The organism is Rhodococcus sp. Leaf233 (assembly GCF_001426165.1).
Classification (GTDB): domain Bacteria; phylum Actinomycetota; class Actinomycetes; order Mycobacteriales; family Mycobacteriaceae; genus Rhodococcoides; species Rhodococcoides fascians.
Genome location: NZ_LMRO01000012.1, coordinates 288358 through 515337 on the forward strand (window position 1 = coordinate 288358; position 226980 = coordinate 515337).

The 226980-nt window shown below is 64.9% G+C and carries 223 protein-coding genes, 1 tRNA gene, 8 pseudogenes and 1 riboswitch (2 of these 233 cut by a window edge); of the genes and pseudogenes, 114 read left to right on the forward strand and 118 right to left on the reverse strand.

Annotated features, from left to right (window positions below):
- The 3 genes from ASH04_RS21005 to ASH04_RS21015 form a co-directional block, all read right to left on the reverse strand.
- Positions 1–775, reverse strand: the 5' portion of a protein-coding gene (locus tag ASH04_RS21005) for a xylulokinase (protein ID WP_057474439.1). 638 nt of this gene lie to the left of the window's left edge; only the first 775 of its 1413 coding nucleotides appear in the window; its start codon is at positions 773–775; the stop codon falls past the left edge of the window.
- Between the two features lie 40 nt (positions 776–815).
- Positions 816–2513 (reverse strand): SulP family inorganic anion transporter, encoded by a 1698-nt coding sequence (locus tag ASH04_RS21010; RefSeq protein ID WP_057474440.1) that lies wholly within the window; start codon positions 2511–2513, stop codon positions 816–818.
- 107 nt (positions 2514–2620) lie between these two features.
- The gene (locus ASH04_RS21015; RefSeq protein WP_057474441.1) at positions 2621–2965 is read right to left on the reverse strand and encodes an ArsR/SmtB family transcription factor; all 345 of its coding nucleotides are present in this window, start codon (positions 2963–2965) and stop codon (positions 2621–2623) included.
- A gap of 115 nt (positions 2966–3080) precedes the next feature.
- Here ASH04_RS21015 and ASH04_RS21020 point away from each other — a divergent pair, with 115 nt between their 5' ends.
- The 4 genes from ASH04_RS21020 (at position 3081) to ASH04_RS21035 (ending at position 7021) form a co-directional block, all read left to right on the forward strand.
- Complete coding sequence (locus ASH04_RS21020) at positions 3081–3728, forward strand: TetR family transcriptional regulator (RefSeq protein ID WP_032392467.1); 648 nt, start codon at positions 3081–3083, stop codon at positions 3726–3728.
- Between the two features lie 148 nt (positions 3729–3876).
- Positions 3877–5034: an acyl-CoA dehydrogenase gene (locus ASH04_RS21025; RefSeq protein WP_027495295.1), complete on the forward strand. Its 1158-nt coding sequence runs from the start codon at positions 3877–3879 to the stop codon at positions 5032–5034.
- 5 nt (positions 5035–5039) lie between these two features.
- Positions 5040–5888, forward strand: a complete 849-nt coding sequence (locus ASH04_RS21030; RefSeq protein ID WP_283548657.1) for a 3-hydroxybutyryl-CoA dehydrogenase — start codon at positions 5040–5042, stop codon at positions 5886–5888.
- Between the two features lie 209 nt (positions 5889–6097).
- Positions 6098–7021: a glucose 1-dehydrogenase gene (locus ASH04_RS21035; protein ID WP_082519363.1), complete on the forward strand. Its 924-nt coding sequence runs from the start codon at positions 6098–6100 to the stop codon at positions 7019–7021.
- A gap of 79 nt (positions 7022–7100) precedes the next feature.
- On the opposite strand, the gene ASH04_RS21040 is transcribed toward ASH04_RS21035, so the two are convergent.
- The 5 genes from ASH04_RS21040 to ASH04_RS21060 form a co-directional block, all read right to left on the reverse strand.
- Complete coding sequence (locus tag ASH04_RS21040) at positions 7101–7859, reverse strand: SDR family oxidoreductase (RefSeq protein WP_057474442.1); 759 nt, start codon at positions 7857–7859, stop codon at positions 7101–7103.
- A gap of 68 nt (positions 7860–7927) precedes the next feature.
- A complete protein-coding gene (locus ASH04_RS21045; protein ID WP_057474443.1) occupies positions 7928–8665 on the reverse strand; it encodes a 1-acyl-sn-glycerol-3-phosphate acyltransferase in 738 nt (245 codons plus the stop codon).
- A 15-nt stretch (positions 8666–8680) separates the two neighbouring features.
- Complete coding sequence (locus ASH04_RS21050; protein ID WP_032367145.1) at positions 8681–9436, reverse strand: ABC transporter permease; 756 nt, start codon at positions 9434–9436, stop codon at positions 8681–8683.
- Positions 9433–10416, reverse strand: a complete 984-nt coding sequence (locus ASH04_RS21055; RefSeq protein ID WP_057474444.1) for an ATP-binding cassette domain-containing protein — start codon at positions 10414–10416, stop codon at positions 9433–9435. The genes ASH04_RS21050 and ASH04_RS21055 overlap by 4 nt, the downstream gene beginning before the upstream one ends.
- A gap of 96 nt (positions 10417–10512) precedes the next feature.
- Positions 10513–11478 carry a lysophospholipid acyltransferase family protein gene (locus ASH04_RS21060; RefSeq protein ID WP_094643634.1) on the reverse strand — a complete coding sequence of 322 codons (966 nt, stop codon included), beginning with the start codon at positions 11476–11478 and terminating at the stop codon, positions 10513–10515.
- Between the two features lie 116 nt (positions 11479–11594).
- Here ASH04_RS21060 and ASH04_RS21065 point away from each other — a divergent pair, with 116 nt between their 5' ends.
- Entirely contained in the window at positions 11595–12998 is a 1404-nt protein-coding gene (locus ASH04_RS21065; RefSeq protein WP_057474445.1) for a GntP family permease, read from the forward strand.
- A 132-nt stretch (positions 12999–13130) separates the two neighbouring features.
- On the opposite strand, the gene ASH04_RS21070 is transcribed toward ASH04_RS21065, so the two are convergent.
- Both ASH04_RS21070 and ASH04_RS21075 read right to left on the reverse strand, forming a co-directional pair.
- Positions 13131–13598, reverse strand: coding sequence for a GNAT family N-acetyltransferase (locus ASH04_RS21070; RefSeq protein ID WP_032383338.1), 468 nt, complete (start codon positions 13596–13598; stop codon positions 13131–13133).
- A gap of 149 nt (positions 13599–13747) precedes the next feature.
- On the reverse strand, positions 13748–14350 hold the full coding sequence (locus ASH04_RS21075) for a YdeI/OmpD-associated family protein (RefSeq protein WP_057474446.1): 603 nt from the start codon (positions 14348–14350) through the stop codon (positions 13748–13750).
- Between the two features lie 118 nt (positions 14351–14468).
- On the opposite strand from ASH04_RS21075, the gene ASH04_RS21080 reads away from it, so the two are divergent.
- Positions 14469–14951, forward strand: coding sequence for a YdeI/OmpD-associated family protein (locus tag ASH04_RS21080; RefSeq protein WP_162247560.1), 483 nt, complete (start codon positions 14469–14471; stop codon positions 14949–14951).
- A 15-nt stretch (positions 14952–14966) separates the two neighbouring features.
- Here ASH04_RS21080 and ASH04_RS21085 read toward each other — a convergent pair whose 3' ends face one another.
- The 6 genes and pseudogenes from ASH04_RS21085 to ASH04_RS21100 form a co-directional block, all read right to left on the reverse strand.
- Entirely contained in the window at positions 14967–15671 is a 705-nt protein-coding gene (locus ASH04_RS21085) for a M50 family metallopeptidase (RefSeq protein ID WP_032369542.1), read from the reverse strand.
- A gap of 62 nt (positions 15672–15733) precedes the next feature.
- Positions 15734–15943, reverse strand: coding sequence for a hypothetical protein (locus ASH04_RS27025; protein ID WP_235580020.1), 210 nt, complete (start codon positions 15941–15943; stop codon positions 15734–15736).
- Between the two features lie 27 nt (positions 15944–15970).
- Positions 15971–16875: pseudogene (locus ASH04_RS21090) on the reverse strand (acyl-ACP desaturase); the annotation flags it as partial.
- Between the two features lie 130 nt (positions 16876–17005).
- Positions 17006–17482, reverse strand: coding sequence for a GtrA family protein (locus tag ASH04_RS21095; RefSeq protein ID WP_052068738.1), 477 nt, complete (start codon positions 17480–17482; stop codon positions 17006–17008).
- Between the two features lie 95 nt (positions 17483–17577).
- Positions 17578–17745, reverse strand: coding sequence for a hypothetical protein (locus tag ASH04_RS27030; RefSeq protein WP_167326956.1), 168 nt, complete (start codon positions 17743–17745; stop codon positions 17578–17580).
- A gap of 83 nt (positions 17746–17828) precedes the next feature.
- Positions 17829–19214: a maltokinase N-terminal cap-like domain-containing protein gene (locus ASH04_RS21100; protein ID WP_057474448.1), complete on the reverse strand. Its 1386-nt coding sequence runs from the start codon at positions 19212–19214 to the stop codon at positions 17829–17831.
- Between the two features lie 156 nt (positions 19215–19370).
- Here ASH04_RS21100 and ASH04_RS21105 point away from each other — a divergent pair, with 156 nt between their 5' ends.
- Both ASH04_RS21105 and ASH04_RS21110 read left to right on the forward strand, forming a co-directional pair.
- The gene (locus ASH04_RS21105) at positions 19371–20135 is read left to right on the forward strand and encodes a pirin family protein (protein ID WP_057474449.1); all 765 of its coding nucleotides are present in this window, start codon (positions 19371–19373) and stop codon (positions 20133–20135) included.
- A gap of 111 nt (positions 20136–20246) precedes the next feature.
- Entirely contained in the window at positions 20247–20720 is a 474-nt protein-coding gene (locus ASH04_RS21110) for a DUF4190 domain-containing protein (RefSeq protein ID WP_235580060.1), read from the forward strand.
- A 16-nt stretch (positions 20721–20736) separates the two neighbouring features.
- On the opposite strand, the gene ASH04_RS21115 is transcribed toward ASH04_RS21110, so the two are convergent.
- Genes ASH04_RS21115 through ASH04_RS21125 form a run of 3 tightly spaced genes read right to left on the reverse strand, consistent with a single transcriptional unit; the run spans position 20737 to position 23806 of the window.
- Positions 20737–22320, reverse strand: coding sequence for an ABC transporter permease (locus ASH04_RS21115; protein WP_235580061.1), 1584 nt, complete (start codon positions 22318–22320; stop codon positions 20737–20739).
- A complete protein-coding gene (locus ASH04_RS21120) occupies positions 22317–23195 on the reverse strand; it encodes an ABC transporter ATP-binding protein (protein ID WP_057474450.1) in 879 nt (292 codons plus the stop codon). The genes ASH04_RS21115 and ASH04_RS21120 overlap by 4 nt, the downstream gene beginning before the upstream one ends.
- Positions 23192–23806: a TetR/AcrR family transcriptional regulator gene (locus ASH04_RS21125; protein WP_027495276.1), complete on the reverse strand. Its 615-nt coding sequence runs from the start codon at positions 23804–23806 to the stop codon at positions 23192–23194. The genes ASH04_RS21120 and ASH04_RS21125 overlap by 4 nt, the downstream gene beginning before the upstream one ends.
- Positions 23807–23860: 54 nt before the next feature.
- On the opposite strand from ASH04_RS21125, the gene ASH04_RS21130 reads away from it, so the two are divergent.
- Entirely contained in the window at positions 23861–25819 is a 1959-nt protein-coding gene (locus ASH04_RS21130; RefSeq protein ID WP_032374754.1) for a M13 family metallopeptidase, read from the forward strand.
- Positions 25820–25892: 73 nt separating this feature from the next.
- Entirely contained in the window at positions 25893–27203 is a 1311-nt protein-coding gene (locus ASH04_RS21135; protein ID WP_057474451.1) for a cytochrome P450, read from the forward strand.
- Here the strand turns inward: ASH04_RS21135 and ASH04_RS21140 are convergent.
- The 5 genes from ASH04_RS21140 to ASH04_RS21160 form a co-directional block, all read right to left on the reverse strand.
- Entirely contained in the window at positions 27181–28263 is a 1083-nt protein-coding gene (locus tag ASH04_RS21140; protein ID WP_057474452.1) for an ABC transporter ATP-binding protein, read from the reverse strand. The two genes, ASH04_RS21135 and ASH04_RS21140, sit on opposite strands and share 23 nt — an antisense overlap.
- Positions 28263–29588, reverse strand: coding sequence for an ABC transporter substrate-binding protein (locus tag ASH04_RS21145; RefSeq protein WP_032392476.1), 1326 nt, complete (start codon positions 29586–29588; stop codon positions 28263–28265). The genes ASH04_RS21140 and ASH04_RS21145 overlap by 1 nt, the downstream gene beginning before the upstream one ends.
- A gap of 28 nt (positions 29589–29616) precedes the next feature.
- The gene (locus tag ASH04_RS21150; RefSeq protein WP_032374750.1) at positions 29617–30507 is read right to left on the reverse strand and encodes a carbohydrate ABC transporter permease; all 891 of its coding nucleotides are present in this window, start codon (positions 30505–30507) and stop codon (positions 29617–29619) included.
- Complete coding sequence (locus ASH04_RS21155) at positions 30504–31436, reverse strand: carbohydrate ABC transporter permease (RefSeq protein WP_176457186.1); 933 nt, start codon at positions 31434–31436, stop codon at positions 30504–30506. The genes ASH04_RS21150 and ASH04_RS21155 overlap by 4 nt, the downstream gene beginning before the upstream one ends.
- A 135-nt stretch (positions 31437–31571) precedes the next feature.
- Complete coding sequence (locus ASH04_RS21160) at positions 31572–32486, reverse strand: L,D-transpeptidase (protein WP_032369549.1); 915 nt, start codon at positions 32484–32486, stop codon at positions 31572–31574.
- A 278-nt stretch (positions 32487–32764) separates the two neighbouring features.
- Between ASH04_RS21160 and ASH04_RS21165 the strand changes: the two genes are divergently transcribed.
- From ASH04_RS21165 to ASH04_RS21180, 4 genes are read left to right on the forward strand one after another with little or no spacing between them, the layout of a single operon-like run.
- On the forward strand, positions 32765–33484 hold the full coding sequence (locus ASH04_RS21165) for a glycosyltransferase (RefSeq protein ID WP_057474632.1): 720 nt from the start codon (positions 32765–32767) through the stop codon (positions 33482–33484).
- Positions 33481–34479: an acyl-CoA dehydrogenase family protein gene (locus ASH04_RS21170; protein ID WP_057474453.1), complete on the forward strand. Its 999-nt coding sequence runs from the start codon at positions 33481–33483 to the stop codon at positions 34477–34479. The genes ASH04_RS21165 and ASH04_RS21170 overlap by 4 nt, the downstream gene beginning before the upstream one ends.
- Positions 34473–35222, forward strand: a complete 750-nt coding sequence (locus tag ASH04_RS21175; RefSeq protein ID WP_057474454.1) for a PIG-L deacetylase family protein — start codon at positions 34473–34475, stop codon at positions 35220–35222. Before ASH04_RS21170 ends, ASH04_RS21175 begins: the two co-directional genes overlap by 7 nt.
- A 13-nt stretch (positions 35223–35235) precedes the next feature.
- Positions 35236–35865, forward strand: a complete 630-nt coding sequence (locus tag ASH04_RS21180) for a class I SAM-dependent DNA methyltransferase (RefSeq protein ID WP_032367156.1) — start codon at positions 35236–35238, stop codon at positions 35863–35865.
- 18 nt (positions 35866–35883) lie between these two features.
- Here the strand turns inward: ASH04_RS21180 and ASH04_RS21185 are convergent, their stop codons facing one another.
- Both ASH04_RS21185 and ASH04_RS21190 read right to left on the reverse strand, forming a co-directional pair.
- A complete protein-coding gene (locus ASH04_RS21185; protein WP_082519366.1) occupies positions 35884–36624 on the reverse strand; it encodes a GAF and ANTAR domain-containing protein in 741 nt (246 codons plus the stop codon).
- A gap of 133 nt (positions 36625–36757) precedes the next feature.
- A complete protein-coding gene (locus tag ASH04_RS21190) occupies positions 36758–37780 on the reverse strand; it encodes a zinc-binding metallopeptidase family protein (protein WP_057474455.1) in 1023 nt (340 codons plus the stop codon).
- Between the two features lie 212 nt (positions 37781–37992).
- On the opposite strand from ASH04_RS21190, the gene nhaA reads away from it, so the two are divergent.
- Positions 37993–39849: a Na+/H+ antiporter NhaA gene (gene nhaA, locus ASH04_RS21195; protein WP_032367158.1), complete on the forward strand. Its 1857-nt coding sequence runs from the start codon at positions 37993–37995 to the stop codon at positions 39847–39849.
- Between the two features lie 115 nt (positions 39850–39964).
- Here the strand turns inward: nhaA and ASH04_RS21200 are convergent, their stop codons facing one another.
- Complete coding sequence (locus ASH04_RS21200; RefSeq protein WP_057474456.1) at positions 39965–41050, reverse strand: DNA polymerase domain-containing protein; 1086 nt, start codon at positions 41048–41050, stop codon at positions 39965–39967.
- A 2-nt stretch (positions 41051–41052) separates the two neighbouring features.
- Positions 41053–42102 carry an ATP-dependent DNA ligase gene (locus ASH04_RS21205; protein ID WP_032382378.1) on the reverse strand — a complete coding sequence of 350 codons (1050 nt, stop codon included), beginning with the start codon at positions 42100–42102 and terminating at the stop codon, positions 41053–41055.
- 104 nt (positions 42103–42206) lie between these two features.
- Here ASH04_RS21205 and lppU (ASH04_RS21210) point away from each other — a divergent pair, with 104 nt between their 5' ends.
- Entirely contained in the window at positions 42207–42809 is a 603-nt protein-coding gene (lppU, locus tag ASH04_RS21210; RefSeq protein WP_057474457.1) for an LppU family putative lipoprotein, read from the forward strand.
- The gene (locus tag ASH04_RS21215; protein WP_057474458.1) at positions 42806–44260 is read left to right on the forward strand and encodes an MFS transporter; all 1455 of its coding nucleotides are present in this window, start codon (positions 42806–42808) and stop codon (positions 44258–44260) included. Before lppU (ASH04_RS21210) ends, ASH04_RS21215 begins: the two co-directional genes overlap by 4 nt.
- Before the next feature lie 4 nt (positions 44261–44264).
- Here ASH04_RS21215 and ASH04_RS21220 read toward each other — a convergent pair whose 3' ends face one another.
- From ASH04_RS21220 to ASH04_RS21250, 7 genes are all read right to left on the reverse strand, one after another.
- Complete coding sequence (locus tag ASH04_RS21220; RefSeq protein WP_032406372.1) at positions 44265–45143, reverse strand: universal stress protein; 879 nt, start codon at positions 45141–45143, stop codon at positions 44265–44267.
- Between the two features lie 96 nt (positions 45144–45239).
- The gene (locus ASH04_RS21225) at positions 45240–45605 is read right to left on the reverse strand and encodes a hypothetical protein (RefSeq protein ID WP_156394622.1); all 366 of its coding nucleotides are present in this window, start codon (positions 45603–45605) and stop codon (positions 45240–45242) included.
- Between the two features lie 47 nt (positions 45606–45652).
- Complete coding sequence (locus tag ASH04_RS21230; protein ID WP_156394623.1) at positions 45653–45925, reverse strand: hypothetical protein; 273 nt, start codon at positions 45923–45925, stop codon at positions 45653–45655.
- Positions 45926–46030: 105 nt separating this feature from the next.
- On the reverse strand, positions 46031–46498 hold the full coding sequence (locus ASH04_RS21235; protein ID WP_057474462.1) for a pyridoxamine 5'-phosphate oxidase family protein: 468 nt from the start codon (positions 46496–46498) through the stop codon (positions 46031–46033).
- Positions 46495–47163 (reverse strand): universal stress protein, encoded by a 669-nt coding sequence (locus ASH04_RS21240; protein WP_057474463.1) that lies wholly within the window; start codon positions 47161–47163, stop codon positions 46495–46497. The genes ASH04_RS21235 and ASH04_RS21240 overlap by 4 nt, the downstream gene beginning before the upstream one ends.
- 27 nt (positions 47164–47190) lie before the next feature.
- Complete coding sequence (locus ASH04_RS26815) at positions 47191–47376, reverse strand: universal stress protein (RefSeq protein WP_057474464.1); 186 nt, start codon at positions 47374–47376, stop codon at positions 47191–47193.
- Entirely contained in the window at positions 47373–48374 is a 1002-nt protein-coding gene (locus ASH04_RS21250; RefSeq protein ID WP_057474465.1) for an Acg family FMN-binding oxidoreductase, read from the reverse strand. Before ASH04_RS21250 ends, ASH04_RS26815 begins: the two co-directional genes overlap by 4 nt.
- A 220-nt stretch (positions 48375–48594) precedes the next feature.
- On the opposite strand from ASH04_RS21250, the gene ilvD reads away from it, so the two are divergent.
- Positions 48595–50307 carry a dihydroxy-acid dehydratase gene (gene ilvD / locus ASH04_RS21255; protein ID WP_027495252.1) on the forward strand — a complete coding sequence of 571 codons (1713 nt, stop codon included), beginning with the start codon at positions 48595–48597 and terminating at the stop codon, positions 50305–50307.
- A 150-nt stretch (positions 50308–50457) separates the two neighbouring features.
- Here ilvD and ASH04_RS21260 read toward each other — a convergent pair whose 3' ends face one another.
- On the reverse strand, positions 50458–52440 hold the full coding sequence (locus tag ASH04_RS21260) for an MFS transporter (RefSeq protein ID WP_057474466.1): 1983 nt from the start codon (positions 52438–52440) through the stop codon (positions 50458–50460).
- A 183-nt stretch (positions 52441–52623) separates the two neighbouring features.
- On the opposite strand from ASH04_RS21260, the gene ASH04_RS21265 reads away from it, so the two are divergent.
- Positions 52624–53244 (forward strand): TetR/AcrR family transcriptional regulator, encoded by a 621-nt coding sequence (locus ASH04_RS21265; protein ID WP_032401057.1) that lies wholly within the window; start codon positions 52624–52626, stop codon positions 53242–53244.
- Between the two features lie 64 nt (positions 53245–53308).
- Here ASH04_RS21265 and ASH04_RS21270 read toward each other — a convergent pair whose 3' ends face one another.
- Positions 53309–53965: a hypothetical protein gene (locus tag ASH04_RS21270; protein WP_027495249.1), complete on the reverse strand. Its 657-nt coding sequence runs from the start codon at positions 53963–53965 to the stop codon at positions 53309–53311.
- Positions 53966–54031: 66 nt separating this feature from the next.
- Positions 54032–54817 (reverse strand): DUF6319 family protein, encoded by a 786-nt coding sequence (locus ASH04_RS21275; RefSeq protein ID WP_057474467.1) that lies wholly within the window; start codon positions 54815–54817, stop codon positions 54032–54034.
- A gap of 326 nt (positions 54818–55143) precedes the next feature.
- Here ASH04_RS21275 and ASH04_RS21280 point away from each other — a divergent pair, with 326 nt between their 5' ends.
- From ASH04_RS21280 to ASH04_RS21290, 3 genes are read left to right on the forward strand one after another with little or no spacing between them, the layout of a single operon-like run.
- Complete coding sequence (locus ASH04_RS21280) at positions 55144–57441, forward strand: glycerol-3-phosphate 1-O-acyltransferase (protein ID WP_032372537.1); 2298 nt, start codon at positions 55144–55146, stop codon at positions 57439–57441.
- Positions 57438–58865 (forward strand): HAD-IB family hydrolase, encoded by a 1428-nt coding sequence (locus ASH04_RS21285; RefSeq protein WP_057474468.1) that lies wholly within the window; start codon positions 57438–57440, stop codon positions 58863–58865. The genes ASH04_RS21280 and ASH04_RS21285 overlap by 4 nt, the downstream gene beginning before the upstream one ends.
- Positions 58858–59889: an adenylate/guanylate cyclase domain-containing protein gene (locus ASH04_RS21290; RefSeq protein ID WP_057474469.1), complete on the forward strand. Its 1032-nt coding sequence runs from the start codon at positions 58858–58860 to the stop codon at positions 59887–59889. The genes ASH04_RS21285 and ASH04_RS21290 overlap by 8 nt, the downstream gene beginning before the upstream one ends.
- On the opposite strand, the gene ASH04_RS21295 is transcribed toward ASH04_RS21290, so the two are convergent.
- From ASH04_RS21295 to ASH04_RS21330, 8 genes are read right to left on the reverse strand one after another with little or no spacing between them, the layout of a single operon-like run.
- Entirely contained in the window at positions 59871–60932 is a 1062-nt protein-coding gene (locus ASH04_RS21295) for an MSMEG_0565 family glycosyltransferase (RefSeq protein ID WP_057474470.1), read from the reverse strand. The genes ASH04_RS21290 and ASH04_RS21295 overlap by 19 nt on opposite strands.
- Positions 60929–61780, reverse strand: a complete 852-nt coding sequence (locus ASH04_RS21300; protein ID WP_057474471.1) for a carbon-nitrogen hydrolase family protein — start codon at positions 61778–61780, stop codon at positions 60929–60931. The genes ASH04_RS21295 and ASH04_RS21300 overlap by 4 nt, the downstream gene beginning before the upstream one ends.
- A gap of 7 nt (positions 61781–61787) precedes the next feature.
- Positions 61788–63098 (reverse strand): MSMEG_0569 family flavin-dependent oxidoreductase, encoded by a 1311-nt coding sequence (locus ASH04_RS21305; protein WP_057474472.1) that lies wholly within the window; start codon positions 63096–63098, stop codon positions 61788–61790.
- Positions 63095–63385 carry an MSMEG_0570 family nitrogen starvation response protein gene (locus tag ASH04_RS21310; protein ID WP_027495242.1) on the reverse strand — a complete coding sequence of 97 codons (291 nt, stop codon included), beginning with the start codon at positions 63383–63385 and terminating at the stop codon, positions 63095–63097. Before ASH04_RS21310 ends, ASH04_RS21305 begins: the two co-directional genes overlap by 4 nt.
- Complete coding sequence (locus tag ASH04_RS21315) at positions 63378–64259, reverse strand: carbon-nitrogen hydrolase family protein (RefSeq protein ID WP_027495241.1); 882 nt, start codon at positions 64257–64259, stop codon at positions 63378–63380. Before ASH04_RS21315 ends, ASH04_RS21310 begins: the two co-directional genes overlap by 8 nt.
- Entirely contained in the window at positions 64256–65671 is a 1416-nt protein-coding gene (locus ASH04_RS21320; RefSeq protein ID WP_057474634.1) for an MSMEG_0567/sll0787 family protein, read from the reverse strand. Before ASH04_RS21320 ends, ASH04_RS21315 begins: the two co-directional genes overlap by 4 nt.
- Before the next feature lies 1 nt (position 65672).
- Entirely contained in the window at positions 65673–66728 is a 1056-nt protein-coding gene (locus ASH04_RS21325) for an MSMEG_0568 family radical SAM protein (RefSeq protein ID WP_032386343.1), read from the reverse strand.
- Positions 66729–66737: 9 nt separating this feature from the next.
- Positions 66738–67262, reverse strand: a complete 525-nt coding sequence (locus ASH04_RS21330; RefSeq protein WP_027495238.1) for an MSMEG_0572/Sll0783 family nitrogen starvation response protein — start codon at positions 67260–67262, stop codon at positions 66738–66740.
- A gap of 232 nt (positions 67263–67494) precedes the next feature.
- Between ASH04_RS21330 and ASH04_RS21335 the strand changes: the two genes are divergently transcribed.
- The 4 genes and pseudogenes from ASH04_RS21335 to ASH04_RS27340 all read left to right on the forward strand — a co-directional run.
- Positions 67495–67890: a hypothetical protein gene (locus ASH04_RS21335; protein WP_230074147.1), complete on the forward strand. Its 396-nt coding sequence runs from the start codon at positions 67495–67497 to the stop codon at positions 67888–67890.
- Positions 67883–68287: a hypothetical protein gene (locus ASH04_RS21340; protein WP_027495236.1), complete on the forward strand. Its 405-nt coding sequence runs from the start codon at positions 67883–67885 to the stop codon at positions 68285–68287. The genes ASH04_RS21335 and ASH04_RS21340 overlap by 8 nt, the downstream gene beginning before the upstream one ends.
- Before the next feature lie 290 nt (positions 68288–68577).
- A pseudogene (locus ASH04_RS27620) lies at positions 68578–68961 on the forward strand (DUF222 domain-containing protein); the annotation flags it as partial.
- Between the two features lie 157 nt (positions 68962–69118).
- Positions 69119–70009 (forward strand): annotated as a pseudogene (locus ASH04_RS27340) (DUF222 domain-containing protein); the annotation flags it as partial.
- 91 nt (positions 70010–70100) lie between these two features.
- On the opposite strand, the gene ASH04_RS21355 reads toward ASH04_RS27340, so the two are convergent.
- Complete coding sequence (locus ASH04_RS21355; RefSeq protein WP_032372543.1) at positions 70101–70529, reverse strand: type II toxin-antitoxin system Rv0910 family toxin; 429 nt, start codon at positions 70527–70529, stop codon at positions 70101–70103.
- A gap of 59 nt (positions 70530–70588) precedes the next feature.
- Here ASH04_RS21355 and ASH04_RS21360 point away from each other — a divergent pair, with 59 nt between their 5' ends.
- From ASH04_RS21360 to ASH04_RS21370, 3 genes are all read left to right on the forward strand, one after another.
- Positions 70589–72895 (forward strand): ATP-dependent DNA ligase, encoded by a 2307-nt coding sequence (locus tag ASH04_RS21360; RefSeq protein WP_057474475.1) that lies wholly within the window; start codon positions 70589–70591, stop codon positions 72893–72895.
- A gap of 231 nt (positions 72896–73126) precedes the next feature.
- Positions 73127–74341 (forward strand): lipase family protein, encoded by a 1215-nt coding sequence (locus tag ASH04_RS21365; RefSeq protein ID WP_027495232.1) that lies wholly within the window; start codon positions 73127–73129, stop codon positions 74339–74341.
- 83 nt (positions 74342–74424) lie between these two features.
- Positions 74425–75420, forward strand: coding sequence for an iron-siderophore ABC transporter substrate-binding protein (locus tag ASH04_RS21370; RefSeq protein WP_057474476.1), 996 nt, complete (start codon positions 74425–74427; stop codon positions 75418–75420).
- A 69-nt stretch (positions 75421–75489) separates the two neighbouring features.
- Here ASH04_RS21370 and ASH04_RS21375 read toward each other — a convergent pair whose 3' ends face one another.
- The 4 genes from ASH04_RS21375 to ASH04_RS21390 all read right to left on the reverse strand — a co-directional run bounded on the left by ASH04_RS21375 (position 75490) and on the right by ASH04_RS21390 (position 81447).
- Positions 75490–77364 (reverse strand): ABC transporter ATP-binding protein, encoded by a 1875-nt coding sequence (locus tag ASH04_RS21375; protein WP_027495230.1) that lies wholly within the window; start codon positions 77362–77364, stop codon positions 75490–75492.
- A 65-nt stretch (positions 77365–77429) separates the two neighbouring features.
- Positions 77430–79745 carry an endopeptidase La gene (gene lon / locus ASH04_RS21380; RefSeq protein WP_057474477.1) on the reverse strand — a complete coding sequence of 772 codons (2316 nt, stop codon included), beginning with the start codon at positions 79743–79745 and terminating at the stop codon, positions 77430–77432.
- A 108-nt stretch (positions 79746–79853) separates the two neighbouring features.
- Positions 79854–80555 carry a type 1 glutamine amidotransferase domain-containing protein gene (locus ASH04_RS21385; protein ID WP_057474478.1) on the reverse strand — a complete coding sequence of 234 codons (702 nt, stop codon included), beginning with the start codon at positions 80553–80555 and terminating at the stop codon, positions 79854–79856.
- Between the two features lie 130 nt (positions 80556–80685).
- Positions 80686–81447: a putative protein N(5)-glutamine methyltransferase gene (locus tag ASH04_RS21390; RefSeq protein WP_032372548.1), complete on the reverse strand. Its 762-nt coding sequence runs from the start codon at positions 81445–81447 to the stop codon at positions 80686–80688.
- A gap of 81 nt (positions 81448–81528) precedes the next feature.
- On the opposite strand from ASH04_RS21390, the gene ASH04_RS21395 reads away from it, so the two are divergent.
- Positions 81529–81912 (forward strand): MmcQ/YjbR family DNA-binding protein, encoded by a 384-nt coding sequence (locus ASH04_RS21395; RefSeq protein WP_057474479.1) that lies wholly within the window; start codon positions 81529–81531, stop codon positions 81910–81912.
- 46 nt (positions 81913–81958) lie between these two features.
- On the forward strand, positions 81959–82765 hold the full coding sequence (locus tag ASH04_RS21400; RefSeq protein WP_032372549.1) for a pentapeptide repeat-containing protein: 807 nt from the start codon (positions 81959–81961) through the stop codon (positions 82763–82765).
- A 4-nt stretch (positions 82766–82769) separates the two neighbouring features.
- Here the strand turns inward: ASH04_RS21400 and ASH04_RS26700 are convergent, their stop codons facing one another.
- On the reverse strand, positions 82770–82967 hold the full coding sequence (locus ASH04_RS26700) for a helix-hairpin-helix domain-containing protein (protein ID WP_032392717.1): 198 nt from the start codon (positions 82965–82967) through the stop codon (positions 82770–82772).
- 35 nt (positions 82968–83002) lie between these two features.
- On the opposite strand from ASH04_RS26700, the gene ASH04_RS21410 reads away from it, so the two are divergent.
- Positions 83003–83890: an oxidoreductase gene (locus ASH04_RS21410; protein ID WP_027495223.1), complete on the forward strand. Its 888-nt coding sequence runs from the start codon at positions 83003–83005 to the stop codon at positions 83888–83890.
- Here the strand turns inward: ASH04_RS21410 and ASH04_RS21415 are convergent.
- A complete protein-coding gene (locus tag ASH04_RS21415; protein WP_027495222.1) occupies positions 83878–84411 on the reverse strand; it encodes a TetR/AcrR family transcriptional regulator in 534 nt (177 codons plus the stop codon). The genes ASH04_RS21410 and ASH04_RS21415 overlap by 13 nt on opposite strands.
- Positions 84412–84471: 60 nt before the next feature.
- Between ASH04_RS21415 and zapE the strand changes: the two genes are divergently transcribed.
- From zapE to ASH04_RS21440, 5 genes are all read left to right on the forward strand, one after another.
- On the forward strand, positions 84472–85428 hold the full coding sequence (zapE, locus tag ASH04_RS21420) for a cell division protein ZapE (RefSeq protein ID WP_082519368.1): 957 nt from the start codon (positions 84472–84474) through the stop codon (positions 85426–85428).
- Between the two features lie 102 nt (positions 85429–85530).
- Positions 85531–85905, forward strand: coding sequence for a hypothetical protein (locus tag ASH04_RS21425; RefSeq protein WP_141214870.1), 375 nt, complete (start codon positions 85531–85533; stop codon positions 85903–85905).
- Between the two features lie 88 nt (positions 85906–85993).
- Complete coding sequence (locus tag ASH04_RS21430; protein WP_057474480.1) at positions 85994–87103, forward strand: LLM class flavin-dependent oxidoreductase; 1110 nt, start codon at positions 85994–85996, stop codon at positions 87101–87103.
- The gene (locus ASH04_RS21435; protein ID WP_032367902.1) at positions 87093–87548 is read left to right on the forward strand and encodes a MarR family winged helix-turn-helix transcriptional regulator; all 456 of its coding nucleotides are present in this window, start codon (positions 87093–87095) and stop codon (positions 87546–87548) included. Before ASH04_RS21430 ends, ASH04_RS21435 begins: the two co-directional genes overlap by 11 nt.
- Positions 87548–88432 carry a pirin family protein gene (locus ASH04_RS21440; RefSeq protein ID WP_156394625.1) on the forward strand — a complete coding sequence of 295 codons (885 nt, stop codon included), beginning with the start codon at positions 87548–87550 and terminating at the stop codon, positions 88430–88432. Before ASH04_RS21435 ends, ASH04_RS21440 begins: the two co-directional genes overlap by 1 nt.
- 26 nt (positions 88433–88458) lie before the next feature.
- Here ASH04_RS21440 and ASH04_RS21445 read toward each other — a convergent pair whose 3' ends face one another.
- From ASH04_RS21445 to ASH04_RS21470, 6 genes and pseudogenes are all read right to left on the reverse strand, one after another.
- Positions 88459–89004 carry a ribonuclease H family protein gene (locus tag ASH04_RS21445; RefSeq protein WP_032367901.1) on the reverse strand — a complete coding sequence of 182 codons (546 nt, stop codon included), beginning with the start codon at positions 89002–89004 and terminating at the stop codon, positions 88459–88461.
- A 113-nt stretch (positions 89005–89117) separates the two neighbouring features.
- On the reverse strand, positions 89118–89561 hold a 444-nt coding region (locus tag ASH04_RS21450; protein ID WP_057474636.1), incomplete at its 5' end, for an MBL fold metallo-hydrolase.
- A gap of 1 nt (position 89562) precedes the next feature.
- Positions 89563–89851, reverse strand: a pseudogene (locus ASH04_RS21455) (MBL fold metallo-hydrolase); the annotation flags it as partial.
- Between the two features lies 1 nt (position 89852).
- Positions 89853–90023: pseudogene (locus ASH04_RS26705) on the reverse strand (MBL fold metallo-hydrolase); the annotation flags it as partial.
- Between the two features lie 60 nt (positions 90024–90083).
- Positions 90084–91175 (reverse strand): S-(hydroxymethyl)mycothiol dehydrogenase, encoded by a 1092-nt coding sequence (locus tag ASH04_RS21465; protein WP_082519370.1) that lies wholly within the window; start codon positions 91173–91175, stop codon positions 90084–90086.
- 128 nt (positions 91176–91303) lie between these two features.
- Positions 91304–91564 (reverse strand): DUF3263 domain-containing protein, encoded by a 261-nt coding sequence (locus ASH04_RS21470; RefSeq protein WP_230074136.1) that lies wholly within the window; start codon positions 91562–91564, stop codon positions 91304–91306.
- A 133-nt stretch (positions 91565–91697) separates the two neighbouring features.
- Here ASH04_RS21470 and ASH04_RS21480 point away from each other — a divergent pair, with 133 nt between their 5' ends.
- From ASH04_RS21480 to ASH04_RS21490, 3 genes are all read left to right on the forward strand, one after another.
- Positions 91698–92990, forward strand: coding sequence for a LuxR C-terminal-related transcriptional regulator (locus tag ASH04_RS21480; protein WP_057474483.1), 1293 nt, complete (start codon positions 91698–91700; stop codon positions 92988–92990).
- Complete coding sequence (locus ASH04_RS21485) at positions 92987–94000, forward strand: GlxA family transcriptional regulator (protein WP_228139323.1); 1014 nt, start codon at positions 92987–92989, stop codon at positions 93998–94000. Before ASH04_RS21480 ends, ASH04_RS21485 begins: the two co-directional genes overlap by 4 nt.
- Before the next feature lie 109 nt (positions 94001–94109).
- Positions 94110–94655, forward strand: a complete 546-nt coding sequence (locus ASH04_RS21490; RefSeq protein ID WP_045841620.1) for an MmyB family transcriptional regulator — start codon at positions 94110–94112, stop codon at positions 94653–94655.
- Here ASH04_RS21490 and ASH04_RS21495 read toward each other — a convergent pair.
- The 3 genes from ASH04_RS21495 to ASH04_RS21505 form a co-directional block, all read right to left on the reverse strand.
- Positions 94601–95476: a helix-turn-helix transcriptional regulator gene (locus ASH04_RS21495; protein ID WP_052053602.1), complete on the reverse strand. Its 876-nt coding sequence runs from the start codon at positions 95474–95476 to the stop codon at positions 94601–94603. The two genes, ASH04_RS21490 and ASH04_RS21495, sit on opposite strands and share 55 nt — an antisense overlap.
- Before the next feature lie 81 nt (positions 95477–95557).
- Positions 95558–96748 carry an MFS transporter gene (locus ASH04_RS27460; protein WP_032382447.1) on the reverse strand — a complete coding sequence of 397 codons (1191 nt, stop codon included), beginning with the start codon at positions 96746–96748 and terminating at the stop codon, positions 95558–95560.
- 115 nt (positions 96749–96863) lie between these two features.
- Entirely contained in the window at positions 96864–99335 is a 2472-nt protein-coding gene (locus ASH04_RS21505; RefSeq protein ID WP_082519371.1) for a LuxR C-terminal-related transcriptional regulator, read from the reverse strand.
- Between the two features lie 106 nt (positions 99336–99441).
- Here ASH04_RS21505 and ASH04_RS21510 point away from each other — a divergent pair, with 106 nt between their 5' ends.
- From ASH04_RS21510 to ASH04_RS21530, 5 genes are all read left to right on the forward strand, one after another.
- Complete coding sequence (locus tag ASH04_RS21510) at positions 99442–100386, forward strand: DNA-3-methyladenine glycosylase family protein (protein ID WP_057474485.1); 945 nt, start codon at positions 99442–99444, stop codon at positions 100384–100386.
- Between the two features lie 50 nt (positions 100387–100436).
- Positions 100437–101381 (forward strand): aldo/keto reductase, encoded by a 945-nt coding sequence (locus ASH04_RS21515; protein WP_057474486.1) that lies wholly within the window; start codon positions 100437–100439, stop codon positions 101379–101381.
- A 99-nt stretch (positions 101382–101480) separates the two neighbouring features.
- The gene (locus ASH04_RS21520) at positions 101481–102713 is read left to right on the forward strand and encodes a multidrug effflux MFS transporter (protein WP_027495206.1); all 1233 of its coding nucleotides are present in this window, start codon (positions 101481–101483) and stop codon (positions 102711–102713) included.
- A 54-nt stretch (positions 102714–102767) separates the two neighbouring features.
- Entirely contained in the window at positions 102768–103292 is a 525-nt protein-coding gene (locus ASH04_RS21525) for a DUF309 domain-containing protein (RefSeq protein WP_057474639.1), read from the forward strand.
- Between the two features lie 56 nt (positions 103293–103348).
- Positions 103349–104035, forward strand: coding sequence for a hypothetical protein (locus tag ASH04_RS21530; RefSeq protein ID WP_156394626.1), 687 nt, complete (start codon positions 103349–103351; stop codon positions 104033–104035).
- 12 nt (positions 104036–104047) lie between these two features.
- Here ASH04_RS21530 and ASH04_RS21535 read toward each other — a convergent pair whose 3' ends face one another.
- Positions 104048–104812 carry a deoxyribonuclease IV gene (locus ASH04_RS21535; RefSeq protein ID WP_027495204.1) on the reverse strand — a complete coding sequence of 255 codons (765 nt, stop codon included), beginning with the start codon at positions 104810–104812 and terminating at the stop codon, positions 104048–104050.
- Between the two features lie 75 nt (positions 104813–104887).
- Here ASH04_RS21535 and ASH04_RS21540 point away from each other — a divergent pair, with 75 nt between their 5' ends.
- The 5 genes from ASH04_RS21540 (at position 104888) to ASH04_RS21560 (ending at position 112684) form a co-directional block, all read left to right on the forward strand.
- Positions 104888–105622: an ABC transporter ATP-binding protein gene (locus tag ASH04_RS21540; protein ID WP_032367760.1), complete on the forward strand. Its 735-nt coding sequence runs from the start codon at positions 104888–104890 to the stop codon at positions 105620–105622.
- A 68-nt stretch (positions 105623–105690) separates the two neighbouring features.
- Positions 105691–108213 carry an ABC transporter permease gene (locus ASH04_RS21545; RefSeq protein ID WP_032382474.1) on the forward strand — a complete coding sequence of 841 codons (2523 nt, stop codon included), beginning with the start codon at positions 105691–105693 and terminating at the stop codon, positions 108211–108213.
- A 209-nt stretch (positions 108214–108422) separates the two neighbouring features.
- Positions 108423–111008: an alpha/beta fold hydrolase gene (locus tag ASH04_RS21550; protein ID WP_082519372.1), complete on the forward strand. Its 2586-nt coding sequence runs from the start codon at positions 108423–108425 to the stop codon at positions 111006–111008.
- Between the two features lie 111 nt (positions 111009–111119).
- Positions 111120–112049, forward strand: a complete 930-nt coding sequence (locus ASH04_RS21555; RefSeq protein ID WP_057474488.1) for an alpha/beta fold hydrolase — start codon at positions 111120–111122, stop codon at positions 112047–112049.
- The gene (locus ASH04_RS21560) at positions 112046–112684 is read left to right on the forward strand and encodes an LON peptidase substrate-binding domain-containing protein (RefSeq protein ID WP_027495199.1); all 639 of its coding nucleotides are present in this window, start codon (positions 112046–112048) and stop codon (positions 112682–112684) included. Before ASH04_RS21555 ends, ASH04_RS21560 begins: the two co-directional genes overlap by 4 nt.
- A 71-nt stretch (positions 112685–112755) precedes the next feature.
- Here ASH04_RS21560 and ASH04_RS21565 read toward each other — a convergent pair.
- Positions 112756–112829: transfer RNA gene (locus tag ASH04_RS21565), tRNA-Met, on the reverse strand.
- Positions 112830–112901: 72 nt separating this feature from the next.
- On the opposite strand from ASH04_RS21565, the gene ASH04_RS21570 reads away from it, so the two are divergent.
- Positions 112902–113681, forward strand: coding sequence for an enoyl-CoA hydratase/isomerase family protein (locus ASH04_RS21570; protein WP_057474489.1), 780 nt, complete (start codon positions 112902–112904; stop codon positions 113679–113681).
- Here the strand turns inward: ASH04_RS21570 and ASH04_RS21575 are convergent.
- Positions 113664–114281: a DUF998 domain-containing protein gene (locus tag ASH04_RS21575; protein WP_162247561.1), complete on the reverse strand. Its 618-nt coding sequence runs from the start codon at positions 114279–114281 to the stop codon at positions 113664–113666. The genes ASH04_RS21570 and ASH04_RS21575 overlap by 18 nt on opposite strands.
- A 135-nt stretch (positions 114282–114416) precedes the next feature.
- On the opposite strand from ASH04_RS21575, the gene ASH04_RS21580 reads away from it, so the two are divergent.
- Both ASH04_RS21580 and ASH04_RS21585 read left to right on the forward strand, forming a co-directional pair.
- Positions 114417–114980, forward strand: a complete 564-nt coding sequence (locus ASH04_RS21580) for a TetR/AcrR family transcriptional regulator (protein WP_179274422.1) — start codon at positions 114417–114419, stop codon at positions 114978–114980.
- On the forward strand, positions 114977–116332 hold the full coding sequence (locus tag ASH04_RS21585) for an ABC1 kinase family protein (RefSeq protein ID WP_057474491.1): 1356 nt from the start codon (positions 114977–114979) through the stop codon (positions 116330–116332). Before ASH04_RS21580 ends, ASH04_RS21585 begins: the two co-directional genes overlap by 4 nt.
- A gap of 21 nt (positions 116333–116353) precedes the next feature.
- Here ASH04_RS21585 and ASH04_RS21590 read toward each other — a convergent pair whose 3' ends face one another.
- Positions 116354–117331: an NADPH:quinone oxidoreductase family protein gene (locus ASH04_RS21590; RefSeq protein WP_027495194.1), complete on the reverse strand. Its 978-nt coding sequence runs from the start codon at positions 117329–117331 to the stop codon at positions 116354–116356.
- Between the two features lie 106 nt (positions 117332–117437).
- On the opposite strand from ASH04_RS21590, the gene ASH04_RS21595 reads away from it, so the two are divergent.
- Positions 117438–118124, forward strand: coding sequence for a dienelactone hydrolase family protein (locus ASH04_RS21595; protein ID WP_230592064.1), 687 nt, complete (start codon positions 117438–117440; stop codon positions 118122–118124).
- Entirely contained in the window at positions 118111–119019 is a 909-nt protein-coding gene (locus tag ASH04_RS21600) for an amidohydrolase family protein (RefSeq protein WP_057474492.1), read from the forward strand. The genes ASH04_RS21595 and ASH04_RS21600 overlap by 14 nt, the downstream gene beginning before the upstream one ends.
- A gap of 16 nt (positions 119020–119035) precedes the next feature.
- Here ASH04_RS21600 and ASH04_RS21605 read toward each other — a convergent pair whose 3' ends face one another.
- Together ASH04_RS21605 and ASH04_RS21610 are read right to left on the reverse strand one after the other, a co-directional pair.
- A complete protein-coding gene (locus ASH04_RS21605; RefSeq protein WP_057474493.1) occupies positions 119036–119884 on the reverse strand; it encodes a patatin-like phospholipase family protein in 849 nt (282 codons plus the stop codon).
- Positions 119885–119914: 30 nt separating this feature from the next.
- Positions 119915–120781, reverse strand: a complete 867-nt coding sequence (locus ASH04_RS21610; RefSeq protein WP_057474494.1) for an alpha/beta hydrolase — start codon at positions 120779–120781, stop codon at positions 119915–119917.
- A gap of 167 nt (positions 120782–120948) precedes the next feature.
- Here ASH04_RS21610 and ASH04_RS21615 point away from each other — a divergent pair, with 167 nt between their 5' ends.
- The gene (locus ASH04_RS21615) at positions 120949–122130 is read left to right on the forward strand and encodes an alkane 1-monooxygenase (RefSeq protein WP_057474495.1); all 1182 of its coding nucleotides are present in this window, start codon (positions 120949–120951) and stop codon (positions 122128–122130) included.
- Positions 122131–122140: 10 nt separating this feature from the next.
- Here the strand turns inward: ASH04_RS21615 and ASH04_RS21620 are convergent, their stop codons facing one another.
- A complete protein-coding gene (locus ASH04_RS21620; RefSeq protein ID WP_057474496.1) occupies positions 122141–123343 on the reverse strand; it encodes an ATP-binding protein in 1203 nt (400 codons plus the stop codon).
- 230 nt (positions 123344–123573) lie between these two features.
- On the opposite strand from ASH04_RS21620, the gene ASH04_RS21625 reads away from it, so the two are divergent.
- Positions 123574–124041, forward strand: a complete 468-nt coding sequence (locus ASH04_RS21625; RefSeq protein WP_057474497.1) for a hypothetical protein — start codon at positions 123574–123576, stop codon at positions 124039–124041.
- Between the two features lie 139 nt (positions 124042–124180).
- Here the strand turns inward: ASH04_RS21625 and ASH04_RS21630 are convergent, their stop codons facing one another.
- A complete protein-coding gene (locus ASH04_RS21630) occupies positions 124181–124696 on the reverse strand; it encodes a hypothetical protein (protein ID WP_057474498.1) in 516 nt (171 codons plus the stop codon).
- Positions 124697–124810: 114 nt separating this feature from the next.
- Between ASH04_RS21630 and ASH04_RS21635 the strand changes: the two genes are divergently transcribed.
- From ASH04_RS21635 to ASH04_RS21645, 3 genes are all read left to right on the forward strand, one after another.
- Entirely contained in the window at positions 124811–125710 is a 900-nt protein-coding gene (locus ASH04_RS21635; protein WP_027495186.1) for a metal-dependent hydrolase, read from the forward strand.
- An 83-nt stretch (positions 125711–125793) separates the two neighbouring features.
- On the forward strand, positions 125794–126813 hold the full coding sequence (locus ASH04_RS21640) for a PDR/VanB family oxidoreductase (protein ID WP_235580073.1): 1020 nt from the start codon (positions 125794–125796) through the stop codon (positions 126811–126813).
- 12 nt (positions 126814–126825) lie between these two features.
- Positions 126826–127716, forward strand: a complete 891-nt coding sequence (locus tag ASH04_RS21645) for an alpha/beta fold hydrolase (RefSeq protein WP_057474500.1) — start codon at positions 126826–126828, stop codon at positions 127714–127716.
- Between the two features lie 12 nt (positions 127717–127728).
- Here ASH04_RS21645 and ASH04_RS21650 read toward each other — a convergent pair whose 3' ends face one another.
- On the reverse strand, positions 127729–128664 hold the full coding sequence (locus tag ASH04_RS21650; protein ID WP_057474501.1) for a quinone oxidoreductase family protein: 936 nt from the start codon (positions 128662–128664) through the stop codon (positions 127729–127731).
- 88 nt (positions 128665–128752) lie between these two features.
- Between ASH04_RS21650 and ASH04_RS21655 the strand changes: the two genes are divergently transcribed.
- Positions 128753–129349, forward strand: coding sequence for a TetR/AcrR family transcriptional regulator (locus ASH04_RS21655; protein WP_057474502.1), 597 nt, complete (start codon positions 128753–128755; stop codon positions 129347–129349).
- On the opposite strand, the gene ASH04_RS21660 is transcribed toward ASH04_RS21655, so the two are convergent.
- The 5 genes from ASH04_RS21660 to ASH04_RS21680 all read right to left on the reverse strand — a co-directional run bounded on the left by ASH04_RS21660 (position 129334) and on the right by ASH04_RS21680 (position 134777).
- Positions 129334–130602: an LLM class flavin-dependent oxidoreductase gene (locus tag ASH04_RS21660; protein ID WP_057474503.1), complete on the reverse strand. Its 1269-nt coding sequence runs from the start codon at positions 130600–130602 to the stop codon at positions 129334–129336. The two genes, ASH04_RS21655 and ASH04_RS21660, sit on opposite strands and share 16 nt — an antisense overlap.
- A 1-nt stretch (position 130603) precedes the next feature.
- Positions 130604–131365 (reverse strand): 3-oxoacyl-ACP reductase, encoded by a 762-nt coding sequence (locus ASH04_RS21665; protein WP_057474504.1) that lies wholly within the window; start codon positions 131363–131365, stop codon positions 130604–130606.
- 49 nt (positions 131366–131414) lie between these two features.
- Positions 131415–131507, reverse strand: a riboswitch (TPP riboswitch).
- A gap of 73 nt (positions 131508–131580) precedes the next feature.
- Positions 131581–132876, reverse strand: coding sequence for an alpha-amylase family glycosyl hydrolase (locus tag ASH04_RS21670; protein ID WP_057474505.1), 1296 nt, complete (start codon positions 132874–132876; stop codon positions 131581–131583).
- Positions 132876–134054, reverse strand: coding sequence for an alpha-hydroxy-acid oxidizing protein (locus ASH04_RS21675; protein ID WP_057474506.1), 1179 nt, complete (start codon positions 134052–134054; stop codon positions 132876–132878). Before ASH04_RS21675 ends, ASH04_RS21670 begins: the two co-directional genes overlap by 1 nt.
- 9 nt (positions 134055–134063) lie before the next feature.
- Complete coding sequence (locus ASH04_RS21680) at positions 134064–134777, reverse strand: type 1 glutamine amidotransferase (RefSeq protein WP_057474507.1); 714 nt, start codon at positions 134775–134777, stop codon at positions 134064–134066.
- Between the two features lie 48 nt (positions 134778–134825).
- On the opposite strand from ASH04_RS21680, the gene ASH04_RS21685 reads away from it, so the two are divergent.
- From ASH04_RS21685 to ASH04_RS21690, 3 genes are all read left to right on the forward strand, one after another.
- Positions 134826–136775 carry a helicase-related protein gene (locus ASH04_RS21685; protein WP_057474508.1) on the forward strand — a complete coding sequence of 650 codons (1950 nt, stop codon included), beginning with the start codon at positions 134826–134828 and terminating at the stop codon, positions 136773–136775.
- A 93-nt stretch (positions 136776–136868) separates the two neighbouring features.
- A complete protein-coding gene (locus tag ASH04_RS27035; protein ID WP_094611554.1) occupies positions 136869–137024 on the forward strand; it encodes a DUF6131 family protein in 156 nt (51 codons plus the stop codon).
- 422 nt (positions 137025–137446) lie between these two features.
- Entirely contained in the window at positions 137447–138193 is a 747-nt protein-coding gene (locus ASH04_RS21690; protein ID WP_057474509.1) for a GTP pyrophosphokinase, read from the forward strand.
- A 69-nt stretch (positions 138194–138262) separates the two neighbouring features.
- Here ASH04_RS21690 and ASH04_RS21695 read toward each other — a convergent pair whose 3' ends face one another.
- Positions 138263–139846 (reverse strand): MFS transporter, encoded by a 1584-nt coding sequence (locus ASH04_RS21695; protein ID WP_032367742.1) that lies wholly within the window; start codon positions 139844–139846, stop codon positions 138263–138265.
- A 117-nt stretch (positions 139847–139963) separates the two neighbouring features.
- Between ASH04_RS21695 and ASH04_RS21700 the strand changes: the two genes are divergently transcribed.
- Positions 139964–140530 (forward strand): TetR family transcriptional regulator, encoded by a 567-nt coding sequence (locus tag ASH04_RS21700; RefSeq protein WP_032392730.1) that lies wholly within the window; start codon positions 139964–139966, stop codon positions 140528–140530.
- 263 nt (positions 140531–140793) lie between these two features.
- Here the strand turns inward: ASH04_RS21700 and ASH04_RS21705 are convergent, their stop codons facing one another.
- From ASH04_RS21705 to ASH04_RS21720, 4 genes are read right to left on the reverse strand one after another with little or no spacing between them, the layout of a single operon-like run.
- Positions 140794–142113, reverse strand: a complete 1320-nt coding sequence (locus ASH04_RS21705; RefSeq protein ID WP_032392539.1) for an MFS transporter — start codon at positions 142111–142113, stop codon at positions 140794–140796.
- A complete protein-coding gene (locus ASH04_RS21710) occupies positions 142110–142661 on the reverse strand; it encodes a hypothetical protein (protein WP_057474510.1) in 552 nt (183 codons plus the stop codon). Before ASH04_RS21710 ends, ASH04_RS21705 begins: the two co-directional genes overlap by 4 nt.
- A complete protein-coding gene (locus ASH04_RS21715) occupies positions 142658–143923 on the reverse strand; it encodes a 3-isopropylmalate dehydratase large subunit (RefSeq protein ID WP_371828548.1) in 1266 nt (421 codons plus the stop codon). Before ASH04_RS21715 ends, ASH04_RS21710 begins: the two co-directional genes overlap by 4 nt.
- Positions 143920–144780 carry an isocitrate lyase/PEP mutase family protein gene (locus ASH04_RS21720; protein ID WP_027495170.1) on the reverse strand — a complete coding sequence of 287 codons (861 nt, stop codon included), beginning with the start codon at positions 144778–144780 and terminating at the stop codon, positions 143920–143922. The genes ASH04_RS21715 and ASH04_RS21720 overlap by 4 nt, the downstream gene beginning before the upstream one ends.
- A gap of 149 nt (positions 144781–144929) precedes the next feature.
- Between ASH04_RS21720 and ASH04_RS21725 the strand changes: the two genes are divergently transcribed.
- Entirely contained in the window at positions 144930–145730 is an 801-nt protein-coding gene (locus tag ASH04_RS21725) for an IclR family transcriptional regulator (protein ID WP_057474511.1), read from the forward strand.
- A 48-nt stretch (positions 145731–145778) separates the two neighbouring features.
- On the opposite strand, the gene ASH04_RS21730 is transcribed toward ASH04_RS21725, so the two are convergent.
- Positions 145779–146612, reverse strand: coding sequence for a DUF72 domain-containing protein (locus ASH04_RS21730; protein ID WP_057474512.1), 834 nt, complete (start codon positions 146610–146612; stop codon positions 145779–145781).
- Positions 146613–146681: 69 nt separating this feature from the next.
- Between ASH04_RS21730 and ASH04_RS21735 the strand changes: the two genes are divergently transcribed.
- Both ASH04_RS21735 and ASH04_RS21740 read left to right on the forward strand, forming a co-directional pair.
- Entirely contained in the window at positions 146682–148226 is a 1545-nt protein-coding gene (locus ASH04_RS21735; protein WP_057474513.1) for a metallophosphoesterase, read from the forward strand.
- 38 nt (positions 148227–148264) lie between these two features.
- Entirely contained in the window at positions 148265–149404 is a 1140-nt protein-coding gene (locus tag ASH04_RS21740; RefSeq protein ID WP_057474514.1) for a S1C family serine protease, read from the forward strand.
- 10 nt (positions 149405–149414) lie between these two features.
- Here ASH04_RS21740 and ASH04_RS21745 read toward each other — a convergent pair whose 3' ends face one another.
- Positions 149415–149792, reverse strand: coding sequence for a VOC family protein (locus ASH04_RS21745; protein WP_032389367.1), 378 nt, complete (start codon positions 149790–149792; stop codon positions 149415–149417).
- 59 nt (positions 149793–149851) lie between these two features.
- On the opposite strand from ASH04_RS21745, the gene ASH04_RS21750 reads away from it, so the two are divergent.
- The 6 genes from ASH04_RS21750 to ASH04_RS21775 all read left to right on the forward strand — a co-directional run bounded on the left by ASH04_RS21750 (position 149852) and on the right by ASH04_RS21775 (position 153794).
- On the forward strand, positions 149852–150829 hold the full coding sequence (locus ASH04_RS21750) for an LLM class F420-dependent oxidoreductase (RefSeq protein ID WP_032368006.1): 978 nt from the start codon (positions 149852–149854) through the stop codon (positions 150827–150829).
- Between the two features lie 65 nt (positions 150830–150894).
- Complete coding sequence (locus ASH04_RS21755; protein WP_027495163.1) at positions 150895–151503, forward strand: AIM24 family protein; 609 nt, start codon at positions 150895–150897, stop codon at positions 151501–151503.
- Position 151504: 1 nt separating this feature from the next.
- On the forward strand, positions 151505–152182 hold the full coding sequence (locus tag ASH04_RS21760) for an AIM24 family protein (protein ID WP_027495162.1): 678 nt from the start codon (positions 151505–151507) through the stop codon (positions 152180–152182).
- 9 nt (positions 152183–152191) lie between these two features.
- Positions 152192–152935, forward strand: coding sequence for an AIM24 family protein (locus tag ASH04_RS21765; RefSeq protein ID WP_027495161.1), 744 nt, complete (start codon positions 152192–152194; stop codon positions 152933–152935).
- 57 nt (positions 152936–152992) lie between these two features.
- Positions 152993–153316: a hypothetical protein gene (locus ASH04_RS21770; RefSeq protein WP_032369979.1), complete on the forward strand. Its 324-nt coding sequence runs from the start codon at positions 152993–152995 to the stop codon at positions 153314–153316.
- Positions 153317–153335: 19 nt separating this feature from the next.
- On the forward strand, positions 153336–153794 hold the full coding sequence (locus tag ASH04_RS21775; RefSeq protein ID WP_027495159.1) for a hypothetical protein: 459 nt from the start codon (positions 153336–153338) through the stop codon (positions 153792–153794).
- On the opposite strand, the gene ASH04_RS21780 is transcribed toward ASH04_RS21775, so the two are convergent.
- Both ASH04_RS21780 and ASH04_RS21785 read right to left on the reverse strand, forming a co-directional pair.
- On the reverse strand, positions 153787–154956 hold the full coding sequence (locus ASH04_RS21780) for a macrolide family glycosyltransferase (protein ID WP_032368005.1): 1170 nt from the start codon (positions 154954–154956) through the stop codon (positions 153787–153789). The two genes, ASH04_RS21775 and ASH04_RS21780, sit on opposite strands and share 8 nt — an antisense overlap.
- A 34-nt stretch (positions 154957–154990) precedes the next feature.
- Positions 154991–155305 (reverse strand): ArsR/SmtB family transcription factor, encoded by a 315-nt coding sequence (locus tag ASH04_RS21785; protein WP_027495157.1) that lies wholly within the window; start codon positions 155303–155305, stop codon positions 154991–154993.
- Positions 155306–155392: 87 nt separating this feature from the next.
- Between ASH04_RS21785 and ASH04_RS21790 the strand changes: the two genes are divergently transcribed.
- The 4 genes from ASH04_RS21790 to ASH04_RS21805 are packed head-to-tail and all read left to right on the forward strand — an operon-like array spanning position 155393 to position 161487.
- On the forward strand, positions 155393–156676 hold the full coding sequence (locus ASH04_RS21790) for an MFS transporter (RefSeq protein ID WP_032367734.1): 1284 nt from the start codon (positions 155393–155395) through the stop codon (positions 156674–156676).
- On the forward strand, positions 156645–157232 hold the full coding sequence (locus tag ASH04_RS21795) for a GNAT family N-acetyltransferase (protein ID WP_032367733.1): 588 nt from the start codon (positions 156645–156647) through the stop codon (positions 157230–157232). The genes ASH04_RS21790 and ASH04_RS21795 overlap by 32 nt, the downstream gene beginning before the upstream one ends.
- Before the next feature lie 9 nt (positions 157233–157241).
- Positions 157242–159611 carry a lysylphosphatidylglycerol synthase transmembrane domain-containing protein gene (locus ASH04_RS21800; RefSeq protein WP_057474515.1) on the forward strand — a complete coding sequence of 790 codons (2370 nt, stop codon included), beginning with the start codon at positions 157242–157244 and terminating at the stop codon, positions 159609–159611.
- 55 nt (positions 159612–159666) lie between these two features.
- On the forward strand, positions 159667–161487 hold the full coding sequence (locus ASH04_RS21805; RefSeq protein ID WP_235580063.1) for a bifunctional diguanylate cyclase/phosphodiesterase: 1821 nt from the start codon (positions 159667–159669) through the stop codon (positions 161485–161487).
- On the opposite strand, the gene ASH04_RS21810 is transcribed toward ASH04_RS21805, so the two are convergent.
- Both ASH04_RS21810 and ASH04_RS21815 read right to left on the reverse strand, forming a co-directional pair.
- Positions 161465–161761, reverse strand: a complete 297-nt coding sequence (locus ASH04_RS21810; protein ID WP_027495153.1) for a putative quinol monooxygenase — start codon at positions 161759–161761, stop codon at positions 161465–161467. The two genes, ASH04_RS21805 and ASH04_RS21810, sit on opposite strands and share 23 nt — an antisense overlap.
- 39 nt (positions 161762–161800) lie before the next feature.
- On the reverse strand, positions 161801–163366 hold the full coding sequence (locus tag ASH04_RS21815; protein WP_082519374.1) for a PucR family transcriptional regulator: 1566 nt from the start codon (positions 163364–163366) through the stop codon (positions 161801–161803).
- A 90-nt stretch (positions 163367–163456) separates the two neighbouring features.
- Here ASH04_RS21815 and ASH04_RS21820 point away from each other — a divergent pair, with 90 nt between their 5' ends.
- The 6 genes from ASH04_RS21820 (at position 163457) to ASH04_RS21845 (ending at position 171099) form a co-directional block, all read left to right on the forward strand.
- Complete coding sequence (locus tag ASH04_RS21820) at positions 163457–164323, forward strand: FAD binding domain-containing protein (protein ID WP_032385149.1); 867 nt, start codon at positions 163457–163459, stop codon at positions 164321–164323.
- Between the two features lie 2 nt (positions 164324–164325).
- Positions 164326–164799: a (2Fe-2S)-binding protein gene (locus ASH04_RS21825; protein ID WP_057474516.1), complete on the forward strand. Its 474-nt coding sequence runs from the start codon at positions 164326–164328 to the stop codon at positions 164797–164799.
- A complete protein-coding gene (locus ASH04_RS21830) occupies positions 164796–166148 on the forward strand; it encodes an 8-oxoguanine deaminase (protein WP_057474517.1) in 1353 nt (450 codons plus the stop codon). Before ASH04_RS21825 ends, ASH04_RS21830 begins: the two co-directional genes overlap by 4 nt.
- Positions 166145–168469: a xanthine dehydrogenase family protein molybdopterin-binding subunit gene (locus ASH04_RS21835; RefSeq protein WP_235580064.1), complete on the forward strand. Its 2325-nt coding sequence runs from the start codon at positions 166145–166147 to the stop codon at positions 168467–168469. Before ASH04_RS21830 ends, ASH04_RS21835 begins: the two co-directional genes overlap by 4 nt.
- A 109-nt stretch (positions 168470–168578) precedes the next feature.
- The gene (locus ASH04_RS21840) at positions 168579–170021 is read left to right on the forward strand and encodes an NCS2 family permease (RefSeq protein WP_057474518.1); all 1443 of its coding nucleotides are present in this window, start codon (positions 168579–168581) and stop codon (positions 170019–170021) included.
- Position 170022: 1 nt separating this feature from the next.
- Positions 170023–171099 carry an XdhC family protein gene (locus tag ASH04_RS21845; protein ID WP_057474519.1) on the forward strand — a complete coding sequence of 359 codons (1077 nt, stop codon included), beginning with the start codon at positions 170023–170025 and terminating at the stop codon, positions 171097–171099.
- Positions 171100–171148: 49 nt separating this feature from the next.
- Here ASH04_RS21845 and ASH04_RS26820 read toward each other — a convergent pair whose 3' ends face one another.
- A complete protein-coding gene (locus tag ASH04_RS26820) occupies positions 171149–171382 on the reverse strand; it encodes a hypothetical protein (protein WP_162247562.1) in 234 nt (77 codons plus the stop codon).
- Between ASH04_RS26820 and ASH04_RS27625 the strand changes: the two are divergent.
- Positions 171358–171906, forward strand: a pseudogene (locus tag ASH04_RS27625) (DUF222 domain-containing protein); the annotation flags it as partial. The gene ASH04_RS26820 and the pseudogene ASH04_RS27625 overlap by 25 nt on opposite strands.
- A gap of 265 nt (positions 171907–172171) precedes the next feature.
- Here the strand turns inward: ASH04_RS27625 and allB are convergent.
- Genes allB through ASH04_RS21885 form a run of 7 tightly spaced genes read right to left on the reverse strand, consistent with a single transcriptional unit; the run spans position 172172 to position 179602 of the window.
- The gene (gene allB, locus ASH04_RS21855) at positions 172172–173524 is read right to left on the reverse strand and encodes an allantoinase AllB (protein ID WP_057474521.1); all 1353 of its coding nucleotides are present in this window, start codon (positions 173522–173524) and stop codon (positions 172172–172174) included.
- Positions 173475–174518: an allantoicase gene (alc, locus tag ASH04_RS21860; protein ID WP_057474522.1), complete on the reverse strand. Its 1044-nt coding sequence runs from the start codon at positions 174516–174518 to the stop codon at positions 173475–173477. The genes allB and alc overlap by 50 nt, the downstream gene beginning before the upstream one ends.
- Positions 174515–175660 (reverse strand): glycerate kinase, encoded by a 1146-nt coding sequence (locus ASH04_RS21865; RefSeq protein ID WP_057474523.1) that lies wholly within the window; start codon positions 175658–175660, stop codon positions 174515–174517. Before ASH04_RS21865 ends, alc begins: the two co-directional genes overlap by 4 nt.
- Positions 175661–175662: 2 nt before the next feature.
- Positions 175663–177462 (reverse strand): glyoxylate carboligase, encoded by a 1800-nt coding sequence (gene gcl / locus ASH04_RS21870; RefSeq protein WP_057474524.1) that lies wholly within the window; start codon positions 177460–177462, stop codon positions 175663–175665.
- 1 nt (position 177463) lies between these two features.
- Complete coding sequence (locus ASH04_RS21875) at positions 177464–178360, reverse strand: 2-hydroxy-3-oxopropionate reductase (RefSeq protein ID WP_057474525.1); 897 nt, start codon at positions 178358–178360, stop codon at positions 177464–177466.
- A gap of 9 nt (positions 178361–178369) precedes the next feature.
- Positions 178370–179194, reverse strand: a complete 825-nt coding sequence (locus tag ASH04_RS21880; RefSeq protein ID WP_057474526.1) for a hydroxypyruvate isomerase family protein — start codon at positions 179192–179194, stop codon at positions 178370–178372.
- Positions 179195–179206: 12 nt separating this feature from the next.
- Positions 179207–179602 (reverse strand): allophanate hydrolase-related protein, encoded by a 396-nt coding sequence (locus ASH04_RS21885; RefSeq protein WP_032385160.1) that lies wholly within the window; start codon positions 179600–179602, stop codon positions 179207–179209.
- Between the two features lie 233 nt (positions 179603–179835).
- Between ASH04_RS21885 and uraD the strand changes: the two genes are divergently transcribed.
- From uraD to ASH04_RS21910, 5 genes and pseudogenes are all read left to right on the forward strand, one after another.
- Positions 179836–180375, forward strand: coding sequence for a 2-oxo-4-hydroxy-4-carboxy-5-ureidoimidazoline decarboxylase (gene uraD / locus ASH04_RS21890; RefSeq protein WP_235580065.1), 540 nt, complete (start codon positions 179836–179838; stop codon positions 180373–180375).
- Positions 180368–180706 (forward strand): hydroxyisourate hydrolase, encoded by a 339-nt coding sequence (gene uraH / locus ASH04_RS21895; RefSeq protein ID WP_057474527.1) that lies wholly within the window; start codon positions 180368–180370, stop codon positions 180704–180706. The genes uraD and uraH overlap by 8 nt, the downstream gene beginning before the upstream one ends.
- A 5-nt stretch (positions 180707–180711) precedes the next feature.
- Entirely contained in the window at positions 180712–181635 is a 924-nt protein-coding gene (gene pucL / locus ASH04_RS21900) for a factor-independent urate hydroxylase (RefSeq protein WP_057474528.1), read from the forward strand.
- 133 nt (positions 181636–181768) lie between these two features.
- A pseudogene (locus ASH04_RS21905) lies at positions 181769–183048 on the forward strand (nucleobase:cation symporter-2 family protein).
- A 43-nt stretch (positions 183049–183091) separates the two neighbouring features.
- Positions 183092–183853 carry an IclR family transcriptional regulator gene (locus ASH04_RS21910; RefSeq protein WP_032385163.1) on the forward strand — a complete coding sequence of 254 codons (762 nt, stop codon included), beginning with the start codon at positions 183092–183094 and terminating at the stop codon, positions 183851–183853.
- Here ASH04_RS21910 and ASH04_RS21915 read toward each other — a convergent pair.
- The 4 genes from ASH04_RS21915 to ASH04_RS21930 are packed head-to-tail and all read right to left on the reverse strand — an operon-like array spanning position 183850 to position 186479.
- The gene (locus ASH04_RS21915) at positions 183850–184668 is read right to left on the reverse strand and encodes a spermidine synthase (RefSeq protein WP_057474529.1); all 819 of its coding nucleotides are present in this window, start codon (positions 184666–184668) and stop codon (positions 183850–183852) included. The two genes, ASH04_RS21910 and ASH04_RS21915, sit on opposite strands and share 4 nt — an antisense overlap.
- The gene (locus tag ASH04_RS21920) at positions 184661–185101 is read right to left on the reverse strand and encodes a cupin domain-containing protein (protein WP_057474530.1); all 441 of its coding nucleotides are present in this window, start codon (positions 185099–185101) and stop codon (positions 184661–184663) included. The genes ASH04_RS21915 and ASH04_RS21920 overlap by 8 nt, the downstream gene beginning before the upstream one ends.
- Before the next feature lie 14 nt (positions 185102–185115).
- The gene (locus ASH04_RS21925; protein WP_057474531.1) at positions 185116–185781 is read right to left on the reverse strand and encodes an SDR family NAD(P)-dependent oxidoreductase; all 666 of its coding nucleotides are present in this window, start codon (positions 185779–185781) and stop codon (positions 185116–185118) included.
- Positions 185778–186479 carry a TetR/AcrR family transcriptional regulator gene (locus tag ASH04_RS21930; RefSeq protein ID WP_057474532.1) on the reverse strand — a complete coding sequence of 234 codons (702 nt, stop codon included), beginning with the start codon at positions 186477–186479 and terminating at the stop codon, positions 185778–185780. The genes ASH04_RS21925 and ASH04_RS21930 overlap by 4 nt, the downstream gene beginning before the upstream one ends.
- 187 nt (positions 186480–186666) lie before the next feature.
- Here ASH04_RS21930 and ASH04_RS21935 point away from each other — a divergent pair, with 187 nt between their 5' ends.
- From ASH04_RS21935 to ASH04_RS21965, 7 genes are read left to right on the forward strand one after another with little or no spacing between them, the layout of a single operon-like run.
- On the forward strand, positions 186667–188214 hold the full coding sequence (locus tag ASH04_RS21935) for an amino acid permease (protein ID WP_057474645.1): 1548 nt from the start codon (positions 186667–186669) through the stop codon (positions 188212–188214).
- Positions 188215–188220: 6 nt separating this feature from the next.
- On the forward strand, positions 188221–189003 hold the full coding sequence (locus ASH04_RS21940) for an urea amidolyase associated protein UAAP1 (protein WP_057474533.1): 783 nt from the start codon (positions 188221–188223) through the stop codon (positions 189001–189003).
- The gene (locus ASH04_RS21945) at positions 188985–189617 is read left to right on the forward strand and encodes an urea amidolyase associated protein UAAP2 (RefSeq protein ID WP_057474534.1); all 633 of its coding nucleotides are present in this window, start codon (positions 188985–188987) and stop codon (positions 189615–189617) included. Before ASH04_RS21940 ends, ASH04_RS21945 begins: the two co-directional genes overlap by 19 nt.
- Positions 189614–191623, forward strand: coding sequence for a 5-oxoprolinase/urea amidolyase family protein (locus tag ASH04_RS21950; RefSeq protein WP_057474535.1), 2010 nt, complete (start codon positions 189614–189616; stop codon positions 191621–191623). The genes ASH04_RS21945 and ASH04_RS21950 overlap by 4 nt, the downstream gene beginning before the upstream one ends.
- Positions 191613–193316: an allophanate hydrolase gene (gene atzF / locus ASH04_RS21955; RefSeq protein WP_057474536.1), complete on the forward strand. Its 1704-nt coding sequence runs from the start codon at positions 191613–191615 to the stop codon at positions 193314–193316. The genes ASH04_RS21950 and atzF overlap by 11 nt, the downstream gene beginning before the upstream one ends.
- Before the next feature lie 46 nt (positions 193317–193362).
- The gene (locus ASH04_RS21960; RefSeq protein WP_027495142.1) at positions 193363–193866 is read left to right on the forward strand and encodes a PaaI family thioesterase; all 504 of its coding nucleotides are present in this window, start codon (positions 193363–193365) and stop codon (positions 193864–193866) included.
- 2 nt (positions 193867–193868) lie between these two features.
- Positions 193869–194411 (forward strand): winged helix-turn-helix transcriptional regulator, encoded by a 543-nt coding sequence (locus ASH04_RS21965; RefSeq protein ID WP_080736265.1) that lies wholly within the window; start codon positions 193869–193871, stop codon positions 194409–194411.
- On the opposite strand, the gene ASH04_RS21970 is transcribed toward ASH04_RS21965, so the two are convergent.
- Positions 194361–195002, reverse strand: a complete 642-nt coding sequence (locus tag ASH04_RS21970; RefSeq protein WP_032367722.1) for a LysE family translocator — start codon at positions 195000–195002, stop codon at positions 194361–194363. The genes ASH04_RS21965 and ASH04_RS21970 overlap by 51 nt on opposite strands.
- Positions 195003–195063: 61 nt before the next feature.
- Positions 195064–195951: an SGNH/GDSL hydrolase family protein gene (locus tag ASH04_RS21975; protein WP_200937348.1), complete on the reverse strand. Its 888-nt coding sequence runs from the start codon at positions 195949–195951 to the stop codon at positions 195064–195066.
- Between the two features lie 252 nt (positions 195952–196203).
- On the opposite strand from ASH04_RS21975, the gene ASH04_RS27040 reads away from it, so the two are divergent.
- A complete protein-coding gene (locus tag ASH04_RS27040) occupies positions 196204–196362 on the forward strand; it encodes a hypothetical protein (RefSeq protein ID WP_167735595.1) in 159 nt (52 codons plus the stop codon).
- On the opposite strand, the gene ASH04_RS21980 is transcribed toward ASH04_RS27040, so the two are convergent.
- Positions 196359–196601, reverse strand: a complete 243-nt coding sequence (locus tag ASH04_RS21980; protein WP_032369989.1) for a hypothetical protein — start codon at positions 196599–196601, stop codon at positions 196359–196361. The genes ASH04_RS27040 and ASH04_RS21980 overlap by 4 nt on opposite strands.
- Positions 196602–196837: 236 nt before the next feature.
- Here ASH04_RS21980 and ASH04_RS21985 point away from each other — a divergent pair, with 236 nt between their 5' ends.
- Positions 196838–197824, forward strand: coding sequence for an NAD(P)/FAD-dependent oxidoreductase (locus ASH04_RS21985; protein ID WP_052053614.1), 987 nt, complete (start codon positions 196838–196840; stop codon positions 197822–197824).
- 10 nt (positions 197825–197834) lie between these two features.
- Here ASH04_RS21985 and ASH04_RS21990 read toward each other — a convergent pair whose 3' ends face one another.
- Positions 197835–198545 carry a Clp protease N-terminal domain-containing protein gene (locus ASH04_RS21990; RefSeq protein ID WP_027495137.1) on the reverse strand — a complete coding sequence of 237 codons (711 nt, stop codon included), beginning with the start codon at positions 198543–198545 and terminating at the stop codon, positions 197835–197837.
- Between the two features lie 141 nt (positions 198546–198686).
- Here ASH04_RS21990 and ASH04_RS21995 point away from each other — a divergent pair, with 141 nt between their 5' ends.
- A complete protein-coding gene (locus ASH04_RS21995) occupies positions 198687–200969 on the forward strand; it encodes a putative bifunctional diguanylate cyclase/phosphodiesterase (RefSeq protein ID WP_235580066.1) in 2283 nt (760 codons plus the stop codon).
- A gap of 36 nt (positions 200970–201005) precedes the next feature.
- Positions 201006–202922 (forward strand): gamma-glutamyltransferase, encoded by a 1917-nt coding sequence (gene ggt, locus ASH04_RS22000; RefSeq protein ID WP_057474537.1) that lies wholly within the window; start codon positions 201006–201008, stop codon positions 202920–202922.
- A 19-nt stretch (positions 202923–202941) separates the two neighbouring features.
- Here the strand turns inward: ggt and ASH04_RS22005 are convergent, their stop codons facing one another.
- From ASH04_RS22005 to ASH04_RS22035, 8 genes are all read right to left on the reverse strand, one after another.
- Positions 202942–203619, reverse strand: coding sequence for a response regulator (locus ASH04_RS22005; RefSeq protein WP_032367717.1), 678 nt, complete (start codon positions 203617–203619; stop codon positions 202942–202944).
- Positions 203616–206069, reverse strand: a complete 2454-nt coding sequence (locus ASH04_RS22010) for a sensor histidine kinase (RefSeq protein ID WP_057474538.1) — start codon at positions 206067–206069, stop codon at positions 203616–203618. The genes ASH04_RS22005 and ASH04_RS22010 overlap by 4 nt, the downstream gene beginning before the upstream one ends.
- Positions 206053–206709, reverse strand: coding sequence for a potassium-transporting ATPase subunit C (locus ASH04_RS22015; RefSeq protein ID WP_032367715.1), 657 nt, complete (start codon positions 206707–206709; stop codon positions 206053–206055). The genes ASH04_RS22010 and ASH04_RS22015 overlap by 17 nt, the downstream gene beginning before the upstream one ends.
- 2 nt (positions 206710–206711) lie before the next feature.
- Positions 206712–208724 (reverse strand): potassium-transporting ATPase subunit KdpB, encoded by a 2013-nt coding sequence (gene kdpB, locus ASH04_RS22020; protein WP_032367714.1) that lies wholly within the window; start codon positions 208722–208724, stop codon positions 206712–206714.
- Entirely contained in the window at positions 208721–210385 is a 1665-nt protein-coding gene (kdpA, locus tag ASH04_RS22025) for a potassium-transporting ATPase subunit KdpA (RefSeq protein WP_057474539.1), read from the reverse strand. Before kdpA ends, kdpB begins: the two co-directional genes overlap by 4 nt.
- Before the next feature lie 7 nt (positions 210386–210392).
- The gene (locus tag ASH04_RS27630; RefSeq protein WP_072691966.1) at positions 210393–210476 is read right to left on the reverse strand and encodes a potassium-transporting ATPase subunit F; all 84 of its coding nucleotides are present in this window, start codon (positions 210474–210476) and stop codon (positions 210393–210395) included.
- Between the two features lie 117 nt (positions 210477–210593).
- Positions 210594–211052, reverse strand: a complete 459-nt coding sequence (locus tag ASH04_RS22030) for a hypothetical protein (RefSeq protein ID WP_027495130.1) — start codon at positions 211050–211052, stop codon at positions 210594–210596.
- Entirely contained in the window at positions 211037–211594 is a 558-nt protein-coding gene (locus ASH04_RS22035) for an RNA polymerase sigma factor (RefSeq protein WP_048318882.1), read from the reverse strand. The genes ASH04_RS22030 and ASH04_RS22035 overlap by 16 nt, the downstream gene beginning before the upstream one ends.
- A 120-nt stretch (positions 211595–211714) precedes the next feature.
- Between ASH04_RS22035 and ASH04_RS22040 the strand changes: the two genes are divergently transcribed.
- From ASH04_RS22040 to ASH04_RS22070, 7 genes are read left to right on the forward strand one after another with little or no spacing between them, the layout of a single operon-like run.
- Positions 211715–212203, forward strand: coding sequence for an Asp23/Gls24 family envelope stress response protein (locus ASH04_RS22040; RefSeq protein WP_027495128.1), 489 nt, complete (start codon positions 211715–211717; stop codon positions 212201–212203).
- Complete coding sequence (locus ASH04_RS22045; protein WP_027495127.1) at positions 212200–212490, forward strand: Asp23/Gls24 family envelope stress response protein; 291 nt, start codon at positions 212200–212202, stop codon at positions 212488–212490. Before ASH04_RS22040 ends, ASH04_RS22045 begins: the two co-directional genes overlap by 4 nt.
- A 19-nt stretch (positions 212491–212509) precedes the next feature.
- Positions 212510–212794 (forward strand): hypothetical protein, encoded by a 285-nt coding sequence (locus ASH04_RS22050; RefSeq protein ID WP_162247549.1) that lies wholly within the window; start codon positions 212510–212512, stop codon positions 212792–212794.
- A gap of 38 nt (positions 212795–212832) precedes the next feature.
- Positions 212833–213012: a hypothetical protein gene (locus tag ASH04_RS22055; RefSeq protein ID WP_027495126.1), complete on the forward strand. Its 180-nt coding sequence runs from the start codon at positions 212833–212835 to the stop codon at positions 213010–213012.
- On the forward strand, positions 213005–213418 hold the full coding sequence (locus ASH04_RS22060; protein ID WP_027495125.1) for an Asp23/Gls24 family envelope stress response protein: 414 nt from the start codon (positions 213005–213007) through the stop codon (positions 213416–213418). The genes ASH04_RS22055 and ASH04_RS22060 overlap by 8 nt, the downstream gene beginning before the upstream one ends.
- A complete protein-coding gene (locus tag ASH04_RS22065; RefSeq protein WP_051364962.1) occupies positions 213415–213957 on the forward strand; it encodes a DUF6286 domain-containing protein in 543 nt (180 codons plus the stop codon). Before ASH04_RS22060 ends, ASH04_RS22065 begins: the two co-directional genes overlap by 4 nt.
- A 13-nt stretch (positions 213958–213970) precedes the next feature.
- Positions 213971–214570, forward strand: coding sequence for a hypothetical protein (locus ASH04_RS22070; protein WP_057474540.1), 600 nt, complete (start codon positions 213971–213973; stop codon positions 214568–214570).
- Here the strand turns inward: ASH04_RS22070 and ASH04_RS22075 are convergent.
- From ASH04_RS22075 to ASH04_RS22085, 3 genes are read right to left on the reverse strand one after another with little or no spacing between them, the layout of a single operon-like run.
- Positions 214563–215543 (reverse strand): endonuclease/exonuclease/phosphatase family protein, encoded by a 981-nt coding sequence (locus ASH04_RS22075; RefSeq protein WP_052054783.1) that lies wholly within the window; start codon positions 215541–215543, stop codon positions 214563–214565. The genes ASH04_RS22070 and ASH04_RS22075 overlap by 8 nt on opposite strands.
- 14 nt (positions 215544–215557) lie before the next feature.
- Entirely contained in the window at positions 215558–216856 is a 1299-nt protein-coding gene (locus ASH04_RS22080; protein ID WP_032389391.1) for a lipase family protein, read from the reverse strand.
- A gap of 60 nt (positions 216857–216916) precedes the next feature.
- A complete protein-coding gene (locus ASH04_RS22085; RefSeq protein WP_057474541.1) occupies positions 216917–218164 on the reverse strand; it encodes an HNH endonuclease signature motif containing protein in 1248 nt (415 codons plus the stop codon).
- 172 nt (positions 218165–218336) lie between these two features.
- On the opposite strand from ASH04_RS22085, the gene ASH04_RS22090 reads away from it, so the two are divergent.
- The 4 genes from ASH04_RS22090 to lppU (ASH04_RS22105) all read left to right on the forward strand — a co-directional run bounded on the left by ASH04_RS22090 (position 218337) and on the right by lppU (ASH04_RS22105) (position 222322).
- Entirely contained in the window at positions 218337–219239 is a 903-nt protein-coding gene (locus tag ASH04_RS22090; RefSeq protein WP_057474542.1) for a TIGR04222 domain-containing membrane protein, read from the forward strand.
- On the forward strand, positions 219212–220075 hold the full coding sequence (locus ASH04_RS22095) for a DUF692 domain-containing protein (protein WP_057474543.1): 864 nt from the start codon (positions 219212–219214) through the stop codon (positions 220073–220075). The genes ASH04_RS22090 and ASH04_RS22095 overlap by 28 nt, the downstream gene beginning before the upstream one ends.
- Before the next feature lie 311 nt (positions 220076–220386).
- Complete coding sequence (locus ASH04_RS22100; RefSeq protein ID WP_052056662.1) at positions 220387–221616, forward strand: molybdopterin-dependent oxidoreductase; 1230 nt, start codon at positions 220387–220389, stop codon at positions 221614–221616.
- 106 nt (positions 221617–221722) lie between these two features.
- On the forward strand, positions 221723–222322 hold the full coding sequence (gene lppU, locus ASH04_RS22105; protein WP_032367706.1) for an LppU family putative lipoprotein: 600 nt from the start codon (positions 221723–221725) through the stop codon (positions 222320–222322).
- Here the strand turns inward: lppU (ASH04_RS22105) and ASH04_RS22110 are convergent.
- The 3 genes from ASH04_RS22110 to ASH04_RS22120 are packed head-to-tail and all read right to left on the reverse strand — an operon-like array spanning position 222319 to position 224565.
- A complete protein-coding gene (locus ASH04_RS22110; protein ID WP_057474544.1) occupies positions 222319–223080 on the reverse strand; it encodes a class I SAM-dependent methyltransferase in 762 nt (253 codons plus the stop codon). The genes lppU (ASH04_RS22105) and ASH04_RS22110 overlap by 4 nt on opposite strands.
- A gap of 27 nt (positions 223081–223107) precedes the next feature.
- Positions 223108–223557, reverse strand: coding sequence for an SRPBCC family protein (locus ASH04_RS22115; RefSeq protein WP_032367705.1), 450 nt, complete (start codon positions 223555–223557; stop codon positions 223108–223110).
- 54 nt (positions 223558–223611) lie between these two features.
- Positions 223612–224565: a D-2-hydroxyacid dehydrogenase gene (locus ASH04_RS22120; protein ID WP_057474545.1), complete on the reverse strand. Its 954-nt coding sequence runs from the start codon at positions 224563–224565 to the stop codon at positions 223612–223614.
- A 29-nt stretch (positions 224566–224594) separates the two neighbouring features.
- On the opposite strand from ASH04_RS22120, the gene ASH04_RS22125 reads away from it, so the two are divergent.
- Both ASH04_RS22125 and ASH04_RS22130 read left to right on the forward strand, forming a co-directional pair.
- Positions 224595–225101 carry a GNAT family N-acetyltransferase gene (locus tag ASH04_RS22125; RefSeq protein WP_057474546.1) on the forward strand — a complete coding sequence of 169 codons (507 nt, stop codon included), beginning with the start codon at positions 224595–224597 and terminating at the stop codon, positions 225099–225101.
- Between the two features lie 10 nt (positions 225102–225111).
- Positions 225112–225671, forward strand: a pseudogene (locus tag ASH04_RS22130) (sugar O-acetyltransferase).
- Here the strand turns inward: ASH04_RS22130 and ASH04_RS22135 are convergent.
- Positions 225663–226980: the 3' portion of a hypothetical protein gene (locus ASH04_RS22135; protein WP_057474547.1), read on the reverse strand. Its footprint extends 266 nt past the window's final position; the window shows 1318 of its 1584 coding nt (coding positions 267–1584); its start codon lies off the right edge, out of view; its stop codon occupies positions 225663–225665. The pseudogene ASH04_RS22130 and the gene ASH04_RS22135 overlap by 9 nt on opposite strands.

Here is a 226980-nt window from a genome sequence, read left to right on the forward strand (position 1 = left end):
AGACGACGCCGGACGTGCCGATCGAGACCACCACATCACCGGGCTGCGCATCGAGGGCAAGCGCCGCCGCGGCATTGTCTCCGGTACCCGGGCCGATCAGCGCACCGGCGGCAGTGTGGCCTATCGCCTCGTTCGGCGCTGCCACGCGGGGCAGCAATGGGCTGCGGCCACGAAAACCCAGCTGCAACAGATCCGTTCGATACTCGTTCGTGGCCGCCGAGAAGTATCCGGTGCCGCTCGCATCGCCGCGGTCGGTGGCCAAGGCGTCGAGCCCCGACGCGCCACCGAGCTGCCAGCCGATCCAATCGTGCGGAAGGCACACCGCCGCAGTGCGATCGGCGTTGTCGGGCTCGTTGTCGGCGAGCCACCGCAGCTTGGCGACGGTGATCGAGGCCAACGGAACCACGCCGACCGCGTCGGCCCAGGCCTGACCGCCGTCGCCACCGGTCTTCTCGCCGAGTTCCGCGATCAGATCTTCTGCCGCCTGGGCCGACCGAGTGTCGTTCCACAGCAATGCTTTACGAATCACGGATCCGTTGTCGTCGAGGCAGACCATGCCGTGTTGTTGCGCGCCGACCGACACCGCAGCGACATCGTCCAGCCCGCCGGCGGCGTCGACGGCCTCGTCGAGTGCTTCCTTCCACCGCTGCGGGTCGATCTCGGTGCCGTCGGGATGACCGGCGCGGCCGTGACGCACCAACTCCCCGGTGTCGGCATCGCGAACGAAAACCTTGCACGATTGGGTGGAAGAGTCGATTCCGGCAACGAGAGCCACGATGAGCTGGTCCTTTCGTACGCAAGTGTGACCTACGACCCTACCCGCGGGGCGTGGTCGCCTCGGTCACCAGCGTGCGTGCACAGGCGATGGCCTGCGGGGTGGTGTCGAAGACGTGTCGAGCGTCGTCGTCCTTGGTGGTGAACACCCCCAGGGCTGCGAGGGGACGCAGGTGCTCGGGCTTGGCACCGGAGATCAGGACGGTGATGTGTCGGTGTTCGAGTTCGGTGATGGTGTCCTTGAGAACCATGGCGCCGGTGGCGTCGATCGTGGTGACTCGGGACATGCGCAGGATCACCACCTTCACGTCCGAGACGTCGGCGAGTTCGAGCAGGAAGCTGTGCGCGGCACCGAAAAACAGCGCACCGTCGATGCGGTACGCGACGATGTGTTCCCGCAGCAGGTCTCCTTCTTCCTTCGAGACCGCATCGAGTGTGTTCAGGGGGACCTGCTCGACCGTGGCCGATCGCGCAACGGCCCGCAGAGCCAGGACGGCAGCGAACCCGACGCCGACCGCCACCGCCGTCACGAGATCGAAGACCACCGTGACGAGGAAGGTCGCCGCCATCACCACGGTGTCCCCGCGGCCGGCGCGGGTGATCGCCCGGATGGACGCGGTCTCGACCATCCGCACGGTGGTTGCGAGCAGCACTCCGGCCAGGGCTGCAAGCGGGATATCGGCGACCAACCCGGCCGCGGAGTACATGATGACGGCGAGGATCACCGCGTGGGTGAGGGCCGCAAGCCTGGTGCGGGCACCGGATCGAACGTTGACTGCTGTCCGGGCGATCGCACCTGTGGCGGGAATGCCCCCGAACAGGGGTGCGGCGATGTTCGCAAGGCCCTGTCCGAACAATTCCCGGTCGGGGTTGTGGCGAGCGCCGACGCCCATCGAGTCCGCGGCGGTGGCGGACAGCAACGATTCCAGGGCAGCCAGAGCGGCGACGGCACACGCCGGGGCCAGCAACGCCGTCACGTCACCCAGGTGGAAAAAGCCCAGGCTCGGGGCGGACAACGACGACGGAATGGTGCCGATGCGGGCGATGTCCAGATCGAACAGCTGGGTGGCCACGGTAGCGGCAGCAACCGCGACCAACGAGAACGGGATCTTCGGTGCCAGGCGGCCGCCGACGAGCATGACGATCGCGACGGCGATCGCCACAGCGGGGGTGAGGATGCTCGCATGCGCGACAAACGAACGGGCGGCATCGAACGCGGACTGCCAGACCTTGTCACCTTCGGCGTCCGTGATGCCCAGCGCCGACGGAACCTGTTGCAGTGCAATGACAACGGCAATGCCCGCGGTGAATCCTTCGATGACGGGCGCGGGCATGTACCGCACGGCTCGGCCGATACCTGCTACCGCGAGCACCAACAGAATGATCCCGGCCAGCAGCCCGACCGCGAGCACTCCCGTCGGCCCGTATTCGGCAACGATCGGGACCAGCACCACCGTCATCGCACCGGTCGGACCCGATACCTGAAACCGTGAGCCACCGAATACCGCGGCCACGACTCCCGCGATGATGGCGGTGGTCAGTCCCGCCGCTGCACCCAGCCCGGTGCTGACTCCGAATCCGAGCGCGAGGGGCAGCGCCACCAGCGCCACGATCAGGCCGGCGAGAAGATCCGAACCGGGTGCGCGCAGCGCGGGCTTCCACTCGCTCCAGCGGGGTAGAAGGGCGGATACCGCCCTCAGGGCGTCGTTCCTACGGGTGCGTTTCGTCGGTTCGGACATGCGACGCTTCCTGAAAACTCATCGTTCTTGATCCAGTTAATTGCTAAGTTTAGCAAGTAATGAATCAAGTCGCCGCGAGATACTGCGCACCATCCGCGATCGTCAGGTCAGTTGCGCGATCCGGACTCGCCGTCCAGCAGTTCGACCTGGTTGGCCACCACTCCGGTCAATATCTCCCGGGCTACCACCAGGAGGTCCGCCACCTTCGGCGACGTCAGCGTGTACGACACGGACAACCCCTCTCGAGTGCCCTCGATGAGACCCGCGCGACGGAGAATCGACAGCTGCTGCGATAGATTCGCCGGCTCGATGCCCACCTCGGGCAGCATCTCGGACACTGCGTGTTCGCGTTCGCTCAACAGCTCCAGCACTCGAATGCGCGCGGGATGAGCCAACGTCTTGAAGAAGTCGGCCTTCATTCGGTACAGCGGTCGACTCGAATCCGTGACCATGACGTCCCTTCGTGTCGCCCAGCACTGCTCAGCAGGCTACTTGCGAACACTAGCAATCAGCCACCGAGAAGGACGACCTCAGTGCCCCTGCCGAAACTCCGCTACCTTCACTGGCATGCGCGGAGAACCCGAGGAATCCACCGACTTCAGGCTGACCGTGGCCACCGCGGCCCTGGATCTGTTCTCGGTCAAGGGCTACGACTCGACGACGGTCGACGACATCGCGGTGGCGGCCGGAATCTCGCGTCGGACGTTCTTCCGGCAGTTCCGCGCCAAGGAAGACGTCGTCTTCGCCGATCACGAGATCCTGCTCGAGCAGGTCGGCGCTCTGCTCGCGGCCGACACCGGCGACCCATGGCAGGCCGTCTGCGATGCCGCACAGTTGGTGTACGAGCGATTCTCGGACTGGAAAGAGATGTCGCGGCTGCGATATCAGGTGGTGCATCGAATTCCCGCCCTGCGCGATCGCGAGATCGTCACCGTGTTCCGCTACGACCGTCTCTTCGTCGAATACCTGCAGCGGGCGCTTCCCGACCGCCCTCATCTGGAGATCCTGCAGTTCTCCGCCTCGGTGACCGCGACCCACAACTACTTTCTACGACGGATGATCCGCGACGGCCTGCCGACGTCCGTCACCGACTTGCGCGCAGCGTTGGCGCAGGTCCGCGCCCAGTCCTCGGGAGACGTCGTGGTCGCGACATTCCCGCGGGGCACGTCCGTGAACACCGTCGCCGACGCGTTGGCCCGCCACCTTCCGGAGTGACACCCACCCAAGATGGCACTCAGTGCCGTCTTGGCGAGCCCCACCCTTGAATCGGGGCCGGTCCGGTCGTACACTGAGGTGAAGCTTGGCACTGAGTGCCCTTTCTGGGCAGTGCTGTACCCCCGACATCGCGAGGAGCGTGGCCGACATGGCCGGAAATCCCGACTTCGATCTCTACCAGTCACCCGAGGAGCACGAGGAGCTGCGCGCAGCGATCCGGGCCCTGTCGGAGAAGGAGATCGCCCCGTACGCCAAGGAGGTCGACGAGGACTCGCGCTTCCCGCAGGAGGCGCTCGATGCCCTCAACGCCTCCGGCTTCAACGCCGTGCACGTTCCCGAGGAGTACGACGGTCAGGGTGCCGACTCGGTTGCCGCCTGCATCGTCATCGAAGAGGTCGCCCGCGTCTGCGGCTCGTCCTCACTGATTCCCGCCGTCAACAAGCTCGGCACGATGGGCCTCATCCTCAAGGGCTCCGAGGAGCTCAAGAAGCAGGTCCTGCCCTCGCTCGCAGGCGGCGCGATGGCGTCGTACGCACTGTCCGAGCGCGAAGCCGGCTCCGACGCCGCCAGCATGCGGACCCGCGCGAAGGCCGACGGAGACGACTGGATCCTCAACGGCTCCAAGTGCTGGATCACCAACGGCGGCAAGTCCGACTGGTACACCGTCATGGCCGTCACCGATCCCGACAAGGGTGCCAACGGCATCAGCTCGTTCATCGTGCACAAGGACGACGAAGGATTCGTCGTCGGCCCCAAGGAGAAGAAGCTCGGCATCAAGGGTTCGCCCACCGCCGAGCTCTACTTCGAGAACTGCAAGATCCCCGGAGACCGCATCATCGGTGAGCCCGGCACCGGGTTCAAGACCGCGCTCGAAACCCTCGACCACACCCGGCCCACCATCGGCGCACAGGCCGTCGGCCTCGCTCAGGGCGCTCTCGACGCAGCCATCGCATACACCAAGGACCGCAAGCAGTTCGGCACGTCGATCTCGAGCTTCCAGGCCGTGCAGTTCATGCTCGCCGACATGGCGATGAAGGTCGAAGCTGCCCGCCTGATGGTCTACAGCTCCGCGGCACGCGCCGAGCGCGGCGAGAAGAACCTCGGATTCATCTCTGCCGCAGCGAAGTGCTTCGCCTCCGATGTCGCGATGGAGGTCACCACCGACGCCGTCCAGCTCTTCGGCGGTGCCGGCTACACCACCGACTTCCCCGTCGAGCGCATGATGCGCGACGCCAAGATCACGCAGATCTACGAGGGCACCAACCAGATTCAGCGTGTCGTCATGTCGCGGGCGCTGCTCAAATGAGCAACATCGAACTCGTGGGCGTCATCGGCGGCGGCACCATGGGTGCCGGTATCGCCGAAATGTGCGCCCGCTCCGGTAGCTCGGTGCTGATCCTGGAAACCAGCCAGGGCACCGCCGACGCCGCCGAAGCACGCCTGGACAAATCGTTCGCACGGGCCGTCAAGTCCGGCCGCATCGACGCCGACGCGGCCGAGAAAGCCCGCGCCGCAATCTCGTTGACGCTCGACATCAACGATTTCGCGGACCGCGACCTCGTGATCGAGGCGGCACCGGAGATCGAATCGCTGAAGCTGGATCTGTTCGGCAAGCTCGATTCCATCGTCAAACCCGAAGGAATCCTGGCGACGAACACCTCGTCGATCCCCGTCATCAAGATGGCCAACGCGACGAAGCGACCCGGCCAGGTCGTCGGAGTGCACTTCTTCAACCCCGTACCGGTACTGCCGTTGGTCGAAATCGTCGTCAGCCTCCTCACGAGCGAAGAAACCGTCGACGCCGTCACCGATTACGCGGCGAACACCCTGGGCAAGAAGACAATTCGTGCGGGCGACCGTGCGGGATTCATCGTCAACGCATTGCTCATCCCCTACATGGTCTCGGCCATCCGGATGCTCGAATCCGGCTTCGCCAGCGCCGAGGACATCGACGACGGCATGGTCAACGGTTGCGCCCACCCCATGGGACCGTTGCGTCTGACCGACACCGTCGGCCTCGACGTCACCCTCGCGGTCGCAGAATCGTTGTACGCCGAATTCCGTGAGCCGCATTACGCTCCGCCCCCGCTGCTGCAGCGCATGGTGGACGCGGGAATGCTGGGCCGTAAGAGCGGCAAAGGTTTCTACACGTACTCCTAGCCCACAGCCTTGTTTTTCCGGCACGCCCCCTTCCGGATCAATGCGGCATTCAGCTACTTGAAGTAGCTGAATGCCGCATTCATCCGTTGGCGGGGATGGTGTGAACTTGGGGGATGGCGTGAACCAGGGAGAGACCCGACTCAGTTTGTTTGCGGGCGACTCTGGGCATTCGGCGTGGAGACGGAATCGAGCAGCAGGTTCCCCACGCAATGAATACCAGGTTCGGAGACGACCCCATCGTGAGTGATCAGTACACCTTCACCAATCCCGTCACGCAGTACCGCCAGGACGGATTCCCTGAGCAGCACCAGGATCCGCCCGGTCTCGCTGCCGATCTACAACCCCTGGCCGACCACGGCGAGCAGACGTACCGCGGGTCCGGACGGCTGACCGGCCGTAAGGCCCTGATTACCGGTGCCGACTCCGGCATCGGGCGTGCGGCCGCCATCGCCATTGCCCGCGAGGGTGCCGACGTAGTTCTCAACTACCTGCCGTCGGAGGAGAAGGACGCTCAGGACGTCGCCCGGCTGGTTCGCGACGCCGGTCGCACCGCCGTCCTGGCACCGGCAGACCTCACCGATGAGAAAGCTGCCCGCGCCCTCGTGCACACCGCCGTCGACGAGCTCGGCGGCCTGGACCTGTTGGTCAACGTGGCAGGCAAGCAACAGTTCGTCGAGGATCTGGCGGATCTCACGTCGGAGCAGTTCGACCAGACCTTCAAAACCAATGTGTACGCACTGTTCTGGATCATTCAGGAAGCGGTGCCGCACATGCCTGCCGGCTCGACGATCGTGAACACCAGCTCCATCCAGGCGTACACACCCTCGCCCGGACTGGTGGATTACGCGACGACGAAGATGGCCATCAACACCATCAGCAAGGCTCTCGCGCAGCAATTGGCACCGAAGGGAATTCGGGTCAATGTCGTTGCGCCCGGTCCGTTCTGGACTCCGCTGCAGGCCGCGGGCGGGCAGCCGACGTCGGCACTGCCGGAATTCGGGAAGGAAGCCCCACTGGGCCGGGCAGGTCAGCCGGCCGAGATCGCGGGCGCGTACGTGTACCTGTCCTCAGCGGAATCGGGATACGTCACCGGAGACACCCTCAACGTCAACGGCGGAATGCCGACGCCGTAGTCGCCTTCGCGCTCTGCGTGAATGGACCATTCACACCCGTCTGGGCTCGTGAATGGTCCATTCACGCGTTCGGGAGACGTCAGTCCTTCGGGCCACCGGCTGCGTAGACGACCTGACCCGAGATGAAGCCGGCACCCTCGCTGACGAAGAACGACGCCAGGTGGGCGATATCGTCGGGATGTCCGACGCGGTTGACCGGAATCTGCGACGCCGCAGCAGCTTTGAAGTCGTCGAACGACATTCCGACCCGCTCGGCGGTGGCTGCCGTCATCTCGGTTTCGATGAATCCGGGGGCGATGGCGTTGGCGGTGACGCCGAACTTGCCGAGCTCGATGGCGAGAGTCTTGGTGAATCCCTGCATGCCGGCCTTGGCCGCGGAGTAGTTAGCCTGACCGCGGTTGCCGAGGGCCGAGGTGCTCGACAGGTTGACGATGCGGCCCCACTTGGCGTCGATCATGTGCTTCTGCACTGCACGCGTCATCAGGAACGAGCCGCGCAGGTGTACGCCGAGCACGGAATCCCAGTCCTGCACCGTCATCTTGAACAGGAGGTTGTCGCGGGTGATGCCTGCGTTGTTGATCAGTACGGTCGGTGCACCGAACTCGCTCGCGATGCGGTCGACTGCAGTCTGCACCGACTCCTCGTCGGCCACGTTTGCGCCGATGGCCACTGCCTGCCCACCTGCGGCCTCGATCGCGCCGACGGTGTCGCTGCACGCGGCCTCGTCGAGGTCGACCACCGCGACGCCGAAACCGTCCTTGGCCAGTCGCTTGGCCACTGCTGCACCGATGCCCCGGGCACTACCGGTGACGATGGCCGTCCTGATCTGATCACTCACGAATATCTCCTGACACAACGCCGAATCGAATTACCTGTCATCTGTTTCTACCAACCCCGGCGGCGCAGTCAGTACGCAGCCACCGCTCCGTCGAGTGCTTTCTGCATTCCCTCTGCCACCACGCGGGTGATGTCGATCGGTTTCTGGGGCAGATCGGTGATGGGCGTATCGAAGTAGACGCTTGCCTGCTTCACTTTTGCCGAGCCGGGGCCGTAACTCAGTCCGATGCAGATCAACGTCGGTTCGACGGCGAGTTTGCGGGCCCGCATCGCGATGTGGCCGATTCCGCTGCCGACGTGTTGCACCGTCGTCGGGTCCTCGAGGTTGCAGGTGCCTTCCGGGAACACCGCGAGGTCGTCGCCGCGCTTCATTCGTTCGGCACTGATGTCCATCATGCGGTTGCCTGCCGCGCTGACTGCCCGCATCCCGTGATTCTTGCCGCGAAAGACGGGAATGCCACCCATCATGTCGATTCGCTTGCGCTGCTTGGGGTCCTGGAACAATTCGTCCTTCGCGAGCACTCTGGTGCGCCCGATCACCGGACGCAGCGGCGACGCCCAGGCCGCCGCTGCGAGGGTGTACGGATCACTCTCGGTGAGGTGATTGACCGCGATGAGCAGACGCGTGTTGTCGTACACCAGACGCCGCAGCTCCTCCCGGGCACCGTCGGAGTACGACACCCGCGGGCGGAAGCGTCGGGCGAGGGCGGCGTACGCCAGCCTCGCAACCTGACGATTCTGCTGATGACGCAGATAGAAGTCGTACACCGTCTCGTCGTTCTCGAGAATTACCGCAGGCCGATCCATGACGCGAGCTTAGCCTCACTCGCGCGAGGAGCCCATAGCCCGGATGCCGACGATCAACCCGACCGCCGCAGTGGCCGCGGCTGCGACGACACCTGCCATCACCGTCGAACTCGCGAAGTCTCCGGCGAACAGTGCACGTTCGGCGTCGACGAGATATCCGAGGGGGTTGATGTTCACCAGGAACTGCATCCACCCCGGGGCGGCCGTCAGCGGCAGCATCGTGCCGGAGAGGATGAGCAGCGGGAACATCAATGTCTGCTGGATGGACCAGAACACCCAATCCTGTCCGCGCACAGCCAAAGCCAACGCGTAGGACAGCGCGCCGAGCCCGACGCCGAACACCCCGAGCAGCACGATTCCCACAGCGGCACCGATCGGATTCACGGACAACCCCAGCGGCAATGCGACCAGAACGATCAACACGGCCTGCGCAGCGAGCGGCACCATTTCCTTGAACGCGCGCCCGACGAGCAGAGCAGATCGCGGCAACGGGGTCACCAACATTCGCTCGTGAGAACCCTGCTGCAACTCGGCCAGCAGATTCGAGCCCGTCATGGAGGTGCCGAAGATGGTGATCATCGCGAGAACACCCGGCACGAACCAGTCCCAGACACTTCCGTCGCCGAGACCTGGGACATCGGTGAGCAGTGGGCCGAACAGAGCGAGCAGGATCAGCGGTTGGACGAGACTGAAGATGACGGTGAACGGATCGCGCACCATCGGCCGCAATTCCCGACCCATCACCAGAGTGCTTCCGGAGAGAACGTTCATCGGAGTTCTCCTGCCACGCTCGCGTTGTCGAGCGCTGCGGCACTTTCTCGAAGACTACGGCCGGTCAGTCCGAGGAACACGTCGTCGAGAGTCGGTCGGGTCATGTCCGCAGTATGGACGCGGATACCGTGTAACTCGCTCCGCCGCAGCACCTCCGGGAGAACGACTTCGGCGCGTCCGACACGCAGGTTCAGCCGCGAACCCGATCTCGTGACGTCTCTGATGCCGTCGATGCCGTCGAGAAGCGGAAGAAGCGCCGACGCGTCGGACACGGTGAGAACGATCAGATCGCCTGCCAGTTCCGATTTCAGCGACGCGGCGGTGTCGTCGGCGATGACGGTTCCGTGGTCGACGACGATGACCCGCTCGGCCATCGAATCGGCCTCGTCGAGGTAGTGGGTGGTCAGAACGATGGTCGTGCCCATCTCGCGTCGCAGCCGGAGGATGTGATCCCACAGGTTGGCCCGACTCTGCGGGTCCATTCCGGTGGTCGGCTCGTCGAGGAACAGCAATGCCGGTCGATGCACCAGCCCCAGGGCAATATCGAGTCGGCGACGCTGTCCGCCGGAGAGCGTCGAGACGGTGCGCGAGCGCAGTTCGCCGAGTTCGAGTGCGTCGATCAATTCGTCTGCGCGAGTTCGTGATCGCTGACGAGTCATGCCGTAGCACAGGCCCTGCACGACGAGTTCGTCTCGCACGCGCTGGTTGTGTCCCGCGCCGTTGCCCTGCCCCACATAGCCGAGACTGCGCCGGACACTGTCCCGGTCCCTGCCCACGTCGAACCCCGCGATCCGGGCCGAACCCGACGTCGGTGCCAGCAGCGTGGTCAGCATTCGCAGCGTGGTCGACTTGCCCGCACCGTTGGGGCCGAGGAGAGCGACCAGTTCTCCCTCACCGATCGTCAGATCGATGCCGCGCACCGCCTCCACGGTCTTCTTGCCCTGCCGAAATGTCTTGGTCAATCCCGATGTTTCGATCATCTCGTGCGCCCCTCGTCGTATCGGTGAATCCGTACGAGAGGAGACGCTAGAAACGATCGCGGTCAGCTACGGTCCGCGATGCTCGGCGCGAGCGAACTAGCCGAACACCGGGAACTTGCGCTTGCTGGCGAGCTCGTCCATGCCGGCCTGAATACTGGCGCGGACCTCGTCGTATTTCGCGTCGACGTAGGCCTCGTCGTCACAGCGCGACGGATCGTGGTCCAGCTCGACCGGAGGCATGAACCGGGTTCGGATCTTGGCGGGCAACGGAATCTGCGGCAGCGCGGCAGGCGCGATGATCCACGGCAGCGAGATGGCGATGGGAAAGACCTTCAGGCGCGCAAACCTGTCCAGTCCGAGCGCTTTTGCGAGCTTGTCGCCTCGAATGAGCACCGGCATGGCGTCGGCCCCGCCCACGGTCGCCACCGGCACGATGGGCACACCCATCCGGATCGCAAGCTTGACGAAACCGGTTCGACCACCCAGTGTCGCCTCGTCACGCTTGCTCCACGGCCGCAGCGAATCGACCTCACCACCGGGCCACACGATCACGTCTCGGCCCTCGGCCAATGCGGTCGACATCGAGTCCGGAGCCGCCGGCAACACACCCATGGATCGAAAGACCTTGCCGATCAACGGAAATGCCATCAGCGCGTCGTGCGCAGTGCCGTGCAGGATTCGCTTGTCGCCGAAATGCCGCCACCACTGCGCACCCACCGTCCACGCGTCCCACACGAACGGCGCACCCGAATGCACTCCGACGACGAGAACCGGCGACTCGGGAATCGTCTCCCAACCGTCGATCTCCATCCGGAAGTAGCGATCCATCACCCCGTTCCAGAGCTTCTGCTGACGGTCCATCGCCACGGTGTTCTGATCGTCGAGATCCCAATTTCCTGCACGGTCGGCGACCACGGACCCGAGCCCCCCCGACGCCTTCTCGCGTCGCTCCTTCATCTTCAGCCGAGCCGCTGCGGCATAACGCTGCGCTTGCTCGCGTAAAGCGTCCTTCGAAGGCTTGTCGGAGCTGTCCCCACCCGTTACGTGATCCCCATCACTCATACCCGCACGGTACTCCACCGCGAACTCCAGGTCCGACGACCGTGCTCGGTATCCCCGCGCGGGCATCGAGCTGTCCGTTATGGTCGAATCTCCAGCCGAGTGAAGGAGGTACACAGATGGATCCGATCGAACCGGCGTACGGGACGACTCCCCTACTCCTGATCGCCGCAGCAGCCGTCGCAGTTCTGCTGTTCCTGATCATGAAGGTGAAACTGCACGCCTTCGTCTCGCTGGTTCTGGTCAGCGCCGTCACCGCCGTCGCAGCGGGGATCCCACTGGCAGACGTGCCGTCGGCATTGCTCTCGGGCTTCAGTTCCACCCTCGGTTCGGTCGCTCTACTCGTCGCCCTGGGCGTGATGGTCGGCCGACTGCTCGAAATCACCGGTGGCGCTCAAGTATTGGCCGATACTCTGATCAACCGATTCGGAGCCAAGCGCGCACCGCTCGCCCTCGGTGTCGCCGCGCTGATCTTCGGCTTCCCCATCTTCTTCGACGCCGGACTCGTCGTCTTCCTACCGATCATCTTCACAGTTGCCAGGCGTTTCGGCGGGTCGGTGCTGCTGTACGCACTGCCGACCGCAGGCGCGTTCGCCGCGATGCACGCCATCGTTCCCCCGCACCCCGGTCCCGTCGCCGCCACGGAACTCCTCGGCGGAGATATCGGTTCGGTGCTTCTCGTCGGAGTTCCCGTCGCAGTCGTCTCCTGGTTCGTCGGCTCCTACCTGGTCGGTACCCAGCTCGGCAAACGATTCGTCACCGCGCCTGCCGACCTCTTCGCCGACGGCGCAGCCAACTCCGAAGAACACGACAAAGAGATGGCCGGCCTCCGCGACCCGGCCCCCAAGTTCGGTGCGGTGCTGTTCATTCTGTTGACACCGCTCGTACTGATCTCGCTCAACACCGTGGTCAACACTCTGACCACCTCGGGTGTGCTGACCGGAGACGAGACCTGGGCAGCGGCCCTGACTCTCATCGGTCAGACGCCCATCGCGCTGCTCATCACCTTGCTGTTGGCCCTGTTCATCCTCGCGCCCGGACGATTCCCCGTCGCCGACGGTGCCAAGTACATGGACCAGGCCCTCGGTCCGATCTGCTCGATCATCCTGATCACCGGTGCCGGCGGCATGTTCGGCGGAGTACTTCGGGCCAGTGGCATCGGCCAGTCTCTGACCGCCTCGTTGTCCGATCTCGGACTGCCGATCCTGTTGCAGGCCTTCCTGATCGCCACCGCGCTACGCGTGGCGCAGGGTTCGGCCACCGTCGCCTTGACCACCACCGCCGGGCTGATCTCGGTCCAGGTCGCCGAGCTCGATCTGAGCAATTTCAAGATCGCGCTGTTGGTGTTCGCACTGGCCGCCGGAGCCACCGTGCTCTCCCACGTCAACGATTCCGGCTTCTGGCTCGTCAGCCGCTTCTTCGGCATGGACGAGAAGACGACACTGAAAACCTGGACCGTCATGGAAACGACACTGGGACTGGCGATATTCGCCCTCGCGTCGCTGCTGTGGGTGGCGTTCTAGCGGGGTTCGGCCACAACCAGCACGGCCGCTACACCGGATGTATGTCGTCGAACGTCGGTACGACGAGCTCTGGCATCGGCGCGACCTTCCACCAGCTCACGGCCATCCCGACAGGCCAAGAACTGAGGGGGGTCAGAGCTGCTTGCGCATCTTCACACTCGTGGTTTCATATCCGGCTGACTCGTACATCCCGCGCGCGACCGCGTTGAAACCGAACACGCTCAGTCCCAGCGTCCGCGCGCCCTCCGCCCGTGCATGGTCTTCGGCGAGCTGCATCGCTGCTCGCCCATAGCCCTGGCCACGGTGCTCCGGCTCGACTACGACATCCCACACCCACCACGAGCTCGCGTCGTCCGAGTTGTCGCGACCGATCCAGAGGTACCCGACAATCTGGCCGCTATCGTCGACGAGGTCGAACACAGTGTTGTTCGGGGTGGGAGCACCCGCTGAGAAAGCACGCTCGATGGCATTACTGGAGTGCTCTTCAGCGGCGCGCGGCGTCTCACCTGTAGCGATCAGGTCCGTCTTGTACTCGCTTTGGCTCCGTTTCAGCCATGCGGGAAACCGTTGAAGAGGGATCGGGACGAGTGTGAGCGACATGTCGCCAGTCTGACAGCGGTCTCCTGCCGACCCTAGACAGGTATGACCGACACGCCCTAGCCCTACTCGCCGACCGAGGCACGACGCCGATTGCTGGACATACTCTTTCGAGAGATCGCTTCGCTCGTGACAGTCGGCGACCCCGGCTGCTATCGTCCGTCGCGCTTGGGTTGCCATCGAGCTGCGCGCTCGCCGATCGATGCGAGCCGAGCAGTCTCGTGCACACGAGCGGCTCGGGTCTCGGGCCGCTTGGCGGTCACGATCCACTCCAGAATCCCCCGACGCGCGGACGGTGGAAACTGGTTCCAGTTGTCCTCCGCATCAACGTGTTCGGCGAAGGCAGCCGCAAGGTCGTCGGGAACGATCAGCTCCTCGACCTCGTCGAGTACGGTCCATGATCCATTGGCGACTGCAGCCTCGACGGCGCGCTCCCCCGCCGGAAGCATCAGGCCCGCTTCACGAAGAGCCTCGATGCGGATCTTGTTCGGACGGGACCATGCACTCGCGGGTTTCCGGGGCGAGAAATACAACATGGTGCGCTCGTCGTCGAGCTTGCGCGGTCGGCTGTCGACCCACCCCACGGCGAGTGCTTCCGCAACGGCGTCGTCGTAGCTGATCGCCGGTCTCCCGGTGGCCTTCTTCCACGACACCAGCCACGCGCATTCCGCAGTTCCGTGATGCGCGATCAGCCATGTCCGCCACTGCGCACGTGTCTCGGCATGCACCCTCGGTGCGTCGTCCATGACGGCCATGTGGGGGGCCTTCCTCCGTCGACTCGAAAGTCCGTCGCCGTCTCGGCGACGCCACTCGATTATGCTGCGATCGTTGGCGAAATTCCCCCCAGCGGCGTATCGACGATGCGAGGCAATCGTGAGTGACCGCATCCGGTTCGACGGAGTGCTCGAGCCGTTGACGTGGGGCAAGAACACGTACACGATCATCCGAGTTCCGCCTCGATTGGTCGAGGCAGCGGAGCTGTGGCCGACTCGTCGAATCGACGGTTCGATCGACGGACTGAGTCTCAATCTCGGTCTCAACAAAGCAGATTCGACTGTGCTGTCCGGGTCGTTCGTCTACATCGGTGCAGGTCTCCAGCGTCGGTTGGGCGTCGCTGCCGGCGATCTGGTGTCGTGCGAATTCGAACCGGCCGACCCCGATCTCGTTCCGGTGCCAGAGGATCTGGCGCGTGCGATGGAAGACGCGAGCTGCACGACCGTATGGGAGCGGAAGAGAGCGAGCGACCGGCGTCGGTTGTTGATGCCGATCGACAATGCTGCGCGACCGCAGACCCGAGCAGAGCGCATCACGCGACTGGTGAGCTCGTTGACGGAAAGTGAACAGACGGAGGGCTGACACGAAGGCCCGTCGTCACTGCACCGGAACGAGGATTCTCCACGCCCCCAGTGCGAGTGCGCCGACGGTGACGACGAGGAACAGTCCGACCCAGACGATGCCGGGCAGGAAGGTGAGCCGAGCCAGTTGATCGGCGTCGGAGTCTCGCGCCCGTCCGGCACTTCGGGATTTCTGCAGTTCGAGAACGGGGCGCGGACCGGCGATCAGCAGGAAGAACGTGATGAAGTACGCCGCAGCGACCTGTTGTTCCCCGGTACCCCACCAGGACACGACGAACAGCAGGCCACCGACGGTGACGAGAGACAGCAGTCCGTAGATATTACGAATCATCAACAGCATCAACGCAATCGAGATGATGCCGATCCACAGCACGGCCGAGGCTCGCTGTGTACCCAGCACCAGAGCGGCTCCGAGTCCGAGAAGCGACGGCCCGACATAGCCCGCGAAAGTCATGGCGATGACCCCGAGACCGGTGGGCTTGCCCTTGGAGATCGCGACGCCGGACGTATCCGAATGCAGCCGAAGACCCATCAACTGACGCCCGGTGATCAACGCGACGAACAGGTGCGCACCCTCGTGCGCGATGGTCACCACGTTGCGTGCAATCCGCCAGGTCTGCGGCAACACGACGATGACGAGCGCCGCCAGGGCAGCCACTTGGACGATCCACACGGGTGGATCAGGACTCACCGCGGAAATGCGGTCCCAGAATTCGTTCACACCACACCCTATGTGAGCGGAACTTCGTAGCAGACTACGAAGTTCCGCTCACATGGGTCACCTCAGGACGCGCGCGCCTCGGCCTTGGCCCGTTCGCGGGCCAGCGAGCGATCTCGCATCTCCTCGAACTTGGTGGCCTGGCGCTCGAGGTCTTCGAGGAACGCGGCGAGTTCTTCGCGCTTGTTCTCACCGCGTGCGGTGAAGTCGTTGCGCTCGAACACTTGCCACTTGCGCAGCACGGGCCAGACGACGTCTTCGAGGTGCTGACGCAGGTCGTAGATGCCGTGCTTGGCCATCANTGAAGTCGTTGCGCTCGAACACTTGCCACTTGCGCAGCACGGGCCAGACGACGTCTTCGAGGTGCTGACGCAGGTCGTAGATGCCGTGCTTGGCCATCAGCACACCGTTGCGGCGGAAGTTCGGCATGCCGGCACCGGGCATGACGAAGTTCGTCACGATGTCCGAGACGGCCTGCAACGTCTGATCCGGCGAGATGTCCATCGCTGCACCGGTGATGTTGCGGTAGAAGATCATGTGCAGGTTCTCGTCGGCGGCGATGCGCTGGAGCATGCGGTCGGCGATCGGGTCGTCACAGACCTTGCCGGTGGTAGAAGATCATGTGCAGGTTCTCGTCGGCGGCGATGCGCTGGAGCATGCGGTCGGCGATCGGGTCGTCACAGACCTTGCCGGTGTTGCGGTGCGAGACACGGGTCGCGAGTTCCTGGAACGTCACGTACGCGACCGAGTGCAACAGACCGACCCCTGCGCCGGCGGGCGACGCGTACCCGTTGGTCATGTGAATCATGCGGGCTTCTTCGAGGGCGACGGGATCGACGCCTCGGGTGACGACCAGGTAGTCGCGCATGACGATGCCGTGGCGGTTCTCCTCGGCGGTCCAGCGGCCGACCCACGTTCCCCAGGCACCGTCCTGGGAGAAGTTCTCGGCGATCTCACGGTGGTAGGACGGCAGATTGTCCTCGGTGAGCAGGTTGGTGATCATCGCGGCCTGCGCGACGTCGGAGAGCTTGGACTGCTCCGGGTCGTAGTCCGTACCGCCGAGCGCGGCGAAGTTACGGCCTTCGTCCCACGGCACGTAGTCGTGGGGATGCCATTCGCGCGCCATCGAAATATGACGGTTCACATTGTCCTCGGCAGTGGGCACCAGCTCCTGCAGAAGCTCGAGCTGTGTCAGATCCCTGGCCATTCGACATGCCTCCTCGCATTGACGTCAGCTCACGAGCCTAGGTCGATACGGGCGACTATCACGAAGCCTCGCCGAAACTCTGTTACAGGTAGCAACCGTTCTTCGAGACCGGTCGTGCTCTGTCACAGCATCACGAATGAGCCGCTTCCATCCCGGGGAGGCTCGGCGAACGGAATACCCATCCGCGAAGGGCGAGGAATCGAGCGGCACCGACCAGACCGCTGACGGCGATCACAGCCAGAACTTGCACGTACGTGGCGGCGGCGGGAACAAGGAGGTGGACTGCGGCCAGCGCGGCGGTACTCAGACCCAGCCCGATCAGGGCGAGTCCTCCCGCTTCCCACTGGGTCTGGAACCAGCCGACGCGGTCGGCGGCGTGGAAGGTGTGGCGACGGTGCAACTCGTTGGCGAGAACGGTGCTCGCCGACGCTCCCGCCAGATTGGCGGGAAAAGATCCGAACGACGCGAGAGCGACGAACAGCAGTGCATAGACGCCGTTGCTCGATACCCCGACGATCACGAAACGAGCGAACTGCGCCCGCACAGTCTCACCGAACAGGCGTGCCCTGCAGTCGGGCACCGTAGGCGCTGACAGTGCTGTGCTCACGAGGTCTCCAGTTGTAGAACCGGAAGCGTCGACCGACGCTTCGAATCGATACAACTCCGCGTCTGCGCGAATCGGTGCCAGAGGTGACCGAGGTCTCAGACCTTCGAGGAACTTTCTTCCCGTTCACGCTTCTTGCGACCGAGGTCGATGTTCAGCTTGTCGGGCTTGATCGACGCGACGAACAACACCGCGACGAGCACGACCACCACGACGATGGTGATGACTACCACCGCGATGCCGAAAATTGCCAAAATACCGTTCATGTCCTGCCTCCCGTGTCAGGCAATACGGTACTTGTCGTAGACGGGCCGGTCCACGCCCGCCCCTACAGCCCATTTCCCGGCAGTCAGCTGACCAACCGTTCGACCGCGCGCATCGGCAGAGACAGCCAGGTCGGTCGATTGCGCGCTTCGTACAGAACCTCGTAGACCGCTTTGTCCAGTTCGTACGCGCGCAGCAGATCGGCTTCGTCGCGTGGATCGTGGCCGGCCACCGACGCGTACCCGTCGAAGAAGGCCGTGATGCTCCGCGCAGCCCACTGCTCGGCGCGTTCCCGTAGAGCCGGGTCCTCCGGCAGGTCGACGAGGAGGTGGTTGGCGGCATAGTCGAACGACCGCAACATTCCCGCGACGTCGCGCAAAGCACTGTCCATTTGTCTGCGCTCGTCCAACGTCTTGGCCGGCTCTCCCTCGAAATCGATGAGCAGCCACCGTTCGGGGGTCCCCAACACCTGCCCCAGATGCAGATCGCCGTGAATGCGTTGGACGGTGGTACTGCTCGACGCCTCGGCCCGTGAGATCAGGGCCGTCGCGGCGGGGATGTACTGAGCGATCGCCGGAACCACTCGCGCTACTCCGGAGATGCGCTCGAGGATCTCTTCGACGGCCGTCGATTCCACGGAACGTTCGGCGGTACCCAAAATCGAAGCGAGGTCGTGGTGTACCTGCGCGACGGCAGCGCCGAGTCGATACGCGTGGGGAGCGAAATCGGCGGACAAATCTTCGATCGGTGTGGCGGGGGAATCGAACACCTCGCGCACGCTGGCCAGCGCAGTGGTCCATCCCTCGGCAGAGTTCGCGGCGAAGTCCTGGATCATCCCCAGCGTGGTCGTCTCACCGCCGACCTGCGCTTCGAGCCACCCTCGCAGCGGTGCCACGTTGACGCTGCCGGCCTCGGCCAGCGCACGGTGCAACTCGACGTCCGGACTGATTCCGGGCGGTACCTGACGAAACAGCTTGAGCAGCAGCAGATCACCGAGGATCACCGACGTGTTGGACTGCTCTGCACCCAGAACCCGACCGCGCATGCCCTGCGGCACGCTCGAACCGTCGACGACCTTGAATTCGATACTGCCAGTTGGGTTCTCATCGGAGAACGCGTCACCGTACAGGGCGATGATCTCCGGATCACGTAACCCGTCGAACACTGCCACCTCACCGGGCACCGGCAACAGCCACGGGCGTAGTTCCTCGGGCACCTCGGTGCGGAAACCGAGGGGCACCTGATAGGTCTGAGTCACCGACGTGCCGTCTTGGACGAGGTCCACCTCGACGAGCAGGTGCTCGGCGGCGAAATGCGGCTCGTCGTGCAGTACGTCCCGAGCGACGATCCGCACGGCACCCACCGTCGAACCCTTTGCGCCGAACCATCGTTGACCTGGCAACCATGACACCAGTGCGTCCTCGAGCAGGTGTCGAACAGCGTGTGCCGCGCTCGAGCTGGAACCGACCATGAGTATCTCTCGCCGCCTTCGGGGAGTTGCAGAGCGTGTGACCGTACCGTGTCCGAACCTACCCACTCGGGGCCGCCGTCACACCCCGGCGGCAAAGACACCCGAACGTTATGCAGGTCGTACGCCGGTGCATCGACATGCTCGTACAGTGGGGACATGTCCGCTCCACTGACCGCCCACATCGACGTGCATCGTGCCGGTGATCGACCGAAAACCCGTGTGTCCTGGCTCGACTCGAAGCACTCGTTCTCTTTCGGCCAGCACTACGACCCCGAGAACACCCACCACGGCCTGTTGTTGGTCAACAACGACGACATCGTCACCGCCGGGCAGGGATTCGAGACGCATCCGCACCGCGACACGGAGATCATCACGTGGGTGGTGCAGGGCTCTCTGGTGCATCAGGATTCGATCGGGCACTCCGGCATCATCTATCCCGGACTGGCGCAACGGATGAGTGCGGGCAAAGGCATCATGCACTCGGAGAAGAACGACTCCTGGAGTATCGACGGCAATCGGCACACCGAACCCGTCCGCTTCGTACAGATGTGGGTGATACCCGACAGTCCCGGCACCGCACCGGGCTACGAGCAACTCGAGATCGACGACGAACTGCTGCGCGGCGGACTCGTCACCGTCGCGTCGGGAATGAACCGACACCGTGGTCAGACGGCCATCGGCATCGGCCAGAAATCGGCCGCGTTGCACGCTGCGCGACTGACACCGGATTCGACCGTGACCGTTCCCGACGCACCGTTCGTGCACGTGTTCGTGGTCCGCGGCACCGTCTCGATGGAGGGTGTCGGAGAACTGTACGAGGGTGACGCGGTACGCATGAGTTCCACTGGCGGACAGCGAATTACATCCTCGGAACCAGCCGAGATCCTGATCTGGGAGATGCACTCGCGACTGGGCGGCTGACAGGAACGCTCGATGACAAGTTGATCACGGGGGCACGTGGCGTCTGCGCGCACGACAGAGATCTGCATACACTCCGAGCGTTCACGATCGCCGATCTCGGAGGTATCAGACGTGTCGAATGACTATCCCCCGCCCGGAAACTATCCTTCACCCGGCGAGTACCCCCAGCAGGGTGGATACCAGCAGGGTGGATACGAGCAACAGCCGGTAGCACCGAAGAACACCGTCGGCACGGTCGCACTGGTCCTGGCGATTCTGGGTGTGCTGTTCTCCTGGACCGTCATCGGCGGAATTCTCCTCGGCCTGATCGCCATTGTTCTCGGCTTCATCGGTCGGTCGAGGTACAAAAAGCGCGTCGCCACCAACGGCACCGTGTCCCTCATCGCGATCATCCTGGGTTTTGTGGCCGCAGCATTGTCGGTCGTTCTCGTCGTTGCCGGCATCGGTTTGTTCAACGCAGTCGGTGGACAAGACTTCACCGATTGCATCAGCAACGCAGGCAGCGATTCTGCAGCGCAGCAGCAGTGTGCCGACGAATTCCAGCAGAACGTCGAGAATCAGTACGACGACTCGACACCGAACTGATTCGCGGCTGATTCACTCAGCCGCGGACATCCCGTCGGCGCAGCGCGGTGATTCCGATACCGCCTGCGGCGGCGGCGATGGCGACGAGCCACAGCAAGGGCGTCACTGAGAACTCTCCACCTGGCAGCTTTGGCAGGTGGGTGAACGGCGAGATGTCCTGTGACCACTGTGGCAGCCCGACCACCGCCCCGATCTGTCCCAGGACAACGAAGCCGCCCAGGACCGCCCACAGGACGGTCGCGAACCCAGGTACCGCGCCGAACAGAGCCACGCCGATGGCCGTCACCACCCACACGGCCGGGAGCTGAGCCAGAGCGCCGACCACGGCGGACGGCAGTTCGCGCGACATGTCGCCGGTTGCCGACCCGTACGTCAGCCCGATGGTGAGGCCGACGACCAGCAGTAGCCACACCGGGCCGAGGACGGCGAAGAGTAGATACCCCGCCGCCCACCGACGGCGTGAGATGCCGGTGGCCAGCACGATCTCGGCCAGACCCGACTCTTCCTCGCTGTGCAGACGTAGCACGGCCGACGCGGAATAGGCCGCCACCATGATGCCGACCATGCTCAGCACGACGGCGATGAACGACTGTTCGATCGTGGTGCCGCCGAACTTGCCCAGTGCGTCGCTGATGGCGGCGCTGCTGCCGAGTTGATCGCCGATGCCGTCCGTGGACGACCCGATCGCGATACCGAACAGGGCGAGGCCGAGGGTCCAGACGACGGTGGTTCCGCGGGACAGTCGCCACGCGAGGGCGACGGGACCGGACAGTGACGGAACGGCAGCCACCCGGCCGCGGCGTTCGGCCCGCAGACCACTGCCGAGATCGCGTCGATTCGCTGCCACGAACGCTGCGGCGACGAACGCCGTAGCGGTCGCCAGCGACAGCAACAGCGGCCACCACCGTTCGTCGGCGAACGGCCGCACCTGCGCCGACCACCCGATCGGCGAGAACCACGACAGGGTTCCCGAACCGATGTCGCCGATCGCTCTGAGAACGAACGCTGCGGCCAACACGCCGAGGGCATAGCCGCGAGCCGCGCGAGCCCCGGACGCCACCTGTGCTGCCAGCCCCGCGCAGCCGACGAACACCGCACCGACGACGACGATCGAGGCACCGAACGCGACGCTCCCGGCCACCGGCAGACCGAACGCCCACAGCGAGACGAACGTCAGCATTCCCGTCGCCACCACGCCGCCGCCCGCCAGGAGCACGGCCGCCGTCAGTCCTGCAAATCTGCCCACTGCAGTCGACCCGACCAGTTCGACACGACCCGCGTCCTCCTCACCGCGGGTATGCCGAACGCCAGTGAGGATCGCCGCCAACGGAACGAGGGTCAGCATCAGTCCAGCGCGCCACGACACCAGGGCACCGAGGTCGCTACCGAAGATCGGCCCTACGAGAGCCGCTTGCGCCGGCACTGCCTCGGTGCCGAGATAGAACGCTCGACGGTCTGCCGCCGTCGGATACAGCCCCTCGAAGCTGACCGCGTACAGCAGCGGGAGCGCTCCGAGCAGAACGACCCAGATCGGCAACACGAGTCGGTCGCGGCGTAGATACAACCGCAGCAATCCCGCTGTGCCGCTCAGGCTGTTCATGCGTAGTACCTCAGGAACAGCTCTTCGAGAGTCGGCGCGGAGCTGATCATGCTCTGCACGCCTGCGTCGGCCAGGACGTGCATCACCGCAGCGAGCGCCTCGTTCTCCACCGTGCAGGTAATCGTGGACCCGTCCACGGTCACCCCACTGACCCCGGTGAGCCTGTCGAGATCGCCGGGTACTCGATCCACAGTGATGGTCATCGTCGTGCGAGTGAGGTGCCGCATCGACGCCAGGGTCCCGGTGTCCACCGTGCGCCCGTCCCGGATGATGGTGACCGAACTGCACAACGCATCCACCTCGGACAGGATGTGCGAGGACAGCAGCACCGTGACTCCGCGTCGCGCAGCATCTTTCACGCATTCGGCGAACTGCTGCTCCATCAGGGGATCGAGACCGGAAGTGGGCTCGTCGAGGAGCAGCAGCTCCACGTTCGATGCCAGGGCCGAGATCAGAGCGACCTTCTGGCGATTGCCCTTCGAATAGGTGCGACTCCGCTTTCCTGGGTCGAGCGAGAACCGTTCGATCAGCTCCGCCCGGCGGCCGGAGTCGATACCGCCGCGCATCCTGGCGAGCAGATCGATCACCTCCCCGCCGGTCAACGACGGCCACAGCGTCACATCTCCGGGAACGTAGGCCAGCCGTCGATGCAGTGCGACGCCGTCTGCCCACGGATCACCGCCGAGCAACCGGACCGTCCCCGACGTCGCGCGCACGAGACCGAGCAGGACGCGGATCGTGGTGGATTTACCCGACCCGTTGGGGCCGAGAAAGCCGTGCACATCACCGGTCTCGACGTGCAGGTCCAGGCCGTCGAGGGCCCGGACCGAACCGAACGTCTTCACCAGATCGTCGACTGCGATGGCGTCGGTCATTGCTCGGCCTCCAGATAGGTGTCCAAGATTCGGGAATCGGTGAACAATCCATCGGTGTACAGCTCGAGTGCCGGCAACATGACCTCGTCACCGAGCGCGCTCAGAGCCGCACGGAAATCGACGTCCGGGCCGGCCATCTGCACGTACAACAGCAGACCGCCCACGTTCTGGCGCGTCAGGAACCGGGCGCGCGCCGCGGGGTCGCGGCTGGGTGTGAATCGGCCGTCGCGCACTCCGTCGTCGAGGTACCGGACCGCGTCGTCGACCATGTGCTCGAACAACTCTCGGGCCAGCGCTCCGCCCGAGGAGAAGCTCCGCACGATGTAGGCGACGAGCGGTGCGTACTCGTCGATGCGAGCAAGCTGTTCCATCACCCCGGTAGGACCGGCCGAGGCGGCCTTCGATTCGCGGATCGTACGCAGGACGTACTCGTCGCACGCCGCGCGAAGTCCGTCCTTGGACCCGAAGTGGTGGTTGAGCAGCCCGGGTGAGACGCCGGCGGCGCTGGCGATGGACCGCACACCGGCGGTGAAACCCTGCACGCCGAAGACGTCGATCGCGGTGTCGCGGATCCGCGCGCGAGTGGTCAGATCCTCGGATGCTGAACGCATGTACAGCACATTAAACACCCGTTCAATCGAGCGCAAGAGTGTAAAGATGGATACATGACTTCAGTAGTGAACTCGGGCATCGATCTCAGCTACCAGGACGAGAACACACGCGCGCAGGACGACCTCTTCGTGCACGTCAACGGCAAATGGCTGGAGGACTACAGCATTCCCGCCGACCGCGCCGTCGACGGTGCGTTCCGGACGTTGTACGACCGCGCCGAGGTCGATGTACAGACCATCATCGAAGAATCGGCGGCCGCGAATCCGCCCGCCGGTAGCGACGCACAGAAGATCGGCGACCTGTTCTCGAGCTTCATGGACGCCGACCGGGCCGAACAGCTCGGCACCACCCCGATCGCCGACGAGCTCGCCGCCGTTGCCGATGCGACCGACTTGGTCACGCTCGCAGGCGTTCTCGGCTCTCTGCAACGCACCGGAGTCGGCGGCGGTATCGCTCACTACGTCGACACCGACGCCAAGCGATCCGACCGCTACCTGGTGCACTTCAGCCAGTCCGGAATCGGCTTGCCCGACGAGTCGTACTACCGCCAGGACGAGTACGCCGACATCCGCGCGAGCTACATCGCGCACATCGCGAAGATGTTCGCGCTCAGCGGCGTCGAATACGACGCACAGACGGTGTTCGATCTCGAGCACAAGATCGCCGCGGGCCACTGGGACGTCGTCGCCCGGCGCGACGCCGAGAAGAGCTACAACCTCGTCCAGTTCGACACTCTGGTGCAGAACGAGCCCGGATTCAATTGGACCGCATGGATTTCCGGCCTCGGCGGCACCACCGAACAGTTCGCCGAGATCGTCGTGCGCCAGCCACCGTTCGTCAACACGTTCGTGTCCCTGTGGACGTCGGAGGACATCGAGACGTGGAAGGCGTGGCTCGCGTGGCGCGTCGTCCATGCCCGGGCTCCGTTCCTGACCAGCGCACTCGTCGACGAGAACTTCGCGTTCTACGGAACGACGCTGACCGGAACCGAGGAGAACCGCGAGCGCTGGAAGCGCGGCGTCTCGCTCGTACAGGACGTCCTCGGCGAGGCCGTCGGCAAGCTCTACGTCGAACGCCACTTCCCGGCGGACTCGAAGGCACGCATGCAGGTGCTCGTCGACAACCTCACCGAGGCCTACCGCCGCAACATCTCCGAACTCGAATGGATGAGCCCGGAGACGCGCCGCAAAGCCTTGGACAAGCTGGACAAGTTCACTCCCAAGATCGGCTACCCCGACCGCTGGCGCGACTACTCGAGCGTCGACATCACCGCCGACGATCTGCTCGGCAACTACCGCCGCGGCTACGAAGCCGACTATCAGCGTGATCTCGACAAGCTCGGCGGACCGGTCGATCGCGACGAATGGTTCATGACGCCGCAGACCGTCAACGCCTACTACAACCCCGGGATGAACGAAATCGTCTTTCCCGCAGCCATTCTGCAGCCGCCGTTCTTCGACGCCGAGGCCGACGACGCAGCCAACTACGGCGGAATCGGAGCCGTCATCGGGCACGAGATCGGGCACGGATTCGACGACCAGGGTGCCAAATACGACGGCGACGGCAACATGGTGGATTGGTGGACCGACAGCGACCGCACCGAATTCGGTAAGCGCACCACAGCCCTGATCGAGCAGTACAACGAATTCGAGCCGAAGGCACTGCCCGGCCACAAGGTCAACGGCGAATTCACCATCGGTGAGAACATCGGCGATCTGGGTGGCCTGTCCATCGCCGTCGCCGCCTACGAGATCTCGCTCGAGGGCAAGGACGCACCGGTGCTCGACGGCCTGACCGGGTTGCAGCGCGTGTTCTTCGGCTGGTCGCAGGTATGGCGCACCAAGGCACGAGACGCCGAAGCGATCCGTCGTCTCGCCGTCGATCCGCACTCGCCGCCGGAGTTCCGGTGCAACGGAGTCGTGCGCAATCTGGACAGTTTTCACGAAGCGTTCGACGTTCAGCCCGGTGATGCGCTGTACTTGGACCCGGGGAAGCGCGTCAAGATCTGGTAGCACGTGAGTGGAACTTCGTAGTCTGCTACGAGAAACCACTCACATAGGGCGGGACAACGGGGAGGACAGTCGGATGAGGGAATTCGTACGGTGGATCGCGGCACACGGGGTCATCAGGTTCGGAGCCAAGCGTGCTGCGGCCGCCGGTGACCGGCAGGCCATGCTGGTCGCCGATCCCGCGACGCGGGCAAATCCGACGCCGGTGTACGAGGAACTGCGGGCGACGGCACCGCTGGTGAAGACCCGAATCTCCAACATCACCGTGCATCACCGGGTGGCGTTCGCGCTGCTGCGCTCCGACGATTTTCGGGTCACCCAGCTGGGCGGCACGCTGCCGGCACCGCTGAAGTGGGTGGAACGCCACACCCGCTCCGGTGCCCTGCATCCGATCCTCCCGCCGTCCCTGCTGTCGGTCGAACCGCCCGATCACACCCGCTACCGCAAGCTGGTGTCCTCGGTCTTCACCGCCCGGGCGGTCGCGCAGATGCGAGATCAGGTGCAGGAAACCGCGGACGCGCTACTCGACGAACTGACCGACGGCAGCTCTGTCGTCGACATCGTCGACCGATACTGTGCTCGCCTTCCCGTCGCAGTCATCGGCCGCATCCTTGGTGTTCCGGAGAAGGACAATCAGCGCGTCCTCGAATTCGGCGAAATGGCGGCACCCAGCCTCGACATCGGTATCTCGTGGAGCCAGTTCAAGCAGGTGGAGCGTGGCCTCATCGGTTTCGACGCCTGGCTCTCGCAGCACATCGCCGAGCTTCGCCGCAACCCCGGCGACGACCTGATGAGCCAACTGATCGCCGCCGAGGACGAGGGCATCGGCCTGAACGACGAAGAGCTCAGGGCCACGGCAGGATTGGTATTGGCGGCCGGGTTCGAGACAACCGTCAATCTGCTCGGAAGCGGCATCCAACTCCTGCTCGATCATCCAGATCAACTGGCTGTGCTGCAACAGGATCCATCGCACTGGCCGACCGCGATCGACGAGATGTTGCGGATGGAATCTCCCGTTCAGCTGACTGCTCGGGCGGCCAAGCACGACGTCGTCGTGGAGGGTGTGCCGATCACGAAGGACTCACTGGTCGTCCTCGTGCTGGCCGGTGCCAACCGCGATCCGCTGGTGTTCGAGGACCCCGACCGGTTCGACGTCACCCGCGACAACGCGGGTAAGCACCTGTCGTTCTCCGGCGGACGCCACTACTGCCTGGGCGCAGCGCTGGCGAAGGCAGAGTCGGAGGTGGGTCTGAAGACGTTGTTCGACAGGTTCCCCAACCTGCGTTCGGCAGGCGAGGGAACCCGTCGCGACACGCGCGTATTGCATGGGTGGGCAACACTTCCGGTGGATCTGGGTGAACCCGTCAGGACAACCGCAGGCCGGTAGCGGAGTCGAAGAAGAACAGTTCGTCGAGCACCGGCTTCAACCGGACGGTCTCGGCGAGGGCGACCGACAGCTTGCGATCCACCCTCACCGAAATACGTCCCGAGGGCGTCGTCCACTGACCGTCGGCGTTGGGTGCCGAGGCGTACACGAACGACTCCGCACCCAATTCCTCGATCAATTCGACGGTGAGCCGGAGTCCACCCGCATGTTCGCCGACGAGCTCCCACGATTCCGGCCGAACCCCGACGACGACGCGGTGGCCCGCCGACGACGGAACAGGGATCCGAACGTCTCCGAGGACCGCAGCGCCCTCGTGCACGGGAGCGTCGACGAGGTTCATGCCGGGAGACCCGATGAACCCGGCGACGAAGGTATTGACGGGATTGTCGTACAGCTCCCGCGGTGCGGCGATCTGCTGTAACTTGCCGTCCCGCAACACCGCAACCCGGTCACCCATTGTCATCGCCTCGACCTGATCATGGGTGACGTACACGGTGGTGGTACCCAATCGCTTCTGCAGTCCGGCGATCTGGGCCCTCGTCGACACTCGCAATTTGGCGTCGAGGTTGGACAGCGGCTCGTCCATGCAGAACACCTTGGGTTGACGAACGATGGCTCGCCCCATGGCCACTCGCTGCCGCTGCCCACCGGAGAGCCTGCCGGGCTTGCGACCCAGCAGCGGCTCGAGTTCGAGCATCCTCGCGGCGTCCAGTACACGAGCCGCAGTGTCGGCCTTGCTCATTCCCGCGTTTCGCAGTGCGAAGCCCATGTTGTCGCCGACGGTCATGTTGGGGTACAGCGCGTAGTTCTGAAACACCATCGCGACGTCCCTCGCCCGTGGGGCGAGCGAGGTGACGTCCACTCCGCCGATGTCGATGTGGCCGCTCTCGACGGATTCGAGGCCGGCCAACATCCGTAGACTCGTCGACTTTCCACATCCGGACGGCCCCACCAGCACGATGAACTCGCCGTCCGCTATGTCGAGTTCGAGCGTGTCGACAGCGAGAGAGTCCGCGCCCGGGTACCTGTGCGAGACACCCGCATAGTGAACGGTCGCCATTACTTCGGCAGCTTCGGGGTGATCTGACGGTCGATGATCTGCTGCAATTGATCCGAGACGGACGCGAATGTCGTTGCGACGTCGGCATTCTGCAGAGCGATCTGCTCGAGACCGCTACCGATGATCTTGTCGCCGCCGGGCACGAACACGCGGGCAGCGTCCTGGGAGCGGGTACGCGCCAACTGGTCCACGGCTGTCTTCGCGTTCGGGTTGGCCTCGAGGAACGCGATTTCCGACGGGTCCTGCTGCGCCGACTTGCGGACCGGCATGTACCCGGTGTTCTGAGAGAAGTACGCAGTGTTGGCACCGTTGGTGACGAAATCGATGAATTTGAGCGCGTTCACCTTTCGCTCGTCGGAGATCTTGGCCGGGATGGCCAGACCCGCGCCGCCGGTGGGGCATCCGGGCGCACCGTCGGTGGCCGGCAGGAAGGCCGTACCGAACTCGAACGCGGCACCCTTGGTGATGGTGGACAGGTCTCCGGTGGAGGCGATCGTGGAGGCGAGGATGCCCGCGGCGAAGTCGTTGGCGATGTCGTTGGAGACCGCCGCGTACTTCTTGGTGTGGATCATGTCCTGCAGGAACTTGCCTGCTGCAATGGTATTGGGGTCGTCGAACTTCAGCTCGAACTGATCGGAGTACGATCCGCCGAACGTCCAGATCGGTCCCTCGAACGTCCACCCGAGATAGTCGACGGCGTTGCCCCAGCCGTGGGCGAGCTTGCCGTTTCCGACGACGGCCTGGATCCGCGGGCCCCACTCGTCGAATTCCTGCCACGTGGCCGGTCCGCGATCGGGCAGGCCGGCTGCCGACCAGACGGCCTTGTTGTAGTAGAACAGCGGAGTCGAGCGCGCGTACGGCAGAGCCCAGTGGCTCCCGTTCCAGTTGTAATCGGCAAGAAGCGAATCCACGTAATCGGACTGGTCGACCCCGGCCGCAGAGAAGTGCTTGTCGAGGGGCTCGATCGCACCGGTGAGTGCGTAGTTGAACCACCAGACATCCGAGAGTACGACGACGTCGGGCACATCGTTGCCCGAGAGCGCCGCGTTGAACTTCTGCGACACCTCCTCGTAGTTCTTGCCGCCGTCGATGAGGTTGACCGTCAGTCCGGGGTTCTGCGCCTGGAACCGCGAGATCAGCTCCTTCTCGAATTCCTGGGACTTGCCCGGGTGGTTCGACCAGAAGTTGATGGTGTTCGCATCGCCTTCGACGCCGCCGCCGCCGGACGAGCCCGATCCGGGACCGCTGCACGCCGCGAGGGCTGCAGCGGCCGCAGCCGCACCGGTGAGCGTGAGGAAGCCACGCCGATTGATGATGTGTGCCATGGTGTTCGACTCCTGATAGTGAGGTGGATCAGCCCTTGACCGCACCGGAGGTGAGGCCCTTGATCATGTGGCGCTGCAGGACGAGGAAGACGAGAAGAATCGGCAGAATGGTGAGCACTGTCGCGGCCATGACCGCTCCCCAGTTGGTGTAGCCCTCGCTGTTCTGGAGCAGCGTCAGGCCGACCGGGAGCGGAGCAACCGACGAGTCGTCGGACATCAGGAACGGCCAGAGGTATTCGTTCCATTCGGTGACGATGGTGATGATCGCGAACGCCACCATCGTCGGACCCGACAGCGGCAGGATGACGCGGAACATCAACCGCACCGGGCCCGCGCCGTCCATGCGCGCGGCCTCGATGATCTCCGGTGGCAGCGACAGGAAGTGGTTACGCATCAGGAAGGTACCGAATGCAACGCCTGCCAGCGGAATGATGATGCCCTGAAACGAATTTCGCCAACCGAGCTCGGAGATGAGCGAGTAGTTGGAGATGACGGTGATCTGGTTGGGCACCATCAGCGCGGCAATGATGACGAGGAAGACGATGTTCTTGCCCGGGAATCGCAGAAAGACCAGGCCGTATGCACTGAGCACACCGAGGACGAACTTGATCGACGCGACCGCCGTGGTGATGACGATCGAGTTGCGCAGGTACGTGAAGAACGGCACCTCCGTCGTCGCCTCGTCGTAGTTCTGGGGGTGAAAAGTGCTGGGCCACCACGTGACCGGTTGAACGTAGATGTCGGGTCGGTCCTTGAACGAGGTGACCAGAATCCAGAACAGCGGTAGGCCGATCATCAGCAGGACGGCAACCATGGCCGCGTAGCCGAGGACATTCGCGCTGCGACGCGTGCGCTGCGGGTCCCGACCGAGCGAAGGCTTTTCCGGGACTGCAGCATCGGGCTTGCTCACCAAGGTCATCGCTGATCGTCCCGATCCATGATTCGTACCTGTACGAGAGTGACGATCAACAGCACGAGGAACAGGATGGTCGCGACGGTCGCCCCGTAGCCGGCCCGGAAGTTGCGGAACGTTTCCTCGTAGACCTGGTAGACCATCGTGGTGGTTCCGGTGCCCAGTGGGCCACCGCGCGTCATGACATTGATGATGTCGAAGACCTGAAGGGAGTTGAGCAACACCGTGATCGAGAGGAAGAACGTCGTCGGACGCAGTTGCGGCAGAAGCACTTTGCGGAACGTGGTCCAGCGGCCGGCCTGGTCGATCTCGGCCGCTTCCATCAATTCCTTGCGCACACCCTGCAGCGCCGCGAGATAGATGACGAAGGTGTAGCCCAGGTTCTTCCACAAGTAGGTGACGGTGATCATGACCATCGCCCATTTCGGATCCTGATAGAAATCCGGGACCGCACCGAGGCCGAATCTGCGCATCAGGTCCTGGACGAGTCCGAAGTTGGGATCGAAGACGAACTGGAATGCGATACCGATCGCGGCACCGGAAATCACGTACGGCGCGAACACTGCGGAGCGAACGAAGTTGCGGCCCCGCAGTTTACGATCGAGCAGCAGCGCAAGTATCAGACCGAGCACCAACGAGCCGACGACGGCGGCCACGGTGAACACGACGGTGTTGCCGACGATCTGCCACGTGTCGTCGCGGGACGCCCATTCGCGGTAGTTCTCGAATCCGACGAACGTGGACGTGGGCGAGGACAGGTTCCAGTCGAAGAACGAGAACTGGAAGTTCTCCACCAACGGGCGGTACGTGAAGACCGCCAACAGAACCAGGTTGGGTCCCACGAGAATCAGGAACAGTGCGTAATCGGTCCACGGCCGCGAGAAGAAGCTCTTCTTGCCTGCCGTGGGCAGCACTCGTTCGGTTGTTGCACTCACCGCGAGGACTGTGCTCAGTCGCGGCTAACGAATGGTGAACGCGGCCCCAACTGGTGCCGTCACGCAAACCAAATGCTGCGCAGTGGTGTGGTTATGTGCCGCGGAGGGCACATAACCACACCACTGCCGCAGGCACTAGCGGTTCCAGTCTCCGAGGCCGTCGGATCCGCTCAGGGTGCCGCCGTCGGTGTTGACGACGATGACGGGGTCACCCTTCTGGGCGTTCTCGAAGAACCACTTGCCGTCTTCGGTGCTGACGTTGAGGCAGCCGTGCGAGGAGTTGGAGTAGCCCTGCTGCGACTCGGACCACGGTGCCGCGTGGACGAAGATGCCGCTGTAGGAGATGCGCGTGGCGTACTCGACGTACGTGCGGTAGCCCTCTTCGGAATCCACCGGCACCCCGTAGGTGGAGGAGTCCATGTACATGTCGCGGAAGCGCTCGCCGACGATGTAGGTGCCGTTCGGGGTTTCGTGGCCGACCTTGCCCATGGAGGTGGGCATCGTGCGAACGACCTCGCCGTTGCGGGTGACGGTGATCTGCTTGGTGTTGTCGTCGGCCGTGGTGATGATCGAGTCGCCGGTGGAGAACTCGGCTTTCGCTCCGCCTGCTTCGACCGTCACCTGGGTGTGCGCCGGGTAGAACTCGTTGGGCAGCCACCGCACCTGCGTGTCGTTGATCCAGTAGAAGTGGCCGTCCACGGACGGGTTCGTGGTAACGCGGATGGCGCGCAGTGCGGCGTCGCGATCTCCGATGGCCTCGTCGAAGCGGATCGCGATGGGTTGCGCCACTCCGACGACCTCGCCGCCGGACGGGCTGATGCTGGGGTCGGCGAAGTTCGCCGGGGCCAGCGGTGCCACCCGTTGCTGTGGGGCGGGTGCGGGTGCCGCCGGGTCCGAGGATCCGGGCAGGCCGGGGATCGACACGTCGGGGCCACCCGGCCACAGCGGAGCCGCCTGGGCAGATCCGAATGCTGCAGAGGCGGCGAGCGCCGTACCTGCGAAAATTGCCCCGATGCGGGCGAACCTGCGAGTGCGAACCTGAGTTGCCATGTGACCCGACCATCCTTCGTACTGCGTCGTGATGCCCAGTAGCAGTGCTGCCGCGGGGCAACGCCCATTAACACATACCACCCGGACTTTTGCTAATCGGATATTGCCGAAAACGACGACGGAATCCACGACGACGAGTAGCTTCCCGCCACCCGAGCCCCTTCTTCGAGCCGTAGGTGTCGATCGTCTGCGAACGGGTATGTCGCATGCAACGTACTCCGTCCAGCCACCGGCGGTTCCGCAACGGGCTCGAGGTCCGGTGTCCGAAAGGGTGGCTCGTGACTGTCGATACCAGCACTCCAGTCCGTCGCATCGTCGTCGTCGTGCCCGCACACGACGAACAGGATCTGCTCGACGCCTGCTTGGATGCTCTGACGAACGCCGCACGTCGCGTCGCCGACGTCGCCCCGGTGACGGTATCCACGACGGTCGTTCTCGACGCGTGCACCGACGGTTCGGCGCGTGTCGCGGCGCGTCACCCGTCCGTCTCGGTCGTGACGGTGGCCCATCGCAACGTGGGAGCCGCGCGGGCGGCCGGATTCGCAGCGGACCTGAACGGCGGTCTGGGCCGCGCCGACACGTGGTACGCCACCACCGACGCCGACTCGACGGTGGGCGAGCAGTGGCTGGTGGGGCATCTGCGGCACGCCGCCGAGGGTGCCAGGGCTGTCGTCGGGACGGTGTCGGTGCGGTTCGAGGACCGCATCGTCGACGACGAAGCACTGCGCTCCTCCTACGACGCTCAGTACGTGAACGAGGCGGGCCATCCCCACGTGCACGGTGCCAATCTGGGTGTTCGGGCGACGGACTACTGGGCGGTCGGCGGGTTCGCGCCGCTCGCCACCGGCGAGGATCACGACCTGGTCCGTCGTCTGGAGCTCGGCGGCACCGTGTGCCGCAGGGTGTGTGACATTCCGGTCGATACTTCGGGCCGCCTGCGCGGCAGAGCACCCGACGGTATGGCCGGCTTCCTTCGTTCTCTGGAGCCTTCTGCATGACCGACACCGGATTCGTCGACACCCCCGATCGCACCACCGATCTCGAGTCGGCGTTACGCGCGCAGTTTCTCGCGTTCGAGGCGGACGGGCGGTTGGATCTGGCTCTCCCCGGCTCGGGAAACACAGACCACCGGTGGCAGTCGCTGGCTGCGCTGGGTCGGCACGACACCGTCCTGGGCCGCTGGGCCGAGGCACACACCGATGCGATCGCGATTCTGCACGAGCTCGACGGCCCGACGCCCGAGCGTGGCCAGATCTGGGGCGTGTGGGCTGCGGAACCCCCGGCTCCGATTCTGGAAGCGGTACGCGGCGATTCGGGGTGGCTCCTGTCCGGGACCAAGCCGTGGTGTTCGGGGGCGTCCGTCTGCACCCACGCACTCGTGACCGCTCGCGTCGACGGCGAGCCGCGATTGTTCGCAGTGGACCTGACTCATCCGGGTGCTGCCCCGGTGCCGAACACGTGGCATGCCGTCGGAATGCGCGAGAGCGACTCGGGCTCGGTGGCATTCGATCGTGTCCCCGCTGTCGTGGTCGGTGGACCGACGGACTACCTGACCCGGCCGGGCTTCTGGCATGGGGCGATCGGAGTGTCGGCCGTCTGGTTCGGTAGCGCCTGCGCGGTGGCCGACACCCTTCATTCGACCGTGCGCTCGCGTCCCGACCCACATCGCGCCGCTCACCTCGGTGCCATCGCATCGGCTCTCGGAGCCGCGTCGAGTGCCCTGACCACCGCGGCAGCCGAGGTCGATGCAGATCCGTTCGACCGCTCCGGCCGCGCTCGGATCCGTGCTCGCATCGTGCGCGCCGTCGTCGAGGATGCCGCCACGCAGTGCATCGACCGCGTCGGGCGAGCGCTCGGTGCCGGCCCGCTGTGCGCAGACGCAGAGCATGCTCGACGCGTCGCCGACCTCACCGTCTATCTGCGACAGAGCCACGCCGAACGCGACCTCGAAGCCCTCGGACACGACATCGCACAGGAAGACAACCCTTGGTAGAGAACGCATTCGACGCCGACGTCGACCTCGGTACCGCCGAATCGGACTGGCTGTCCGCAGATTGGTCGATTCCCGGTCTGCACTGGAGCGATGTCGTCACCATGGTCGTCGTGGCACCCCATCCCGACGACGAAGTACTGGGCGTCGGTGGGTTGCTGTCGATGGCCGCAGCCGCAGGTGTCGACGTACGGGTCGTCGCGGTCACCGACGGCGACGGTTCGCATCCGGGATCTCCGACGGTGTCGGCCGAGGACCTGCGCGCCCTGCGGCCCGTCGAGTCCGAGCGTGCCCTCGCCGAACTGGGCATCGTTCAGCCGCCGACGCGGCTGCAGTTCACCGACGGCGAGGTCGAGCGGCACGAGGACGCTCTGGCCCGCGCGCTGGTACCGCTGCTCGACGCCACTCCGGGTACCTGGTGCCTGACGCCGTGGCGCGGGGACGGCCACCCCGATCACGAAGCCACGGCGCGTGCCTGCCTCACCGCAGCCGCCGTCGTGGGGATACCGGTGGTGGAATATCCGATCTGGATGTGGCACTGGGCAACTCCCGAACACCGGGCGGTGCCGTGGTCACGCAGTCGCCGCATCGACCTGCCCGCGCACGCCGTCGAGGCGAAACGGGCGTCGATCGAGCGTTTCGAATCTCAGATTCGACCGCTGTCCGATCACCCGGCAGATCGCGCAGTGTTGCCACCGCACATCCTGACGCGGTTCCGACGTCCGTTCGAAGTCGTCTTCGCATGAGTAGGCTGTCCGCATGAGCTTGAGTCCGGAATACTTCCGCGATGTGTATGCCGCGCACGAGGATCCGTTCATGCTCGACAGCAAGTGGTACGAGCGTCGCAAGTATGCCCTCACCCTCGCATCGCTGCCCAAGCCGCACTATCGACGCGGCCTCGAACCCGGTTGCTCCATCGGTGTGCTCACCGAACAGCTCGCTGCCCGCTGCGAGCATCTGGTGTCGACAGACGTGGTGCAGAGCGCACTCGATACGGCTCGCGCGCGCGTAGGCGAGAGTGCTGCAGTCGATTTCGCACTGTGGTCCCTCTCCGACGACGTATCTGCGTTGCCGAATCCCCACGAGAAGTTCGATCTGATCGTCGTCAGCGAGGTGGGCTATTACCTCGACGACGACGACCTGGCGGCCGCCATGAGCCGCATCGTCGGGCGGCTGGAGGCCGGAGGCACACTGGTGGCCGCGCATTGGCGTCACGACGTGGACGACTATCCCATCTCGGGCGACCGGGTTCACGAGATCATCGCTGCCACAACCGGACTGGCCGCACTGAGCCGCTATCTGGACGAGGACGTGCGGATCGAGGTGTTCATCGCCACCGATGTTCCCGCCGTATCGGTCGCCAGCACCGACGGACTCGACGTGCGATGAGGCCCGAGGCCCCGGTCGCTATTGGGTGGACTTCGCCGCGTCGTCGACCAACTGCACGGCGAGATCGGCCAGCTTGACGTTGGTGTCCTGAGAGAGCTTGGCCAGCAACGCGAATGCCGCCTGCGAATTGAGATTGTAGCGTTCCATCAGCATGCCCTTGGCCTGCCCGATCAGATCCCGGCTGGTCAGCGCGGCCCTGATCTGCTGTTCTTCCCGGGCGCTGGAGAACGCGATGGCCGCGTGCGCAGCGAACAACGAACCGATGGATTCGGCCTCGGCCGAGAACGCGCCGGTTCGCGTCGAATGCAGGTTGAGTGCGCCGAAGTTGAACCCTTCGACGTAGAGCTGAAAGCAGATCATGCTCTTGACCCCGAGCGCAGACGCTGCATCGGTGAACTGTGGCCAGCGGGTCTCGCTGTCCATGTCGTCGATACGGATGGTCGTCTGTTCGATCGCCGACTCGAGGCAGGGCCCCTCGCCCAGCTGCTCCTGAATCTTGTCGCAGTGCCCGGCAACTTCTCCTGAAAGGGCTGCGCTGTGCACGAACTTGCCCTGCATGACCGTCGTGATGGATGCGTACTCGGCATTGGGGACCTGAGCGACCGCGGCCTCGGTGATCATGGCCAGGACGCGATCGGGATCGGAATGCTGACGCCGCAGCTTCTCGGCCACCTCGGCCAGCCGGCGACTCAGCTGGAAGTCGGTAACCCGCGGGATGGCACCCGACGCGTTCAGTGTCTGCTCGCTGATGGTGGTCACCTCGTCCTACTGCTGCACTCTGCCCGCGACTGCACTCTGCCCACTAATGCGCAGGGGGCGTACCCGGTATCGGCGGATGCCGACAACACAGGATACGCCCCTGGGCGCTGAGCTCAACGACCGTGAGCGAGGCTCACAGAGCGCTGGGTGCCACCAGAGAGTGCACGAAGCCGATCTTCTTCACGACGGTCGCCGGCAGCACGAACGGGTACAGGTCCTGGTGACCCATCGATCGGTTGATCTGGTTGAGTGCCCACGACAACGGCAGCCACCAGTCGATGATCTGATCGAAGCCGACCTCGCCGGGCAGCGGGCTTTCGAGGGTGGATCCGGCCGGTGCCATCCCGAAGGCCGCGGCCGTGTCGAGGGTGTCGCGGATGTGCAGGTAGTGGGCGAAGGTCTCGGCCCAGTCCTCGGCGGGGTGCATGGTGGCGTAGGACGAGACGTAGGTGTCCTCCCAGCCCTCCGGTGCACCTTCGCTGTAGTGGCGATCGAGCGCATCCTGGTAGCTCGAATCCGGATCGCCGAACAGTTCCTCGAACGCCGCGCGGTGTTCACCGTCTCCGACCAGCACCATCTGGTAGTAATGGCCGATCTCGTGACGGAAGTGCCCGACCAGCGTGCGGTAGGGCTCCGACATCTCCACGCGGAGCTGCTCGCGGTGTACGTCGTCGCCCTCGGCGAGGTCGAGGGTGATCAGACCGTTGTTGTGCCCGGTCATCACCTGCTGGTTGGCGCTGGAGAGCAGATCGAACATCAGACCCGTGGACGCGTCCTCGTCCCGTCCGACGATCGGCAGACCCAGCTCGGTGAGCTCGAGGATGACGCGACGCTTGTTGGTCTCCGCATCCGCGTAGGCGGCCATGGCCTCCAGGTCGTCGTCGGCCGGGCGAGTCCGCGTCAGCCGGCAGGACAGGCACAGGTCGTCGGAATCGGATGCGTCGACCAGCCAGTTGCAGCGTGCGGTGTTGAGATTGGCGCACGTCTTCCAGACGGCACCGTCCACCTCGGCCTCGGAGATGCCGTCTTCCTTGTCCGGGAGCACCAGGAGGGCTCTGCTCGGCAGATGGAAGCCGAGTGCGCTCGAGCAGCTCAGACACAGTGAGTTCTCGAACGACAGCTTCTGTCCGCACTTGCGGCAGATGAAATCACGCATGGATGTTCCTTAGTGGCAGGGGTGAGTCGGGCTCGTATTCCCGATTCTCGGCGGACTAATGCCGTTCGCCGAATATGTCGTGCACATCTCTTCGACAACGCTTCCCGGCAAGAGAACCATCCAGGGTACTGACCTGCGTGGAAGTAAAGCGTCGACCGCCGTGTTGGTACAGACTGCTTCACAACACCTCCGAGGAAGGACCCGGGCTGCAGATGGCAGATCAGATCACGCCGACGGACCGGCCGATGGCACGATTCGTCGAACGGATCTCGCGGGCTCGCGGCGAGAAGAACAGTGAAACCTTGGCCGCGGGCTTCCTGCTGGCGGCCACGTTGATCGCCCTGATCTGGGCGAACTCACCACTCGGTGACACCTATCAGTCGTTCTGGCACACCGAACTGTCGATCACCGTGGGTGAGCACGGCATCTCCCTCGACCTCGCCCACTGGGTCAACGACGGGCTGATGGCGCTGTTCTTCTTCGTCGTCGGCCTCGAGGTCAAACGCGAGTTCGCGATGGGTGAGCTCACCGACAGATCGCGCGCAGCGATTCCCATCGTGGCTGCACTCGCCGGTCTGGCCGCACCCGCGCTGCTGTTCCTCGCCTTCAACCCCTCCGGCCCGGCCGCCCAGGCCTGGGGCGTGGTCATCTCCACCGACACCGCGTTCCTGCTCGGTGCCCTTGCGGTACTCGGCCCGAAGAAGGCCGCGCGGCTGCGGATCTTCTTGTTGACGCTGGCCGTGGCCGACGACGTGGGCGCGCTGGCGATCATCGCGTTCTTCTACACCGACGATCTCGACGTGGTTCCGTTGGTGTTGGCGTTCATCGGGCTCGGACTGATCTTCCTGTTGCGTCGGCTCGAAGTGTGGCGCGGTGTCGGGTACTTCGTCGTCGCACTGTTCACGTGGGTCGCGATGTACGAGTCGGGAGTTCACCCCACGCTCGCCGGCGTGATGATCGCACTGATTCTTCCGGTGTACCCGCCGCGTCGCTCCGAGGTGGAACGAGCCTCGGACCTCACCCGCGCCTTCCGTCAATCGCCGAATCCCGAATACGCCCGCGCCGCGAGACTCGGCCTGGATCAAGCCGTCTCGGTCAACGAGAGACTGATGCGCCTGTATCAGCCGTACACCGCGTTCATCATCGTGCCGATCTTCGCGCTCGCCAATGCCGGGGTGGTGCTCAGCTCGGACACCCTGAAGGCTGCCTCCACGTCGACGCTCACCTGGGGCATCATCGCCGGCCTGGTGCTCGGCAAGCTCATCGGAATCACCGGGGCCTCGGCCATTTTCGCGAAGTTGCGACCCTCGGCTCTGGCTCCGGGGCTGACCATGTCGCACATCGCGGGCGGTGCGGCGATGTCCGGAATCGGATTCACGATCTCGCTGTTCATCATCGATCTCGCGCTCGACGATCCGCTGCTGGCCGACGAGGCCCGCGTCGGCGTGCTGGCGGCCTCGGTCATCGCTGCCCTGCTCGGCTGGATTCTGTTCCGCATCGACGCGAGGATCCACCCGCCGAAAGCCGAAGCGTCGCTGCGTATTCTGCGTCCGGTCAGCGCCAAGCGCGATCACATCCGCGGGCCCGTCGACGCTCCGCTGACGATCGTCGAATACGCCGATTTCGAATGCCCGTTCTGCAGCAAAGCAACCGGCAGCGTCGCCGAGGTACGCAAGCATTTCGGCGACGACCTCCGGTACGTCTACCGACACCTGCCGCTGGACGACTACCACCCCCATGCCCGCTACGCCGCGTATGCCAGCGAGGCTGCCGCGGCGCAGGGCAAGTTCTGGGAGATGGCCGACGTGTTGTTCCGCAACAGCGACGCCCTCGAACCCGACGACATCGACGGGTACGCACGCGAACTCGGCCTCGACATGGACAGATTCGAGGACGACATCCGCACCGGCGACTACGTGGTGCGCGTCGAGGACGACGAACTCGACGCCACGTCCTCCGATGTGGGCGGCACTCCGACGTTCTACCTGGGTCGCGGCGACAAGAACCTCACCCGCCACGTCGGACCATATGATGCGGCGACGTTGATCCGGGAACTCGAATCCATGTGAGGGTGGGCCGGGTTGCACAGAACACGGCTCGATCGACCGGATCCCGTCGACAACGCTACGTAGTGTGCAACCCTGCCCAGGCCGAGGTGTGCAACCCTGCCCAGGCCGAGCGGAACTAGCTGTCGGTGCGATTTCCTTCCGCATCCCAGTGCTCGGCGACCTTCTTCGACGGCTGCACTCGGGGTGGTTCGCCGGGCATCTTGGGGTAGTCGGGCGGGAAGTTCAGCTCACCACCCGGCAGTGTTTCCCACAGGTGCAGAAGCGGTTCCAGTGAGTAGGCCTTCGTGTCCATGTCGGCCCACGGGTCGCCGTCCTGCACCAGGTCCGTCACGGTGACGAGGTTGAAGTCACGCGGATCGGTGACGTCTGCCAACTGCGACCACGTCATCGGCGTACTCACCGTCGCTCCGGGCCGGGCTCGCAGACTCCACGTGCTGGCTATGGTGCGGTCACGGTTGTTCTGGTTGTAATCGATGAAGATGCGTTCTCCGCGTTCTTCTTTCCACCAGTTGGTGGTCACCCCCTCGTCGCGACGTTCGAGTTCTCGGCCCAGGCCGATGGCCGCGTGGCGCACCTGCTCGAAGGTGTACTCGGGCTCGATGCGCACGTAGATGTGAATGCCCCGATTGCCGCTGGTCTTGGGGTAGCCGCGTAAGCCCAACTCCTCCAACAACTCTCGCGTCACATCGGCGACCCGCAAGGCGTCGGCAAACGTCGTCCCGGGCTGCGGATCGAGATCGAGCCGCAGCTCGTCGGGATGGTCGACGTCCGGTCGTCGTACCGGCCACGGATGGAAGGTCAGCGTGCCCATCTGGGCTGCCCACACCAGAGACGCAGTTTCGGAGGGACACAGTTCCTCGGCAGTACGCTTGCTCGGGAACGCGATCTTCACGGTCTCGATCCACTCGGGCGCACCCTTGGGCAACCGCTTCTGATAGAAACCGTCGCCCTCCTTGTCCTGGGGGCCGAGCGCCAATCGCATGCCCTCGCGGTAGCCGTCGGGCCACCGCTCCATCGCGGTCGGGCGGTCGCCGATGGCCCGCATCAATGGTTCGCCCACCGCGGCGAAGTACTCGCACACCTGGAGTTTGGTGATCTCCGGGGTGCGTTCGGTCGCTTCGTAGATCACGCGGTCGGGACTCGACACTCGCACTTCGCGCTCGCCCGCCTGCACGAACGCCGGTGGTGTTTTCGCGGCCATGCCTATCGCCCTCCAGCAATCACATCGGCGACGTCGTAGCGCACCGGCACTTCGAGCTGGTCGTAGGCGCACGAGCGCGGATCGCGATCCGGTCGCCAGCGCAGGAACCTGGCCACGTGCCGCAGCCGCGCGCCTTCCATCTGGTCGTAGGCGACTTCGATGACTCGCTCGATGCGCACCGGAATCCAATTGCGATCGTTGGACGAGTTCCAACGCGTCGCCTCGCCGTCGTAGGTGACGTCGTCACCGAGCCGGAGCGGTTCGAGTTCTTCGAGCAACTCCAGCCGCCGCTTGTCGGTGAACGCCGACGCTCCGCCGATCATGCGCAGATCCTCGCCGTCGTACAGGCCGAGCAGCAGTGATCCGATGCCATTGCCGGACTTGTGAATTCGATAGCCGATCAACACGCAGTCGGCGGTACGGGCATGCTTGATCTTGATCATCTCGCGCTTGTTGGGCAGGTACGGCCCGTCGAGCTTCTTCGCTACGACGCCGTCGAGGCCTGCTCCCTCGAACCGCTCGAACCAGTCCTCGGCCACGGCCGCATCGTCGGTGGCCGAGGTGACGAAGCAACTCGGCCCGCCCGTGCCCACCGCGTCGAGCAATCGCGCCCGCCGCGTCGAGAACGGCTCACCCGTCAGATCCTCGTCGCCGACGGCCAACAGATCGAAGCCGATGAACTGCGCCGGTGTCTTCTCCGCCAGCATCGTCACTCGGCTCGCCGCGGGATGGATGCGCTCGGACAACGACTCCCAGTCCAGGCGTGTGGAACCGTTCTTCTCGCGCGGCACCACGATCTCTCCGTCGATGACGATCTTCTCGGGTAGTTCGGCCTTGACGGCCTCGACGAGCTCGGGAAAGTAGCGAGCGAGGTCCTTGCCGCCGCGCGATCCCAGCACCACCTCGTCGCCGTCGCGGAACACGATGGCGCGAAACCCGTCCCATTTGGGCTCGTACGACCACGCCGGCGGCCCGTCCTCGGGCTGAGGAGGCACCACTTTCGCGGCTTTGGCGAGCATCGGCGCAACCGGAACGGCGAGAGGAAGATCCACGCACTTCATCCTGCCTCATGCGGCCGACAACCGAGTCCGATATTTTCTACACACATACGGTCGATGCACCCAGCACGCTTCTTTCGTCGAGAGCAGGACTCACCATGGCGTCACCCACTCGTTCGGTCCGCGCTTTCGTCGTCGCTCTGTCCGCCTGCGCGGCGGTGCTACTGAGCGGATGCGCCGCGGAGGTATCCGGGACCGCCGTCGCCATCTCCGGTGCCAGCATTCCCACCACCACGACGCCGCCTCGCACCACCACCGGGTCCCCGACGCCCGACATCGACGAGGGTGGCAGCGTCGACATCGACGTCGAGATCGGCCAGTGCGTCGAACTCGGTGGGACGGTCGAGAACGCCACCGTCGCCAATGCGACCTGCGGATCCCCACAGTCCAACTACGTCGTGTTCGCCAAGACTCCGACCTCGGCCGAATGCCCGCCCGACGCCGATCAGTACTATTACGAGACGTACTTCGACATCGAGCAAGGGGCCCTGTGCCTCGACATCGACTGGATCGTCGGCGGCTGCATGGACCTGGTGGGCGAGTTCGCGCAACGCGTCGACTGCGCCACCCCGGGTGCCGACACCCGCCGGGTCGTGACCATCCTGCAGGGCACCACGTCGGTCGACGACTGCCCCGACCCCGCGCTGTACGGATTCGAGAAGGACTCCCGCAACTTCGTCGTCTGCGTCGAGAAGTTGTGACCGAGCAGCCTGCAGAGCGGCCCGATGTAGCCATTTCTCTGTCCAGTGCGCGGGGCCGATGGATCGTCGCGGCCACCGTGCTCGGGTCTTCTCTGGCGATGCTCGACGCCACCGTGGTCAACATCGCACTGCCGGCGATCGGTCGGGATCTGGGATCGGGTGTCACCGGGCTGCAGTGGACGCTCAGCGGTTACACGTTGGCGCTGGCGTCGCTGATCCTGCTCGGCGGCTCGCTCGGTGACCGGCTCGGACGCAGGCGGGTGTTCGTCTGGGGCACCGTCTGGTTCACGGCGGCCTCGGTCCTGTGCGGTCTTGCCCCCAGCATCGAGGTGTTGATCGCCGCCCGGCTGCTCCAAGGCATCGGCGCGGCATTGCTGACCCCGGGTTCGCTCGCGCTGATCTCGGCGTCCATCAGATCCGACGATCGCGGAGCCGCGATCGGGCTGTGGTCGGGGTTGGGCGGAGTGGCATCGGCGATCGGTCCACTGCTCGGCGGCTGGCTCGTCGACGCCGTCGGCTGGCGCGCGGTGTTCCTGATCAATGTTCCACTGGCCGTGGTGGTCGTGTGGGTGGCGATGAAACATGTTCCGGAGAGCCGTGATCCGCACGCTGCCGGTCGCCTCGACGTCCCCGGCGCGGTGACGGTCGCCGCTGCCCTCGGGCTGCTGACGTACGGTCTGATCGAGTCCCACGTTCTTGCGCTCGCGTTGGGGATCGTCGCGGTCGGAATGTTCGTGGTGATCGAGCGCCGCACCCACGATCCGCTGGTACCGCCGTCACTGTTCGCCTCGCGCGTGTTCCTGGCAGCCAATCTCGTGACCTTCGCCGTGTACGCCGCGCTCGGCGGGGTGTTCTTCCTCCTGGTGTTACAGCTGCAGTTCGCGGTCGGGTTCTCCCCTGTCGCAGCCGGATTGGCCACCATCCCGATCACCGTGCTGATGCTCGTACTGTCGGCCCGCGCGGGCCGGCTCGCGGGGCGCATCGGCCCGCGCATCCCGATGACGGTCGGGCCGCTGCTGTCGGCGGCGGGGCTGCTGCTGATGCTGCGCATCGTGCCCGGATCCACCTATGTCGCCGATGTTCTCCCCGCCGTCGTCGTGTTCGGCCTCGGCCTGTCCACTCTGGTGGCCCCGTTGACCGGAGCCGTCCTGAGCGCGGCACCGGACGACCGCGCCGGAATCGCATCGGGCGTCAACAATGCTGTCGCCAGAACCAGTCAACTACTCGCCGTTGCTGCGCTGCCCGCATTGGCAGGCATTGCCGGGTCCGATTACTCCGCGCCACAGGTGTTCTCGGCCGGATTCCACTCGGCAATGCTGATGTGCGCCGGGCTCTTGGTACTCGGCGCTGTCATCGCGGCTGCGCTGATCAGGAGCACTGGCAACCCCTCCGACTGCCCACCGCACTGCGATCTGGGTGCCCCGCCGGTCGACAGACGCAGCGTCGACTGACTGCTCACCGCACGATCAACACCGAGCATTCGGCATGGTGCACGAGGTTCTGACTGACCGACCCCAGGATCGCACCGCGGAGGGCACCTCTACCTCGGCACCCGACCACGAGCATCGATGCCGACGCAGACAGCGCTCGCAAGCCTCGCGTCGGGCTCGATTGGGCACTGACGGTCGTAAGCTGCACAGCCGGATACTTCTCGTGCATCTTCTCCACATGCGTTTCCAGCCAACGCTTCTCGTCTTCCTGCACCGCCTGCCAGTCGATGTAGCCGGCGCTCATCCCGATGCCGGCCTGAGCCGCGAACCCCCAGTAGTTGACCGCGATCACGGGTGCGCCCAGGTTGTCGGCCATCTCGAGCGCGGCACCCAGCGCTCGATCGGACTGTTCGCTGCCGTCGATCCCGACCACTATCGGACGGACCACGTCGGCCTTGTCGTTTTCGTTGCGGAGCAACAACACCGGACACTTCGCGTGCGTCATGACGCGCAGCGTGTTGCTACCGAGGGTGAGGTCGCGGATCGCGCTCGACTTCCTGGATCCCAGCACCACCATGTCTGCTCCCACGTCGGCCACGTACGACGCTATGGTGCCGTCCACACTGACGGTGTCCACGGATACCCCGGGTGCGGCGGCGTGTACCTCGCCCTCTGCTCGGACGAGGTGTTTGCGGCCCATGGCACGAAGATCCCTCTCCAGCGCGCCACCGTCGACGAATGCTGCCGACCCGTACCAATCCCCCACGGGGACTGCATGAACGAGACGTACGGTCGCGTGGACCTTGTCCGCGTAGGTGCCGGCCCATCGGGCTGCAGCCTCGGCCTCGGCCGATCCGTCGATACCCACGACGATGGGAAGTGTGCGGGCGGTGGAATTACTCATGTGATCTTCCTGTCTCGATGTCGACGGCCACGGCACGGTCGCCATGACATGATGAATTGCGTTGCAGTCGAATTGGCAGTCCGCGCTCGCGTCCGGTCAGCGGCCGAAGAGCGCGGACACCTCGTCGAGATCGATGTCGGTTCGGCAACCGCTCGGCTCCAATTCGACGTAGAAACTCTCGTAGCCGCGCGGGTCCGCACCGCGCTCACCCGTGCTGCGCCGCTCGAACACCCGTGCGTCCGGCCACCGTTCGAGCACGGCTGTTCTGAGGATGTGTCCGTCGGGCGAGACCCCGCTGAGCGGCCCGTACTCGGCGATCACCACCGAATGGACGACACCGCCGATCGATGCAGTGGTCACCGGAAACACCATCGGTACCGACTGCGTCGGAATCTCGACGACCACGGAGTCGGAATCGACCCGCATCGAGCCCGACACCTGCGGCCTTTCACTGTGGGTCATCCTCGTCGTTCCTGTTCTCGCGGGCTCACGTCCGCCGGAATCCGGCGTCACATCGACCCCGCGACAGAATCGGAATCCGAAGGCGCATGCGACCTGTGCGCGGCGTGCTGCCCTGCACGAAGGCTCACTGCGGCCATCACGAACATCGCTGCTGCCGCACCTCCGCAGACCGCAGCCCAGCCGGTCACACCGGACGCGAGCAACGTCAAGAAAAGGCCTACCGCTGCGACGGCACACACCAGTAGCACTTCGGCGAGGACATTTTCGGCCTCGGCCAACACGGCCTGCCCGTCGTGTCCGTCGTGTACTTGCTGCTTCATCTCGAACTCCTCGAAGTCGACGAATCGGTAGAACCGACATTGCCGAATTCTCGATGCCGACGGCAGGGTCGAAAGTCCCGATCCTGCCGCCATGAGGCCCGGCCTTCACCCTCGTGAATTCGTCTCGCCCGCAGTCGGTCCACGCATCAGCTCGACCCCCGACACCGACGTCGGGGTCACTTCGACGAGTCGGTGCATCGGTGGGCCGTCCGAATGCGGCCGGGGCAGTAGCTGTTCGAGGACTTCGAGTCGAGCATCCACGACCGCACGGGCGATTCCGTGAATCACGACAGTCGATACGGTCAGGTGAGCGTCGTCATCGGCGTCCACTTCCAGGACGACCGAGGAATCCAGCGCGCTCCACCCCAACCGCGACCGCCCCTCGGCGTAGAAATACACCCGACTACCGCTCCACACGATGGAGACCGGGTCGATGGTGGGCCCGAAGTGGTCGTGGCCGATCAGCCGTGCGACGGTCGCCTGTCGCGCAAGCCGATGAGCGTTGTTGGAGTCCAGAACTCGTCGTCGATCCTCACTCCCGCGCACACGATTCGGTACGGTGCGGTTGGTCATAGGTCTCTGCAGATCATCACCGGGCAGTGGGCGTGGCGGGTGAGGTTGCTACTGGTCGATCCGAACAGTGCTCGGGCAACCACTCCTCGCCCGTGACTGCCGACCACCACGAGACCGGCTCGCTTGGACAGATCGACAAGGAGATGCGCCGGGTTACCCTGTCGCACCACATGTTCGACACTGACATCCGGATATTTCTCGGCCCACCCGGCCAGACATTCGGAGAGCAGCATCTGCTGCTCACGCGCGATCTCGATGCTGTCATGCGGCCCCGGCGGAGAGAGTGCCGCGCCGTGAGACCACGAGTTCCAGGCGAGCGCTGCGATCATCGGTACACCGAACAACGAGGCCAGATCGAAGGCCTGCTCGACGGCCGCCTCACTCGTTGCACTGCCGTCGATACCGACGAGGACCGGCGCGTCGAAGCCGGCGTCGCCCTCCCGCCACACGATCACCGGGCACAGGGCCGCATTCGAGGTCTCCTGCGCCGTACTGCCGAACAATGCGGACACGATCGGACCGGAACCCGAATTGCCGACGACGAGCATCCGCGCGGTGGAGGAGAGTTCGACCATCATCGTGCACGCCGTCGCCTCCTCCACCGAGATGGAGACGGCAAGGTCGGGATGACGGGCCAGCACTGCGGCAGCGACGTCGGTCACCATGTGTTCGGAAGCTCGGCGCTGCTCGTCTCACACTTCCCTCGGCACAACATATGCGGGCTCGCCCATGTAGATCACAGGCTGCTGTACTGCAGCGGCGATGAGCAGGGGAGAGTCCACCCTTTCTGCCAGAGCCGCCGCCCAGAGCGCAGCGCCGATACTGCCGGCCGAACCATCCACCCCCACCACGATTTTCTGATGTGCTGCGAGAATCACGATCGTCTCCTGTTCGTTGCGCGTGCGGGAGCAGACAGCACCGAGGCCACCGCATGTCGTGGCGTTCGAGGCGCCGGGGCGCCGACCATCGGTGTACCGACTCGAATCAGCACCTGTGCCATGCCGATGTGCGGTGCCAACGACTGGACGAGTCGCCTGCTGCCGGCCTGTTCCGTCATATGAGTCAACGGGCACGTCGCCAAGCCGTCCGCGGTCGCTGCCAGCAGAAACGTCGACATGGCACGGCCACAGTTCAGCCAATCCAGTCGCTCGTCCGACGGTGTGCCGAGCAGCACCACCGTGGACTCGTCTTCGACCGGCTCGCGCGGAACCACCGTGCCGACGCGGTGCGGTTCGGGGAATGCTCGTCCCACCTGGACCCTCGACGCATCCGCGCGGTTCGTCAGCGCCTCGGGCGGAATACCGCCGGAACGAAACGAGTGCCCGGCCCACCATCTGATCTCGGCCTGGTACGTCGCGTCGAACTTCCGGATGCCCGCGCTCAGCGTCGAGGCCCTCGCCAACGTCTGTTTCGACTCTGCCGACAAGACGGTCATCTCGGTGCCGTAGTGCTGACGACCGAGATACCGCGTCAGAACACGATCGGTCGGCACCGGGCCGAACGCTCGCCGATCCGAGTGCCGACGATTGATCGCACTCAACATGTCGAACTCACGCGACCGAGGATGCGCGTCGTGCACGAGGCGGATACGCGCAAGATGATCCGGCGTGCCCGGGGTGGGCAACAGGTCGATCTCGGTCTTCCACCGAAACGCCGCGGCAGCCTTCTCGAGATGGTCCAACGCAGCCCCGCAGCTCATCACCATCTGCCGTTCGGTCGGGTCGATCACCCCCAGCACGCGGGAGGTGTCGGTGTACAGATCGAGTCCGTGTTCGGAGTAGGTCCACCTCCACGGCTGGCTGTTGTGCACCGACGGCGCGCGGCACGCGAGCTCCACCAGCATTTCCACCACGGCCGTATCCGGCTGATCGTTCATCGTCTCTCCTCGACATCCCACCGCGATGCGGTGGATCCGTCCCCACTGTCGCCCCGAGGTCGCGCTGCTCGACAGGGCCGTTCGTCACTCGATGGAGGGCATTCCGGTGCATGCCGAAAGAGCGCAGCGCCACAGGTTTAGTGTTGACGGTGAATGCGACTCGGGGCGGAACCTGAGGACGCGACCGAGGAGCCACCATCGCCGACCGTTCAGGAGTGTCATGACGACCCCGCACAATCCACCCGAAGTCGACGTCAAGCCACGTAGCCGGGACGTCACCGACGGGCTGGAGAAGACTGCCGCCCGCGGCATGCTCCGCGCCGTCGGGATGGGCGACGACGACTGGGTCAAGTCCCAGATCGGCGTCGCGTCGTCGTGGAACGAGATCACTCCCTGCAACCTCTCGCTCGAACGACTGGCGAAGGAAGTCAAGAAGGGCGTCCACGCGGCCGGCGGGTATCCGTTGGAATTCGGCACCATCTCGGTGTCCGACGGCATCTCGATGGGCCACGAGGGCATGCACTTCTCGTTGGTCTCGCGTGAGGTCATCGCCGACAGCGTCGAAACCGTCATCAGCGCCGAACGTCTCGACGGCTCCGTGCTGCTCGCCGGCTGCGACAAGTCGCTGCCCGGAATGTTGATGGCTGCCGCGCGTCTCGACCTCGCCAGCGTCTTCCTCTACGCCGGATCCACGCTGCCCGGATTCGCCACCCTGTCCGACGGCAGCGAGCACCAGGTGACGATCATCGACGCCTTCGAGGCCGTCGGTGCCTGCTCCCGTGGACTGATGTCGCGCGCCGACGTCGACACCATCGAACGCGCCATCTGCCCCGGCGAAGGTGCCTGCGGCGGCATGTACACCGCGAACACCATGGCCAGCGCCGCCGAGGCCATGGGAATGTCGTTGCCCGGCAGCGCTTCTCCGCCGGCACCGGACCGTCGCCGGGACGGCTTCGCACACGCCAGCGGCGAGGCCGTCGTCGAATTGCTGCGACGCGGCATCCGCACCAGCGACATCCTCACCAAGGAAGCCTTCGAGAACGCGATCGCCGTCGTCATGGCTTTCGGTGGATCCACCAACGCCGTGCTGCACCTGCTGGCCATCGCGCACGAAGCCCAGGTCGAACTGACCCTCGCCGACTTCACCCGCGTCGGAGCGAAAGTTCCACACCTCGCCGACGTCAAGCCCTTCGGCAAGCACGTCATGACCGACGTCGACGCCATCGGCGGTGTCCCCGTGGTCATGAAGGCTCTGCTCGACGCCGGCCTCATGCACGGCGACTGCATGACCGTCACCGGAAAGACCGTGGCGGAGAACCTCGCACACATCGCTCCCCCGGACCCCGACGGCAAAGTGCTGCGCGCACTGGACAAGCCGATCCACCCGACCGGCGGCATCACCATTCTCGAAGGATCACTTGCCCCGGGCGGAGCCGTCGTCAAGTCCGCCGGTTTCGATTCCGACGTATTCGTCGGTACCGCACGAGTTTTCGAGCGTGAACGCGCGGCCATGGATGCTCTCGAAGACGGCACCATCGCGGCAGGCGACGTCGTCGTCATCCGCTACGAGGGACCCAAGGGCGGACCCGGAATGCGCGAAATGCTCGCGATCACCGGAGCCATCAAGGGCGCGGGCCTGGGCAAGGACGTCCTGCTGCTCACCGACGGCCGATTCTCCGGCGGAACCACCGGCCTCTGCGTCGGACACGTGGCACCCGAGGCAGTCGACGGCGGACCCATCGCCTTCGTCCGCGACGGCGACCAGATCCGACTCGACGTCGGCAAGGGCACCCTCGACGTTCTCGTCGACGCAGCCGAAATGCAAGCACGCCAGGAGGGTTGGGCACCGCTTCCTCCGCGCTACACCCGCGGAGTGCTGGCCAAGTACTCGAAGTTGGTCGGTTCGGCATCGAACGGTGCGGTGCTGATCTAGCCACCCGCCCTAGCCCTAGCCCTAGCCCTAGCCCCCGGCCCTAGCCCCCCGGTTGGGATCAATGTGGGTTTCAGTCAGTTGGACTGCAACAAAGGCGCATTGATCCCAACCCGGCGGCAGTGCAGTGGTCCATTCACGCGTTCGGGAGGTCTACAACGGCATGGCCCAGATAGGGCTCGAGCGTTCGTTCATCTCGGTGCACGTCGCGTGTTGTCGGCTGGCTCGTTGGTAGAACGTCTGCAACGGTTCGGTCGGCTCCACGTCCGGCGGTGTGGGTGCGACGGGCAGTTCGCCGAGTTCGAGCGCCAATTGATAGATGCTGGGGCGTTCGAGTTCGGCGTCGACCAGTGCCGGCGCGGCAGCGTTGTGCGGCTTCGCTGTTCGCGGTACACGCGGTACACGCGGCGTACTCGGCTCGGGCTTGGCTGCCGACGGGCGTTCGAGTAGCTGCTCGAGCTCGGCGACCTCACGGACAGCCGCTGCGCTCGTGGCCGGCGGCGCAACGAAGGGCACGATCGGCTCGAACGCGATCATGTCCGACGACGACGCAAGCGCCTTGTTCTTGGCCGGGATGAGGAACGCCACGATCACGGTTCCGGTGCCGAACACCACGGCCGCAACGACACTGGTGTGCACGACGGCACTGCCGAAGGCAGAGATGGCATTCGCTTCGAGATTGTCTGCGAAGCCGCTCAGAAATGCATTCTGCTCGCGAATGATGTCCGAGACGATCACCGCACCGGCCAGCGAATCCTGCGATGCCGCAAGCCCTTCTGCGGCCTGACCGGTGTACTGGCCATTGGGTTGCTTACCGGGGAAGGTCTGCAGAAACCCCTCGATTCCCTGTCGATACGACGCCGCCAGAACCGAACCCAATACAGCGATGCCGAGAGACCCACCCAGTTCGAGTGCAGTGTCGTTCAGTCCGCCGCCGACACCGAGCTTGTCGTCCGGGAACTCACCCATGATGGCATCGGTGCAGGGCGAGACGGACAGTCCGATGGCCAGTCCGAGCAGCGTCAGTACGGGCAGGAAGTCGACATACGTTGCCGTCGAATCGATTCCGACGAGGGAGACGACCGACAGCGTGCCCACGATCATCCCTGCGGTGACGGTGACACGCGGCCCCATCTTGGGGGTCAGCCACATCGTGATTCCGGACCCGACGAACACTGCGCCGGCCAGCGGCAGCAGATGCACTCCGGTGGAGACCGGGCCGTACCCGAGAGCGAACTGCAGGTACTGCGCCACGAGGTAGATCGCCCCGAACGTCACCAGGAAGAACACCAGTACCGCAAGGGTGGCACCACCGAGAACACGCGAGGAGAACACCCGCACGTCCAGCAACGGATTGGGGTGTCGTAGTTCCCAGCCCACGAAACCCAACACCGACAGCAGTCCGACGAGGCCGAAGTACAGCGGCCCGACGGTCCAGCCGAAGTGCATGCCCTCGATGATGGAGTAGACGATGGTCGAGACGGCCAGAACCGACAGCAACCCGCCGATCCAATCGATCGCACCGGCATCGACGGCTCGCGACGGCGGGACGAGTACGACGGCTCCGGCTATGGCGGCCAGCGCAATCGGTACGTTGATCAGAAATGTCGAACTCCACGTGAAGCTCTCGAGAAGCCATCCGGCCAGCAACGGCCCGGCGGCGATGGCGAGGCCGGACGTGGCCGCCCACACGGTGACGGCTGTGGCCCGCTCACGCTTGGGGAACGTGGCCACCAGCAGAGACAACGTCGCAGGCATGACGATCGCGGCAGCGACACCCATGACGATTCGAGCCAGGATCACGCCGAGCGTGGCATCGGTCAGCGCCCCCGCCACCGACCCGGCCACGAAGATGATCAGTCCGATGATCAGCGCGCCGCGTCGGCTGTACCGGTCGCCGATCACTCCGCACAACAGCATCAACGACGCGTACGGGACGGTGTATCCGTCGATCACCCATTGAAGATCACTGCTGGTCAAGCCCAGATCCATCGTCATCGACGGCGCTGCGACGAGCAGGGACGTGTTCGCCATGACCACGATCAGCAGGCTCAGGCACAACACCACCAAGGCCGACCATCGTCGGGCATAGGGTTTGTGCATTTCTTGGACAGGTGTCATCGCAAGCAGTGTCATGTGTTCCCCCCGTTGGCAAAGTGCGACACACCTTGCACAGTGCTGTGCAGCTTAAGAAATTCGCGCTAGGATCGGCAATCTTTTGTGGCGGCAACCACACTGCGTCGACGCGATCGTGCTAGAAGTGGACGTGTGCCGAAGACGACGGAGTCGAGACCGAGCGCACGGACAGACCGATCGCCCGTGCAGCGAAGTGACGCCCGCTCGAACAGAGCGCGAATTCTCGATGTCGCGCAGGGGGTACTGGCGAACAATCCGGACGCGACCATCAACGACGTCGCGTCCGCGGCCGGGGTGGTCCGACGAACGGTCTACTCGCACTTCGCCTCTCGCGAAGCCCTGATCGACGGCATCGCACTCGAAGCCGCAGAACGCATCTCCGCCGCGCTCGAACGTGATCCGGCCGTCGACGAATCCGCCGTCACCGTGTTCGTGCGACAGACGCTGGCACTGGCACGCGTCGGCGATCAGTACCGGCTCCTACTTGCGGTTGCGCGTACCGACCTGGGACACAACGGTCTTCACGACCTACTGGGACCGATGCGGGAGTCGGCTGCGGCTGTCATACGACGTGGACAGCGCGAGGGTGTGTTCTCCACCTATCTGCCGGCCGAGGTGCTGATCCTCAACATCGAAGCCATCGCGCTGTCGATCCTCGAGGCCACCAATGCCGGGCTGCTCACCGACCCCACAGGTGCGGCCACCACGTCGAGTCTGGTCCTGCTCGGAATCGCACCGGACGAAGCCGAACGCATCGTGATCGGTGTCCGTGCCGCGGACGCGCCAGCCGGAGCCCACCCCTGAAACGACGAATGCCCCGCCTGCGCAATGTGATTGCGCCGACGGGACATCGGTCTACGAGTGCGGGTCAGGGAGCGGGTACGAATCCTGCGCCGAGTCCGTTGCCCTGATCGACGTTGCGAAGGATCGCGTCGAAGTTGGTGCCGACCTCGGGGCCGAAGCACGCGACGCCGAGGTACGCGTTCACCATGCCGACGAGGGTGTTGCCGACGACGACCGGGCTACCCGAGTCACCCTCGACGACGCACAGCTGCGCCCAGGTCTCCTGCGACTGCAGAACGTCTCCGTACGCGAGGCCGCAGGTGTTGCCGGTGGTGCGGCCTTCCTTGCAGACGATGTTCGGGAACGCCGTCGGCGGGCCGACCTGAGAGATGGTCACGTTGCCCACGCGGCTGATCGGGGCAACCTTGTCACGCTGAAATTCGATGAGGGCGTAGTCGTACTCCGGGTTGGAGAATGCGATGCGGCCCACCTCACCGAGGGAGGTGTCGTACTCCGGGACGATGGAGGCACCCGCTTGGCCACAGTGACCGGCGGTGAAGCCCACGAGATTTCCGTTGCGGTCGTTGCCGATCGTCGTCAGCGTGCACTCCGCCTGGCCTCCGACGATGATTCCGGACCCACCGCCGAGAGCTGCAGGAGCGGCCGCGGATGCGGTCCCCACGCCGACGCTGGCTACGATTGCAGCCGCCCCCACGACGACGAGCATGAATTTCTTGAACATGTACTCCCTCTCAGCGGTGTCGGCAGAACCCTAGCAACAGAACGTGTCGTAACACGAGCTAGTCGCTCATACGTCCTGCTCGAGGGCCGCAAGAGTCGTCCGAGCTTCGTCGAGTTGACGACTCAGTTCGGCCACGCGGCGTGCCGCCTCTTCACGTGCATGGGAGATGACAGCCTCGACGGCATCGCGTGCAGTGACATCGCCCAGTTCACGAACGGCCCGACCGACCGCTTCCGGACTCACCGGCTGCGCCTTGGTCGGCCTCTTCGCGCCCTGCGTGACGGTGACCGACCAATCGTTGTCGGCACCGGCATGAATGGTCACGCTCACTCCGCCCGGCGCCTTCTTCGGACGACGTGGGGCCGAGCCGGTCGACGCAGACGCCGCACCGGTGGGCTTGGCGGCCACGTCGGTCGCCGGTACCGACTTCGGAGCAGCGCTCGATGTAGAAGCCGTGACCGATGTAGAAGCCGTGGCCGATGTAGAAGTAGGGCTCGTTTTCGAGACAGCGACCAGCTCGGAGGCAGCGACCGGCTTCGATACCGGCGCAGTCGATGCCGTCTTCTTTGCGGGGATGCGCTTGGCAGGCGCGGGTGGGGTCGCCGGGTTGCGGGTGATGCGCAGTTCCTCGGCCTCGTAGGGCAGTTCGTCGTTGACGCCCTTCGGGCTGATGGTGACGGTGTTGCCGTCGATGGACACCACCTTGGCCGACGTACCGTCGGGCAGGCCGAGGCTCGGATTCGGCTCGCGGAGATACACGGTGGCGCGACGCCCCTCGGCGAGCGCTGCTGCCAGCGTCGTCAGGTTCTCGGGAGTCAGCGAATCGTTCACGGCGCGCCCACGGGGTGGCATCGACTACCGGCCTTTCTCGAAAGTGTTTGCGAATACTGTCGCACAGATTCACGTGCGCAGGCAGCACGGCATCGAGTATCGGTCGCGAGGATGACGTCGATCCCAAGTATGTGTAACCCCGAGTAACCGTAACCAGAAGTAACTGTTACTACGATTAACACTAAAGAGGCTTGGCCAGAGAAGGCCGATGACACGACTCTAACGGACAGGCCGTCCGAGCGCCCGTCGAGTGCCGTCGACCACCTCGCCGAACCGCCCTCGCGCCGGGATTCTCCCGCGTAGCCTGACGGCGTACCTTCTTGCGCAGGTACGGAACAGGAGCTTCGATGTACCACCTCGACGCGGACCAGCAATCGCTCAGCGACGGTCCGCACGTGTACTTGCTCGATGCCAGAAGCACTCTCGAGGTTCAGGCCCTGAATCAGTGGATCGACGCCACCACCCCGGACGGAGAACGTCGGCCCCCGTCGGTCGTTCTGTCCGGTGAGGCCAGGACATCACTGTCGGACACCGTCCGCGGGTACGCCGACGATCCGCTGCTCATTCCGCTGCGGGTCACGTTGACCGATCGAAGCACCGGCATTCTGCACCGCATCTTCGCCCCGAGAGGACGCTCGAAGCCGACACGGGTGTGGCAGCGGTGGGTGGCCAACGACGATCCCGATCACTCCGCAGTGTTGGTCGGTGAACCCGCAACCCTGAGCGATCTGCAGGATCGGTTCGAGCGCGGCGGCGGCACGTCGTTGTCGTCGTTCATCCTGCGGCAGGCGAGTCTCGCACTGGACAAGGCCGAACGCGGAGTCATCGGCTCGGAGTACAAGATTCCGCGCTTCGTCGTCGAGGACATGACGGAGCAGAAGAAGTTCAGGGACGGCATCACCGAGCTCGCAGACCACGTCGGCCAGGATCGCGACACCGTCGACAAGAGGGTTCAGGACATCCTCGGCGAGATGGTGGCGACCGAGACCAGGCGCGCCGTCGAGATGTGGGGCACCCTCGGCGCGTACTTCTCACGGGCGTACAAGGTCGACGTCGATCGCGATCAGCTGCAGAAGGTTCGCGAACTCAACAAGAACTATCCGTTGGTGTTCCTGCCCAATCACCGTTCCTACCTCGACCCACTCGTGCTGCGTCCCGCGCTTCTCGCCGAGGGACTGCCGCTCAATCACGTCATGGGCGGCATCAATGTCGGCTTCTGGCCGTTGGGCCCGATAGCCAAACGCAGTGGCGTGGTGCTCATTCAGCGCAAATTCTCGGACGCGATCTACAAATGGACGCTGCGTCAGTACATGAGTTTTCTGCTCAGCAAGCGGTTCAACCTCGAGTGGTACATCGAGGGCGGACGCAGCCGCACCGGAAAGCTCCGCCCGCCGCGGTTCGGTCTGCTGACCTACCTCGTCGACGCCCTCGAGTCGAGCGACGCGGAGGACGTCTATTTGATTCCGACGTCCATCACCTACGACCGACTGCACGAGGTCGGCGCGATGGCCGAAGAATCGCACGGGGCGAAGAAGCAAGCCGAAGGCATTCGCATGGCCATCGGGTACATCCGCGCTCAGGGCACGTTGCGCGGCAACGTCTATCTGAACTTCGGAGAGCCGATGTCGGTGGCGGCGATCGTCGCCGAGAACACCGACAAGCGCGTCGCGGTGCAGAAGATCGCGCTCGGTGTCTCCCATGCGATCAACGATGCGACGCCGGTGACCCCGGCAGCACTGGTCACGATGGCGCTGTTGGGTATCGAGGATCGCGCACTCAACGTCAACGAGATGTGGGCCATCATCTCGCCGTTGGCCGGCTACATCAAACGCAGAAACCTACCCACTGCGGGCGGGGTGGACATCGCCGACGTCGACGTCGTCCGCTCGGCCGTCATCGCACAGGTCAACGCCAACGTCGTCAAGCGTTTCGACGACGGCCCCGAACCGCTGTTCTACCTGGCGCAGGACAAGCATCTGGTGGCGGCGTTCTTCCGCAACAACGCCATTCACTTCTTCGTGATGCGCGCCATCGGCGAGCTGGTGGTGCTACCGACCGAGGGTGACTCGACACCGCTGACTCAGGAATCGTTGTGGACGTCGGCCCTGCAGTTGCGAGATCTACTCAAGTTCGAGTTCTTCTTCGGCGACAAGAAGGACTTCGGGGAGCGTCTCGAATCCGAGGTCGATCTCATCGACCCGGAATGGCGCACCAGCATCAGCGACCCCGATTATGCTGCGCGACAGCTTGAATCGCAGGATCTGCACCTGGCGCACCGCGTACTGCAGCCGATCTTCGAGGCCTATCAGGTAGTGGCCGACCAGCTGATGCTGCTGCCGCAGAGCGGAGAATTCGACAAACCGAAGTTCATCTCGGAATGCCTCGGCGCTGCCCAGGCCAGGCGGCTCCGGCAGCAGCTCGATCACAGTGAGTCCATCTCGGGCGAACTGTTCGACACTGCACTGCAACTGGCCGAAAACCGCGACCTGATCGATTCCAGCTCGGACGGCATCGCCCGCCGCCGCAGGGACTTCGCGCTGGAGATCGACGAATGGGCCCGCAAGGTACGTACCATCCGGGATATGGCGCACCGAATGCTCCGTGAGGTGGAACCGATCTCTGCCCCCGAGGAGAACAATCCATGACCGAGTTCGACGATCGACTGATTGCGATCGCCGCCGCCCCACCCGGCCGAGACACCATTGCCTTCTTCGATCTCGACGGCACACTCATCAACGGATTCTCTGCTCGTGCAGTGTTTCTCGAACGCCTCAAGACCCTCGACGTCACGGTCAAGGAACTATGGGAGATCTCCAGTGCCGTCGTCGAGATGCGGATGCGCAACTCCCCCGTCGACAATCTGATGGGCAAGGCCGTCCGCGGCCTCGAAGGCCGTCGCGAAGAGGACCTGATGGAACAGGCATACACCCTCTTCCGCAACGAGATCGCGCCGATGATCTACCCGCAGGCCCGGGCCCTCGTCGAGGCTCACCGGCACGCCGGGCATCGCCTGGTGATGGCTACCTCGGCCACGCCGTACCAGGCACTGCCGGTGCAACAGGACATGATGTTCGAGGAATTGCTGTGCACGACTCCGGTGGTCACCGACGGAATTCTCACCGGTGAGCTCGTCGGCGATTCGCTCTGGGGACCCCGCAAAGCACAGGCGGCGATCGACTACGCCGAACGTGAAGGCATCGCTCTGGCAGGCTGTTTCGCATACTCGAACGGCGGTGAGGACGTGCCACTGCTCGAAGCCGTGGGCCGTCCCATCGCCCTCAACCCCGATCCTGATCTTGCGCGCTATGCCGCCAAGAAGAATTGGCCGGCCCTGACGCTGGACAGCCCGAAGCGTGGCACGGACATCACGTCGGCCGTACGCAGCACGGCGGCGCTCGGATCGGTGCTCGCGAGTGCGTCGATCGGGCTCGGCCTGGGACTGCTGACCCGCAGTCGCCGCACCGGTGCCAATATCACCAGCACCATCGCCCCGGACATCGCGCTGACCCTCGCCGGGGTCAAGCTCGACGTCACCGGAACCGAAAATGCCTGGTCGGCGCGGCCCGCCGTCTTCATGTTCAACCATCAGAGCACCGCCGACTCGATCATCGTCACTTCCATCCTGCGACGCGACATCACCGCCGTCGCCAAGCGGGAACTCGAACGCGACCCGCGCTTCGCATTGTTGGGCAGGATCTTCGACGTCGCCTATGTCGACCGCGGCGATCCTGCGCAAGCGCGAGAGGCCATGCGGCCCGCGATCGAGAAGCTGCACAGCGGCATCTCGGTCGCCATCGCCCCCGAGGGCACTCGCATGCCGACGTCCCGTCTCGGCCGATTCAAGAAGGGCGGTTTTCACCTGGCGATGCAGGCCGGCGTGCCGATCGTTCCGATCGTCATTCACAACGCCGGTGACGTGATGTGGAAGAAGGACTTCACCGTTCACTCCGGTACGGTCAAGGTCACCGTCGGCGAGCCCATACCCACCACGGATTGGGATCCCGACAAGATCGACGAGTACGTGGACGCCGTCCGTTCCTATTTCGACAGAACGTTGGGATATGCCTGAGAATCAGATCAACTCGGTAGTACAGACGGAGATCGAGCGGAATCTATTGGGCGGCGAGCCCAAGTACAACCGCGCCGACATCGTCGAGAAGTCCGAGATTCCGCTCGAGCGGGTCATCGCCCTGTGGATCGGCATGGGCTTCCCCGTCCACACCGATACCGACGCACTCGTCTACACCGACGCCGATCTCGAAGCCTTGAAGCTGATCACCGCACTGACCGCGCAGAAGGTGATCAAGCCCGAGATGGAGGTTGCGATCGCACGCACCCTCGGGCAGTCGATGTCCCGGCTCGCGGAATGGCAAGTGGGCGTTGTGAACTCTCACATACTCGAACGCATCATCGACAGCCAAGAAGACACGAACGACATCGACGCGATACGACGGAACGCCCGTGCCATCGCCGCCGAAACCGTCCCCACCCTCGAAGCGCTCCAGGGATACACCTGGCGACGCCACCTGGCAGCAGCGGCCGGTCGATCCATCGCCGCTCCCGACGACGCCGCCGACAGTCCCACGATGGCCGTCGGGTTCGCCGACATGGTCGGCTACACGAGCCTGACGCGTCGACTCGATATCGGAGAGTTGACGACGCTACTCGAGGAATTCGAGTCATTGGCCACCAATATCATTGCGCGAGGGCGCGGTTCGGTGATCAAGAACGTCGGCGACGAGGTGATGTTCAGCGCGCAGACCCCCGAGGACGCCGCACACATCGCGCTCGACCTCCAGGACGCCTTCGACGAGCAGGAGGACATGCCGGACCTGCGGGTCGGGCTGGCGTGGGGCCCGGTACTGGCCCGGTACGGCGACCTGTACGGGTCGGTGGTCAATATCGCTGCGCGCCTGACCAGTTCGGCCAATCCCGGAACGATCCTGGTCGATACCGTCATGACGGATGAACTGCGCCACGACTCCGAGTTCTACCTCAAATCGGTTCGCTCACTACGGGTCAAAGGGTTCCACAAGCTCAAGCCTCACCGGCTCAAACGCAACAAGCGAACCGGTCAGCGTAGCGAGGAGTAGAACTCCAGGTGTCGACGCGCAGCCTCGTCCCAGGTGAGGCTGTGCGCCAGCGCCAGCCCCGGTGACGGATCCTGCGGCTCGTGCAACGCACGGTCCAATTCGCTGGTCATGGTCTCCACCGACGATGCGTAGGTGACGCTGTCTCCGAACACCTCTCGCAGTACCGGCAGATCACGCGCCACCACCGGAGTCGATGCGGCAAGCGCCTCCATCGCGGCCAGGCCGAAGCCTTCCTTGGTGGAGAAGAACGGCAGCACCGCAGCCTGCGACACGAGATGCGGCAGCTCGTCGTCGTCGACGGTTCCGAGTATCACCGGCTCGATGCCCAGTTCTACTGCTCGACGGTCGAATTCGGCTCGATAGTCACGGTAGTCGAACAGTGTCTCGCCGCCGGCGAACACCAGTTGCACGGTGCGATTGGACAGCCCGGCGAAGGCGTCGAGTAGATCGAGACTGCCCTTGCGTGGCTCGATGCCGCCGACGGCGAGCACGTACCTGCCGAGCTTGTCCCGCCAGTGCGTTCTGCCCGATGCTGCAGCTGCCGAGAACCTTTCGGCATCGACCCCGTTGGGGATGACCGTGGGTTCGAGTCCCCAACCGCGATTCACATCGCTCGCCACCGCTGTCGATACACAGATTCGCGCGTACGGCGCGGTGATCGCTCGTTCGTGACATGCCGCGAGCTCGGGTGTGGTGAACTCGTCCAAATGATGGATGGTCCTGATGCACCGGCCGACGGCGTTGGCCGAGATACAGTCCTGAGCATGGACGATGTCGTACTCGTCGGGCGTGAAGGCCTGCCGCAGAACGCCTATCGATCGCAGAATCCGCGCGCCGACGCTCTCGTTCTCGCGGTGGGAAAACGGGACCATCCGCACGGTGACAGCCGGGTCGACCTTGCGGAAGAACTCACTGTCGCCCCCGCGGCCCAGCGACCACACCGACACATCCTGGCCGGCGCGTGCCAGCGCTTCGGCCAGAGCCAACGTATGCACCACGCCTCCGCGCGGTTTGGACGAATAGGTCAACAGCGCGATCTTCATAGATCCGGCTTCTCCTGCAACAAGTTCGGATAGGCGTCGACGCGTCGCTCGGCCAGGTGATGCAGACCTCTCCGGGCCCGATCCACCTCGGCATCGACGTCGATCTCGTGCACGGCCAAACCGCCTTTGGACCACGTCTTGGCCAACACGTCTCCGCCGGGCCCGACAATCTTCGCCTGGCCGAGGAACCGCAGGGATCCCATCACCCCGGTCTGGTTGGACGAGACGAGCACCACCTGGTTCTCGGCAGCGCGCGCAGCGTCGTACAGATCGAACAGTCGGGACTGCCGATCGTTCGGTAGCGAGGAGGCCCGATCGGTGACGCTGGCCGGCCACGCCGACAGTGCCGCAATGATTCTCGCGCCGTCCAATGCAAGCGTGCGGGCCGACTCCGGGAACGTCTTGTCGTAGTCGATCAGCATGCCCATCCGTCCGACCGGTGTATCGAAGGCCTCGAACCGATCTCCGGCGGCGTAGGCCAAGGATTCCCCGAGCGGCTGATGCACCTTGCGGTGACTGCCGAGGATCCCGTCGCCCGTCAGGCACGCAGCCGCGTTGTACCGCAGCCCCTTCGACAACTCGGTGTACCCGATGCACACCGTCATCGCACCCGCCGCTGCGATGATCGCGGCCAACTCCGGACCGTCCGGATCGAGAGTGGGCGGCAACTCGGACGGATCCGGATTGCTCAGGCTGTTGATGTAACCCCCGAGGGATGCGTCGGGCAGCACCAAGAGATCGATTCCCTCGCGGGCCGCACTGGAGATGATCGTCGTGATCTTCAGTACGGCCCGATCGACATCTCTACCGAAATGTGCTGCCAATGCACCGATCTTGATGGGAGCCACGTCGAGATCAGACCATCTGACTCTGCGGCTGCGCGGGGTTTCGGGACTGCGTCGAGTTTCGGGACTGCGCAGCACTGATTTCGAGGCCGATTTGATCGGCCAGGAATGCGGCGTCGCGGGCCACCGAGGCGAAGCGTCCCGAACCCCAGGTGTGCTGCCAGGGCAGGCCCAGGAAGTACAGGCCAGGAACCGATGTGACGCCGCGGTTGTGCGTCGGGTGGCCCTCGCCGTCGAACGCCCCGACCTTCAGCCAGCGGTAGTCGGTACGGAACCCGACCGACCAGACGACGGCCTTGATGTCCGCGGTAGCGAGATCGAGTTCGGTGGTCTCGGACTCCGGACGCCACACCGGCACGTAGCGGTCCTCGCTGGGCGCACTGATGCCCTCGCGCTCGATGTACGCGTCGATGTTGTCCTTGATGCTCTCGGCCACCCGATCGGCAGCGTCGAGCGACGCTTCGAGGGTCGGGGCGAACTGCAGGACGCCGTCCTCCACGCCCAGCAGACGGCCGTACAGCTGCATGCCCTCGGTCGCGAACGCGCGCAGGTCGATGTCTCGACCACCGTCACGGCCGGTGACGTAGTGGTTCGTGTTCTCGCGTTTGCCGACGCCACCGGGTTGATCTTCGATGGAGACATCGTAGACGCCCATGTCGTGCAGCCAGGCGACACAGTCTCGCCCCCGATAGAAGCGTGCGACGCGAGGTGCGGTGCCGGCGACGAGATGAACCCGGCGGCCGTCGAGATGCAGATCCTCGGCGATCTGCGCTCCGGACTGGCCGGTGCCGACGACCAGTACGTCGCCGTTCGGGAACTGGTGCGAGCCGCGGTATTCGGACGAGTGGATCTGGACGATGTCACGGGGCAGCTTCTCGGCGAATCGCGGAATGGTCGGGATGTGGTAGCCGCCGACGGCAACGACGATCTGATCGGCGTGCATGGGGCCGGCGGAGGTCTGTAGGTCGAAGCCGCCTGCCGCGGATTGCAAGGCCTGATTCACCGAAACATACTCTCGGACCGGTGCATCGAAGCTCTCGGCGTAGCGTCGGACAAAGGCGTAGACCTCGTCGCGCTGCATGAACCCGTCGGGATCGTCACCGTCGTAGGAGTATCCGGGGAGCGCACACTGCCAGTTGGGGGTGACGAGGGTGAAGTTGTCCCAGCGGGAGTCTTTCCATTCGTGTGCGATGGTGTCGCGTTCGAGGACGACGTGGTCGATGCCTCGCTGCGTCAGATGCCAACTGATGGACAGTCCGGCCTGCCCGCCGCCGATGACGATCACCGAGTAGTTTTCTGTTGCACTGTGGTTCTCTGTCATAGCAATTCAGCTCCCGACATGCTCAGTACGCGAACGGCACCGGCCTGATACGACGCGCTGACACCGTGAATCTCTTCCATCTGCTGCGCGGCCGACGTGCACCGCATCCCGAACTTGGCGAGAACTCGATCGCTCGCCACGGTCAATGCCTCGGACGTTCGCTGAACGAACTCGGCCACCGGGTATTCCTGCCCGGGGCTCAGATAGTCGTGCATCACCAAAGAGGGCGAGTAGCAGGACTGTTCGCGTCCGTCGGGCCACCGCACCACGAACGACATCTCAGGCATGAACGGTCTCCTTGGTGATGGTGCGATAGACCGAGGGCCGTCGGTCGCGCAGGTTGTACATGCCACCGCCACGTGCCGCGCCGATGAGCGCCTCGACATCGACGGTGGCTGTGGCCAAACCCGGCTCGACGCCTGTGCCCGCGAGGATCTCACCGCCGGGCCCGACGATCTTGGCGCTGCAGACGAACCTCAGAGACCCGAACGTGCCGGCCTGATTCGCTGCGACCCAGATGATCTGATTTTCCAGTGCACGAGCGCGGTCATAGATGTCGAAGCGTTGCTTCCACCGATCTTCTTCCATGTTCGGGGTCGTCGCGGTACGTGCCGTCGGCCACGCGGAGATGGACGCGACGATCTCGGCTCCGTCGAGCGCGAGTTCGCGGGCCGCCTCGGGGAACCCCTTGTCGTAGCAGATCTGCATGCCCATCCGGCCGACCGGAGTGTCGAAGGCGGAGTAGCTCTCTCCCGCTGCGTAGCAGAGATTTTCGCCGAGTGGCTGGTGCACCTTGCGATACGAACCGAGGATGCCGCTGCCGTCGACCGTCACTGCGGCGTTGTAGCGGGTATCGCCGTCCTTCTCACAGAATCCGAACGTGACGACGGTATCGCCCGCCATGTCGATGACCCGCCTGATCTCGGGGCCGTCGAGTTCCAGAGCAGGCGGTAGTGCCTTCAGTCGACGCTGTCTCGATTCTTCGGTCTCGTCACCGCCACCGAGGCTGGGCAGGTACCCACCCAGGCACGCTTCCGGTAGCACCAGCAGTTGGCTACCGCGATTACGCGATTCCTCGAGCAGGGCGGCGATGGTGGCGTAACCCTGTTCCATGTCGCGGCCGAACTCGGCTGCGGCCACGGAGATCGTGATGTCGTTCATGCTTCTCCCAATCCGGTCACCGTCGAAGTGACCGCGCGCGTGGTGATTCCGTCGGGCCATCGCAAGGCGACGCCCGGAATGTCGGTGAGCTCTCCGCATTCTGCGGACAGTGCAGGTCCGGACGGTGCAGTCGGTGCACCGGGACGGTCCGCGGTGATCATCGCGAACCCGGGAAAACACGTGATCCATTCGCCCATCGACGCCGAGTCGGGCTTCGGAATCGAGGAGATGTCCAATACGGCACCGGTTCCGCTTGCCTCGGCCAGCATCCCGGTAGTGCCCGCCAGGCCGGCCATCGAGACGTCCTTGGCGGCCTTGGGCGCGGTACGGGCGACGAACGACGCCATGGTCGTCAGTTCGGCCGAGTTGCGCCGAGACGTCGAATCCCATTGCTGGCCCTGATATCCACGACGCCAGCCACCCTCGACGTCCGCCGTCAGCGTCAATCGATCGCCGACGCTTCCCCCGCCGGCCCGTACCGGGTTCGCTGTGCGCCCCAGAGCGGTGACCGACAGCGACGACGGCACCCCGGCCTGGGTGTGACCACCGAGTACCGGAACCTGCCAGGCCGCAGACGCATTGGCGAGGCCGCGGATGATGCGGGTCAGTCGAGATTGCGTGGGTGCACCGACGGAGTCGAGCATGCCGACTGCGTAGGCACCCATCGCCGAAAGGTCGTTGAGGTTGACCAGGGCCGCGCACCAGCCGGCCCACTCCGGGTCGCGGTCGACCATCGAGGGAATGATCGCATCGCAGGCGGCGATCATGTCGCTCCCGGGAACCGGGACACCGTCGTCACCTCGAAAGCCATTGGCACCGAGCCCGAGTGGCTGCGCCTTCAGCGGTGCGAGGACGCCGGCGAGCATCGCCTTGGTCGACGACACCAGCCGTTCGATCCTGTCGATCGGCCAGTACATCGCCACGTGTGGAGTATTCGCGACCTCGACGTCTCCACGCCTGATCCAGCCGAGACGGGTGAACAGTGTCTCGTTGCGCTTCTGCACCGTCGCGTCGAAGCGCAGCACGCCGCGACTTTCGGCATGAGCACAGGCCGCACGAACCAGCGCCGGGCCTACACCGGAAGTGCGTGCAGAGGTGGTGACCACCAGGCGACTGCCGGCCCACCACCCCAGATCCGTTGCCGTGCAGGGTGTTAGGCGCACCCCACCGAGCACGGTGCCGTCTCGATCGGTGGCCACGAGAACGACGCAGCGAGGATCGTCGTCGACGTCGTCGTGATCGGTGCCGGCGAACAAGCCCTGTTCGGCGACGAACGTCTCTCTCCGCAGTGCCCGATACGCGTTCAGTTCTGCTGTACCGGTGCACGGCTGAACGATGAACTCCGGTTGCACGACAGTGATTGCAGCACCGGACAATCCGGCGAGATCGTTACCCTCCACGACGCCGTACATGTCAGCCTCCCGCGTTCTGCAGAACGCTGCACGCACCGCAGGCCGCGCAGCCTGCTTTCTGGTCGGACCCGAGCATCGCCGCTGCCTGAAGTTCCTTGGCGACGCGTCGGGTGACGCTTTCGAGGACGTCGGCAGCGGGAGCCGTCGCCCGGTCGACATCCACCGCCAACGTGCCTGCGAGCGGCCGGAACGGGACAACGAAGGGATACACACCCATCTCGATCAGTTCCGCTGCATGCGAGACCAATTCGTCGGGATCCTCACCGAGACCGACCAGTATGTACGTCGAAACCTGGTTACGCCCGAAAACCCGGACCGCTTCTTTCCATGCCGCGCGGTACTCGTCCATCGAGACCGAAGCCTTGCCCGGCATCCATCGGCGGCGCACGTCGTCGTCGAGCGATTCGACGTGAATACCGATGGACTCGGCTCCGGCGTCGTACAGATCCTGGATGGTCTGCAGGTCACCCGGAGGTTCGCACTGCACTTGGATCGGCAGTTCCGGGACCACGGCCTTGATGGCACGTACGCACCGGGCCAGATGACGGGCACCGCGATCCTTCGCGGCCGAAGTGCCCGTCGTCATGATCATCTGCGTCACCCCGTCCAGCCGGACAGCGGCCTCCGCCACCTCCGCAAGTTGCGCGGGCGTCTTGACAGCGATGGTGTCGCCCGCGTCCAGAGACGCTTCGATGGAACAGAAGCGGCACCGTTGATCGGCGTCGTAGCGAATGCACGTCTGGACCACGGTCGTGGCCAGAACACTGGTGCCGTGCAGCTTGGCGATCTTCTCGTAGGCGACGCCGTCGGCGGTGGAGAGGTCGTAGAACTTCGGGCGATCGACGGCCTGAACATCGAGGCCGATGTCGTTGCCGTCGAACAGAACTCGCCCTTCTTCGAGTACGTACGGACTGAGCGGGTTGCGCGGGATTGCTGCGCCGAGACCATCGATGCGGACATGTCCATCGTCACTCGGGCCGGCACCGGCAGTTCTGGACACCGGCGTTGCTCCTCGAATCCCGAGCAACGCCAGATCCACACGTGTAGAGATGGACATAACCGTCCCCTAGACCATGTAGGTCGAATTGATGATGGCACCCTTGCGCGCGTAATGGATCAATGCGTCCTGCACGTCCAGGGGGTGGGCCGGGATGACGCCCTCGATGAGGTCTTCTTCACGACCCCCGTGCAGGGCCAGTCCGAAGCGGCAGCAGAACACGGTGCCGCCCTCGGCGATGAACGTCGCGAGGGAGTCGTTGATGTTCTGTTCACCCGGGAAGCCCGAGTCTCCGGTGGTCGGGAAACCGCGTGTGGCAAGGCAATTGATAGCACCGGGTCCGTAGAAGTACATCGCCGACTCGAAACCCTTGCGCAGAGCGCGGGTGGCCTGCAGCACCGCGACGAACGATACCGACGACTCGTGGGCGATGCCGTGCACCAGCGTGAAGTAGCTTTCGCCGTTCTCCGCCTTGTAGTCGGGGAAGATCTTGGTGGAGCCGTAGATGTTGCTGCCCTTGGGAAGTGAGGGATGCGGAATCTCCTCGAGGGACTTCTTGATGTTCTCGGCGATGGACTGGTCGAGATCTGACACGTGCGTCTCCTGAGGTTCGCAGAGCGGGCTGGATGCGGTGGACACCGATGTCCACCCGAGAAAACCGTCATGTCCGACGAGAGGGCAGATCCTCTGCGGCCATGGAACGAGTACAGGCCTCGTCGATTTCCGATTGGTCACGCTCGGAACAACGTCGTGTTTCAAGGGCCTCACAGTGTTGACGTGGTGTTACGCGGTTACTGTGAAGGGAAGTCCATCCACCCACCGCAGCATGACGAGGAACTCGATGATCGGCGCCGTCACCGGCTTGTTGTACGTGTTGTCCCTGGTAGTGGGGATCTGGGTGCTCGTGAAGCTCGCCACGAACAGGCCCGTTCTTCTGAAGAACAAGGCCGACCGCGCGCTGTTCTGGACGATCGCGGCTACCGAAGGCGTCGTTGCACTGCAGGCCGTGATCGGGTTCGTGATGATGTTCGCCTCCGATCGCGACATTCACCGCCTCACGTTCGGGTCGTACCTCGTCGGACTGCTGTTCCTGCTCCCACTCGGAACGTGGTGGTCTCTGGGCGACCGTTCCCGCGGCGGCACCGCGGTGCTCCTCGTAGCCGTCCTCACCCTCGCAGCCATGGTGTTGCGACTGAGCCAGATTTGGGCCGGATATGCCTGACAAACTTCAGCAAGCCACGCGCACCGGATTCGGACGCTTCCTCATCGCCGTCTACGCCGTGTTCGCCGTTGCCGCGACATCGCGATCGATCGTGCAACTCACCACCCGATTCGACAACGCCCCGGTCGCGTACCTGCTGTCGGCATTTGCAGCCGTGGTCTACATCATCGCGACGGTCGGCCTGGCACGAGCAACCGAGGCATCGCGACGAGTGGTGACGGTCTCCTGCATCATCGAACTCGTCGGAGTCCTCGGCATCGGCACCCTCAGCTACATCCAGCCCCAGGACTTCCCGGAGCCGACGGTGTGGTCGCACTTCGGATCCGGTTACGTCTTCATCCCGGTCGTGCTGCCCATCGCAGGACTGTGGTGGTTGCGAAAGACACGCCAGCAGTAGAGGTCTGCTCTACATCTCGCGCAACTGTGTCAGGTGTCGACGCACCTCTGTGGCGGCGACGCAGCATCTGCTTAATGGATGTTCACCTGCACTGCCGGCCGACCCCTACATCGAGGCCACTGCGCGCCGCCACGTTCGCGTTCAGCGGTCCCGGGCGATCCTCACTCGACTGACGTTGCGGCCTTATCACGGGCCACCGACAGGTTCCGTATCCCGAATCCTTCTGCACAGCAATAGTTTTCGATTGCACCATCATTGTGTATCGAACACACGTTCGATACACTTGGTCCATGACCACGGAGATCTGGCAACTGAGCGAAAGCGAACTCCTCGCCGACGCTGCTGATGTCTCCCACCGAATCCAACTGCTCGAAGCCCGGCGGATCGCCCTCGTCGCCGACATCGACACCCGCGTGAGCCGAGAGAAGCTCGGCTTCCCCGGACCCGCCGGCTGGCTGACCTCCACCACCCTCCTCACCCCGAGCAAAGCGAACAAGATCGTGGCCCTCGCCCGCGGCATGAAGAACTTCCCCGACATCGCCGACGCCGTGAACACCGGCGTCATGACCATCGACCACGCCGCCCTGATCCTCACCTTCGCCGAAACACCACCGAAGAACCTCCCCCAAGAGGGTCGCGACATCGCCCGCTCCGCGATGATCGCCGCAGCAACCGGACCCGGCGCACGCACCGACAGCATCCGAGAAGCGATCACCAAACTCGAGGACACCTACGGCGGCAACAAGCCACCACCGGAAGACACCGACCGCAACGAACTCTTCGCCTCGAAAACCCTCAACGGACGTCTCGTGGCGAAGATGGATTTCGATCCGCAACGAACTCTTCGCCTCGAAAACCCTCAACGGACGTCTCGTGGCGAAGATGGATTTCGATGCGATCACCGGAGAAAAGCTGCTCACCGCGCTTTCGCCGTTGACCGAACCCCGACCCGCCGCAGACGGCACCCCAGACGACCGCAGCCCCGCCAAGCGCAGAGCCGACGCCTTCGGGCACATCCTCGACCGCTACCTCGCCTCCAGTGACCGCCCCACCGAGGGCGGTGAGAAGCCGCACGTCAACCTGCACATCCAGTTGCAGGACCTCCAGAGCCTGGCCGGCCAGAGCAGTGACGACATCACCGATGACGAAACCACACGCGCTACAACAGAATTCGACTCAGACCTGGTCGACCCGGTCGACATCGACACCACAGCAGAAACCAACAACGAGGCCGGTTCAGTGACTGCGGATCGTGGCGCATATCGGGACCTGTTCGGCGACGGCACCACCGTCGGCTGGCTGCCGTGGATGGGCCCGCTCTCCCGCAACACCTCTCGCCAACTCGCCTGCGATTGCCTCCTCACCGCCATCGTCATGGACGAGAACGGCAACCCACTCAACCTCGCCCGCACCGCCCGCACCGTCACCGCGAAACAGAAACGTGCGTTGACCGCCCGCGATCACGGTTGCGCGTTCCCGGGATGCGGAAAACCCGCCGCCTGGACCGAAGGCCATCACATCTGGCACTGGGCCGACGGCGGCCCCACCGACATGAACAACCTGGTCCTGCTCTGCGGGTTCCACCACCGCCTGATCCACCACAGTGACTGGGAAGTCTTCATCGGCACCGATCAGCACCCCTGGTTCGTACCCCCGGCAACCGTCGACCCCTACCGACAACCCAGACCATCCCACGCCCGAGCAGGCCCCCACATCGCATAACCACCTGAACGCACACCAGCCCCGCACCGAGAACACGGTGCGGGGCTGGAAGAGATTGTCCGACAGCTACTTCAGGAATCCCGAGATGCCGTCACTTCAATGCAGCAAGGTTCGCCACCGACTGCTTCACATCGGTATCGAGTGCACGGGCGACCACCGAACCCACCGGACCGAACAGCACGCCCCCACCGAATTTCGCGTCGAGTGTCAGCTCCGAACCGCCCTCGGCCTCACGCACGTGGACGGTCAGCGAGATCCTCACTCCACCTTTGCCGCGGCCCGACATCTCGATCAGCTTCGGCTCCTCGTACTCGGTGAACTCCCAGTTGATCGTGTTCTTGAAACCCTTCACCTTCACCAGCGACTCGACCTTCGTGCCCTTGCCGACCTTGTTCGGCGGCGGACTGCACCAACCACCGTGGATGGTCATCCACTCGTCGAACCGCTCGAGGGCGGAAGCCTTGTCCCACGCGCCCTGAGGGTTCTCGGGCATCTGTACCGAGACACTGATCGTTGCCATGCATTCGAGCCTGTCACAACTTGCTCGCAGGTTCAGACGGCGAGCACTAACCTGAGACGATGGCCACGCTCGAGATCGAAGGCCGAAAGGTCTCCGTCACCAACCTCGACAAGGTGCTGTTCCCAGAAACCAGCACCACCAAAAGCGACATCATCGAGTACTACGCTGCCATCGCCCCGGCGATGCTGCCGCACGTCGCAGGACGCGCCGTTACCCGAAAGCGGTGGCCGAACGGCGTCGAACAATCCTCGTTCTTCGAGAAGAATCTCGCCGCATCCGCACCCGACTGGCTCGACCGCCGATCCATGCAGCACTCCGACCGAGTCGTCACCTACCCGTTGTTCTCCACCGCAGCGGATCTGGTGTGGCTCGGGCAGCAGGCGGCCATCGAAGCGCACGTGCCGCAATGGCGTTTCGACGGCACCGAACCCGGCCCTGCCACCCGCATGGTCTTCGACCTAGATCCCGGCGACGACGTCGACCTCGCCCGATGCGCTGAGGTGGCCTGCGAGATCCGTGACCTCATTGCAGACATCGGCATGACCGCGTACCCGGTCACCAGCGGCAGCAAGGGAATTCACCTGTACGTACCGCTGGACAAACCGCTGTCGACGTCCGGCGCATCCACCGTCGCCAAACGCGTCGCCACCCTGCTCGAAGAACGGTCACCGGATCGGGTGACCGCCACGATGGCGAAAGCGAAGCGCACGGGTCGAGTGTTCGTCGATTGGAGTCAGAACAACGGAAAGAAGACAACCGTTGCGCCGTACTCACTTCGGGGCCGATCCCTACCAACCGTCGCGGCCCCCCGAACCTGGGAGGAGCTCGAATCGCCAGGGCTGCAACAACTTCGATTCGAGGAAGTTCTGGAACGGTTCCACGACACCGGAGACCTATTGGCCGATCTCGACCCGAAACCGGCAGCGGAAGAGCACGACACCTCCGACACGGACAAGCTCGGCAAGTACCGCAGCATGCGTAGCGCGGACCGAACTCCAGAGCCTATCCCGAAAACCGCCGAGCCCCAGGGTAACGACGATACGTTCGTGATTCAGGAACACCATGCGCGACGCCTGCACTACGACTTCAGGCTCGAACACGACGGTGTCCTGGTGTCGTGGGCCGTCCCCAAGAACATCCCGGTCGAGACCGGGCAGAACCGTCTCGCCGTCCACACCGAGGACCACCCGCTGGAATATGCGACGTTCTCCGGACGAATCCCCAAGGGCGAGTACGGCGGCGGTGACGTCTCGATCTGGGACAGCGGAACGTACGAGCTCGAGAAGTGGAGGGACGACGAAGTCATTGTCGTTCTGCACGGAGCCAAAGCGAGCGGCAGGTTCGCCCTCATCCGCACCAAGGGCAACCAATGGCTCATGCACCTGATGAAGGACCAACCCGGAGAGCACCCGATAAAAAAGGACAGCCCGCCGACGGACAAGCCGGTGCTGAAGAACATCTCACCGATGCTTGCAACCGCGGGCGACATACTCGATCTACCCGAGGACGAGTGGTCGTTCGAGGGTAAATGGGACGGCTTCCGCATCGTCGCGGAATTGACTCACGGTTCGATGACCCTGCGCACCCGAAGCGGAAACGACTACACCGAGAAGTTCGGAGCCATCGGGTCTCTCGCCGAGGACCTGGCCGATCACGACGCCGTCATCGACGGTGAAGTGGTCGTCTTCGACAGCAACGGCATCAGCAGCTTCGAGAAGCTACAGAACGCCGCCCGCGACGACATCCGGTTCATCGCCTTCGACCTGCTCCATCTCGACGGCACGTCCCTCGTGCGCAAGAAGTACTCCGACCGGAGACGATTGTTGGAACTGCTCACCACCGGCCTCGACTCGGTTCTGGTGCCGCCGTTGTTGACAGGTTCGGCTGCCGACGCCATCGCCGAGAGCCGGGAACGGGGGTGGGAGGGAGTCATCGCCAAGCGCACCGATTCGATCTACCAGCCGGGCAAGCGCGCCCACACCTGGATCAAGTACAAGAACTGGCGCACGCAAGAAGTGGTGATCGGCGGTTGGCGACGCGGCCAGGGGCGTCGTTCCGGCGGATTCGGCTCGCTGTTGATGGGAATCCCCGACGGCGACGGCCTTCGCTACGTCGGTCGCGTCGGCACCGGTTTCGACGATCGCGCGCTCGATTCACTGGCCGCAGCGCTGGCTCCGCTGGAAACGTCGGAGAGTCCTTTCTCCACGACGCTTCCGACGGCCGACAGGCGCGGTGCCGTGTGGGTGGAACCGGTTCTCGTCGGAGAAGTGCGGTACTACGAGGCGACAGAATCCGGCCATCTTCGCCACCCGAGCTGGCGCGGATTGCGACCGGACAAGTCGCCGACGGACGTCGTTCCCGAGTAGCCCACGCCGGTATTTCAGCGGCGAATTTTGTCGAATCCCAGAAACCGGCAGAAAAACCGTTCTTCGGTTGCCATAGAATCACCGGGTGCGTACCGTTGCGCTCATCGTCGCCCGGGGAGCGTAACGAGTCACAGTTCAATAGCTATATCGAGTTGCGGGCCAGCTCTACGGGGGCTTGCCGAATCGTCGAAACGCGCGCCGTTTCGATTCAGGCATGGAGGGGTTTACCAGATGCGGGTTCTCAAATTGGCAGGCGCTGTCAGCATAACGGCGGTTGCCGTTCTCTGTTCGACGCTTGTCGGCCCAGGTCAGGCCGCTGCGGCACCCTTGTTTCCGACGCCGATATCGGACGGTTTCTATGCACCGCCCGCGGACCTCGCCGCTATGGCACCGGGGGACGTGATCTCCAGCCGGCCGATGCCGCCACCTCCCGGCTTCTTCGACGTCGACGTGTGGCAGCTGAAGTTCCGCTCCACGAATTCGGCGGGTAATCCCATCGCGGCGATCAACACCGTGCTGGTCCCTCGCAACAAAGCCCCCAACGGGCCGGTGCTGTCTTACCAACACATCATCAACGCACTCGGTCTCGAATGTGCACCGTCACAAGCGCTCTGGTCCAACGATCCCAATCTGGCGATCCGCGAGGCACCCGCGCTGAACGCCGTTCTGCAGCGTGGCTGGACGGTTGTCATCGCCGATCACCTCGGCCCCAACAGTGCCTACGGTGCAGCCAAGCTCGGCGGACAGATCGTGCTCGACAGCATCCGCGCCACCCAGCGTTTCGATCCGCTGCAGCTGCGGCAGAGCCCGGTTGCGTTGGCCGGATACTCCGGTGGCGGCATGGCGACGGCGTGGGCAGCAGCGTTGCAGAACGACTACGCGCCCGAGCTGAACATCGTCGGCAGCGCCGCGGGCGGTGCGCCGATGAACCTCGAGCGCATGGCTCGCGATCTCGGTTTCGCACCCCACCCGGTGTTCGGTCTCGCCTTCGCCGCTGCGCTCGGCCTCGAGCGCGAGTACCCCACTCGCATTCCGATCAGCTCCCAGTTGAACCCGTTGGGCAAGCAGATCGAAAGCGAGATCCAGAACGGATGCACCAACGACATCATCGCCGCCGGAGCCGGTAAGAGCGCGATGGAGGTCGCGGGCACGTTGGACCTGATGAACAGCCCGGAGATGATCGCGGCCGTCAACGAGAACAGCGTCGAGATGTACCCCGGTGTGCCGAAAGCTCCGTACTTCGAGTGGCACAGTCCCACCGATGCGCTCATCCCGGTCAGCTCGATCGACAACACGATCGCACGCTACTGCCGGGCCGGGGTCAACGTCACCGAGGTCCAGGTACCCAGCAACGATCACCTGACCGCTGCCGTACTCGGCCTGCCGCAGGCTCTGGAATGGATCGATCAGCGGTTCGCCGGAGTGCCCGCCGTTTCCAACTGCTGACCGTATTGTCCGACCCGGTGCGTGCTGGATGAGCGCATGGGTCGGTTAGGCTAACCTCGCAAACACACGCGCGAGGAGTCCCCATGAAGAAGACCGTCCACGTAGTCGCCGCCGGTGCCGCAGTCATGGCACTGGCGGTCGGCTGTTCGTCGAGCGACGAACCCACTGCCTCAGGTAACTCCGAGAACAGTGCCAACTTTCCCGTCACCATCGAGCACCACTTCGGTGAGACGGTCATCGACGCCGCACCCTCCCGCGTCGTGACCATCGGATTCAACGAGCAGGACTTCGCGCTGGCGCTCGGAGTCAAGCCCGTCGCCACCCGTGGAAATCTCAGTTACGACTACCGCCAACGCCCGTGGGCCCAAGAAGCATTGGGCGGCACCGAGATCCCCGAGGTCGGCAGCACCGACCTGAACCTCGAACAGATTGCTGCGCAGTCACCCGACCTGATCCTCGGACCGTACTCGTTCATCGATCAAGGCCAGTACGACCAACTTTCGGCGATGGCGCCGACGATCGCAGACATCGGTGGATACGACGACGTCCCCGCGGCCACGTGGCAGCAGGAATTCGCCGTGGTCGGCGAGGCACTGGGCAAGAAGCAGGAATCCGACGAGCGAACGGCCGAGCTGGAGCAGAAGTTCGAGACCACCCAGACCGACAACCCTCAGTTCGCCGGCAAGGCACTGACACTCGCGTTCGTCATGGACGACGGCAGCTACTTCGTTCTCGGTAAGGACGACATCCGAGCGCTGTTCTTCACCGACCTCGGCTTCGAGATCCCCGACGCCAGCGAAACGGTCAGTCCCGAAAACCTCAGTCGACTCGACACCGACGTCCTCGTCATCGCCGGGCAGAGCCGCGAACAACTGCAGGCAAACCCGCTGATCGCCGCACTCGACGTCGTGAAGCAGGACCGCACCGTCTACATCGGCTCGTTCAGCACCGACCTACCGTCGGCTCTCGGCTACTCGAGCCCACTGTCCCTCGACTACGCAATCGACGGATTCACCCCGATGCTGGCCGCCGCAACCGACAACGACCCGGCCACCGTGGTCCCAGATCCGATGTCATAGGTCACTCCGCAGGCTGCGCTCCCGGCCTTCATAGGTCACTCCGCAGGCTGCGCTCCCGGCCTTCCTAGGTCACTCCGCTGGCACAGTGTGCGCGAACTGTGTTCGATGCAGCTCCTCGTAGCGGCCGCCCGCTGCGAGGAGCTCGTCGTGTGTTCCGCGCTCGATGACCTGTCCGTTCTCGATCACCAGGATGGCGTCTGCTGCTCGGATGGTCGAGAGTCGGTGCGCGATCACCACCGACGTCTTGCCCTCGAGCGCCTCGGCCAGCGCTGCCTGCACGGCGGCCTCGGACGTCGAATCCAGTGAGGCCGTTGCCTCGTCGAGAATCACCACCCGTGGCTGCGCGATCAGCAGCCGGGCGATTGTCAGACGTTGACGCTCCCCGCCGGACAGGCGGTAGCCGCGCTCGCCGACGATTGTCTCGAGCCCGTCGGGCAGGGAACGCACGAGATCGGCGAGCCTGGCCCGCGACAGTGCGTCCCACAGTTCGTCCTCGGTGGCGTCGGGGCGCGGCAGCAGCAGATTCGAGCGAATGCTTTCGTGGAACAGATGACCGTCCTGAGTCACCATTCCCACTGTGTTGCGGACGGATTCGGCGGTCAGGTCCCGCACGTCGACGTCGCCGAGCCGCACTGCGCCGCTGTCGACGTCGTACAACCGAGCGATCAGTTGCGCGATCGTGGACTTGCCCGCACCCGAGGTACCCACCAGGGCGACCATCTGACCGGGTTCGGCCCGGAACGACACACCGTGCAGAACCTCTTCGCCGCCACGGGAATCCAGAGTTGCGACCTCCTCCAGGGACGCGAGCGACACCTTGTCGGCCGACGGGTACGCGAACCTGACGTCGTCGAGTTCGACGGCCACCGGCCCCGGGGGCAGCACCGTCGCGTCGGGCTTGTCGGCGATCAGAGGAACGAGATCGAGCACCTCGAACACGCGCTCGAAACTGACCAGCGCGCTCATGACCTCGACACGGGCACTCGCCAGTGCGGTCAGCGGCGCATAGAGCCTGGTCAGCAGAAGGGATAGTGCGACAACCGAACCCGGGTCCAGTCGACCACTGAGTGCGTAGAAGCCGCCGAGTCCGTAGACCACGGCGAGGGCCAGAGCAGACACCAGGGTGAGCGCCGTGACGAACACGGTCTGCACCATCGCGCTCCGAACCCCGATGTCGCGGACTCGGGCGGCTCGAACCGCGAACTCGACGGATTCCTGGTCGGGATGACCGAACAGCTTGACCAGTGTCGCTCCCGGGGCCGAGAAGCGCTCGGTCATCTGGGTGCTCATCGCCGAATTATGAGCTGCCGCTTCGCGTTGCAGACGTGCGAGGCGTCGACCCATGCGGCGTGCAGGCAGGACGAACACCGGCAACAGGATCAGCGCGAGCAGAGTGATCTGCCAGGAGATTCCGATCATCACCACGAGCGTCAGAGCCAGCGTCACCACGTTGCTGACGACTCCGGACAACGTGGTGCTGAATGCGCGTTGGGCACCGATGACGTCGTTGTTGAGGCGACTGACCAGAGCGCCGGTTCGGGTGCGAGTGAAGAAGGCGATCGGCATCCGCTGCACATGGTCGAACACTGCGGTGCGCAGATCCAGAATCAGACTCTCACCGATGTTGGACGAGAGCCACCGGTTGATCAGACCGAAGCCTGCGTCCACGATGGCGATCACCGCGATGGCCAGAGCCAACAGCACCACCACACGTAGCTCTCGCCCGTCGACGATCGCGTTGACCACCCGCCCGGCCAACACCGGAGTTGCCACCGCAAGTACCGCCAGCGCGACGCTGAGCACCAGGAAGCCGCCGAGGGCGCGTCGATGCGGTGCTGCGAACGACAGGATCCGACGCGCAGTCTCCTTGGAGAACGAAGACTGCGCGCCGGAGCTGTTCATCGTGCGATACATCTGGTTCCACGCGGTCATCTCCATGCTCATGACACCAACGTAGAACCTCGACCGAACTCGAGGTCAAGCAGAGCCCGAGAACGGTCGCCGTCACCTCACGCGGCCGCGGCAGCTTCCGCCGGTTCCAGCGCGAGCGCCAGGATGTCGGCCACGTCGGTCATCGGCCGAACGTCCAACGCCTCCAGGACCTCCGCAGGGACGTCGTCCAGATCGGGTTCGTTGCGTGCCGGAATGAACACCGTCTTCAGCCCGGCGCGCTGAGCCGCCAGCAGCTTCTGCTTGACTCCACCGATCGGCAGCACACGTCCGTTGAGCGTCACCTCTCCGGTCATTCCCACGTCCGACCGCACCGGACGCCCGGTGGCCATCGACACCAGGGCCGTCACCATCGTCACGCCCGCCGAAGGACCGTCCTTGGGCACTGCCCCGGCCGGAACGTGCACATGGATACTGCGATCCAGTGACTCGGCAGTGACGCCGAATCGAGCTGCGTGCGCTCGCACGTAGGACAGCGCGATCTGCGCAGACTCCTTCATCACGTCGCCGAGCTGGCCGGTGAGCGTGAGGCCCGCGTCGCCCTCGGTGGAGGCCGCCTCGATGAACAGCACGTCGCCGCCGAGCCCGGTCACTGCCAGACCCGTTGCGACGCCGGGCACTTCGGTTCGCTCGTGCGCCTCGGGGGTGAAGCGCGGACGACCGAGGTAGGTCACCAGATCCGGCTCGTCGATCTCGAGCACGTCCGTGGTGCCCGCGAGTTTCGTCGCCACCTTACGTAGAGCCTTGGCCAGCAAGCGTTCGAGTTGCCGCACCCCGGGCTCACGGGTGTAGTCGGCAGCGATCTTGCGCAGTGCGGCGTCGGTGACGGTCACCTCGTCGGATGTGACTGCCGCCCTCTCCATCTGACGCGGAAGCAGGTAGTTCCGAGCGATGACGACCTTGTCGTCCTCGGTGTATCCATCGATGGTCACCAGCTCCATACGATCGAGCAGTGGTCCGGGAATCTGATCGATCACGTTGGCGGTGGCAAGGAACACGACGTCGGACAGGTCGAGATCCAGATCGAGATAATGGTCGCGGAACGTGTGGTTCTGCGCCGGGTCCAGTACCTCGAGCAGTGCGGCGCTGGGATCACCACGGTAGTCCGAACCGACCTTGTCGATCTCGTCCAGCAGCACAACAGGATTCATCGATCCCGCCTCGCCGATCGCCCGCACGATGCGGCCCGGCAATGCGCCGACGTAGGTGCGACGGTGTCCGCGGATCTCAGCCTCGTCGCGGACCCCACCGAGGGCAACACGGACGAAGGTACGACCGAGAGCGCGCGCCACCGATTCGCCCAACGAGGTCTTACCGACACCGGGAGGTCCGGCGAGCACCATGACGGCACCGGAGCCGCGTCCGCCGACGGACTGCATACCCCGCTCGGAGCGCCGTGCACGAACGGCCAGATATTCGACGATGCGGTCCTTCACGTCGTCGAGGCCGTGGTGGTCGGCATCGAGAACGGCTCGCGCCGAATCGATGTCGGTGTTGTCGGTCGTGGTGTTGTTCCACGGCAGGTCCAGCACGGTGTCGAGCCAGGTGCGGATCCACCCCGACTCGGGGCTCTGATCACTTGCCCGCTCCAACTTGCCCACTTCACGGAGCGCCTGTTCGCGCACCTTCTCGGGCAGGTCCGCAGCCTCGACACGGCCGCGGTAATCATCCGCACCGTCGGGTTCGTCCTCGCCCAGTTCTTTTCGGATGGCAGCGAGCTGCTGGCGCAGGAGGAACTCCTTCTGCGTCTTCTCCATGCCCTCACGGACGTCGCCGGAAATCTTGTCGTTCACCTCGACCTCGGCCAAGTGAGCCTTGGTCCACTCGATCAGCGATGTCAGACGCGTTGCCACATCAGGTGTTTCGAGCAGGTCACGCTTCTGGACGTCGGTGAGGTAGGACGCGTAACCCGCGGTATCGGCGATCGCGCCGGGGTCGGTGAGCTTGTTGACCGAATCGATCACCTGCCACGCGTCGCGGCGCTGCAGCATCGCGACGACGAGTTGCTTGTATTCGGCTGCACGCGCTTTGAGGTCGTCGTTCGGAGTTGTATCGGCGACTGGCTCGGCCTCGACCCACAGGGCCGCCCCGGGGCCACTGACCCCGTGGCCGATGTGCGCACGACGAGTTGCCTTGATGACGGCGGCCGGGCGACCGTCGGCCAGCCGTCCCATCTGCACGATGGTGGCGAGAACGCCGTAAGCGGCGTACCGATCTTCGAGTCGGGGAGCCACGAGCAGCATGCCGTCGTTGCTCGCCTTCGCTGCGTCGACGGCGGCGCGTGCGGCCTCGTCGAGTTCGACGGGCACCACCATTCCGGGCAGGACGATCGGGTCGGTCAGGAACAGTACGGGGACACGAACGGTTTCGGTCACTTCTCCTCCAAAGGATTGAGCTATAGGGGCTCAACTTCGAAAGGAGTAGTGATGTTCCCCGAGCGGTCGATGTTCTCCGTGGGCAGAACACCGACCGTCCACGGCGTTTTACTTCAGGACGCTGACCAGCTTCTCCGCAAGAGGACGCGTCGATGCGGGGTTCTGGCCCGTGTAGAGGTTGCGGTCGACGACCACATGCGGCGACCAGGCGTCGGCGTTCTCGAACTTGGCGCCGTTCTCGCGCAGCCGGGTCTCGAGGAGCCATGGGGCCTTGTCGGCCAGCCCGGCCTGGGTCTCTTCCTCGTCGGTGAAGCCGGTGAGCTCGTACCCGTCGAAAGCCCAGGAGCCGTCGGTACGGACGGCCGGCAGCAGGGCCGCCGGTGCGTGGCACACCGCCGAGACCACCTTGTTCGCATCGAGGAAGTCGACCACGAGGGCACCGAAGCTCGTCGAGACGGCGAGATCCTCCATGGGCCCGTGGCCGCCGGGGACGAACACGACGTCGAAGTCGGAGGCCTTCTGGTCTTCCAGCTTCGCGGGCGAGGACAGGATCGACTCGATCGAGGCCAGGTAGCTCTTCTGGTCCGCCACCTTCTGCTCGTCACCGCCGTTCGCGTCGACGGCCAGACTGCCCTCGTCGACGACCGGAGCCTTGCCACCCGGCGTCGCCACCGTGATGTCCCACCCGGCCTCGACGAATGTGCGATGGGACTCGACGAGCTCCTCGGCCCAGTACCCGGTGGGGTGCTTGCTTCCGTCGTTCAGGGTCCAATGGTCGGCAGCGGTTACCGCGAACAGCAAAGTAGTCATGGTCGAACAGCCTCTTTTCTCTATCGGGATCCGTTCGGGAATGCCACGAAACGCCGCAGTCGAAACGCCCCAGTCGAAACGCACCGCCGAAACGCACCGCCGAAACCGGCCGTGTATGGCACTCGTCTCGTCACGTACGCGAAGCGATCACGACCACCGCGTCGAATTCGTCCGATGCGCTCACCCGCGCGTGGAATCCGCAGTCGCGCACTGCCCGCAGAGTCGAATCAGCCAGTGCAGCACTGCTTTCGATCAGCAAGTGACCGCCGGGGGACAACCATGCAGGTGCCCCCTCGGCCACGAGACGGTGGAATCGGGCACCGTCTTCGCCGCCGTCGAGCGCGATTCGCGGCTCGTGCAATCGCGCTTCTCGCGGCATCAGTTCGATGTGGGCCGTCGGGACGTACGGCGCGTTGACCACTATCGCATCGAAGGATCCGAGCAACTCCGGCGGCAAGGCGTCGTACAGATCGCCGCGGTGCACCGTGCCCCCGACGGCAGCCAGGTTGCGCGTGGCGCATTCCACGGCCGCCGCGTCGAGATCGGCGGCATGTAATTCGGTGACGCCACCGACCGACAGTCCTACCGCACCTGATCCGCAGCACATGTCCAATAATCGCGACGGCTGCAGTGCTGCAGCGCAATTCACCAGGAATTCAGTTCTCCGACGGGGTACGAATACCCCCGGTTCGACGGCGACGCGTCGACCACAGAACCACACCCAGCCGACGATGTGTTCGAGCGGTTCCCCGGCGATACGGCGAGCGAGCAGGGCGGCGAGATCGTCGCTGTCCGATGCGGATTCGACCAGAATGTCGGCTTCTTCTTCCGCGAACACGCAGCCGGCCCCGCGCAGACCGGACACGACCTCGTCGTACTCGGGTCTCACCATGGATGGAGCCTCCTCCAAGTGCCTGCGCCCAACTGCCCCGCGCTGAAATACTGTAGCCCGGCATGTGTCACAGGGAGTCGAATGAAGTCGGAACCCGAGGTCCGACAGATGTGTCTGGCGTTGCCCGAGACCTACGAGGAGCAGGCGTGGGTCGGTACCCGATGGCGGGTACGTGGCCGCACCTTCGCCCACGTCCTCGACATTGTCGACGGCACTCCTCCGGCATTCGCAACAGCAGCGGGGACCGACGGACCGGCTCACGTCCTCGTATTCCGTTCCCGAGGAATAGAACTCGACGCATTGTCGAGGCAGGACGGCTTCTTCGCCCCCGGCTGGGGACCCGAGATCATCGGCATGCTGCTCGGCGAGTCGGTGGATCGAACGGAACTCGGCGAGCTGATCACGGAGAGCTACTGCACCCGGGCCCCGAAGAAGCTCGTCGCACTCCTCCGACGTCCGGAGTGACGATTCTCGTTTGACGCTGCGGCTGCCCGAAGGACAGAGTGAACACATGAGCCCACCCGAGAATCTGCTCGCCGATTGCGGCAGCTGCTTCGGACTCTGTTGCGTTGCTCTGCCCTTCGCCAAGTCGTCGGATTTCGCCGTCGACAAAGCCGCCGGGGAACCGTGCCGCAACCTTCAGAAGGACTCGCGCTGCGGCATCCACTCGTCGCTTCGGGAGAAGGGCTTTCCCGGATGCACGGTGTACGACTGTTTCGGTGCTGGGCAGAAAGTGTCGCAATCGACGTTCGCGGGACGGGACTGGCGAGAAACGCCGTCGAACTCGTCGGAGATGTTCGCGGTGTTCCCGATCATGCGGGATCTGCACGAGTTGCTCTGGTACCTGGCAGATGCACGTGGCCGGACATCGACCGCATCCCTGCACAGCCGGCTTACCCACGAGTACGAGGAGCTGGACGCTCTCACGTCGGAGACTCCCGAGGTCCTGTTGTCGGTCGACGTCTTCGCAGTGCGCTCGCGGGTCAACGAGGCGCTGCTCGATGCAAGCGATCTGGTGCGCGCAGAGGTGTCGGGCAAGAAGAAGAACTACCGCGGACGCGACATGATCGGGGCCAAGCTGGCCGGTGCGGACCTCCGCGGTGCGAGCTTGCGGGGCACGTACCTGATCGGGGCGAATCTGCGCGGTGCCGACTTGCGCTGGGCCGACCTGATCGGGGCCGATTTTCGCGGTGCCGATCTCCGCGGTGCGAATCTGCGCGAGACGATCTTCGCGACGCAATTCCAGATCAATGCGGCGCTCGGTGACAGATCGACACAACTACCCGAGGCGTTGACCCGTCCCGGACATTGGACGTGACCGTTCAGCTCAGTGACCTGCCGGTGCGCTCGAGCGCTTCCTGAACGATCCTCACTGCCTTCGGTCCGACTCCGTGCAGTGATGCGAGCTCGGCAGCGGGCAACCCGGCCAGGTCGTCGAGACCGGTATATCCCGCAGCTCGCAATGCCCGCATCGCGGGGTTTCCGATCCCCGTCGGAAAAACGGGTTCTGTTGTACTCACCGGCGCATTCTAAAACAGACCGGTAGCCTGTTGCCGTGCCCGAAACCAAGCAGAAACGCGTTGTCATCACCGGAGCGAATACCGGTATCGGCTACTACACAGCTTTGGAGCTGGCCAAGCGCGGCGATCACGTGACGCTTGCCTGCCGCAACCAGGACAAGGCCGACGCCGCAGCGGCGAAGATCCGCGCGGAGGCCCCGAACGGAACTGTCGACACGGCCACCCTCGACCTGGCCGATCTCGGTTCGGTCCGCAAGTACGCCGAGTCGGCTCCCGAATCGATCGACATTCTGATCAACAATGCGGGCGTCATGATGCCGGCGAAGCGAACCGAAACGAAGGATGGGTTCGAGCTCCAGATCGGCACCAACCACCTCGGTCATTTCGCGCTGACCGGATTGCTGTTCCCCAAGCTCGCCGCCGACGCGAAGATCACGACCGTCGCCTCGGTCGCGCACCGTCAGCGCCCCAAGCTCGACTTCGACGACCTCCAGCTCGAGCGTGGCTACAACGCGCAACGTGGATACGCGAACTCCAAGCTCGCGAACATCCTGTTCGCGCTGGAACTGCAGCGTCGGATCGACAAGGCCGGATCCAAGGTCACCAGCAATGCGGCACACCCCGGCATCTCGTCGACCGAGCTCTACTCGAGCCCGGATGGTCTGGGCAGCAACAAGATCCTGGCGACCCTGGCACCCATCGGACTCAAGTTCATCTCTCAGTCTGCCCGCGCCGGAGCGCTTCCCACGCTCTATGCAGTCGACGTCGCAGGCGGCGGTACCTACAGCGGTCCCACATCGCTGTTCGAGTCCCGCGGCAAGCCTGGCCCGGCGAGCATGACCAAGATGGCTCAGGATCCCGCACTCGCAGCCCAGCTGTGGGACGCCAGCGAGAAACTCACTGGAGTCGGCTACCCGTTCTGAGACGGAATCCCGGCGAGATAGACCGATATCGGAAGCCGTAGTCCCGCAGCCCCTTTCGCGGTTCCACGGCCGAAAATCGCGTCGGCCATCAGCCCTTCGCACAGCGAGACCAAGCCGTCTCCGTGGGCTGGCTCGTCGAACAGTTCTCTGGCCCGTTCGAGTGAGAAGAACGAACGGGCCAAGTCGGCCCTGATGTCGGCCGGGACCGCAGGATCGAGCATCAGCGCGTAGCGGGCCCGGAGCTCGACCATGCGATGGGTGATCGCATGGTCGAGATAGCGTGCGATCACCGTCGCAACATCGGTTTCGGTTCCGACGATCCCCAGAAAGGATGCCCGCGAGAGCTCGATCAGGCGGGTAGCCACGGCGGCGAGCAGATCGGCCTTGGTGCGGAAGTAGTACGACGTGGAGCCTGCCGGAAAGTCCAGCGCCGAATCGATCGACCGGTGCGTCAACACGCGCAAGCCGTCTCGGGCGATGACACCCAGTGCGGCGTCGGCGATGGCGGTGCGGCGGTCCACAGCAGTGACCCTACACACGCACTCTACAAATGTAGAGTCGCGGGGCGTACGGTTCGTTACATGAGGCCGACCGCATCGCGACACGTCTTCGACGCTGCATTCACGCTCGACGACGCCCAGGCCGCAGCGGCAGACATGCTGTCGACACCCGGCGACAGAGGTGTCTACCTGTGGGGACCGGTCGGGCGTGGCAAGACCTGGCTGTTGGACAGCTACTTCGCCGCGGCCGACACTTCTGCGAAGAAGCGCGTGCACTTCCACAGCTTCTTCCGCGATCTCCACGCGGCGTACTTTCGCCACGGGTTTTCCATCGACGCAGCCATCGACGATGTCCTGTCGACAGGATCGGCTCCGGCGGCACTGCTGTGCTTCGACGAATTTCACGTCCACGACATCGGAGACGCCCGCCTCATCACGCGGATGCTCGACGCACTCTTTGCCCGTGACGTCGTCCTGGTCGTCACCTCGAACTACGCGCCCGACGAATTGCTGCCGAATCCGCTGTTCCACCCGACGTTCGTCCCGACGATCGAGAAGCTGAAGCAGTGCCTCGAGGTGGTCTGCGTCGACGGCCCCGTCGACTACCGCGCCGCCGGTACCAGTGGATCACGGTTCGCCTCGGGTACGTGGACTGTGGAGCCCGTCTCGGGTGGTCGGACGTTTGCCGAGCTGTGTTGTGCTGCCCGCTCGACGGGCGATTACCTCGAGATGGTCCAGCAAGCACCGCAGCTGACGATCACCGACATTCCGGCTCTCGCGAGCGTGGACGACTTCGCGGCTCAGCGCTTCGCGAATCTCGTAGATGTCCTGTACGACCGCGATGTGCGTACCGAATTCCACAGCGTGGTGCCGCTGACCGAATTCGCCGTCGGACGTAGCGGACTCGATACCGACAGACTGATCAGTCGACTCAGCGAACTGGGCTCTCGGTCACGCACGAGTGCGAACAACCGTCACCGGCCCGCAACACAAAGGGAGACACCCACTACTGACGGCGGTCGGGGGCGACAGCAGTAGCGGGTGTCTCATTGACGATTCGGGGCCCGTCGCCGGGTGGATGGGTAGCGGATGGGAAATTCTTTCGAAGTTTTTTCACCGACCGAGGCATAGCCTGTGACCATGCCTTTCACAGCAGCGAACCACTACGACTTCAGCGGTGACGACGTCACCGGAACCGTCGACGCCCATCGCTCCGCCGGAGTGTGGGCGGCGCAGCTCGTCCTCAGTGGAGAAACGCTGGAATCCACCGACGTCACCCGATCCGATCTGGGATTCGAGGTGCGGACCGTCGTCGAGACCCTCTCGGACGGTAATCGGACCCACCTGCTCGTCGTTCTGCCCCGCGTCAATATCGATACGGACGACGGCCAGGACGTCACGTTCACCTCCTACGCAGTGCTGTACACCGTGCACGGCGGAACCACCGAGCAGCACGGCCCTACCGAGTCGTACGACGTGCGGTTGCTCACCGGAACCGCGTCGCTCGTGCAGTGACCGCCGCGGAAATAACCCGGACCGCACCCCGGTTGTACGGCATAGTCAATGCAAACGCATGAACTTGTCGTTCGGGTAGGAGCACGCCATGCAGTTCGGAATCTTCACCGTCGGAGATGTCACCACCGACCCCACCACCGGGACGACGCCCTCCGAGCACGAGCGCATTCGATCGATGGTCACCATCGCCAAGCATGCCGAGGACGTTGGTCTGGATGTTTTCGCGACCGGCGAGCATCACAATCCGCCGTTCGTACCCTCGTCACCGACGACCATGCTCGGCTACATCGCGGCCACCACCGAGAAGTTGATCCTGTCGACGTCGACGACGCTGATCACGACGAACGACCCGGTCAAGATCGCCGAGGACTACGCGATGCTCCAGCATCTGTCCGAGGGACGCATCGACCTCATCATGGGTCGCGGCAACACCGGCCCGGTCTACCCGTGGTTCGGACAGGACATCCGTCAGGGCATCCCATTGGCTCTGGAGAACTACCAGCTGCTGCGACGCCTGTGGACCGAGGACGTCGTCACGTGGAAGGGAAACTTCCGGACGCCACTCGACCGGTTCACGTCCACTCCCCGTCCGCTCGACGACATCGCGCCGTTCGTCTGGCACGGGTCGATCCGCAGCCCGGAGATCGCAGAAATCGCCGCCTACCACGGTGACGGCTTCTTCGCGAACAACATCTTCTGGCCGAAAGAGCACTACATCCAGCTCATCGATCTCTACCGGGAACGCTACGAGCACTACGGCCACGGCCGCGCCGACCAGGCCATCGTCGGTCTCGGCGGTCAGGTGTTCATGCGCAAGAACAGCCAGGACGCGGTGAACGAATTCCGACCGTACTTCGACAACGCACCCGTCTACGGCCACGGCCCCACGATGGAGGAGTTCACCGAGCAGACCCCGCTGACCGTCGGATCGCCACAGCAGGTGATCGAGAAGACGCTCGCATTCGCAGACTACTTCGGCGACTACCAGCGTCAACTGTTCCTGATGGACCACGCCGGCCTGCCGCTGAAGACAGTGCTCGAGCAACTCGACATCCTGGGCGAAGACGTCGTACCGGTACTGCGCAAGGAATTCGCTGCCCGACGCCCAGCCGGCGTTCCAGAGAATCCTCCGACCCACGCCTCGATGCTGGCAGAGAAGGCCGCGGCCGCTGCGAAGGAACCAGCAGTTGCCGTCTGACACGGAGGTGGCGGTGAACGCCTGGGAGTCGCTCTTTCGCTCCCAGGTTTCCCTGATGCGCCGGTTCGCCGCCGACGACATCTGGGATCCGATCGGCATGCGCGAATACGACGTGCTGTTCACCCTGAGCACCAGCCCGGACCGCAGACTCCGGCTGCGTCGACTCAACGACGAGATCCTGCTCAGCCAACCGTCGCTGAGCCGGATGTGCGACCGGCTCGAGGCGATGGGTTACGTTGTCCGAGAGCACGATCCGTCGGACAAACGCGGGACCGTGATCTGCCTGACGGACGCGGGATCAGACCTGCAGGCCTCGATCGGACGCAAACACGCCGCCCGCATCAGGCGCTACGTCGGCGATGCATTGAACACCGACGAGCTCAGGACACTCGACAGTCTGTGCACCAAGCTCAGACTCGCCCAGACCGACATCCGGGAGCACTGATGATCCAGGTCCTCACCCCACGCGAGGTTCCACTCGGCGGCCCTCGTGCCATGAAGGTGCGCCGCACCCTGCCGCACAAGGACCGATCCCTCATCGGCGCATGGTGCTTCGCAGACCACTACGGGCCCGAGCACTCGCGCATGGACGTCGCACCGCACCCGCACACCGGCCTGCAGACGGTCAGCTGGCTGTTCTCCGGTGAAATCGAGCATCGCGACAGCGTCGGATCTCATGCGATGGTGCGGCCCGGGGAGCTCAACCTGATGACGGCCGGGCAGGGCATCAGCCACTCCGAGGTGTCGACACCCGACACCGACATCCTGCACGGGATGCAGCTGTGGGTGGCACTGCCCGCCGTATCTCGTTTCGTGGCACCGACTTTCGAGCACTACGTTCCCGATTCGATCCCCCGGCCCGGCCTGACCGCTCGGGTGTTTCTCGGATCGCTTCTGGGCGAGACCTCGCCGGTGTCGACGTACACGCCACTGCTCGGAGCGGAGATCGTGCTCGACGCCGGGGCGCGGGTCAGCGTCGAGATCGACGAGTCCTACGAACACGGAGTTGTCGTCGACCAAGGATCGGTGACGCTGAACGAGACCGATCTGGCCGCAGCCGAACTCGGCTACCTCGAACCCGGGCACCGGTCGATGCAGCTCCACAATCCCGCCCGCGAACCGGTTCGATTCCTCCTGTTGGGCGGTCCGCCGTTCGGTGAACAGATAGTCATGTGGTGGAACTTCGTCGGCCGCAGCCACGAGGACGTGGTGGAGTATCGGGCCGCGTACGAGGCCGAGAACGGTCAGTTCGGCACCGTGGAGGGCTACCCCGGGCCCAGGTTGCACGCACCGGAACTACCCAACGCGCGGATGAGACCCCGCGGCTGATCCGGAACATGCGCGCGGCTCGGCCGTCAGAACAGGGTGGCGATCTCCGGTTCGGACGGGCGCGGCGCAGCGGGAACGGATTCCTTCTGTGCAACGGGTCCGCTGCGAGCCTCGGTCGGTGCAGGCACCGCGTTCGCTCCGGCGGCCGCGATGGCACGGGCGGCTTCGCCCGCCAGCGCGTCGGCTGCTTCGTTGAAGTGATTGCCGACGTGGCCGCGAACCCACCGGAATCGCACCGGCCCTTCGCGTTCGGTGATGGCTCGCTCGATGCTCTGCACCAGATCGAGGTTGCGCACGGGGGTGCCGCCCGCAGTCTTCCACCCCTTGCGCTTCCAGCCTGCCAGCCACTCCGACGCGCACTTGATGGCGTACTGAGAGTCCGATTCGATCAGCAACGGCTCCGGGCCGGGGTGGGCCAACACTGCCTCGAGCAAGGCGCGGAGCTCGGCTACCTGGTTGGTGCCCGAGGGCTCGCCGCCGGAGTTGCTCGGACCCGTGTGATTGACCCACGCCCACCCGATTGCTCCGCCGGGGTTACGCAGACAAGAGCCGTCCGTACTCACGATGATCACGGACAGGACCCTACTTCGGGCCACCGACAAACCCCGGCTGACTCGCCCCGGCAGCCGGGAGAGACTTCTCCCAAGCTGGGCATGGCTGACACTGTGCTGCGAAACATCGAACCTCAATTCCCGCGGGCGATCCATTCTTCGAGGTGCGGGGACTCGTCCCCGATACTCGTTCCGTCTCCGTGCCCGGTGTTGACCCGGGTCTCGGCGGGCAACGCGAACAACCGATCCCGAATCGAGCCGATGATCGTCGGGAAATCCGAATACGACCGACCCGTCGCACCTGGCCCACCGGAGAACAACGTGTCCCCCGAGAACAACTGACCCGCCTCGGGCAGATACAGACAACTCGACCCCGGCGAATGACCGGGAGTATGCAACGCCACGATCTCCGTCCCCGCGACGGTGATCCGCTGACCGTCCTCGAGCACCGAATGCCCGATGCCCGGATGCGTCTGCTCCCACAACACATCATCGGCCGGATGCAACAGAATCGGCGCATCCAACTCCCCCGACAACTGCGGCGCGACCGTCACATGATCGTTGTGACCATGCGTACANTCTCCGTCCCCGCGACGGTGATCCGCTGACCGTCCTCGAGCACCGAATGCCCGATGCCCGGATGCGTCTGCTCCCACAACACATCATCGGCCGGATGCAACAGAATCGGCGCATCCAACTCCCCCGACAACTGCGGCGCGACCGTCACATGATCGTTGTGACCATGCGTACACACGATCGCCCGCACGTGCCGACCGGCGACCGCATCGACGATCGGACCGGCCGTATGCGCAGCATCGACGATCACCACCTCGTCGTCGTCACCGACCAACCAGATGTTGTTGTCGACNCCGACCGGCGACCGCATCGACGATCGGACCGGCCGTATGCGCAGCATCGACGATCACCACCTCGTCGTCGTCACCGACCAACCAGATGTTGTTGTCGACCTCCCACTCGCCACCATCGAGCGCGAACGTCCCCGACGTGACGACCTTCTCGACCCGCAACTGCCCGCTCACAGGACCACCACCGAACGCAGCACCGTGCCCTGATGCATCTTCTCGAACGCCGCCTCGATATCACCGAGACCGATCCGTTCGGTCACGAACTTCCAGCACCGTGCCCTGATGCATCTTCTCGAACGCCGCCTCGATATCACCGAGACCGATCCGTTCGGTCACGAACTTCTCGAGCGGCAACCGGCCCTGCTCGTACAGATCGACCAACATCGGAAAATCACGCTCCGGCAGGCAATCGCCGTACCACGACGACTTCAACGACCCACCCCGGGAAAAGAAATCGATCAACGGCATCTCGACCGTCATCTCCGGCGTCGGCACCCCGACGAGGACGACCGTCCCGGCGAGATCGCGGGCGTAGAACGCCTGCTTCCACGTCTCCGGGCGACCGACGGCATCGATGACCACATCCGCCCCGAACCCACCGGTCAACTCCTGGATGGCCTCGACGGCATCGACCTGCGAGGCATCGACAGTGTGGGTGGCACCGAGTTCGAGAGCCCAGTCGAGTTTTTTCTTGTCGCGGTCGACGGCGATGATCGTCGACGCCCCCGCCAGGCGGGCCCCGGCGATCGCGGCATCACCGACACCGCCGCACCCGATCACCGCCACCGAATCACCGCGGGAAACGTTCCCGGTGTTCATCGCCGCACCCAGCCCGGCCATCACCCCACACCCGAGCAGACCGACGACCGCCGGATCGGACTCCGGGTCGACCTTGGTGCACTGGCCTTCGTGGACGAGAGTCTTGTCGGCGAACGCCCCGATCCCCAACGCCGGCGAGAGTTCGATGCCGTCGGCGAGAGTCATCTTCTTCGACGCATTGTGGGTGTCGAAGCAATACCAGGGGGTGCCCTTCTTGCAGGCTCGGCATTCCCCGCACACCGCCCGCCAGTTCAACACCACGAAATCACCGACCTCGACATGAGTGACAGCATCGCCGATCGCTTCGACGGTGCCCGCGGCTTCGTGGCCGAGCAGGAACGGGAACTCGTCGTTGATACCGCCCTCGCGGTAATGCAGATCGGTATGACACACCCCGCACGCGGCGATGGTGACCACGACATCGTTCGGGCCGGGATCGGGAACCGCCCTCGCGGTAATGCAGATCGGTATGACACACCCCGCACGCGGCGATGGTGACCACGACATCGTTCGGGCCGGGATCGGGAATGGTGATCGTCTCGATCGAGACGGGCTCACCCTTCGCCTTGGCGACGACGGCATGAACGGTTTGTGACACAAGCACTCCTGGGGTCAGGTGATGTACGGAGGACGATTCACTCGCCGAGCCAGAGCCTGCGGCGGCACACCTCGAGCAACGCGGACATCGTGTCGCGGTCGAGAGTCGATTCTGTGTCGGGTTCGCGAAGCACTGCGGCGAGTCTGGTGAAGTATTCGGTCGGGCTGATTCCGAACCCGACCAGAATGTCCTCGGCCGGCCCGCCGCCGTAGGGCATCCACCGGGTCGCGAAGTCGATCATGCGCTTCGTTTCCGGGCAGCCGAGAGTCGACGCGAGGGTTTCGGTGGTCGTCCTCAACGGTGTTCCCTTCGTCGATGAATCCGATGTCCAGGTTGTCGTCCTACCGCGAGAAAAGAACCACGCACAACGGCTAGCAATCACTGGCCGAACGGACATCACACGACGCCGCTCCGAGTACTAGGATGCGCACGTGAGCAGCCCTGCCCCGTCGACCCCCGCCAGGTCCGAACCGACCGACTCGCTCGCCGCGCTTCGGGAGGTCCTGACCGGTCCGCTGGTCGAGATAGCTGCTCGTTTTTCGTGGTGGTCGTCGCAGCGGTATCCGCACTCGGCGATGATCATTTTCACCAGGGAATGCACCGGCCGTCCGAGAAAAGTCAGTGGCGACGAGTCGATGACGAGCCGCGTGACGATCAAGGAGCTCGACGACCTCAAGCAATCGGTGCAGCAGAGTGGGCGCCGAGCTCTGGACGGCCCGGGGCGCCTGGCCGGTGCACAGCGACGTCTCGCGACGCAACTCGACGACACGACCGACACCCTGCTGGTCCTGGTGCCCAAATCGGCTGCGCCGCAGTTCGATCCGGACTCCGACGTCGGCGTTGCCTTCGGAATCGTAGCCACCTCCATACGCCATCAGGTGGTCCAGGCAAGTCCTGCGTATCTCGCCGAATCCCTGGCGGCCTCGAGCGAGCGTGCTCGGGTGATCTCGGAGATGGTCGACGCCCACGTCGATACCCTCACGTCCGTGCTGTCCACGCTGCGCTCGAAGGACCTCGATGACGCGCGAGCACGCGCAACCGCCAGCGATACCGCGTCGGCGGCACTGATCGAGCTTCGCTCCATCGAAGAAGCCAACCGTGAGCTGGGGCAGGAAGCAGTGACCACCGCCTTCGCCAGGCTGCAGGGGGAGCTCGCCACTGTGTTGGACCAGTCCTCGATCGACGTCGAATACGTCGCTCCCCCAGTCGACGGAAGACCGGTCCCCGGCGAGATCGCACGCGCGGCGCGAGCCGTGGTTCGGACCGTCGTACTCGCCTACGTGGCTCAGCCGGATGTTCGACGGGTACGTATCGCGTGGGATTGCGACGGAACCAACCTGCTGCTCGAAGTCCGCAACGACGGCCTGCATGCCTGCGACACCGAGACTCTGACCCAACAGCTCTCCGGACGCGTGCACACCCTCCGGGGATCGATCTCATTCGAATCCACCGCTGGGTGGGGATCACGTGTGAGCATCGCGATTCCTCTCGACCCGCCTCCCGCACGAGCCGACGAACAACTACTCGCCGGCCTCAACCGTCGCGAGAGAGAAGTTCTCGGCTACCTCGCATACGGCAAGCGCAACAAGGACATTGCCGCGAGCCTCAACATCGGCGAGAGCACGGTGAAATTCCACGTCGCAAGCATCCTGAAGAAACTCGAGGTCAAGACCCGCGGTGAAGCGGGTGCCGTGGGCATGAAGGCCGGAATCCGAGCATCGTGACGCGTTCGACCACTCGGGTGAACGACGACCCGTCTCGGCGTGGTCCGACCCAGCGTCGGCGCATCGGCATTCTGCTCTTCGACCAGGTCAAGATGCTCGACTTCGTCGGCCCGGCCGAGGTCTTCCTCGAAGCGAACCAGCGAGTCGACGGCTACGACATCGTCTTCCTCTCGATCGACGGCGGTGACGTGGTGACCTCGATGGGAATGACGGTGTCGGTGAACGCCGCCGTTGCCGACAGCGGCGACTTCGACACCCTCATCGTTCCCGGTAGCGAATCGGCTCCGGCCGTCTTCGAGGACCCGGCGTTGCTCGACGCGGTGGCGCTGCTCGCCCCCCGAGCGCGGCGGGTGGCGTCGATCTGCAGTGGGGCGTTCGCGCTGGCGGGAACCGGTCTGCTCGACGGCCGGAGTGCGACCACTCATTGGAAGTTCACGTCGGCTCTGGCGGAACGCTTTCCCGACACGCGTGTCCAACCCGATTCGATCTTCGTTCGCGACGGCGACATCTACACCTCGGCCGGGGTCGCTGCCGGAATCGATCTGGCGTTGGCGTTGGTCGAAAGTGATCACGGTGCCCCGATAGCCAGAACGGTCGCGCAACTACTGCTGGTGTACATGCAGCGCTCCGGCGGCCAGTCGCAGTATTCGGTGTCGCTGAAGGGTCCGCCGCCGCGGACCCAGGTCTCTCGCGCTATCACCGACTACATCCATGCCGACCCGACACGACCCGCGAACCTGAGCGCTCTCGCGGCACACGCCAATGTCAGTGTGCGGCATCTCAATCGCATCGTGCGCGAGGAACTGGGCACGACGCCTCTCGATTACGTGACCGCGATGCGTCTCGATATCGCGGTGGCCGCACTCGAGTCCGGCTACTCGGTGGCCCGGGCCGCTGCCGACGCAGGATTCGGCACGCCCGCTGCTTTTCGGCGTGCGTTCGTCACCAAGTTCGGTGTGACACCGTCGGATTACCAGAGAAAGTTCCGCACGACCGATCCAGCCCAGTGATACTCGGCCCCAACGCTTTCGTTCACCTCGGGAGGATCGAACACCGCCGGTCGAAGGTGTCCCTGGCAGGGTTACCGGACCGGCGACCGCCTGGATCTATGGTCGAATCATGCACAACGTGGAGGCGCTCGAGTCCTGGGCGTATTCGCCTGCAGTACTGCTGGATCGGCATCTGACCGTCGAATCGTCCACGATGCTCGCTCGCGCGGTGTCGCCGAGCTTCGCCGAGGGGGTCAATCTGGCCGTGTTCACATTCGTCGACGCCGGTTCGCTCTGCGGCGATCGAGACGATCCCGCCGCCGACCCGCCTGCCGGGTGGGAATCGTCGGCGGATCAGGTGGTCGCCATGCTTCGTGAGTCGTTGGATCGGCACGAGCCAGACGACTCCTTTCGCCGCATCGTCGGCGAACTGTCCACCCGTAGTTCGGCATTCGCGCAGAAGTGGGCCGGTGAGACCAGCGCGAGAAAAACCGGAACCGTGACGATCGAACATGCCGTCGTCGGTCCGTTGATGCTCGACTACCTGTTGATGCCTGCCGCCGAGGACCACGTACTGATGGTGCTGCGGCCCCGAACAGCACAGTCGAGGGCAGCTCTACGTCAACTGGCCGACGCGGTCCGATCGTCCGAATCGGACCGAGGAACAACGAACTGAGTGTCGCGGCTGGGGACTCCGGCAACCAGATGCCGGATCGCCGATGCCGACCGACTACCGGGATCGGCGAAGTAGGTGGTGATGAACTGCCCACCCTCGCCGACGATCTCCAAAGTCTGCGAACGGAATTCGACCAGACCGAACGGCTCCACCGGGACGACGGAGATGCTCGACGACAACGGCCGTACGTCGTGTTTGGCCCACATCCTGCGAAAAGCGCGGCTCTCCACCGACAATCGGCCCACCAACTCCGTCAGTCGCGGGTGACCCGGTGCCGCGTGGAATCGCAGCGCCGACACCATTCGCTGCGCCGTGACGGCCCAGTCCTCCGGCGAGGCGGCACTGTGCTCGTGCGCGAACACATCGAGCATCAGGTTGGTACCCACTTTCAGGCCCGGCGTCATCAGCGCAGCCGGACCGTTGAGCGCAAGCAGATCGTGATGGCGGTCGGTGATGTACGCCGGCGTGTGGACCCACTGCTCCAACACCCGGGCCGACGCCTCGGTCACTCGCGGCGGAAGCGCCTCGACCACGGCCGGGCCGGACTGCGCGCGCGCCACCCGGTGGAAGTACGCCCGCTCGTCCTCGTCCAAACGCAGAGCCCGACTCAGCGCAGCCAGAACCTGCTCGGAGGGTTGATGATTGCGCCCCTGCTCGAGCCTCAGGTAGTAGTCGGCGCTGATATCGGCGAGCCGGGCGATCTCTTCTCGTCGCAGGCCGCGCACTCGGCGGTTGCCGTCGCGCACCAGACCCACCTGCTCGGGTTGCAGCGATTCCCGGCGCACCCGAAGGAAGTCCGCAAGCAACGAGCGTTCGGCCATCGTCAGGACCTCCTGTCGACAACCATCATCTCCTACCCGCCGTCCCGAATCGAGTACGAATCCGGCCCTCTGTCGACCGTTTCAGGACACGACAGCCCGAGACTTGCGCAGATCGATGGTCAACAGCACGAACGCCACCGCCGCGAGCACCGCAATCACGACGGCGAACACCACTCCTGCCGTCACCAGGCCCCATCCGGTCGCCACGGCTCCGGCCCCGATCACCGGTACCGAAATGGCGATGTACAACACGACGAAGAAGGTCGAGGTGACCTCTGCCCGACGGTGCGGAGGTAGCTCGGCACCGATCGTGGACATGCCGTTGGCGAATGTCATGCCCTGACCGACGCCGCAGAGCAGCGCCGCTACCACCAGAACGGCCAACGAGGTCAGCAGCAGCGACGCGGCCAGGAACACCAGACCGAGCAGCAGCAGCGCGCATCCCCACCGCTGCGCCGACGCGGGATCGGCTGCGCGCAAAGCAATCTGGGCTGTCGCCGACGCAGCGAAGACCGTGAACACCACCACCCCGGTGACGGCGTGATTGTCGACTCCCAACACACCGCCGATGAATCCCGGCGAGACGGCAGTGAACAGGCCAAGTACGGCGAAGCCGGCGAAACCTCCGATCGCGGCGCGCACGAAGGTGCCGCGCACCTCCGGTGGAACGGACAGCCGCTGCATGTGCGGGCGTGCTCCGCCGTCTACCCGCACCGTCTCCGGTGCGAGAAACACCGCCACTGCTGCCGCCGCGAGCAGAACCATGTCGACGACGAACGTCAGACGCAACGGTTGCGGTAGATACTCCGCGAGCACTCCGGCCACCAACGGTCCGAGGCCGAGGCCCCCGATGTTCGCTGCGGTAGCGATCGCGGATGCACGGTCACGCCATCGGTCGGGTACCAACTCGATCAACGTCACCGTCGCGGTACCGACGAAGATGCCGGCCGAAATTCCCGACAACACGCGGCCGATCACCAGGGCCGTCAGCGAGCCGGCGGTGACGAACACCACGGCGCTGATCAATCCGAATGCTATGGCCGCCAACAGCATCGGGCGTCGTCCCAACGAGTCGGACCAGCGGCCGAACGCCAACAGAGCTGCGAGCACACCGACGGCATACGCCGCGAACACAAGGGTGACGACGAAGACGGAGAAGTGGAACTCGACCTCGTAGAGCGCATAGAGCGGCGTCGGCATGGTGGTGCCCATCATCGCCACCACGAACGCGAACGCAACTCCGACGAATGCCGTCGCACTCGACACCGACATGCGGGGCGACGACTTTTCGTCCGATCGGGTCACGCTGATCTCCTGTTCTGCAAGGGCCGTCCGTCCTGTGCCGTCGACAAGGAGATCGAACCAGAGCCGGCGAGTACGTGCTCACTCACCGTCCGCCGCCCTCGTAACGAAGGAGTGCGTCCCGCAGCGCGGACCGCGTGGTGATCTGCAATTTGGGAAACACTCGGTACAGATGACCGCCGACAGTACGAGCCGAGAGATACAGCTGTTCGCCGATCTCCTTGTTGGTCAGACCGGCAGCAGCAAGCGACGCGATGCGCAGTTCCTGCCCGGTCAACCCCGAGCCCGCATCACCTTCACGCGGGTGCGGGCCGGCTCCTGCAGCCCGTAGTTCGTCCTCGGCTCGGCGCAGCCACGTGCGTGCGCCCAGTTCTGCGAACAGATCTGCGGCGTACCTCAGCCGACCGCGGCTTTCGATCACCCGGTGGTGGCGGCGCAGCCACTCGCCGTAGACCAGCGCAACCCGCGGCGCATCGAAACACCATCCAGCGGTGCGTAGTTCATGCAGACTCGCCTCGAAGAGCGCCTCGGCTCCGGCCTCCGCCAGCATCGCTTCGGCTGCAGTCAGAAGCGCACTGTGGCGGGCTCCCCAGAAATCGGGCCGGGTTCGGCGCAGTCGGTCGAGATACGTGCGCGCCTCGTCCGACCGCCGCAGCCGTACACAGGATTCGACGTAGTCCAGTATTTCGAGTGGTCCGTACGGAGTGATCGAACAGCGCTCCGCCGAGAGATCGCGGCGGCGCATCCGCTCGTAGGCGACGTCGAAGCGGCCCAGTGCCACCGATTCGGCTGCAGTACAGCTCTTCTCGCCACCAGCGACAGCTGCCACCGAGGATTTCAGCAGGCACTCCTGCTCGTCGAAGAGGCCATCCGGCAGTCCCGAGGAGACGGCCTCGGCGAACGCAGAGAACTGTCCTCGAGCGGCGAGTGCGGCGAGGTGCCGCAGCCGGGTCAGAGACTCGGCGGCCGGAAACCCAGCTGCGACAGGGTCCAGCACGTCCGACAGCCGACAACTGTCGTTCGGATCCCACAGCAGGGTGGGCAACGCCAGCTGCAGCAGTACCGGTTTCCACGGGTCTCCGGTGCGCAGCGAGGCTCGTACCGCGTCCAGCAGCGCCGGGCTGTCGAGTGCCCTCACGTGCACTCTCGAACCCGAGACGCCGAGAGACCGCGCGACGAGCACGTTGACCGGATCGAGATGCTGTTCGTATTTGACCGCCCATTGCAGGGCCTGCGCAACCAGTTCGCTGTCACCCGTCAGTGCGCTGTACGCCAGAACCGAACCGATCAACTGGTCGACGACGTCAGGGGCGACCGCATCCGGCAATCGATCGAGAGCCTGCACGACGACGCCGAACGCAGCACGGGAGTCGCCTCCCCGGGCCACGGCGGCAAAGGCCCGGGCCGGAACGGTCTCGGACAGGGCCGCATCGGGATGTCCCGACCGCATACGGTCCAAGATCGCTACCGCGAGATCGACAAAGCCGGCGAATGCCGCCATGGACGCCGCTCGCACCTCGACGGCCCGCGCGCGTCCACGATCGGATTCGAGCGCTGCTGCACGGCAGAGCAACGCCACCGCCCGGCGGTAGTGATGCAGCGACGCCAGGTCGTGCGCCCGCTCGTCGAGCGCAGCGACGAGGCGCGCGTCGGGCGCTCGGGCTGCGAGTGCTCGATGCACCAGACGCTCGTCGGGCGTCAGCCGTGTGTCGACAGCCGATTCGAGGTGAACGGCGATGCGCTCCTCGGCGGTCGAACAGGCAAGAATCCACAGTTGCGCAACAGTGTCGCCATGTGGGTGGGCGGCCACGGAGTCGCCACCGTGCTCGCGAGAGACGATGTGTCGCAACGCATCACCGAGAATGTGACGCCTGGACTCCTCGTCGAGCCCGGCGACCTCGAACGCGCCGATGTCGGCGAGAGTATCGGTGAGGTGGGCGCGGTCGAGCATCGCACCGCCGACGGATGGATCCCGGCCCCAGATCGGCGCAGCGCGAGCGAGTTCGGTCGCGACGAGAGGGTTTCCCTGCGACAGCTTTACGATCAATTGTCGTTGCGCCGCTCTCGTTTCCGTGCCGTTCAACAAATCGCGCACCGCGTCGTCGGGCAGGGGTCGCACACGATGGAAGGCGAACTCCCGCCACAACGGCGGCGGGACGGTGTCGACGGTCGTGGCGATACACCGGACATGCGGGGTACGTACCGCCGCCTTCACCGCACGAGCGAGTCGGTCGCGCGAGCCTGCGGGCAACAGATGCAGGTCCTCGATTACCAGCAGCGTCGGCTTCACATCTACGTCGGCCGCCACCAGATCACTGAACAGCCCCTCGTCGAGTAGTCCCTCGCCACGCGCCCCCGCGGGTGAGTACGCGAGGCACGGCAGATCCACCACCTGGAAACCCAGCGCTGTCGCCTCGCCCGCGATGGTGTTGGCAACCGTGGACTTGCCGATGCCTCGTGCACCCGAGATCACCAGGATCCGCCGGTTCTCCGGCGAAGCGGACAAACATGAGCGGCCCTCACGCAGCACTGCGTCGCGATCCGGTGATGTGGGCATTCGTCCAATATATTTTCACCCGTGTCTGCGCAAGGGTGTTGAATATGGCCCTGGCAGGGACACACTGAACCGGCCGACCACGACTGCGACGGAGGCGACCCGAGCGATGACCGAGAACGCCTCCTCCGGCCCTACCGATCACGGCGTCACCCGCCTCGTCGACTTCGAGCAGCGCGTCGACATCCGAATGTCCCTGTCACCGCTGCGTCGGGGCCGCGGCGACCCCACCTACGAGTCCACGCCGGACGGCGCCGTGTGGCGGACGTCGCGCATGATTTCCGGCCCGGTCACGTACCGATTGGTGCAGGCCTCACCGAGCAGCGTCATGGTGCGCGCCTGGGGGCCCGGTGCCGACGAACTGCTCGACGCTGTGCCGGCTCTCCTCGGCCGGGACGACGACCCCTCGAGCTTCGCTCCCGAGCATCCGATTCTGCGCGAGGCACACAGACAACTTCCGCACCTACGCCTCGGCCGGACCGGTCTGGTGCTCGAGGCCCTGATACCGGCGATCATCGAGCAACGCGTACACGGCATTTCGGCGTTCGGCTCGTGGCGGTACCTGGTGAGCAAGTTCGGCGACCCCGCACCGGGCCCGGCCCCGAAGACGATGTTCGTGTTTCCCACCGCCGACGTGTGGCGACGCATCCCGTCGTGGGACTACCACCGCGCCAACGTCGACCCGGCTCGGTCGAAGACCATCGTCCGTGCCGCGCGCGCAGCCGGACGTCTGGAGGAGGCGTCGACGATGACGCCCGAGGATGCGCAACGCAGGCTGCGCGCGATCCCGGGCGTCGGCATCTGGACCGCGGCCGAGACCGCTCAGCGCGCCCTGGGGGATCCCGACGCGTTGTCGGTGGGCGACTACCACCTGGCCGCGGTGGTGGGCTGGTCGCTGTTGGGTAGACCGATCGACGACGCGGAGATGGTCGAGTATCTGCAGCCCTTGGCACCACATCGACATCGCGCGATTCGGCTCCTGTATCTCAGCGGCAAGGCGACCAAGCCGAAATTCGGGCCACGGACCGCGCTGGTGGACCACACCTGGCACTGATCCCGGCCTGCTCGTACAGTCGAGTTGTTCGCCGACCTAAGGAGTAGTTCGTGGTTGCTATCGGTACGTCCGATCTGGACATCTTTCCGCTTGCCCTCGGCGGGAACACCTTCGGCTGGACCAGCGACGAGGACACGTCCTTCGACATCCTGGACGCGTTCACCGCAGGAGGTGGCAATTTCGTCGACACGGCCGACTCGTACTCGGCGTTCGCCGACGCCAACTCGGGCGGCGAATCCGAGACGATCATCGGCAAGTGGATGACGGCCCGCGGCAACCGCGACGACGTCGTTCTCGCGACCAAGGTGAGCCAGCATCCCGAGTTCCGCGGTCTGGCACCGGGCAACATTCGGGCCGCAGCCGACGCATCCCTGGCCAGGCTGCAGACCGATCACATCGACGTCTACTACGCGCACTACGACGACGACAAGACGCCGTTGGTCGAGTCGCTGGCCGCGTTCGACGACTTGGTCCGGGCAGGCAAAGTTCGGCACGTCGCCATCTCGAACTACTCCCCCGCGCGGGTCCGCGAGTGGCTGGGCCTGGCGAAAGACAACGGTTTTGCGGCACCGATCGCACTGCAACCGCACTACAACCTCGTTGCCCGTCGCGACTACGAGGGTGAACTGCAAGCCCTCGCCGTCGACAACGGACTCGGGGTGTTTCCGTACTTCTCCCTCGCCGCCGGCTTCCTGACGGGTAAGTACCGCACCCGGGAGGATCTGGCCGGTACCCAGCGCGAGCGACTGACGACGGGCTATTTCTCCGACGCAGGCCTGGCTGTGGTGCAGGGCCTGCAGGAGATCGCCGACTCCCGCTCGGCCGAGTTGTCGAGTGTGGCTCTCGCCTGGTTGCTCGCTCGACCGGGCATCACCGCACCGATCGCGAGCGCGAGCTCGCTCGCTCAGGTACCGGCTCTGCTCGACGCGCCGACACTGCGTCTGACCAGCCACGAGGTGGACACACTCACCGGACTGTCCGACGCGGTGGCATAGAACACGAAAGTTGTAGTCAGCAACGGGAACAGAATCAGCTCCTGCGCTGCTGACCTTCGGGTGGCCCCAGCATCGAACACATCCGTAACCAGCGCGCAGGTGACCGACACGCGCGAGAGCAGCACGTCGGCTCCTACAACCGAGCCGACGTCACGCGAGCGCCTCCGGGTGATCCTCGTACTCGGCGCGCTCATCGCCCTCGGTCCACTGACCATCGACATGTACCTGCCGGCACTTCCTGCCATCGCCGAGGATCTGAACACCCCGTCGTCTGCAGTGCAGCTCACGCTCGCGGGTACGTTGGTCGGCCTCGCGCTCGGCCAGCTGGTCATCGGGCCGCTGTCGGACATCGTGGGCCGACGACTGCCCCTCATCGTGGGCACCGGAGTGCACATTCTGGCGTCGCTCGCCTGCATCGTTGCTCCCAACATCGCCGTGCTCGGCGGCCTGCGTGTGATTCAGGGTCTCGGCGCCGCAGCTGCTGCCGTGGTCGCCATGGCCATCGTCCGAGATCTGTTCAGCGGGCGCGCCGCCGCGACCGTCCTGTCTCGCCTGATGCTCGTCATGGGTGTCGCTCCGGTGCTGGCACCGTCACTCGGCGGTGCGGTACTTCTCGTCGGTTCCTGGCGGCTCGTGTTCGCCGCGTTGGCGATCATGGGCGTGGCGTTGATGACGCTGGCAATCGTGTCGCTGCGCGAGTCCCTGCCGCCCGAGCGTCGGCGAGCCAGTGGCGTCATGCCCGTTCTACGGACCTACCGATCGCTGCTGCGGGACACGCAGTTCGTCGTCCTCGTCATGGTCGCCGCCCTGGCCATGTCGGCACTCTTCGCGTACGTCGCCGGTTCGTCGTTCGTCCTGCAGGAGGAGTTCGGCCTCGACGAGCAACAATTCGCCATCGTTTTCGCGGCCGGTGCGATCTCTCTGATCGGCGCATCCCAGCTCAACGTCCTGCTGTTGGGACGCTTCGCACCGGTGCAGATCGTCCTGTCGGCGCTGTCCTTCGGCGTCGTCGCCGGCGCGATCATGGTCGTCCTGGCGGTCACCGAGGTCGGCGGCATGGCTGGGTTCGTCGTCCCGTTGTGGTTCGTACTCGGGGCCGTCGGGTTCGTCATGCCCAACGCGCCCGCGCTGGCGCTGTCCCGCCACGGGGAAGCGGCAGGCGGCGCAGCTGCACTACTCGGTGCCGCGCAGTTCGGGCTCGGGGCGATCGTCGCACCGATCGTCGGTGCACTGGGCAACGACGCGATCGCCGTCTCGACGACGATGGTCGCCACCTCGGCGGCAGCGCTCATCGCACTCGGGTCGGTGACCGTCCTATCCGCACGTCGATGACCTCACTCGCGTCATCGTGTGGGCCATGGCGGTCATCCCACTAGGGTGACCGCCATGGCCGAACGCGAGCGCGACCCGCAGGGCAAGCCCCTCAACGCCCGGCCGCGCGACGGCCTCGGCCGCCCGCTGGCCCGCGGCGGCACCGGAACACCCCGGGTTCCCGACGATCTCCGTCTTCCACCGGACGCCGCGCTCACCGAAGCGCAACGATTCTTGGACGCACGTATGCCGTTTCACGCCCACGAGGTACTCGAGGGCACGTGGAAGAGCTGCGTCCCGGACGAACGCGAGCTGTGGCAGGGCCTTGCACAACTGGCCGTCGGATTGACGCACCTGATGCGAGGAAATCGCGTAGGTGCCGCTTCGTTGCTTCGCCAAGGACACGACCGCCTGATCGGTTACGAGGTCGAGCCCCCGCACCGGATCGACGTGACGGGTCTGCTCGGCTGGTCCGAGAACCTGCTCGAGGACCTGGAGACGGGAACGCTACCGACCTCACCAGGCGTTCCCGCACTGCGCCGGGCGGTGGAATCGGGATCGGACGGGGGCGTCCTGGCACACCGGCCGGACTCGAGCTAGCCTGAGGGAATTAGGTAAGGCTAGGACAATCTTCACCGGAAGTGGGGTTCCTCGGCGTGACCGTGTTCGCACCGCTGAAACTCGCCCATCGCGAGACGATCAGCCCAGCTCAGCTCGGACGTACCTTCTGCACCGAGGTCGCCGAACAGGTTCCCTACTGGGTCGCTGTCCTGACCCCGGCCGAACGTCCGCTGCAGGTCACGCCGTCTCCGCTCCGTGAGCGCACCACGGTCACGCTGCCCGTTCCCACGAACACCCACCGGCTCGACGCTCGGCTGCTCGCCGCCCTCGGATCTGCGGTGTCCACGTGGCAGCGAGACAACCGCCGCGGCTCGTCGTCGGGCGTCCTGGTCGATATCGACGTCGACGACACCGGATTCGTCCATCCCGTCCGGCTCCCCGCCGTTCCGGTCGACGCCCTCACCGAATCCGCCCGCGCCTCGTACCTCGTCGACGACGTCTGCAGACGGCTGGACTCGGCACCTCACGGTGGCCGCGACTACCCGCTGACCCGCAACTACCCGGCGCTGGCCTGCCGCCCGGGAGCGCAGATTCTGTTCCGCCGCGGCGTATCCGAAGCCGACGCCGGCCATGACGAGTACGCCATCGACATCGCGATCGGCGAGACGGAATCAGGGCTGGTGTCGGCCCGAATCACCTGGTCCACCGGCATCGAGGGAATGGACGAACTGGTCCGACTGTGGGCTGCAGCGACCACCGAGCTGACGGCAGTGCCCTCGTAACAGCCGGATCCGCTACAGGCTTTTGAGCAGCCGCACGTCGTCGTCGATTCCCTCGGCCGGAGTTTCGAGGATCACCGGTGCATCGGCCGCGAGCGCGACGGCCGTCAGAATGTCTGCGTCGATGGTTCCGGTGCCCAGGTTCGCGTGCCGGTCGCGGGCAGAGTCGAACTCGTCGCGTGAATTGTTCAGATGCACCAGGTCGATGCGTCCGGTGATGGCCTTGATGCGATCGACCACGTCGATCAGGTCTTCGCCGCCGGCCCACGCATGGCAGGTGTCGAGACAGAAACCGGCACCGAACTCCCCGATGGCGTCCCACAACCGCGCGATGTCGTCGAAGCGCCTCGCCATCGCCGAGTCACCGCCGGCAGTGTTCTCGACGAAGATCGGTACGCCGAAACCACCCTGCTCGGCCTGACGCTCGAACAGCTTGCGCCAGTTGTCGATTCCCTTGGCGGTGTCCTCGCCCTCCCGGACGTGACCGCCGTGCACCACCAAACCGATCGCACCGATCTCGGCAGCTGCTGCGGCCTGTTCGACGACCGCTTTGCGGGACGGGATTCGGATGCGATTGTTCAGGCTCGCCACGTTCAGAACATAGGACGAGTGCACCACCACATCGACGTCTCCGGTCAACAGAGCCTCACCTTGGGGGTGCGGGGTGAGCTTGTTCCACTTCTGCGGATCCGTCAGAAACATCTGGACCAGGTCGACGCCGAGCGTCTCGGCCGTGCCCAGAGGGTCGCTGCTGTCGCGGACATGTGCTCCGATGCGCATGACGCCCATCATAGGGGTCGAGTTCAGGGTCTCCCCTGATAGCGACCGGGCCCGAACACTGAAACACTGGCACCCATGAGCGACATTGCCGCACGTGCGGTCGACGTATCGAAGGTCTACGGTTCTGGCGACACCCAGGTGCACGCACTGTCCGGGGTGAACGTCGAGTTCGCCCGCGGAGAATTCACCGCCATCATGGGCCCGTCCGGCTCGGGCAAATCCACACTGATGCATTGCCTGGCCGGGTTGGACACCGCGTCCTCGGGCACGGTCACGATCGGTGACACCGAGCTGACGGCGCTGTCCGACAAGGAGATGACCGGGTTACGAAGGGACCGAATCGGTTTCGTGTTCCAGGCCTTCAATCTGGTGCCCACCCTGACCGCACTCGAGAACATCACTCTGCCGCTCGACATCGCCGGACGCACCCCGGATCAGGGCTGGCTCGATACCGTCGTCGACCGACTGGGCCTGCGCGACCGCCTGGGCCATCGCCCGAGCGAACTCTCGGGTGGGCAGCAACAGCGCGTGGCGTGCGCCCGCGCACTGGCCGGTCGACCCGACATCGTGTTCGGCGACGAGCCGACGGGCAACCTGGACTCTCGTTCGTCCGGTGAGGTGCTGTCGATTCTGCGCACGGCCGCAGACGAATTCGACCAGACCGTCGTCATCGTCACCCACGACCCACGAGCGGCCAGTTACGCCGATCGCGTCGTGTTCCTGGCCGACGGAGCTGTCATCGATCAACTGGCGTCGCCCACCGCCGACGCCGTCCTCGAGCGCATGAAGAAGCTGGAAACGGTCCACTGATGTCGCACTCGGTCGCCAAGAAATCGAATCCCGACAAGGCCCCGACGCGGGCCGCGTCGGGCAACCCCATGCGTAAGGTGTCGCTGCGAAACCTTGCCGCCCACAAGGTTCGGCTGGCACTGACGGTTCTGTCCGTCGTACTCGGAACCGCTTTCGTCGCAGGCTCGTTCGTCTTCACCGACACGCTGCAGCGCACGTTCTCGTCACTGTTCGCCGACACCGCACAGGGAGCCGACGTTCGAGTCGCCCCCGAGGATGCGCGATCGAGCGGAGTACCCAACGAGGACATCGCCGCCATCTCGGCGCTTCCCGGCGTGCGTGCTGTCTCTCCGTATGTAGGAGGACAACTCGTTCTGCTGGGTAAAGACGGTGCCGCAGTGCAATCCGGCGGAGCACCGACGATCGGCGAGTCCTACCTGCCGGACGAGCAGCGGCTCGGCGATCCGGCGACATTCGTCTCCGGCTCGGCCCCCACCGCGCCCGGCCAGGTCGCGATCAACGCAGGTGGCGCCGATCGAGCGGGCCTGAAGGTGGGCGACGCGACCCAGGTCCTCGTGCCGTCCAAGGGGATCACCGACATCACGATCTCCGGAATCTATTCCACTGCAACAGAATCCGGTGGTTTCATCGGGATTCAGTTTGTGCAGAGCCAGGCGAACGAGTTGTTCACCGACGGTGCGCACGTGCAGTACATCGACGTCGCGGGCAACGATCTCGCCGCACAGGGTAAGACGCAGAGCGACCTCAGGGACGAGATCGCCGCCGCGTTCCCGGATCTGAAAGTGCAGACCGCTGCCGACGTCCAGGCCGAAACCAAGGCCGAGGTCGAGTCGGCACTGTCGTTCATCACGTACTTCCTGCTCGCGTTCGGTGCCATTGCACTGCTCGTCGGCACGTTCATCATCTACAACACGTTCTCGATGATCGTCGCTCAGCGGGTACGCGAACTGGCGCTGCTTCGCGCCATCGGAGCCAGCCGCGGGCAGGTCAGTCGCTCGGTCGTACTCGAAGCGGTCGTCGTCGGCGTCATCGGAAGTGTGCTGGGCTTCGCCGGCGGCGTGGGACTTGCGTACGGATTGCGCGCTCTGCTCAATGCCTTCGACCTCGGGTTGCCGTCGGGCCCACTCGCCCTCGAACCACGCACCGTCGTCGTCGCCTTCGCGGTGGGCATCATCGTCACCGTCCTCAGCGCCTACGCACCGGCGCGGCGAGCAGCCAAGATTCCACCGGTGGCCGCAATGCGCGAGGAGTTCGCGTCCGCCGGCGACACCCTGCGAACCCGGACGTTCATCGGCGTCGGACTGGGTATTGCCGGAGCGGCAGCGATAGTCATCGGCGCTCAGTCGACCGGCGGCGCTGCCGCAGCAACCGTCGGCGTCGGCGCGGTGGCGGCGATCGTGGCCACGGCCCTGGCCGCACCGTCGTTGTCTCGGCCCGTCGTGGGAGCACTCGGGGCCGTCCTCACCCGGCCGTTCGGTGCGATCGGTCGCTTGGCCAGAACCAACTCGGTGCGCAATCCGCGCCGCACGGCAGCCACCGCATTCGCGTTGATGCTCGGCCTCATGCTCGTCACCGTCATCGGGGTACTCGGGTCGACGGCGAAGGCGAGTGTCGATTCGCTCGTCGACACCGGCGTCGAAGCCGACTACATCCTGTCCGGTCCACAGTCGATCGGTGTCCCGGCCGGAGCCACGGCGGCCGCACAACAGGTCGACGGGGTGGAACGAACCGCTGTGCTGCATCCGGTGTTCGTCACGATCGCCGGAGAAGAAGAATTCGGCGCTGCCATCGACGGCTCCCCGGAAGGGCTGCTCGACCTGTCCATGGTTCGGGGCACCGCAGACCTCGAGAGCAACGGCTTCTCGGTGTCCGAGACCGAAGCGTCCACCAAGGGCTGGGACATCGGCACCCAGGTCGTGTTCGACTCCGTCGACGGAGCTTCGGTTCCCGTCACCGTCACCGGTGTGTTCACCGACAACCCACTGATCGGCAGTTGGATCGTCTCGGGCGACATCTACGAGAAGGTGACGCCGTCCATCACGCGGTCGGATCTGCTGGTCCTCGTCAAAGCCGCGCCCGGAACCGATCTCGGTACGTTGCGGACCGACCTCGAAGCCGCGACCAAACCGTCCGTGGTGGTGCAGGTACAGGACGTCGAAGAATTCAAGGGCAGCCAAGGCCAGCAGATCGACACACTGCTCGCGGTGCTGTACGGACTACTCGCCCTGGCCGTGGTCATCGCGGTGCTGGGCATCGTCAACACCCTCGCGCTGTCGGTCGTCGAACGTCGACGCGAGATCGGCATGCTCAGGGCGATAGGAATGCAGCGACCGCAGGTGCGGCGCATCATCTACCTCGAGTCGCTGCTCATCGCCCTGTTCGGTGCCATCGTCGGCGTCGCCCTCGGCATCGCCTTCGGGTGGGGCTTCGTCCAGACCCTGCGCGACGAGGGCCTGGGTGCCATGACGGTGCCCTGGGGGCAGGTCGTCGCAATGCTTCTCGGGTCCGCGGTGGTCGGAGTGCTGGCCGCTCTGTGGCCTGCCGTTCGGGCCGCGCGCACCAAACCGCTGGAGGCGATAGCCGACCTCTGATCGGGGTCGGCGATAGCCGACCTCTGATCAGGGTCGCCCCGACACCGGGCATTTCGTAACGACACCCGTTCGTTACGAAATGTCCGGTTTTCGGCTTGCGCGGAAAGACGGCCCGCGTCTACTTTAGGGGTGGTAAAACAGTCTTCAAGTAGGTTTGTGTGCCTCAAACGAACCTTTACCTCGCGGGTCGGGCTCGTGCAAGGAGAATCATGACGATTCAGGACGCGTACGCGCCGACCCGATCTGTGCCGACGGTATCCGTGTCGAGCCGAGCTGTCTCGACGGGACCTGTACCGGCACGATCCGCGCTCGCCCCGCTGTGTCGTCCCGACGGCCGCGACACGCTTATGGCGCGCTACCGCGAGGTAGCCCACGCGATGCCGGACGCTGCCGCGTTGCACGCGGCGGGGACGTCACTGACCTTCGACGAGCTGCTGCATCGCGTGTATTCGCAGGCACGCAAGATCGCTGCCCTGCGCCCGTCCGATCATCGCCCCCTCGCCGTCGAGGCGGATGCGTCGGTCGACTCGATCGTGCTGATGCTGGCCGTCATCGCTGCAGGCCATCCATTGGTTCCGCTGGATCCGCAACTCCCCCACGAGCGCCGCGACCGCATCGTCGAACAGGCCAAGGCGTCGATCCTCGATTCGACGACCGTCGACGCAGCGGTCGATTCCTGCGTACCGCTGCCGACGGTCTCGGGCGGCCACACCGCGGTGATCAACTACACGTCCGGATCCACCGGTACGCCCAAAGGCGTCGTACTCAGTCATCGCATGTGCCTGACCAAGGCGTACGAGGTGTCGACCGCGCTGGGGTTGGGCACCCACGATCGCGTCGGCGATGCCCTTCCCGTCAGTTTCGGCGCGGGCCTGAACACTCTGTTCGCCGGGCTGCTCAGCGGTGCCACCGTTCATTGCCGTGACCCTCGATCCGGCACGGTCGGCAGCATCGCAGAGTGGGTAGCGGACCACTCGCTGACCACGCTGCACTGCTCGTCGTCGCTGCTGCGCGCCGTTGCAGGCCAGGTCACCGTACCCACGCTGCGCGTCGTCACCACCTACGGAGAATCACTGCACGCCGACGACGCGCGCCGCTTCCGCCTGGCTTCCGACAACCGCGCCACGCTCGTCAATTGGTACGCGACCACCGAGGCCGGGGCCGTCGCGTTCAGCGAGTACCCCCTCGACCGTGCGTTACCGTCCGGCTTTCTGCCCGCGGGCACTCCCGTCGCAGGAAAGCTCGTCGAGGTCGTTGCTGCCGATGGCTCCGCGTGCGAACCCGACGTCATCGGCGAGGTGCGGGTCACGTCGGCGTGCCTGGCCGACGGCTATCTCGAGGATGTCGGCGTGGACTCGGAGAAATTCGCTGCCCTCGGCGACGGCCTGTTCCGGTATCGCACCGGCGACTTGGGCCGGTTCGATCAGGACGGAACATTGCAGCTCGCCGGGCGTATCGACGACGCAGTCAAGGTACGCGGCTACCTCGTCGAACCGGCCGAGGTGGAGGCGGCACTGCGCGCGCTGCCGAACATCGACGATGCCGTGGTGATCGGCAGGAGATCCGGCGCCGATACCGACCTCGTCGCGTACATCTGCTCCGACCGGGCCGTCCGGGCGAGCCAGGCCGACATCAGGGCCGCCCTGCGCCGAACCCTGCCGGAATGGATGGTGCCCACCCACATCGTTGCGCTCGACGCCATGCCCCGCAACGAACGCGGCAAGATCGACCGCAGAGCACTGCCCGAGCCGTACGACCGACGCGTCGAACGCACCGCGGTCGGCCCCACCGAATACATCGTCGCGGAGGCCGCTCGCACTGCACTCGGACTGGACGCCATCGGGCGGGACGAGGATTTCCTCGAACTCGGTGGCAACTCGCTGACCATGACGGCGATGCTCGCCCACTTGCGCGAGAACCTGAAGATCGACCTCGATCCGCAGGACGTGTTCGCGTCGACCACCGTGCGAACGCTGGCGACCACCGTCGACGCTCGGCTTCGCGACACCGCCGCCGCACGTCGGCGCTCGTCCGGTGTCCACGACGTTCTGGTCCCGCTGCGCACCGGGGGTACCGGAGCTCCGATCTTCCTGATCGGTGGTGCCGGTGTGGGCGCGATGGCGTTTCTCGATCTGGTCAAGCACCTCGACGCAGACCGTCCCGTCTATGCCCTGCAGGCACACGGCCGAGGCACACGCGGGCGACCGGACCGGACCATCAGAGCCACTGCGGCACGGTATGTCGACGCGATCCGCACGGTGGCCCCCGACGGCCCGTTCCATCTTGTCGGCCACTCGCTCGGCGGCTGGATCGCCATCGCGATGGCAGAGAAGATCAGAGATTCCGGCGTCGGTACCCCGCATCTGCTACTTCTCGACACCCGGCTGTTCCGTCATCTCCTGGACCGGCTTCCCGGGGGTACGTCTGTCCCGGCAGCGCCGCCCGCACCGACCAGAGAAGACGCCGGCTTCCATCTGGGCCGTGCCGGTACGGCTGCGCTGTGGCTGCGTATGCAATTCGCTGGGCTGTTGCGGTATCCGACGACCATGGAATGGTTGGTGTTCGCCAGCATCGGGTACGTGGCGTTGAACAAGCATGTGCCGACTCCGTGGTCGGGGTCGATGACTGTGGTTCGCACCACCGAGAACGTCAAGGACCTCCGGTCGTGGCGAGCAGTCGCTCACGGCGAGCTGACATTCGTCGATATCACCGGCCACCACGCGAACATGTTGCGCGGACCGATGGCGAAGGAACTGGCCGACATCATCGACGACACCGTCGACAACGCGCGCTGACTGGGAATATCACCCGCGACGGCCTGTCGCGGTGGCGGCACAGCTTGTACGTTTGTGCCGGACGGCTAATTAGCCGAGCCACCGGCCCGAACCGAGACAGGGAGGTCGACCATGAGCGCATCGTACGAACTGCAGTCGGTGGAACTACACAAGGACGTCTTGCGGTACGTCGATATCGGCGACGGGCCGCCCGTGATTCTCGTCCACGGGCTGCTCGGATCGCACAAGTCCTGGGGCCCGCAGATCGAGCGACTGTCGGACCGGTATCGGGTCATCGCACCCGACCTGTTCGGGCACGGTGACTCCGACAAACCGTCCGGCGACTATTCGCTCAGTTCGCACGCGGCCACCATCCGCGACCTGATGGAGTACCTGAACATCGACTCGGCACCACTGGTCGGCCACTCGCTCGGCGGCGGCATCGTCATGCAGATGACGTACCTCTTTCCCGAACGGGTCGATCGCCTCGTGCTGGTCAGCAGCGGCGGGCTCGGCCCGGAGGTGAGCCTGCTACTCAAGGCCGCGACGCTACCCGGCAGCGAACTGGTGCTTCCGATGTTGGCCTCGGATTGGTTCCGCAGGAACACCGAAGGTGTGCTGGCTCGACTGGGCAAGTGGGGGGTTCCGGTAGAGCCCGGCCCCAGCATGGCCGAGACGTGGCGCTCGTTCCGATCGGTCGCAGACCGGTCGACGCGGGAGGCATTTCTGGCGTCGACGCGGGCCGTCGTGGGTCCTCGCGGCCAAACCGTCAGTGCCAAGCAGCATTTCGAGAAGTTCGAGTCCATTCCCTCGCTGCTGATCTGGGGCGGCAAGGACCGCATGATTCCCGCCAAGCATGCGGACAACATCCGACGCGAGGTACCCAACAGTCGCGTCGAGATCTTTCCCGACGCCGGCCACTTCCCGCAGCTCGACGAGCCGGACTTCTTCTTCCGGCTGCTGGGCGAGTTCTTGGCCGCCAACCACACCGACTCGAGCGACGCGGACCACAGCGCGCCGACGGAGATCACCCCGGCAGCCATGCCGCTCCAGCGCCCGTGAGCGTCATCCCGATGTTCCCGCTCGGCAGCGTGTTGCTGCCGGGCGAACGTCTCCCGTTGCACATCTTCGAGCCTCGATACCAGGCACTGGTACAGGACTGTCTGAAGATGGACGATCCCCGTTTCGGCGTCGTTCTCATTGCCCGGGGGCACGAGGCAGGCGGCGGCGACGTCCGACACGACGTGGCGACGATCGCCCACATCATCGGTCACGAGGCCATCGGAGACGGCAGGTATCTGCTCGAATGCGTCGGAGGCGAACGGATCCGCATCGACGCGTGGCTCCCGGACGACCCCTACCCACTGGCCGACGTTCGCGCATGGCCCGACGCAGACGTCGATGCCGTCATCGCCGACACGCAATTCGCCGCCACCTGGGCCAAGGTCGAGGATCTGTACGAGCTGATCGGTCGGCTCGAATCCTCCGGGGACATCGTGACGCCGGGCGTTCCGGATTTTCTGAGCCTCCCGATTTCGGCCGCCGAGAAGATCTGGTCACTGGCCTCGTTGATCCCGATGGGCCAGTCCGACCGACTCGACATCCTGTCGGCACCGGACGCCCCGTCGCGCTTGAAGGCACTCGACGACGCGATCGAAAACGTCACGGCCGTCGTGCAATTCAGACTTCAGCCCTGACCGGAGCCAGTCCGGCGAACCAGAAAAGAAATCAGGTCCGGCACCATCGGTGCCGGACCTGATCTTCGTAGTAGCGGGGACAGGATTTGAACCTGCGACCTCTGGGTTATGAGCCCAGCGAGCTACCGAGCTGCTCCACCCCGCGTCGGGTGATACCCACGGTACATGCCGTCGTGGCAGACTCCCAATCGCCAGGTCAACGCTCTACGGTTCTTTCATGCCCACCGAGTCGTCACCCGTCCTGTCTTTTCCACACCAGGCGGTCGCACAGATCACGCTGAGCAACCCTCCGGTGAACGCCTTGACCCAGCCTGCGACGCGACGGCTGCGGGCGATGCTTCGCGAGCTGGCCGAGAACTCCTCCGTCCGGGCCGTCGTGCTCACCGGCGACCGGGTGTTCAGTGCCGGTTCGGACATCTCCGAAATGCCCGCGATGCAGGCGGCAGGCGACGTCCTCGAACGCAAGAGCAATGTCGAGAACGCGACCCTCGAATTACTGGCCGACCTACCGCTCCCGACGGTCGCAGCCATCGACGGCTTCGCCCTGGGCGGTGGGCTCGAGATGGCGCTGTGCTGCGATCTCGTCGTCGCCGACGCGGGTGCCCGCCTCGGCTTGCCCGAGATCGATCTGGGGCTCGTCCCCAGCAGTGGCGGGACCATGCGTGCGTTGCGGCGGGTGGGTCAGTCGCGCGCAGCCGAACTGGTGTTGCTCGGCGAGCCCATCTCTGCCGAGACCGCTCTGGAATGGGGACTGATCAGCAGAGTGGCTCCATGCGGTGGGTCGTTGTCGATGGCACTGGACCTGGCACACCTGCTGGCCGCCAAGTCCCGCTCGGCCGTGCACGCGAACAAACGAGCTCTCGCGCTCACGTTCGGGCAGTCACCACACGAACCGTCACGACGCGCACTGCCGGTGTTCGAGGAAGCCTTCGAGTCGGCCGACGGCCGAGAGGGCGTACGGGCCTTCCTCGCCAAGGAGTCACCGAACTTTCGATAGCCGGGCCCGCGCGAGAAGTGCTGCGCCGGTGACGATCTCCCATCCGATGATGGTGTAGACGGAAATACGCTCGAACGCTCCGCCGCCGAGGATGCCGGTATCGGCGAGAAACAATGCGAAACCGGCCAGCCCCGCAACACCGGCCGCGGCACTGGCCGTCGTGTACCAGCGAGGTGCGCCGACGCGTCCGCCGTACCGGCCTGCAGCCAGGAGCACCAGGTTTCCACCGATGATCGCCATACCCGCGCCCGCTGCATGCGGAGTCGATGCTCCGTCGACCGAAGCATGCGCCAGCCCGACGACGATGCTGCCGACGCCGTGCACGACCGACGTGCCCAGCACGATCCAGCGCGCTCGACCCTCGAACAACACCGACAATCCGAGGCCGGCAAGAACGAACAGCGTGCCGTCGACCACAAAGCCGGTGTTCATCACCGGGTGCCACGGTGAGATATCCGGAATCCCGAGGTCACTGATGTTGTTGCGCGCGTAGCTGTACGGTCGGTCGGTCCAGCCCAGCGCCGACACCGCTTCGGCAGCGAGGTAGGTCACCCCGCCGGCAAGAAAGGCTCCAGCGGACAGGACGGTAGTTCTCTTCACGACTGCAGTATTCACCGCGCTCTACCCGATGGGTCATTCCGCAGGCTCCACTCCCGACAGCTGGGTCATTCCGCAGGCTCCACTCCCGGCGACCCCGATGCACCGGGCTTGTACCGATTGGTACAGTACCGGCTCATGAGCGATCGCCACGACGTGGTGCCGATACTCGCAGGAGTGTTCCGCGACCACGGGTTCGACGGGTCGTCCCTCGCGGTCATCAGCAGATGCACCGGACTCGGCAAAGGCAGTCTCTACCACTACTTTCCGCGGGGAAAGCAGGAAATGGCCGAGGCAGTCCTCGACGACGTCGAGCTGTGGTTCCACCACAACGTCTTCGAGCCGCTGCGGCACGGAGACGACGCGGCGTCGACGACCCACGACATGTTTCAGCAGACCGCCCGCTATTTTCGGTCCAATCGCCTGGTGTGCCTGTTCGGCGCGTTCACGCTCGGGCTCGAGCGTGCCACCTTCTCCAGCCGTGTCGCCGCGCATTTCACCCAGTGGATCGAGGCACTCACTCCGGTGTTGCAGCGGCTCGGACACGGCGACTCGGCGGCCGAGCTGGCCGAAGAGATCGTCGCCGGAATCCAGGGGGCGTTGGTGCTGGCACGGGCTTTCGACGATGCCACACGATTCGACCGGGTGCTGGCCCGACTCGAAGCCTCGGCCGCACGCGTATCGGCGGGAGTGCACGCATGACACCTGACGACACGACGCCGAAGCCGGCACCCGAGCTGAAGACCTTCGGGATACGAGAGTTGTTGCGACTCATCGTGATCGGATCGGTGCTGACGTACTTTCAGTTCATCGCCATCGGCCGCTGGGTTCGTGCGCCGCGGCGCGGCTGGCCGGTTCACGCCTCCAAGGCCGTCGTCGACGCGTTCTTCGTGCTCGGCCCCACCTTCGTCAAGGTGGGGCAACTGATGGGTTCGTCGCCCGGACTGTTTCCCAAGGTCCTCGCCGACACCTGTCTGCGATGCCTGGACGAGGTGCCGCCGTTTCCCGGGTCACAGGCCCGCGCGGTGATCGAGGCAGACCTGGGCCGGAGCGTCGACGAGTTGTTCTCCTCGTTCGACGACGTACCGCTCTCGTCGGCGTCGGTCGCCCAGGTACACCTGTGCGTGCGCCGCGATGATGGCCGCGAAGTGGTCATGAAGGTACAGCGGCGAGGCATCTACCACCGCATGAAGATCGACCTGCGAATCGCATATCTCATCGCGCGCGGTCTCGAGAAGTTCATTCCGTTCTTCGCCACGGCCAACGCGTCGGCCATCATCGTCGACCTGCACGCCGCGACGTTCGCAGAACTCGACAGCGCAGTGGAAGCCAAGCGCCAGCACAGCTTTCGCAGTGCAATCGGGGCATTCGGCGACAACATGCACGTCACCGCACCCGAGGTGTTTCTCGACTACTGCGGTGGACGCGTGATCTGCATGGAGCGCATGCACGGCTCGCCGCTGGACCGATACCGGCCGGGTGAGCAATCGGAGCTGATCGTCCGCCGTGCCGCCAAGGTCTGGATGGAGGCCCTGGTACTGCACGGCCTGTTCCACGGCGACGTGCACGCGGGAAACGTCTGGGTGCTCGACGACGGCAGAGTGGCCTTTCTGGACTTCGGCGTCATGGGCGAGGTGGACGAGCAGTGGCGCGCGTTGTTGCTCGACCTCTTCCACGCCACGGTCATCGACGGCGACTTCACCCGCCTCGCCGGTACCGTCAAACGTCTGGGAATCGTTGCCCCGCAAATGGGTTCGGACGCCGAAGTCGGCGCGATTCTGCAGTCGGTGTTCGCGCCGATGCTCTCGACCACCCTCGCCCACTTCAGCCTGGCGGACTTCATCCGGGCGTTGGTCGGCATGGGCAAGCAGTACAAGACGTCCAGTCCCGAGGAACTGATCCTGGTGGCCAAGCAGCTCGGCTACTTCGAGAGGTATGCCATCGAACTCGCACCGAACTGGGCGTTGGGCACCGACCCGTTCGTGTTCAAGAACGTCTTTCCCGCCGAGATCGCAGCGCTGTCCGAGGCACGGGGCATCGAGCTGCCGGAGTGATCCGGCAGCCCGCGCACCCGATCACAGACTGAAGTCGAGAACCACTTTCCCTGCTGCCGTTCGGTTTTCGAGCGAGGCGATCGCTGCTGCCGCGTCGGAGACGGGGAAGACGGACGGCTCGGGAGCCACGAGCGAACCGTCCGCGAGCAGCGGCTCGATCTCGGCCCACTGAGTAGCCAGGTAGCCGGGGCGCGTCATCCACCACGCGCCCCACCCGACGCCGACGACATCGACGTTGTTCAGCAGCAACCGGTTGACCTTGACGGTCGGGATCTCGCCACCGGTGAAGCCCAGCACCAGGATTCGGCCCGACGGCGCGAGCGAACGGATGCTGTCGGTGAACCGGTCACCGCCTACCGGATCGACGACCACGTCGACGCCACGGCCGCCGGTCAGCTCCTTGACCGCGTCCTTCCAGCCGTCGACCAGTACGACGTCGGTGGCTCCGGCGGCTCGCGCGATGTCTGCCTTTGCTTCCGAGCTCACCACTGCGATCACCCGTGCTGCCCCGAGCACCGGAGCCATTCGCAGAGCGGAGGTTCCGATCCCGCCCGCCGCGCCGTGCACCAACACCGTCTCGCCCTGCGCCAAGCGGCCGCGCTCGCGCAACGCGAAATGCACCGTCAGATCGTTGAACAGCAAGCCCGCGCCCGCAGTGAGCGACACGGACTCGGGCAACGCGAACACCGTGTCGGGCGAGACGACGGCGACTTCTGCCATACCGTCGCTGAGCCCCGTCAACGCTGCCACGCGGTCTCCGGCCGAGAAGCCGGAATCGGCCGGAGCCGACCGCACGATGCCGGCGATCTCGCTGCCCGGAACGAACGGCAACTCGGGCTTGTACTGGTACAGCCCACGGGTGAGCAACGCGTCGGGAAACGCGACGCCCGCGGCCCTGACCTCGATGACCACCGACCCGTCACGCGCGGTGGGTTCGTCGATATCGGCAACGGTCACCGAATCGGGTCCATCGAGACTGGAGATCTGTACCGCGCGCATGAAGTGTCCTCTCGGTCGGGATCGTTCCCTGCCTGCCACGGTACAAAACTGCCGTACTCACCGCCGCTACCGGCATCCACTCCTGGTGATGTGCTCCAATCGAGGGGTGAACACCACTCCCCTCACCGTTGTCTCGCCCGACGGCACCGCCCGCGGCGGCATCATCGTCATCCAAGAAGCCTTCGGGGTCACCGACCACATCGTCGACGTCTGCAACCGCGCGGCTGCGGCGGGTTGGGTAGCCGTGGCTCCGCATCTGTTCCACCGGCAGGAGGGGGTGAGCGTGCTCGACTACTCGGACATGGATTCCGCCATGGCGGCCATCGGAAAACTCGAGGCGGACGAGGTGGACTCCGACGTGGACGCAGCAGCGAGTGCGCTGGCCGAACTGGGGTTCGAGCCCTCGTCCATCGCGATCGTCGGTTTCTGTATGGGCGGGACCGTGGCCTTCCATACTGCGGTTCGACGGCAACTCGGTGCGGCCGCCACGTTCTACGGTGGCGGAATCACGAAGGGCCGCTTCGGTTATCCCGCGATGGCCTCGGTGGGCGACGCTCTCCAGACACCGTGGCACGGCTTCTTCGGAGATCTGGACGAGGGCATTCCGTTCCAGGACGTCGAGACACTGCGGGAGATCACCGCCACGGCACCGGTCGGCACCGAGATCACCCGATACCCCCACGGCAAGCACGGCTTTCACTGCGACGACCGCCCTGCCGTGTTCGATGCCGCAGCCGCAGGCGACGCGTGGACCAAGACCCTCGAGTGGTTCGACGCGCATGTCGCACGCTGAGCACCCTCGCTCCGACGCCGAACTCGCGGAGGAGACCGAGCGCATCGTCGCGTTCTGGACCGAGCTGGCGTTGCCCGGTCTGTTCGACGTCCACACGCACTTCATGCCGAAGAACGTGATGGACAAGGTATGGAGCTACTTCGACAGCGCAGGGCCGCTGACGGGCAGCGTCTGGCCCATCTCGTACCGCTTCGCCGAAGACCGGCGGCTGCAGGTGATTCGAGGGTTCGGCGTGCGGCGATTCACGTCGATGATCTACCCGCACAAACCTGCGATGGCGGCCTGGCTGAACTCCTGGGGTGCCGACTTCGCGGCTCGCACCCCCGATTGCCTGCAGACTGCGACGTTCTATCCCGAGGACGGAGCCACGCAGTACGTCGAGCAGGCGGTGACGAACGGAACCCGAATCTTCAAGGCGCACATCCAGGTCGGGAACTACTCGCCCAACGACCCGCTGCTCGACGGCGTCTGGGGCACCATTTCGGATGCGCAGATTCCGGTGGTCATCCACTGCGGCTCCGGACCGGCACCCGGCTCGTATACCGGCCCCGAGCCGATCGCCGCTCTGCTGCAGCGGTTTCCGACGCTACCGCTGATCGTCGCGCACATGGGCATGCCCGAGTACATCGATTTTCTCGACCTGGCCGATCGATACGAGAACGTACGCCTGGACACCACCATGGCCTTCACGGATTTCTCCGAAGCCGCTGCGCCGTTTCCCCGGCACGAGATGCCGCGGCTGTTGGACCTGCAGGATCGCATTCTGTTCGGGAGCGACTTCCCGAACATCCCGTACCCCTACCTGGACTCGCTGCAGGCGGTGAGCCGTCTCGGACTCGGTGACGAGTGGGTCCGCGCCGTGTGCTGGAGCAACGGCGCGGCCCTGTTCGGCTGAGTCCAGTTCGCGGATCTCAGCCCACCCAGAATTCGGCGATACGCTCGGCGATGGCGGTGCCCTGCGCCCGGCCCGCTATTGCCGCCGCTGCGCGTACGGCTATGTCGGTGGGGTCGGGTCCGATCGCAGCCGACGAATCCGCGTCGGGAACGATCACTTCCACCTTCGAGCCGCCCTTGACCAATTTTCCCCGTTCGACCTCGAAGGGGTCGCCTTCCAGGTCGAGTGCGCCGACCTTGAGCACCAGCACCTTCTCGAAACCCACCGCCAGATCGGCGTTCTCGCTCGCACGGATACCGCCGTCGACGTAGCGGTGATCGCCGATCGTCACCGGCGGCCACATGCCCGGGATAGCGCAACTCGCGGCCACGGCGTCGATGAGCTCGACGCCCGATCCCCGGTCCAGTACTCGATGGCGCCCCGTCAGGGCGTCCACGGTGACGATCCGCAGATCGCGGTCGGGCCACGAGTGCGTCGTCAGTCGGCGGGCGATGATGGCTCGTCGTTCCCGTTCGCTGATCGTCGATGTCGCCAGAGCTTCGGCACCGATGCGCCTGCGGGTGTCGAGCGCGCTGCCGTCCGAGTTCTGGGCTGCTCGGGCCAACATGGTGACGAGCTCGTCGATGGTGGCCTCGGCGTGTGGCTCGTTGTCCTGCTTCGACTCGTCCGCCTGACGCTCGAAGAACTCCGACACCGGGGTGCCGCTCGAGATCTGAGCGGCCACCGAAGAACCGGCCGACGTTCCGAGCAGCATCTCGGCGTCGCTGACATCGGCCCCGGCCTCGGCCAGTCCCAGAAGGACGCCTGTCTGCCACGCAATGCCCGCTACACCGCCGCCGCCCAATACGAGCGCTCGTCTGGCCATGGTCGTAACCCCGTTCTTCCGCTGGACCCGTCAGGAACTTACAGCCCCGCCGCCGACCCGCGGACGTAACCACGTGATCAGGTCGTCGAGCACGCGTTCCTGCTCCGGCTCGTTGAAGACTTCGTGGAACAGCCCGTCGTAGGTTTTCAAGGTCAGGTCCTCGGATCCCGCCAGCTCGGCGATCAGCTCGCTGCCCGAGACGTCGGCCAACCGGTCCGCGGTTCCGTGCTGCAGCAACACCGGAATGGTCAGCGACGGCAATCTGGCGGGATACGTACGACTCTCCTGCAACAGTGCTGCCGCGAGCCCGGCCGTGACGCTGCCGTGATAACCCAGCGGATCGGCGACATAGGCGTCGACGACGGCCTTGTCGCGGGAGACGTCGTCGGGGTCGAGTTTCAGAACCGGCAGCGACGGCAGGAACCTGCCGAGTACTGCACCCACCGCGACCAACGCTTTCGGCTGACCTACGGACGGGTTGACCGCAGGCCCGGACAGCATCAGTGCGTCCAGATCACCCTGATGGTCGAGGGCGTAGGACAGTGCGATGGCACCGCCCATGCTGTGTCCGAGGAGGAAGGTGCGGCTGCCGGGGTGCTCCTCAGCCGCGATCGAGAACAGTGTGTGCAGGTCGTCGGTGAAGTCCGACCATTTCGCCAAAGAGACTCGTTTGCCGCCGGATCGGCCGTGCCCGCGGTGGTCGGGTGCGTAGACGACGAGGCCGAGCGAGCCGAGCCGCTCGATCACGTGTCGGTACCGTCCTGCGTGCTCGGCCAGGCCGTGGGCCAGCACCAGAACGCCGGTAGGGGAATTATCGGCGGCGGCGTCCGGGGTCCAGACGTCGTAGACGATGCGAGTTCCGTGTACCCCGGCGAACGACGACTCGACATGCTGCATTCGGTCACCGTACAAGGACCGCGACGCCTTCGACGGCCCATCGCTCGAACCCCACAGATTCGTCTAGGTAACTATCCTCAGAGGCGTGGCGATGTACTTGTGACAGACCACCACCGCACCCCCTCGTACCGCGTGGGCAGCCTCGAAGATCAGGAGTGAGTTCACGCATGCCCGACAAGGACGCCGCAGGGGCCTCGCCGACGTGGCGCGATCCCAAGCGTTATCTCTGGCCGCTCGGCCTGACGATTCCGCTGAGCCCGTTCCTGGCGTGGGGCTTGGTGTCACTCCTCGGACCCGGCGCATTCTGGGCACTCGGGCTGATGATCATGGGCATCGCGCTGCCGTTGGTCGACAAGTTCGCGGGCGTCGATCGCAGCAATCCACCCGACGAGGCTCTCGCAGCACTCGACAAGGACAAGTACTACCGGTGGTGCGTCTACCTCTTCCTCCCGCTGCAGTACGCCGGCCTGGTGGCCGCGTGTTACCTGTGGGCCCACGGCCCACTCGGCACACCGGAGAGGATCGGTCTGGCCGTCACTGTGGGCGTCGTCGGCGGCGTCGGCATCAATGCCGCGCACGAACTGGGGCACAAGCGCGAGAACGTCGAGCGGTGGCTCTCCAAAGTCACTCTGGCGCAGACGCTGTACGGCCACTTCTACGTCGAGCACAACCACGGCCACCATCTGCGCGTCGCCACCCCCGAGGATCCGGCGTCGGCGAAATTCGGCGAATCGTTCTGGAAGTTTCTGCCACGCACGATGATCCACGGTCTGCATTCGGCCTGGGATCTCGAATCCCGTCGACTCGCGCGGTCGGGCTCGTCACCGTGGACGCTGCGCAACAACCTTTTCAACGCGGCCGCGATGAGCATCGTTCTGTTCGGGGCACTGATCGCAGTGTTCGGTTGGATCGTGTTGCCGTACCTACTGATTCAGGCCGCCATCGCCATCGTCCTGTACGAGGCGGCCAACTACCTCGAGCACTACGGCCTGATGCGCACCAGGCGTCCGGACGGTCGCTACGCCAAGCCCTCGCACCGGGACAGCTGGAACAGCGATCACCTGTGGAGCAATCTGTTTCTGTACCACCTGCAGCGCCACAGCGATCATCACGCGAATCCGGTGCGCCGCTACCAAGCACTACGAACCGTCGACGAGTCTCCGCAACTCCCGGCCGGATACGCGGTGATGATCTTCTGCTCGATGGTTCCGCCCTTGTGGCGCAAGGTGATGGATCAGCGCCTGATGGACTTCTACGACGGCGACCCGAGCCTCGTCAACGTCGACCGCACCGATCGCACCGCGGTCCGTCGACTCGACAAGCTGAGCGAGGCGCGGGCGCAGTCGTAGCGTCGACGCCTCAGACCGCGGCGGGCTCGTCGGTTTGCGCTCTCAGGTAGCGCCCGAAATGCGGCACGGTGAACGCGATCGTGCCGCGCTCGGCCGAGTAGATCAGGCCCTTCTTGATCAAGCCGTCCCGGGCAGGCGACAGTGATGCCGGCTTGCGTTTGAGCTCGGTGGCCACGGCCGAGGTCGGTACCGAACCGTCGTCCACCGACAGTTCGGCCATCGCGCGCATGTATTCGCGTTCGGCGGGCGTCGCGCGTTCGTAGCGCGAACCGAAGAATCCGACGGCCAGTTCCTCCTCAGCCGTCGGCGCGGCAACACGCACGTCCTCGGCGGAAATCGGGCTGTCGGCGGCGAGATCCCAGGTCGCTTTGCCGTAGGCCTGCACGAAGTAGGGGTAGCCATCGGCGGCTGCGTACAGCGCGTCGAGTGCCTCGGCGGTGAATTCGACGTCCTCTCGGTCGGCCGGCGCGATCAACGCGAGGTCTGCTGCGGCACGCTCGAGCCTGCCGATTCGGTGGTAGCTGAACAGGCGCTCGGAGTAACTCTTGGATGCCGACAACACAGCCGGTAGGTGCGGTAGTCCGGCCCCGACGATGATCAGCGGCGCGGTGTCCTGACTGAGTTCGTGGCAGGCCGCGCACAGTGCGGAGATGTCTGCGGGCCCGAGGTCCTGCATCTCGTCGATGAAGATGGCGATACCCACACCCACGTCCCCGGCCAGCGCGGAGGCGTCGAGCAGCAGTTCGACGAGGTCGATCTCGATGTCGCCGGAATCGGCGCGGCCGGTCTTGGCCGGGACGTCGATGCCCGGTTGCCACCGCTCACGCATCCCCTTGTCCGCGGTAGCGCGCAGCGCGAAGGCCTTGAGGACGCCGAGAAACTCGTCGACGCGTTCGGGGTCTCGATGCGAGGCCGCAATGCCGCGTACCGCCATGTGCAGCGCCGACGACAGGGGCCGGCGCAGTTCCTGGTCGGGGCGAGCTTCGATCTTCCCGGTGCCCCAACCGCGCGCGATGGCCGCGGATCGGAGGTGGTTGAGCAATACCGTCTTGCCGACGCCGCGCAGCCCAGTGAGCACGACGCTGCGTTCCGGCCTGCCGCGGGTGATGCGTTCGAGTACGACGTCGAAGGCGTCGAGCTGCTTCTTTCGACCGGCGAGCTCGGGTGGGCGCTGGCCTGCGCCGGGAGCGTAAGGGTTACGCACGGGGTCCATGGGGCCAAAGTTACAACGAATCGTGCGATATATGCGGACATCTAGCTCGTGTCCTAGAGATCCGTATTCGTTCGATACTTGCGGGACGCCCGAGGCCGGGGCTACTGTCGGCTCCGTGAAGCGCATTCTCGTAGTACGCCGCCGTAGCGGGGTCTGATTCGGACCGACCCCTCGCTGCGGGTCGTCGTGCTCTCTCGGTCCTCCCTTCACATTTCGCCAGGACCACCCTCATGAATTCACTTGCTTCCACCTACGCCACCGATCCGTTCCATGCCCGTTTCGGCTGCGCCCTGCCGCGCACGATGCGCGACGAGATCTCCGGGCAACACATGTCGTGGGCGGCCTTCGTCGACCGCTTCTCGCCCACCACCGGCCCTCTTCGGCTGGGCTCCTGGTCCGGCACTGGGGCCACCGGGGGCAAGATGTCGTTCGACGCCACCTTCGGTATCGGTGACACCATTTTCGCTTGTGCCGCAACAACATACGGACCGATCGAGGCGTTGACATCGATGCTCCACGACGCCGGATTCCGCATCGAGATCCTCTCGTTCCACCAGCAGCGCATCGGCGACGAGACCGCCACCTTCGTCCTGGCCGAGCACGACGGTCGCCGCGAATGGTCGATGTCCATCGAGCTCGACGCAACCCTGTCGTCGATCCGGGCCATCGTCGCCGGGGCCAATCTGCTGCATCGGTAGCCCCGACCAGTGCCGAGATCGCAGTTGTGTAGGCCGAAACGCCCTCATCGCCTGCACAACTGCGAGCTCGACACGCCCCTCGCGTTGGTAGCGCTCTCTTCGCCTCTGTACCGTCCAAGCAATACAGGCGAAGATCTCACTAGGGCATCTCCACGGTCTGGGCGCGGTGGATTTCGGCCAGTGCGCGGCGCACATACGTTTCGGCGCGGCTTCGACGAATCGCGAGCAGATCCGCCACCACCAGCAGGGCGTGCGCAGGCCGCGGCCGCGAACGTGACTGTTCGTCGACGTCCGTCACACCCAGCGCGCCGGTGAGCACTTCGACGAATCCGGCGATGTCCAAGCTCGGAAGCCACTCGGCTCCGCGGACGGTTCGGCCGAGTACTTCCTGGACGTTCTCCCCGGTCAAGCCATCGCTGTATACCTCTTCGAGCAAACTCCGTACCATCTCCGCATGCACGTTCCCGGCCTTGGCCGCGTCCGAGCGGTCCAACAGTTCGACGGCCTCGTCGAACGCGATCGGATCCTGCGCCACGACAGCAGCAAGGGCATCGACTGTGGCGTCCGCGATTCGACGCACATCGACGGGCCACTCGGTGGGCCAGGCCACGGGCACGCTGCTCGGGGGAACAGCCGCTGGGGAGGGGTCAGTCATCACAGAAGTCTCTCACTGTCCACCGACACGGTTCCTTTTACCTGTAACCGGTGTTTATACTAAGTCGCGCACTGTGGCAGCGGCCACATCGCGGACGTGGAGGAGGTCGACTCGATGAACGAGCGCAACGCCGTCGCATCGGATCCGGGCGAAGTGATGCTTCAGGCCAGGAACGTCAAGTTCGACTGGAGCGATCTGCCGATGCACTGGGTGCCCGGCGATCCGTACACCACGCACGTCCTCAACGTGCTGCATCTATTACTCCCAGCCGGCGAGCACTGGTTCGTCGACACGTTCAAAGAGGCCCTGCCCTACATCGACGACGAGAAGCTGCGCGACGACGTCATCGGCTTCATCGGGCAGGAAGCCGTGCACGCCGAGGCTCATACCGGCGTCCTCGTGCATCTGCAGAACAACGGACTCGACCCCACTCCGTTCACCGATCAGATGGAATGGGCCTTCGGCAAGGTACTCGGATCGGATTCGGTGACGAGTCTGCGATCGAAGAACAACCTCGTCGAGCGGCTGGCCCTCATCGCGGCCATCGAGCACGTGACGGCGTTCCTCGGTGATTGGGTACTCAATGCCGACGGTCTGGACCGAGCCGGCATCCATCCGACGATGCTCGATCTGCTGCGGTGGCACGGTGCCGAGGAAGTGGAACACCGCTCGGTTGCGTACGACACCCTTCGTTACTTCGACAAGCGCGAGGTACGTCGCCTGCGCACGTTCGTCGTGGTCGTTCCGTTGATGGGGTACATCTGGATGCGCGGCATCATCTTCCTGATGAAGAACGACCCCGAGCTGCAGAGCGCGCCGAAGTCGGTCCGCAAGCCCCGATCGGCCCTGTGGCGCAAGTCTGTTCGCCGCGGCACGCTGCCGGCGCTGACGCACGTCGGCCGCAGTATGTCTCGCTACCTGAAGAAGTCGTATCACCCGAGCCAGGAAGGCTCGACGGCTCAGGCCGTGCGCTACCTGGCATCGTCCCCGGCCGCACAGGCTGCGGCGCGGTGAAGCTCTCGACGCGTCGCGTTCCGCGGCTGTTACCCAAGGACGCGCCACCGGATCTGCGCGGACGCCCCCGCGCCGATCGCTCGATGCAGATGCTCGGAACGTTCCTCAACGGCTACATGCATGCGACTGCCGGCAAGGAGTACGACGACGCGGTAGCCGGCCACAATCCCGATTCCGCGCTGCGGTTGGTGGTCGTCGACCGCGAGATCATCGCCGAGGACGAGAACGTCGCAGCTCTGACCCTCGCCTCGCCGACGGGGGAGCAGCTGCCGACTTGGCATCCCGGCTGCCACCTCGATCTACATCTGCCGTCGGGTCGCCGTCGGCAGTACTCGCTGTGCGGCGATCCGTCCGACCGCAGTTGCTACCGGATCGCCGTGCGCCGAATCCCCACCGGCGCAGGTGGATCCATCGAGATGCATGCACTCGAGCCCGGAACCGAGGTCACCGTACGTGGCCCACGGAACGGCTTTCCCTTCGTCGCCGAGGGCAGCGCGCTGTTCGTCGCCGGCGGCATCGGCATCACCCCCATCATCGCGATGGTCCGTGCCGCACGGATTCTCGGGATGGATTGGCAATTCGTGTACTGCGGTCGCTCCCGGGACACGCTGCCTTTTCTCGACGAGATCGAGAGCTGGGAATCGGATCGCGTGTTCGTCCGGACCGACGACGTGCACGGGTACCCCACCGAGGGTGAATTGCTCGAGCGCGCACCCGCAGGCGGTGCCGTCTACTGCTGCGGCCCTACCCCCATGCTCGATGCCGTCCGCCGCGACTTCCGCCAGTGCCCTGCCACCGCATTGCATTTTGAGCGCTTCGGTCCGCCGCCGATCCTCGATGGCACACCGTTCGAGGTGCAGCTGATCAGCAGCGGGGCCGTACTCGACGTCGCAGCCGACGCCTCGGTGCTCACCGCTGTCAAGGAACGCAAGCCCAATATCGCGTACTCGTGCCAACAGGGCTTCTGCGGCACCTGCAAGGTGCGTGTGCTCTCCGGGGAGCCCGAACACCTCGAATCGCGATTGACCCCGGAAGAGCAGCGCGACCACATGCTCATCTGCGTCTCGCGTGCTCGAAGCGCCCGTCTCGTACTCGATCTATAGAACGGAAAGACAGTGAGCAGCAACGCAGTTCGTACGACGGTCGTCAACGAAGGCATTCGGTTGGCGGTGTTCGAGAGCGGTAACCCCGACGGGGACCCCATCGTCCTCGTTCACGGGTGGCCCGATACTCACGAACTGTGGAGCCACATCGTGCCGCAACTCGAAGACCGTTTTCGGGTGATCAGCTACGACTCGCGTGGAGCCGGCGAGAGCTCGGTACCTGCCGAGCAGTCGGCGTACAAGTTGGCCCGGTTGGCGGCAGACTTCTATGCCGTGGCAGATGCGGTCAGTCCCGACGCTCCCGTTCACGTACTCGCGCACGACTGGGGTGCCGTCGAGGTCTGGGAGGCCGCAGCCCAGCCCCAGGCCAAGGATCGAATCCGCTCGTACACATCGATTTCGGGGCCGAACCTCGATCACCTCGGTAAGTGGTCGCAGTCGCGCCTGCGTCGTCCCACTCTTGCCGGAATCAAGCAGGTTCTCGCGCAGACCCGAGCGTCCTGGTACACCGTCACCTTCCACATCCCCGGCCTCTCGACACTGCGCATCAAGCGACAGTTCGCCAAGGGCTGGCCGGCATTCCTCCAGGAGTTCTCGGGCGTCGATCCGAAGCTCGTCACCCAGAACCCCACACTGTGGTCGGACGCAACCAACGGCACCAAGCTGTACCGCGCCAACATCATTCCGCTGCTGACCAATCCGCGGGATCGATACATCGACATCCCGGTGCATCTCATCGTCAACACCGAGGACGTCGCGGTGCGGCCGTACCACTACGACGACACCGGCAAGTGGGTGAAGAACCTCACGCGCAACGACATTCCGGCAGGACACTGGTCGCCGATCTCGCATGCCGACGACATCGCCAGACTGACAAAGGAATTTATCGATTCGCTGAACTGATGGGCTGATGGGTCAGGGGACCAGTACCAGCTTGTGACGGGTGCGTGGGGCTCGCTCCCATGCACCCGCGACCTCGGCCAGTGGCACATTCTCGTATTCCACAGCGATCTGCCCGGTGACGGCCCAGTCGGTGAGGGTGCGATACGCCTGCGAGGTTGCGTCGGGTCCGTAGTGCATCGGCATGAAGCCGACGATGCTCGCCCCGAGTGATCGCAGGAGCTGCGCCGGCACGGTGATGTCGGCCCCGGCTCGGTCACCGATCTGCACCAGACGAACGAGGCGGTTGCCGGCTTGCAGTGCCGCGAGAGCGACTGTGCCCCAGGCATAGTCGACAACGACATCAACGCCGGAGGATGCCCGCCGAATAGCAGAGCTCAGCTCATCGACACTGTTGTCGCCGATGGCAACCGTGGCCGTGGCCCCGAGTTCACGGGTGGATTCGAGGGCGTGCTCGTCACGTCCGACGACCGTGATCGAGCCTGCGCCGAGCAATCGCGCCGCCTGTACGGCGAGGCGCCCGACCACCCCGGTGCCACCGAGGATCACGACGTTCTCCCCCGGCGTCATTCGAGCCCCATGGGTCAGCGGCATCAGGGCGGCCAGACCTGCATTACCCAGTGTCGCGGCGGTCGAGAAATCCAGCCCGTCGGGTAGTTCGATGAGCGAGGCCGTCGGCACCAAAGTCTGCTCAGCCATCGAACCGTGGGGCGAGAGCGCCGGTGAGAAGTAGACGCGGCGTCCGTCCTGCGTGGTACCCGCGCCTTCGATGCCGATGACCGTCGGCAGCGACCGCGGACTGAGGTAGTGGGTACCGGCGGCAATGACGATGTCGACGGCATTGAGCGTTGCAGCCGCCACGTCGATCACCTCCGAACCCTCCGCAGGTGCTGGGTTGCCGTGGTCCGTGTACGTCGGCACCCCGAACTCGGTCAGAACTGCTGCCTTCATGTCCGGCCTTTCGACGAATGGTCATTCACTGAATCCTGATTCAGTGTGTAGCCTGACTGCTGAGGTGTCAACAGGAAGGGGAACAGCGGTGGCAACCACTGGTCGCGCTCACCAGGCCGAGCAGACTCGCATCGAGCTGGAAAATGCCGCCCGCGCCGTCTTCGCCCGGTCCGGATACCTCAACACCAAGATCGTCGACATCACCCGGGAAGCAGGCCGGGCCGCAGGGTCGTTCTACAACCACTACTCGGGAAAGGACGGGCTGCTGTTGGCCCTCGCCGAACAGATCGGTGAAGACGCCGACGTCATCGTCGCGGCGCAGGATCCGTCCGCTCGCGATCACCCCACCATGCGTCCGCATCTGGAGGTCTTCTGGCAGTTGCTGACACGGCACCGGGTTGTGATCGATGCGCTTCGAGACGCCGCACTGGTGAGTCCCGAGTTCGCCGAACGGATGCAGCGATTCACGCAGGTCCAATTCGAGCCCTGGGTCGAACGCCTCAGCGCATTCGAGAAAGCAGGAGTCGAGCTTCCGGCACCTCCTGCCACCACCGCGATGCTGATCGGCGGTGCGGCGGAGAATTTCGCGCGGCTGTGGCAGGGCTCGCCCGAGGGCGGTCTCGACGCCCTCGTGGCGTTCGTCGATCGTGGGGTCTTCGGACAAACCGCTCAGCTGGACAGGTGACCGCGCAGCGTCGACGACGTGTATTCGGATCGAAAGAGGCCGCGCTGCTGCAGGATCGGGACCACGTGTTCGACGAAGTCCGCGAGTGAGTCCGGGTAGCGCGGGCACATCAGGTTGAATCCATCGGCACCGCGGCCGATCCACGATTCCATCTCGTCGGCAATGGAATCCGGCGTGCCGATCATCGTGGCATGCCCACCGCCGGCCGCAAGGGTGCCCAGCAACTGACGCACGGTGGGGCGATCCTTCTCGATGATGCGCAGGATGGTCTCGTACCGACCCTGCGGTCCCGTGAACTCGGCCGCAGGTGGCAGAGTCGGTACCGGTTCATCGAGTTCCCAAGCAGCACAATCCTGCCCGGTGAACGTCGAGAGCATCGCCAAGGATTGTTCCGTCGGCAGCAAGACGTCCAGTTCGGCCTTCTTCCGGTGAGCCTCCTCCATCGTCGATCCGATGTACGTCACCAAACCCGGCATGATGCCCACTGCCGCACTGTCACGACCGGCTCGATCGATTCTCGCCTTCACGTCGTCGTAATAGCCCTGCGCGGCAACGAGATCGTAGGCGACGGCATAGATCGCCTCGGCGTACTTCGCCGCCAGGTCGCGGCCCGGACCCGACGCCCCGGCCTGGAACAGAACCGGCCGACCCTGCGGTGAACGCGGCACCGTCAACGGACCGTCGACCCGAAAATGTTTGCCGTCGTGATCGATGGCATGCACCTTGGCCGGGTCCGCGTAGTGTCCGCTTCGATCGAGCGTCAACGCATCGGCATCCCACGAATCCCACAGCGCCAGAGCCGTATCGACGAATTCTTCGGCGCGCGCGTAGCGCTCCTCGCGAGCCGGGATGGCGTCCATTCCGTGATTGCGTGCTTCGGCGTCGAACATGGAGGTGACGACGTTCCAGCCGCCCCGTCCGCCGCTGATGTGGTCCAACGACGCCAGCATGCGCGCGGCATGGAACGGTGTGTAGAACGTCGACGACACAGTCGTGACCAGACCGATGTGGGTGGTCGCTCTGGCCATGGCCGACAGCGCCGTGATCGGTTCGAGAAACCAGGTTCCTGCGCCGGCCGGGTCGCGAACGGAATGCCCGTCGGCAAAGAACACCGCGTCGAACTTTCCCCGTTCGGCCAGCTGCGCAAGTTCCTCGTAGTACGCGATGTCGCCCAGGTCCTCCACTCGCGAATCGGGATGCCGCCACGCTGCACTGTGATGTCCGCAGCCGTACAGAAAAGCGTTGAGGTGCATGTCAGTTCTTGACCAAACCGCCGTCGACAACGAGGTTCTGACCGGTCACCGACCGCGCCCACGGGGAGGCGAAGAACAGCAGAGCATCGGCGAACTCCTCGGGCGTGGTGACGCGTTGCAGCGGGGTCGAGGCCGCGATGAAGTCGAACACCTCGGCCGGGGTCGCGGCACTGGCATCGGTGGTGCGCAGCAGTCCGCCCGACACCATGTTGACGGTGATGTTGTCCGACCCCAGGTCCGCGGACAACGTACGCGTCAGTGAGAGCAGGGCGGCCTTGGACGCGGTGTAGTCGTGGTACGGCACCACCGGATTCTGGAACAAGTTGGTGCCCACGTTGATGATTCGGCCAAAGCCCGCCTCACGCATTCCCGGCAGGGCCGCCTGCGTGGTGAGCAGCGCCGCGCGAACACTGCCACGCAACTGCGCGTCGAACCGATCCCAGGTGATGGTGTCGGCCTTCGGTCGAGCATCCCCGTCGAACGAGAAGTCGGCCAGTGCGTTGTTGACGACGGTGGTGATCGGGGTGCCGAAATGCGCACGGGCCGAGTCGAACACCGAGGCCACCGCGCTCTCGTCGGTCACGTCGCCCTGAACAGCAAATGCACGGTCGCCGAGCCTGTCCGCCAACGCCTCCGCTGCCTCTTTGCTGGTGCGGTAGTCGATCACCACACGCGCGCCCTCACCGGCGAACGCCGCGGCAATCGCTGCTCCCAGCCCGCGTCCACCCCCGGTGACCAACACTGTCTGCTCGTCGAGTCTCATGCGCTTCGCCTCTCGTTCGAGGTCGGGACCGTCGCGAGGGACAGGAAATACCGAAACATCACGACATTCCCTTCGCTGGTCCTAACCAGATCAGGTTCGACGGGTGTGATCTCAGCCCTGACGGGCACCCCGTGTCGCGATCGACTGTACCTGTAGGTCTCTCTACTGCTTTCTTGCGCTCGACGTAGACAGCCGAACACAACCATATGCAGCGATCAGCCGATGACAGCCCAGCCGTGGGGAGGAACGCTTACCCGTCCGTCGTTCAGGTGCGCCTCACCGGCCAGTACTTCGCTGCCCTGGGCCGGGTAGTCGATGCCCTCGTCGCCGAGGTTGAGCGCCACCGTCATGGAATTGTCGTCCGCGTACACGCGGTAGAGCAGCGCGGTGTTGGTGAGCTCGAGTGTCTCGGTGCGTGCGGAGTACAACCACGGATTGCGGCGCCGAACTGCGATCAGCTCCTGATGCACTCGGTAGACGGGCCAGCCGTACGGTGCCAGATCCTCGGAGGTGTCGGGGTATTCGGGACGGACCTCGTCGTCACCGCCGACGCGATCTTCCTTGATACCGCGGAAGGCCTGTTCGTCGCCGTAGTAGATCATCGGCATCCCGCCCACGGTGAACAGAACCACCAACGCGTGCAGCAGATGTCGCTCGTCCTCGATGACGCTGGCGATGCGATTGACGTCATGATTACCGACGAACGTGGCGGGCACGAAGGCGTCGAGCCAGCCGCTGTGACGCTCCAACGCGTGCGAGAGCTCGAAGAAGTTGAGCTCGCTCAGCCCACTCCAGATCGCTTTCCACAGTTCGTACTGCGTCACCGAGTCCAACGTGGAGGCCGAGACGATCCGGTCGTAGTCACCGTGGATGACTTCGCCCAGAAAGTATGCGTCCGAATGCTTCTCACGAACCTTCGGCAGCACCGCGGCCCAGAAGCGCGGCGGTACCGCGTAGGCCGCGTCGAGCCGCCAGGCGTCGACGCCGCGTTCGAGCCAGTGCGACAGCACGTCCACCACGTACTGCTGCACGTGCGGGCTCTCGTGGTTGAGCGCGACCAGTTCGTCGTGGCCCTCGAAGTTGCGATGCGTCGGCTCGTCGCCGGACCAGTCGAGGTGGAACCACTCCGCGGCCTCGGAATCCGGGCCCTCGGCCAGGGCCTCACGGAACTTCGGAAAGCTCTGCGCCACATGGTTGAAGACGCCGTCGAACATCACTTTCAGACCGCGGGAATGCGCCGCAGCGATCAGCGAATCGATATCCTCGTCGGTGCCGAGCCGACCGTCGACGTGGTAGTAGTCGACAGTGTCGTAGCCGTGCTTCTCCGACTCGAAGATCGGCCCCAGGGCGATGCCCGAGGCACCGAGCTCGACTGCGTAGTCGAGCCACTTCTCGATTCTGTTCAGCCGGTGCAGATCCGATTGGGATTCACCGTCCCATCCGTGCACCGGAGCGCCGGTGAAGCCGAGCGGGTACAGGTGCCACCAGATGGCATGCTTCGTCCACTCCATCAGGACGCCTCGATCGAGTCGCGACCGAGCTCGCCCGCGCCGGTATGGCCGGACAGGCTGGTCACCAAGTCGAATTCGGCCAGCAGGCAACGCAATACGTGCGCAACACCCTCCTGCCCGCCGAGGGCGAGACCGTAGAGGAACGGGCGGCCGAGGAGAACCGCATCGGCACCGAGCGCCAGCGCCTTGGCCATGTCGGCACCGGTGCGCACACCGGAGTCGAACAGGATCGTCAGTTCGTCGCCCACAGCCTCGACGATGGACGGCAATGCGTCGAGAGACGGCCTGGCACCGTCGATCTGACGTCCACCGTGGTTGGAGACCACGATGCCGTCGACTCCGTGGGCGGCCGCTTCTCGGGCGTCGCCGACGGTGCAGATGCCCTTGAGCACGATGGGACCGTCCCAATGCTCGCGCAGGAACGCCAGGTTCTTCCACGACAGGCCGGGATTGGGGAACATCTGCGCCCAATGCATGGCGGCCGCAACGGGATTCTCCTCGACGGGCTGAGCGAGTCCGGCTTGGAACGCCGGATCGCTCAGATAGTTCTCGATGCCGAGGTTCGCCAAGAATGGGAGGTACCCGCGGTCGAGATCGGCGGGCCGCCAGCCCAGCAACGTGGTGTCGAGCGTCAGCACCAGCGTGGTGAATCCGGTGTCCTTCGCGCGCTGCAGGAAGCTCAGCAGTACCGATTCGTCCGTCGGCCAGTACAACTGATACCAGCGCGGCGCATCTCCGCCCGCCTCGGCGATCTGCTCGAAGGAATGCGATGCCTGCGTCGAATGTATGTACGGCACACCGAGTTCCGCAGCCGCGCGAACCGTCGCGAGTTCACCGTCGGGATGGGCGAGAGTCTGAATACCCACCGGAGCGATCAGCAGCGGTGCAGGCATGTCGGTGCCGAGCACGGTGCACGCATGATCACGCGAGGCCGAGCTGCGCAGCATCCGCGGCGTGATGGCCCACCTGTCGAAGGCGGCCCGGTTCGCACGCGCCGTCGAGCCACTGCCCGCGCTGGCGACGATGTAGCCGAGCGCCTCAGGCGAGAGCTTCTCGGCAGCCTGGTCCTCCAGCCTCGCCAGGTTGGTGGTGATCGACGGTGTCTGCTGAGCGAACATTCCGGCGGCGTAGATGCCGAGTTGGTGATCGCTGAAGTTGCTGGGCCTGGCCTCGGTCATCGTTCGACCCTACCGGGGCACCGCCGAGGATCGGGCGAGAAATGCGTCCAGCAGCGCCGAGCACCGCTTGCGAGCTGCAGCTTCGGAGTCGGCAATGTCTTGCCTGATCTGGTGCACGTCCACCGCATGTTCGACGCCGTCGCGGTCCCACGCGGCCGCCCACGCATCGTAGGTGTCGAGGTCGATCTCGGGGTGGAACTGCAACCCGAGGTGCGGGCCGCAGACGAAGGCCTGCTGCGCTGCCTCGTTGCGGGCGATGACCGTCGCCTCCGGCGGAGCGACGAACGTGTCGCCGTGGAATTCCATCCACGGGCCCGAGGCGACGAGCTCGGGATCGGAGGTCTCGACGTCGACGAATCCGTACTCGGGGTACTCGGACTTGCGGACGGATCCGCCGAGCACGCGAGCAAGCAACTGGCCGCCGAAGCACACACCCAGAACCGGGACCTGCGCATCGATCGCCTGCTGCACGTACGCGATCTCCGGCGCGAGCCACGTCAGGGTGTCGTCGTACGCGGCGTCGGGTGAGCCCATGACCACGACCACCTGCGCGTCGGACAGCGTCGGTGGTGCGACATCGGGACTGTGGTCGAAGGAATGCACGTCCAACAGGAAACCCCTGGTGCGCAATTCGGCGGCGAGGGTGCCGATATCGCGACGCGCCAGGGACGGGTCCCGGTCGTGGACGAGAACTACGGCGCGCGGGTCGTTCGGGTATGTCACAGGGCTCCTTTACGGTGTTCGTGCACACCGTACGACAGACTGGATCCGATGCCACCTCGTAAACGCACTGCCCGATCCACCACTGCCCGCACCGTCAAGGCCGGGCAGAGCAGCGCTGCGCGAAAGTTCGCGGCTGCGAAGAACGGTGAGCCTGCGGCGAAGAAAGCTGCCCCGAAGAAGGCCGCACCTCGCAAGAGAACAGCCCCGCGCAAGACGTCGCCCCGCAAGTCCGCCGCCCCCGATCTTCGGGTGCCCGATCTCGGCGAGCGCGTCTGGGTGTTGGACGTGCCGTTCGAGGATCGGTCCGCGGCGGGCGCAGCGGGGGCGCGCTGGTACCCCGGACCGCGCGTGTTCGCGTATTACGGAACCGAACTGCCCGAGTACCTGCAGCCGTACGAATCGATGCCGTACAGCCTGCAGCGGTGGCTCGAGGACGACGCGAACGACAGTTGGCGCGACGAAGAGGTGCGCGAACGGGCGATGCAGCCTCGCGACACCCAACTCGAATCGGTCCGACGCCATCTGGCCGCGCTCGACGCCGGCTTCCCGTACTTCGCGCAGATGGATTCGACGGGTCTGGGTAAGACGTTGGCCGTGTGCGAGGCCGTGCGGCAGATGTCGGCCGCCGAGATCGGCACGGTTCTGGTGGTGGCACCCAAGGGTGCGCTGCCGGGGTGGCGTCGCACCATTGCAGACAGCGAGGCCGACATCGAACCATCCGACCGCAAGCGTTGGTTGCTGATCACCTATCAGTCCACCAAGAAGCTGCTGTCGGTTCCGCCCGAGACCGATCTGGGCAAACGTAAACGGACGCAGAACAAGCGGACCATCTCGCTGGGCGAGCTGCGGTTCGACATCGACGTGGTGATCGCCGACGAGTCGCATGCGTTGATGAACATCGAATCGCAGCAGTCGCAAATTCTGTGGCGGTATCAGGAGGCGGCCCGATCCGTCGTGTGGATGTCTGCCACTCCCGGCTATCAGCCGCTGCATTTCGCGTACATGGCCCGCGCCGTCGAACGCAGCCGCGGCGTCGAGATCCTCGGTGACGACGAGTATCTCGGCTATGCCGTGACGATGAAGTGGGCGGAGTTCCTCATCGAGTCCGGCTTCGCCGTCAAGGCAGGCAAGGCGACGACGGGGTTGACCACGTGGCGGTGGGAGCCCGAGGACGCGACGACGCGAGCCCGCGACATCGCGTCTGTGCACGGCTGGTTGTCGGGAGGCGCTGTGCCGTGGTCTATTTCGCGGCCGTCCCCACCGACTCCGCGGGAGCCCCTCGGCCAGGAACTCACGGCCGCGCAGAAGCGGCTGTACAACTCGGCGTGGGTGGACTACCGCAAGGAAGTCGGCCTGCCGATCTGGAAGGCCGTCGGCGGAAAGCGAGTGCTGCAGAAGAATCCGAGTACCCGCGCGGCGACGCTGCGATTTCGCCAGAAGTGCTCGTACCTGCGCATTCCCGCGTCTGCGGATCAAGTCCGGACGTGGGTCAAGGCAGGCAATCAGGTGTTCGTCTCGATGTTCTACCGCGAGTCGGTCGCTGCTCTGGCCCAGACACTTCGAGACGAGGGGCTCGAGGTCGCCGTGGTCGACGGGAGCATGAGCAGTCCCGAGCAGGAGGCGTCGATTCGTCGTTTTCAGACCGGCGACGCGTCGGTCATCGTCTCGACCACCACGAGCGCGATCAACCTGCACACCAACGAGTTACTGCTCCCGGAGGGGACGGTCTCCACACTCGCACCGCGCGTGACGCTGATTCACGATCCTCGGTGGACACCCATCGACATCAGGCAGATCGAGGGCCGCGCCAACCGCATCGACAAGGACCACAACCACACCACGTCGACCTGCTACTACGGCTACGCCGAGGGCACCGTCGAGGAGGAGATGGTGCTCACCGGGATCGAGCGCATCGCGGATCTGGGATCGATCGTGGGGCAGGCGGATCTGATCGATCCGGAGGCTTTCCTCGCGGCGAAAGTGGATGCCGGAAAATAGCGACAATTGTGAGCAATCGTCCACGCGCCCGAGTAGGTTCGGTCCCATCGACAATTCGTCGATAGTGGGCTCACTTTGGCACCAGGAGTAGTCATGATCGTTCTCGGAATCATCCTCGCCCTCATCGGCTATTTCGCCGGCATTTCAATTTTGACGACTATCGGCATCATTCTGGTGGTCGTCGGCGCGGTTCTGACGTTGCTCGGTTCGATGGGGCGCGCAGTCGGTGGCCGCAAGACGTGGTTTTGACATCCACGTTAGAACATACGTTCGATTTCTGTTAGTCTGAGCGGGCCCCCGGAGTTGGCGATGCGGCCAGCGGAGCCACTTCGGGCGGTCCAAATCGGGCGGTAGACAGTGTCGAAGGCGGTTGCGCGCGATGGCATCCGACGAGCGCGACACCGACCCGGTTGCCGGCTCGCTCTACCGCGTCGGCGATCGGTGGGCAGAACGAGCACCTACTCACTGCACCAACGGCCATCCGCTTGTCGCCGGTTCGGTACTGGTGGGTTCGCGTGCTTGCTCGTGTGAGCGGGGGCATCACCGTACCCATCAGTGCCAGAGTTGTAATCTCGTGCGGTTCACACCGGAACTCGGTCCCACGTGCAGCGACGCCAGCTTCGATTCACGCGCGGCGCGGTCACGGCCGGCGATCGTGGACAATCGGGGGCATGAGCAACAATGAAGCCGTCGTCGACCTGGTGCAACTGAGGCACGATTTCACGCGCTTCATGATGAGCTACAAGTTCGGAATAGACGAACTGATCACCAAGATCAACATCCTGAAGCAGGAATTCACCCACATCCACCGCTACAGCCCCATCGAGCATGTCTCGTCGCGACTGAAGACGCCCGAGAGCATCGTCGACAAAGCTCAGCGCAAGAAGTGCGCACTGACGCTCGATGCCATTCGCGAGAACATCCAGGACGTCGCAGGTGTCCGCATCACGTGCAGCTTCATCTCCGACACCTATCGCATCGCGGACATGCTCAGCAGTCAGACCGACGTTCGAGTCGTCGAGGTCAAGGACTACATCGCGAACCCGAAAGCCAACGGCTACAAGAGCTTGCACCTGATCGTCGAAATCCCGGTGTTCATGTCCGATCGCGTCCAACCGGTCTTGGTCGAACTCCAGATCCGCACGATTGCCATGGACTTCTGGGCGAGCCTCGAGCACAAGATCTTCTACAAGTACCGCGGCCAGATTCCGCCCACCCTGTTGGCCGAGCTGACCGAGGCCGCCGAGACGGCCAACACGCTGGACGAGAAGATGGAAAGCCTGCACGACGAGGTGGAGGAACTGAACGGCGATTCCGACAACTCCATCACCCTCGGTGCGATGCCTCCGATGGCCTTGCCTCCCGAATTGCTGCACATGTTGCTCACCGCCCAGGCCGAAGCGATCGACCCGGACTGACGGTGCGTTCGAAGAGCAGAACCCCGCTGCTCGACGGCTGAGCAGCGGGGTTCTCAGTTCGTGCCTGCGTTATCCGATGTGTACCGGCGTGTCGCCGACGGGCAGGTCGTCTTTCTTCGCGCGGACGAGCAGCAACACGACCGGGCTCACCAGCGCTACGAGGATCGCGGCGGTACCGAATGCCCAGGCGTAGCCGGAGACCTCGGCCGAGAACGCGTGGTCGATGGTCGCGAGCACGAAGTTGCGGATCGGCTCCGGCAGCGCGGCCAACATCTCGTCGCTGGGCACTTCCTGGCCGGCGAGAGCTTCCGCGGGAACTCCGGCGGGCGGAGTCGGCGCCGGATTCTCGGCCAGGTACGAGGTCTTCGACGAGGTGTAGACGGTGGTGAACACCGCAGCACCGAGTGCACCACCGACCTGCAGGGTGGCGTTGATCAGCGCCGATGCGGCACCTGCGTCGTGATCGGGAACGCCGATCAGTGCGACGTTCTGCATCGGAACCATCAGCAGACCGAGGCCGAGGCCGAGCAGCACGACGCCCGGCAGGACGTGCGTGAAGTACGAGGTGTCGACGCCGATCTGGGTGAGCAGCAGCAGGCCGACTGCGGAGACGACCGGACCGACGGCCATCAGCGGCTTGGGTCCGATCTTCGGCACGAGTGCAGAAGCGAGCGCGGCCGTGATCAAAATGCCGCCGGTCATCGGGAGCGACGCGACGCCGGCGATCACCGGGCTCATCTCCAGCACGATCTGGAAGTAGAACGTGAGGTACAACGTGCCACCGAGCAGGGCAGCGCCGATGACGGCCGAGCCGATGTACGCGGCACCGCGGTCACGGTCGAGCAACACACTCAACGGCAGCAGTGGGTTGGCGGACTTGGATTCGACGACGACGAACGCGGCCAGCAGAGCGAGGCCGAGCGCGATGAACGAGATGGTGGGTACCGTCGCCCAGCCGTCTTCGGCCTCGGTGAAGCCGTAGACCAGCGATGCCAGACCGAGAGCGACGAGGATCGCGCCGGGCAGGTCGTAGCGGGTGTCTCCGTGAGCCTTGCTCTCCTTCACCAGCGGCACCGCTGCGGCGATGGCGAACACTGCGACCGGGATGTTGACCAGCAGGCACCAGCGCCAGTTCGCGTATTCGGTGAGCACTCCGCCGAGGAGCAGGCCGACCGCTGCGCCGCCACCGGCAATGGCGCCGAAGACGCCGAACGCTTTGGCGCGTTCCTTGGTGTCGGTGAACGTCACCGTCAGGATGGCCAGTGCTGCCGGGGCGAGCAGTGCAGCGAACACACCCTGGCCGGCGCGCGCGATGAACAGCTGCCAGCCTTCCTGAGCGAGTCCGCCGATAGCGGAGGCAACGGCGAAGCCTGCCATGCCGACGATGAACGAGCGCTTGCGTCCCCAGTAGTCGGCAATGCGTCCGCCGAGCAGCAGCAGTGCGCCGAACGACAACGCGTAGGCGGTGATGACCCAGGCGCGGCTGCTGTCGCTGATGCCGAGATCCAGCTGAGCCTGCGGCAGCGCAATGTTGACGATCGTGCCGTCGAGCACGATCGTGAGCTGCGTGATGGCGACGATGCACAGCACCAGCCATCGGCGCTCGTAGTTCGGATTCAGATCCGGCGCTTCGCGCTCGGAGTGCTGCGACATGCTTGTACCCCACTCGTACTCGTTGATTCTGGGCACGAAAAATGTCCCGAGCAAAAAGGTAGGCGACCCAGAACCAATAGTCAAACGAACTAGTTGGTTGGGGGTATGGTGACCGCCATGAAACCTGACGCCAGTGCGACCCGCGCCCGCATCGTCGTCGCCGCCCGGGACGAGTTCTCGGTACACGGGCTGGCCGGGGCCCGCGTCGATCGGATCGCGGCCGCGGCCAAGGCCAGCAAAGAACGTCTGTACGCCTACTTCGGCGACAAAGAAGCCCTGTTCCGGGCCGTCGTCGAGGACGGGTTCGCGCGGTTCATCGACGAAGTACCCTTCGCCGTCGACGACCTCGGCGGATACGCAGCGCGCGAATACCTGCACCTCGCTGCGCATCCCGAGGAGCACCGCCTCCTGCTGTGGACTCAGCTTCAGGGCGGTATGGCGACCTCGGGCACCGACGACATCCACTCGGTCATCGCCGAGCGACACAGGGCCATGGCCGACGCCCAGCGAGACGGACTGATCTCCGACGCCTTCACCGTCGAGGATCTGATCACCATGATGTTCGGCATCACCTCGGCGTGGATGACCGCGCCGAGCAGGGACTGCGAGCCTGCCGACGACGCCGAAATTCAGCGTCGGGCGTCGAAAATCGAAGCCGCCGTGCGTCGACTCTGCGCTCCGTAGCGCTGTCTATCAATATCTAGCTTTGACGCAAGAGTGCGGAATACTGGGGTAGCGGCCCCCATTTCCGCAAACGCGCGCGCGTTTGCCAGACGCGCACAAAGTAGACACCGATCACGTCGCTATTCTGCGCGCATCTGGCAAGTGCGCTCGCGTTTGTCACCCCGGTCGGCTGCGTCCCTCGACCGCACACACGCGGGACGCCCCACCACGCCGAGTGCACGTGGTGGGGCGAGTCTCGAACTACGGCCGGCATCTACGCCGCACTACACCGGGAGTTTCTCGCGTCCGGTTTCCTTGATGGTCAGCACCGTGAGTACGCCGATCACGCAGACACCCATGACCCAGTAGGCGGGTGACATGGCGTTACCGGTCGACTCGACCAGTTGGGCGGCGACGTACGGTGCCGTTCCGCCTGCGGCGATGGTGCCGATGTTGAAGCCCAACGACACTCCGGTGTATCGAACTGCCCGAGGGAACAGCTCGGTGAACAGTGGAAACGCGGGTACCTGCACGACTCCGTTGAGAACCATGTAGACGAAGTACACACAGCCCACCACGATGATCGACGACGTCGCGCCGAGGATCATGAACACCGGCAACGCAATGACGACATACGCAACGTAGCCGCTGAGCAGTACCGGTTTGCGCCCGAATCTGTCGGTGAGCATGCCGCTGAGCGGGAAGGTCGCACAGGCCAACGCAATTGCGATCGCCGATGTCCAGTAGACCGAGTCCTTGGAGAATCCGAGGTCGTTGATCAGGTACACGCTGAAGTACGTCAGACCGATGTAACCGGATCCGTTCATCGCGATCGCAATTCCGACGACACGTAGCACCGACCACGGCTGCTTCTTCACGACATCGCTCAACGGGCTTTTCGCAACCTCGTTCTTCGCCGCCATTTCCTCGAACTCCGGGCTGTCTTCGAGCTTCAGCCGCACTCGCAGACAGACCAGAGCGAGGGGAAGTGCAAGCAGAAACGGAATGCGCCAGCCCCACGACGACATCTGGTCGTCGGTGGTGACGAGGGCGACCACACCGACAACGGCTGCGGCGACCGCGAATCCGAGGGTGGAACCGATCGGCGTGAACGACCCGAAGAAGCCGCGACGGTTCGGCGGTGCAGACTCTGCGATATAGGTTGCTGCACCGCCGATTTCACCTCCTGCAGAGAATCCTTGGGCGAGTCGGATGATGACGAGCAGAATCGGTGCCAGTACGCCCACACTCGAGTGTGTGGGCAGCATTCCCAGGACTCCACACGCGATACCCATACAGACCACTGTCACGACCAGAGCCTGCCGACGACCCTTTCTGTCGCCGAGGCGTCCGAAGAAGATTCCACCGAGCGGACGTGCAACGTATGCGACGCCGAATACTGCCAGGGTCGCGAGTATGGATACGCCGGGGCTGGTGGACGGAAAGAACAGTGGCGCAATGACTACGGCGAGAAATCCGTAGACGGCGAAGTCGTAATACTCGATGAGCGTGCCGACGCCACCGGCGAGCGCGGCACGGCGCGCGGTGGTGGTGTCGGCTTTCGGTGCGCTGGTGACCGCAGAAGGCTGGTCGACGTTCGTCATCGCGCTGTTCCCTGTCCTGTGAGTGGTTGCTTGCTTCGGTGTTCGGCCAGAAGTAATTCGTACGATCCGCCGGCCTCGATGACTGCGACAGTACGAGGGCTGGGCGCACTACCCACCAGGGATCGACCATCGGCAGTGGTCAATGTTGCTCGTCGCCAATCGAGTTCGACGGCATCACCGGTGACGACCGCGCCGGAGACATCCGGAATGGTGATGAGGGGTACTCCGTTGAATGTCTCTCCGCGCCAGAATCCCGGCGAGAACGACTCGGCCACGATGGCCTGGATACCGGCGTTGCGCAGAGCCACCATCGGCGGATAGTGCGGGTGGCCGTAGCCGAAGTTCCGGCCGCCGACGATGATGTCGCCCGGCCGAACGCGATCGACGAAACCCGGATCGTATGCGGTCATGCAGACCGACCTCAGATGCTCGGGATCGTACGACTTGATATTCGCAACGCCGACAACGAGATCGATGTCGAAGTCGTCGCCGAAGACCCAGGCAACTCGGCCGGAGATGACGTCGGGCGGGGGTGGGTAGGCGCTCACGAGCCCACCTGCTGGATCGTACCGGCCAACGCGCTGGCGGCGACGGTATACGGAGAACCCATGTAGATGTTGGCGTCGGAGCTACCCATCCGGCCGGAGATGTTGAGCACGCCGGTCGATATGCAATTCTCGCCCGCCGCCAACGGCTTCTGATAGCCGAAACAGAAGTCGCAGCTCGACACTGCAATGTGCGCACCCGCCGCGCGCAATACGTCGAGCAGCCCCTCTCGCTCGGCCTGATCGTGCACCTTCTGCGACGTGGGCACGACATTGAGCTCCACACCGGGAGCCACGGTGCGTCCGTCGAGCACGAGTGCCGCGGCCCGCAGATCCTCGATTCGTCCACTGGCACAGGATCCGATGAACGCCTTGGTGATCGGAGTGCCGGCGAGTTCGGCTGCTGTGTGGGTGTTGGCTGCACGCGCCGAGCCGGGCTGCACGACCTGCGGCACGATCTGGGCGAGGTCGATGGTGTGCCGAGCTGCGTAGGTCGCATCGGAGTCTGGGTAGACCGGTGTGAACGATTGTCTCGCAACATCGTTGGCGTAGTCGAGTGAGGTCTCGTCCGGTTCGAATATCGCGGACACGGCTCCGGTGAACATCGCCATGCCGCACAATCCTTGCCGGTGATCGATTTTCATCGACCGGGCACCGGGGCCACCGAATTCCATCACCTGGTGTGCGCACCCGTCTGCCCCGACGAGGTCGATGATGGTGTGCACCAGATCGCGGCTGTCCACTCCCGGCGCGAATTCTCCGTACAGGTCGAACCGCGTGGTCGCTGGAATGTCCACGTAGAGTTGGCCGGTCACCCATGCCTCGATCAGATCGCGGCGGATACCCCAGCCCAGCGCACCGAACGCCCCGATTCCGCTGATGTGGCCGTCGAAGTGGACGAGGAAGTCACCGGGGATGGCCAGGCCGAGTTCGGCGGTGAGTTGGTGCCCGATGCCGCGGCCCTCGTGCAGCTCGATTCCGTAGTACTCGCACCAGTCTCGGGTGACCTGGTGTACTTCTTGTTCCCGGTCGTTGCGCTTGGTCAACATGTGATCGATGAAGACGACGTACCGAGACGGGTCCTCGAGTGAGGTGATACCGAAGTCGTCGCGCATCTGCCGGAACATCACATCGGTGTACCCGGGGAAGTCGTACGCGATCATCCGAGCCGGTCGAACCGCGTGGTTCTCACCGGCACGCACGGGATCACCGCCACAGGTCCTACCGAGGATCTTCTCGACCATCGTGAACGCGGCCGATGTCATCGGTTGGCCTCCGCAGGAAGGTACTTACGCTGCTGCGCTTCGACTTCGGGAAAACCGATGAGGTCCACGAACTCGTGGTGCTGCAGCGCGTCGGCACTGACGTCGGCGGGAGCTTCGCCTGCGGCCAGGCGACGCAGGGTCTCGCGTGCGGCACCGGTTGCGGCCATCAGCACCTGAGTGGGCAGCAGGGCCAGCCGCACTCCGATCTGTGCCAGAACCTCCGGAGTGAACTCCCTCTCGGTCCAGGTCGACGCGGTCAGCGTGGCCATCAGCGGAACCCCGACCGCTCGGTGACAGTTCTCCCACTGCTCGACGGTCTCGAACGTCTTCGTCACCGGCATGATCATGTCGGCTCCGGCGTCGACGTAGGCCTGTGCGCGCATGATCGCCTCGTCGCCACGTGCGTCGGTGCGTGCGATGAGCAGAACGTCGTCCGGCATGGAATCACGCACCGCCCGAACCTTGCCCGACGCCTCCTCGACGGAGATCAAGTCCACCGGCTCGCCGACGCAGATCGGGCACTTCTTCGGCGACAGCTGGTCCTCCATGAACACACCCTGGACGCCGGCCTCGGCGAACCGCGTCGCGGTGCGCGCGGCGTTGACGGCGTTTCCGTAGCCGGTGTCGATGTCCGCGACGAGGGGCAGAGACGATGCCTCGCGAATGGTCCGGACGGCCTGCAGGTTCTCGGTCATCGTGTAGAGCTCGGCGTCGGGCAGTCCGAGCGCAGCCGATACGGCGAAGCCGGACGCGCACAGCGCCGAGAAGCCCGCCTGCTCGGCCAGCTTGGCCGTCAACCCGTCCCACACGCCGGGCGCATACACCAGGCCTTGTTCGGTCAGGCCTCTCAAAGTCATCGTCACGAGCACTCTCCGTTTCGTATTGCGGAACGCCTTCCGAATTTAGAGTGGCTCGGATCACAAGTCAATACCCGTGGATCGATAGCGCATCGCGCGTCGGTTCGTAGGATGGCGACGACGCTCCACCCGACCGGAAGGAACAACTCGTGGCAGTTCCCACCGAGTCCGACGCCCACGCCGGCCGCGACATCGTCGGTGCCGTCGTGAAGGCATGCGCTCTGCTCGACCATTTCGACACGACGCATCCTGTCTGGACGCTCAACGACCTGACGACGGCGAGTCGAATGAACAAGACGACCGTGCATCGTCTGATGACGACGTTGATCCATGCCGGCTGGGTGGACAGAACGGCGGAGGGTTCGTACCGGATCGCCATGCCGGTGTTCGAGATCGGATCGTCCGCGTTGACACAGCTCGACATCCGCGGTGCCGCCCAGCCGTACCTGTCCGAGATCGCCGAAAAGTTCGGCGACACCGCCTATCTGATGGTTCCCGCTGACGAGGGCGCGGTGTGCATCGACCGCCACGAGGGTAGCAATCCCCTTGTGGTAGCCGGTATTTCGATTGGATCCGTTCTTCCGTATCACGCCACGGCCGGGCCGATGGCGATGCTCGCGTTCTCCGCTCGCATTCGCGACCGCTGGCTCGGCGGAGAGCTTGCTGCATACACGAGCCGAACACTGACGTCACCAGACCTATTGATGGATCATCTCGACCGGATCCGAACGCAGGGATACGCGCTGAGCAACTCCGACTACCTGGCCGGCGTCGCGGCGGTGGGCGCACCGATTCTCGGACGCGACGGGGTGGTCGTCGCGTCGATCAGCGTCGGTGGCCGCGTGGAGACATTCGAGGGCGACGCCTTGACGGACAAGGTGGAGACGATTCTCGCGGCGGCGCGAAGCCTTTCACGCGTCGCAGAGGCTCTACCTGCATCGAGTCAGTAGCTACACGAGTATTCGCTCCTCTAGATTCGATCCTAGAGAGGCGAATACTCAGCTACCGACGCGCTCGATGAGTTTCATGGCGTCAAAGGGTGCGTAGCCCTTGATGTCGTTGTCGAAGTACACGAAGACGACCCGGCCCGCCGACGTCCACTCGGAGATCTTGGTGGCCCATCGATCGAGAGCGTCGTCGGTGTAGCCGCTGGCGTACAACTCTTCGTCTCCGTGCAGTCGCGCGTACATGAAATCCGCTGTGGGGGTGTCGATGTACGGGCACTTTCCGGCGGTGTCGGCAACCACGATCGCAATATCGTTCTCGCGCAACAGTTCCACTGCCTCGTCGGAGGCGAAGCTTGCATGTCTGGCCTCGATACAGTACCGCAGTGGCCGAGACGACGCAGCCGGCAACAGCACTCGATCCTCGGCCAGTTTGTCGTCCCGCGACTCCGCCAGAGTTACTGCGGCAGAGACAGTTCTGGGCAACAGGGCGCAGAAGTCCGTCATCTTCTGCGCGTCGAACTCGAGATTGGGTGGGAGCTGCCACAAGAATGGCCCCAGCTTGTCACCGAGGGTGAGGACCCCGGTGGCGAAGAAGTTCGCCAATGCCGACTCGACGCCGACGAGCCGCTTGATGTGCGTGACGTACCGCCCACCCTTGATGGAGAACACGAAGTCATCCGGAGTCTCGTCGTGCCACTTGGTGAAGCTCGACGGCTTCTGCATCGCATAGAACGTGCCGTTGATCTCGATCGACGTCAGGTGCTCGGACGCGTACCCGAGTTCCTTGCGATGCGCGAGACCGCTCGGGTAGAAATCCCCTCGCCACGGCGCGTACGTCCAGCCGGAGATACCGATCAGAACCCGAGGGCGATGCTGCGCGGACATGAGCCGACTGTAGCCGGGCAGCCCTGCGGTTTCCGCGGCTCCGGCGCTGGTATCGGTAACCTCGATGGCATGAAGCGCCCATCGGCATTCGGCTCCCTGGCGCTGACCTGTGTGCTGCTCGCCCTCACCGGTGCCGATGCGGCTGCCGAGCGCCGCGACCAGCCGACGCCTCGCCAGGCGGCTGCGGTACCGGGGATCGGTTTGACGACGGTGCCCGCGGCGATCACCACGTCCATGGTCGCGGGTGTCGCAGACGCGCCGAATCCGCCGACTCACGAGGTCGGTGTCGAGTCGTCGACGACGGAGATGCGAACCTCGGGGTGGGACGAATATCCCTATCTCCGCTACACCGCGACGTTCGCGCCGGGTACGGACACGGCGACGCTGACGTGGTCCGGCAGATCGGTGAACACCAACGATCTGGCGTTGCATGTATGGGACCAGTCGGGCAACACGTGGGGCCCGGCCATTGCCACGGCCGACCCGGTTGCGCCCGGCGGTCAGGTGGAATTGAGTGCCGAGATCTCCACCGAGAGAGGCACTGTCGAAGTACTGGTCATCGACAACCCGCGTGCAGATCGTTCTTTCGCCGAAACCAACGCGCGCCCCGACAGCAGCTTCGCCGATCCGAGCACGTACGATTTCGCGCTCCAGCACATCACCGACACGCAGTACATAGCCCGCGACGATCCCGGTGTGTATTCGGAGATGACGCAGTGGACCGCCGACAACGCCGACGAGCTGAAGATCGACTACAGCATGCACACCGGCGACCTGATTCAGAGCTGGATCAGCCCGGGGCGTCCGGATACTCAGGCGCGCAAGGAGTTCGAGGCCGCCAGCGAATCGATGCAGATCCTCGAGGATGCCGGCATCGCCCACGGCGTTCTGCCCGGTAACCACGACAACATCTGGAACGTCGCAGGCAAATTGGTCCCCGGGGAGCACGAGAAGAATCACGCGCTCTACAACGAGTACTTCGGCCCTCAGCGTTATCGGGATCAACCCTATTGGGGCGGTTCGTTCACCGACGAGGACAATTCGGCGCACTACGACCTGGTCGACATCGCCGGTGCCAAATTCTTGATGCTGTACATCGGCTACAACCCGCCGGAGAAGGTCATGCAGTGGGCCGAACGAGTTCTCGACGAGAACCCCGACCGCAATGTCGTCATCGGCACGCACTACTACCTCGACGAACTCGGCGAGAAGAAACTGATGGGGTTCGGCGACATCGGGTCGAGCTCCGGCCAGCAGATCTGGAATCGACTGGTCGTTCCACACGAGACCGTCTTCCTCGTCCTGTCCGGGCACGTCGACGGCCAGGTCGCGGTCGTCGACGAGCACGTGGGAGAGACCGACCGCACCGTCGTGCAACTGCTGGCCGACTACCAGTACTTCGAGGTCGACGGCGAACGCAGTACCGGCTTCCAACGTCTGCTCCAGTTCGACATCGACGGCGGCTCGATGGCCGTCACCACCCATTCGCCGTCACTCGACGCGTTCGACGTCGAGAGCTACGACATCAAGAATCGATACGGCCCCGAGGACGGCGAATTCGTCACCGACTTCACGTTGCGCGCCGACGTTCCCCGAGCGGTGATCGCAGACTGACTGGCACGGCGCTCGGCATCGGACCATAATCGATTTTCATGCAGTCGGGTGGGCGAGCGTGGGTACTGACGCTGGTCGCCGCCGGTGTCTGGTTCCTCGCCACGCCGCTGAGTCCCGGAGTACTGAGTCCCGGAATGCTGAGTCCCGGGATTGTCGGCACCGACGTCCAGCTGCAGGCCCCCGCGGTCACGTCCGTCCCCGTCGTCGAGCCACCACCGCTCACTCTCGAGGACCTCTCGGCGCGAGTGAACCCCACCGTCGTCACGATCTCCGCCACGGCCGGCTACTCCGGCGTCGCAGGTACCGGCTTCGTCGTCGCCCCGGACGGCCTGGTGCTCACCAACTTCCACGTCGTCGAAAACGCGACAGAGATCAGCGCGGTGCACATGGGCAACGGACTGATCTACGACGCCACCGTGCTCGGTTACGACAAATCTCGTGATCTGGCGGTCATGCAGTTGATTTCCGCGGCCGACCTGCCGGTGGTCGAGTTCGCTCCGGACTCACCTCCCGAGGTGGGGGATGCGGTCACTGCCGTCGGGAATGCTGCTGGCGCAGGCGTTCTGGTGCCTGCCCCGGGTGCGGTGACGGCTCTGGACCAGCAGGTGCGTACCCGTAGTTCGGTGGACGGTTCGCGGAACACTCTGGATCGGATGATTCGAGTCGATGCCGATGTGCGAGCGGGTGATTCGGGTGGCCCACTGTTCGATGCCTGGGGTCGCGTGGTGGGCGTCAATACAGCGGGGCTGTCGGACGAGGCGCGCACCGGCTCCGAGAGTAGGCCTCCGCAGGCACCCGAGGCGTATGCGGTTCCCATCTCGGAGGCCGCTGCCGTGCTCGATCAGGTCGTCGCGGGGCAGTCCGGCGGGACGGTTCATGTGGGTCCGACCCCGTACTTCGGGGTGTCGGTGCGAGATGTGTCCGTGTTCGACAACAAGCCGGCGATGGGTGCCGAGGTGGTGACGGTGGCTACCGATTCTCCGGCCTCGGCAATCGGACTGTCCGGCGACGATGTGATCGTCGCCTTCGACGGTGCCGGTGTCGGTTCGTCGTCGGATCTGGCCCAGGCCCTCATCGGACGTCACCCCGGTGATGTCGCCGTCGTCGAGTGGGTCGATCCTCAGGGCGTACGACGTTCCGCGACAACGGCTTTGGCGGAAGGAACCCCGGCTGCCTGAGCGGTCGAGTTCAGTCCTGCAGCACCGACAACACGTTGCCCGCGGGATCGGTGAACCAGGCGATGAGCGGTCCGCCGTGCCGGAAGATCCCCTTCTCGTCGGTGCCCATGTCCGGGTACTGTTGGAACACCACCCCTTTGGCGATCAATGCATCGACTGCGGCCTCGATGTCGACCACCGGGAAGTTGAGGATGGTGTACTGCGCCGGCACGTGACCGGGCCGGGGATAGATGAGTACCGTCGCCGCTCCCAGGTGAAGTTCGAGCATCCCCATCTCGTTCTCGGTCACCTCCAGACCGAGGGTGTCCGCGTAGAACGCGCGAGCTGCCGGCAGGTCGTCGACGGCGAATCCGGAGAACGGTGCTCGGGCCAGATCGATGGTGGTCATGGACGAATTATCGCGCTGTCCCACGTGCTGCGGGCCGATATCCGAGTAGCGTGGCAGCCGTGACTATTCGCCTCGGTTACCAGATGCCCAACTTCAGCTACGACGGTTCGGTCGCGGAACTCTTTCCCCAGGTCATCGCGCAGGCGCGCGAGGCCGAAGCGGCCGGGTTCGACACTGCGTTCGTGATGGATCACTTCTACCAACTCCCCGGAATCGGAAAGCCCGACGAGCCGATGCTCGAGGCCTACTCCGCCCTGTCGGCGCTCGCGACGGCCACCGACACCATCCAACTCTCCGCCTTGGTCACCGGCAACACGTATCGCAACCCGGCGATCCTGGCCAAGACCGTCACCACCCTCGACGTCGTCAGCGGCGGCCGGGCCATTCTCGGTATCGGTGCCGGCTGGTACGAACTCGAGCACCAGAGCTTCGGACTCGAATTCGGTACGTTCACCGACCGATTCGAGCGCCTCGACGAGGCCCTGCAGATCATCGAACCCATGCTGCGCGGTCAGCGTCCCACGTTCGACGGCCTGTGGTACCAGGTCGAGAACGCGATGAACGAGCCCCGCATCCGCGATGATCTGCCGATCATGTTGGGCGGTGGCGGCGAGAAGAAGACCTTCGGCCTGGCCGCACAGTTCGCCGATCACCTCAACATCATCTGCGACGCAAACGAACTGCCCCGCAAGATGGCAGCCGTTCAGGCCCGTTGCGAGGAAGTCGACCGCGATCCGAAGGATCTCGAGACGAGCTTCCTCGCCTTCGTCATCATCGACGAGGACGGTGACAAGGCCAAGGAGTTGCAGCGGGAGTTCGTGCTGAAGCAGGGCCTCGATCTGACGAATCTTTCCGAGGAGGACGCAGCGAAGGCCACCGACCGCCACTTCTGCGGAACGCCCGACGATGTCGCCGAGCAGGTGCAGAAGCGCGTCCTCGATCAAGGCATCGACGGCGTCATCATCAACCTGATCACCAACGGACACCAGCCCGGTGCCGTCGAATTGGCGGGCAAGGCTCTGAAGCCGCTCGTCTAGATTTTCTCCAGCAGTAGCCGCGGGGGTGCGAGCGGTGGCATAGTTCCCCCGTGGCTCAGCTGAGGATGAACGGGCACCGTGTCTTGGTCGCAGACCTGACCGGTGACTCTCTGCGCGCGATGTCGGGTTCGATGGTTGCCTACGAAGGCGATGTCGCCTTCAAGAGCGCAGGCATGGGCGGTGGCGGCGGTTTTCGCGCCGCGCTCAAACAGAAAGTGACCGGCGAGTCGTTGTCCCTTATGGACGTGTCCGGCAAAGGCACCGTGTACTTCGCGGTCGACGCCCAGGACATCACTCTCGTCGAGGTGCAAGGCGACAACCTGCACGTCGAATCGTCTCAATTGCTTGCTCTCACAGGTCAATTGAAGACGGACGTGAAGTTCTCCGGCCTTCGTGGTGCGACGTCGGGGCAGGGACTGTTCACCACCGTCGTGAGCGGCTCCGGGACGGTGGCGCTGCTGTCGAAGGGTGGGCCGATCATCGCACTCGCCGTCGATCCGCAGTATCCGCTCGTCGTCGACCCCGACGCCTTCGTCGCCCATCGCGGACAGCTCAACCAGAGCTTCGTCACCGACGTCACGTGGCGCTCCGCCATCGGCGGCGGCAGCGGCGAGGCGTTCTCACTCCGCTTCGACGGCCAGGGCGTCGTCTACATCCAACCCGAGGAGCGCTGACGTGCCGCTCGAACTCGTCAACAGCAAAGTCGTCAAATCCGTTCTGGCACCGAATCAGAGTGTGCTGGCTCGGCGCGGATCGATGCTCTATTACACCGGCGACGTCCGGTTCGTCCCGCATTCCATGGGCGGCGGCGCGGGTGCCATGCCCGGCATGAGCGGCGTCGCGGGGATGGCCGGCCGCATGATGGCAGGCGAGCACGTGGCGATGATGGCCGCCGAGGGTCAGGGCGAGGTCTTCTACGGCCACGCCGGGCTGTACGTCGAAGTGATTCACCTCGACGGCTCGTCCATGCTCACCGTGGAGGCCGACCGGCTCCTGGTGCACGACGGCTACCTGCAGAGTTCCATCGTTGCCCTCACCTCTCAGGGCGGGGTTCGCGGAGCAGTGCGCGGTGCCATGACCGGGCAGGGTCTGTTCACGACGCAACTGACCGGCCAGGGCAGCGTCGCGGTCCTGTCGCACGGCGGAGCGACTCCGCTGCAGGTCGGGCCCAACAACCCCATGGTCGTGGTCGATCCGCAGGCGTACGTATGCCACATCGGCAACATCAACGTCGACATCTCCGCCAACGTCGGTTGGCGTGACGCCGTCGGTAAGGGCAGCGGCGAGGCGATCCAGTTGAAGATGACCGGCATGGGCACCGTGTGGGTGCAGGCGTCCGAGCAGAAGTTCTAGGGAGCGGCAATGAGTTTGGACATTCACACCCCGTACACCCTGCCGGTCAACGACAACGTGCCCGGCAACGACTATGCGTTCTGCGTCGAACTCGCAGGCCAGCCGTGGTTCACCTCCAAAGGCGCGATGATCGCGTACTACGGCAACGTCCGATTCGAACCACTCGGGCAGACGTCCATGCCCGCCATCGTGGCGGCGCGGTTCTCGTCTCCGCTGTACTCGAACGACTGGGTGCTGGCGCAGGGGCAGGGCAAGCTGATCCTCGGGGATCGCGGCTTCAACATCAACAGCTACGACCTCGACGACGGCAACCTGACGATCCGAGCCGCGAATCTGCTGGCTTTCGAGCCGACTCTGGACCTCAAGCAGTCCATCGTGCCCGGCTTCCTGACCCTGCTCGGTACCGGCAAGTTCCTCGCCTCGTCCAACGGCACGGTCATGTTCGCCGAGCCGCCACTACGCATCGATCCGGAAGCGCTTGTCGGTTGGGCGGATTGCCCGTCGCCGTCGCATCACTTCGATGCCGCCTGGATGCAGAACTTCCTCGGCGCCGCGCGCGGATTCCTCGGGGCCAACAGCGGCGAAGAGCGGCAGTTCGATTTCACCGGTGCCGGCACGGTGCTGATCCAATCGAGCGAGAAGGTTTTGAACGACACCCACCTGTTGCGACACATCGAATCTCAGACGGTCTCGCTCGGCCAGAACTCACTGCGGGCTCTGCACAACACCATCGGGGCCCGACTGCAGCAGTAGCTTCTCGCCCATTCGGAGAAAACGCGCATACTGGAGTTTCACTCAGGAGGCAGGGCCATGGCCAACCAGGGACCCTTCGGATTCGGATCCGACGACTTCGACAAGTTCGCGCGTGAAGCAACCGAGGGCCTGCGCGAGGTCGTCGGCTCACTGTTCGCCAACACGGGAGCACCCAAAGCCCCGCCGGAGCCGGAAACCACAGGCCAGAAGGGTGATGGCGTCTGGGCGATCTACAGCGTCGACGATGCCGGCTCGGCGCAGATCGATCAGCTCTACGCCACCGAACTCGATGCGTTGCGGGCACACAAGGACAACACCGACCCGCGTCGACGGGTTCGTTTCCTGCCCTACGGCGTGAGCGTCAGCGTTCTCGAGGACTGAATCGGTACCTTTGATTCTCGTGACTACACAGCAGGATGCAATCTCGATTCCGTTGGGCCGACCCGTGTTCGTTCAGGCGCTGAGGTACACCGCACTGTTCGATCAGAAGCCGTTCGCCGAGGCGTTGTTGATCTACACCGACAACGGCGCGTACAAGATCATGTCTCCGGGAGAAGATCATTACGGCAGCTACGTCTCGTACACCGACCCCGCCGAGAACCCTCGACACGTGATCTTCCTGTCGTGGCCGTCGGAGGATTGGGGCCGCAACGTCGCCTCGCACACTCTGACGTTCAATCCTGACTCTGCAGCGTTCACGCAGGTACTCGTTCTGCCCGGTAGCCCGGTGCCGCGCTCGCAGTACGGCTATGCGCTGCCGATCGCCGGTCCGGAGAGTGTGGACATGACGGCTTCCTGGGATCAGGTCCGAGACACGTACGCCGAGACGTTCGAGGAGTTGGCGACGCTGGCTACGTAGCCGCGCCGCCGGCATCGACACCGAATGCCTCGATCGCATTCGCGGCCTGGTCGACGCCGCCGTGCGCGCGCACCTCTGCGCTGATCTCACGTGCGCGCGGCGCGAGTCCCCGGGCTTGTTCGACGGCGTCGCGTAGTCCTGTCGCCGTCATCCCGTCGAAGTCGATGTGCACTCCTGCGCCGAGTTCGGCGAGCATCGCCGCGTTGCCGAATTGGTCGACCGCCTGCGGTAGGGCAACTGTCGGTACGCCGAACCACAGGGCTTCGGTGCACCCACCCATTCCGGCGTGGGTGACGAACACGGTGGCGGCGTCGAGCACCGCGAGCTGCGGAACGTGTTCGTGGACTTCGACATTCGCGGGCAGTTCCCCAAGTACGGCGGGGTCGACGCGTCGGCCGATGGAGATCACCACGTGCCAGTCCGTGTTCGCGAACGTCTCGATGCACAGCCGGTAGAAGTCGGGGCGTTCGTTGTACCCGGTGCCGAACGATACGTAGAGAACGGGCCCCTCGGGCGCGGACCACGATCGGTCGTGCAGTCGCACCGGATCGAGACACGGGCCGACGAACTGCACCGAGCTGGGGACTCGATCGGCGTTCGGCTGCATCACTTTCGGGATCAACGACAGGCAGTGCTCCGGGTACGTGATCCAGTCCCACGGGTCGGCGTCGATGTCGTTCTCTCGCAACCAGGTCGCATAGGTTTCGCGATACGCAACGCCGGTTGTCGACTCGCGGATAGAGGTCATCCCGTCACCGAGATCCTCGACGTAGCCGTCCCAGGCGACATACGTAGGGGAGAGCTGCACGGCCGTCACCCCGTACCGGACGCCGAGGATCGGGGCGGTCAGGCCGCCGATGTCGTAGAGGATCACATCCGGCTGATCGTCGTCGTAGAACGCGGTGAGCACGGGAAAGGACGCGATCGCTTCGTCGAGGAACACCTGCATCGCCGAGGCCGGGTCGTCCGGCCAGGAGCCCTCACCGTCGGGAAGTATCGAGGGGAACGCCACCACCTCGACTCCAGCCGGTTCCACCAAGTGCCGCAACGACTCGCCGACGGCGTAGGTGACGCGATGCCCGCGGCGGACCAATTCGGCGACGACGGCCAGCGAGGGGTAGATGTGACTCGGTGCCGTCGTGCCGATCATCGCGAAGTGCATGCCGCCCACCGTAGGACGCGGAGAGGGTGCGGGGCTACCGGTTTTCGTTGGCGATCAGATCGAGCAGACCGGGGAATCGCTCCTCGAGCTCGTGGCGGCGCAGCGTCACTTTGCGACTGTTTCCGCGATCGACCTGGAACACGAGGCCTGCCTCGCGTAGCACTCGAAAATGGTGCGTCAGAGTCGATTTGGTGACACCGAGCTCGAACGACATACACGTCCGCTCGGCTCCGTCGTCGTCGCCGACGAGTTCGGTGACCACCTGGCGACGCAACGGATCGGCCAACGCGGACATCACCGCACCCAGTTGCATTTCCTCGGGCTCGGGATGCCCGTCCTTGTCCGCCATGCGCTCCTCCTACAAGGTATGACTTGCGCCGTACCTTGAATCCTGGTCTAGTACGACAACCATCGTACCTACGTTTCAGGGGGACACATGAAGGCAGTGCTACCGGTCGTACTCGCGGCTCAATTCGTCGTACCGATGTCCATCTCGGGTACTGCACTCGCCCTTCCGGTCATCGCCGGCGACCTCGGCACCGATCCGACGCCTCTGCAGTGGGTCGTCAACGGCTTCAACATCGCGTTCGCGCTGTTCACCGTCGTCTGGGGCGCAGTGTCGGACCGAATCGGTCACCGCACGTCGTTCCGCATCGGGGTCGTGCTGACGGCCGTCGCGAGTGCGGTCAGCGCCGTCGCGCCGTCGTTGTACCTACTCGATGTCGCGCGGGTGTTCGCGGGCATCGGAGCCGCAGCAGTTCTGGTGGGCTCCACTTCCATTCTCTCGCTTCACTTCCACGGCACGGCCAGAGCAACCGCGTTCGCACTGTTCGGCACCGTGAACGGTCTCGGTCTGGCACTCGGGCCCACCATCTCCGGGCTGCTCGTCGCGGCGTTCGAGTGGCGGGGCGTGTTCGCCGCCCAGGCGGTGGTCCTGGCTGCGGCGGCCATCGGAACTGTCGCTCTGCCGACTCTGCGAACCGAATCGACGGCGCACCGCCTGCTCGATTTCTCGCTACTGCGCAACCGGAGATTCCTGGCCCTGTGCCTCGTTCCGGTGGCCGGGGCCATCGGATTCGTCACGCTGCTCACGTATCTGCCCGCTGCGCTGAGCGCTGTCGCGTCGCTGACGCCGGGGCTTGCCGGAGTGTTCATGCTGGCCATGACCGTCCCCGTTCTGCTCGCTCCGCTGACCGTTGCCCGCCTGAGCCGCATGTTCGACGCCGTCACCCCCACTCGCGTCGTGCTGGTCAGCCTCGGCTGCCTCGTCCTCGGCAATCTGGGCATGTTGGCGCTGCAACCAGGTGTCCCGCTCGGTGCCGTCGTGGTCCCGATGATCGCGTTGGGGCTCGGATTCGGACTCCCGATCGGCTTGGTGGACGGCGAGGCACTGGCTGCGGTGCCGCCGCACAGCAGCGGTACCGCGGCGGGCGTGCTGAACCTGTTTCGCATCGGCAGCGAGGCCCTGATGGTGGCCGGATATGCCTGGTTGTTGACCGTCCTGGTCCGCGGCGAGCTACCCGACCGAGCCGACGCCGATGCCGCGGCAGCCGGACGCCCCGGGTTTGCCGACGCCTACGCGCACGCCTACACCGAGGTCGTGTCGATCGTCGTCGTAGCTCTCGTCGTGACCGCGGCGGTGATCTTCTCGCTGTTGCGAACACCACGCCGGGACGTATCGTCGGCCAATGTCCTTTCTGCAACCGGTGACCCTCACTGACGATCTCGTGACCCTGGAGCCGCTGAGCCGCGATCACCTCGAGGGGCTGTGCGATGCCGCCCGCGACGGCGAGCTCTGGAACCTCTGGTACACGAGCGTTCCGAAACCGGAAGACATGGCCGCAGAGATCGATCGCCGGCTGGGACTGCTCGACGCGGGAACCATGCTTCCATTCACTTTGCGGCGCAACGATACCGGGCAGATTCTCGGCGCGACGACCTTCTGCAATGTCGATGCGAACAACCGTCGCGTCGAGATCGGGTACACCTGGAATGCGCGCTCCGCCCACGGAACCGGTACCAACGCGTCGAGCAAACTGCTGTTGCTGACGCACGCTTTCGAGGAACTCGGTTGTATCGCGGTGGAATTCCGCACCCACTGGATGAACCTCCAATCGCGGACGGCCATCGCGAAACTCGGAGCCAAGCAGGACGGCATTCTGCGCAATCACCAACGCATGGCCGACGGTTCACTGCGCGACACCGTCGTGTTCTCGATCATCGAATCCGAATGGCCCGCCGTGCGCAACGAACTCCGTCGGCGTACCGCACGGTAAGTTGAGCCCATGCGCGTGGATGGGCGGGACGTTCCCGTAGCGGGAAACCTGCTGCAGCCGCTGGTGAGAAGAACCAGTGACATCATTCGGGTCGTTGCCGCCTCGGTGTTCTTGAGCTTGGTCATCGCCGGCTCGCTCATCACCCGAAATCAGTGGGACGCACTCGAACAATCGGTGTCCAACATCGTCGGCGTGCTCAGCCCCGATCAGTCCAACGCTGTCTACATCGTCTACGGCGTCGCGATCCTCGCCCTCCCGTTCGGAGTGTTGATCGGGCTGATCGCCGGGCGCAAATGGAAACTGTTGGCCGGGTACGCGGCAGCAGCTCTGATCGCCGCGCTGGCTCTGTCCATCACCGGTACCGGCATCTCGACTCCGACGTGGGACCTGGACGTGCCCGAGCGACTCGACACGTTCCTGTCGCAATTCCTCGACGATTCACGCTGGATCGCCATGCTCGCCGCGGCGCTCACGGTGTCGGGCCCGGGCCTGCCCGCGCGGTGGCGTCGAGCATGGTGGGCACTGCTGCTCGCCTTCGTACCGATACACCTGGTGGTGTCCACTGTGGTCCCGGCCCGTTCGCTGCTCGGGCTGGCCGTCGGCTGGCTCGTCGGTGCGATCATCGTGCTGCTGGTCGGCACTCCGGCACTGGAGGTTCCACTCGACGCGGCCGTGCGCCTGTTCCGCATCCGGGGCGTCGACGTCCGCAGCTTCACCGTCGTGCGCCCCGCGGGCCCGGGCCCGTTGGTGTTGAACGCACACACCCCGGACGCCGATGTGGTGGTCGAACTCTACGGACAGAACCAACGCAGTGGCGGTGCGCTGCGCCAATTCTGGCGATGGATCACCCGGCGCGGCAGCGAGACAGCACCGTTGCACGCGTCCATGCGCCGCGCCGTCGAGCATCGCGCATTGATGGGCCTGGCCATCAAGAGTATGAACGCCGCAGGCAGCGACCCGTTGGCGGTAGCAGCACTCGACCGCGGCTGGACGTTGTACGCGCACAGCCAGCCCATCGGCGACCCCATCGAGGCCGAGCTCGACGATGCCGCGCTCAGAGCTCTCTGGTCGGCTCTGAACACGTTGCACGAGAACCAGATCTCGCACGGTGACCTGCATCGGGGTGAACTGCGGCTCCATGACGGCGCGGCACTGTTCTGCGGGTTCGGGCACGCAGAACTCGGCGCGTCGGACGCCCAGATGCAATCCGATGTCGCACAGCTGTTACTCACCACCGCAGACCTTTTCGGCTCCCATCGCGCCGTGGCCACCGCCGTCGAGGTGCTGGGAATCGACGTCGTGATCGCGGCGTCCGGTCGATTGACCAAGTCCGCCATCCCTCTTCGGGTGCGTCAGTCGGTTGCCGATGCAGGAAAGACGATGAAGTCCGTCCGGCTCGAAGTGCTCGATCAGACCGGTGCCGCGAGGATCGAGGCCGAGCAGGTCACTCGATTCAGCCGCAACCAGATCATCTCGCTCGTGTTGCTGATCGGATTGGTCTACGTCGCATACCCGTTCATCAGTGCGGTTCCCGCGTTCGTCGTCGAATTGGGCTCGGTCGACTGGTGGTGGGCGCTGCTCGGTCTGGCCGTCTCCGCACTGACCTACATCGGTGCGGGTGCCGCATTGTGGGCCTGCGCATTCGGCAAGGTCAGCTTCCGGAATCTGACGATCATGCAGGTAGCGAACACTTTTGCCGCGACCACGACACCTGCGGGCGTCGGTGGCCTGGCCCTGAGCGTTCGCTTTCTGCAAAAGGGTGGATTGGGTACCGTCCGCGCGACAGCCGCTGTGGCTCTGCAACAGTCGGTTCAGGTGATCACCCATGTCAGCCTGTTGATCTTCTTCAGCGTAGTCGCCGGAACGTCGTCGGGGCTGTCCAACATGGTGCCGGGCAACACCGTGCTGTACCTCATCGCCGGCGTCGCATTCGGAGTCGTCGGGACCTTCATGTTCGTGCCCAAGCTGCGACTGTGGCTGAAAGTGGCCGTCCGGCCCCAGGTTGCCGAAGTGCTCACCGAGCTCGGCGAACTCGCCCGCGACCCGAGACGGTTCTCGATCATCATCTTGGGTTGCGCCGCAACCACTTTGGGTGCTGCGCTCGCCCTGTGGGCGAGTGTCGAGGCGTTCGGCGGCGGAACGACGTTCGTGACGGTGACAGTGGTGACGATGATCGGTGGAACATTGGCCTCGGCCGCCCCGACGCCGGGCGGTGTGGGGGCCGTGGAAGCAGCCCTCATCGGTGGGCTTGCCGCGTTCGGTCTCCCCGCCTCCATCGCAGTCCCGTCCGTGCTGCTCTACCGCGTACTGACCTGCTGGTTACCGGTGTTTCTCGGCTGGCCGACGTTGCGCTGGCTCACCAAGCACGACATGGTCTGAACGGCTGCATCCCCACTACGGCACCAGTTGTGGGTGCTAGCGTTCACGCAGGTTAGTGGCTGGTTCTACGGAGGGCGTCACCATTTCCGAACCGGGAGACTTCGCACCCACCGCGGAGGAACGATGGGTGCGGCTGTTCATCAGCGGAATGACGCTCACATTCGGCCTCGCCGGGGCCCTGATGGTCCCCGCCGGTCAGTTCTCCGACCCCATGTCGATCGCCGTGCTCCTGGCGTCCGTCACCACGGTGCCGGTGGCGATTGCCTGGTACCTCCGGCCGTGGGCGTCCCCGAGGATGGCGATCGTCTACATCCTCTACGCCGACGTCGGCATCGTGACCGTTCTGTTCGCCTTCCAAACCCACTTCGACGCGATGCCCGGCTGCGCGATGTTCTCGATCGTCGCAGCGTTCATCGTCGTCGCGAGCTCGCACCGTGTCATGTTGATTCACTTGGCAATCGGCGCACTCACCCTCGCTGGCCTCGCCGCTCTGGCTGTCTCGGAGGGCGCCGATCCATGGTCCACCACTTCTCGGATGGTCACCATCGGGTCCCTCTACGCCGCACCCTTCATGATCAAGTCGTACATCGGTCAGCTGCGAACGAGCGCGGCGAGGGCATTGCGAGATCCGTTGACCGGCCTGTGGAACCGACGTGGGCTACTCGATACCGTCGACTCGTTGCGCCTGTCCCCGGCAGAGGATCGCGCACAGCAAGCGGTCGGAGTGACCGTCCTCGACATCGATCGGTTCAAGCACATCAACGACAGGTTCGGCCATCCCTCCGGTGACGCAGTGCTCGTCGAGGTCGCCCGTCGCCTGTCCTGTGCGGTGGGAGACAAGTCCGCGGTCGCACGACTCGGCGGCGACGAGTTCGTGGTCGTCAGCGTCGGAACCAGAGAGTCGATCGCCGAATCGGACAACAGGATTCGCGCATCGCTGGAGGAATCGTTCGACGGCCCGCCGTTCACCACCAGTGTGGGCTCGGCCGTGGAGACGCCACCCGCCGACACCGGCCTACACGTACTGGTCCGACGGTTGATCGCTCTCGCCGACATCGAGATGTATCGCTTCAAAGCACGGACCTCGGGAAAGTTTCCGGAGACGGGACTGTCCGCAGCGGACGCCCGCGAACAAGCCAGGCAGAGAATCGATGCGCTCATCGAATCCGGCGGTCCCGACATCTTTTTTCAGCCCATCTGCGACACGGTCACCGGTTCGACCGTCGGCTACGAGGCACTGTCGCGGTTCCCGTTCGGCCACGGATCGCCCCTGTCGTGGTACCGCGACGCAGCCGAGGCCGGCGTCGGTCCACGGCTCGAACGCGCCGCACTGGAACGGGCACTAGCGGATGTTCATCTGCTGCCACCGGGGCCGTTCGTGTCGCTCAATGCGTCGGCCGACACCATCCGCACGACCGACCTACTCGACCGGTTGCGTCCGCATCTGGCAACCCGAACCTTCCACCTCGAGATCACCGAGCACGAACGTGTCGACGACTACCGTGCGGTGACCCGCGCCATCGAGAAGCTGCGCGACGCGGGGGTTCAAATCTCCATCGACGACGTCGGAGCCGGATTCGCCGGTATGCGCCACATCGTCGAGCTCAGGCCCGACACCCTCAAAATCGATTACGCACTCGTGCACGGAATCGACCGGGACTCGTTCCGTCGCGCCGCGGCCACGGCGATCATCGACTTCGCCCGACAGATCGGTGCCGGCGTGATCATGGAGGGTGTCGAGACCGACGCGGAATTGCGGGTGGCGGCCGATCTCGGTGCCGACATGGTGCAGGGGTTCCTCACCGGTCGACCACAACCGGCCACCGTGGCCGGTGGCCGGATCGACGAATCCGCTACACCGAGGAATCGACGGTGAATTTAGTCAACGACGGTGCTGCGGCGAGCAGCGGCGGCAATTCGACGATCTTGCCCGGTCCGGCGCGGAACTCGCGGTACTTCGCGTCGGCCTCCGCCGATTCCCACGTCTCGTGCGCGACGACGTGCGCTTCGTTCTCTTCGTCGACCCACACCTCGACGCCGAGGCACCCCTCGAACGCGCGGGTGTCCGCGAGAACGGTCCGCAGCAGCGCCCGTGCTTCGGCAAGGGATTCGGGCTTGAACGTCAGATCCAACTGTGCAATGAGAGCCATACCGTCACCCTAGACCCGCTCCGCGAGCGCGTCGCAGACTCATCTCAATCGCAGTGCCAGATAGAACTCGATCCGGTCCTCGAGGCGCGACAGGTCCCGTCCGGTGAGTTCCTCGATGCGCGCAATTCTGTAACGGACCGAGTTGACGTGCATGTGCAGGTGCTCGGCGCACCGTGTCCACGCACCGTTGGTGTCGAGATACACCGACAGCGTGGCGATGAGATCGGTGTGGTGTTGGGCGTCGTACTCGGTGAGCGGGGCGAGCAGCCGAGCGGTGAACATGCGTCGAACATCGTCGGGGACGTTGGCGAGAAGTATTGTCAGCGTAGCGAGTTCGTCGTGCCCGACGACGGCGCAGTCGCCGCCCCGACGCTCGGCGAGGCGGCGGCCGTAGCGCGCCTCTTCGATCGCGCTCCGCAGATCACCGGGCGCGGCGGGAGCACTGACCCCGATCGAGATTCCGCTTCCAGCCAACCCTGGCATCAGAGCACGGACCGCCGCCCTGACCGCTTCGGTCCGGTCGGCTGCGGCGTCGATCAGCGCGATCGCCTCACCGTCGACAGTGGCGACGGTGATGTCGAGCGGAGCCACGATTTCGCCGAGCAGCGGTCGCAGCTCACCCAGCCGAACCGTCTCTCCCGATGTTGCGGCAGCGATTGCAGCATAACGAGATTCGACGTCGAGACCGATGACGCCCATCTGTGCCACGATGTCGGTGGGCAACGCGCCACCGACGATCGATTTGACGAACTCCTGCGCCAGGATGGCCGAACCGGTGCGGCGGTCGTCGGCCCGGCTGCGTTCGACCGCGACGATCGACGCCAGCTGCCCGGCCAGCGAAATTCTCGGCGCATCCCATGTCTGCCAATCACTTTCGAAGGCGACGAACCAGTCCACCACCCGAGGTGACGCCTCCCCGTCGACCGGAAAGATCGACACACGATGCTCTCGGCTGAATTTCGGTAGCCGAGCGGCAGTCATGAACTCCTGCGCGAGCGCCTCGGTGTCGGGTGGGCCGTCCGATCCGGCGAGGACGCGTCCCGACGACGTGACGACCCAGCACTTCATGCCCAGATCCGAACTCACCATGTCCAGCAGCGGACCGAGGCCTCCGCCGGGCCCGGCGCTCGCCACCAGGCGACGATGTCGATCCAGCACGAGGCTCAGATCCGATGCTCGTGCCGTGGACAGCTGCCGGACAACGCTCTCGGTGACCGTCGCGAACGCGATGTCGGCCGGGACCCGGAACAGCGGCAGTCCGTGCTCGCGGCATGCGGCGACCAAGTCGTCGGGAACGACACCGCCGTCGGAGGCCGCCAGTGCCGACACACCCGCCTTGGAGACCGCCCGGACGAAGGTCTGCGAATCCGCGGGCCCGGTCCGCCACATCAACCCGGTCAGCACCAGTTCTCCGCCGTTGAGGTACCGACTCGGATCGAGCATGTCGGTGGTGACGACCCACCGGATCGTCGGGTCGAAATGATCCGGTGTGACGATCGGCTGGAGCATCAGGTCGGGCAAGTCGGCCAGATCACGCAACCGCACGGTGACATCGACCTCGCTCTTCGTAGGATCCTCCAAAAGTAGCACTGTGATCGTCGTCATACTTCGTCGTTCCTGTCCCTCGTTCGCAGCACCTCCGGCGGCTGTACTGGGTGAACACGACCGAAAGACACGTGAGCGGAGAGCAGCACGATGGAATTTCTACGACCACAGACCTGGAGCGACGCGTTGGCCGCCAAAGCCGACGACGTCGACGTCGTCCCTATTCAGGGCGGCACCGACGTCATGGTCGAGATGAACTTCGACCTGCACCGGCCGGGCGGATTGCTCGACCTGAACCCGATCACCGAACTCACCGAATGGGAAGAGCTCGCCGACGGCACCCTGCGCGTCGGGGCAGGCGTGCCCTACGTCCGCATCATCGCCGAGCTCGGCGACCGGCTTCCCGGCATCGCCCAGGCCTCCCGCACCGTCGGTTCGCCGCAGATCCGCAATCGCGGCACTGTGGGCGGCAATCTCGGGGGCGCGTCACCGGCAGGCGATCTGCACGCGCCCCTGCTCGCTGCCGGCGCGACCGTGGAAGTGGAATCGGCCGAGCGCGGGGTGCGGATGATCCCTGCCACCGAGTTCTACGTCGGCGTCAAGCGCAATTCGTGCGAGCCGGACGAGTTGATCCGAGCCTTTCACGTTGCGCCGGCCGCTGGGCCGCAATACTTCTCGAAGATCGGCACCCGTAACGCGATGGTCATCGCCGTGTGCTCGTTCTCCATCGCACTGTTTCCACAGGACGGCCGCGTCGGCACCGGTCTCGGCTCCGCTGCGCCGACGCCGCGGCGGGCTTACGATGCCGAGAACTACCTCGCGGCCGAACTCGAGTGGGACGGTGCCCTCGATCCTCGGGTATCGGAGGAGTTCGGTCGGTTGGTCAGTGCGGCAGCAAGTCCCATCGACGACGTACGTGGCACAGCCGATTACCGCAAGCACGCCCTGTCCGTGATGGCCCGGCGAACGCTGGGCTGGGCATGGCGAGACCTGACAGCCGCACGGAAGGTGGCCTGAACATGCGAGTCAACTGCACCATCAACGGAAAAGACATGGAAGCCGACGACGTCTGGGAGGGCGAAAGTCTGCTGTACCTACTGCGCGAGCGCATGGGACTGCCCGGATCGAAGAACGCGTGCGAACAAGGGGAATGCGGTTCGTGCACGGTCTATCTCGACGGTATCCCGGCGTGCGCCTGCCTGGTGGCCGCCGGACAGGTCGACGGCCGCGAGATCCGTACCGTCGAAGGCCTCGCCGACGGCGACAAGCTGGACCCGATGCAGGAGGCGTTCGTCGAGTGCGGAGCCGTCCAGTGCGGCTTCTGCACCCCCGGACTCATAGTCCAGGCGCACGATCTCATCGAGCGTGTTCCCAACCCGTCGGACGTCGAGATTCGTGAGTCTCTCGCCGGAAACCTCTGCCGCTGTACGGGATACGAGAAGATTCTGGATGCAGTTCGGCTCGCTGCGACACGAAAGGCCGAGGCAAAATGACCACTGTCATCTCGGGTGCGTACATCGCACCCATCGTCGGTGACGAAATCCCGAACGGCTACCTCGTCGTCGAGGGCACCACGATCAGCGCCATCGGATCGGGCACGGCACCGATCATCCCCGGGGCCGAGACGATCGACGCCTCCGGCTGTCTCGTCACCCCCGGCCTGGTGAACACTCACCATCACCTGTACCAGTGGGCGTCCCAGGGCCTGGCCAAGGACAACACACTCTTCGAATGGCTTGTCGCACTCTACAAGCCATGGTCCAAGATGGACGCCGAGGTGGTCGGTGGCGCTGCCGCAGCCGGGCTGGGATGGCTCGCGAAATCGGGCTGTACCACCAGTACCGATCATCACTACATCTTCCCCAAGGGACGAGGCGACCTGTTCGCCGCCGAGATCGACGCGGCCCAGCGCATCGGTGTGCGGTTCCAACCGTGCCGCGGCTCGATGGACCGGGGTATGTCCGACGGCGGATTGCCGCCGGACGAGGTGGTCGAGTCGCTCGACGACATCCTCACCGCTACCTCCGACGCCATCGACACCTATCACGATGCCTCCTTCGGTTCGATGCTTCGCATCGCGGTCGCGCCGTGTTCGCCGTTCTCCATCAGCAAAGAGCTACTTGTGGAGTCCGCCGGGCTCGCCCGCGCGAAAGGTGTTCGGCTGCATACTCACTTGGCCGAGACCCTCGACGAGGAGGAGCACTGCCTGGCTCAGATGAACTGCACCCCGGTCGAATACATGGAGCAGGTCGGCTGGCTCGGTGACGACGTGTGGTTCGCCCACGCGGTGCACCTGCACGACTCCGACATCGCGAAGATGGCGGCCACCGGCACCGGCACTGCACACTGCCCGAGTTCCAATGCACGTCTGGGCGCAGGCATCGCGCGGATCTCGGACCTGCTCGCGGCCGGCGCACCCGTCGGCCTCGGTGTGGACGGTTCCGCTTCGGCCGAGATGGTGCCGCTTGCCGGCGAGGTCCGCCAGGCGATGTACATGCAGCGAGCCAAGTACGGTCCGACAGCACTGACCGCGCGTCAGGCACTCGCGATCGGAACCCTGGGCGGGGCAACGGTACTGGGCCGGCAGAGCGAGATCGGTTCGCTCGAGGTCGGCAAGCTGGCCGACATCGCAATCTGGCGCACCGATGGCTTCTACTCGGCGGTGGACGACCCAGTCGTCGCGTTCGCCTACGGGCAGACGCCACCGCTGGCTCGCTTGATGGTGGGCGGTCGAACGATCGTCGAGAACGACGTCCTGACCAGCGCCCCGCAGGACGAAATAGGCCGTGCCGGAGCCGATGCGCACCGTCGCCTCATGAAACTCGCGGAGGACGTGCTGTGAGCGCCCCGACCACTACACCCCGGCAAGTACCCGCCGATATCCCCGCCCCGGGCCGCGGTCGCGTAGGCGACAGCCCGCTCCGGCCCGACGGAACGTTGAAGGTCAAGGGCGAGTTCGCATATTCCTCGGATCTGTTCATCGACGGCATGCTCTGGGGCGCAACGCTTCGCAGCCCGCATCCGCGTGCGAAGATCGTTTCGGTCGACATCTCGAAGGCGTTGGCAACGCCCGGCGTCGAGGCGGTGCTCACCCACGACGACGTACCGGGACGCAAGTGCTTCGGACTCGACCACACGTGGGACCAGCCGGTACTGGCCTTCGACGAGGTACGGCACGAGGGTGAGCCCATTGCTCTGATCGCGGCCGATCATCCCGAAACTGCCCGGCGCGCAATGGAAAAGATCGTCGTGGTCTACGACGTGCTCGAGCCCCTGACCGACGCTCGACGCGCCGCTCTGGATCCGGACTACCCGAAGGTGCAGGAACGCGGCGGAGTCGCGCGCCATCAGCCGGTGCGCGTCGGCAACGTCGCCTCCGCCCGTGCCCGCGCGGATGTGATCGTCAGCAGCGACTTCGCCGTCGGGATCCAGGATCAGGCTTTCCTCGGACCCGAATCGGGACTGGCTGTTCCGGCCGAGGACGGCGGAATCGATCTGTACGTCGCGACCCAGTGGATGCACAACGACCTCGCCCAGATCGGCCCGTGCCTCGGACTGCCCGAGGAAAAGATCAGGATGACGCTCGCCGGTGTCGGCGGAGCATTCGGCGGGCGCGAGGACCTGTCGATGCAGATCCACGCGGCGATGCTCGCCATGCACACCGGCAAGCCCGTCAAGATCGTCTACAACCGCTACGAGTCGTTCTTCGGTCACGTGCACCGCCACCCGGCGCAGATGCACTACGAGTACGGTGCGACCAGCGACGGCAAGCTGGTGTTCGCAGACGTCGAGATCATCCTCGACGGCGGCGCGTACACCTCGGCCACCCTGAACGTCGTCGGCAATGCGGCCTCGCTCGGCGTCGGGCCGTACGTCATCCCCAACATCGAGATCGACGCGTACGGGGTGTACACGAACAATCCACCGTGCGGGGCGATGCGTGGATTCGGCGCAGTACAAGCATGTTTCGCCTACGAGTCGATGATGGACGAGCTCGGCGAAGCCTGCGGCATCGGACCGGTCGCAATCCGCCAGATCAACGCCGTCAGCCAGGGCTCGATCCTGGCGACCGGTCAGGTCATCGAAGCGCCCGCGCCGCTGGCCGAGATGCTCGCCCGAGCCGAGGCCATGGAACTGCCCGAGCCACTGGACGCGTCGGACATCCGTAATCTGCCGGGTGGGGCATCGCAGACCACCCACGGCGAAGGCGTCGTACGCGGGATCGGATACGGCGTCGGGATCAAGAACATCTGCTTCTCCGAGAACTACGACGACTACTCCACCGCCCGCGTTCGACTGGAGGTGATCGGCGGTGAGGCAACAGCATTGGTGCACACCGCTGCCGCGGAGGTGGGTCAGGGACTCGTGACGCTGGAAGCGCAGATCGCGCGCACCGAACTCGGCGTCACGAAGGTCGTCATCCACCCGGCCGACACCAAGGTCGGCAACGCGGGATCATCCTCGGCATCGCGCCAGTCGTACATGACCGGCGGTGCCGTCAAGACCGCGTGCGAGGCCGTCCGCGAGGCGGTGTTCGTCCTTGCCGGCCTGTACCTCGGGCGCGCAGTGGCCGACCTGAGCCTCGACGGCGGAAAGATCGTCTCGGCCACCGACGGCGTGCTGGCGACGATCGAGGATGTACTCGGCGACCGCGTCATCGAGCAGACGCGCGAATTCCACCATCGCCCCACCAGCGGAATGGATCCGGTGACCGGGCAGGGCGCGAGCCACACCCAGCTCGCCCTGTGTGTCCATCGCGCCGTGGTGGACGTCGACGTCGATCTCGGGCTCGTGAAGGTGGTCGAGATGGCCGCCGTCCAGGACGTCGGCAAGATCCTCAACCGACTCTCGCTCGAAGGCCAGATCCACGGCGGCACAGCCCAGGGGCTCGGTCTTGCGGTGATGGAGGAGATCGTCGTCGTCGACGGTTTGGTGAAGAACCCGTCGTTCACCGACTACCTCATCCCGACGATTCTCGACATGCCGCCCATGAAGCTGGACATCCTCGAGAATCCGGATCCATTGGCACCGTACGGTCTTCGCGGTGCAGGCGAGCCACCCACCCTCTCGTCGACGCCGGCCGTCGTCGCTGCCATCCGAAACGCCACCGGGCTCGCGTTGACGCGCGTTCCTGTTCGACCCGAACACATCATCAACCCCTGATTCATTCGACGAAACCTTCCAGGGCACAACCGCACCGACGCCAACTCCCCCGGCACGTCGGCCCGGCCCGACGCCCGGCAAGGTTGATCACGCCCTGGGAGGGCCGATCATGACCGATGTACACATACCCAGCACCCGTCGGAGCGGACGAGGTCGATCCCAGATCGACAAGTTCTTCGACATCACGGGTCGTGGCTCCACCATCTCGCGCGAGATCCGCGGTGGGGTGACCACATTCGTGGCCATGGCGTACCTGATCGTTCTCATTCCGTTGATCATCGGCGATGCCCGTGACGTCACGGGTGCGACGCTCGATGCGGCACAACTGTCGACCATGGTCGCTCTGTCCGCCGGCCTGACGACGATCCTGATGGGAGTTGTCGGTAACGCGCCCCTCGCGATGGCGGCCGGACTCGGTGTGACACCCATCGTGGTGTTCCAGGCTGCGCCGTACATGACGTGGCCGCAGGCGATGGGTCTCGTCGTGCTCGAAGGCGTGGTCATCGTCGTCTTCGCACTCACCGGGGTCCGGCAGCTCATCATGGACGCAATTCCCCTGGTGCTCAAGCAGGCGATCGGGGTCGGCATCGGTGCGTTCATCGCCCTTATCGGATTGGTCGACGCCGGTTTCGTCGGTCATCACGAAACCGCCTCCACTGCAGTTACTCTCGGCACGTTCGGCAAGTTGGCCGGGTGGCCCGTGTTCGTGTTCTGCGTCGGTCTGATCCTGATGATCATGTTGTTCGTCCGCCGAGTGCCCGGTGCGATGCTGATCGGGATCTTCGTCGCCACCAATCTGGCGATCGTACTCAATGCCGTCTTCGACATCGATCCGAAGGCGTGGGGGCCGGTGGTGCCCAAGGTGCCCGATTCCATCGTCGCCACACCACAATTCGATCTGTTGTTCAACGTCGACTTGTTCGGCGGGTTCGCCCGAGCAGGTGTCGTGACGGCCTCGGTCGTCTTGTTCACGCTCGTACTCTCCGGATTCTTCGACGCCATGGGCACTATCCTCGGAGTGGGGGAAGAGGCAGGCCTGGTCGACAAACAGGGCAAGATGCCAGGGTTGAGCCGCATTCTGACCGTCGACGGCATCGGAGCCATCGTCGGCGGTGCGATCAACGGTTCGGCGAACACAGCTGTGGTGGAATCCGCGGCCGGCGTGACCGAGGGTGCCAGAACCGGTCTCGCCAGTATCGTGACCGGTGGCATGCTGACGAGTTTGATCTTCTTCACGCCACTGGCGGGGGTCGTACCGGTGGGTGCAGCCGCTCCCGCTCTGGTTCTGGTCGGTGCACTGATGATGACGCACGTACGCAAGATCGATTGGCAGAACACCGATATCGCGATTCCTGCCTTCCTGACGATCGTGCTGATGCCCTTCACGTATTCGATCACCGTCGGAGTCGCCGCTGGCGTCATTGCATACACCGTCGTCCGGCTCGCCAAAGGCAAAGCACGCGAGACGCATTGGCTGCTGTACCTGATGTCGGGGATCTTCCTGATCTATTTCGCCCTGCACCCCATCGAAGAAGCGTTGGGAATCTCGTAACGTGAAAGAGATCGTCGATCGTCTGACCGCCTGGGACCACGCAGGTGTTCCTTACGCGGTGGCGACGGTCATCGCGGTATCCGGAAGTGCCCCTCGGCTTCCGGGTGCCGCGATGGCGGTCAGCGCCGACGGCGAGGCAGTCGGCAGTGTCTCCGGTGGCTGCGTCGAAGGCGCGGTGTACGAGCTGTGTCGCGAGGTTCTCGAAACCGGCGAGTCCAAGCGAGAGTCGTTCGGCTACAGCGACGTCGACGCTTTTGCGGTCGGGCTGACTTGTGGAGGTGAGATCGAGGTGTTCGTGCGCCTCGGGCCTCCGCGAGCAGTGTTGGCAGCCGTTGCGTCGGACACTGCAGTGGCGACGGTGACGATGCTCGCCGGGGCCGGGCAGTCGCTTGCGGTCTCGTCCTCGGCAACCATGGGCACGACCGGTTTTTCGGACGTCGATGCAGTTGTAGTCGGCGAGGCGTTGGCGATGCTGGACTCCGGGGGTACCGGCATCCGCTCGGTGCGGTGCCGGCCGGATCTCGAGGTGTTCGTGCAGTCCTACGCCACCGCCCCGCGGCTGCTGATCTTCGGAGCCATCGATTACGCCGCAGCGCTGGCGCGTGTCGGAAAGTTTCTCGGATACCACGTCACGGTCTGTGATGCTCGACCCGTATTCGCGACTGCTGCACGATTTCCCGATGCCGACGAGGTGGTCACCGAATGGCCGCACAGCTACTTGGCACGTACGACTCTCGATGCCCGCACGGTGATCTGCGTACTCACTCACGACGCCAAGTTCGATGTGCCGTTGCTGGAGGTGGCTTTGAGGCTGCCCGTCGCATTCGTAGGCGCTATGGGATCGCGCAGGACCCACGACGATCGCGCGGCCCGGTTGCGTGAGGTGGGGTTGACCGAGCAGGAGCTCGCACGCTTGAAGTCGCCCATCGGCTTGGACTTGGGAGCCCGAACGCCCGAGGAAACTGCGCTGGCCATCGCGGCGGAATTCGTCGCGGCCAGACGCGGGGGTAGTGCGCTCCCATTGACACACACCGCCGGCCCGATCCACCACGACGCCGAGACTGCGAAATACGCTTAGGCCCACATCACACCCCACGCACTCCACCCGGACCGAACAGAGTGCCTGCTCACAGGCTCGAGTTGGGCAAATCCGTTTCTTGTCGGTAGGTCGAGATACGCTTTCCCCAGTTCGAACGCATGTTCTGAACTGGGGTCACCGGGGGGTGAAAAGAATGGCTGCACCAGTGGTGTCGTTGGATGCGTTGATCACTGCCGCGCGGGAAGAGAATCGGCATGCGGCCCGAAAGATCGCTGCCTGCTACGACTTCCACCTCACCTGCATCGCGCAGGATGCGAAGCATCGGCAGTCTCCGCCACTGTCGCGGAGGCTTACGTGTCCGTCGGCGTGGCACTGCACACCCGGCTTCCTCTGCTGAAAAAAGCATTCGAGGCCGGTGACATCGACCTCCCCCGCGTACGTACGGTGAGCCGGATCCTCGACAACCTCTCCGACGACATCGTCAAGTCCGTCGAGGGCGACATCGTCGAGGCGGCCCGACGGTCGTCACCGGGTCCACTGGAAAGAGAGATCTGGGACATCCTGCTGCGCGTCGCACCCGACGAAGCGGCGGCACTACGAGAATTCGCCAAACGATTCCGCACCGTCACCTATAGTCCCGCCGGCGAATTGGCCCGCATCCGAGCAGAATTGACCGCCCCCGAAGCCGCAGCCGCATGGCAGCTCCTGGAGGAAATGGCCGACACGGTCTGCCCGAAAGATCCGCGCGGTAAGCAGGAACGACTGTGTGATGCCTTCATGGCGCGAATGCACGGAGAACCCAGGCTGACATGCCTGTGCCAACGCCCAGGCTGCCCGAAGACCGAGACCGAGACCGTATTGCCGGATCGTCAGGTGCCGTTGACGATGATCACCGTCGACATCGAAGACCACCCGAATCACCCTGCCCGCCAAAGGAACAGCCGTACCTATCCTCGGCAACGACCTCCGGCCCTGTATCCCCACCAAACCCAGACGATCCGGCATCATCGCCTACCCCGACCCACCCGACAATCTCGAGCCGGAGCCGGTGCCGGACCCAAATGGCGAAGGACCGCCACCATTTTGAACGGGTCACACCAAGAAGAGAGGTCTATCGCGACAGCAATCTACCCGTCGAAAATTCCGAACCTGCGATCCACGACCGTCGCACCACACCCGACAATCCCAGCCGATCGTAGGCACTCACCGGGTTGCGGTGGTACAGCCGATCCACGTCGACGGTGAACGTCTCGTCGGGCGCGAACACCACAAGATCTGCTGCGCAACCGATTTCGATCCGTCCTCGATCGGACAATCCCACTTGATCGGCCGTGTTCGATGCCATCCACCGCACGACATCGGTCAACCCGAACCCACGGGTGCGCGCTTCGGTCCACACCGCAGCAAGCGAGACCTGCAACGACGCAATCCCACCCCAGGCATCGCCGAAGTCACCGGTGTCGAATCGCTTGAGGTCGGGCGTGCAGGGGGAGTGGTCGGTGACGATGGTGTCGATCGTGCCGTCGTGCAGACCCTGCCACAACGCCTCCCGATTTCCGGCCTCGCGAATCGGCGGGCAACACTTGAACTCTGTCGCTCCTGCCGGCACTGCTTCCGCATCGAAACACAGGTAGTGCGGGCAGGTTTCGACGGTCAGCCGCACCCCGTCCCGCTTCGCCGCCGCGATCATCGGCAACGCATCGGCACTCGACAGATGCAGAATATGCACCCGACAACCAGTCCGACGAGACACCTCGATCACCTGCTCGATGGCACGGTTCTCGGCCGCACGTGGACGCGATTCCAAGAAGCCCGAGTACTCACGGCCTGTCGCCGTCGGTGCCTCGGCTATCACCTCGGCGTTCTCGGCATGCACGATCATCAGCCCGTCGAACGACGCGATCCCGATCAGCGCCTTCTCCAGTTCCGGCAGCGTCAGCGGCGGAAACTCGTCCACGCCCGACGCCAACAGGAAGCACTTGAAACCGAAGACTCCTGCGTCGTGCAGGGGTCGCAGCTGCTCGACGTTTCCGGGAACTGCCCCACCCCAGAATCCGACGTTGACGACCGACTTCTCGACCGCCACCCGGCGCTTGATCTCCAACGCCTCGACGTCGACCGTCGGCGGAATGCTGTTGAGCGGCATGTCGACGATGGTCGTGATCCCTCCCGCGGCCGCAGCTCGAGTTGCGCTGGCGAAGCCTTCCCATTCGGTTCGACCCGGATCGTTGACGTGCACATGGGTGTCGACCAGCCCGGGCAGCAACACCTCGTCCGGTCCGAGCTCGACCACCGTCGTCGCAGATACGCCGGCATCCAGGGAGTCGATTGCGACGATCCGGCCGTTCGAGACAGACACAGTCGCCGCCACCTCACGCCCATCGATCACCGCGCGGGCAGCCCGAATGACCAGATCAGACTGCACTGGAGGCACTCTGGAGCTCGGCGGATTTCCATGCGACATCTGCCGCGTCGAGGGCATCGGCGTCCAGTTCGCCGAACAGTCGCAATCGGGACAAGCCGCCGTCGGGATACACGTCGAGCCGCAGGTGTGTGTAGGCCTCGGTCGCGTTGAGCAGGAAGCGGTGACGCGTGTCCGGTTGGACCGCGGTGCGCGCAAGGATCTCGGTCCACGCCGTCGGGTCGGAGGTGTGTCGGCGACGAGAATCGATGGCGCTGAGCCGAACCCACCCCGGGGCGTTGCCGACGTAGTAGCTGGTGTCGACCTCGACGAAACGTGGAGCGCCAGCTGCCGCAAGCTCGAACACTGCGAAGTCGTTGCCGCCGCCACGCCGGCGGGAGTTCTCCCAGCCCTCACCCATGTTGCGTGCCCGCCCGGGCAGGATGATGTTGGCGGGGGAAGAGTAGAAGGCATCGGAGCAGTCGGTGAGCCTGGCACCGTTCTCGGCGGCGAGCAGATCGATGGTGCCGCCGAGGAAGCGCGGATCCTGCACAACCTCACCGTGCACACGGAACCGGGCCACACCGCCGTCGGGATAGATCGACAGACGCACATGCGTCCACCGGTGCCGATCGGCTACCTCGTAGGTATTGGCTGTGTCCCCCACTGCCGCAGACTTGTCGACGATGGTGTGCCACTCCGTCTTCAGGACATCGTCGATGGACGGGTAACCCTCGATCGACGCGGCTTCGACGGAGACGAACGGCGGGTAGTTTCCGGTGAAGTGTGCGGTGTCTACGACTACACCGTGGACGATTCCCGGCGCACCGAGCCGTACGATCGCCCAGTCGTGGCCACCCTCGTCACGGCGACGCCGAGTTTCCCACCCGTCGTACACCTTTCCCTTGTGGCCGAAGTCCGCCGGATCGAACAGCGGGGCGTCGGGCTTGATCAGGTTCTCGCGCTGCGCGAACAGTTCGTCGTTCGCCGCCGAGACGCTGCCGCCGAGTGCCCGCGATGCGAGATCGGTCAGCGAGGTGAAATGCGTGGTGCTCATGAGATTCCTTCCAAAATGTGAGTGGTGGCCATCGTTTTCCCTACATCGTGGAGCAGCGTGGCCGCGTCGCGCATGGAGATTCGAGGGTCCGGCTCGAGATCGGACAATGCGTAGGAGGCGACTACCCCGTGGCTGCGCAGCCGGTCCAGGTCGATGACGCTGCGCCCGGCCACGGTGATCACCGGAACACCCGCTTCGCGCGCCGCGTGCGCGACTCCGATGGGTGCCTTGCCGTAGAGGCTCTGCTCGTCGAGTGAACCCTCGCCGGTGACGACCAGATCGGCCGACGCCAGAGCGCTGCCGAAGTCGATCAGCTCGAGCACCGTCTCGATCCCTGGCTTGGCAACCGCGCCGAGTACAGCCATGGCACCGAACGAAGTACCACCTGCTGCGCCGGTGCCGGAAAGCCCACTGACATCCCGGCCGATTGCGTTGCGCACCAAATGCGCCCACTGCCGCATCCCGTGTTCCAGATACAGCCGCTCCTGAGGTCCGGCACCCTTCTGTGGTCCGTACACCGCTGCTGCTCCGGTAGGACCGAGCAACGGATTGTCGACATCGCACGCCAACTCGAACACCGCATTCCGAGCCGACGGCAGCAAGCCGCTCAGATCGAGGTGCACCGCACCGCGCAACGCACCACCGCCGCGCGCAACGTCTTTGCCCTCGGCATCGAGGATGCGCGCCCCAAGCGCAATAAGCATTCCCGCGCCGCCGTCTGTGGACGCGCTGCCCCCGAGCCCGACGACGATACGCCGCGCACCGGAAACAGAGCCGGCGCCGAGAGCATGCGCGATGACAGTCCCCAGCCCGAACGTGCTGGCTCCCAGCGCATCCGGCCGTCCGTCCGGCAGGAGCTCGAGTCCGACGGCAGATGCCAGTTCGACGACGGCGGTATCACCGCGACGGGCATACGACGTATCGACCGGCTCACCGGTCGGGCCCGAGCACGTGACTGCGATCCGGTCCCATCCGGCGGCAACGGCTGCGTCGACGGTGCCGTCACCCCCATCGGCGACCGGCAGGCACACCGTCTCGAGGGACGCATCGCCCGCGACCAGACCTTCGGCCAACGCCCGAGCGACCCCGGCCGCGGACAGCGAACCCTTGAACTTGTCGGGAGCCAGCAGAATTCGCGTCATCTCTAGTCCAGCAGAAGCAGAGCGGTAGGTGCGTCCGCCGACGTGTTGGCCAGTTCCTCGAACTCACCGACGTTGTCGATCTCCGTGCCCATCGAGATGTTGGTGACCCGTTCGAGGATGATCTCCACGACAACGGGAACCTTGTGCTCGTTGGCCAGAGTCCTGGCCCGCACGAGTGCCTCACCGATGAGCTCGGGCTCGGTGACGCGAAGTGCTTTGCAGCCCAGTCCTTCAGCTACCTGCACATGGTCGACGCCATAGCCCTTGGGGATACCGGGCTGAGTGTCCAACGTGTCCTGGTGGTTGATGTTGTCGAATCCCAGCTGCACGCAGAAGTCCATGTCGAACGCGCGCTGCGCCTGCCGGATCAGCCCGAGGTACGAGTTGTTCACCACCACATGCACGTACGGCAGATTGAACTGCGCACCGACGGCCAGCTCCTCGATCATGAACTGGAAGTCGTAATCTCCGGACAGTGCAACGACATTCGTAGTCGGATCTGCGGCCACCGCCCCGAGCGCCGCGGGGATGGTCCAGCCGAGCGGGCCGGCCTGCCCACAATTGATCCAGTTGCGAGGGGAGTACACGTGCAGGAACTGACCGCCCGCGATCTGCGAGAGCCCGATGGTGCTGATGTAGCGGGTATCGCGATCGAAGACCTTGTTCATCTCCTCGTAGACGCGCTGGGGCTTGATCGGCACGTTGTCGAAGTGGGTGCGCCGATGCATCGTGCGCTTGCGGGTTGCGCAGTCGTCGACCCAACCGGACAGATCGCGCAGTGACTCTGCAGCACGACGCTCTTCGGCGACTGCGACGAACTGCTCGAGGGCTGCCTTGGCGTCGGAGATGATGCCGTAGTCGGGCGCGAAGACGCGTCCGATCTGGGTCGGCTCGATGTCCACGTGGACGAACTTCCGGCCCTTGCGGTAGGTGTCCAAGCCCCCGGTATGCCGGTTGGCCCAACGGTTTCCGATGCCGAGTACGAAGTCCGAGGCCAGCAGCGTTGCGTTGCCGTATCGGTGCGCGGTCTGCAGACCGACCATGCCTGCGGCGAGGCGGTGATCGTCTGGAATGGTGCCCCATCCCATCAGAGTCGGGATGACCGGCACGTCGAGGATCTCGGCGAGCTGCACGAGCAGATCCGACGCATCGGCGTTGATGATTCCGCCGCCGGCCACGATCAACGGGCGCTCGGCAGCCAGAAGCATGTCGATGGCCTTCTCAGCCTGAGCACGCGAGGCGACGGGCTTGTGCACGGGCAGCGACTGGTACGTGTCGGGATCGAAGTCGATCTCGGCCAGCTGCACGTCGATGGGCAGATCGATCAGGACCGGACCGGGGCGACCGGACCGCATCAGATGGAACGCCTGCGCGAAGGCCCCGGGAACCTGGGCCGGTTCGAGCACCGTCATCGCCATCTTGGTGACGGGTGCCGCGATCGACGCGATGTCGACGGCCTGGAAGTCTTCCTTGTGCAGCCGCGCGACCGGGGCCTGCCCGGTGATGGCAAGGATCGGAATCGAGTCTGCCATGGCCGAATACAGCCCGGTGATCATGTCGGTACCGGCCGGACCGGAGGTGCCGATACAGATGCCGATGTTCCCCGGTGCGGCCCGGGTGAAGCCCTCAGCCATGTGTGAGGCACCTTCGACGTGGCGGGCCAGCACGTGGCGGATGCCGCCGTGATTGCGCATCGACGCGTAGAACGGGTTGATCGCTGCACCGGGTAGGCCGAATGCGGTTGTTGCACCTTCGAGTTCGAGAATCTTCACTGCGGCATCTGCCGCGCGCATCCTGGCCATGTCAGTTGTCCTTGCTTGTGATCGGGGAACCCGAGAGGCGAGCGACACCGCGGTACAGTGCCGAATGATCCAGTCCACCATCGCCGTTGGCGCGGGCGGAGGCCATCAGCTGTGCCAGCACCGCGCCCATGGGAATCACGACGCCCGCTTCACGCGCAGCCGAAGTGACGATGCCGAGATCCTTGTGGTGCAGGTCGATGCGGAATCCGGGCTCGAACGACCGGTCGAGCATCTTCTGGGCCTTCTGGTTCAGCACGGCCGAACCGGCGAGGCCGCCGCCGAGAACCTCCACCGACGCTGCCAGATCGACGCCGTAGGCCTCGAGGAATGCGATCGCCTCCGCGAGCACCTGAATGTTGCCGGCCACGATCAGCTGGTTGGCCGCCTTGACCGTCTGACCGGAACCGCTCGGACCCACGTGTACGACGGTCTTTCCGACGACGTCGAGAATCGGCTTGGCCGTGGCGAAGTCGTCTGCGGTGCCACCGACCATGATCGACAGAGTCGCGTTCTCGGCACCGGCCTGTCCACCGGAGACCGGGGCATCGAGGATTCGGAAGCCGCGCGCGGACGCGTCGGCCGCCAAGGTTGCGGTGACGTCGGGACGGATGCTGGAGAAGTCGATGATCAGCGCGTCGCGTCGCGCATTGTCGAACACCCCGCCTTCACCGGCGAGAACGTCCTGCACATCGGGGGAGTCGGGGACCATGATCGCGACGATGTCGGCGTCGTGGACGGCCTTGGCGATCGAATCGGCAGCGGTGCCGCCGGCCTCGACCAGAGGACCCGTGCGATCGGGGGTCAGGTTGTAGCCGACCACCTGGTGGCCTGCCTTGGCGAGGTGAACGGACATGGGACTGCCCATGATTCCGAGGCCGATGAATGCAATGGTGCTCATGAGAAATCCCTACTTGGTAGTGGTGGCCAGTTCGAGCCACGCGAACGGATCCGGCTGGGTGGCCTTGTATTCGAGTCCGACGTAGCCGTCGTAACCCCGTGCTGCGAGACCGGTGAGCTGCCCGCCGAGATCGAGGCTGCCGGTTCCCGGCTCACCGCGGCCCGGGGAGTCGGCGATCTGTACGTGCCCGATCAGGTCGTGGTGGGCCTCGAGCGCTGCGGGAACGTCGTCTCCGTTGACGGCGAGGTGGTAGAGGTCGGCGAGCAGGCGGAGGTTGTGTACGTCCTGCTCGCGGGCAACGCGCTTGATGGTCGCGACGGCACCGGCGGCGGACTTCAGCGGATAGGCGGGTGCGCCGCTGACCGGCTCCACCAGGACGACGCCGCCGATCTTCGCGGCGGCTCTGCCTGCGGCGGCCAGGTTCTCGATCGCGACCTCGTCCTGATCCAGCGGATCCACACCGTCGATGCGGTTGCCGTACAGGGCGTTGAAGGCGCGGGTGCGCAGCTGCTCACCGATTCCGACGGTGACGTCGATGTTGTCGCGGAACGCCTGCTTCTGCGCCGGATCGGAGAGAATTCCGCGATCACCGGCCGGCATGTCTCCTGCGGCGAAGTTCAGGCCGGTCAGCTGTACGCCCGCATCGCGGACGGACGACACGAATGCATCGACGTCGGCATCGGACGGGACCGGGTTCGAGAACGGCCACCAGAATTCGACGGCCTCGAAGCCGGCGTCGCGGGCACGCTGCGGGCGATCGAGGAGGGGGATATCGGTGAAGAGGATCGAACAGTTGACGGTGTACTGGAGTCGAGAATCAGCAAAGATATTCATGCGCAGTGCCTTTCAGTTCTGAGGTTGCGGCAGTCCGCGGTATCGACGCCAGCTGCCGGCATAGGTGATGTCGGTCAGCTCGTCCGGTTGCGCGTCGAGCACCCCGGGGCGGAGACCGACGCCGAGGACGGAACGCCCGTCCTCGAGCGCAACCACGGTGAGCTCGAGCTCCGGCGGTTCGTCCGGGAGGAATGCCGTACGGATGTCGTCGAGCGGAATGTCGTACAGCTCTCCCTCGATGGCCGCGCCGGCGGTGTGGTCGAGCAGCAGCGCCGGGAATTCGTCCCGCACGGAGAAGAACCGGTAGTTGGGTGTGGTGCGCACTGTCCCCACGAACGGGTGGGACGAGACGTTGTGGTGCAGGCTGCCACCGCGCATTGCGCCACCGTTGCAGAAGAGTTCCGTCATGAAGTGGTGCCTCCTAGGGGACGACTATTCATAGCTAAAGTCCGTCATACGGAATATTGATTCCGTATTGTGTTTCGAGTGTGGCGTGCACCACGTAGCTCTGTCAAGACCCGTACGCCCAGGCAGCCCTTGCGAACCGCCGAATTCCGCAGTGCAGCAACACTGGAAGGCTCGACATGGACTGCCATGAATCAACCCTTGACAGTCGGTGTGATCGGTGTCACGCTCGATTGGTGGAATCAACATTTCGTAATACGGAATCAGAGTCACACGGAGCCGTTGCGGATCTGAACACGGCCTCCGAGACAGATGCGGTACGCACGCTCTCGCTCTGCCTCGACGTGCCTCGCTGGGTCGAGGGAGTTCTGAGCGCCCGCCCGTTCACCGACATGCAGGCCCTGCGTCACGCCGTTCATCACGCTGCCGCACCCTTGACAGCCGACGAAGTACACCGCGCACTTGCGGTACATCCGCGCATCGGCGAGAAACCCGACAATCACGATGCAAGTGCGGACTACGCGAGCGCCGAACAATCCGGCGTCGACGTCTCCGACGCGAGCGTCGAACATCGGCTACGAGCGGGAAATCTGGCCTACGAGAACCGCTTCGGGCAGGTGTTCCTGATCAGGGCGGCCGGCCGGGATGCCGACGCAGTTCTCGACGCTTTGCAGACCAGGCTCGGCAACGACCCCGAGACCGAGGCAGCCGTCGTCGAACACGAACTGCGGGAGATCGCCGAGATTCGCGCAACGGGAAGCCTCGGCGATGCCTGACCCGAGGAGCCACGTGACCGCCCACGTACTCGATGCGGCGAGAGGCGTTCCTGCGCAGGGTGTCTCGATCGTCCTTGCCGATCACCACGGTATCCACGTTGCCGACGCCGTCACCGATGAGCAGGGCAGGGTCGGAGCGCTCGGCCCCACCGAACTGACGCCGGGCACCTACCGGCTCACCTTCGCAACTGGCGCGTATTTCGCGGCCCAGCACACCGAATGCTTTCACCCCGAGGTGGTCGTCACTTTCGAGATCACCGCACCCGACCAGCACTACCACATCCCACTTCTGTTGAGCCCGTTCGCATTCACCACCTATCGAGGGAGCTAGAACCCATGACCATCGTGCTCGGAGCAAACCAGTACGGCAAGGCCGAATGCAGGCTCGTCCGCATCGACCGCGAGACGCCCCGCCACCGGATCACCGACGTCAGCGTCACCTCCCAGCTGCGCGGCGACCTCGACGCCGTCCACATCGAGGGCGACAACGCACACGTCGTTGCCACCGACACCCAGAAGAACACCGTCTACGCCTTCGCCCGCGACGGCATCGGTGCGATCGAGAACTTCGCACTTCGTCTCGGCTCGCACTTCACCGGCAACTTCGATTGGATCACCGGTGGGCGCTGGGAAATCGAGCAGTACCAGTGGTCGCGTATCGCAAAAGGTGAAGCAGGAGTGGAGCCTGCGGAACGACCCGGTTCGAACGGATACGACCACTCGTTCGTCAAGGCGAGCGACGAGAAGCGGAACACCATCGTCACCGTCGATGGCGAGAACATTTCCATCGTCTCCGGAATCAGCGACCTCGTCGTATTGAACTCGACGGCGTCCGAGTTCTGGGGTTATCCGAAGGACCGCTACACCACATTGAAGGAAACCACCGACCGAATCCTCGCGACGTCGGTCAGCGCCCGCTGGCGGTACCTCACTACCGAGCTCGATTTCGACAAGACCTTCGACGACGTCCGTTCGATCATGCTCGACGCCTTCGCATCGACTCACTCTCTTGCGTTGCAGCAGAGCCTGTTCCAGATGGGAAAGCAAGTACTCGAGGCGCATCCCGAGATCGGCGAGATCAAGTTCTCGATGCCCAACATTCATCACTTCCTTGTCGATCTGGAGCCGTTCGGACTCGACAACCCCGGTGAGGTCTTCTATGTCGCGGATCGCCCCTACGGTCTGATCGAGGCCACAGTGGAACGTGACGATGCCCCGGACGCAGGCCGCGCCTGGGATACCGTTCCCGGATTCTGCTAGGAGCGCGGCCATGAAGCTGACGAAACGCACGTTGACCAACCGCGCTCATGCGCCGCACGACCCCGCCCGTCCCGAGGACGAGCGATTGTCGATCGGCAGGTCGTACGTCTACGGATTGCAACACATCCTGACGATGTACGGCGGCGTCATCGCACCACCCCTGATCGTCGGCGGCGCAGCGGGATTGACCGGCACCGAGATCGCGCTGTTGGTCTCGGCCGCGTTGTTCGTCAGCGGAGCGGCCACGTTGCTGCAGACACTCGGAGTACCCTATTTCGGTGCCAAGCTACCTCTGGTACAGGGGATTTCGTTCGCATCCGTGTCCACGATGGTGGCCATCGCGAGCGGACCGGGTGGACTGAACTCGGTGTTCGGAGCCATCATCGCCGCCGGTGCCATCGGCATCCTCATCACCCCGTTCTTCAGCAAGATCGTTCGCTTCTTCCCACCGGTGTGACCGGCGCGATCATCACCGTCATCGGCATCTCGCTACTGCCCGTTGCGGTTCGGTGGGCGATGGGCGGTGATCAGCAGGCCACCGACTGGGGCTCGATGTCCAACATCGGTCTCGCGGCGTTCAGCCTCGTGGTGGTCCTGCTCGTCAGCCGCCTCGTGCAGGGCACACTCTCGCGCCTGTCGATCCTCATCGGCATCATCGTCGGCACGGTGTTCGCGGTCCTGATCGGCAAGGCCGATTTCTCCGGTGTGGGCGACGGTGCCATCTTCAGCTTCCCGGAGCCGTTCGCGTTCGGAGCACCGACATTCCAGGTGGCAGCCATCATGTCGATGGTGGTCGTCATCCTGGTGATCATGACCGAGACCACCGCCGACATCCTGGCCGTCGGCGAGATCGTGGGCACCGACGTCGATGCCCGACGCGTCGGCGACGGCCTGCGAGCAGACATGGTCGCCACCACCATCGCTCCCGTGTTCGGCACCTTCCCGCCCAGTGCGTTCGCCCAGAACGTCGGACTCGTCGCGGTCACCGGCATCAAGAGTCGTTACGTCGTAGCCGCCGGCGGCTCGGTGCTGTTGTTCCTCGGCCTTTTCCCCGTCCTCGGGCTCGTCGTGGCATCGGTTCCACTGCCGGTACTCGGCGGCGCGGGCATCGTGTTGTTCGGCTCGGTGGCGGCCAGCGGTATCCGGACGCTGTCCAAGGTCGAGTTCGACGGCAACCTCAACCTCGTCATCGTGGCGGTGGCCATCGGATTCGGGGTCATCCCCATTGCCGTCCCGGGCTTCTACGCGGCCTTTCCCGACTGGGTCCACGTGGTGCTCGACTCGGGCATCAGCGCCGCGAGCATCGTGGCCGTCGTGCTGAACATCCTGTTCAACGTCATCACGAAGGGTCAGAAGCCCTCGCCCTCGGTGGTGACCGCTGCACCGCCGGTGGCGACGCGGCATCACCAGTAGAGTTCTTCGGGACGGGTACGACTACGACGGTGCGAGGTGGACTGTGGCGGCAGGCGGCGGGGTGCAGTCCGTGGAGCGAGCGTTCGAGTTGCTCGACATCATGGCCTCCTCGGGCGGATCCATCGGCATCAGCGAACTCGCCGAGGGCACCGACCTGCCGATGCCGACGGTGCACCGACTGATCGGCACACTGGTGTCGCTCGGCTACGTCAGGCGTTTGCCGTCACGCCGATATGCATTGGGTACCAAACTGATTCGATTGGGCGACAGCGCGTCCAAGCTCATCGGTGGATGGGCCAAGCCGTATCTCGCCGAGCTGGTGCGGATCACCCACGAGACCTCGAACATGGCATTTCTCGAGGACGACATGGCCGTGTATGTCGCGCAGGTCCCATCGGAACACGCGATGCGGATGTTCAACGAGGTCGGTCAGCGCGTGTTGCCGCATTCCACCGGCGTCGGCAAGGCATTGCTGTCGCAGTTGGACGACGACGCCGTCCGCGCGATCGTCGGCCGCCTCGGCATGGCCCCACGCACCGTCAACACCATCACCACACTCGACGCGTTGCTCGAGGATCTCGCACTGATCCGCGAACGCGGGTACGCCGTCGACGACGGTGAGCAGGAAGTGGGAGTGCGCTGCTTCGCCGTTCCGGTGATCGGCGCTCCGACGCTCACGGCGATGTCGATCGCCGGGCCCACCGCTCGGGTCACGCTCGAGTCGGCCGAGCAGTTCGTACCCCTGCTGATCTCGGCCGCGGAACGCCTGGCGAAAGATCTCGCGAGCAACATCCCAGCGCCTTAATCTTTCAACACTCTCGCGTCGCGGGCGAAGGACCGCACCTGCTCGGTCAACCACACGTGTGCCGGAACTGCGCCGCCGAGAAGCTCCCGCGCCAAAGCCGGGGAGTCCCCGATCGGGACGTCACTGCCGGCAATGATGATGTTGCCGTAGCGCCTGCCCTTGAGCATCGCCGGATCGGCGACGATCGCCGTGTGCGGAAATATACTTCCGATGGTCGACGCCTCCTGCTTCGCGAGCGAGAGATCGCGTCGATCACCGCAGTTGACGACATACATGCCGCCGGGCGAGAGAACGCGTCGAACATGCTCGGTGAACTCGGCGGTGAGCAGCGGGGTCGGAGTTGTGGCTCCGGAGAACACATCTCGCACGATCAGGTCTCGGCTGTTCTCGCTCAGCGTCTCGGTGACGGCCCGTGCCTCGCCGACGCGGATACGCAGCAGCGGTGCCCGAGGGAGGTCGAACCATTCACGAACCAGCTCCGAGAGCTTCCCGTCGAGCTCCACCACCACCTGACGCGCACCGGGAAACTCCGCGGTGAACGAGCGCGCCAATGTGCACGCTCCGCCCCCGAGATGCAGAGCCCGCAGCGGGAAGCTCGAATCCCATTGCGCTCGAACCAGTCCCGAGATCCACCGCATGTACTCGAACTCGAGCACCGTGGGGTCGTTCATGTCGATGTGCGAGCTCGGGACGTCGTTGACGTTGACTACCCACCCGTCGTCGGAGAAGGTATCGCGCACCAGTTCGCAGGTGCCCGAGTCGATTTCGAACAGGCCGGGCTTCAGCCCTCCAGCGGACTCACGCTTCCTACCCATGGGAGTCCTCGAGCCGGAAGTCCTCGAAATCGAATCCCGGGGTGACGATGCAACTGACCAAGCTCGGCTCCTCGCCCACCGGCCGCGCCCGCTGCCACACCGACGGTGGCACGATCTGCTGCGGAGACTCGGGCGCAACCAGCAGCGTGGTCACCTCACCCGGCTGGGTTCCATCACTGCCCAGGTCTAGTTGCACCGGACTGCCCCGGTGATAGAGCCACATCTCGGTGCCGCGAACGGTGTGCCAGGCCGACTGCTGACCGGGCATGAGCAGGAACAGAATTGCCGTCCCTGCCGCACGTGACCCCGGGTAGCCGTCGGGCAGAGCTGCCAGTGGAATCGTGACCTCGCTGCGCCAGGTCTCCTTGAACCATCCACCCTCCGGGTGGGGTGCAAGGTCCAGGCTCTGAGCCCAGTCGGGCAACGATGTCATGCCGGCAAGCCTAGTCAGTCCGTGGCGACCTGAACCCGGAACCTGTCGCGCTCGGTGTGCAGGCTCCACAGCTGCTCGGCGAGAGCCTCGGGGCTCTTCTTCGGATCGCTACCGTCGATGGCACCGCCGATGATCAACTGCGACACCTGGATTCCCTCCGCGGCCAACTCTTCGTTGAGCAGCTGTGCGTATGCTGCCTGGCCTGCGAACGCGATGGACGTACCGGTGACGGTACGTCCGGGCTTCACCGCAGAGCCGCCGTTGACGAACAGGATCGTGCCCTTGTTCTCGCCGAGGAATCTCATTCCAGGTAGCACCTGATGGACGGCAGCGATGGGCCCGTAGATGGAGAACTCGACCGGGCCGACCATGTCGGCCGGGGTGGTCTCGAGCACGGGCCGCATGAAGTCCTTCTGCGGAAGCGGGCTGTACTGCAGCACCTCGATGGGACCGAGTGTTTCGGTGACCTGCTCCAAGGCCGCGGCGATCGAGGCCGGATCGCGCACGTCGGCGACGAAGCCCTTCGCGGATACACCGTCGGCCACCAGCTGATCAGCGAGCGCGTCGACACGGGACCGGTTGCGGGAGATGAGGCCGACCGAGAAGCCCTGCGCGCCGAACTTACGCGCCACTGCTGCTCCGAGACCTGCACCTGCTCCGACTATTGCTATGGACGTCATGTCGAATGCAAGGACCGAGAATCCTCGACTATTCCGACGACCGCCTCGAGCAGGGCCTCCGCACTCCGATGCAACGACGTGACATCCCCTGTCCAACCGAGGACACGGAGGGCGGCCTCGGCGATCCCCTCCGCATCCACCGTCGGGTCGCGGCGTCCGTTTTCGCGATCAGCTCGCGCGTTCACCACGGTCTCCACCAGGCGAAACGGCAGGTCCTCGGTGCCCGGCCGACGCTCGGAACCCAGCTGAACCACAGTGTCCGACGCGATGGCCGCATACAGGCTCATCAGCGTGTACCGATGGTCGCGGAAGGTCTCGAAGCGCTCGCTGCGCAGCTCGGGCAGCAAGTAGAGCGCACCCAGATTCCAGGTGGACGCGGCCAGCTGCCCGGCGTCGAAGTAGGCGAGCGCGTACATCTGGGTCGAGGCCTCGGCCCCGGAATCACGGATTCGCTGCGCAACGGCCAACGGCGCGTCGACGGTGCCGCTGAGAAGTGCGTCGAGGATGTCGTCCTTGGTGGCGAAGTGGTGATACAGCGAGGCCTGACGCAATCCGACGGCGTCGGCGATCACGCGGGTCGAGGTATTGGTGAATCCGCGAGTGGTGAACAGCTCGGCTGCCGCGTCGAGTATTTCCTCGCGAGCGGTGTCACCTGCCCGCTTCTTTGTGCTCAGCCGTGGTCTGCCTGCGCCGGTCATGACTGCATCTTGTCAGGTCCACGTGACGGTGAGATTTCTGTCATCTGATCGAAATAGACGAAACGAGCTTGTTTCACGACGGACACCGCCCGGGAACGGCGGTGCCGAAAACTATCAATTGACAGAAACCCGCCTCGGCGATGCAGCGGGCGGTCACTCACCACCCACCTCGCCCGTAGGAGTGAACATGAGCTCGACAACACTGCCGGCCCCGGGCTCGGGTTCGGAACCGACGTCCACCACCGACCATTCGGATCTCGCTGCCCTCGGATACGACCAGCAGCTACACCGTAGTCTCGGCAAGTACGCGTCGTTCGCGGCCGGCTTCTCGTTCGTCTCGATCCTCACCACCATCTTCCAACTGTTCGGCCTCGGGTTCAGCTTCGGCGGCCCGGCCTTCTTCCTCACCTGGCCGCTGGTGTTCCTCGGCCAGTTCATGGTCGCCTTGAACTTCGCCGAACTCGCCGCGCGCTATCCCATCTCGGGGGCCATCTACCACTGGTCCCGGCGCATGGGCGGTGAACTGGTCGGCTGGTTCGCCGGGTGGTTCATGATCATCGCGCAGATCGTCACCGCCTCCGCCGCCGCGATCGCGTTGCAGGTGGTGCTGCCCAGCATCTGGGGCGGATTCCAACTGATCGGCGAGGACACGGCACTCACTTCGTCGAGCGGAGCTGCGAATGCCGTTGTGCTGGGATCAATTCTGCTGGTACTCACCACCACCATCAACTGCATCGGTGTGAACTGGATGTCGCGCATCAACAGCATCGGCGTCACGTGCGAGATCGTCGGCGTCATCGCCCTCGTGCTGGTCTTCTTCACTCACGCCGAGCGCGGCCCGCAGGTGGTGTTCGATACCGGCAGCGCCGGAGCAGATCCCGGCTACATCGGTGCCTGGATCGTCTCGGGTCTGATGGCCGCCTACGTCATGGTCGGCTTCGGGTCGGCGGGCGAGCTCGCCGAGGAAACTCGCAATCCCCGACGCGTCGCACCGCGCACCATCCGCCTCGCACTGTCCGCTTCGGCTCTCGGCGGTGGCCTGATGATCGTCGGCGCACTGATGGCCGCACCCAGCCTGACCGATGGTCAGCTTGCGACGCAGGGACTTCCGTACGTCATCGACTCGATCCTCACCTCGCCGTGGGGCAAGGTCCTGCTCGTCGACGTCGCCATTGCCGTGTTCATCTGCACCCTCGCCATCCAGACCGCGGCCTCTCGACTGATGTTCTCGATGGCCCGCGACGGACGGCTGCCCGCCTCGGCAACTCTGGCGAAGGTGAACTCGCGCACCGGAACTCCCATCGCACCTTCGGTTCTCATCGGCCTCGCCTGCATCGCGATCCTGGCGGTCAACGTCGGCAACTCCGCGATCTTCACCACGCTGTCGAGCGTCTGCATCGTGCTGATCTACCTCGCGTACATGATGGTGACCGTCCCGCTGCTGATCCAGCGACTCAAGGGCTGGCCGCACGGCGGAGTGCAGAAAGACAGCGACGGCGAGAAGCTCTTCACACTCGGCCGTCTCGGCTTGCCCGTCAACATCGCCGCAGTTCTCTACGGCGGACTCATGGTGATCAACCTGTCGTGGCCGCGGGCCGAGATCTTCGACCCCACCGGCGAATTCCCGCTGCTGCGCTGGGCCGCACCCCTGACCGTCCTCGCCGTGATCGTCGTAGGTATCGCCTGCCTGCCCCACGGCAAAGCCCACCCCAAGCCCGTCACGATCGGAGCCTGAACCACTATGAGCACGGCAACAACGTATTCCGCCAAGGAACACGCACGATCCCAGGCGACCGTCGCGCCGGCACCCACAGCACCGGAGGGCGTCTCGGAGCTCACGTGGGCAGAATCGGTGCCCGGTGGCAGCTACACCACCAAGGTCCTGGCTCGTGGAACACGGCTGCGGCTCGTCGACGTCGACGGTGCCGCCTGCGCCAATCTGTTGCTCTACCGCGTCGACGCACCGTGGGAACGCCTCAACACCGCCGACACCGTCAAGGTTCCGTGGCAGGCGTATCTGAGCGCCGGTCACCCCCTGCTCTCGGACCAGGGTCGGGTGCTGGCGACCATCGTCGACGACACCTCCGGTCACCACGACGCACTGTGCGGCACGACGTCCGCGGCGACCAACACCGCCAAATACGGAGTGAGCGGACCACATTCGTCGGCTCCGGCAGGGCGTGAACTGTTCACCCTCGCCGCAGCCAAGCACGGACTGGAACCGCGGGACGTCGCGCCGTCCCTGTCGTTCTTTCACGGAATTACCGTCGGAGCGGACGGGAGCCTCGTCAGCACCGGCTCGGCCGGACCGGGCCGCTCGGTGGATCTGCTCATCCACTTGCCGGTGATCGTGTTGCTCGCCAACACCGCTCACCCACTGAACCCCAGTCCCGAGTACGACACGACGACACTCGACGTCCTGGCCTGGCGCGCACCCGAAGAGCTGCTCACACTCGACAACACCGAGCCGGAATACCAGCGCGCAGTGCAGAACACCGAGAACGCATGGAAGGCAGCGCAGTGACTACCAGTGCAGTGATCATCAGAGACGAGATCGCCCCCGCGTTCGGACCCTGGTCCGCGATCGTCGAGGCCGGTGACGTCCTGACCATCGTCGACCTCTACGGAAATCAGGCCGTGGACACCCTGCTGTACGGCGCACACGATCACTCACTGCGATACTCCGCCGCTGCGACGGTCGCCGCGCAACGGAACCTGTTCCTCACCACCGGAACCGTTCTGCGTAGCGATGATTCGACACCGCTGATGACCATCGTCGAGGACGAGGTCGGCAACCACGACACCGTCGGTGGTGCCTGCTCCAAGGAATCGAACACTCTGCGCTACGGGCACCACACCCAGCACCAACACGCGTGCGTCGAGAACTTCCTCATCGAGGGCTCCAAGTGGGGTCTCGGCAAGCGAGACCTGGCCCCCAACATCAACTTCTTCATGAACGTCCCCGTCGACGCCGACGGCACCCTCGGAATCGTCGACGGCTTGTCGGCCCCCGGCAAGAAGCTCTCATTGCGTGCCGAGATCGACACCCTCGTGTTGGTCTCGAACTGCCCACAGATCAACAACCCCTGCAACGGATTCGACCCCACCGCGGTGCAGATGATCGTGACGCGATCATGACCGCGACCAAGATGACCGTGCAGCGGCCCGGCATGATCACGACCGTGCAGGACTGGCCGGGACGCGTCGGATATTGGAAAGTGGGCGTGCCGCCGTCGGGACCGATGGACGACCTGTCGTTCCGGCTCGGCAATACGGCGCTCGGCAACCCCGAGGGTGCACCGGGACTCGAATCGACCATGGCCGGGCCGGCATTGACGTTCGACGCCGATACCTACGTCTGTGTGACCGGTGCAGCGGTGCCGGTGCGCATCGACGGAACATCAGTGCCGCAGTGGCGACCCGTGCTGGTGCCCGCCGGTGCAAAGCTGGACGTGGGTACCACCACCGGCCACGGGCTGCGGGTGTACGTACTGATCCAGGGCGGCCTCGACGTCGACGATTACCTGGGCAGCGCAGCAACATTCACACTCGGCAAGTTCGGCGGACATCGCGGCGGCATCCTGGGCGAGGGCGACATCATCGGACTGGCCGGCCGCTCCGACAACTCCGCCGTCCTCGGGCCCATCCCCATGGAACACCTGCCGGTGCTGACGTCCGCCTGGGACATCGCCGTCACCGAAGGCCCGCACGGAGCGCCCGAGTTCTTCACCCGCGACGACATCGACACCCTCTACGCCACCCGCTACGAGGTCCACTTCAACTCCGATCGCACCGGAGTCCGGCTGATCGGACCCAAGCCGCAGTGGGCTCGCGCCGACGGCGGCGAGGCCGGACTGCACCCGTCCAACATCCACGACAACGCCTACAGCGTCGGTGCATTGGACTTCACCGGTGACACCCCGATCCTGCTCGGCCCCGACGGTCCCAGTCTCGGCGGATTCGTCTGTCCCGTCACCGTTGTCGCGGCCGAACGCTGGAAGCTCGGCCAGCTTCGTCCCGGAGACACCATCCGATTCGTTCCGGTCCGGGCTGCGGCCACCGCGCCGTTGGGATCGCTCGGCCTCGCCCGGCGCGCATCACTGCCCGCGGTCTTCTCCGCCGGCGGTGACGGCGACGACGGCGTCATCGCTCGACGCGACGCCGATACGTGCGTCACCTACCGCCGATCTGGTGACGACAACGTGCTCGTCGAATACGGCGACATGAAACTCGACCTCACCCTGCGAGCACGGGTACACGCGCTACACCAGCGTGTCGAGGCCATCGCGCCCCGAGGCCTGCTGGATCTGACCCCCGGCATCCGCTCACTGCAGGTCAAGGTGAATCCCGATGTGCTCTCGATCGATTCGTTGATGGGGCTGCTCGCCGAGGTCGAGGACGATCTACCCGCAGCCTCGGAACTCGTGGTCCCCAGCCGCCAGGTTCGGCTCCCGCTCTCGTGGGACGATCCGTCGACCAGGGAAGCGATCCAGCGATACATGCACGGTGTGCGCGCCGATGCCCCGTGGTGTCCCTGGAACATCGAGTTCATCAGGCGAATGAACGGACTCGACTCTGTCGCAGACGTTTTCGATACGGTATTCGCGGCGGACTACATGGTGCTCGGACTCGGCGACGTGTACTTGGGCGCTCCGGTGGCGACCCCGTTGGACCCGCGGCACCGCCTGGTGACGACGAAGTACAACCCGGCACGCACGTGGACGCCGGAAAATGCCGTCGGCATCGGCGGGGCCTACCTGTGCATCTACGGCATGGAAGGTCCCGGTGGATACCAGTTTGTCGGCCGAACCACGCAGGTATGGAACCACAGTGCCGCGTACAGCGGAGGCCCGTTCGAGGAAGGAACCCCGTGGCTGTTGCGGTTCTTCGACCGAATCTCCTGGTACTCGGTCGAACCCGAGGAGCTGATGGACCTGCGCGCCGATCTGGCGGCCGGACGCGGCGGTGGAGTGGAGATCACCGACGGTGAGTTCTCACTCGCCGAGCACCAGGGCTTCCTCGAGACCAACGCGGAGTCCATCGCCGAGTTCCGAGCGACGCAAGCCGTGGCCTTCGGTACCGAGCGGGACGCGTGGTCGGCAGCCGGAGAATTCGACAAGAGAGGCAAGATCGATGCTGCCTGAGGTACGAGAACGAGTTCTGCAGGCCTACAAGCGAATCGCGGAGGTCGACCGACCCGAGGTGTGGATCACCTTGCGCGACGAGGACGACGTGCTGGCCGAGGCCACGGCTCTCGAACGTGCCCTGGAGGCAGGTGCAGAGCTGCCGCTCGCCGGCGTGCTGGTTGCCGTCAAGGACAACATCGACGTCGCCGGTCTGCCCACTACTGCGGCGTGCCCCGAATTCGCCTACACACCGAAGGTCTCCGCCGTCGCCATCGAGCGACTGACGAGCCAGGGCGCACTGGTGCTCGGCAAGACCAACCTGGACCAGTTCGCAACCGGGCTGGTCGGCACCCGCAGTCCGTACGGCGCGGTGCGCTGTGCCTGGGACCCCACACTGGTGTCGGGAGGCTCGAGCTCCGGCTCCGCTGCCGCAGTGGCACTGGGCATCGCGGACATCGGAATCGGCACCGACACAGCCGGTTCGGGACGAGTCCCCGCCGCGTTCCACGGCTTGGTGGGAATCAAGGCCTCGCTGGGAATCGTCCCGAACACCGGCGTGGTACCCGCGTGCGCCGACTACGACTGCGTCACCGTGCTGGCGCGCGATCTCGACAGTGCCACTGCAGCAATGAAAGTCATGACCGGGGCGACGGCTACCGATCCACGCAGCCGGGCCTGGCCCACCGACGTGCCGTTGGCCGCGTCCCCGCAACCCCGGGTCGCCGTCCCGCGAGGTGAGGATCTGACGTCGTTGAGCCCGGCGTACCGTCGGGCATTCGAGGAGACGGTCGCAGGCCTGGCCGAGAAGGGCTTCACCCACGTCGAGGTCGATATCTCAGGGCTACTCGACGCGGCGACGCTGCTGTACGACGGAGCCATTGTGGCGCAGCGCTATTCGGCCGTCGGAGAATTTCTCGACACCGCGCCGGACGGTGCCGATCCCACGGTCGCTGCCATCGTCCGCTCTGCAGCCGGCCCGTCCGCGCACCGGTACGTGGACGATCTGGGCACACTCACCCAGGCCAAGACGGCTGCCCGCGAACTGCTACGCGACGTCGACGGTCTACTGCTGCCCACCACCACCGAGCATCCGAGTATCGCTGCGGTGCAGTCGGATCCGATTGCCATCAATCGTCGCCTCGGTACGTTCACCAACTTCTGCAATCTGCTCGACATGGCCGCGGTGGCCGTTCCCGGTGCCCCGACGCCGGACGGTACTCCATTCGGAGTGATGTTCGTCGTCCCTGCGTTCGAGGATCAGATCGCGATCGACCTCGCTGCTCGGCTGAGCGAAGCGCCGTCACCCTCGCTGATCGACGACGGCATCGAGGTGCTGGCCGTAGGGGCACACCTACGCGGGTTCCCGGTACACAGCCAGCTGACCGATCGGGGCGCACGGTTCAGCGGCGAGGTGACCACGTCTGCGGACTATCGACTCGTGGATCTGCACACCACACCGCCCAAGCCCGGTCTGGTGCGGCGGGAAGGGGACGGCGCACCCATAGCCGGAGAGCTGTACCGGATGTCCGCCGCCGCGCTCGGCACCTTCCTCGCCGGGTTGCCCGCGCCGATGGGCCTCGGTCCCGTCGAGTTGTCGGACGGACGCTGGGTCACCGGGTTCTGCTGCGCCCACGACGCGGCCGAGAAGGGCACCGACATCACCGAGTACGGCGGTTGGCGCGCTTACCGCGATCAGGGGTTACTATCCTGAGCAGCTGACTATCATGGTGATAGTTACTCGAGGAGAGGCGAGACACATGATCACTGATGAGCAACGACGATCGCAGACCTTCTCGTGGGTCGACCCCGCCGAGGTGCTGAAGACTGCTTCGACCATGAGTGGTCTCGACGCCATGCGTGCGCTGGTCAGTGGCGAGCTGCCACCTCCGCCCATCGCCGCCCTCATGCAGTTCTCCCCGGTCTTGGTCGAAACCGGCAAAGTGGTGTTCGAGTGCGAACCGTCCGAGGCGCACTACAACCCGATCGGCATGGTGCACGGCGGTCTGGTGTGCACGCTTCTCGACACAGTCCTCGGTTGCGCGGCCCACACCACGCTCCCGGCAGGCACCGGGTACACCTCCATCGACATCAACGTCAGCTACCAACGCCCGGTGCACTCTCACAGCGGACCTTTGACGGCCACGGGGACCGTGGTCAAAAGCGGCTCGCGAGTGATCTTCACCGAGGGTTCGGTGGTCGACAACACCGGCAGGGTCGTCGCAACCGGGACGAGTTCCTTGCTCGTCATCCCTGGAAAGTAGCAATGCAACGCCGTAGTTTCGCGGACATGGAGTGCCCCATCGCCGGGGCGCTCGAGCAGGTCGGCGAATGGTGGACGCTGCTGATCCTGCGGGATGTGCTCGACGGCTTCTCTCGCTTCGACGAGCTGGAGTCCAATCTCGGTATTGCTCCGAACATGTTGGCGCGCAGACTCAAAGGCCTGGTCGACGGCGGGATGCTGACCAAGGTGCAATACAGCGAGCACCCCCCGCGCCACGAGTACGTACCGACGGCGCGGGCCCGTGAACTCAGCACGGTCATCGTCGCTCTGTATGCATGGGGAAACAAGCATGTGCCGCAACAGGATCGGCGGGTGGTGCTGGTGGACGGAGATGGCCGACCGATCGATCCGGTCCTCGTCGACCGCGAGACAGGAAGGACTCTGCGCGAGAGCCACGCACAGTTCCTTCCGGGGCCGGCTGCATCCGAAGGCATACGGCGACGGTTGGATCCGGATCTGCGTGCCACGCGTCGATCACGCCGGGAGCGGTCGCCCGCCGTCGGTAGCGACACGGACCGCCAGTAACCCGAGCACTGTGCCCATCAGGTAACGCTGCACCTTCAGCCACGTCGGCCGGACGGCGAGAAATCGGGCGATCGATCCCGCCAGCACCACGATGGCCAGGTTGATCACAACCGCTACAGCTATCTGCACGCCGCCGAGTGCGAAACCCTGCAGCAAAACGGGTCCGGCAGCAGGATCGACGAACTGCGGAATGACCGAGATGTACATGATGGCGATCTTCGGGTTCAGCAGGTTGGTCACCAGCCCCATCATGAACAGCCTGCGGTTCGAATCCTGCTGCAGCGCAGTCGGCTCGAAGGCGGAGACCGTTCCGCGTAGGGCCTGCACCGCAAGCCAACCGAGGTAGGCGGCACCGGCGAGCTTGACCGCGACGTACAGCGCAGGCACGGCCGTGAACACTGCAGCCAAGCCGAGATTGGTCGCCGTCAGGTAGACCAGGAAGCCGACAGCCACACCTGCGAGGGACACCATTCCCGCCCGCCGCCCCTGCGAGATGCTGCGCGAGACAAGGTAGATCATGTTGGGACCAGGTGTCAGAACCAACACGAGGGCGACGGCGAACACGCCGAATACTGCAGACCACGAGACCATACGGTTGACACTTCCCGATAGTCGACCGCCCGGGTAGAGCCAGTTACCTTCTCGTGGAAACCTATTCGCTTCGCACGATCGCGGCGACCTCGTCACCGATGGCGGCCATGCCGGCTGCCGTCGGGTGCAGTGGCGCTGCGGGGTTCTCCGGGATGACGCCCTCGAAGTACCGTTGATCGACTGCCGCGCAGACATCGTGGCCGACGCTCAGTGCCTCGGTGTCGACGAACTCCGCCCCGTGCTCCTCGGCCTGTGTCTTCAGCGCCTGGTTCATGGCGGTGATGCTGCTCTGGATGTAGTCGGCGTCCTCGGAGAGAACCGGCTGAGTGGGGAAGCAGCCACCGTCGGGGAGATACGTTCCGTACCCGACGACGAGGATCCGCGCGTCGGGCGCACGCTCGGCTACCGCGTCGAGCATCGCTCCCCAGCCCGGAGCCTCGGCCTCGATGGTGGCGGCGACGGTGTCGACTCCGCCGGCGGTGAGTCGGTCCTTGCAGACGTTGCCGGTCGAGGAATTCGCGAACGTCAGGCAGCCCACCGCGGTCGAGACGAGGCCGATGTCGTTGCCACCGATCGTCACAGTCACCAGATCGGTCTCGGGCGTCACCGCGTCGAGTTGGACGGGCTGATCCCCGCTGGAGGTGCTTTGGGGCGTCGAGACCAGGTTCTCGGTCACTGCCCCGCCGCACGTGACGTCGACGAAGGACGCGACCTCGAGCTGAGCCGCGACGACGTGTGGGTAGTTCGAGTCGGACTGCTCGCAGCCCGGCACACCCACCTGCTCCGGGATGCGTGGCCCCGACGCCGCGGAATCACCCAGCGCCACATAGTTCAGTGGCGCCGAAGCCGGGGTGTCCGGGACGTCGGCGTCCGGTGCACTGGGCGAAGAACACGCCGCAAGCAGGCTCACGGCAACAGCAATCCCGACGTAGATCCCAGGGTTCCTCACAGGTTCGACGCTACCGCGGCCGGTAACCTCGACCGGGTTGTCCCACGAGTACGTCTACACATCGAAGCAAAGGAACATCTCATGATCACCAACTTCATCAACGCGATCCTCGCCGGCTTCGGCTCCATTTCCGCTGGTAGCAGCGGCTTCGAACTGGCACCGGGAACGCTGCCCTTCGGACTGTAGGACCGGCAGTATGCTATCCGTGCGGTGCCGACGGTTCGTCCGGCACCGCACGGGTACACACCTCACATGACTGATCCGAAGCACGACGAGAACTCGACCCCCGACGCCGAAGAAGACGTGCAGTCCGACCCGGCTGCGGGCGCAGACACCAACGACTGGTCCAGCGAGGGCGGGGCCATCGAAACCGGACCGGCCACCGACGACGAGCGAACCGACGGCAACTAGCCGAACAAGCGGCGAGGCGCGGCGCGCACCGTTCGGACGTCACCGTCGGCCACGATGTGTTCCAGCGCTTCTCCGCGCGCTCGCATCGATGCGTCGGCGGTGAAGTCCACTCGAGCGTCGCCGAGCCAGTCGATGCCTACGACGATCCCCACGGTTCCCTTGGGAATGCCGCTTCGCCACCGCACGCGGCCCAGATTTCGGATAGCGACGACCGTATCCCCGATGTGGAAATTCCCCATAGCGCCCCCAACTTGTTCCTGCCGACCAGTACACCGCAACCGAACAGCCTGTTCAAGCGGTGGATCCGCGCTTACGGCTGGCGATGGCGACCGGTGACGTTGTCAAGGCGCCGAAAAACGGGGTAGCTACCTCGTTTCGAGTGCGAGCACCGCCTGGAGGTACTTTCGTCTTTCACGAGTTGCTGTTTTGGCAATTTATCTTGCCAAGGCGGTAGTCCCGTCTGCACACTGCAGACATGACTTCAGATAACGCCCCAGCGCCCACCGAGAATGTCCGCGTCGATGCGATCATCGTCGGCGGCGGAGTCGCCGGGCTCAGCGCCGCGGTAGCTCTCGGACGCTCGCGCCGATCCGTGACGATCATCGACGCCGGCGATCCGCGCAACGCTCCGGCCGCCCATTCGCACAACTACCTCACGCGCGACGGCGAATCTCCGCTCGAGCTCGTTCGCCTCGGCCGTATCGAGGCCGAGCACTACGGCGTCCGCATCGTCGACGGCACCGCGACGTCGGCGGTGCGGACCGACTCCGGGTTCGACGTGTCCCTCGCCGACGGCACCGTCGTTCGAGGCCGTCGCGTTCTGGTCACCACCGGTCTCACCGACATTCTTCCCAGCATTCCGGGGCTCGCCGAGCGCTGGGGCCGCGATGTACTGCACTGCCCGTACTGCCACGGGTGGGAGGTCCGAGACCGGGCGATCGGCATCATCGGCAGCGTCATGTCCGGACACCAGGCCCAGATGTGGCGTCAGCTGTCCGAGAACGTCACCGTCTTCACCCACACTGCAACGGAACTGAGCCCCGAGGATCTGACGCGGATGCGCGCCCGCGGGATCGTCGTGGTCGAAGAAGAGATCACGCGAGTCGACGTCGAGAACGACGCCATCGTCGGCGTCACGTTGGCGAACGGCGTCGCCGTCGCGCTCGACGCCGTGGTCGTCGGCCCCAACTTCACTTCCCGCGCGGACGTTCTCGAGTCATTGGGACTCGAGACAACCGAGATGGTGATGAACGGGCACGTCCTGGGCACCTACATCGAGGCCGACCCGGTCGGGGCGACGTCCGTGCCAGGAGTGTGGGTGGCCGGCAACGTAGCGGCACCCATGGACACCGTCGTCGCGGCATCTGCGGCAGGCGTGAAGGCCGGTGCCGCGATCAACGGTGATCTCATCGAGGAGGACGTTCGGTTCGCCGTCGAGCAGGCCGAAGCAATGGCCTCCTGACGGCGGTTCATCAGCTTCCCAGCGCGGTTGCCAGTCCGCTCTCGATGGCGTCTTTGCGGACCCCGAGCTCGGTCAGGGTGGCATCCTCGTTCTCGAGCAACGCCAACAGGATGTGCTCGGTGCCGATGTAGTTGTGTCCCAACCGAAGCGCCTCACGGAAGGTCAATTCCAGTGCCTTCTGGGCACCGGCGTCGAATGGAATCAGCGCCGGCAGGGGATCGGCCGGTGCGGGCAGCGTCGCCGTCACCGCGGCGCGGATCTGCTCGTCGGTGAGCCCCTGCGCACCCAGCAGCTTCGCGGCGAAGCCCTCGGGCTCGCCGAGCAGGCCGAGGATCAAGTGGCCCGTGGTGATGTGGTCGTTGCTCGTCGCCCGGGCTTCGTTCTGCGCCCCCACCACCACATTTCGTGCGCGCGGAGTGAAGCGAGAGAAGCCCTGGCTGGCGTCGAGCTCGGCAGGGTCGTCGCCGCCCTTGGCCACGAAACGTTTCTGCACCGCCTGCTTGCTGACACCCATCGAGGCGCCGATGGCAGTCCAGGACGCACCTGAACGACGTGCTCGATCCACGAAGTGTCCGATCAGATGGTCGGCGATGTCGCCGAGCGCATCGGCGGCGATCACCGCGTCGGAGAGCTGATCGAGGGCGTCGGTGTGCACCTTCTCGATGGCGGCGATCAGGTCGTCGAGTCGGACTGGATTGGTGATCTTCGTTGATTCGGTCATGCGTCAACCTTAGGTTGACGACCGCCTGCCGTCAACCTTCGGTTGACGTCAGTTTTCGACGGGTGGGTGGAGCCGAGGTCTGTTCGAAGGCAATTAGTGACCCTGGTCACCGTTTGTGCAGGCAAAGACGTATATTCACCGATGAAGGCGTCAGCGGAGAAGGTGCGAGCGCCGCACGGCGAGGGGAAGTGGGGTCCTTCGATGAATGCGAAGGCCGCTGCGCCATTCGCCGTGCCGTCGGTGCGGACCGCGTTCCTGGCTGCGGTGGCCGTCGTCGCGGTGGCGGTGTTCGTCCAGGGCAGTGCCGACGTGCGTGCCGGCGTGCTGGCCGTTGTCGCCGTGGGATCGGTCGTGGCGATCAGTGCGGCAATTCGTCGCTACCGTCCGAGCGACGCCCGATGCTGGTGGGCTCTGTTCGGAGCCTCGGTGCTCTTCATGTTCGGAGTCTCGTTTCGCAGCGATCCGGACGCACTGGATCGATCGTTCTCGCTGCTCCCGGATCTCTTCACTCTCACCGGGTACGCCCTGGTGGGATACTCCCTGTCTCGGTGGATCCGAGACCGCCGGTCGATCGACGACATCACCCCCCTCGTCGATGCAGGCCTGATCTTCCTCGGCACGTTGTTCCTGTCGTGGTTGCTGCTGATCTCTCCGGCCCTCGACCTGCCGCGTTCGTCCGTGTCGACGGTGATGAACGGGATCTATCCGGCGATCGACGCAGCGTTGATCACGTTGACGACGTATCTGCTCTTCTCCTCGAAACCCCGCTCCGCCGCGCTGTTCTGGGCGCTGCTCGCCCTGGTGGCGACGTTCGTCGGCGACGTGTCCTACGCCTTCGCGGCGACGACCGACGACGCTCCGTCCTCGGGGTTGCTCGACGGCATCTATCTGTTCGCGTACCTGTCGCTGGCAATGGCAGCGCTCGACCCGTCGATGCGCACGGTGTCGCACCGGCAGACCCCCGCACCCGCCCACAGCAGCCGTCGGGTGGTCTTCGTGGTGTTGATGTTGGTGGTCTGCGCGACCGTGCCGCTGCTCGGTTCGGCGGTCTCCACCGGCGACCTGATCGTCCGCTCGCTGTTGCTCGCCTCGATCCTGGTCGGTGCCTTCCTGCGCGGCGAACGCGCCCTGGCCCGAGTGCAGACCGGCGAAGAGCATGCCCGCTACCTCGCGGCACACGACCTGCTCACCGGACTGCCGAACCGCACGACGCTCGACGCGGAGTACGCCCGACACGAACGCGCCCAGCGACCCGGACGCACCTGCACTCTGTTCGTCGACCTCGACAACTTCAAGATGGTCAACGATTCGTACGGCCACCGCGTCGGAGACGAGTTGATCGTCGCCGCGGCACGTCGCATCCGCGCGGCCGTCGCTGCCGCCGACACCGTCGTTCGGTATGCCGGCGACGAGTTCGTGGTGCTCACCCGCCGCGACCGTTCCGGTTCGGAACTGTTGGCGCGCCGCATCATCGAGCGACTGAGCGAGCCGTTCCCGCTCAGTGCTGCCACCGCCTACGTCTCGGCTTCGGTGGGCATCGCCGACGCCGAACGACTGCACGACGCCATCCGCGAGGCCGACACCGCGATGTATCACGCGAAATCTCTCGGGGCGTCTCGCTACGCGTTCTTCGACGAGTCCTTGCGTGCGCGAGCAACATCGGCGATCGAGACCGCCACCGCGCTTCGGGGCGCGATCCGGCGCGGGGAACTCGAGGTCTACTACCAACCGATCGTCGCCACGAAGTCCCGCAAAACCGTTGTCTACGAGGCGCTCGTGCGCTGGAACTGGCAGGGGCGAGTACGGACGCCGAACGAGTTCATCCCGATCGCCGAATCGACCAATCTCATCGAGGAGATCGGTGAGTGGGTACTGCGCACAGCGATCTCCGATCTGGTGACGCTGCGCGCGAACGGGCAGGACGTCACCATGTCGGTCAACGTCTCGCCGATGCAGCTGCGCGACGATTCCCTGCCGGGCATCGTCCAACGGGTGCTCGATACCTTCGGCGTCACCGGCGCGGACCTGGCGCTCGAGATCACCGAAGGCGTTCTGATCGACGACATCGGCGCAGCGAAGACCGTGCTCGATCAGCTCGCCGCCATGGGCGTACTCATCGTGCTCGACGATTTCGGTATCGGCTACTCCTCGCTGAACCGGTTGCGCAAGATGCCGATTGCACTGCTCAAGATCGACAAGTCCTTCGTCCACGAGATCGGCGTCTCCGATTCCGACGTCCAGCTCATTCGCGCGATCACCGCCATGGCGTCCGCGCTGCCCGTGGCCACCGTCGCCGAGGGGGTCGAGACCGAGGAACAAGCTGCGATCATCGAGCAACTCGACTGCCGTTTCGCACAGGGCTATCTGTACGGCAGGCCCGCCCCCATCGCGCATTGGCTTCTCGAATCCGCGCAGCAACGGTGACCACGGTGTTAGCGTCGAGCGGTGTCTGCAACCGGAATGCGCCCTGTTCGCTACACCGCCCTCGCCTGTGCTCTTCTGCTGGTGCCGCTCGTCGCGTGCAGCAGTAGCGACGACGCCGGTACCGACACCGCGGACAGCTGCGTGCTCGGTGCCAGTGGCGGCACCCCGGTAGGAAAGAGTCCGAGCACCGGCTCGGGTGACATCTCCACCAATCCGGAAGTGGCGACCGGATATCGGTCGAACATGACTCCGGTGGAGACGCCGTCGTACTCGGTCTCCACCGCCAACCCGGTCTCCACTGCAGCCGCGTGCGAGGTACTACGCGACGGCGGCACCGCGGCCGACGCACTCATCGTCGCGCAGACCGTGCTCGGGCTCGTCGAACCCCAGTCGTCGGGAATCGGCGGCGGCGCTTTTCTGATGTACTACGACGCCGCGTCGGGCGAGGTGCAGAGCTACGACGGTCGCGAGACCGCGCCGATGAGTGCCACCGGCGACTACCTGCGGTACATCGACGACGTCAACCGCACTGTGCCGCAACCCGATGCGCGGTCCAGTGGCCGATCGATCGGCGTGCCGGGCGTTGTGCGCATGCTCGAGCAGGCGCACGAGGATCACGGCGACAAGCCGTGGGGGGATCTGTTCCGACCAGCGATCGAGCTCGCCGACAACGGAATCGAGATCAGCCCGCGCATGGCCTCGTCCATCGCGGACTCGGCACCGAAGCTCGCACTCGACCCGGCGTCCAAGGACTACTTCCTGCAGCCCGACGGTACCGGTAAGCCCGCCGGCACGGTGCTGAACAACCCAGCGATGTCGAAGACGTTGTCCGCCATCGCAACCGACGGTGCCGACGCCTTCTACACCGGCGACATAGCCCAGGCCATCGTCGACGCGACAGCCGATACCACCGCCGGCCGTACCCCGGGGCAGATCACGTTGGACGACCTCGCCGGCTACGAGCCGAAGACCCGTACCGCAGTGTGCACGCCGTACCGCGATCACGACATCTGCGGAATGCCGGGGCCGTCCTCCGGTGGAATCGCGGTGGCCTCGACGATGGGCATTCTGTCGAACTTCGATCTGGCGCAGTACGCCCCGACGGACATGGACGCCAACGGCGGCAAGCCGACCGCCGAGGCCGTGCATCTGATCTCCGAGGCCGAGCGTTTGGCCTACGCCGATCGCGACAAGTACGTCGCCGATCCGGACTTCGTGCCCCTACCCGGCGGCTCGCCCGACACCCTGCTCGACCCCGAGTACCTCAGCAGCAGAGCAGGACTGATCGACGAAGGCAAGTCGATGGGTACCGCGAAACCGGGCGACTTCGGGCCCGTGCAGTTCGCCTCGTCCACCGATCCCGAGCACGGCACCAGCCACATCTCCATCGTCGACGGCGAGGGCAACGCAGCCTCGATGACGACGACCGTCGAGTCGGCTTTCGGCTCGTTCCACATGGTCGACGGCTTCCTGCTCAACAATCAGCTGACCGACTTCTCCGCCGCGCCGGTGGCCGAGGACGGAACTCCCATGGCCAACCGTGTCGAGCCAGGCAAGCGCCCGCGCAGTTCGATGGCCCCGACCCTGGTGTTCGACCGCAGCGACGACGGCACACGCGGAGATCTCGTTCTCGTCGCGGGCTCACCCGGCGGGTCGGTGATCATCCAGTTCGTCGTCAAAACACTGGTAGGACTGCTCGATTGGGGAATGGACCCGCAGCAGGCGGTGTCGATGGTCGACTTCGGAGCGGCCAACACCCCGTCCACCAACTACGGCGGCGAACATCCCAACGTGACCGGAGAGAACGATCCGGTCGTGGTGACGCTGCGCGAGAAGGGCCACCAGGTCTCGGTTGCCGACCAGTCGAGCGGGCTGAGCGCGCTGCAACGCACCGATGGTGGCTGGATCGGCGGAGCGGACCCACGCCGCGAAGGTGAGGTACTGGGTGGGTAGGTGCGGGCGCGGGTAGCGCTCAGCTCACGAATCGATAGCCCATGCCGGTTTCGGTGATCAGATGCACCGGTGCCGCTGGGTCTCGTTCCAACTTCTGGCGTAGTTGGCCGAGATAGATTCGCAGATAATGTGTTTCGCGTTCGTGCCCGGGTCCCCACACGGTACGCAGAATCTCCTTCTGCGACACCAGTTTCCCCTCGTTGCGGACGAGCAGTTCGAGGACGCCCCATTCGGTGCGCGTCAGGTGCACGTTCTCACCCTGTCGAACAACGGTTTTGGCGGCGAGGTCGACCGTGAAGTCCGCGGTCTCGACGATGGGATCCGCCACCGATTGCGGACCGCGGCGCAGGGCCGCGCGCAGTCGCGCCAGCAGCTCGTCCATGCCGAACGGCTTGGTCACGAAGTCGTCCGCCCCGGCATCGAGTGCCTCGACGGTGTCGGCCGAGTCGGTGCGCGCCGAGAGCACCAGAATCGGCACATCGGTCCATCCTCGCAGACCTGCTATGACGTCGATACCGTCGATGTCGGGCAGACCGAGGTCCAGGATCACGATGTCCGGGTGGAAGTTCGCGGCCACCCGCAGTGCTTCCCCACCCGTAGCCGCGCTGACGACCTCGAATCCGCGGACGTTCAGATTGATCCGCAGCGCCCGCACGATCTGTGGTTCGTCGTCGACGACGAGCGCCCGTACCTTCACCTGCTCGCCGCCTTCAACTCGACCGTCATCGTCAGCCCTCCGCCGACGGTGTCCGACGCCGTGACGGTACCGCCCATGGCCCGTACGAATCCTCGCACCACCGACAGGCCGAGTCCGACGCCCACCGAGTTGTCACGGTCACCGAGGCGTTGGAACGCGTCGAACATGGTCGCTTCGGCCCCGACGGTGATGCCGGGGCCGTGGTCGACGACGGAGATGGCGGCCATGTCCCCGTGCACTGCGGCGCGCACGGTGATCTCGCCGGTGGGGGCGTAGCGGGCACTGTTCGCCACCAGGTTCGCGAGCACTCGTTCGAGCAGACCCGGATCGGCGAGCACTTCGACGTCGCCCACCTCGACCCGCACGCGCTCGTCGGCCCCTACCAGCGCGCCTGCCAGTACGTCGTCGACGAAGACGGGACGCAGACTGGGTTGCACCACACCGGCTTGCAGCCGCGAGGAGTCGAGCAGATTGGTCACCAATGCCGTCAACTGGTCGGCCGACTCGTCGATGGTGGCGAGCAGTTCGTCGGTGTCCTCGGGCGAGAACTGAACGTCGGTGCTGCGCAGCGACGACGAGGCTGCCTTGACCGCCGACAGCGGCGTTCGCAGATCGTGGCTGACCGCCGAGAGCAATGCTCGACGCAACGCGTCGGCCTCGGCCAGTGCGTTGGCGCGGCTGGCTTCCTCGGCCAAACGGGCTTGGCGCACCATGCCCGCGGCTTGGTTGGCCACGGCTGCGAGGACGCGGCGATCGTGGGCGCGGGTGCGTTCGCCGACGAGCAGCAGCGTGAAATCGCCCGCGTCGATCTCGGTGTCGGCCCCGTTGCGATCGGTCGGCGGGTGTTCGCCCGAGCTGCCCACGATGGACCGGGACTGGTTGTCCCACAGTGCGACGCCGGACTGCCGATACGTCTCCCGTGCGCGCTCGAGCAGCGCGCCCAGATCGGCACCGCGCAGGACGGACCCCGCGAACAGGGTCAACAGTTCGGCTTCCTGCGTCGCCCGGCGTGCCTGACGCGTCCGACGAGCGGCCGCATCCACCAAGGCCGCGACTGCCACAGCGACCAGCAGCAGTACGACGGTCACGACGAAGTTGTCCGGCTCGGCGATCGTCAGGCTGTATCTGGGTGTGGTGAAGAAATAGTTCAGCAGAAATCCTGCGATCAGCGCCGAGAGTGCCGCCGGTGCAACACCTCCGAGCAGCGCCACACACAGCACCACCATGAAGAACAGGGCGCTCTCACCGCTGGAATCGAAGTCCGGACCGACCGTGCTCAGCACTGCAGCGGCCAAGCAAGGCACGAGAACCGCGGCGAGCCAGGCGATCACCCGTCGACGACCCGAATCGACCTGCAGACTCCGCCGACGGGCCTGCTCGGCGTGAGTGACCATGTGCACGTCGATCTTTCCCGAGTTCTGCACCACGGCCGCACCGATACCCTCGTCGAGAATGCGGGCGGCACGTGACCTTCTCGAGGTACCGATCACCAACTGCGTGGCGTTCACTCCGCGCGCGAAATCGAGCAGAGTGGTGGGCACGTCGTCCCCGACGACGCTGTGCACACTCGCACCGAGGCCGGCGGCGAGCTTGCGCACGGAACCCATCTGCGGTGCGGACACGCCCATGAGGCCGTCTCCGCGAACGATGTGCAGCACCATCAGTTCGGCACTGGACTTCGAGGCGATCCGACTCGCCCGCCGCAGCAGGGTTTCCGACTCGGGGCCGCCCGTCACCGCGACCACCACCCGCTCGCGCGCCTCCCAGGTGTCGGTGATGCGATTGTCCTTGCGGTACTTCACCAATGCGGCGTCGACCTGGTCGGCGATCCACAGCAGTGCGAGCTCACGCAGAGCCGTCAGGTTGCCGCCGCGGAAGTAGTTGCTCAGCGCGGCGTCTACTTTGTCGGCGGCGTAGACGTTGCCGTGCCGCAGCCTGCTCTGCAGCGCCTCGGGTGTGATGTCGACCAGCTCGACTTCGTCGGCGGCCCGAACCACGCTGTCGGGAACCGTCTCTCGCTGCGGAACACCGGTGATCTGCTGCACCACGTCGTTCAGCGATTCGAGGTGCTGCACGTTGAGGGTGGAGATGACGTCGATGCCCGCGTCGAGCAGCACTTCGACGTCCTGCCACCGCTTGTCGTGGACGCTGCCCGGAGTGTTGGTGTGCGCCAGTTCGTCGACGAGCACCACCTCGGGGCGACGCGTCAGGACCGCGTCGAGATCGAGTTCCTGCGCAGAGGATCCGCGATAACGGACCGTGGCCATCGGCAGGACTTCGATGCCCTCGAGCGCCTCGATGGTTCGCGCCCGGCCGTGCGTTTCCACGACGGCCGCGACCACGTCACGTCCGCGATCCTGCAGCCGACGAGCTTCGCCGAGCATGGCGAAGGTCTTGCCGACGCCGGGCGCGGCACCGAGGTAGATCCGCAGCTCACCCCTGTCCGCCACAGCCTGTCTCCTCACCCGGCCGGTATGCGTCCCGCAGTGCCAGGTTCAACTCCGGGACATTCACCGCTTCGGCACCGAGTACACCGTACTGCGGGCCGCGGGTGTACTTGTCGACCAGCGCCTCGACATCGTCGACCGACGCTCCGTTGACCTGGGCCACCCGGGCGACCTGGAGGGCCGCGTAGGCGGGACTGATATCGGGATCGATACCGGATCCGGAGCCGGTGACGGCGTCGGCCGGAATCGTGGACGGGTCGACGTTTTCCCGGGCTGCGATGGCGGCTCGGCGCTGTTCGACGAACGACGCGAGTACCTCGCTCGACGGGCCCTGATTGGTCGGTAGCGCTGCGGCCGGATCTCCCGGCGCGAACGCGTCGTCGTCCGATACCGAGCCCGTGACGCGGGTGTGGAAGAACGGATCCGGCTCTCCCGGAGCCACCTGCGGATCGACGCCGATCAGCGAGCTGCCGACGACGCAGCCCTGTGCGTCACGCAGCGGTGACCCCTCGGCGGAGTCGGTGCCGATGCGGCTGATGCCCCAGACCACAGCCGGATAGGCGATGCCGAGGATCACGGTGAGCGCCAGCAGCACTGCGAAGCCGGCGACGACCTGACGGAGAAATCCCTGTACGAAACGCATGGTCAGCCAATCCCTGGAATGAGTCGAACGAGCAGGTCGATGAGCCAGATACCGACGAACGGACTGATGACGCCGCCGACGCCGTAGACCAGTAGGTTCCGCCGCAGCAACGCAGCTGCGGACGCCGGGGTGTATCGAACACCTTTGAGTGCCAACGGAATCAGCGCCACGATGACGAGCGCATTGAAGATCACCGCGGACAGGATCGCCGATTCCGGGGTCGCCAGGTGCATGATGTTGAGCCCGCCCAGCTGGGGATAGACGGTGGAGAACATCGCCGGCAGAATCGCGAAGTACTTCGCCAAATCGTTGGCCAACGAGAACGTCGTCAGAGCACCGCGAGTGATGAGCAGCTGCTTACCGATCTCGACGATCTCGATCAGTTTGGTCGGATCGGAATCGAGATCCACCATGTTGCCGGCTTCCTTGGCCGCCGAGGTGCCGGTGTTCATCGCCACGCCGACGTCGGCCTGCGCGAGAGCCGGGGCGTCGTTGGTGCCGTCGCCGGTCATCGCAACGAGCCTGCCGCCTTCCTGCTCCTGCCGGATGAGCGTGAGCTTGTCCTCGGGAGTGGCCTCGGCCAGGTAGTCGTCGACACCTGCCTCGGCAGCAATGGCTTTGGCGGTCAGCGGATTGTCACCGGTGACCATCACGGTTCGGATGCCCATGGCCCGCAGCTGAGCGAACCGTTCGGCAATGCCGGGTTTGACGACGTCCGAGAGTTCGACGACACCGAGAGCGCGAGCAGCAGAACCGGTTTCGCGTACCGCGACCACCAGCGGAGTGCCGCCGTTCTGCGCGATGTCGTGCACGGTGCCGTCCAGATCGGCCGTCCCGCCGCCGTCGCGAATCCAACTGTAGACCGAATCCGCTGCACCCTTGCGGATCTCCATGCCCGGTAGATCCAACCCGCTCATCCGAGTTTGCGCCGTGAACGCCACGAACTCCCCGCGCTCGGATTCACCTTCTGCCGTGACGGATTCGAAGTCTCGCTCGACCAGTTCGACGATGCTGCGCCCCTCGGGGGTGCCGTCGGCCAGCGACGACAGCCGAGCGGCGCGAGCCAATTCGGCGGCGTCGATGCCCGTCGCCGGATGCAGGCCGGTGGCGCGGCGGTTACCGAAAGTGATGGTCCCGGTCTTGTCCATCAGCAGGGTGTCGATGTCGCCTGCCGCCTCCACTGCCCGGCCGGACATTGCCAGTACGTTGCGCTGCACCAACCGGTCCATGCCCGCGATACCGATGGCCGAGAGCAGTGCCCCGATGGTCGTGGGGATCAGGCAGACGAGCAGGGCAATCAGCTGGATTGGATCCTGTTGCTGTCCAGCGTAATTCGACATCGGACCGATGGCGACGACAGCGAAGAGAAACACGATGGTCAGCGACGCGAGCAGGATGTTCAGGGCGATCTCGTTCGGCGTCTTCTGCCGCGCCGCGCCCTCGACGAGGGCGATCATCCGATCCACGAACGTCTCGCCCTGCGCTGCAGTGATTTTCACGACGATCTCGTCGGAGAGCACGATGGTGCCGCCGGTGACGGCCGACCGATCGCCGCCGGATTCACGGACCACGGGAGCCGACTCACCGGTGATGGCGGATTCGTCGACGGTTGCAATGCCCTCGATGACATCGCCGTCGCCGGGAATGACCTCACCGGCCGAGACGACGACCTCGTCGCCGACCTTCAATTCGGCACCGGCCACCTCGGTGATCACGAACTCGGCACCCGACGCCGTGCGTCGTCGAGCAGTAGTGTCCTGCTTCACCTTTCGCAGGCTGGCCGCCTGCGCCTTGCCGCGGCCTTCGGCAACGGATTCGGCGAGGTTCGCGAACAGCACCGTGAACCACAGCCAGCCGGTGACGAACCAGGCGAACACCGACGGCTGAGCGATCGACAGGATCGTCGTGACGATCGAGCCGAGAAAGACGACGAACATGACCGGGTTGCGGGCCAGGTGACGCGGATCGAGTTTGCGAAACGCGCCGGGTAGAGCGGTGTTCAGTGACAGGTTCATTGCATGGCCTCTGCTATGGGTCCGAGAGCAAGTGCGGGGAAGAAGGTGAGGGCCGCGACCAGAATGGAGGTACCGATCAGCAGCGTGCCGAACAACGGTCCATCGGTGGGCAGGGTGCCAGCGTTGGGCGCGCTGCGTTTGGTCGTCGCCAGCGAACCGGCCAGTGCCAATACGAAGACGATCGGCAGAAGGCGGCCGAGCAGCATCGCGATACCGAGGGAGATCTGGAACCAGTCGCTCGTCACCGTCAGGCCGCCGAAAGCGCTGCCGTTGTTGTTCGATGCCGATGCATAGGCGTAGAGCACCTCGGTGAATCCGTGGATGCCCGGGTTGCCCTGATAGCTCGTCGTGGATTCGAGTATCACCGTGATCGACGTGCCGACGAGCACGAGGATCGGCATCACGAGAACCGAGAGCGCGGCCATCGTGATGGCCCGTCGACCCAGCTTCTTGCCGAGGAATTCCGGAGTTCGGCCGACGAGCAGACCACCGACGAAGACGGCGATGACCGCGAGCACCAGCAATCCGTAGAGACCGGTGCCGACGCCACCCGGCGCGATCTCGCCGAACAGCATGTTCAGCAACACCGCTCCGCCGCCCAGCGCAGACATACTGTCGTGGGCCGAATTGACTGCGCCGGTCGATGTTCCGGTCGTCGACACCGCGAACAGCGCAGACGCCGGGATGCCGAAGCGAACTTCCTTGCCTTCCATCATCGCGCCCGCGGCCGTTGCTGCCACTCCACGGGTACCGGATTCGGCGAACAACGTCACCGCCAACAACGTCGCCCACAGCGTCGCCATCACCGCCAGCAGCGTCAGACCCTGCTTGCGGTTGCCGATCATCGTGCCGAACGTACGAGTGAGGGCCACCGGGATCAGCAGCAACGAGATGATCTGCACGATGTTGGTCAGTGGTGTCGGGTTCTCGAACGGGTGCGCCGAGTTGGCCGCCAGAATGCCACCACCGTTGGTGCCGATCTCCTTGATCGCCTCCTGCGAGGCAACGGGCGCAAGCGCATTGGTGACCGTCTGCCCATCGAGACCGGTGGAGGTGAAGCCGGACGAGAACGACATCACGGTGCCCTGAGTCAGCATGATCACCGCGACGAGCACGGAGAGCGGCAGCAGAATACGGAGCGTCCCGCGCGTGAGGTCGACCCAGAAATTGCCGAGCTCACCGCCCGTCGACACCCGAACGAAGCCGCGCACGACGGCGATCGCCACCGCGAGACCGACTGCAGCAGAGACGAAGTTCTGCACCGCCAGCCCCAGCGGCTGCGTCAGATTCGACAGCGTGGTCTCGGGAACGTACGACTGCCAGTTGGTGTTGGTGACGAACGACGCCGCAGTGTTGAACGCCATCGCCGGACTCACCCCCGACAGGCCACCGTTCAGCGGGAGCACACCTTGAATTCGCTGCAGTACGAACAGGAATACGACCCCGGCGAACGAGAACCCGAGCAGGCTGGTGGAATAGCCGACCCAGGTCTGTTCCGACGACGAGTTCACCCGGGCCACCCGATAGAGCAGACTCTCGACCCGAGTGTCGTGGGTCGAACCGAACACCCGGGCCATGTAGTCACCGAGCGGCACGTACGCCGCCGCCAACACGACGATGACCACAGCGATCTGAAGACCGGCAAGCAGAGCAGGATTCATGGCGGCGTCAGAACCTCTCGGGATCGAGAAGAGCGACGAACAGGTAGACCGCGACGAACGCGGCCACCGTGAGACAGAGCAATTCGGTCATTGCTCGATCCTGGATCCCACCAGCGAACGAAAACGCGTTCCTTACGCTTTCCTACGCTCACGACCTGCGGTCATGACGGAGTTTTTACGCTAGCGCTCCTCGAACAACCCCGATCCGCTAGCGCTCCTCGATGTCGTCGACGCGGATTTCGACCGCATCCCTGCCGAGGGTGACGCCGAGCAGGTCCGCGACCACGTCGATGGCGATCGATGCCAGTTCTTCGCCTGCCGCCTGCAGATCGTCGCCGTACACGCCGATCACCGCGACGAACAGGCCTGTGCAGGCGTGATCGTCGAGATCGAGGTCGATCTCGGTGGGCTGTGCACCGTGTACGCCCGCGAGAGCACGGCGCAACGTCGTCTTGACGATGTGATCGCTGATCCGCAGTGAGTCCCGTGGATCAGCCGCTGAACCCGCCGGGAAGACGCTGTCGATCGGCCAGGTGCGGCGCGTCGTATTGCGCACTTTCGCGAGGATGGACGAGCTGATGTCCACCCAGTTCGGTTCCTGCGGTGCCTCCCGAAGCTCGGTGGCAGCACGCGCGAGAACCGCATTCGGTTCTACCGGGTTCGCCATGTCGCCAACCTTTCGCTCAATGTTGCTCGTGCTCTGGTCAATTGACCTCGTACTGCTCCTGCGGACAACGTCATGATCGCGCCGATCTCCGGATGGGTCAGGCCCTCGACCTCCCGAAGCAACCAGCAGGCCCGCTGCCGATAGGGCAACTCCGCCAGTGCCACACCCAATTCGGCCATGAAGCTGTCTGCTTCGACGTCCGCCTCGGGATCACTGCCCGCGCCCGTGCTCTTGCGCTCGAATACCCAGTCTTCCGCAGGAGGAACGCTGCGACGCCGGCGATGATCTATCACTTTGTGCGAGACCAACGAGAACAGCCAGGTGCGCAGAGCCGAATCGCCCCGGAAGTTGTCGAGCCCCTTCCACGCTGCGACGAACGCGTCCTGCACCACCTCCTCTGCTGCACCCTGATCGGACAGCATGTTTCGGGCGTACCGAAACATCTCCGGTCCGTATCGGCCCACGATCTCCTCGAACGCATCCGTCTCGCCGAGCGCGGCTGCGCCGACGAGTACGCGGTCCGACGCATCTCTCCACTCCATCGGGCCCCCAGACGTAATCTATGACGTAGGTCACTTTATTTGTACGTGCGTTTCGGTGATCGAGCTACGACCAACTCCTGACACACACTGTGCACCACTACTCAGCGAAGAGAGGCAGTCATGAGCTCCACGACGGACACCAAGGCAACCGTATCCGCAGCAGGCGAAGGCAAGACCGACATCACCACGAAGTCGGATTCCGTGCTCGTCAGCTCGCAGGGCCGCACCACCATTGCCGATACCGTCGTCTCGAAGATCGCCGGCATCGCCACCCGTGAGGTCCAGGGCGTACATGCCGTCGGCGGCGGAGCGAGCCGCGCGATCGGTGCCCTGCGCGAGCGTATCCCGGGTGCCCGCGTCAACCAGTCGCAGGGCGTCTCGGTCGAGGTCGGCGAGCGTCAGGCAGCGGTCGACATCGACATCGTCGCCGATTACGGCGTCTCGATCGCAGACCTCGCAGCAGGCATTCGTCGCAACGTCATCAACGCCGTCGAGCGCATGACGGGCCTCGAGGTCACCGAGGTCAACATCGTCGTTCACGACATCTACCTGGACGACGGCTCGGACGAAGAGGAGACCACCGAGACCGCCTCCACCCGAGTGCAGTGACCGACCCGAACCCGACGGACCGTGACAAGTCCGAGGACATCGCCGACGCCGTACAGGCGATCGACGGTGTCGTCGGGCTGCACGGCGGCATGTTCGGCGAGGCTGCGACCTATCTACCCGGACGCCGCGTCGCCGGCATCCGGATCGCAGACGACGGCACCGAGGTACACGTCACTCTCCAGTTCGGCTACGCCGTACGGGAGACCGCCGAGGCAGTGCGTAGCACCGTCGCGGCAATGGTCGACGGGCCCGTGCACGTCACAGTCGAGGATGTCGTCCGGGTCTGAATTGTGCGAGTCTGACCAGGTGAACGAGCATTCAGCGCGCGACCGGGCCGCCGCGTACAAGGCGGCCCGGCGCGCTGTGGCCCGAGAACACCACCCCGACATCGGTGGTGATCCCGCCCGGTACATGGCAGAGCTCGCGGAAGTCGACCGCCGGTTCGCCGTACTTCCGTCGAATCCGATCAACACTGCCAGCGCACCGACAGCGTTCCGTTCGTCCTCGGTACCGACGCCACTGCGCACACTGCCGAAACGCATCGCCCGGCTCCGCAAACGCGTCACTCGACGCAACTACTTCGACATCTGAACTCTCGACATCCGAACACTCTGACTGGAGACAAGACCATGACCACTGCAACCATCGGTTTGTTCGTGGGACTTCTGCTGGCCATCGCCGCAGCAGCCGGCGGCTTCACCGGCTTCCTCATCGCCATCGTCCTCGGCGGACTCGGTTTCTTCGTCGGCCGCTACATCGACGGTGAACTGGATCTGAACTCGATCATGCGTGGTCGCGGTCGTGACTGACACAGCAGCAACCCCCACGACCCCAGGGACACCGGCCGCAACCCCGGGGTCACTCGCGGACCCCGGCGATCGCGGTTCCCTGGAGATCAAGCACAAGGCAGTCGAACGCCTGGCCGTTCTGGCGGCCCGCGGCACCGACTCCGTCACCGACCGCCAGCCCGGACTGCACCTCCTCGGTGGGCGTGATCTGCCGAAGGCCGATGTGACGATCACCGGCGAGCGAGTGCGAGCGAAGGTCTCCGTCGGAGTCACCTGGCCCTCACCGTTGGCGAAAGTGGCTGCGAACGTTCGCGCCGCCGTGGCCAGAGACCTGTCCGAACTCGGTATCTACACCGTCGACCGAGTCGACGTGACGGTCGAATGCATACCGGCCGAGCCCACCAGCGAAGAAGGGAGAGTGCAGTGACAGAGCAAGCAAGCAAGAAGCCGGTGGCCAACCCCACCGCAGCTGTTCCGGCCGTCCTGTTCGCTCTCGTTCTCATCGCCGCCGGAGTCGTACTCGGACGCGAGGCGCTGCTGAAGCTGGGCGCTCTCGACGGCTCCGAGTGGGTCGGCCCGGCCGCATCGAACCTCGATGGGCTCACCGCTCAGCAGTGGATGCTGCCCGCAGGTATCGCCGCCGTCGTCATCGGATTCGTTCTCGTGTTCGTGGCAATTCGCCCACGTCGTCGCACCCACCGTGCTCTCAACGAGCAGGGCGTCTGGCTTCGTAAGGGCGACGTCGCTGCCGTCGCGCGATCTGCCGCCCTGGACAGTGTCGGCGTCGACACCGCGTCCGCCAAGGCGGGCAACAAGAAGGTCACCGTCGCCGTATCCACCGTGGCCGGTACCGACACCTCGGCTCTCAAATCCGCGGTCGTGACGTCCGTGGACGACGCCCTCCGCCCACTCGCGTCGGCACCCAAGGTGCGCACCCGAGTGCGAACGACAGGACAGACCTCATGAAAGGACAGCAGCTGTGAAACGCGCAACCGCATCGCTCGACCGCACCGGCACAGCCGTCGTCGGGCTGGCTCTGATCGCTCTCGGCGGCGGAGCCATCGCCTGGGAACGCGGCGAGCTTCCCGGCCGCGAGCGGCTGGACGCCGCGTTCGTCGACACTGCCGTCGACGCCGGTTGGTGGCCCTGGGCTCTCGGCGCAGCCGCTGTCGTGCTGATCCTGCTGGGTCTGTGGTGGTTGCTCGCGCACCTGCCGCGACGATCGGTCGGGACCGTGGCCTTCGGATCCACGTCGGCCGACGTCACGAACGTGGACGGAGAGCAGGTCGACGGCAGGCTCAGCGTCGACCTCGGCACCGCCGCCCGTAGTGCAGCCAAGACGCTGGCAGGTCACGACGGAATCGTCTCGGCCTCCGGTCGCTCTGTCTCGGACAGGGGACAGCGCGTGGTCGAGATCGTCGCGACGCTCGACCCGGCCGTCACGTCCCTCGAGCAGGTGTCCGACGCCGCAGCACGGACCCGCGACGACATCGTGACCTCACTCGACGGAACTCCAGCCAAGGTGCGAATTCTGTTGCAGTGCGGCAAGTCTCGCAAGCAGTCGGCGCGCGTCAGCTGACTCCGGAGAACTCGATCTCCCCGATCAGGCCGTGGTGGTCCGATCCCGGGAGGTCGATTCTTTCCAGTGATCGGGCGTGCCCGGAATTGGTGAGAATGTGGTCGATGCCGACGACGGCCGGAGTGCCCTTGTCCGTGGGATAGGTCGGTATCAGCCCCATCCCCAATTGTGATGCAGCGTCGGCATATCCGGCATCGAGTAGGTTCCTGAACTTTTTGTGCGAATACGTGGTGTTGAAATCACCACTGACGATGACGGGACCGCTTGCCGACACCGCCTCGAGATCGCTACGGAGCGTGTCCAATTCGGCGGTCCAGATATCGGCCGGGGTGACGTATGCGGGGCCGGGATGGACGGCCAGGAGCGTCACTGGCTCCGATCCGGGAACGTCGACGGAGGTGGCCAGGTTCACGGGCCCATAACCGGCGAGTTCGCGATTGTCGGACAGCGGTGTGCGACTGTAGATTCCGGCACCTCCGCCACCCGTCGGCAACGCTCGCAGGTAGCTGTACGGAAAGAGTTGCTCCATGCCGGCATCCCGTAGCCCGAGCACCGACGCATCGGTCAGCTCTTGGATCGTCACGACGTCGACGGCGTTGTCGCGTGCCGATCCGACGACGACCGACGGATCGGCGCTGCCCACCATCAGGTTGGCCTGCATCACCCGCAGCCGGACGGCATTGCCGCTCGCGTCGTCCTGGGATGCCGCGTCGGCCACGTACAGAGGTGCGTACGCCACAGCGGCTGCTGCCAACACGACCGCGGACACCGCCGCCAGAATCCATTGCCTACCGATCAGCGCGACGACGGCACCGACCACGACAGCGACGAGCATCAGGGGAACGAACGATGCCAGCGCGATCAGAACGTTGATGCGGGTGTCGGTGTAGTACGCCCCCATCGCGACGAGTCCGGTGACGATGCCCAGCGTCGCGATCGTTCCGGTGAGAATCCGTACCCAGGTTCGCTGCATCGCACCGAGAGTAGCTACGCCCTGACGCCGACGGTCAATGCTCGGACGGTTGTCCAGGTCAGAGACATCAAGCCCCGTACAGCCGCGAACGAGAACGCTGTCGACCACACCGTTCTGGTCGCCGGTTCGGCAACAGGAAGGCCGGCAAAGCGATCGGCCAGCCAATCGAGGGTCAGGGGCGCACTGAGCGGATGCAGCGACAGGTGCTCGCTCAGCCGATCTCGCAGGTAGGTCACGTGTGCGCCGGCTTCGAGATACCGATCGACCTGGCCGTCGACGTCGTCGACGGCAATGATCTGGTCGTGCACGGCCTGCACGACCAGCAACGGCACCGACGGAGCAGTGCGACCGGGCTGGATGTCCTGGAACACCTGCACGATCTCGGGTAGGGCGAGCAGGTCGGCAAGCGGAATGTCGATGTAGTTGTCGAGATCGTGCCGAGCCAGCCGTCTGACAGCGCGAACGGTCGTCATCGATTCGACGGAATCGAGAATGCGCATTCCGTCCTCGCTGACGTACTGACGCACCACACGATCGAGATCGGGGTAGGTGCGTCGCAGTCCCGCGACAACAAGCGTCGGCAGAGCCGCGTGCAGCGTCGCGTTGAGCCTGGTGAACGCAGAACCCGGATCGCCGACGGGGGAGCCGAGGGCGGCACCGACGAGCTCGAGCTCCGGTGCGTACTCAGGGGCCATTTCTGCGGCCCACGACGTCGCGAGCCCGCCGCCCGAATATCCCCACAATGCCACGGGCGTGCTCTCGTGCAGCTCCAACGACTCGAACGACAGCGCCGCGCGGATCGCGTCGAGTGTGCAGAATCCTGGTTCCTGCGGCGACCCCCAATGTCCGTCCGGTCCCTCGTGGTCGGGGATCGAGATGGTCCATCCGCGGCGCAGGGCATGCAGAACCAGCAGAAACTCGAACTGAGGAACTGCGCCGAGGGCCTTCGAGCCCCGTCGAAGCGCGTAGGACGGGAAGCACGAGGACGCAACGCCGTCGATGGCGCACTGGTACGAGAGCAACACCGGTTCGGCATTCTGCGGCCGCAGCACCGTCGTCACACTGGCCTGCGGTACACCGCCCAGATCGGCGGTGCGGTACAGCAGCTGCCATGCGTCGACTCGCTGTCGCACGTGGCCGAACATCGCGACCTCGACAGGCCTCACCTTGAGAATCGTCCCCGGTAGAGCCGCTTCGTAGCCCTCGGGCGCGGCGTAGAACGGGTCGTTTTCCGGCCTGGTCGCATCCTCACAGCTCGGCCATTGTTCCACCGGCCAGGACTGTTCGTCCGCCATCGATCTGTCGACGCTCATATCCCACCGCTTCTTGTCCGAGTCTCTTCGTCACACTAACTTGCCCTGAACGGCCCCTTTTCATGCAGCCTGCTGCCAGTTGGTGATCAGAACGTCGGTCGCGTAGCTCAGGTCGAGGCCTTCCCCGCCCCAGTTCGGGACAATGGCGTCGGGTTCGATGTGCTGATATTGCCGCCGGCGGACCTCGGCGTCTCCGGACAGCGCCGGCGCGTGAACCATCTCTCCTCCCGACGGGTGCCGGAACGTGAATCGTTGGTGGCCGAGGGATTCGATGAGGAAGTAGCCGTCGTGCAGTGCTCGATGGTGTTCGCCGCACAACAGGACCAAGTTGTCGAGCGAGGTCGCACCTCCCCGCGAGCGGTAGGTGACGTGGTGAGCATGCAGAAACCGGGTGCGTCCGCACCCGGGCACCGAGCAGCATCGATCGCGAATGATCAACTGACGCAGCTGGGTTCGGCTCGGTGCTTTGGCAGTGGTACTCCACCGCACCGTTTTTCCCAACCGGCCGTGACCGACGACTCGCATGACCGACGAACACAACACCTGAGCGAGAGTTTCGTCGTCGAGCCCGGGCCCGTCATCGAAATGAGCATGATCGCACCCGGCTTCGGTGCTGTCTCCGAGGTGTATCAACACCTCCGCGGCAGGTGAGACGACCGGTGAATCGATGGCGGCGCACACCATCTCCGCCATCGCGACGAGCGCAGGAACGGGGTTCGGCGGCGCCGGGGCCGACCGGTCACCCTCGGATTCCACCTCCGTGCGAGTGCGCTCGTACTCGGCCCTGGTCACCGCAGCCAGAAATCGCTTGCCGTCCTCGGGCCGAAAGCGCGCCGTCACCACGAGCGAGCCGTCCTCGTCGTCCCAGCGCCACCGTCCCACACACGGATCGAGGTCGACGCCGTTGCCTCTGGTCGGCCGCATCGCCTTCTTCAGACCACGGCAGAGACGTTCGATGTGCGCGGCGGGTGCATCGAGCGCCTTCTGCAGCAGTGACGCTTCGTTGTCGGCAGTTGCGACACGGGTCATCGCGCGCACCTTCGAGTACGACACCGTGCCGCTCAGGTACGCAGAGGTGATCAGGGGCAGCTCGCGCATCGCCTTGGCCACCCGCACCTGCTCACGGGCAGTGTGCAGATCGACTCCGGCGCGCCAGGACAACCAGTGCGCGCAGGACCTCGTCTCCCACGCGGCCCACCCACGTCGAGCATCGAACTCACCGACCAGGATCAGATACTGCGCAGATGCAGCCGCGATCTGGCCCGCCAGCGCGCATATCTCCGTCTCGATGTCTGCAGTCTCGACCATGAATGCCCCCACTCGTCGAATGTACGTTCGACGACAGTACGACGAGGCACCGACAAGAACGGCGGGAAACCGACGCACCCGTCCCCGCGGGGACGTCGTCGGGGTTGCTTTCTCGCCCACGGGCCCGATACTGAGCATCAGATGCTGGATCCGACGGAAAGTGGGTGTGGCCATGAGCGGTTCGGACACCTGGGGCATCCCCAGCACAGACTTTCTCCGCTGGTACCTGCTCGCGGCCGTTCTCGCGATACTCCTGACGATGGCGGGGAACTGGATAGCCGCTCACCGATCGACCCCGGTGACGTCGGCAGGCCGCGTGCTCACACCCCCCGAAGTAGGTGTGCTCACCAGCGACTCCCAGGCAGTGATGGCGTCGTTGGCCATACTTCGCGGTGCCGAGATCATCGACTCGCAAGGAAGAAAGCGCCGCGAGCTGAGCGCCATCGAGCGGTCACAGCTGGACTGGTTCACCCGCACCGTTCTCGAACGCCTCGGTAGCGGTAAAGCACCCCTGGTTCGCTCCCGACTGGTGGCGAACATGTCGGGCACATGCGCGCAACTGCGGAGCACTCTCGTCGACGAGGGTCTGCTGCACGGCGCACGCGGCTCCGCTGTCACACGGGTATTCCCGGTTGTCTTCGTCATCGCAGTCGGAATTGCCCGCATCGTCGCCGGCACCGCGAACGGCAAGCCCGTCTGGTTTCTCGTCGCGATCGTGCTCGTCCTGTTCGCGGCGGTGCCGGTTCTGCTTCGTCGACGCCGTCGGACAGCTGCGGGCGATACCGAACTACGCCGGCTCCGCGCCGAGAACGACTACCTTTCACCCCGCGCGCGACCGTCCTTCACCGCCTACGGGCCGACTCGTGCCGGATTGTCTGCAGCCATTTTCGGAGCAGGGGCCCTGCTGATGCTCGATCCGGCGATGGCCGGTGCACTCAGCTACGGCACCGCCCAGGCCGGTGGGGCCGCGTCGTTCGGCTTCGGCGGCGACAGCGGAGGCAGCGGAGGCGACGGCGGCAGTAGCAGTTGCGGCGGTGGCGGTGGGGGATGCGGCGGCGGAGGTTGTGGAGGTTGAACACCGACACAGTGCCCGTCGGGCTCGGGATCGGTTGGCGCTCGGAGATATCCGGCATCGTCTCGGAACTCCCGGGGCTGGCGTTCTGCGAGGTCATCGCCGAATCGATCGGTGAGCAGGCACCCGATCGCCTCGTCACCTTGGGAGTTCCCGTCGTCACGCACGGAATCTCGTTGTCCTTGGGCGGTGCCGAGCCGGTGGAACAGCACCATATCGACCGACTGGCACGAGTGGCATCCATGCTCGGATCCCCGCTGGTGAGCGAGCACATCGCCTTCGTCCGCGCCGACGGAATCGAGGCCGGTCATCTGCTTCCGGTACCACGCACCCACGAAGCACTGACGGCGCTCGCGCGAAACATCGCACGAACGCAGGATGGTGTGCCGGTTCCGCTGGCGGTGGAAAACATTGCAACCCTCTTCGATTGGCCGGAAGACCAATTGACCGAGAGTGAGTTCCTGGCAGAACTCGTCGAGCGGACCGGCGTGAGCCTGGTGCTCGACATCGCCAACGTGTACGCGAACGCACTCAATCGAGGCCGCGACCCGTGGACCGAACTCGAACGCCTGCCGCTGGATCGAATTGCCTACTGCCACATCGCCGGTGGCACGGTCCGTGGCGGCATCTATCACGACACCCACACTGCGCCCGTGCCCGACGAAGTCCTCGAATTACTACGGACCTTTGCGATGGCCGGTCATCGCACGCCCCTGATGCTCGAACGCGACGGTCACTATCCACCCGAGGCCGAGCTACTCGCAGAACTGGATGCGATCGCAGATGCGGCGGGACTCGATCGCATCACCGGGGTACGGACGTCCGGGTACGCGAGGTGAACGACGACCTGGCGCGCCGTCAAGAAGAGTTGGTACGCGCTCTCGTGGCAGGTGGGCCACTGCCCGCCGAATTCGATTCTGCGACAGTGGACACTGTCCGAGCGGCGTTGCTGAACAAACGAGCGGCCGAGATCGCGGCACGCTATCCGGCACTGCCCTCGGCGTTGGGCGACCGATACGAAATGCTGTTCCGCCGATGGGCGTCCAGCCGCCCCAAGGTGTCGACGGCCGAGGATGCCGAGGCCTTCTACCGAGCCATGGAACAGGAAGGGGAACTCGCCGCCACACATCCGGGACGGGTCGGGCAGCGAATGCCATACATGGCCGACGCACCCAACCCGCTCGCGCGCTTTCGCAGTCCGCTGCGCAGCACGTGGTTGACGTCGGTGTTCGGCGCGGTGCTGCTCGTTGCGCTGCCGATCGTGATTCTGACAGGCCTACTGTCCTACAGCGCGTACGGGCCGCAGTTCGGCCAGGCCAAACCAGGTGCCGTCGGGTGGTTGCGCTTACCGTTCTTCGACTGGCCGACGAACCCAGCCTGGCTGTACCAGCTGACGCAGGGCCTGCACGTCGGGCTGGGCCTGATCATCGTCCCGCTCGTCATCGCCAAGCTCTGGTCGGTGATGCCCAAGCTCGTCGAACTGCCGCCGGTGCGGTCGCCGGCACATGCACTCGAACGACTGTCGCTGCTGGCACTCGTCGGAGGTCTGCTGTTCGAGATCGTGACCGGCGTGCTGAACATCCAATACGACTACGTGTTCGGCTTCGACTTCTACGCCGCTCACTACTTCGGTGCCTGGGTTTTCATCGCCGGATTCCTGGTGCACCTCGGCCTCAAGGTGCCGCTGATGTGGCGGACCCTTCGATCGGAATCGTTGATGGACGTCTTGCGTGCTCGCAACGAAGCGCCGAGCCGGCCACACCAGACCATGAGCCGACGCGGTGCGATCGGATTGGTCGCCGCCGGAATGGGTTTCGTGGCCGTGTTGACGGTGGGGCAGACCGTCGGCGGCGTCCTACGCAAGGCGGCAATTCTCCTTCCGCGTGGGCGGTCGTACGGCGACGGGCCCAACGACTTTCAGATCAATCGCACTGCCGAGGCGGCCGGAGTCACCGAAGAACAGACGGGCGCAGACTGGACACTGTCCGTCGAAAGTACTTCGGAGAACATGGAACCGGTGGTGCTCTCCCGCGGCAGGCTGCTGTCGATGACTCAGCACACCGCCGAACTTCCCATCGCCTGTGTCGAAGGGTGGTCGACCACGCAGAGTTGGACGGGCGTTCCGTTGGCCGAACTCGCAGCATTGGCAGGTGTACCCGCACCCAGGTCCGCGGAAGTCATTTCGATAGAACAGGGTGGCCCATTCGGTCGTGCTGTGCTGCAGGGCAATCAAGCTCTCCATCCTGATTCACTGTTGGCATTGAAAGTCAACGGCGTCGATCTCTCGCTCGATCACGGCTACCCGGCACGCGTTATTGTTCCCGCGCTTCCCGGTGTGCACAACACCAAGTGGGTGGCGCGCATCGTGTTCCGTTCGTGACTTTGCAAAACCGCCCGGATGGTCGAGAATCTTTCATCGGTGGCCCGCGGGGCTGCCGACGAAGGAATGCTCCTTCGCCTGGACGAGTCCAAAAGGTCATGCCACGATGCACGCACTATCTCGAGGCCTTCTCGCCGCGGGTGCAGCCCTCACGCTGATGCTCGCCGCGGGCTGTTCGTCGTCTGACGCCGGCACCGCCGTTGCCGCAGACACCACTGCCTCCAGCAGCTCCGCAGCCCCCACCACCACCGACAACGTGTCCGGCCAGGAAGGCATCGACGCTGGTGGCTCCACCGACATCGACGTCGAGATCGGCCAGTGCGTCAAGCTCGGTGGCACGATGACGGCCGCCGAAATCGACAACGCCGAATGCGGTAGCATGGAGTCCAACTACAAGGTCATCGCCAAAGCCGCAGAGAACGAGCAGTGCCCCACCGACGTCAACCAGACGTACTACGAGACTCTGAACGGTGTCGAGCAGGGCGCATTGTGCCTCGACGTCGACTGGGTCATCGACGGCTGCATGAGCGTGCCGAGTACCGGAATGGACGAGCCCGCCCGCGTCGATTGCGCAGACCCCAGCGCGACGAGCGTGGAAAAGGTCACCGAGATCAAGACCGGTACCGCGGACCCCAACGACTGCCCCGAAGGCGGATTCGCCTACGAAGCACGGCAATTCGTCGTCTGCACCACGACGGTGGCCTAGCCTCGAGTCGCCGTCATCATCTGCGTGACGTACTGATAATCCAGGTGGCCGTGGCTGTCGATAGCCGCATGAACCGCTCGGAGCACTTCCTGCCGACGTGTGTCGGTGAGAATCAGGTGACTCGAATATGTCGCGGCCATCGCGCAGAATTCGTCCGCGGAGTAACGCTGAACCCACTCGTACGTCGACGTGGACCAGGGGCCGAAGCCGGCCGCGCGGGGTACCGCGGTCTCGGATTGCACGCCGAGGGAGTGCGCCAACAGCGGCGCGGCGTCCGGCTCGGTCGCGATGTACGCAGCCCGCACCGACTCCCACACCGGCCCGTCGAGCTGACCGGGCATGTTCCACCACAACCGAAGTGATCCCCCGGGGACCAACGCACGAGCCGCCACCGCGGCTCCTCGATCGGGGTCCACCCAGTGCCACGCCTGAGCGGCCACGACGACATCGAACGATGAAGGCGCACCGACGAAGTCCTCGAACCGGGAGACCTGAACATCGACGTCCATGTTCTCGGTGCGGCGTCGGATCACCTCGGCCATACCCGAATCCGGCTCGACCGCAACCACCGAAGCGCCGCGTTCGGCCAACGCGACGGTGGCTTTTCCGGTGCCGGCTCCCGCTTCCAACACGCGGGTCGCACCGCCGGCAAGAACATCCGTGTACAGCGCCGGCGGGTATCCAGGGCGAGCCCGGTCGTACTCCTCGGCGACTCTGCCGAAGCTCAGTCCGCGGGGTCGTTCCGGCTCGTCCGTCACGTTAGCCAGAGTACCGATTATTCGGGACTACCGATGTTCGGCCGATTCCAGTTGCGACCGCAATGTGGACTCGGTGTGCCGAATCGCCTGCCCGACGACGGGCTCCACAACGGCCCCGAGAACTTTACCGGCGATACCCCCGGGCAGGCTGTAACGGAAGATGACATCGAGGCGGGTCCGGCCCTCATCCAGGTCCGTGAAAGACCAGGTCGAGGAGTTGGACAGGCCTTCGACCGATTCGAGCGTGAGTCGCTCGTTCTCGACCCATTCGGTGACGCGCACGATCGAATTCAACGACTTGGGGCCGATCTGCATGGTTGCGTCGTACGTCGCCCCGAGACCGGAGGTGGTCTCACTCCTCGGCTCGAACCGCGTGATCCCGAACATCCACCTCGGGACGTTTCGATAGTCGTCGAGGTAGGCGAAAGCCGCATCGCGGGGTGTCGACGCGACCGCCGAATGGTTTATCTCACGCATTCCACCGACACTAATACACGCGACGGCGTGTTACACATAGATTGACGTCGGCTTCTACCGGCGGACGTAGCCCGCCTGCTTATCCACCACATTGACCAGGGACTCGTTCCGCCGGTACCTATCGAGATTGTCCTCGAACAGCGTCCACAGCCGATCGGCGAAGTCGTCGGCGTCACCGGCCAGATGCGCCGTCAGAATCACGTTGTCGAGCTCCCACAGCGGACTCGACGTCGGAAGTGGCTCGACCTCGAAGACGTCCAACACGGCCCATCCGATCGCCCCGGAATCCAATGCCTCACACAAGGCCTGTTCGTCGACAACGGGCCCACGGGCGATGTTGACCAGCCCCGCGTCGTGACGCATTGCCCCGAGGACCTCTGCATTCACGAGCCCGCGGGTCTTCTCGGTCAGCGGCGCGGACAGCACCACCACGTCGTATTCATCTGCGTAGGAGGGTAACTCGTCCACCGAACGAATTCTATCGAACTCCGCATCTCCCGGCCGCTCGGATGTACCGGCCGCGTCGACACGCATGCCGAGTGCACCGAGAACGCGACCGATGGCGCGGCCGATCGAACCCGGACCGACGACCAGCACCCTCCGATTGTGGATTCCACTGGTGAGGCGATGCTCCCAGACCCGTTCACGTTGTCGCCGAAGCGCTTCGGGCAGCTTCTTCATCGACGCCAGAACGCCCGCAGCGACGTACTCGGCGATCGCACGGTCGAGAATGCCGCCGGAGTTGGTGAGCACCCACGGACTGTCCCGCAGCACCGGATCCAGCACCCGATCGACCCCGGCGCTCGACACATGAATCCAGCGAAGCTTGTCGGCGTGCGGCCACACATTCTGCAGGTCGACTGCCTCGAACGTGCGAAACAGTAGAACCTCTGCCCACGACACAGCGTCGACGAGTTCGGGGATCGTGCAACTGCGGAAGTGGACTCCGCCGATCGACGGGAAGGCCTTTCGGTCCGAATCACTTTCGACCACAATCACGTTCACCATAGGACTCGTCACCTCCGTACGATGGCAGGGTGCTCACCGTAGAACCCGCGTCTGCCGCCGACGCAGCAACGATACTCGACCTCCGGCACGCCGCCGAGGACTGGTTGGCCGCCCGGCGAATCGCTCAGTGGGCACCGCGCGAGGTACCGCTGTCGACTGTCGCGGCCCAGATAGAGGCAGGGGAGTTCCACGTCGCCCGACGACGCCCCGGTGGCCCGATTGTCGGAGCCCTACGACTGATCTGGGCCGATCCGAGCATCTGGCCCGAGCCCGATGTGCTCGCCGGCTACGTGCACGGATTGGTGATCGACAGAAGCGAAGCCGGTACGGGACTGGGGACGTCGTTGCTCGAGTGGGCGTCGCAGCGGACCAGGCAGGAAGGGCGAGGGCTGCTACGGCTTGACTGCGCCGAGACCAACACTGATCTACGCAACTACTACGTTCGGCAGGGTTTCCAGTACGTCGGCCGTCGCGACTTCGAGGGTGGCAGTTCGTGGTTCAGCGTGGCGCTGTTCGAGAAGCCGACCGCTCGATAGTGTCGGGTCCATGAGCGAGAATCGAGACCGGATGCTGCGTGGCGAACTCTATCGAGACAGTGATCCCGACTTGGTGGCGTCTCGGGTGTCGTGTGGAAAGCTGCTCGACAGATTCAACGCAACCGAGGCAGACCAGGACGCAGAAAGACGTGAACTGCTCGGCGAGCTACTCGGTTCCATCGGAGCGGACTCGTGGATCATGCCACGATTCCAATGCGACTACGGCACATACATTTCCATCGGGTTCAACAGCTTTCTGAACTACGACGCCATTCTGTTGGACTGCGCTCCGATCACCATCGGAACGACGTCTCGATCGGTCCACGGGCCCAGCTACTGACGGCGCTGCATCCCATGGAGGACCACGATGCTCGTCGATCTCGTTGGGAGAGCGCCCTTCCCATCACTATTGGAGACAATGTCTGGCTCGGCGGAGGCGTCATCGTCTGTCCCGGAGTCACGATCGGAGAGAACTCGGTGATCGGAGCCGGAAGTGTCGTCACCCGCGACGTACCGCCGCATACGTTCGCTGCAGGGAACCCGTGTCGGGCGATCCGCGCACTACCGTGAGATCACCGAGTTCAGGATTCTGTCGGAGTCACGAACCAGCGTGCCGACTGCCATTCGCGCGCCCCACCACATCCCCAGCCAGCCGATCGCTACGGCCACCAGGATGGACAGATACGCCCACGCTCCCGGAAGGAGCAGTGCGAGAAGCAGTGCGGGCACGACCGACACGGCCAGGACCACTATCCCGAGGATGAGGAATACGAATGCATTTCCGGTGAACGACCCCCGTGTGTTCATCGAAAACGACTTCGTAGCTTCGGGCACCGGGTAGGCACCGCGTACGGAGTTCACGGCGGTCAGACCGGCGCTGACTCCGAGCATCGAGATCGTCACGGCGACAGGGATCTCCCATCGGTCGAGCCCGAGATCACCGAACACTCGGACCACCAGGACCGGCACGATCGCGAAGGGGGTCGCAACCAGCAACCAGGCGATCTGCCGACCACGGATGTCGTCGGGGAGAGCCTGCGGAATCATCACCAGATGCCACATCGAACCACCGTCGAGACCGTACGAATTCGATCCCGCACCCATCGCCATGAAGATCGTGATCCACGCACCCCAGGCTGCGCTGAACGGAATCGAGTCGGTCACCAGCGGGCCGATGCCGGCCAGCACTGCGAAAATCAGCACCGACAGCAGCTGACTCCGACGACGCATGTCACCGCGCCACAGAGACAGCTCTCGGGTCACTACCGCGCCGACGCGCGTTGCCCGCCACCCTGTTGCACCGTCGCGCCCCTTCTCTGCCGTCTGCTTACGGGTCGATCCCGACGACGTCGAGACACGTCCCTCGAAGTGGCGTAGAACCAGTCGCTGCCAGGCCCACACCAGTGCGACGTCCAGCAGCAGCAATCCCACCACCGCGCCGATCGCCAACAGCCAATTGCCCTCCAGCACAGCATCGACGCCGGTGATGCCCCAGCCGAAGGGAATCGAATGAGCCAGTGTCAGCGGCCACGTCACCTCACCCGACAGCACACGATCGAGATTCTGCGTGATGGGGAACTGCAGGAAGTACAGGCCTCCGAAGACAGCGCCGAACGCCAGCAACGCGAATTCGCGGCTGCGGCGACTCTTGAGTAGTTGCGACATGGCCAGCGTCACCACCCGTGACAACGTCACGAAGAACACCACCGTCGCGGGCCAGGCCACGAGCGCCAGAGGTACTGCGGCAGCCGACCGCGACAGAGCGTAGATCGGAATGGACGCCGTCGCGACGATCGTCAGCGGAACCACCATGCCGATCACCGACGTGGTCAGCAGCGCACGGGCCAGTCGCGCAGGATCGACGGACAGCAATTGGAAG

What these genes read in the sequence shown, in the direction of transcription:
- ASH04_RS21840 (WP_057474518.1), top strand. Translation starts at nt 168,579, where the DNA reads ATGACCGATGTACACATACCCAGCACCCGTCGGAGCGGACGAGGTCGA.
- ASH04_RS21335 (WP_230074147.1), top strand. Translation starts at nt 67,495, where the DNA reads ATGACGAGGAACTCGATGATCGGCGCCGTCACCGGCTTGTTGTACGTG.
- ASH04_RS21585 (WP_057474491.1), top strand. Translation starts at nt 114,977, where the DNA reads ATGACACCTGACGACACGACGCCGAAGCCGGCACCCGAGCTGAAGACC.
- ASH04_RS21720 (WP_027495170.1), bottom strand. Translation starts at nt 144,780, where the DNA reads ATGACTTTGAGAGGCCTGACCGAACAAGGCCTGGTGTATGCGCCCGGC.
- ASH04_RS21730 (WP_057474512.1), bottom strand. Translation starts at nt 146,612, where the DNA reads ATGTCCGCGCAGCATCGCCCTCGGGTTCTGATCGGTATCTCCGGCTGG.
- ASH04_RS21915 (WP_057474529.1), bottom strand. Translation starts at nt 184,668, where the DNA reads ATGGGTAGGAAGCGTGAGTCCGCTGGAGGGCTGAAGCCCGGCCTGTTC.
- ASH04_RS21120 (WP_057474450.1), bottom strand. Translation starts at nt 23,195, where the DNA reads ATGACCGACGCCATCGCAGTCGACGATCTGGTGAAGACGTTCGGTTCG.
- ASH04_RS21425 (WP_141214870.1), top strand. Translation starts at nt 85,531, where the DNA reads ATGCCTTTCACAGCAGCGAACCACTACGACTTCAGCGGTGACGACGTC.
- ASH04_RS22040 (WP_027495128.1), top strand. Translation starts at nt 211,715, where the DNA reads ATGAGCTCCACGACGGACACCAAGGCAACCGTATCCGCAGCAGGCGAA.
- ASH04_RS27030 (WP_167326956.1), bottom strand. Translation starts at nt 17,745, where the DNA reads ATGAACGGTATTTTGGCAATTTTCGGCATCGCGGTGGTAGTCATCACC.
- ASH04_RS21820 (WP_032385149.1), top strand. Translation starts at nt 163,457, where the DNA reads ATGGAATTTCTACGACCACAGACCTGGAGCGACGCGTTGGCCGCCAAA.
- ASH04_RS21250 (WP_057474465.1), bottom strand. Translation starts at nt 48,374, where the DNA reads ATGAACGATCAGCCGGATACGGCCGTGGTGGAAATGCTGGTGGAGCTC.
- ASH04_RS21100 (WP_057474448.1), bottom strand. Translation starts at nt 19,214, where the DNA reads ATGGTCGGTTCCAGCTCGAGCGCGGCACACGCTGTTCGACACCTGCTC.
- ASH04_RS21695 (WP_032367742.1), bottom strand. Translation starts at nt 139,846, where the DNA reads ATGTCGCAGCACTCCGAGCGCGAAGCGCCGGATCTGAATCCGAACTAC.
- ASH04_RS21785 (WP_027495157.1), bottom strand. Translation starts at nt 155,305, where the DNA reads ATGGCGGACAAGGACGGGCATCCCGAGCCCGAGGAAATGCAACTGGGT.
- ASH04_RS21545 (WP_032382474.1), top strand. Translation starts at nt 105,691, where the DNA reads ATGCGTAAGGTGTCGCTGCGAAACCTTGCCGCCCACAAGGTTCGGCTG.
- ASH04_RS21145 (WP_032392476.1), bottom strand. Translation starts at nt 29,588, where the DNA reads ATGGCACACATCATCAATCGGCGTGGCTTCCTCACGCTCACCGGTGCG.
- ASH04_RS21295 (WP_057474470.1), bottom strand. Translation starts at nt 60,932, where the DNA reads ATGAAGATCGCGCTGTTGACCTATTCGTCCAAACCGCGCGGAGGCGTG.
- ASH04_RS21935 (WP_057474645.1), top strand. Translation starts at nt 186,667, where the DNA reads ATGAGCTCGACAACACTGCCGGCCCCGGGCTCGGGTTCGGAACCGACG.
- ASH04_RS21920 (WP_057474530.1), bottom strand. Translation starts at nt 185,101, where the DNA reads ATGACATCGTTGCCCGACTGGGCTCAGAGCCTGGACCTTGCACCCCAC.
- ASH04_RS21985 (WP_052053614.1), top strand. Translation starts at nt 196,838, where the DNA reads ATGACTTCAGATAACGCCCCAGCGCCCACCGAGAATGTCCGCGTCGAT.
- ASH04_RS21400 (WP_032372549.1), top strand. Translation starts at nt 81,959, where the DNA reads ATGAGCCCACCCGAGAATCTGCTCGCCGATTGCGGCAGCTGCTTCGGA.
- ASH04_RS21765 (WP_027495161.1), top strand. Translation starts at nt 152,192, where the DNA reads ATGAGTTTGGACATTCACACCCCGTACACCCTGCCGGTCAACGACAAC.
- ASH04_RS21020 (WP_032392467.1), top strand. Translation starts at nt 3,081, where the DNA reads ATGCGCGGAGAACCCGAGGAATCCACCGACTTCAGGCTGACCGTGGCC.
- ASH04_RS21135 (WP_057474451.1), top strand. Translation starts at nt 25,893, where the DNA reads ATGAGGGAATTCGTACGGTGGATCGCGGCACACGGGGTCATCAGGTTC.
- ASH04_RS21635 (WP_027495186.1), top strand. Translation starts at nt 124,811, where the DNA reads ATGAACGAGCGCAACGCCGTCGCATCGGATCCGGGCGAAGTGATGCTT.
- ASH04_RS21770 (WP_032369979.1), top strand. Translation starts at nt 152,993, where the DNA reads ATGGCCAACCAGGGACCCTTCGGATTCGGATCCGACGACTTCGACAAG.
- ASH04_RS21610 (WP_057474494.1), bottom strand. Translation starts at nt 120,781, where the DNA reads ATGCAGCATGTCGAGTCGTCGTTCGCCGGGGTACACGGAACTCGCATC.
- ASH04_RS21715 (WP_371828548.1), bottom strand. Translation starts at nt 143,923, where the DNA reads ATGACATCGGCCGCGTTCACGATGGTCGAGAAGATCCTCGGTAGGACC.
- nhaA (WP_032367158.1), top strand. Translation starts at nt 37,993, where the DNA reads ATGGCAGATCAGATCACGCCGACGGACCGGCCGATGGCACGATTCGTC.
- ASH04_RS21790 (WP_032367734.1), top strand. Translation starts at nt 155,393, where the DNA reads ATGAAGGCAGTGCTACCGGTCGTACTCGCGGCTCAATTCGTCGTACCG.
- ASH04_RS21150 (WP_032374750.1), bottom strand. Translation starts at nt 30,507, where the DNA reads ATGACCTTGGTGAGCAAGCCCGATGCTGCAGTCCCGGAAAAGCCTTCG.
- ASH04_RS21070 (WP_032383338.1), bottom strand. Translation starts at nt 13,598, where the DNA reads ATGTCGCTCACACTCGTCCCGATCCCTCTTCAACGGTTTCCCGCATGG.
- ilvD (WP_027495252.1), top strand. Translation starts at nt 48,595, where the DNA reads ATGACGACCCCGCACAATCCACCCGAAGTCGACGTCAAGCCACGTAGC.
- ASH04_RS22090 (WP_057474542.1), top strand. Translation starts at nt 218,337, where the DNA reads ATGAGCGGTTCGGACACCTGGGGCATCCCCAGCACAGACTTTCTCCGC.
- lppU (WP_032367706.1), top strand. Translation starts at nt 221,723, where the DNA reads ATGCACGCACTATCTCGAGGCCTTCTCGCCGCGGGTGCAGCCCTCACG.
- kdpA (WP_057474539.1), bottom strand. Translation starts at nt 210,385, where the DNA reads ATGAATCCTGCTCTGCTTGCCGGTCTTCAGATCGCTGTGGTCATCGTC.
- ASH04_RS21925 (WP_057474531.1), bottom strand. Translation starts at nt 185,781, where the DNA reads ATGACGTCCATAGCAATAGTCGGAGCAGGTGCAGGTCTCGGAGCAGCA.
- ASH04_RS21075 (WP_057474446.1), bottom strand. Translation starts at nt 14,350, where the DNA reads ATGGCCGTCATGGACGACGCACCGAGGGTGCATGCCGAGACACGTGCG.
- ASH04_RS21260 (WP_057474466.1), bottom strand. Translation starts at nt 52,440, where the DNA reads ATGACACTGCTTGCGATGACACCTGTCCAAGAAATGCACAAACCCTAT.
- ASH04_RS21665 (WP_057474504.1), bottom strand. Translation starts at nt 131,365, where the DNA reads ATGAGACTCGACGAGCAGACAGTGTTGGTCACCGGGGGTGGACGCGGG.
- ASH04_RS21325 (WP_032386343.1), bottom strand. Translation starts at nt 66,728, where the DNA reads ATGTCCATCTCTACACGTGTGGATCTGGCGTTGCTCGGGATTCGAGGA.
- ASH04_RS22085 (WP_057474541.1), bottom strand. Translation starts at nt 218,164, where the DNA reads ATGGTCGAGACTGCAGACATCGAGACGGAGATATGCGCGCTGGCGGGC.
- ASH04_RS22075 (WP_052054783.1), bottom strand. Translation starts at nt 215,543, where the DNA reads ATGCAGCGAACCTGGGTACGGATTCTCACCGGAACGATCGCGACGCTG.
- ASH04_RS22015 (WP_032367715.1), bottom strand. Translation starts at nt 206,709, where the DNA reads ATGCGTTTCGTACAGGGATTTCTCCGTCAGGTCGTCGCCGGCTTCGCA.
- ASH04_RS21755 (WP_027495163.1), top strand. Translation starts at nt 150,895, where the DNA reads ATGAACGGGCACCGTGTCTTGGTCGCAGACCTGACCGGTGACTCTCTG.
- ASH04_RS21885 (WP_032385160.1), bottom strand. Translation starts at nt 179,602, where the DNA reads ATGACGGAACTCTTCTGCAACGGTGGCGCAATGCGCGGTGGCAGCCTG.
- zapE (WP_082519368.1), top strand. Translation starts at nt 84,472, where the DNA reads ATGAGGCCGACCGCATCGCGACACGTCTTCGACGCTGCATTCACGCTC.
- ASH04_RS21780 (WP_032368005.1), bottom strand. Translation starts at nt 154,956, where the DNA reads ATGCACTTCGCGATGATCGGCACGACGGCACCGAGTCACATCTACCCC.
- ASH04_RS22035 (WP_048318882.1), bottom strand. Translation starts at nt 211,594, where the DNA reads ATGGAGTGGAGAGATGCGTCGGACCGCGTACTCGTCGGCGCAGCCGCG.
- ASH04_RS21025 (WP_027495295.1), top strand. Translation starts at nt 3,877, where the DNA reads ATGGCCGGAAATCCCGACTTCGATCTCTACCAGTCACCCGAGGAGCAC.
- ASH04_RS22120 (WP_057474545.1), bottom strand. Translation starts at nt 224,565, where the DNA reads ATGGTGAACGTGATTGTGGTCGAAAGTGATTCGGACCGAAAGGCCTTC.
- ASH04_RS21980 (WP_032369989.1), bottom strand. Translation starts at nt 196,601, where the DNA reads ATGGGGAATTTCCACATCGGGGATACGGTCGTCGCTATCCGAAATCTG.
- ASH04_RS21550 (WP_082519372.1), top strand. Translation starts at nt 108,423, where the DNA reads ATGACGATTCAGGACGCGTACGCGCCGACCCGATCTGTGCCGACGGTA.
- ASH04_RS21685 (WP_057474508.1), top strand. Translation starts at nt 134,826, where the DNA reads ATGCCACCTCGTAAACGCACTGCCCGATCCACCACTGCCCGCACCGTC.
- ASH04_RS21580 (WP_179274422.1), top strand. Translation starts at nt 114,417, where the DNA reads ATGAGCGATCGCCACGACGTGGTGCCGATACTCGCAGGAGTGTTCCGC.
- ASH04_RS21125 (WP_027495276.1), bottom strand. Translation starts at nt 23,806, where the DNA reads ATGCGTTCAGCATCCGAGGATCTGACCACTCGCGCGCGGATCCGCGAC.
- ASH04_RS21795 (WP_032367733.1), top strand. Translation starts at nt 156,645, where the DNA reads ATGTCCTTTCTGCAACCGGTGACCCTCACTGACGATCTCGTGACCCTG.
- ASH04_RS21285 (WP_057474468.1), top strand. Translation starts at nt 57,438, where the DNA reads ATGACCGAGTTCGACGATCGACTGATTGCGATCGCCGCCGCCCCACCC.
- ASH04_RS21800 (WP_057474515.1), top strand. Translation starts at nt 157,242, where the DNA reads ATGCGCGTGGATGGGCGGGACGTTCCCGTAGCGGGAAACCTGCTGCAG.
- ASH04_RS21930 (WP_057474532.1), bottom strand. Translation starts at nt 186,479, where the DNA reads ATGACCGGCGCAGGCAGACCACGGCTGAGCACAAAGAAGCGGGCAGGT.
- ASH04_RS21355 (WP_032372543.1), bottom strand. Translation starts at nt 70,529, where the DNA reads ATGGCAACGATCAGTGTCTCGGTACAGATGCCCGAGAACCCTCAGGGC.
- ASH04_RS21745 (WP_032389367.1), bottom strand. Translation starts at nt 149,792, where the DNA reads ATGACCACCATCGATCTGGCCCGAGCACCGTTCTCCGGATTCGCCGTC.
- ASH04_RS27035 (WP_094611554.1), top strand. Translation starts at nt 136,869, where the DNA reads ATGATCGTTCTCGGAATCATCCTCGCCCTCATCGGCTATTTCGCCGGC.
- ASH04_RS21950 (WP_057474535.1), top strand. Translation starts at nt 189,614, where the DNA reads ATGACCGCGACCAAGATGACCGTGCAGCGGCCCGGCATGATCACGACC.
- ggt (WP_057474537.1), top strand. Translation starts at nt 201,006, where the DNA reads ATGCGCCCTGTTCGCTACACCGCCCTCGCCTGTGCTCTTCTGCTGGTG.
- ASH04_RS21060 (WP_094643634.1), bottom strand. Translation starts at nt 11,478, where the DNA reads ATGAGTGATGGGGATCACGTAACGGGTGGGGACAGCTCCGACAAGCCT.
- ASH04_RS21360 (WP_057474475.1), top strand. Translation starts at nt 70,589, where the DNA reads ATGGCCACGCTCGAGATCGAAGGCCGAAAGGTCTCCGTCACCAACCTC.
- ASH04_RS21590 (WP_027495194.1), bottom strand. Translation starts at nt 117,331, where the DNA reads ATGCGCGCGGTACAGATCTCCAGTCTCGATGGACCCGATTCGGTGACC.
- ASH04_RS21235 (WP_057474462.1), bottom strand. Translation starts at nt 46,498, where the DNA reads ATGACCAACCGCACCGTACCGAATCGTGTGCGCGGGAGTGAGGATCGA.
- ASH04_RS21815 (WP_082519374.1), bottom strand. Translation starts at nt 163,366, where the DNA reads ATGACGACGATCACAGTGCTACTTTTGGAGGATCCTACGAAGAGCGAG.
- ASH04_RS21320 (WP_057474634.1), bottom strand. Translation starts at nt 65,671, where the DNA reads ATGTACGGCGTCGTGGAGGGTAACGATCTCGCCGGATTGTCCGGTGCT.
- ASH04_RS21995 (WP_235580066.1), top strand. Translation starts at nt 198,687, where the DNA reads ATGAAGGCGTCAGCGGAGAAGGTGCGAGCGCCGCACGGCGAGGGGAAG.
- ASH04_RS21225 (WP_156394622.1), bottom strand. Translation starts at nt 45,605, where the DNA reads ATGACCCACAGTGAAAGGCCGCAGGTGTCGGGCTCGATGCGGGTCGAT.
- ASH04_RS21140 (WP_057474452.1), bottom strand. Translation starts at nt 28,263, where the DNA reads ATGGCGACCGTTCACTATGCGGGTGTCTCGCACAGGTACCCGGGCGCG.
- ASH04_RS21375 (WP_027495230.1), bottom strand. Translation starts at nt 77,364, where the DNA reads ATGAGCATGGAGATGACCGCGTGGAACCAGATGTATCGCACGATGAAC.
- atzF (WP_057474536.1), top strand. Translation starts at nt 191,613, where the DNA reads ATGCTGCCTGAGGTACGAGAACGAGTTCTGCAGGCCTACAAGCGAATC.
- ASH04_RS21830 (WP_057474517.1), top strand. Translation starts at nt 164,796, where the DNA reads ATGACCACTGTCATCTCGGGTGCGTACATCGCACCCATCGTCGGTGAC.
- ASH04_RS21970 (WP_032367722.1), bottom strand. Translation starts at nt 195,002, where the DNA reads ATGGTCTCGTGGTCTGCAGTATTCGGCGTGTTCGCCGTCGCCCTCGTG.
- gcl (WP_057474524.1), bottom strand. Translation starts at nt 177,462, where the DNA reads ATGGCCAGGATGCGCGCGGCAGATGCCGCAGTGAAGATTCTCGAACTC.
- ASH04_RS21370 (WP_057474476.1), top strand. Translation starts at nt 74,425, where the DNA reads ATGAAGAAGACCGTCCACGTAGTCGCCGCCGGTGCCGCAGTCATGGCA.
- ASH04_RS21240 (WP_057474463.1), bottom strand. Translation starts at nt 47,163, where the DNA reads ATGGTGACCGACGTCGCTGCCGCAGTGCTGGCCCGTCATCCCGACCTT.
- ASH04_RS21305 (WP_057474472.1), bottom strand. Translation starts at nt 63,098, where the DNA reads ATGACAGAGAACCACAGTGCAACAGAAAACTACTCGGTGATCGTCATC.
- lppU (WP_057474457.1), top strand. Translation starts at nt 42,207, where the DNA reads ATGGCGTCACCCACTCGTTCGGTCCGCGCTTTCGTCGTCGCTCTGTCC.
- ASH04_RS21880 (WP_057474526.1), bottom strand. Translation starts at nt 179,194, where the DNA reads ATGAATATCTTTGCTGATTCTCGACTCCAGTACACCGTCAACTGTTCG.
- ASH04_RS21605 (WP_057474493.1), bottom strand. Translation starts at nt 119,884, where the DNA reads ATGGCCAGACGAGCGCTCGTATTGGGCGGCGGCGGTGTAGCGGGCATT.
- ASH04_RS21490 (WP_045841620.1), top strand. Translation starts at nt 94,110, where the DNA reads ATGCACAACGTGGAGGCGCTCGAGTCCTGGGCGTATTCGCCTGCAGTA.
- ASH04_RS21015 (WP_057474441.1), bottom strand. Translation starts at nt 2,965, where the DNA reads ATGGTCACGGATTCGAGTCGACCGCTGTACCGAATGAAGGCCGACTTC.
- ASH04_RS27630 (WP_072691966.1), bottom strand. Translation starts at nt 210,476, where the DNA reads ATGACCGAATTGCTCTGTCTCACGGTGGCCGCGTTCGTCGCGGTCTAC.
- ASH04_RS21365 (WP_027495232.1), top strand. Translation starts at nt 73,127, where the DNA reads ATGCGGGTTCTCAAATTGGCAGGCGCTGTCAGCATAACGGCGGTTGCC.
- ASH04_RS21670 (WP_057474505.1), bottom strand. Translation starts at nt 132,876, where the DNA reads ATGGAGTGGACGAAGCATGCCATCTGGTGGCACCTGTACCCGCTCGGC.
- ASH04_RS21675 (WP_057474506.1), bottom strand. Translation starts at nt 134,054, where the DNA reads ATGACCGAGGCCAGGCCCAGCAACTTCAGCGATCACCAACTCGGCATC.
- ASH04_RS21810 (WP_027495153.1), bottom strand. Translation starts at nt 161,761, where the DNA reads ATGGCTCTCATTGCACAGTTGGATCTGACGTTCAAGCCCGAATCCCTT.
- ASH04_RS22100 (WP_052056662.1), top strand. Translation starts at nt 220,387, where the DNA reads ATGCCATACATGGCCGACGCACCCAACCCGCTCGCGCGCTTTCGCAGT.
- ASH04_RS21065 (WP_057474445.1), top strand. Translation starts at nt 11,595, where the DNA reads ATGGATCCGATCGAACCGGCGTACGGGACGACTCCCCTACTCCTGATC.
- ASH04_RS21045 (WP_057474443.1), bottom strand. Translation starts at nt 8,665, where the DNA reads ATGGATCGGCCTGCGGTAATTCTCGAGAACGACGAGACGGTGTACGAC.
- ASH04_RS21600 (WP_057474492.1), top strand. Translation starts at nt 118,111, where the DNA reads ATGTCGCACGCTGAGCACCCTCGCTCCGACGCCGAACTCGCGGAGGAG.
- ASH04_RS21105 (WP_057474449.1), top strand. Translation starts at nt 19,371, where the DNA reads ATGTCCGCTCCACTGACCGCCCACATCGACGTGCATCGTGCCGGTGAT.
- ASH04_RS21310 (WP_027495242.1), bottom strand. Translation starts at nt 63,385, where the DNA reads ATGCCTGAGATGTCGTTCGTGGTGCGGTGGCCCGACGGACGCGAACAG.
- ASH04_RS21625 (WP_057474497.1), top strand. Translation starts at nt 123,574, where the DNA reads ATGAATTCACTTGCTTCCACCTACGCCACCGATCCGTTCCATGCCCGT.
- ASH04_RS21960 (WP_027495142.1), top strand. Translation starts at nt 193,363, where the DNA reads ATGATCACTGATGAGCAACGACGATCGCAGACCTTCTCGTGGGTCGAC.
- ASH04_RS22115 (WP_032367705.1), bottom strand. Translation starts at nt 223,557, where the DNA reads ATGCGTGAGATAAACCATTCGGCGGTCGCGTCGACACCCCGCGATGCG.
- ASH04_RS21640 (WP_235580073.1), top strand. Translation starts at nt 125,794, where the DNA reads ATGCAGATGCTCGGAACGTTCCTCAACGGCTACATGCATGCGACTGCC.
- ASH04_RS27460 (WP_032382447.1), bottom strand. Translation starts at nt 96,748, where the DNA reads ATGTCGGTGTCGAGTGCGACGGCATTCGTCGGAGTTGCGTTCGCGTTC.
- ASH04_RS21525 (WP_057474639.1), top strand. Translation starts at nt 102,768, where the DNA reads ATGGCCGAACGCGAGCGCGACCCGCAGGGCAAGCCCCTCAACGCCCGG.
- ASH04_RS21620 (WP_057474496.1), bottom strand. Translation starts at nt 123,343, where the DNA reads ATGGACCCCGTGCGTAACCCTTACGCTCCCGGCGCAGGCCAGCGCCCA.
- allB (WP_057474521.1), bottom strand. Translation starts at nt 173,524, where the DNA reads ATGTCGCATGGAAATCCGCCGAGCTCCAGAGTGCCTCCAGTGCAGTCT.
- ASH04_RS21010 (WP_057474440.1), bottom strand. Translation starts at nt 2,513, where the DNA reads ATGTCCGAACCGACGAAACGCACCCGTAGGAACGACGCCCTGAGGGCG.
- ASH04_RS21055 (WP_057474444.1), bottom strand. Translation starts at nt 10,416, where the DNA reads ATGATCGAAACATCGGGATTGACCAAGACATTTCGGCAGGGCAAGAAG.
- ASH04_RS21200 (WP_057474456.1), bottom strand. Translation starts at nt 41,050, where the DNA reads ATGGCCGCGAAAACACCACCGGCGTTCGTGCAGGCGGGCGAGCGCGAA.
- ASH04_RS21940 (WP_057474533.1), top strand. Translation starts at nt 188,221, where the DNA reads ATGAGCACGGCAACAACGTATTCCGCCAAGGAACACGCACGATCCCAG.
- ASH04_RS21535 (WP_027495204.1), bottom strand. Translation starts at nt 104,812, where the DNA reads ATGCGCATCGGAGCACATGTCCGCGACAGCAGCGACCCTCTGGGCACG.
- kdpB (WP_032367714.1), bottom strand. Translation starts at nt 208,724, where the DNA reads ATGAACCTGTCACTGAACACCGCTCTACCCGGCGCGTTTCGCAAACTC.
- ASH04_RS21035 (WP_082519363.1), top strand. Translation starts at nt 6,098, where the DNA reads ATGAATACCAGGTTCGGAGACGACCCCATCGTGAGTGATCAGTACACC.
- ASH04_RS21440 (WP_156394625.1), top strand. Translation starts at nt 87,548, where the DNA reads ATGATCCAGGTCCTCACCCCACGCGAGGTTCCACTCGGCGGCCCTCGT.
- ASH04_RS21280 (WP_032372537.1), top strand. Translation starts at nt 55,144, where the DNA reads ATGTACCACCTCGACGCGGACCAGCAATCGCTCAGCGACGGTCCGCAC.
- ASH04_RS21180 (WP_032367156.1), top strand. Translation starts at nt 35,236, where the DNA reads ATGAGCTTGAGTCCGGAATACTTCCGCGATGTGTATGCCGCGCACGAG.
- ASH04_RS22055 (WP_027495126.1), top strand. Translation starts at nt 212,833, where the DNA reads ATGACCACTGCAACCATCGGTTTGTTCGTGGGACTTCTGCTGGCCATC.
- ASH04_RS21555 (WP_057474488.1), top strand. Translation starts at nt 111,120, where the DNA reads ATGAGCGCATCGTACGAACTGCAGTCGGTGGAACTACACAAGGACGTC.
- ASH04_RS21705 (WP_032392539.1), bottom strand. Translation starts at nt 142,113, where the DNA reads ATGACGAACGTCGACCAGCCTTCTGCGGTCACCAGCGCACCGAAAGCC.
- ASH04_RS22080 (WP_032389391.1), bottom strand. Translation starts at nt 216,856, where the DNA reads ATGAGCGTCGACAGATCGATGGCGGACGAACAGTCCTGGCCGGTGGAA.
- ASH04_RS21825 (WP_057474516.1), top strand. Translation starts at nt 164,326, where the DNA reads ATGCGAGTCAACTGCACCATCAACGGAAAAGACATGGAAGCCGACGAC.
- ASH04_RS21130 (WP_032374754.1), top strand. Translation starts at nt 23,861, where the DNA reads ATGACTTCAGTAGTGAACTCGGGCATCGATCTCAGCTACCAGGACGAG.
- ASH04_RS21650 (WP_057474501.1), bottom strand. Translation starts at nt 128,664, where the DNA reads ATGAAGGCAGCAGTTCTGACCGAGTTCGGGGTGCCGACGTACACGGAC.
- ASH04_RS21270 (WP_027495249.1), bottom strand. Translation starts at nt 53,965, where the DNA reads ATGTTCAAGAAATTCATGCTCGTCGTCGTGGGGGCGGCTGCAATCGTA.
- ASH04_RS21465 (WP_082519370.1), bottom strand. Translation starts at nt 91,175, where the DNA reads ATGTCGTGGTCACCATCGCCGCGTGCGGGGTGTGTCATACCGATCTGC.
- alc (WP_057474522.1), bottom strand. Translation starts at nt 174,518, where the DNA reads ATGAGCACCACGCATTTCACCTCGCTGACCGATCTCGCATCGCGGGCA.
- ASH04_RS21630 (WP_057474498.1), bottom strand. Translation starts at nt 124,696, where the DNA reads ATGACTGACCCCTCCCCAGCGGCTGTTCCCCCGAGCAGCGTGCCCGTG.
- ASH04_RS21220 (WP_032406372.1), bottom strand. Translation starts at nt 45,143, where the DNA reads ATGAGTAATTCCACCGCCCGCACACTTCCCATCGTCGTGGGTATCGAC.
- ASH04_RS21510 (WP_057474485.1), top strand. Translation starts at nt 99,442, where the DNA reads ATGACCGAGAACGCCTCCTCCGGCCCTACCGATCACGGCGTCACCCGC.
- ASH04_RS21700 (WP_032392730.1), top strand. Translation starts at nt 139,964, where the DNA reads ATGAAACCTGACGCCAGTGCGACCCGCGCCCGCATCGTCGTCGCCGCC.
- ASH04_RS21230 (WP_156394623.1), bottom strand. Translation starts at nt 45,925, where the DNA reads ATGAAGCAGCAAGTACACGACGGACACGACGGGCAGGCCGTGTTGGCC.
- ASH04_RS21965 (WP_080736265.1), top strand. Translation starts at nt 193,869, where the DNA reads ATGCAACGCCGTAGTTTCGCGGACATGGAGTGCCCCATCGCCGGGGCG.
- ASH04_RS27040 (WP_167735595.1), top strand. Translation starts at nt 196,204, where the DNA reads ATGACTGATCCGAAGCACGACGAGAACTCGACCCCCGACGCCGAAGAA.
- ASH04_RS21865 (WP_057474523.1), bottom strand. Translation starts at nt 175,660, where the DNA reads ATGACGCGAATTCTGCTGGCTCCCGACAAGTTCAAGGGTTCGCTGTCC.
- ASH04_RS21430 (WP_057474480.1), top strand. Translation starts at nt 85,994, where the DNA reads ATGCAGTTCGGAATCTTCACCGTCGGAGATGTCACCACCGACCCCACC.
- ASH04_RS21390 (WP_032372548.1), bottom strand. Translation starts at nt 81,447, where the DNA reads ATGGTGAGACCCGAGTACGACGAGGTCGTGTCCGGTCTGCGCGGGGCC.
- ASH04_RS21945 (WP_057474534.1), top strand. Translation starts at nt 188,985, where the DNA reads ATGGAAGGCAGCGCAGTGACTACCAGTGCAGTGATCATCAGAGACGAG.
- ASH04_RS21290 (WP_057474469.1), top strand. Translation starts at nt 58,858, where the DNA reads ATGCCTGAGAATCAGATCAACTCGGTAGTACAGACGGAGATCGAGCGG.
- ASH04_RS22095 (WP_057474543.1), top strand. Translation starts at nt 219,212, where the DNA reads ATGCGGCGGCGGAGGTTGTGGAGGTTGAACACCGACACAGTGCCCGTC.
- ASH04_RS21690 (WP_057474509.1), top strand. Translation starts at nt 137,447, where the DNA reads ATGAGCAACAATGAAGCCGTCGTCGACCTGGTGCAACTGAGGCACGAT.
- ASH04_RS26820 (WP_162247562.1), bottom strand. Translation starts at nt 171,382, where the DNA reads ATGCTTCGCATCCTGCGCGATGCAGGTGAGGTGGAAGTCGTAGCAGGC.
- ASH04_RS21615 (WP_057474495.1), top strand. Translation starts at nt 120,949, where the DNA reads ATGCCCGACAAGGACGCCGCAGGGGCCTCGCCGACGTGGCGCGATCCC.
- ASH04_RS21315 (WP_027495241.1), bottom strand. Translation starts at nt 64,259, where the DNA reads ATGAACGACATCACGATCTCCGTGGCCGCAGCCGAGTTCGGCCGCGAC.
- ASH04_RS21570 (WP_057474489.1), top strand. Translation starts at nt 112,902, where the DNA reads ATGCCCACCGAGTCGTCACCCGTCCTGTCTTTTCCACACCAGGCGGTC.
- ASH04_RS21660 (WP_057474503.1), bottom strand. Translation starts at nt 130,602, where the DNA reads ATGCACCTCAACGCTTTTCTGTACGGCTGCGGACATCACAGTGCAGCG.
- ASH04_RS21505 (WP_082519371.1), bottom strand. Translation starts at nt 99,335, where the DNA reads ATGCCCACATCACCGGATCGCGACGCAGTGCTGCGTGAGGGCCGCTCA.
- ASH04_RS21170 (WP_057474453.1), top strand. Translation starts at nt 33,481, where the DNA reads ATGACCGACACCGGATTCGTCGACACCCCCGATCGCACCACCGATCTC.
- ASH04_RS21875 (WP_057474525.1), bottom strand. Translation starts at nt 178,360, where the DNA reads ATGAGCACCATTGCATTCATCGGCCTCGGAATCATGGGCAGTCCCATG.
- ASH04_RS21340 (WP_027495236.1), top strand. Translation starts at nt 67,883, where the DNA reads ATGCCTGACAAACTTCAGCAAGCCACGCGCACCGGATTCGGACGCTTC.
- ASH04_RS21190 (WP_057474455.1), bottom strand. Translation starts at nt 37,780, where the DNA reads ATGCGTGATTTCATCTGCCGCAAGTGCGGACAGAAGCTGTCGTTCGAG.
- ASH04_RS21385 (WP_057474478.1), bottom strand. Translation starts at nt 80,555, where the DNA reads ATGACTACTTTGCTGTTCGCGGTAACCGCTGCCGACCATTGGACCCTG.
- ASH04_RS21990 (WP_027495137.1), bottom strand. Translation starts at nt 198,545, where the DNA reads ATGACCGAATCAACGAAGATCACCAATCCAGTCCGACTCGACGACCTG.
- ASH04_RS22030 (WP_027495130.1), bottom strand. Translation starts at nt 211,052, where the DNA reads ATGGCGAACCCGGTAGAACCGAATGCGGTTCTCGCGCGTGCTGCCACC.
- ASH04_RS21275 (WP_057474467.1), bottom strand. Translation starts at nt 54,817, where the DNA reads ATGCCACCCCGTGGGCGCGCCGTGAACGATTCGCTGACTCCCGAGAAC.
- ASH04_RS21540 (WP_032367760.1), top strand. Translation starts at nt 104,888, where the DNA reads ATGAGCGACATTGCCGCACGTGCGGTCGACGTATCGAAGGTCTACGGT.
- ASH04_RS21160 (WP_032369549.1), bottom strand. Translation starts at nt 32,486, where the DNA reads ATGGCAACTCAGGTTCGCACTCGCAGGTTCGCCCGCATCGGGGCAATT.
- ASH04_RS21050 (WP_032367145.1), bottom strand. Translation starts at nt 9,436, where the DNA reads ATGAACGTTCTCTCCGGAAGCACTCTGGTGATGGGTCGGGAATTGCGG.
- ASH04_RS21395 (WP_057474479.1), top strand. Translation starts at nt 81,529, where the DNA reads ATGAAGTCGGAACCCGAGGTCCGACAGATGTGTCTGGCGTTGCCCGAG.
- ASH04_RS21495 (WP_052053602.1), bottom strand. Translation starts at nt 95,476, where the DNA reads ATGGCCGAACGCTCGTTGCTTGCGGACTTCCTTCGGGTGCGCCGGGAA.
- ASH04_RS21115 (WP_235580061.1), bottom strand. Translation starts at nt 22,320, where the DNA reads ATGAACAGCCTGAGCGGCACAGCGGGATTGCTGCGGTTGTATCTACGC.
- ASH04_RS21735 (WP_057474513.1), top strand. Translation starts at nt 146,682, where the DNA reads ATGAAGCGCCCATCGGCATTCGGCTCCCTGGCGCTGACCTGTGTGCTG.
- uraH (WP_057474527.1), top strand. Translation starts at nt 180,368, where the DNA reads ATGCCTGACCCGAGGAGCCACGTGACCGCCCACGTACTCGATGCGGCG.
- pucL (WP_057474528.1), top strand. Translation starts at nt 180,712, where the DNA reads ATGACCATCGTGCTCGGAGCAAACCAGTACGGCAAGGCCGAATGCAGG.
- ASH04_RS21740 (WP_057474514.1), top strand. Translation starts at nt 148,265, where the DNA reads ATGCAGTCGGGTGGGCGAGCGTGGGTACTGACGCTGGTCGCCGCCGGT.